This window comes from Sphingopyxis sp. PET50, from assembly GCF_025244705.1.
GTDB lineage: Bacteria > Pseudomonadota > Alphaproteobacteria > Sphingomonadales > Sphingomonadaceae > Sphingopyxis.
This window is the reverse complement of sequence record NZ_CP104207.1, coordinates 1,414,091-1,638,089: the sequence shown is the minus strand read 5'-3', so window position 1 is coordinate 1,638,089 and position 223,999 is coordinate 1,414,091. Positions and strand designations below refer to the sequence as shown.

Below are 223,999 nucleotides of genomic sequence, written 5' to 3'. Positions count from 1 at the left end.
GAAGGAAGGCGTCGAGGCCGAGGCGCCCGCGATATGGCTGATCGCCAATGCGGCCGAAGGATCGGTGCGCGACGGCCTGTCGATCCTCGATCAGGCGATCGCGCACGCCGACCTCGATGGCGGCGGCAAGATCGGCGCCGATCAGGTGCGGACGATGCTCGGCCTGTCCGACCGCTCGTCGATCGCCAGCCTGATGGCGACGATCCTGGAGGGCGATTCGGGCAGCGCGATCGACCTTGCGCGCGGCCAATATGCGCTGGGTATCGAACCCGTCGCGATGGTGCGCGGGCTCATGGACCTGACCCACGCGATCACGCTGGCGAAGGTGTCGCGGCACGACGATCCGGCGCTGGCCGAATCCGACCGCGAGCGGATCACGGACTGGGCCCGGAAACTCGGCTTCGCGCCGCTCAACCGGCTGTGGCAATTGCTGCTCAAGGGGCATGACGAGGTGCTGCGTGCGACCAATCCGCTCGAGCATCTGGAAATGCTGCTGTTGCGGGTGATCTATGCGGCGTCGATGCCCGATCCGGGCGAGCTCGCGAAATTGCTTGCCACGGGTCATTTCCCGTCGGCGCCGCTGTCCGCGCCGGCCGCGGCCGCGCAGGATGCGGCCGCCGGCGCCCCCGAACCCCCCGCCGCGGAGATTGAGGCGCCCGCGCCGGCGCTGACCGTGGCCCAAATCCATCAATTGCTCGAAAGCACCGGCAATCACCGCCTCGCGGTCGTCGTGCACGACCATCTGCGGATCATCACGCTGGAACCGGGGCTGCTGATATTCGCCCCGGGGGCGGGGATCGACGCGAATTTCGGGCGCGATCTGGGCGAAGCGCTGCTGGGCGCCACCGGCAGCCGCTGGCTGGTGCGCAGCGGCGAGGGCGAAGCGCGGCCGAGCCTGGGACAGGTGCGTGCGGCGAGCCTTGCCGACAACGGCCAGCGCATCCGCGAACTGCCCGTCGTCAAGGCCGCTCTGGCCGCTTTTCCCGAGGCAAGGCTTGTCGAGGACGACGCGAATCGCCATAGGACGAACCCATGAAATCAATGGAAGAAATGCTCAAGGCGGCACAGGAGGCCGCCGCCACGGTCCAGGCCCAGATGCAGGAGGCGCAGGCGAAGCTCGACGCGGTCGAGGTCGAAGGCGTGTCGGGCGGCGGCCTCGTCAAGATTCGCGCCAGCGCCAAGGGGCGCATCAAGGGCATCTCGATCGACGACAGCCTGATGGTGCCCTCCGACAAGCAGATGCTCGAAGACCTGCTCGCCGCCGCGTTCAACGACGCGCGCGAAAAGGCCGACGCGGTCAGCAACGAGGAAATGGGCAAGATGACCAGTGGTCTGCCGCTGCCCCCGGGTTTCAAGCTGCCGTTTTGACTAATTGATCCTCCCTGTGGCGAAGCCATGGGGAGGGGGACCGTCCGCGAAGCGGATGGTGGAGGGGCAGCGACATCGCGCCATCGCCCCTCCGTCAGCGCTTCGCGCTGCCACCTCCCCATCGCTGCGCGACAGCGAGGATCGAATGGCCGTTCACCCTGGCGACATTGAATGCGGCGCAAGTTACGCCATATTAGCGGTGAACCGACTATAAGTAAGGACGGCGCGCCTATTGCGGGCGCTGCTCCAGGAGCCATGATGAGCCAGACTTTTCCCCTGTTGCCGCTGCGCGACATTGTTGTTTTCCCCCATATGATCGTGCCGCTGTTCGTCGGCCGCGATCGCTCGGTCGCCGCGCTCGAAGTGGCGATGGAAGCCGACAAGGAGATTTTCCTCGTCGCCCAGCTCGATCCCGGTGAGGACGATCCCGCGCGCGACGACCTCTACGACACCGGCGTGATTGCTACCGTGCTCCAGCTTCTGAAACTGCCCGACGGCACGGTGCGTGTGTTGGTCGAGGGCAAGGAGCGCGCGAAGCTCGTCGCGCTCGAAAATGACGACCGGGCCGTGCTGGCGCGCGTGATGCCGATCGCCGATGCCGAGGATGACAGCGCCGATACCGCAGCGCTGATGCGCTCGGTCGTCGACCAGTTCGAAAATTACGCCAAGCTCAACAAGAAGATGCCCGCAGAAACCGCGGTGCAGCTGTCGCAGATCGACGACGCCTCGCGCCTCGCCGACTCGGTCGCGGGCAACCTCAACATCAAGGTCTCGGACAAGCAGGCCCTGCTCGTCGAGGACGCGCCCGCGAAGCGGCTCGAAATGGTCTTCGCCTTCATGGAGGGTGAACTCGGGGTGCTGCAGGTCGAGAAGAAGATTCGCGGCCGCGTGAAGCGCCAGATGGAGAAGAGCCAGCGCGAATATTATCTCAACGAGCAGTTGAAGGCGATCCAGCGCGAACTCGGCAACGACAATGGCGAGGGCGGCGACGACCTCGCCGAGCTGGCGGCGAAGATAGAGGGCATGAAAATGTCCAAGGAAGCCAAGGTCAAGGCGCAGGCGGAGCTCAAGAAGCTGCGCGCGATGGCGCCGATGTCGGCCGAGGCCACCGTCGTGCGCAACTATCTCGACACGCTGATCGGCCTGCCCTGGGGCAAGAAGTCGAAGCTCAAGAAGGATATCGCCAAGGCGCAGGCGGTCCTCGACGACGACCATTATGCGCTCGAAAAGGTCAAGGACCGCATCGTCGAATATCTCGCGGTGCAGGCGCGTACCAACAAGCTGAAGGGCCCGATCCTGTGCCTCGTCGGCCCTCCGGGGGTCGGCAAGACGTCGCTCGGCCGGTCGATCGCGAAGGCGACGGGGCGCGAATTCGTGCGCCAGTCGCTCGGCGGCGTGCGCGACGAGGCCGAGATCCGCGGCCACCGCCGCACCTATATCGGCTCGCTGCCGGGCAAGATCGTGACCAACCTCAAAAAGGCCGGCACGATGAACCCGCTGTTCCTGCTCGACGAGATCGACAAGCTCGGCCAGGATTTCCGCGGCGATCCGGCCTCGGCGCTGCTCGAGGTGCTCGACCCCGAACAGAATGCGAAGTTCCAGGACCATTATCTGGAGATCGACGTCGACCTAAGCGACATCATGTTCGTGACGACGGCGAACTCGCTCAACCTGCCGCAGCCGCTGCTCGACCGCATGGAGATCATCCGGCTCGAAGGCTATACCGAAGACGAGAAGGTCGAGATCGCCAAGCGCCACCTGATCGCCAAGCAGGTCGAGGCGCACGGGCTGAAGGCCGGCGAATTCGAACTGACCGACGAGGGGCTGCGCGACCTGATCCGTTATTACACCCGCGAAGCGGGCGTGCGCACGCTCGAGCGCGAGATCGCCAAGCTCGCGCGCAAGGCGCTGCGCCGCATCCTCGAAGGCAAGGCCGAGAGCGTGACGATCACGCCTGAAAACCTGTCCGACTTCTCGGGCGTGCGGAAGTTCAAACATGGCATGGGCGACCTCGAGGACCAGATTGGCGCCGTCACCGGCCTTGCCTGGACCGAGGTCGGCGGCGAATTGCTGACGATCGAGGCGGTCACCGCGTCGGGCAAGGGCCAGGTCCGCACGACCGGCAAACTCGGCGAGGTGATGACCGAATCGGTGCAGGCCGCGCTGTCCTTCGTGAAGGCGCGCGCGCCTTCCTACGGCATCAAGCCGAGCCTGTTCGCGCGCAAGGACATCCACATCCACCTACCCGAAGGCGCGGTGCCGAAGGACGGCCCGTCGGCGGGCGTCGGCATGGTCACCGCGATGATCTCGACCCTCACCGGCATCGCGGTGCGCAAGGATGTCGCGATGACCGGCGAGGTCACGCTGCGCGGCCGGGTGCTGGCGATCGGCGGGCTCAAGGAAAAGCTGCTCGCGGCGCTGCGCGGCGGGATCAAGACGGTGCTGATCCCCGAGGAGAATGAGAAGGATCTGGTCGAGATCCCGAAGAATATCACCGAGGGATTGCGCATCGTTCCGGTCAGCCATGTCGATCAGGTCCTCGCCGAGGCGCTGGTCGCTCCGGTCGAGCCGATCGAGTGGACCGAGGCGGACGAACTGGCCGCCTCGCCGCCGATCGGCACGGCGGGTGATCCCGAATCGGCGATTCGCCATTAACCACGGCGGGGCGGCCGCTTTTCGTCGCAAAAACGTCATTTTTACCCATTTTGCCCCCTTTTTTGCTTTGACAATGGGGGGGCAAAGCGCGTTAGTGGCGCCCCATGGCACGGCCATGAATCATTCAACCAACAAGTCACAGGGGTTCCTTAGGCATGAACAAACAAGACCTGATCGCCGCAGTCGCTGACTCGAGCGGCCTGACCAAGGGCGACGCGAGCAAGGCAGTGGAAGCTGTCTTCGACGCGATCACGGGTTCGCTGAAGAAGGGCGGCGAAGTCCGTCTCGTCGGCTTCGGCACCTTCGCGGTCAGCAAGCGCAAGGCCTCGACCGGCCGCAACCCGCGCACCGGCGAAACGATGACCATCGCGGCGTCGAACCAGCCGAAGTTCAAGGCCGGCAAGGCCCTCAAGGACGCCGTCAACTAAGCCCGGCGGCACCTTCTGGTGAAAAACAATCGGGTCGCGGCGCAAGCTGCGGCCCGATTTGTTTATGGACGGGGCGATCGGCAAAATCGCCGTTGCAATCGCCGCCGCAGCGGCTATGGACGTCCGGCTTTCGGACGCGGCACCCGCCGCTTCGGTCCGGGACGGGCGCGTAGCTCAGCGGTAGAGCACACCCTTCACACGGGTGGGGTCACAGGTTCAATCCCTGTCGCGCCCACCAGGGCCCAAGGCAAAACCTGGGCTGACCGGGCCATTCATCGCTTATTCAATGCCTCTGCCCTAGGAATGCGGCCATGTTCCGGTCTCTGATCCTTCCGCTGGCCTTTTCCGTCCTGCTCGCCGCCGGCGCGCCCGTCGCGGCGCGCGGCGACCGCGATCAGGACCATCTTCGCGACGCGGCGGCGCAGGGCAAGGTCGTGCCGCTCGGCAAGCTGATCGCCGACGTCCGGTCGCGGCCGCCCTACAGCGACATGACCTTTCTCGGCGGCGCCCAGTTCGACCCGCAGCGGATGCTCTATACGCTGAAATTCATGGACGGCAGCCAGGTCGTCGTCGTCTATGTCGATGCGCGGTCGGGCAAGATCGTCGGGCGCAAACCCTGATATCGTCTCCAACAGATTTGCGATGACCGCTGCGAGTGGTACACAGCGGCAAAAGCGGCCGGGGCCAACCGTGCCGCACCAGGAAAGGCGTTTTTATGCGGATTTTGATTGTCGAAGATGAACCCACGCTCGGTCCGCAGTTGAAGGCGACGCTGGAGGGGGCGGGCTATGCCGTCGACCTCGCGACCGATGGCGAGGACGGCCATTTCCTGGGGTCCACCGAAAGCTATGACGCGGCGATCCTCGACCTCGGCCTGCCCGAGATCGACGGGCTGACCGTGCTCGACCGCTGGCGCAAGGAAAAACGCAATTTCCCGGTGCTCGTGCTGACCGCGCGCGACAGCTGGTCGGACAAGGTCGCCGAGCCTCGACGCGGGTGCCGACGATTATCTGGCAAAGCCCTTCCAGACCGAGGAACTGATCGCCCGCCTGCGCGCGCTGATCCGCCGCGCCGCCGGCAATGCATCGAGCGAACTGATCGCGGGCAAGGTCCGCCTCGACACCCGCTCGGGCCGCGTGACGCTCGACGGCGAGCCGATCAAGCTGACCGCGCAGGAATATAAATTGCTGTCCTACCTGCTCCACCACAAGGGCAAGGTCGTGTCGCGCACCGAACTGATCGAGCATATTTACGATCAGGATTTCGACCGCGATTCGAACACGATCGAGGTGTTCGTGACGCGCATCCGCAAGAAATTGGGTGCCGACATCATCACCACGATCCGCGGCCTAGGCTATCAGCTCGACGATCCGCAGGGTTAAGCCGTGGCCGAGGCCGATGTTCCGGCCGTCGTAGCCGACACCGACGCGGCGAAGCCCGCCGCGCTGACGAGCCGGATCACCGGCTCGCTGGCGCGGCGCATGATCGCGATCGCCGCGATCTGGATTTCGGTGCTGCTGATCGGCGGCGGCCTGGCGCTCGACCGGGTGCTGGTCGGTGCGATCACGCGCAACTTCGATCTCGAACCTCGAATATGTGCTGCTCAGCATGATCCGCTCGTCCGAAATCGGTCCCGACGGCGAGGTCCGGATGATCGAGCCGCTCGGCGACCCGCGCTTCCTCGAACCGTACAGCGGCCTTTACTGGCAGATCAGCGGCGGGCGGCAGGAACCCTATCCCTCGCGCTCGCTGTGGGAACGGCGGCTCGACACGTCCGACCCGCACGACGACCAGATTCTCCATGTCTATGACAGCAACCAGTTCCCCGACGAGGAATTGCGCGTCGCCGAGCGCGATGTGGTGCTGCCGGGCAGCAAGACGAAATGGCGGTTCCAGATCGCCCAGTCGCGCGACGTGCTGGAGGTGCAGACGCGGGCGCTGCGCGCGACGCTGATCCCCAGCCTCGCTTTGCTCGGGCTCGGGCTGATCATCCTCGCGGCGCTTCAGACCTTCTACGGCCTGTGGCCGCTGCGCCATATCCGCCGCGCGATCGCCGCGATGCGCGGCGGACAGCAACGCCGCGTCACCGCCCCGTTGCCGCTCGAGGTGCAGCCGATGGTCGACGAACTCAACGCGCTGCTCGCGCATAACGAGAAACAGGCCGAAGAAGCGCGGCTGCATGCCGGCAACCTCGCGCATGCGCTCAAGACCCCGCTCACCGTGCTCGTCAACAGCGCGACCGGTGACGGCTCCGAACTCGCCGACACGGTGCGGCGCGAGGCTGCGACGATGCAGCGGCAGGTCGAGCATCACCTCGCGCGTGCGCGTGCCGTCGGGCGCCGCGGCGCCGCGCAGGCGCGCGCGAATGTGCGCGAGAGCGTCGACAGCGTGTCGCGCGCGGTGGCCTTGCTTTACCCGGAAACGCGGCTCGACGCATCGGGCGACAAGACGCTGATCGCGCGTGTCGAACGCCAGGATCTCGACGAACTGATCGGCAATCTGCTCGAAAATGCAGCGAAATATGGCGGCGGCAGCGTCTTCGTCACCGTCCAGCGCGACGGCGGGATGGCAGAAATACTGGTCGAGGACGATGGCCCCGGCATCTCCGCCGCCGACCGCGGCCGCGTTATCGACCGGGGAGTCAGGCTCGACAGTGGCAAACCCGGTACGGGACTGGGCCTGGCGATCGTGCGCGACGTCGCGGAAATCTATGGCGGCAGCATCGCGCTCGAGGAGAGCGAGGATCTCGGCGGACTGATGGTGCGGCTGCGGCTGCCGGCATGGGTTAGGACGGATGGACATTCAGAGAACGGCGGTGAGCTCCGTTCCGCCCTATACCGCCTCGAACCGCAGCGGCAGCCGCTTCAACCCGCCGACGAATACCGACTGCACCCGCGCCGGATCGCCCGCGAGTTCGAGGCGTTTCAGCCGCGGCAGCAATTCCTCCATCAGGATGCGCATCTCCATCCGCGCCAGATGCTGCCCCAGGCACACATGCGCGCCAAAGCCGAACGCGATCTGCTGGTTTTTCGGCCGGTCGGGATCGAAGGCGAAGGGCGCATCGAACACCCCCTCGTCACGATTGGCCGAAACATAGTTGAGCATCAGCCAGTCGCCTTCGCGGATCGTCTGCCCGCCGATCTCGACATCCTCGCGGGCGCTGCGCATGAAATGCTGCACCGGGGTCGACCAGCGAATCGCCTCCTCGATCAGCCCCGACTTGTCGCTCTCGGCATCGCGGAACCGCTCGAACAGCGCCGGGTTTTTCGCCAACTCCATCATCGCCCCCGCGGTCGAGGCGCTCGTCGTATCGTGGCCGATGGTCGCGATGATCATATAATAGCCGACGAGTTCGCGGTCGGGAATCTGGCCGCCGTCGATCGTCGCATTGGCGATCACCGTCGCGATGTCCTCGCGCGGATGGGCGCGGCGATCGGCGGTCAGTTCGCGGAAATAATTCTCGAAATCGGCGATGACATAATGGAGCATCGCGATCGCCTGTTCGGCGCTGGTGATCGCCTCCCTGCTGCGGTTCAGTTCGGGGTCGGTCGATCCGAACAATTGCTGCGTCAGCATCAGCATGCGCGGCATATCCTCGGCGGGCACGCCCAATATGTCCATGATGACGCGCAGCGGATAATGCGCCGCGACGTCGCGCGCGAAATCGCATTCGGGACCCGCGGCGAGCATCGCATCGACCGTCTCGCGCGCCAGGGCGCGGATGCGCTCTTCGACGATCCTCAGATTCTTGGGCATGAACCAGCTCTGGGTAAGCAGGCGATATTTCATATGGTCGGGCGCATCCATCTGCACCAGCGAGCGGATCAGGTGGCCGTCGTTGTTCGGCGTCGCCGCCCGTGCGATCGCCTCGCCGTCGCGGTTGGTCAGCACGGTCGGGCGGATGCCGTTCGCGAACCGCTGCGGGTCCCGGCTGATCGCCATGATGTCGGCGTGGCGCGTGACGAGCCAGAAAGGATCGACCTCCTCGGTCTCGGCGACCGCCAGCGGCGCATTGGCGCGCGCCCAGGCGAGCTGTTCGTGAAGCCGGTCCCATTCCCCGTACGCGACGGGATCGACGACGGCGGCGGCTACCTCTCCAGGCAATATCGGTTTTGTCATGAAACCCAAGCTGCCGCGATTCGGCGGACTTGTCGAGGGGGAGCACGTAACCCGATGTCCCACGCCGTTATTCCCGCGAAGGCGGGAAACCGGCTTTTTGCAAAGCTGACAGGCTGGGAGCGATGGTCGATTCAAAAACCCTTCGCGCTCTTCGCGCCTTCGCGTGACTCAGATTTATCTCACACAAAGGCGTAACGGCACGAAGAAGGAAAAAGCTGGAGTCCCGCCTTCGCGGGAATAACAGTGGTGGACGGGCTACCCCGCCAGTTGCGGCGCCACCGCGGACGCATCGACCGAGATGAAGCTCGCCCGCCGTTCGGGAAAGGCGGCAAGGAAGCGTTCGAACAGCGGCAGGCGGATGTCGATGCCCGCGTCGGCGACGGCGATCAGGCTCGCCTCCATCAACGCGGCATCGCCGTCCCTCACTTGAACAGGCTGCCCAATATCCCGCGCATCAGCTGCCCGCCGAACTTGCCCGCCACCTGCCGGCCCAGGCTGGTCGCGGCGGAGCGCGCCGCCGACTGCACCATTTTCTCCGCCATGCTCGGCTTCGCGGCCTCGCGCGCCGCGGCCTTTTCGAGCCGCAGCCGCTCCTTCTCCTCGGCCGCCTTGCGCTTTGCCTCTTCCTTCGCGGCGATCGCCGCTGCCTTGTCGGCCTCTTCCTGCGCCTTGGCCTCGACCGCGGCGGCCTGCGCCTGCTCGGCCTTGACGGCCAGCAGTTCCTCGGCGCTTTCGCGATCGACCGCCGTGTCGTACTTGCCCTCGACCGGCGAGATCGACTGGATGATCGCGCGCTCCTTGGCGTCGAGCGGCCCGGCGCGCGAGCAGGGCGGCTTGATCAGCGTGCGCTCGACCGGCGACGGCGCGCCGTCGGGCATCAGCAGCGACACCAGCGCCTCGCCGACCTTGAGTTCGGTGATCTCGCGCGCGACATCGACCATGGGGTTGGGACGGAAGGTGTCGGCGGCCGCCTTCACCGCCTTCTGGTCGCGCGGGGTGAAGGCGCGCAGCGCGTGCTGCACCCGGTTGCCGAGCTGCCCCGCGACATCCTCGGGAATGTCGATCGGGTTCTGCGTCACGAAATAGACGCCGACGCCCTTCGAACGGATCAGCCGCACGACCTGCTCGATCTTCTCGGCCAGCGCCGGCGGCGCGTCGTCGAACAGCAGATGCGCCTCGTCGAAGAAGAAGACGAGCTTGGGCTTGTCGGGGTCGCCGACCTCGGGCAGCGTCTCGAACATTTCGGACAGCAGCCACAAGAGGAAGGTCGCATAGAGCTTCGGGCTCGCCATCAATTTGTCGGCGGCGAGGATGTTGATGTAGCCGCGGCCATTGTCGTCGAGCCGGATCATATCCTGGATATCGAGCGCGGGTTCGCCGAAGAAATGATCGCCGCCCTGGCTTTCGAGCGTCAGCAACTGGCGCTGGATCGTACCCACCGTTGCTTTCGACACATTGCCATATTTGACCGTCAGCTCGTCGGCGTTCTGCGCGCACCAGGCGAGCATCGCCTGCAGGTCGCCAAGGTCGAGCAGCAGCAGATTCTGTTCGTCGGCGATGCGGAAAGCGATCGCGAGCACGCCCTCCTGCACCTCGTTGAGCCCCATCAGCCGCGCGAGCAGCAGTGGCCCCATTTCCGAAATGGTGGTGCGGATCGGGTGGCCCTGTTCGCCGAACAGGTCCCAGAAGATCACCGGATTGTCGCGGTACGCCCATTCGCTGTCGCCGATCTCGGCGGCGCGCGCGGCAAAAATCTCGTGCATCTTCGACGTCGGGCTGCCCGCCATCGCCATGCCGGCAAGGTCGCCCTTCACGTCCGCCACGAACACCGGCACGCCCGCCGCGGAAAAGCCTTCGGCCAGCCCCTGCAAGGTCACCGTCTTGCCGGTACCAGTCGCCCCGGCGATCAGCCCGTGGCGGTTGGCGCGCTTCAGCACCAGCGACTGGCGCGGCCCATCGGGCGCCCCGCCTCCGCCAAGGCCGATATAGATTTCCGTGGCCGTGCTGCCGTCGCTCACGCACTGTCCTTTCGCTGGCTCAAGTCTGCCTCCGGTCTAGAACGCGGTGCATGCGCAGGCAATCGGCAACCGCGCCGGGCGGGCAGCGATTCGTCAAGCCGCCGTCACCACGAGCCCGCGCTGCACGCCGGGCCGCGCCAGCCCCGCGTCGAGCCAGCGCTGCACATGGCCGAACCGCTCGAACCCGACGATCTCCGCCGCGTCGTAGAAACCGATCAGGTTGCGCACCCAGCCGAGCAGCGAAATGTCGGCGATGCTGTACCCCTCGTCGATGATCCATTCGCGCGCCGCCAGCCGGTCGTTCAGCACGCCGAGCAGCCGCGCCGATTCCGCCGCGTAGCGGTCGCGCGGGCGCTTGTCCTCATAATCCTTTCCTGCGAATTTGTGGAAGAAGCCGAGCTGGCCGAAGATCGGTCCGGCGCCGCCCATCTGCCACATCAGCCACTGGATCGTCTCGTAGCGCGTCGCGGCATCGGCGGAGAGGAACTGCCCCGTCTTGTCGGCCAGATAGATCAGGATCGCGCCCGATTCGAACAGCGCGAGCGGCTTGCCGCCCGGCCCGTCGGGGTCGTAGATCGCGGGAATCTTGCCATTGGGGTTGAGCGCCAGAAACGCCGGATCGTGGCTTTCGTTCGCCATGATGTCGACGCGATGCGGCTCATAGGGCAGGCCGGTTTCCTCGAGCATGATGCCGATCTTCACCCCGTTGGGCGTCGGTGCCGAAAAAAGCTGGAGCCGGTCGGGGTGCTGCGCGGGCCATTTGGCGAAAATCGGGTGCGTCATGCCCCTTGCTCCTGCTTGGCCTTCTGGTGGTGACGGATCACTTCGTCGATGATGAAGCGCAGGAATTTCTCGGTGAAATCGGGGTCGAGGTCGGCGTCGCGCGCCAGTTCGCGCAGGCGCCCGATCTGGCGCTCCTCGCGGCCCGGATCGGCGGGGGGCAGGCCCTCGCGCGCCTTCAGTTCGCCGACCGCCTTGGTCACCTTGAACCGTTCGGCGAGCATATAGACGAGGGCCGCGTCGATATTGTCGATGCTCTGGCGGTAACGGCTCAGCTGGTCGTCCATGCGCGGCTCCTCTTGTGCCCGGCACGCTTGGCACCGCGCAGGGGCGCAAGGCAAGCCGAAAGTCGTTGCAAAATTGTGGACCTCCGGCCAATGCGGCGCTTGTCATGAGTGCCGAAATCCACCGCCTCCACGGCGACAAGCCGCCTTCGCTCGACCCGATGATGGCGCTCGTCGCCGCCGACATGAACGAGGTCAACGCGGTCATCCTCGACCGGATGCAGTCCGAAGTGCCGCTGATCCCCGAACTCGCCGGCCACCTGATCGCGGGCGGCGGCAAGCGGATGCGGCCGATGCTGACGCTCGCCTGCGGCCGGCTGCTCGACTATCCGGGCCATCGCCACTGCAAGCTCGCCGCGGCGGTCGAATTCATCCACACCGCGACGCTGCTGCACGACGACGTCGTCGACAAATCGGACCTCCGCCGCGGCCGCAAGACCGCCAACACCATCTGGGGCAATAGCGCGTCGGTGCTGGTCGGCGACTTCCTGTTCAGCCGCGCCTTCGAGGTGATGGTCGAGGACGGGTCGCTCAAGGTGCTCAAGATCCTGAGCCGCGCTTCGGCGGTGATCGCCGAGGGCGAGGTCAACCAGCTCTCGGCGCAGCGCCGCATCGAGACGAGCGAGGACCAGTATCTCGCGATCATCAACGCCAAGACCGCCGAACTGTTCGCCGCCGCGTGCCGGATCGCGGCGGTGGTCGCCGAACGCGACGATGCGACCGAGGCGGCGCTCGACAGCTATGGCCGCAACCTCGGCGTCGCCTTCCAGCTGGTCGACGACGCCATCGACTATGTCTCCGATGCCGAGACGATGGGAAAGGGCGTCGGCGACGACTTCCGCGACGGCAAGGTCACGCTGCCGGTCATCCTCGCCTATGCGCGCGGCAATGCCGAGGAGCGCGAGTTCTGGAAACAGGCGATCGTCGGACACCGCACGTCGGACGACGATCTCGCCCATGCGACCTCGCTGCTTCACAAGCACGACACGATCGCCGACACGCTGGCGCGTGCGCGCCACTATGGCCAGCGCGCGGTCGATGCGATCGGCGGCTTTCGCGCCAGCCAGGCCAAGGCGGCGCTCACGGAGGCCGTCGCCTTCGCGGTCGCCCGCGCTTATTAGGTCAATCTCGAAAAATTATATATTCTCGTGCCCCTGCGAAGGCAGGGGCCCATCACCGGCCGGTTATATTTTTGGCCGTTGGGAGATGGGTCCCAGCCTTCGGAGGGACACGGAATTTAAACGGTCGGGGAATGACAAATGGCTATGATGGGTCCGAAGGCCGACAGCCCCGACGCCTATATCGCCGCGCTGTCGGGTTGGCAGCTCGAGCGTTGCACGATGCTCCGCGCCGCCGTGTTGCGCGCGGGCGCGTTCGACGAGACGATCAAATGGACCAACCTCGTCTTCATGGCGAACGGCCCATGCATCCTGATCCGCGCCGAGGAGCATCGCGTGCTGCTCGGCTTCTGGCGCGGCAAAAGGCTGCGCGACATCGAACCGCGCATCAAGGCCAGCGGCAAATATGAGCTTGGCAATCTCATCATGACCGAGGCGAAGGCGGTCGATCCCGCGATCGTCGAACGGCTGGCGGCCGAGGCGTACCGGCTCAATTTCGAACTCGGCAATCCGTCGGCACGAACATGAGCCTGCGCCTGCCGATCGACGCGGTGCTGCCCGACATCATGGCCGCGCTGACGCTGAAGCCCAATGTCGTGGTGGTCGCGCCGCCCGGCGCGGGCAAGACGACGCGTGTCGCGCCCGAAATCCTGAAACAGCCCTGGTGCAAGGGCGCGGTGTGGCTGCTGTCGCCCCGCCGCCTCGCCGCGCGCGCCGCCGCCGAACGCATCGCCGAGGAAACGGGGACCAAGGTCGGCGGCCTCGTCGGCTATGCGACCCGCCTCGACAGCAAGCAGTCGAAGGATACGCGGCTGCTGGTGATGACGCCGGGGCTGTTCCGCAACCGCATCCTCGACGATCCCGAGCTGTCGGGCGTCACCGCGGTGCTGTTCGACGAGGTCCACGAACGCAGCCTCGACGGCGACTTCGCGCTGGCGCTGGCGATCGACGCGCAACAGGGGCTGCGCGACGACCTGCGCCTCGTCGCCATGTCGGCGACGCTCGACGGCGCGCGCTTCGGGGCGCTGCTGGGCGATGCGCCGGTGGTGAAGAGCGAGGGCAAGAGCTGGCCGCTGGAACTGCGCCATATCGGCCGCCGCGCCGAGGAGCGGCTGGAGGCGAGTGTGCTCGCGGCGGTGCGGCGGGCGCTGGCCGACGAGGGGGAAGGCGACATGCTCGCCTTCCTGCCGGGCGCGGGCGATATCGAGCGTGCGGCGACGGCGGTCGAGGAAGCGCGGCTGCCGCTCGTCGTCCACCGGCTGCACGGCCAGATCGACCCGGCGCTGCAGCGCGCGGCGCTGGTCCGCGATCCCGAGGGCAGGCGCAAGCTGATCCTTGCGACGAGCATCGCCGAGACCAGCCTGACCATCGACGGCGTGCGCATCGTGATCGACGCCGGCCTGTCGCGGCGCCCGCGCTTCGACAAGGCGGCGGGCATCGCGCGGCTCGTCACCGAACGCGCGAGCCAGGCCTCGGCGACGCAGCGGGCGGGGCGCGCGGCGAGGCAAGGGCCGGGGGTCGCCTATCGCCTGTGGGAAGCCGCGGCGACGGCGGGCATGCCGCCGTTCGACCCGCCCGAGATTCATGAGAATGATCTGATGCCGGTGGTGCTCGACTGCGCGAGCTGGGGCATCGTCGATCCGCGCCAGCTGGGCTGGCTCGACCCGCCGTCGCCCGCCGCGATTGCGGAGGCCAAGGCGCGCTTGCAGGCGATCGGCGCGCTTGCCGCCGACGGGCGGATCACCCCGCACGGCCAGGCGCTCGCCGCGATCCCGCTGCCGGTGCCGCTGGCGCATATGCTCCTCGACGCGGCGGGGGCGGGCGAGGCCGAACTCGCCGCGCGGCTTGCGGTGCTGCTCACCGAACCGGGGCTTGGCGGACGCGGGGTCGACGTCGAGGCGCGGCTGCAACGCTGGCAAGGGACGCGCAATGAGCGCGCGGAGGGCGCATGGCGCCTCGCGCGGCGGCTCGCGGCACTCGCCGAAAGGCAGGTCGAGGATGGCGCGCCTTTGACCTCGCGCTCGGTCGGCGGCTGGATCGCGACCGCCTGGCCCGACCGCGTCGCGCGGCAGCGCGCCGGACAGCGCGGGGATTATCTCGGCGTCGGGGGACGGGCGTACAAGCTCGACCCGGTCGATCCGCTCGCGGGCAGCGAGTGGCTCGCCGTCGCCGATGCGCAGGGGCATGCCGCCGGCGTGCGCATACTTGCCGCCGCGCCGATCGCGCAGACCGAGGTGGAGGCGATTTTCTCCGACCGCATCGTCGTTCATTCGGGCAGCAGCTACGACGCCGCCAACGACCGCGTCGATCATCGCCGCGAACGGCGGCTCGGGGCGATCGCCTTGACCAGCGGCAAGGCGGGGCACGGCGAAAATGCCGAGGAGGACGCCGCGCTGCGCCTTGCCGCGGTGCGCGAAAAGGGGCTGGGGCTGATCGGCTGGGGGCCGATGTCGCAGGCGCTGCGGCTGCGCGCCTCCTTCGCCGGGATCGACGCGCTGTCGACCGCGGCGCTCGCGGACAGCATCGACATCTGGCTTGCGCCCTTGCTCGCCGGCTGCCGCGGGCTGCGCGATATCGGCGACCGCTGCGACTGACCGATGCGCTGACCGGCTTGCTCGACTGGCCCGCGCGGCAATTGCTCGAAAAGCGTGCGCCCGATGACTATGCGACGCCCGCCGGAAGCCATCACAGGATCGACTATGGCGCGGACGGAGGCCCGCAGGTGGCGGTGCGGGTGCAGGAGATGTTCGGACTGGCGCGCCATCCGACTGTCGGCGAGCCGCCGGTGCCGCTGGTGCTCGCCTTGACCTCGCCCGCGCACCGCCCGATCCAGACGACGCGCGACATCGCCAGTTTCTGGAGCGGGAGCTGGCACGAGGTGGCGCGCGAGATGCGCGGCCGCTATCCCAAGCACAGCTGGCCCGACGATCCGGCCAATGCCCGTCCGACGCTGCTGACAAAGGCGGCGCAGGCTCGGCGTGACGGGCAATAGCAATCGTCGCCCTGGACCCAGTCGGGGACTGACCTCTTCGGGCGAGTAGCAGTTCCCCGGCGAAAGCCGGGGTCCAGATAGGGAAGCGCGGCGCGTCATGGACCCCGGCTTTCGCCGGGGAACGGATCAGCCCTTGTCGCAAGCGGATATCCCCGGATCAGGTCCGGGGTGACGATGACGGAGCGGCGCGCATGAGAAGGCTTTTCGCCATCGCCTCGACCCGCTAAGGCGGCAGCATCGCCACCAGCGCAGGAACCATGAGATGAAGGCCCGCATTTTCCAGAAGCCCAAGAATGCCATGCAGTCGGGCCGCGCGGGAACGCAGCGCTGGATGCTCGAATTCGCGCCCGCCGAAGCACGCAAGGCCGATCCGCTGATGGGCTGGGCGGGCAGCGGCGACACGCAGCGCCAGTTGCGGTTGGGCTTCGCGAGCCGCGAAGAGGCGCTGGCCTATGCGGAAAAGAACGGGATCGACGCCGAGGTGATCGCGACGCCGGTACGGACGCTGAAGATTCAGGCCTACGCCGACAATTTTCGCTGAGGCGGGTCAATCAAGCCAAAGCCGTTTCCCCGAGCGAAGACGAGGGGCATTGCCGAGCGAAGTCGAGGCTAGACGAAGCGGCTTCTCGCTTCGCTCGAAGTCGCCCCTCGTCTTCGCTCGGGGAGTCGGTTTGTGGGACAGCCTATTCCGCGTCGGGCTGCAACAGCTTGTGCAGGTGGACGACGACATATTTCATTTCGGCATCGTCGACCGTGCGCTGGGCGGCGCCGCGCCACGCCTTTTCGGCGCTCTTGTAATCGGGAAACAGGCCGACGACGTCGAGATTGGCGAGGTCGACGAAATCGAGGCCCTGGGGGTCGCTGACGCGGCCGCCAAAGACCAGGTGCAATTTGCTCATCGGGGCGTTCCTTGCGGGCTGGCACTCGGGAGGGGAGAAGCCGCGCCCCCTATCAGTGCCGGGCCTTTCGGGCAAGGGCGGCTCACGCGTCGCCGTTGTCGTCCCTGCCGCCGCCCTTGGGCAGCAGCGCGCCGAGCAGCGCCCCGATGGCGACCGCTCCCGCGACGAGGGCGATCGGCTGTTTCTCGGCGACGTCCTTGAGCTTGGAGTTTGCGCGCTTCGCCTGCGCCTTGCCCTTGGCGAGCGCTTCGCCGCGCGGCGTCGCGGGCGACCGCGGCCTGCTCGGCCCCCTTGGCGGCGAGTTCGGTCGTCGCGGCGCGGGCGCGGCCATAGCCGTCCTGGATGCGCGCCTTCGCCGCCTCGGCGGTCGCCTTGGCATTTTCGGCGGTTTTCTGCGCAACTTCACTCACTTTCGCGGTGGTTTCGCGCGCGGTTTCACTGAGCGGCTTCATTCTGGTCCTCCACAACTTCGATGTCTTCGGGCTCGCCCGCGGGCGAGGCGTCTTGCGGCGCGTCGCCTGGGCGTATCTTTTCGAGCCCCGCCTCGGCAAGGTCGCGCAGTTTGCGGCCCACGCGTGGAGCATGCTCCTTGATCGGATCGCGCAGCAGCCATGCCAGTCCGGCGATCGCCGCAACCGCGATGGGCAGGCGATTGTCCTTGAACTGTTTCTGCACTGCCTGCGCCGTGTCGTCGACCTTGGCGCCAAGGCGGTATTTGCCGCGACGGTAAAGCGACTTCGGCTTGAGCGCCTCGCCGGCGATACCCAGCTTGCGCTGCAATTCGGCGCGCTGCAGCATCGAACGACGCGCCGCATTGATCAGGCGATTGCGCTTGCCGGGCATCAGTCGTCGATCCCTTCACCGGCCAGATCGCGGCGCAGCGCCGTCCGGATGTCGCCATAGCTGGAGCGCGCGCGCCACCCCGCAAAGGCGGCGATGAGCAGCAGGGTCGCGACGACGATCAGCGTCGCGAGCAGCGGCCCGACATGCGGCGCGAGCGCAAGGATCGCGCCGAAAGCGAGGGCCAGCATCGCGACGCCCAATGCACAGGCGGCGATCGTGCCCCATGCCGCCGTCCACGTCGCACCGTGCAGCGCGAGCTCGCCGCGCGCTTCGAGCAATGCCAGTTCGGCCTTTGCGGCCGCCGAGACATTGTCGACGACGTCGCCGACGATCTTCTCGAGCGGCACCGGCGGCGGCGTCACCGCGGGTCCGCCGGGCGCATAGCCGTGGCTCACGCGGTCGAGCGTGCCCGCATCGGACGGGGCGGGGGAGTCAGGCTTTACGGGCGGCATTGCGCTGGGTCGGGATCAGTCGCTGCTCGAACCCTTGAGCAGGCGGGCGAGGACGAAGCCGAGCACCGCCGCCGCACCGACCGACACCGCCGGGTTCTTCTTGACCAGATCCTTGGTCGCCGCGGCGAGTTCGTCGAGGTCCTTCTTGTCGAGCGTCGAGGCGAGGCCCGCGACGGTCGAGGCGGCCGAGCGGGCATAGTCGCCGTACTGCTTGCCGAACTTGCTGTCGACGGTGCCGGCACTGTCTTCCAGCATCCGCGCGAGGCTGCCGACGGCTTCGGCGGCCTTGTCCTTGCCCTTGGTCGCGGCTTCGCGCGCCTTGACCTTTGCCTCGCCGGCCAGGTTGCTGGCGTCGGCCTTCAGCGATGCGGCCTTCTTCGAGGCTTCCGACTTGATGGTGTCGCGCGTCGCGGCAAGCTGGTCGCGGATCGGATGCTCGGCAGTCTTGGCGGCGGCGGGCTTGCGCGCGGGCGCGGCCTTCGTCGCGGCGGGCTTGGCGGGCGCCTTGGGCGCGGCTTTCTTGGCGGCGGGAGTAGCGGCTTTGGCCATCGTTTCGTCCTCTTCTATGCGCCGCACGTCGTCCGGCGACGTCGCGGTGGTCCCTCGATGCCCTAAATATAGCAACAGGCGATGAATGGTTCCATAGCGCCGCAAAATTCCTATGCGATGGTTGCGCTAAGGGAGGGGCGCCGATAACAGGCGGGCGCCTTTCCACCTCAATGTTCAAGCAGGACGACATCCATGACCGCCATCATCGACATCCACGGCCGCGAAATCCTCGACAGCCGGGGCAATCCGACGGTGGAGGTCGATGTGCTGCTGGAGGATGGCAGCTTCGGCCGCGCCGCGGTGCCCTCGGGCGCCTCGACCGGCGCGCACGAAGCCGTCGAGCTGCGCGACGGCGACAAGGCGCGTTACCTCGGCAAGGGCGTGACGAAAGCCGTCGATGCCGTGAACGGCGAGATCGCCGATGCGCTGATCGGCCTCGATGCCGAGGACCAGCGCGAACTCGACATGGCGATGATCGACCTCGACGGCACGCCGAACAAGGGTCGCCTCGGCGCCAACGCGATCCTCGGCGTCAGCCTCGCTGCCGCGAAGGCCGCGGCCGACGCGCGCGGCCTGCCGCTCTACCGCTACGTCGGCGGCGTGTCGGCGCGCACTTTGCCGGTGCCGATGATGAACATCATCAACGGCGGCGAACATGCCGACAATCCGATCGACGTGCAGGAATTCATGATCATGCCCGTCGGCGCCGGCAGCATCGCCGAAGCGGTGCGCTGGGGCAGCGAGATTTTCCACACGCTGAAGAAGGGCCTGTCGGCGAAGGGTCTCGCCACCGCGGTCGGCGACGAGGGCGGCTTCGCCCCGAACCTCGCCTCGACGCGCGACGCGCTCGACTTCATCGCCGCGTCGATCGACCAGGCGGGCTTCAAGCTCGGCAGCGACGTCGTGCTCGCGCTCGACTGCGCCGCGACCGAGTTCTTCCGTGACGGCAAATATGAGATCAGTGGCGAGGGCCTGTCGCTCAGCCCCGAACAGATGGCGGACTATCTGGCGGCGCTCGTCACCGACTACCCGATTCTGTCGATCGAGGACGGGATGAGCGAGGACGACTTCACCGGCTGGAAGGCGCTGACCGATCTGATCGGCGACAAGTGCCAGCTCGTCGGCGACGACCTGTTCGTCACCAACCCCGCGCGGCTGGGGCAGGGGATCAAGGACGGCCTCGCCAACTCGCTGCTCGTCAAGGTCAACCAGATCGGCACTTTGTCGGAAACCCTCGACGCGGTCGATATGGCGCACCGCGCGCGCTATACCGCCGTCATGTCGCACCGCTCGGGCGAGACCGAGGATTCGACGATCGCCGACCTCGCGGTCGCGACCAACTGCGGCCAGATCAAGACCGGCAGCCTCGCGCGGTCGGACCGCCTCGCGAAATACAACCAGCTGATCCGTATCGAGGAAGAGCTGGGCGACATGGCGCGCTATCCGGGGGCTTCGATTTTCGGGTGAGCGCGTCCTAGCTGGTCATCGTCATCCCGGACTTGATGCGGGATGCTTTGCAGTACTCGACGGCGTGAACACCGGATCGAGTCGGCGATTATCCCATTCGTATCCGTAGGACGTCGGTTTCGGTCGTCATTGCGAGTGGAGCGAAGCAATCCAGAGCGGTGTACGCGACTCTGGATTGCTTCGCTCCGCTCGCAATGACAAGCTTACGGATGCCAGCGGCACAAGCCCCGATCGAGTTCGGGGTGACGACTTTTGGAATTGATGTGCTTTGGCGGCGACCCCTTTCGGCCGAGTAGCCGCTCCCCGGCGAAAGCCGGGGTCCACGCGGCGCTACGCTACGCCATCTGGACCCCGGCTTTCGCCGGGGAGCACCTTTCTTCCTGTCTCAGCAATATAAACACCGTGCGCCTCACTCTCCCTTCAAATATTTATCGAACCACCCGATCGTCCGGCGCAGCGAGTCGAGCTGGTTTTCGCGCTTCTGGAAGCCATGGCCTTCCTCGGGGTAGAAGATTGTCTCGACGATATTGCCCTTGGCTTTCAGGATGTCGTGGACTTCCTGCGCCTGGCCGCGCGGCACGCGGATGTCGTTTTCGCCCTGGATCGTCAACAGCGGCGCCTTGGCGGCCCGAATGTAAGTCAGCGGCGACGAGGCGTCGTAAACCGCGCTGTCCTTTTCGGGCGTGCCGAGCAGGCTGCGCTGATAGGCTTTCAGCAGTTCGTCCTGGTCTCGGTACATCGTCCGCCAGTTGATGATGCCGAACCATTGCACCGCCGCGGCGAATTCGTCGGGGGTGCGACCGATCGCCATCAGCGTCATGAACCCGCCATAGGAGCCGCCGAAGATGCCGACCTTCTTCGCATCGACATAGCCCGACCGGACGAGGAACTGCTTGGCCGCGACCGTATCCTTCAGGTCGCCGCCGCCGAGGTCCTGGAAATTCGCCTCCTGAAACGCCTTGCCATAGCCGGTCGAGCCGCGGAAATTGGGCTGGATCACGACATAGCCGCGCGTTGCAAAGGCGGTGGCATAGCGCGAGAAGCCGTCCTGCGCCTGACCGGTCGGGCCGCCGTGCGGCATCACGATCGCGGGATTGCTGCCGTCGCGTTTCAGGTTGAACGGCATGGTGACGATCGCGCTGACAAGGGTGCCGTCGAAACTCTTGTACGTCACGACCTGCGACTTGGGCAGCGCCGCCGGGGTCAGACTGGCCATCGCCATCGGGGCGGCCGGCGTCGCGCGGTTGGCGGCTAGGTCATAGGTGTAGAGCATCGTCGGCGAATCCGCGCCGCTGCGCGCGACGAACATCTTTGTCCCGTCGGGCGAGATGGCGGCAAGGCCGAGAATCGACGCGCGGCCGGGATCGAGCGCAAGGTCGGTCTTGGCCATGGTGGAAAGGTCGACGCGCGACAGCGTCGAGCGGCCGTCGTTATTCGTGCGCACGAACATCGCCTTGCCGTCGGGGGTGACGATGTCGCTCGTTTCCTCCCACGGGGTCCCCGGCAGCCACGCCCATTTCTTCGTCGCGACGGTGTAGGCGCCGGCGTGCGGCTGGCCGGTGCCCTCGTCGGTGGTCACCGCCAGCACCGCGCCGTCGGGGCTCGCGCCGCTTGCCGCATAGATGGTCTTCGCCTTGCCGAGCAGCATCGTCGCGGCGCCGCTTTGGGCATCGACGCGCCACACCTCGCTCGCCGAACTGTCGACGAGGCTGCGGTTGGCGAGGATCGCCTTGCCGCCGTCGATCCACGCGGCGGGCGACCAGCTGTATTGCGGGTCCTTTTCGGCGGTCAGGTTGCGGACCGTGCCGTCGGTATCCATCACCGCGAGGTTGCTCTGCCCCTCGCTCTTGAGCTTGGTCGACAGCGCGACGAACCCGCCGCTGGGGCCAGTGAGCAGGCCGCTCTCGCTGCGCTCGGGCGTGTTCGTCAGATTTTCGACCGCGCCGCCCGCGACGGGCACGCGGTAGATGTCATAATATTCGTTCCCGCCCGCATCCTGCGTGAAATAAAGCCATGCGCCATCGCGCGAGGTGGCGAGCCCCGATTGCGCGTCGTCGGACTGGGTCAGCTGGACCGGCCAGCTTCCGTCCGCGTCCATGCGCCAGATGTTGACGCGGCCGGTCAGGTCGGTGGCGATGAAGATCTGCTTGCCGTCGGCGCTCCACACCGCGTCGTAGAGCGCGCGGGTGACGCCGATATCGTCGAGTGGCACCGGGCGCGCATCGGGATTGGCGGGCGAGGCGATCGACTGCGGATCGGTGACCGCACGTTCGGGGGTCGGGACTTGCGCCGCGAGCGGCGAGGCGGTGGCGAGCAGCAGCACGGTGAGAATCGAGCGCATCGGTGAACTCCCTGTTCTTGATGAGGCGCAGACTATCGTGTGGACAAGTAAAGTATAGCCGCTTGACCCGGCGAATCACTTGTGATTCAAGCGGTCCGATGACGCAGCGCCACAAAGTACGGAAATCGGTGAACCGGGCCATCGGTCCCACCATCGCCGTCCTCGCGGTGCTGGCGATGATCGGCTACGCGATCTTCGGACCGACCGGCCTTTACGCCTGGGGCGAGTACGGCCAGTCGGTGGAAAAGCAGCGCGTCGTCCTCGCCGAACTCGCCAAGAAGCAGAATGAGCTGAAGAACCGGGTGAGCCTGCTCGACCGGCACCGCGTCGATCCCGACCTGGCCGAGGAATATGTCCGCGAGAAGCTGGGCGCCTATCACCCCGACGAGGTGATCATTCCGATGGACCCCGACGCGCAGCCCTGATCACATTTTAGACCCTCCCCTTCAGGGGAGGGCAGCGAGCCCCGGACTTGATCCGGGGCGCGGCGGGAGGGGCCGGAAGCCTTGCGCTACGCCGCAAAACCCCACCCCAACCCCCTCCCTGAAGGGGAGGGGCTTTCGCGTTTTGCTGCATACGTAACGCTCGACTTGCATCCCCAAGCGGGCGTTGCCAAGTGCGGCGCACGGGCCCTATAGGGAGGCCCTGCCGTAACGGCTAACCGCAAAGGAACCCGCCTTGGCCAAAGCACCCGCGCGCAAGACTGCTGCGCCGAAACAGCCCGCTTCGACGCCCGCGCCGACCGCGAACCGCGAAAAGCCGCGCGACCCCGCGCCTTATGATGCGACGCCCGAGGAGCTGGAAAAATTCTACCGCGAAATGCTGCTCATCCGGCGCTTCGAGGAAAAGGCGGGACAGCTTTACGGGCTCGGGCTGATCGGCGGTTTCTGTCACCTCTATATCGGCCAGGAAGCGGTCGCGGTGGGGCTGCAGTCGGCGCTCGACGGCGACAGGGACAGCGTCATCACCGGCTACCGCGACCACGGGCACATGCTCGCCTATGGCATCGACCCCAAGGTGATCATGGCCGAACTCACCGGCCGCGCCGCGGGCATCTCGCGCGGCAAGGGCGGCTCGATGCACATGTTCAGCGTCGAGCATAAATTCTACGGGGGACACGGCATCGTAGGGGCGCAGGTGTCGCTCGGCACGGGCCTCGCCTTCGCGCACAAATATCGCGGCGACGGCGGCGTCGCCATGGCCTATTTCGGCGACGGCGCGTCGAACCAGGGGCAGGTGTACGAAAGCTTCAACATGGCCGAGCTGTGGAAGCTGCCGATCATCTTCGTGATCGAGAACAATCAGTACGCCATGGGCACGTCGGTCAACCGCTCGTCGGCCGAGGATCAGCTCTATCGGCGCGGCGAAAGCTTCCGCATTCCCGGCATGCAGGTCGACGGAATGGACGTGCTCGCGGTGCGCGGCGCGGCCGAGGCGGCGCTCGAATGGGTGCGCGCGGGCAAGGGGCCGATCCTGCTCGAACTCAAGACCTATCGCTACCGCGGCCATTCGATGTCCGACCCCGCCAAATATCGCAGCCGCGACGAGGTGCAGGCGGTGCGCGACAAGAGCGATGCGATCGAGCACCTCAAGAAGCTGATGCTCGATGCCGGGGTGACCGAGGAAGCGATCAAGGCGATCGACAAGGAGATCAGGCAGGTGGTGAGCGACGCGGCCGATTATGCCGAAAGCGCGCCCGAACCCGAACTTCCCGAACTCTATACCGACGTGCTGGTGGAGCAATATTGATGCACCGTTTCGCCATGGCGGCGGCGGTTGGTCTGGTGGGTGCCGTTCCCGCCACGGCCGGGCTGCTGAGCGTCTTACGACCCGGAGAAGGTCGCCGCTTGCGCGCCCCAAACCGTGGACGAAGCCGTGGCATGCCTGAAATCCACACTGTCTCCGGCGGATTACAAGACGCTGGCTGAGCGAGAGGCGTCGCGGCGATTCCGCGGGCACCTCGATGAAATGCTGCGGGTGCAGTGGAAACTGCGCGATCCCGAAACGCCGCTCGTCCGGTACATGAACCGGCATGGCATTTACGGCTCGGCAGTCGGTGCCCCGGCGACGATCATTGCCGCCTTGCAGGCCGAAGCCAACGGCGCACGCCTCAATTATACCGCTGTGGCGGCCGCCATCCGCGCCGCGCCGGTTTCGCCCGACCCGGGCCCCCCGCCGCCTGGAACCTTTGATGGACCGGTCGGCTCTGAGACGCTGCCGATGTCCGAATGTAGCGAACTGAAATTGCCGCCGGGGGCGGTATTGTCGAAATGCCTCCGCTTGTCCGACGGGACTATGACGGCGCTGGTGGCGATGAAAGAAGATCAAGCGATGACCGAGGTTTCCGATGGCAATTGAATTGAAGATGCCGGCGCTGTCGCCGACGATGGAAGAGGGCACGCTCGCCAAGTGGCTCGTCAAGGAAGGCGACACCGTCAAATCGGGCGACATCCTCGCCGAGATCGAGACCGACAAGGCGACGATGGAATTCGAAGCCATTGATGAGGGCACGATCGGCCAGATCCTGGTCGCGGAGGGAACCGACAATGTGAAGGTCGGCACCGTGATCGCGACGATCGCGGGTGAGGGCGAGGAAGCGGCAGCGCCTGCCGCGGCGCCCGCGCCGGCTCCGGTCGAGGAAAAAGACGTCGCCCCCGCGAAGGCGGGGGCCGCTGGCAGTATCGCGCCCAACGCAACGGCCCCCGCCTTCGCGGGGGCGACGGAGAGGCCGTCGCCCGCCGAGCGCGCCTCCGATCCCGCAATCCCCGAAGGCACCGCGATGGTCAGGACCACCGTCCGCGAGGCGCTGCGCGACGCGATGGCCGAGGAAATGCGCAAGGACGACCGCATCTTCGTGATGGGCGAGGAAGTCGCCGAATATCAGGGCGCGTACAAGGTGACGCAGGGCCTGCTCGAAGAGTTCGGTCCCCAGCGCGTCGTCGATACCCCGATCACCGAATATGGCTTTGCCGGTCTCGGCACCGGCGCGGCGATGGGCGGGCTGAAACCGGTCATCGAGTTCATGACCTTCAACTTCGCGATGCAGGCGATCGACCACATCATCAACTCGGCGGCGAAGACCAACTATATGTCGGGCGGCCAGATGCGCTGCCCGATCGTGTTCCGCGGCCCCAATGGCGCCGCGAGCCGCGTCGCCGCGCAGCATAGCCAGAATTTCGCGCCCTGGTACGCCAGTGTTCCGGGCCTGATCGTGATCTCGCCCTATGACTCGGCCGATGCGAAGGGTTTGCTCAAGGCCGCGATCCGCAGCGAGGACCCGGTGGTCTTTCTGGAGAATGAGCTGCTCTATGGCCGCAGCTTCGACGTGCCCGAGGTCGAGGATTTCGTCCTGCCGATCGGCAAGGCGCGGATCATGCGCGAAGGGAGCGACGTCACCATCGTCAGCTACTCGATCGGCGTCGGTCTGGCGCTCGAAGCCGCCGACCAGCTCGCCGCCGAGGGCATCGAGGCCGAAGTGATCGACCTGCGCACGCTGCGCCCGCTCGATACCGCAACGGTGCTTGCCAGCCTGAAGAAGACCAACCGTCTGGTCGTCGTGGAGGAAGGCTGGCCGGTCTGTTCGATCGCCAGCGAACTCGCGATGGTTGCGATGGAGCAGGGCTTCGACGACTTGGACGCGCCGGTCCTGCGCGTGTGCAACGAGGATGTGCCGCTCCCCTATGCCGCCAATCTCGAAAAGCTCGCGCTGGTCGATACCCCGCGCGTCATTGCGGCGGTGAAGACGGTCTGCAATCGCGTCTGAAGCATTGCGTCACCTTTAATTCCGTTCGTGCTGAGCTTGTCGAAGCACCGTTCTTCTTTGACTTCGTTTGAAGAAAGAACGGCCCTTCGACAGGCTCAGGGCGAACGGTTTATATTTGTCACGGTCTCTTCTAACGCTGTCGGCGCATGACAGTTGAACCCAACCCTGACGAGCGACCCTACCCCGATATCCGCGATCCGCGCGTGATGGTCGCGGTGCCGCGCGAGCGGCGTGGGGCGATGGCGGCGCTGTGGGGGCTGGCCGAACGGCTGACCAGAGTGCTCATGCCGGCGCGCGCGAGCCGCTGATCGGCCAGATCAAGCTCGCCTGGTGGCGCGACATGATGGCGATGCTGGCGACGGACCCCGCCGCCCTACCGAAAGGCGAACCGCTGCTCGCTGAATTGCAGGCGTCGTGGGCCGGGCAGGGCGGTCTCGATGCGCTCGTCGACGCCGCCGAAGCAATGCTGCTCGCCGAGGATATGGCGATGCGGCAGGCGGCGGGAGCCGGTTTCGGCGAAGCGCTGTTCCGGCTGTCGGGCGGCGGCGGGGGCGTGCGCTGGGGTCTGCTCTGGGCGGCGGGCCAACAGGAGGGCGTGGGCGAGGCTCGCCAGCTATTCGCCGCCGCGCGTAACCAACCGGCGCCGCGGCGCGAAACCTTCCGGGGAAGCAAGGCCTTGCTCATGCTCGATCGCTGGGCCGCCGCGATCGTCGCGGCGGACGGCGAGCGGCGGTGGCGAAGCGAGGGATTGCTGTTGTTTCGCGTCGGGCTGATCGGCCGCTGACGAATAAATGCCGCCGGGGCTGGAAATGCCGCCGCCGAACATATATCTAGTGCGGTACAAAATAGGGTCGCAGGGGACGATTGATGTTCAACGGGCTGGTCGCCTATCTCGATTCGATCAAGGCGCGCGACCCCGCGCCGCGCTCGCGCTGGGAAATCCTGCTCTATCCGGGCCTGCTCGCCGTCGCCATGCATCGTGTCGCGCACTGGCTGTTCGAGGCCGACCTGTTTTTCCTCGCGCGCTTCGTCAATCATTTTGCACGCTTCCTGACCGCGATCGACATTCACCCCGGCGCGAAGATCGGGCGGCATCTGTTCATCGACCATGGCTTTGGCGTCGTGATCGGCGAGACCGCCGAGATCGGCGACAACGTCTCCATCTATCAGGGCGTGACGCTGGGCGGCACCGACCCCGCCAACGGCATCGGCGGCAAGCGCCACCCGACGCTGGCCGACGACGTGATCGTCGGTTCGGGGGCGCAGATCCTGGGCCCGGTCATGGTCAACGCGCGCGCCCGCATTGGCGCCAATGCGGTGGTCACCAAGGATGTGCCCGAAGGCGCGGTGATGGTCGGCATCCCGGCGCGCTCGACCTTGGTCGACGCCACCGAATATGCCCGCGAATTCGTTCCTTACGGGACGTGCCACGAAACCTTCGATCCGGCGACGCAAAAGGTCGAACTGCTCCAGTGCCAGCTCGAACAGCTTCAGAAACAGCTCGCCGCCGTGGTGGCCGAGCGTGACGCCGCCGCCGAACCGGCGCCGCGCAAGGGACGCAGCCACGCCTGATGGGGGTCGTCACCCCCTGGCCGTACAGCGGCGCCCAGCCTCGGCAGACGGCGTTCGACCGCCAGGAACTGACCCGCATCCTCGACCTTTACGGGCGCATGGTCGCGGCCGGCAAATGGCGCGACTATGCGATGGATTTCCAGCGCGACGTTGCGGTCTTCTCCGCCTTTCGCCGCGCCGCCGAGCGGCCCGAATATCGCATAGAGAAACGCCCCGCGCTCAGGAGCCAAGCAGGGCATGTGGGCCCTTGTCTCCGAAGCCGGGGCGGTCCTGAAACGCGGGGACGAACTCGCGAACGTGCTCGCCCCCGTCGAACGCAGGCTTATGAAGCTGGTATCGGACTGACGGGCTGAACCGTCGCGGGCAGCTGGTTCGCGAGGTTTGCGGGCAGGAAACCCACCACCACGCTCCGCGCATTCTGCCAGAAGGCCGAGAGCAGCAGCAGCGCCGAACCGATCACGAAGGCGGTCAGCGCGACATTGAGCTCGACCGCGCCGAAGGTGCGGAACAGCTCGGTCAGCGCGAACAGCACATAGGCGAGGGCGGAGACGAGCAGCGCGCGGCGGTCGATCGCCAGCGCGATCACCCCGAACACTATATAGACGCCGATCACCAGCACCGCCGCGGCGCTCGAAATATTGCCGCCGTCGGTGACGCCGAGCAGGTGGAAGATCGGATGCGCGATCATCGGCGCGGCGAGCAGGTGGAGCCAGAAGGCGACGTCGCTGCGGCGCGTCTGGCGCACCCGGTCGCTGCGGTCCCACCACATGGCGAGCGCGAAGACGCCGAGCCCCGCGACGAGCACCAGCGCCATCACCAAGGTCTGGCCGCCGTCGTGCGGCACGCCGGTGATCGACAGCACCAGCGCGACCGCGGTCGCGGCGAGCGCGGCGGTTCCGGCGGCGACGGTGATCGGCACCATGAAGCGGCGCCAGTGGAACCAGGTCGCGCCCGCGGTGATCAGCGCCATCGTGCCGATGATGACCGCGCCGACCGTCTCGTCGGGGCGGTTGCCGAAGATCGCCTCGCCATGTTCGACGAGGAAGCCGACCATCGAGGCGAACACCCCGCCGGCAAAGGCCATGACCAGCACGATGCTGGGCAGCGCCATGCGGCGTTTGCGGGTGAAATATTCGGCAAGGAACCAGGCCGACGCGGCGACGAACACGCCCGCGAGCGCGGTGTGGATCGACTGGCCGATCCACGCGACCGCGACGAGCAAAATCACCGCCGCGATGCTGACGAAGATGTCGTTGAAGCCGGTGATGAGGCGGAATGATTCCTCGTCCGCCCCGGGGGCGGAGCGGACCGACGCGATATGGGCACGGAAGGCCGCTGCGGCCTCCGGCGTCATGACCTTTGCGTCGACCGCGGCTTGCAGGTCGCTTTCGCTATACATTGGGGTCGTCCTTCTGTCCGATCCCCTTGCCCCGCAGCGCTTATGGCATAGCTGTGTTAGTGATGCAATACGATAAATCAGGCGAAGATGTTCGCCGCGGTCAGCCGCTCCTGTTGCGCCGCGGTGATGCGCGTGACCAGCTGCAACGCGGCGGGATAGAGCGCGACGCTGACCACCGATCCGACCATTCCGAACATCAGGCCGGTTTGCAGCTCCTCGATCGAGGTGGCGCCGAGCTGGAGCCGCGTCGCGATATTGTTGGCGATGTTCGAAATCAGCCAGGTCGCCCACCACACGGTGAGCAGCCCGTTGCCCTGGTCGAGTTCATTCCCCGTGCCGCCATGACTGGCGTTCCAGATCTGGCGCATCGCGGTGAAGGGTTTGACGAGGTTGGCGAAGGGAATGAAGTACCAGCCAACGGCCCATCCCGGCGTATAATCGAACCCCGCGACATCGGCGGCGGCGACATTGGCGGCGGCGCGATAGATCCACATCGCGAAAAGGACGATCGTCGCAATGGTGACGAGAATCATCATCAGCAGCGCGATGCTGTAAAGCCGGACCAGCGGCGATGGATCGGGATCGGCGAGGTCGATCGCCCCGCTATATTCGCCCATCTCGCCAAACAGTTGGGCGATCACGAGCGCCAGCCCGGCGACGAGCAGCGCTTTGACGATCCTCGCCCGCCGTTGCAGCAGGTCGATGCCGTCGGCCAGAGACATGTCAGCCATATATTCCCCCCATCTGGGGGCGCCGCCCCGGCGCCCCCGATGAAGGTCTTATCAGGCTCAGCCCAGTGCCTGCAACGCCTTCATCACCGCCATCGACTGCTCGCTGCCCGACTGGGGCACGGTTTCGCCGTTGCGGTCGATGATCTTGTCCCACGCGGCGGCGACGCCTTCGGGCGTGCGCTCGTCTTCGGGGAGAGCGATGCCGGGGGTCATGGTGACATAGGCGGCGTGGAAGGCGCCCGCGCCCGCGCCGACGATCATGTTGGTCGGCGCGTCCTCGCTCACCAGATAGAGCGCGGCGGGCACGACATTTTCGGGCGTGAACTTCTCGAACAGCTCGGCGGGGAAGATGTCCTCGGTCATGCGCGTGCCCGCGACCGGGGCGATCGTGTTGCAGCGGATGTTGTATTTCGCGCCCTCGAGGTGGAGCGTCTTGGTCAGCCCGGCGAGGCCCAGCTTCGCCGCGCCATAATTGGCCTGGCCGAAATTGCCGTAGAGGCCGGTCGACGAGGCGGTCATCAGGATGCGGCCATAGGCCTGCTCGCGCATCAGATCCCAGCACGCCTTGGTGACATTGGCGCTGCCGCTGACATGCACCTTCAGCACCAGGTCGAAATCGGCGGGCTCCATCTTGGCGAAGCTCTTGTCGCGCAGGATGCCGGCGTTGTTGATCAGGACGTGGACACCGCCCCATTCTTCCCTGGCCTTGGCGACCATTTCGACCATCTGTTCATATTCGGTGACGCTGCCGCCGTTCGACATGGCGGTGCCGCCGAACGCCTTGATTTCCTCGACCACCTGAAGCGCGGCGTCAGAATGGCCGGTGCCGTCGCGCGCGCCGCCCAGGTCGTTGACGACCACCTTGGCACCCCGGCGTGCCAGTTCCAGCGCATAGGCGCGGCCGAGCCCGCCGCCCGCACCGGTGACAATGGCAACACGTCCGTCAAATTTGATCGTCATGATGGTCTCCTGAGAAGATTTGGCCTCGTCCTTAGCCCGAGATTGCGGCGAGGCAAGCGGCGTCTGCGGCGGAAGCTATGCGGCAACATAAATGTCACGATTGAGTCTCGGAATTGTCATCAATGCGTCATAGCAGCGCGGCCAACCCGCCACCGCACCAGCCGGAGCCCTATCCATGCGTCCTACCTTGATTGCCGCCTTCCTCGCATCGTCGATGCTGGCGATGCCCGCCACGGCCCATGCCCAGGCGATGACGGCGGAGGAAGCGGCGGCGCTGCGCGCCGAGCTTGCCGCGCTCAAGGCGCAGGTGCAGACGCTGGAGGCGCGGCTCGACGCGGCCACCGCTCAGCCTAGCCCCGCCGCTACGCCGGCTCCCGCGCCGGGGACGCCGCCGGTGACCGCGAAGGCCGCGACCGAAATCGGCTGGAAGGGCGCGCCCGAGATCAGGACCGCCGACGGCTGGGCCTTCAAACCGCGCGGGCGGATTCAACTCGACGTCGCGGGGATCGACGCACCGGCCGGCGTACTTGCCAATCGCGGCGGCACGGCGACCGAGTTCCGGCGCGTCTATCTCGGCGTCGATGGCAAAATCCCCGGCGGCTTTTCCTATCGGGTCGAGGCCGACATCGCGAACAGCAGTGTCGAATTGGCCGACGTCTATTTCACTTACGGCCCCGGCCCCTTGTCGGTGACCGTGGGTCAGATCAAACCTTTCTGGGGTCTCGACGAGCTGACGAGCGATTTGTTCCTCAGTCACCTGGAGCGCACTGCCTTTGGCTCGGCCTTCGGTTTCGAGCGCCGCGTCGGCCTGTCGGCGCAATATAAGGGCAAACAGGTGCTGGTGCAGGGCGGGGTGTTCGGCGACAATGCCGCGGACCTCAATGACGGCAACCACGCGATCGGCTTCGACGGCCGCGCGGTGTTCATGCCCAAGTTCGGCGATGTGCAACTGCATCTTGGCGGTTCCATCCACCTGCGCGATCTCAACGATCCCGCCGGCACGGTGCGCTATCGTGCGCGGCCGTTCATCCATACGACCGACGTGCGCCTCGTCGACACCGACGAAATCGACGTCAGCGGCGAGCGCGGCCTGGGGCTGGAGGCGGCGGTGATCGCGGGGCCGTTCCATGCGGCGGGCGAAGGCTATTGGCAGACCGCGAAGCGCGAGGGCGCCGCCGATCCGACCTATTTCGGCGGCTATGCCGAGGTCGGCGTGGTCCTGACCAAGGGCGACAGGCGCGCCTACAAGGACAGCGCCTTCGATCGCCTGAAGCCATCGAACCCTGTCACCGAGGGTGGAATCGGCGCGATCGAGGTCAATGCGCGTTACGATCATCTCGACCTCAACGACGCCGGCCTGATCGGCGGGCGGCAAAAGGCCGGCCTGTTGTCGCTGGTATGGGTCCCGATCGAATATATCCGGCTGACCGCGAGCTACGGCCACCTGTGGATCGACGACGCGCGGATTGCGGCGGCGGGGGGCGACCGCGACTATTCGGCGGATACGTTCGGGCTGAGGACGCAGATCGACTTTTGACACGGAAGAAGCGGGGGCGGGGAGGGGACCGTCTTCCTTGTCCGTTCGTGTCGAGCGAATTCAGGACACCCGTCGGGAGCGCTCGCCTTCGGGGTATCCCGACTTCGCTCGGCGCCAGCGGGATCCATAAGGCGGCTTAACCGCAATTGCCCCGTTTCGGCCCTCCCGTTCCCCCGCTTTCGCCGGGGGAACGGCATATGCCGCCCGTAACCGGCCGCTCGCTACCCCTTGCCCGCATCGAGCGCATAACCCGCCGAACGCACCGTGCGGATGATGTCCGCGGTGCCGGGCAGGTTGATCGCCTTGCGCAGCCGCCGGATGTGGACGTCGACCGTGCGAAGTTCGATGTCGCTGTCCTGGCCCCACACGCTGTCGAGCAATTGCCCGCGCGAAAAGACGCGGCCCGGATGCTCCATGAAATGGCGCAGCAGGCGGAATTCGGTCGGACCCATGTTCACGATCTGCCCGCCGCGCACCACCTTGTGCGCGACCGAATCGAGCTCGATATCGGCATAGGCGAGCAGCTCGCCGGCAAGCGCGGGACGCAGGCGGCGCAGCACCGCCGAGACGCGCGCGACCAGCTCGCGCGGGCTGAACGGCTTGGTGACATAGTCGTCGGCGCCGGTTTCGAGGCCGCGGATACGGTCCTCTTCCTCGCCGCGCGCGGTGAGCATGATGATCGGGACGTTCGCCGACTTCGGGTTGCGGCGCAGGCGGCGGCAGACTTCGATGCCGGGCAGGCTTTCGATCATCCAGTCGAGCAGGACGATGTCGGGCACGCGCTCCTCGACAAGGACGAGCGCCTGCTCGCCGTCGGGGGTCTGGCGGACCGAAAAGCCTTCGCGTGCGAAATGCCAGACGATGAGTTCGGCGATCGCCTCGTCATCCTCGATCAGCAGCAGGTCGGGCTGCGGCATCAGCCTTGCTCCTGCTCCGCGGCGCCATCTTCGGGCCGATCGCCGCGCTCGCGTTCTTCCATCTGGCCGCCGGTCACGACATAATAGACCATCTCGGCGATATTGGTCGCATGGTCGCCCATGCGCTCGAGATTCTTGGCGACGAACAGCAGGTGCGCGCTTTCCGAAATATATTTCGGATTTTCCATCATGAAGGTCACGAGGGTGCGAAAGATGCTGTTGTAGAAATCGTCGACGGTCTTGTCGCGGACGGTCACCCGCACCGCGAGTTCGGCGTCGCGCGCCGCGAAGCTGTCGAGCGCGTCATGGACCAGCTCGGCGACGATCGACGACATCGACATCAGCAGCGGGATCGCCTCGATCGACCGCGTCTGGTCCATCAGCGCCACCCGCTTGGCGATGTTCTTGGCATAATCGCCGATGCGTTCGACGACCGACACGATCTTCAGCGCCGCGATCATCTCGCGCAGGTCGTCGGCCATCGGCGCGCGCAGCGCGATCGTCTGCACGGTCAGCTGCTCGACCTCGGTTTCGAGCGCGTCGATCTTCCGGTCGTCGCGCACGACCTGCGCCGCGAGGTCGAGGTCGCCCTTGTTGAGCGCGGTCATCGCCTGGAGCAGCGCCTGTTCGGCGCGGCCGCCCATTTCGCTGATCAGGCCGCGGAGGCGGTTCAGGTCCTCGTCGAAGGCCTTGACCGTATGATCGTTCACTACTGCCATCTGCTTCGTCCTTCAAAGTCCATCGCTATTCCGTTCGCGTCGAGCGTAGTCGAGACGCCCCTCGGTCCTGCACGGCGTCTCGACTACGCTCGACGCGAACGGAGAGGGGATGCCAGCATCACCCATAGCGGCCGGTGATATAGTCCTTCGTCCGTTCCTGGCGCGGGTTGGTGAAGATGTCGGTGGTCTTGCCATATTCGACCAGCGTCCCGAGGTGGAAAAAGGCGGTGCGCTGCGACACGCGCGCCGCCTGCTGCATATTGTGCGTGACGATCACGATTGCGAACTTGCCGCGCAATTCGTGGATCAGTTCCTCGATCTTCGCGGTCGCGATCGGGTCGAGCGCCGAGCAGGGCTCGTCCATCAGCACGACTTCGGGGTCGACCGCGATCGCGCGCGCGATGCACAGCCGCTGCTGTTGCCCGCCCGACAGCGCGGTGCCGCTCTCGGCGAGCCGGTCCTTGACCTCGTCCCACAGGCCGGCGCGGGTCAGCGCCCTTTCGACGATGCCGTCGAGGTCGGCCTTTTGCGGCGCGAGGCCGTGGATGCGCGGGCCATAGGCGACATTGTCATAGATCGATTTCGGGAAGGGGTTGGGTTTCTGGAACACCATGCCGACGCGCGCGCGCAGCTGCACCACGTCCATGCTCGGCGCATAGATATCCTCGCCGTCGAGCTTGATCTCGCCGGTCACCTTCGCGCCCGCGACGGTGTCATTCATCCGGTTGAGCGAACGCAGGAAGGTCGACTTGCCGCAGCCGGACGGGCCGATGAAGGCGGTAACCAGGTCGGTGCCGACGTCGATCGACACATTGTTGATCGCCTGCTTCTCGCCGTAAAAGACGTTGACGCCGTGCGCGGTCATCTTGGGGTCGGCGATAGTGAGATCTTCTTGGGTCATGATCACCAGCGTTTTTCAAACTTGTTGCGAAGATAGATGGCGAGCGCGTTCATCGACAGCAAGACGATGAGCAGCACGATGATCGCGGCGGAGGTCTTTTCGACGAAGCCGCGGTCGACCTCGTCCGACCAGAGGAATATCTGCATCGGCAGCACCGTCGCGGGCGAGCAGATGCCGCCGGGCACGTCGCCGATAAAGGCGCGCATCCCGATCAGCAGCAGCGGCGCGGTTTCGCCCAGCGCGCGCGCCATGCCGATGATCGTGCCGGTCAAAATGCCGGGCAGCGCGAGCGGCAGGACATGGTGGAACACCACCTGCACCGGGCTCGCGCCGACGCCGAGCGCCGCGTCGCGGATCGACGGCGGCACCGCCTTGATCGCGTTGCGGCTGGCGATGACGATCACCGGCATCGTCATCAGCGCCAGCGTCAGTCCGCCGACGAGCGCGCTCGCCTGGCAGATGCCGAACCAGTTGATGAACACCGCGAGCGCGAGCAGCCCGAAGATGATCGAGGGCACCGCCGCCAGATTGTTGATCGACACTTCGATCAGGTCGGTCCAGCGGTTCTTCGGCGCATATTCCTCGAGGTAAAGCGCGGCGAGCACCCCGGTGGGGAAGGCGATCAGGAAGGCGATCAGGATCGTCAGCACCGACCCCTTGAGCGCCCCCCAGATGCCTGCGACCGCGGGGTCGGTGGCGTCGGCGTTGCGGAAGAAGGGCCAGTGGATGCCGGTCGACAATTTGCCGTCCTTGCGCAGCGCATCGACCGTCGCGCCCAGCGCGCCGCTCGCGCCCTCCTTCGCCGCGATATCGACGCCGCTCGAGGCGGGCAGGTCGAACAGCGTCTTGCCTTTCAGCAATTCGGGGTCGTCCTTGATCGCCGAGCGCACTTCCTTCCACGCATTTTCGCTGATCAGCGACGATCCGCCTTCGCCCAGCGCCCGGTCGGCGGAGAGCGCGACGATGTCGGCGAGCCCCGCGCTCGCGATCGCCTGATCGGCGCCGGCATCGCCGAACCGCGCGGGGTCGATCGTCAGCGGCGTGCCCGCAAAATCGACCGGAACCGCAACGTGCGTATAGGTGAAGCCGCGCAGCCCGTTGCCGACCATGACGAACAGCAGGAAGGCGAGGAAGGCGCCCGACGCGAGCACCGCGGCGAGCCCGAGCAGCTTGAACCGCCGCTCGGCACCGTACCGCCGCGCGATCCGCGCCTGCATCGCCGCGCCCTTCCAATCGGTGGGAGAGGTCATGTCACTCATAGGCTTCGCGATATTTCTTGACGATGCGCAGCGCGACGATGTTGAGGAGCAGCGTCACGACGAACAGCACGAGGCCGAGCGCGAAGGCGGCAAGCGTCTTGGCGCTGTCGAATTCCTGGTCGCCGGTCAGCAGCTTGACGATCTGCGCGGTCACCGTCGTGACGCTGGCAAAGGGGTTGGCGGTCATGTTGGCGGACAGCCCGGCGGCCATCACCACGATCATCGTCTCGCCGATCGCGCGGCTGACCGCGAGGAGGATGCCGCCCATCACGCCGGGCAGCGCGGCGGGGATCAGCACCTGGCGGATCGTCTCGTTCGGCGTCGCGCCGAGCGCCAGCGACCCGTCGCGCATCGCCTGCGGCACCGCATTGATGCTGTCGTCGGCCATCGACGAGACGAAGGGGATGATCATCACCCCCATCACGATGCCCGCCGCCAGCGCGCTTTCGGTGCTGGCGTTCGGGATGCCCAGCATCGCCGCGAAATTGCGCAGCGCCGGCGCCACCGTCAGCGCGGCGAAATAGCCATAGACGACGGTCGGCACGCCCGCGAGGATCTCGAGGCACGGCTTCACCCAGCGGCGCACGCGCGGGTCGGCATATTGGGTGAGGTACACCGCGCTCATCATGCCGACCGGGATCGCGACAATCATCGCGATGATCGCGCCGATCAGCACCGTGCCCCAGAACAGCGGGATGCCGCCGAAGGTGCCCGGAACCGGCGCCCCGCTCGTCGGCGCCCAATTGGTGCCGAACAGCAATTCGCCGGGCGGCACGAGCCGGAAGAAGCGGATCGATTCGAACAGGAGCGACAGCACGATGCCGAAGGTCGTCAGGATCGCGACGAGCGACGCCAGCAGCAGCACCAGCATCACGATCTTTTCGACCCGCGATCGCGCGCGGAAATCGGGCTGGATGCGCGTGTAGGCATAAAGACCGCCCGCCAGCGCGAGCGCCAGCATCGCGCCGATGCCGATCCAGGCATATTTGTGCCCCGCGGCGGCATAATGTTCGACCAGCGGCGCCGCGGCGGGGATGCGCACCGCCTCCTGCCGCCCCTGCGCGACGTTGCGCGCGTCGGACAGGATCGCACCGCGCTCGAAGCCGAAGGCGGGCAGGTCCTTCGCCGCCTCGCTCGCCAGCACGCTGTTGGTGACGAGGCCCGGCGACACCGCGCTCCACACCGCGAGGAACAGCGCCGCGGGGGCGAACAGCCACAGCGCGACATACCAGCCATGATATTGCGGGCGCGAATGGAGCTTTTTCCCGGTGCGGCCCGCGAGCAGCGCCGAGCGCGCCCGGCTTAGCCAGCCAGCCGATCAGCGCGAGGCCGGCGATCAGGAGCAGCAAGGCGGCGGCGTTAAAGGTCACAGTGTCCCCGTTATCGCATTTGCGTCATCATGTGGCCGACCCAAAGCGGCGGCGCATGGCAGTTTCGTGACTCGGCGTCATATTTTGATCCCCTCCCCCTTGAGGGGGAGGCCGGGTGGGGGTGTACCCTCGCTTGCGGCGACGCGAAACCTCGTGGTTTCGCTCCCCCACCCCTCGGTCCCCTCCCCGCAGGGGAGGGGAAGAAGACGAAAAACCGGCGGCTCGGCGCGGGAATGAGGTCCCATCCCCGGCCACCCGTGCCGCCCTTACTTGAGCTGCGACCCGTCGAGCGGCGTCATGCCCTTCGCCACGGCCGCCGCAGCCTCGGCGCCGCGTCCCGACAGCACGATCAGCCCCTTTTCGGCGAGATAGCCGCCTTCGCCCGATCCTTTCAGGAATTCGGCGACATATTCGGCGAGGCCGGGGATCACCCCGACATGCTTCTTCTTGACGTAGATATAGAGCGGGCGCCAGCCGGGGTAGCTGCCGTTGGCGATCGTCTCATAGGTCGGCGACACGCCCTGTACCGGCACCGCCTTGATCTTGTCCTTGTTGGCCTCGAGATAGCTGAAGCCGAAGATGCCGAGGCTGGTCGGGTTCTTGTCGAGCTTCGAGATGATCAGATTATCATTCTCGCCCTGCTCGACATAATAGGGCGCGCCGCGCAAGGTCGTGCAGATTTCCTCATGCTTGTCCTTGTTGCTGTCCTTCAGCGCCTTCATGCCGGCATTGGCGTCGCAGCCCTTGCCGAGGATCAGCTCCTTGAACGCATCGTAAGTGCCGCTGGTCGACGGCGGGCCGAAGACCGAGATGGCGACGGCGGGAAGGGCGGGGTTGACGTCCTTCCACGTCTTCGCGGCGTTGGGCTTGCCATAGGGGTTGGCAGCAAGAGCCTTATAGACATCCTCTTCCGACAGCTTGAAGCCGGGGCCGCGCGCGGCCTCGCCCAGCGCGATGCCGTCGATGCCGATCTGGATTTCGACGATCTCGGTCACGCCATTCTTGGCGCAGGTGTCGAACTCCTTCTTCTTGATGCGGCGCGAGGCGTTCGCGATGTCGGGGGTGTCGCCGCCGACGCCCGCGCAGAAGCGTTCGAAGCCGCCGCCGGTGCCGGTGCTGTCGATCTTGGGCGTCTTGTTGCCGGTCGCCTCGGCGAATTTCTCGCCGACGGTGGTGGCAAAGGGATAGACGGTCGACGAGCCGACGGCGCTGATATAATCGCGCGCCGCGCCGCCCGAGGAGGCCTGGTCCTGGCACGCGGAAAGCGCCAGCGCGATGGTCGCGGCGCTCGACGATGAGGGCGAAATTCTTGGCCATGGGATGATCCTGTCGGGGGTCGCTAACGGAGCGAACCGCCACCCCCGCGGCGACTCGCTGAGTGGCCAATGGGGGTTTTGTGTGACGTGTTTGTGACAGGGATTGTCATATATATGTCATTGCGCCGCTCGCTTCGCCGCCGGGGCGAAGGCTTGTCTGCGGCGGGAATGTAGCTTAGCTAGGATGGGTGAGGGAGATCATATGTTAAAAGTATCTGAACCTGGCCTTCTTCAGGCCGATCTTTCTGATCGGGTCAATATATTCTTGGGTGCGGGCTTTTCAACTTTGGCCGTGAATGCCAAAAAGCAGAATCTTCCGACGGGAAATGGCTTAAAGGAAGCGCTGATTGGTAAATTTGAAAGGACAGAGCTTTCTGATCTTGATTTACAGTCCGTGTATACCATCCTATCAAGCGATTCTAAGTCAGATGTCGATCAGTTTTTAATAGATATATTTAATGTAGATAGTGGCTTTGAGCAGTATGATGATCTAAGAAATATTTCTATTAGTCATATCTATACTACTAATATAGATAACTTGGCCCGCAAAATTTTTCGTCCGATTGACGGTTTTGCGTCTCCGGTATTCCATGATGTTCATGAATTTGGAGAGCCGCGAGATATAGGATCGGCAATTCAATATATTCCTTTGCATGGATGCGTTGATCACGAAGAGCCCAATTTCGTTTTTACAGCCGGACAGATATCTTCGGCCTTCCAATCGGACCAGCAAACTTGGTTTGTTTTCCAGAGGGAATTGCAAAGGCGACCTACTCTGTTTCTCGGCTACGGCATGAACGACGCTGGGGTGCTGCAGGCGCTCCATAATTCCACTCTTGGTAACGCGAATAGATGGGTGTTGCTTTACGAAGCTACCGAAGCCGCGCGTAAGTTGTATGACAGCCTAGGTTTCAATATAGTTGAAGGTTCAATTGAGGACTTTCTTAATTATGTCGGCGACTTACCTTCGGTGACGAAGGCTTTTGAGGCTCGCACTGTTCTTGGGAGAATCCCATCGCGGGATCAGGTGGCGCAACGCCCGGTGCGAGTATTCTTTCTTGGTGCCGAACCGGAATGGTCAGATGCTTATTCGCCCCAAGTTGTTAAAAGGCGGCCCCTTAGGACAGTCCTTGATAAAGCTCTGCAGGGCAAAAATGTATCGATCGTTGGCCTTCCGCTGTCAGGAAAAAGTACAATTCTACGGCAAGTGGCAACGGAACTCAGCACAAAAAGAAGGTGTATATACTTTGATAGGCTATCTATTGCAATAGCTCAGGAGATTATAGCAGAATATTCCGATTCATCTAATAAGCCAGTGGTTTTCATTGATCAGTTTATAGATTCTCGAGACGGATTTAACATGCTCGCTGATGCTGGCGGTTTCAAATTCATCGTTGCGGAATCGAGCATATTTTATGACTCTATTAATCCCCGTAGCCTGAGGGCTCCGTTGGAGACGGTTTCGTGCACCTCGGTATCGCCTCCCGATATGCAATCCATCCTCAACTCATTACCTGCTGATATTCGACGGAGAAATCAGTCGACAACGCCTGCTAATATGATTGAGGATGCAGAGTATCTGGGATTATTTGAGGGTCTAGTAAGGCATGTATTTGACCAAGATCTGAGATTGCGGTTTCGAAACAAGCTTGCGGAGTTCGAGCAGCGAGATTCTCGCGCATTTGATGTCTATTTGATGGCGTGCTATTCTAACATGTGTCGAACGCTTGTCTCTTATGACATGATCCATATGTTTCTTCATACTAAGGATTATGCTGAGGGGTATGATATTGTTCAAAGAATTAATGAATTCGTCGGAGAGACTGACAATCCAGACGACTCAACGCAAGACCATTTCAGCGTTCGATCCTCGGGATTGGCGAGAATTGCTATCCGGGAAAGTCGGCAAGAAGCCTTTGGTCGGATGTATGATCGTTTCCATAAGAGCGTGGGTCCTCGAGTGATACCTGACTACCGAACGTTTCGTCGTTATGCCTACGACAATGATTTCGCCGTTAAGGCATTTCCTGATCCAAAAGATGGTAAGGCTTTTTATGAAAAGTTGTTTTTAATCGCTGAAAATGCATATGATTATCAGCATGGCGCAGTTTATATGTCGAAGAAGGGTAAGTATTCTCAGGCGTTTGAATGGATTGACAAGGCTATGACCATTACTGGAAACAGGAACTTTGCAATTCGTAACTCTCACGCTGTAATTCTATTTGAAGCTAACATAGGTGTGTTTGAATCTAATGTAGGTGACAGCATAGCGCTTGACGGAATAAGGGAAAGCATGAGAGTCCTTCAGTCTTGTATCGAGAATGATCAATGGCGTGGATATCATCTTCTGCGATTCTCAGACCAAGCAATGAGAGTCGCAAAACATCTTAGGACGCCCGAATCATTCGCTTGGCTTGGTGTTGCGCAGGCGAAACTCTCGGATGCATTCAAATCCGCCTCAAAGCTAGGTAGTAGAGATAGTTATAATGCAGCAAAATATAGACGGCTGCTGCGGGAAGTGGAATCCTCGCTGATTGAGTTTTGACGCGATTATGATCCTCATCACCGGCCACGTCATCCTCACCCCCGAGCATCGCGAGCGCATGATCGCGCTCGGCGCCGAGCATAGTGCGCGGTCGCGCGGCGAGCCGGGGTGTCTGGCGCACAACTGCCATATCGATGTCGAAAACCCCGACCGGCTGATGTTCGTCGAGGAGTGGGCGAGCATCGAGGCGGTGCGCACCCATTTCGCGGTGCCCGCGTCGGGCGCCTTCGTCGCCGAAATGCGCGCGCTGTCGCCGGAGCCATGCGGCGATCCGCATCTACACCGCCGAGGATGTCACCGGGACGCTGATGGGGGCTTAGATTTATCTCACGCAAAGGCGCAAAGGCGCGAAGGGGGTTGCGTGGGGTTTCTGACGGCGGGTTTGGCCCGCTGGCGGGGCTAAGTCTCACACAAAGACACGAAGAGGGTAGTTGGGGGCGCCGATGTCGTGTGTCGGTCGGGCGTTGGCGGGACTATGGCCGGACTTCGTCCGGCTTTGAAAGGCACGGCGGTCGTTCGGCAACCGACCGGTAGCGACCGAAAACTGCCCTCTTCGTGTCCCTTCGACTGCCTTGCAGGCGCTCAGGACAGGCTTTGTGTGAGAAATCTCTTCTTCTCTTTCTTCTTCGTGCCTTTGCGCCTTTGCGTGAGATAATCTTTTCCCGAACCCAGGCTGGCGTCCTCAAGCGGGACCCCGGGTCGGTGCCCGGGGTGACGAAAGGGCGGGCTGACGACAAAGCGCAGGGGTGACGACCATCATCTTCCCTCCCGCTTGCGGGAGGGGGTGGGGAGGGTAGCAACGGCTGCGAGACGGGACGGCGACATGCCCTCCCCAAACCCCTCCCTGAAGGGAGGGGCTTTCTTTATGTGCGGGGGCTATGAGCGGGTTCGAATTCGTCTTTTCGCTGTTCGGGCTGATCCTCGGCCTCGCGCTGGCCGAGGGGCTGGGCGGGCTGGCGCGGGCGCTGAAGGCCAGCCACCGCGTGCGCATCGGCTGGCCGACCGCGCTGCTCGGCCTGTTCGTGTCGTGCGACGTCGTCACCTTCTGGATGTACGGCTGGGCGGTGCGCGAGGCGATTCCGATCAGCTGGCCGGTGCTGTTCGGCGGCTTCCTGATCACCGCGCTCTACTTCGTCGCCGCGTCGCTGGTCTTTCCCGACGACCCGGAGGAGTGGAGCGGCCTCGATGCCCATTTCGACAAGCACCGGCGCAAGGTGATCGGCGCGGTGATGCTGTGCAACGTCGCGCTGCTGGCGGCCGTCATCGCGCTGGGCGCCATGCCGGGGCTGGATGCGCGCAACGCGGTGGTCACCTGGTCCTTCTTCCCCGTCGCGGCGCTGGCGATCGCGGCGAAGGACCGGCGCGCCGTGATCGGCTGCCTGCTGTGGCTGATCGCGCTCTACCCGCTGTCGGCGGTGTGGCATTGAAGCCGTTGCCGCCGAGTCCGCCGCGGTTGACATGACCCACATCTGACCAGCATGTCCGCTGGTATCGGCCTTGCGCCATCCGCGGGGGGCTTGGAACGAGGGAGCGGGATGACGGACGACAACAGCTACAAGGCTGAGCCATCAGGGATATCAGTGGCAACATGGCATGGACTCGGCGTCGTTCAACGCGGGCGCCGAGCAGCGCGAGCGCGAAGCGGCCGAGCAGCCGGCGTATCGACCAGCAGAATGCCGCCGCCCGGCAGGACATGATGACGCAGGGGCGGTCGCCGCCCGTCAATTGGGGCGCGTCGGCGCGGCCGGTCGGCGGCGGTGGCGATGCGGGGGGACTTGGCATCCTGGTGCTGATCGGCGCGGCGGGCTGGCTGATCTGGACCCTTTTCTATGTGCTGTTGGGGATCGCGGTCGTGGTGGCGGTTACGGGAACCGCGCTGTGGGCGTGGATGCCGCGCGCCGGTGGACGGCCGGACTGGCGTGACGCGACGATTCAGGCGGGCATCGCGATGCTGATCGGCCCTGCGGCGGCCGCCGCGTTCGGCCTGCTCGCCTATGCCAGCGCCGCCAACGGCGGGCCCGAGCTGATTCCGGGCATGGGCATGGTCGCGGCCGGCTATGTCGGCCCGTCCGACATGGCGCGGCACATGGGGCCGTCGGCGCTGGTGCTGCCGTTCGTGCTGGCGCTGGCCGCCGCGACATGGTGGCTGAACCGCGCATTGCCCAGCACCCCGGACATCGCGCGCGGCGCGCGCTGGGCGGCGCTGGCGCTGACCCTGATCGCGGCGCCGGTGTTCGGCACATTGCTGGCGCTTTGGCTTGGCAGTATGATGAACCCCGCTCCGGTCCTGTCCATCTTCCACGAGCCCTATCATGTTCCCATCGCCATGGCCGGTGCGGTCGCGGCGGGCACCGGTCTGGCGGCCGCCGCGGGCGGCGGGCTGGCCGCGATGCTGCGCGGGCGCGGCTGGCGGGTGGCGACGACGGGTTATGCGGCGCGGCGGTCGGCGCTCGGCTTTCTCGTCTATGCGGCGCTGCTGATGTTCCTGTTCATACTGTTTCGCGGCGCCGACAATCTGCTTGGCGGTATCGGGCGGCTGACATCGCCGTGGGACACCGGCGATGCGGGCTTCACGCTGGCGGGTATGCTGGGCTTTCTGCTGCTGCAGGCCGCGCCGTTCGGGGTCTTCGTCGCGATCGCGCGCGAGGTCCAGCACGAACGCGACACGGCGAAGCGGCTGATGCTGTTGCTCGGCGCGCAGGCGGCGGTGCTCGCGGTCGCGGTCGGGGCGATCATTCTCTTCTGGAAGCTGCTTTTCACGCTCGGCATCTGACCGCCGTTTTGTCCGTTACCGGGCGAGCAGCGGCGCCAGATATTGCCCGGTGTAGCTGCGCGGGTTCTTCGCGACCTGTTCGGGGGTGCCGCTCGCGACGACCTCGCCGCCCTTGACCCCGCCTTCGGGGCCCATGTCGATGATATGGTCGGCGGTCTTGATGACGTCGAGATTATGCTCGATCACGATCACGCTGTTGCCCTGATCGACCAGCGCCTGCAGCACCTCCAGCAATTTGCGGACATCCTCGAAATGCAGGCCGGTGGTCGGCTCGTCGAGGATGTAGAGCGTCTGCCCGGTCGAGCGGCGCGACAATTCCTTGGCGAGCTTCACCCGCTGCGCCTCGCCGCCCGACAGCGTCGTCGCCTGCTGCCCGACCTTGATGTACCCCAGGCCGACGCGGACGAGCATCGCCATCTTGTCGCGGATCGCGGGCACCGCCTTGAAGAAATCGGCCGCATCCTCGACCGTCATATCGAGTACGTCGGCGATACTGTAGCCCTTGAACCTCACCTCCAGCGTTTCGCGGTTGTAGCGTTTGCCGTGGCACGTCTCGCACGTCACATAGACGTCGGGCAGGAAGTGCATCTCGATCTTGATGAGGCCGTCGCCGGTGCAGGTCTCACAGCGCCCGCCCTTGACGTTGAAGCTGAAACGCCCCGGCTTGTAGCCGCGCGCCTGGCTTTCGGGGAGCCCCGCGAACCAGTCGCGGATCACGGTAAAGGCGCCCGTATACGTCGCGGGGTTCGAGCGCGGGGTGCGGCCGATCGGCGACTGGTCGATGTCGATCACCTTGTCGCAATGCTCCAGCCCCTTCAGGCTGTCGTGCGGCCCGGCGACCATCCGCGCGCCGTTGAGTACGCGCGCCGCGCTGGCGTAGAGTGTGTCGATGATCAGGCTCGACTTGCCGCTGCCCGACAGGCCGGTGACGCAGGTGAAGGTGCCAAGCGGGATCTTGACCGTGACATTGTCGAGATTGTTGGCGCGTGCGCCCTTCAGCACCAGGTCGAAGCCATTGCCCTTGCGGCGGCGCGTCGGAATCTCGATCCGCTTGGTGCCGTTGAGATAGGCGGCGGTCAGGCTCTTCTCGCTCTGCAGCACCTCGTCGAGCGTCCCCTCGGCGACGATTTCGCCGCCGTGGAGGCCGGCGCCGGGGCCCATGTCGACGACATAGTCGGCGTGGCGGATCGCATCCTCGTCATGCTCGACGACGATCACCGTGTTGCCGAGGTCGCGCAGGCGCTTCAGCGTCGCGAGCAGCCGGTCGTTGTCGCGCTGGTGGAGGCCGATGCTCGGCTCGTCGAGGACGTAGAGCACGCCCGACAGGCCGCTGCCGATCTGGCTGGCGAGGCGGATGCGCTGGCTCTCTCCGCCGCTGAGTGTGCCCGAGGTGCGGTTGAGGTTGAGGTAATCGAGCCCGACATTGTTGAGGAAGCCGAGCCGCTCGTTGATCTCCTTGAGGATCGCCTTGGCGATCTGGCGCTGGGTGTCGTTGAGTTTCGCGTCGAGCGTCCCGAACCATTCGAGCGCATCGGCGACGCTGCGCTGCGCCGACAGGCTGATATTCTCGCCCGCGATCTTCACCGCGAGCGGTTCGGGGCGCAGGCGCGCGCCGTGGCAGGTCTCGCACGGCTGCGGCGTCTGATATTTCGACAGCTCCTCGCGCATCCAGGCGCTTTCGGTCTGCAGCATGCGGCGGTTGAGGTTGCCGATGACGCCCTCGAAGGGCTTGTGCGTGGTGTAGCTGCGCTTGCCGTCCTTGAAGGTCAGTTCGACCGGCTTGCCGCCGGTGCCGTAGAGGATGACGAGCTGCACCTCCCCGGGCAGGTCCTGCCACGGCGTCGTGAGGTCGAAGCCATAGGCTTTGCCGAGGCTTTCGAGCACCTGCATATAATAGGGCGATGGCGGGTTCGATTTCGCCCACGGCACGACCGCGCCCTTCTTGAGGCTCAGCGCATGGTTGGGGACGACGAGGTCGGGGTCGAACTCCTGCCGTTCGCCGAGCCCGTCGCACGCGGGGCAGGCGCCCTGCGGCGCGTTAAAACTGAAAAGCCGCGGCTCGATCTCGGCGATGGTGAAGCCCGAGACGGGGCAGGCGAATTTTTCGGAGAAGATCAGGCGGTTCGCGGGGATGCCCGCGCCCTTCATCGCGCCGCCGGTGTCTTCCTCCTCGCGCCCCGGGACGGGCCCGTCGGCGAGGTCGACATAGGCGAGCCCCTCGGCGAGTTTCAGCGCGGTCTCGAAACTGTCGGCGAGCCGCGTGCCGAGCCCTTCGCGGACCGCGATGCGATCGACGACGACCTCGATGTCATGCTTGTATTTCTTGTCGAGCGCCGGCGCCTCGCCGATCTCGTAAAATTCGCCGTCGATGCGGACGCGCGTGAAGCCGTCCTTCTGCCACTGCGCCAGTTCCTTCTTATACTCGCCCTTGCGGCCGCGCACGACCGGGGCGAGCAGATAGGCGCGCGTGCCCTCGGGCAGTTCCATCACGCGGTCGACCATCTGGCTGACCGTCTGCGCGCTGATCGGCTCGCCGGTGGCGGGCGAATAGGGGATGCCGACGCGCGCCCAGAGCAGGCGCATATAGTCGTAGATTTCAGTGACGGTGGCGACCGTCGAGCGCGGGTTGCGGCTGGTCGTCTTCTGCTCGATGCTGATCGCCGGGGAGAGGCCGTCGATATGCTCGACGTCGGGCTTCTGCATCATCTCGAGGAACTGGCGGGCATAGGCCGACAGGCTCTCGACATAGCGCCGCTGCCCTTCGGCATAGATGGTGTCAAAGGCGAGGCTCGACTTGCCGCTGCCCGACAACCCGGTGATGACGACCAGCGCGTCGCGCGGCAGGTCGACGTTCACGCCCTTCAGATTATGCTCGCGCGCACCGCGCACCGAAATATGGGTGAGACTCATGGGAGGGGTGTGTTCCAGATTTGTTCTTGGTGCGCAAGGGGGCGCGTGTCGCGAAGATAGGGCGCCGGGATGGAGACCACAATGGCACGGCGTTGGCGCTTCCATCCTATACGATGCGACCGTTTTGCATAAGCTGGCGAGCAATGGGTGGCGGGGGCCACCCGCGCGACAAAGGGGGCGATATGGCGAAATTGCCGTGCTTGAAGGCAGCTTTGTGCGCTGTTCTTTCCCTGATGGTGGGCGGATGCGCGACTGTCGCCACGAAGACGTCCAATGGTACCGGAAATGCGGGCATATCCTATCATCTGCCCGAGGCCTGGGTGAAGCTGACCGTAGTCGAGACCGACGGCGTGCTGACCGCGACGGTCACCGCGCCGGTGATGGCGCCTGATCCCGATTACCGTCTGACCACGCATATCCCGCCTGGCGCTTTTTCCGACAACAAGGTCACCATTACCGTCACGCCGAAGACCAACCTGCTGTCGACCTTTTCGGCGACCTCGGTCGGCCGGGCGAACGACATCGTCACCGGCGCGATCAAGAGCGCATTGAACCTGCAGGCGAGCGGCGCGGCGAGCGGCACCATCATATTCGACAAACTCTATCGTTATACCGATGCCGCGACTGCGACCGCCGACGCCGATACGCAAATCCGGCAATATATCGCGGGCTTGTGCTCTGTCGGTCAGGTTCCTGCGACGCTCAAGGAACGGTGTGACCGATTGAAGGTTCTGGCCGCGACGGGCGGGCCGTTGTTGCAATTGATGATCGACGATGCCCGCCCCAATCCGGCGTCCGTCGCGGTGCTGAATGGCGCCGCCATTCCGGCCGAATGCGAACGCGGCCTGTGCTACCGGCCGATGATACCGATCCGGATTTCGCTGTTGGTCGGTACGGTCAGCCAGACCTCCGATATCGTGCTGGTGCCCGATCGATCCGCAGTCAACTGGGTCAGCTTGCCATCCGGCGTCTTCGCGACCCAGAAATATAATCTGTCCTTCACCGAGGGAGTGATGACTTCCTATGAGCAGGACGGGCAGAGCGAACTCGTCGGGCTGGTCAGGCTTCCCCTGACGGTCGTCAGCGCGATCATCTCGGCGCCGGCCGAGGCGCTGGGTTTGAAGAAGACGGCGCTCGAGGCCGAAACCAACTATCTGACGGCGGTTGGCAACAATGCCGAAAAGGTAAAGGCCGTAGGCGATCTGTGCAACGCGGGCCCCGCGCGCTGTCCCGAAACAGCCGCCAAGATCATTCGGGGTGCCACGGCAGATCCGGAAAAGAAGGACGACGTGCAGATCGGCGGAGGAGACGGGGGCGGCCCGCCCATCAATCCGGGGAATTAGGAAGGATGGCGCGCGCCTGTCCCGACGGTCTGCAAGCCGGTTTCGGGTTGGGGGGCGACTATCGCAACGCGATCTGTCTCATCAAATCCGATTTCGGCTATCAGCCGGACGGGTTGAAGCTGATGGTAACGGGCACAGGTTTCCATATCGCCAACCGTCGGCAGTCGAGCTTTGTCGCGACCGCTGCGCACAATATCTACAATCACGACCTGAAGCGTTTTGCACGGCGGATCGACTGCTGGTTCGCCCGCAATGGCGGTGTGGCATCGGCCAGCCGGGAGGCTCAGGAGGTTTTTGTCGGTGAGGCTTATACGGCAGCCGCGGTTCCCGAGGTCGCGCACGACTTCGGCCTGCTCCGCGTCAGCGGGCTGGGGACCGACCGCTTTCCGGGCATCCAGATGCGGGAATCGCGCGCACCGACCATATTCGACGCACGCCTGATCGGCTATCCCGACGAAGATGCATGTTACGGACGTTTCGCGCCCTATCACGCCGATGTCCTGTTCGGGTCGCAGGGCAATGACGGGTTCGACTATCCCGCAGGCCAAGCTAGCTATCGCGGGATGAGCGGCGGCCCCCTGACGGGCCGCGATTCGGTGAGCGGCCCGGTCCTTGCCTATGGACTGCATATCCGTGGCCCGAATGACAGCGAAGTCCGCGCTGTCCGGTTCAGCCCGCGGGTGACTTCCTTCTATCGGCGCTGGCTTGATCCTTAGCTTCGCGGACGACCTTTCCACCAACTCCCCAATGGCTTCGACCAATGTCCGGGCCCAATCTTGACCCCTGCGGGCGGCGGGCGGACAAAGCTTTCATATTTGCCGTCCGCCGGGAACGGGCTGGCGCGCGAAAGGAGCTGGGGAAATGAAGAACTATCTTGCAGGGGCCGCTGGCCTCGCGTTGGCGGCGGCGTTGGTCGCGGTGCCGGTGCTGGCGAACGACATGACGCCCTTCGCGCCCCTGAAGGCCGAGACTGGGGACGCCGCTGGCGCGAAGGCGGATGACGACGCGTCGCTGAAGGCGCTGACCTTCGGCACCTGGGGTGTCGATCTGGATGCGTGCGACACGTCGGTAAAGCCCGGCGACGATTTCGACCGCTTTGCCAATGGCGGCTGGTTCGCGCGCACCGAAATTCCGGCCGATCAGGCGTCGGCTAGGCGTTGATTATGACGTCTATAACCTGACCCAGCGCCAGTTGCGCCAACTGGTGACCGGCGCGCTGCGGCGACAAGCCAGGTCGGCGGATTGTACCAGAGCTTCGTTGACGAGGCGCGGGTCGAGGCACTCGGCGCGAAGCCGTTGATGGCCGACCTTGCCGCCGTCGCCGCGATCAAGGACAAGGCGGCGATGGCGCGCTTCATGGGCGCGTCGCAAGGCGCGTTCGGCATCACGATCGTCGGCGGCGGCCCCTATGCCGATACCGACGACCCGACGGTGAACGTGCTGTGGCTGGGGCAGGGCGGGCTAGGACTGCCCGAGCGCGAATATTATCTCGACGATCAGTTCAAACCGCAGCGCGACGCCTATCGGGCCTATATCGTCCGAACATTGCGCCTGACGGGGGCGAAGAACCCGGAGGCCGCCGCCGACGCGATCATGGCGTTCGAGACCGAGATTGCGAAGGTGAGCTGGAAGATCGCCGACCGCCGCGACATCGGCAAGATCAACAACCCGATGTCGTCGGCCGAATTGGCCGCCTATGCGCCGGGGCTCGACTGGGACGCCTGGTTCGTGCGGCGCCGGGATCGCGCTGCAGAAACGGATCATCGTCAACGAGACGACCGCGGTCCGCGATATTGCCGCGCTCTATGCCAGGACGCCGCTCGAGACGCTGAAACTGTGGCAGCAATTCCATGTCGCCGACCAGGCCGCGCCCTATCTGTCGAAGGCGTTTGTCGACAGCCGCTTCGACTATACGAAAGTGCTGAGCGGGGTTTCGGAACTCCGCCCGCGCTGGAAACGCGGATTGACGCTCGTCGACGGCAGCCTTGGCGAACTGGTGGGCGAAACCTATTCGGCCCAGTATTTCCCGGCAAGTGCCAAGGCGAAGATGGAGGCGCTGGTCGCCAATCTGAAACTGGCGATGGGCGACCGTATTCGCGCCAACGGCTGGATGGCGCCTAGCCACCAAGCAGGCGGCGCTCGCGAAGCTCGACAAGATGGACGTCATGGTCGGCTATCCCGACAAATGGCGCGACTATTCGGGGCTGAAGATCGACCCCGCCGACCTTTACGGCAATGTGAAGCGCAGCAGCCAGTTTGAATATGCCTATCAGCTCGCCGACCTGAACAAGCCGGTCGACCGCAAGAAATGGTCGATGAACCCGCAGGAAGTGAACGCCTATAACGGCGGGCTGGAGAACAAGATCGTGTTCCCGGCGGGCATATTGCAGGCGCCCTATTTCAGCGAAAATGTCGACGACGCCGTCAACTATGGCGCGATCGGCGCCGTCATCGGGCACGAGATCGTCCATGGCTTCGACGATCAGGGACGCAAGATCGACGCCAATGGCGCGGTACGCGACTGGTGGACGCCCGAGGATGCGGCGCGCTTCGACGCTGCGGCGAAAGCGTTCGGCGCACAATATGCGACCTATGAGGCAGCACCGGGCGCGTTCATCAACCCCGACCTGACGATGGGCGAGAATATCGCCGACCTTGCGGGGCTGGAGGTCGCCTATGACGCGTACCATCGCTCGCTCGGCGGCAAGGAGGCGCCGGTGATCGACGGGCTGACCGGCGACCAGCGCTTCTTCCTCGCCTTCGCGCAGGCGTGGCGCGACAAGGCGCGCGAGGATTCTGATCAAGCAACAGGTCGCGAGCGATCCGCACAGCCCGGCGCGCTGGCGGATCATCGGCCCGGTCCGCAACGTCGATGCCTGGTACACGGCGTTCGGCGTCGGCGCGGACGCCAGATATTATCTGAAGCCCGAAGACCGCACGAAGATCTGGTAGCGCTAGTCGGGCATGGCGGGGGCGGCGACCGGCTTGGCCCCGCAAGGCCATGACGGCCAGCGACAGGGCCGCGCCGACGATCACGAACAGGGCCGGGAAACCGCCCAGAACCGACATCATGCGAATGCCATCGAGCCCCGCCGCAGCGACGAGCACCATCGCGATCAGTCCGACCGCGACGCCCCAGACGATCTGGGTCCACAGCGGCGCTTCGGGCTGTTCGGGGGTGATGCCGTGCGTCGACAGCGCGCTCATCGCCGAGACATTGGCGTCGGCGCCGGCGACATAGGACAGGAAGATCGCGAAGAGCAGGATCGCGGTCAGTGCGGGACCGCCGCCGAGCGCATCGAATAGGCGGAACAGGATGGGATCGGGCCCCTGCGCGGTAAGGATCGCGTACAGGCTGGCGCCGTTTTGCTGGTCGATGACGATCGCGGCGCCCGCGATCGCGGTCATCCACACCGCGCCGAACAGCGACGGGAGGATCAGGTTGAACAGGATGAAGGCGCGCACGCTGTATCCGACCGCGAGGCGGCCCAGGAACAAGGCGGTCACCGGCGCCCAGGCAAACCAGTTGCCCCAATAGAAGATCGTCCATTGCTCAGCTCCAGTCGCCGTCGACGTCGAGGCCGAGGTTGCGCGGCATGAAGGTTGTGAAATATTCGGCCCCGCCGCGCAACGACAGGCCGACCATCTCGGCGGTCGGGCCCGCGGCCAGCGCGAAGGCGATGATCGCGAAGAATATCCAGGTGTTGAGTACCGACAGGCCGGCGATCCCCTTCTGAAGACCGGTCGCGGCCGAGATCAGGAAGCTGGCGACCATGACGATCATGATCGCCCAGCGCAGCGCGGACCCACCGTTGAAGCCGCCGAGAACCTCGACGCCGCCCGCGAGCGCGAGAATGCCCGCGCCCATTGACGCCGCCATCCCCGCCACCAGCGCATAAAGGCAGACGATGTCGATCGCCGACCCGACCTTGCCATGCGCGCGCTGGCCGAGCAGCGGCACGAACAGCGAGGACAGGCTGAACGGTTCGCGGCGGTTGTAATAGACGAGTGCGAAGGCGAGCGCGGCGACGGTGTAGATACCGTAGGGCGTCAGCGTCCAGTGCAGGAACATCGTCGACATCGCGAAGGTCGCGGCGGCCTCGCTGCCCGGTTCCAGCCCGAGCATCGGGGGCGGGGCGTTGAGGTGGAACAGGGGTTCGGCGGCGCCCCAGAATAATATGCCTGTGGCGATGGTCGTGCACAGCATGACGGCGAACCAGCGCCAGCGGCCGAGCAGCGGCTTTGCGTCGGGGCCACCGATGATTGTCTTGCCGAGCGGCGATAGCGCAACCGCGCCCAGCAGCGCGAGGAAGGCCACGCCCGCACTCGCGAACAGCGGGCCGAAATAGCGCAGGATCCAGTCGTTGAGTGCGATCTCCGCCGCGACGAAAGCCGTTCTTTGCCACAGGCTGAAGCCGACCGCGGCCGCCAGGATGACGAGCGGGACAAAAAAGACGGGGCGGTTGAGGCGGCGCGGCGTGGTTGGCAAGATGAGAGTGTCGCTTGACCGAGGACGGGAATTGCGACCATGACGAGATGGGCGCCGCGGGTCAAACCCTGCCGGAACGGCTGGGGGGCATGTGCGTTTGACGACCATATCCTCAAGAGGAGAGATTCGATGATCAGGACGATCTTTGCTGCCGTTGGCGCCCTGACGCTGTTCGCGGGCACCCAGGTCGCGGCGTTCGAGCCGCTGCCCGACGGCACAACCGCCGAAGAACGCGCCAACACCGCGCGGCTCAACGCCGAACAGCGCGCCCGGGCCGAAGCCGAGAACGCGGCTTATCAGAAGAGGCTTGCGGCCTTCGAAGCGCAAAAGGCCAGCGCCGAGAGCAAATTTATCAGCGAAACCGCGGCGTATGAGGCTGAAAAGGCCCGGATCGCGACCATGAGTGCCGAAGAGCGAATTCAGTGGGAGGCCGACGCCGCGGCTTGCAAGGCGGGCGACGTCGCGCGGTGCGCCAAACCCGAAACCCCGCCGCAGCCCTGACGGGCCGGCTGCCCCGTCTTTTATTGTCCGGGTGCGGCCGTAGCCGTTTCGGCCACAGGCGGCGGGTCGATCGCGGGTTCGGGGGTGAGCTGTACCGGCGACTGCATCACGATGGTGCGCGCGGCAGCGGGATCGTCGAACCGCCCGCCATAACGATAATCCTCGGTCGGCTCGGGCCCAGGATCGCTCTCGACCGCGCCCAGTTCGCGAAAGGCGTCGTCCATCCGGGCTTCGCGCCGCGGATTGTGCCGGATTCCCCGTCCGTAGCCGCCGCTGCAATCATAGCAGCTTTCGATCGGCACCGGCGGCGGGCCCGGGGCGCGGGGGTTGCCGGTCCTATCGGCATAGGAGGTCGGGCCGTCGCGCCGTGTCCCATCCTCGCCGACCACATAGTGGCCAAGCAACAGGCCGCCGACGGCGCCTGTCAGGGCAAAGCCGATCCACATCAGGCTTTTGGGCGGTGCCCTTTTGCCGCTCATGGCGAGCGAATGCTGCATTTCGATGGTTGTTGCATGCCATTTTCCGGACAGCCTTCGGCCATTCGTCGATACCGGAATGCGCTTGGTCTGGCAATCGACCGCTTGTTTCCGCCGGTCGAACGGCGGCGGAATCGCGCCCCGAAATCGCCTATTTCCTCAAATGCGGGATGCGGAGGCCGCGGCCTTCCCCGGTCCGGGTCTTCGTATCCCGCATCCCCCCAAGAGAGGACTCCCCCATGGCGAAACTGACCCTGATCCTGCTGGCCGCGCCGATCGCGCTGACCGGCCTTTCCATGCCTGCCGCCGCGCAGGAGAAAAAGACCGTGATCGTCCGCTACGACGATCTCAATATTTCCAGCGTCTCGGGCCGCGAGCGGCTGAACACCCGCGTCAAGATGGCGATACGCGACGTCTGCAACACGCGGCTCGCGCAGGGCCTGCGCGCTGAGCAAAAGGCGCGGCAGTGCGAAACCATCGCGATGAAGGATGCTGACGTAAAACTCGCCAGCCTGTTCAACGGCGGCGGCACGGCGCTCGCCGACCGTGGCCCGGTGATCGTTGCCGCTCCCTGACCGCGTCCCGCGGCCAATTGGCTGGCACGAAAGGCGGTCATGCCCCGGCATGGCCGCCTTTTTCGTCAGCCCTGCATGATCGCCTTGACGTCGTGGAGATAGGTGCGGCCGATGCGATGGATGCCGCCTTCGCCCAGGTCGACACTCCAGGCGCCATCGCCATGATGCTTGAGTCCTGCGATTCCGTCGCGGCGCACCATCTTCGAACGGTGGATACGCATGAACTGGTCCGGGTCCATGCGCGCCTCGAGCGATTTGATCGTCTGATGGATCAGCCAGCTGCGCGCGCCCACGTGCAGCCGCATATAGTCGCGCTCGGCCTCGATCAGGTCGACCTGACCGGCGTCGATGCGCAGCATCTCGCCGCGGTTCTGGACCCAGAATTCGGTGATCCACTTGCTCTTGGGCGAGCGTCCGAGCTCGGTCGCGCGCCATTCGCGGACGCGCGACAGAGCGCGGCCGAGCCGGTCAGGCGACACGGGTTTGAGCAGATAATCGACCGCCGCGACGTCGAAGGCGGCAACCGCATATTGATCGAAGGCGGTCACGAAGATGACAGCAGGCGGATTGTCGAGCTTGTCGACCGCAGCGGCGACGTCGAGCCCGCTCAGCCCCGGCATCGCGATATCGCAGAGCACGAGGTCGGGCGCGAGCGCCTCGACCAGCCGCAGAGCCGATGCGCCGTCGGTCGCGGTGCCGACCAGCGACACGCCCTCCTGCTGCCCGGCAAGGATCTGGAGCCGCTCGATCGCGAGCGGTTCGTCGTCGACGATCAGGGTGCGCAGCGTCTGAATCATCGCGTCAGCCCCCCTCTCGCGCGAACGGCAGCCAGAGCGACACGGCAAAGCCTCCGTCGTCCGACGGGCCCCATTCGCAGCCCGCGGTCGGGCCGTAGCGCGTCATCAGCCGCTCGCGGACATTGCCGAGGCCAAGGCCGGTGCCCGGTTCGGGAACCGGCGCATCGGGGTCGATGTCGTTTTCTATACGCAAGACCAGCAGGCCATATTCGGCGCTTGCGGTCAGGCGGATGGCGATCGTTCCCTTACTTGGCGCGACGCCGTATTTGATCGCATTCTCGATGATCGGCTGCAGGATCAGCACCGGGACGCGGGCATGTTCGAGCTCCTTGGGCATCGACACCTCGACGTGCAGCCGGTCGGGAAAACGCGTTTGCTCGATGTTGAGGTAGAGCCGCTGGAGCGCGATTTCTTCATCGAGGCTGACCAGTTGCTCGGGGTCGATGGCGAGGCTCGAACGCAGAAAGGACGACAGATTCATGATCATCGTTTCGGCCTCGGTCTTCGACCCGCGCATGACCAGCGTCGAAAGCGAATTGAGCGTGTTGAACAGGAAGTGCGGATTGACCTGGTAATGAAGCGCGCGAAGTTGCGCGGTCTGTGCTTCGAGCCGGTAATTGTTCGCGCGGCGTTCGACGGCGCGCATCTCGTTGGCATAACCGAACGCGACATAGAGCGCAGCCCACACGGCAAAGAAGAAATACCAGCGGATCGAGCTGTCGAGGATCAACACCGTCTCCCACGCCACGGGGAATTTCTCCTGCACCTCGGCGACGATCGTCTTGGCGTCGGGGCCGGGGAACCAGTAAAAGAAGACGAGGAGATTGACGCACGCATAGAGGATGACGAGCGGGATGGCGGTGCCGAGCGCGGCCGCCAGCCGCGCGCCGAAACTGCGCGGCTGGACGCGCTGGAGCAGTTGGTAGAGGAGAAAGGTGCAGAGGATTCCTGCAACCACGACGATCCCGCGACGCCCGACATAATCCCATTGATCGGATGCTCCGGTGAGCATCGCGAGCCCGGTGGTGATCAGGAAATAGAGCAGCCACATCGCGATGATCGAGCCGATGGCGACGCGCGGATTGACGCGTGCGTCGGAGGCGCGCCAGTCGGGCGCGGCGGCGAGGAATCTGGCGCGGCGGTCGCTCTGGGCCAGCTTGCGGTCGGACATGTTCATCGGCGCCCTCCTATCGCACCCCGCGCATTAGCGCGAGTCGCCCCCCGACCGCCAGTCGAAGGCGGGAGGAGGTTGGTCGAAAGCGCGTTGGTCCGGATCGGGCGCTCAACCGGCCGCCGCGGGCCGTTCCATCGCGCCGCGCCAGCCGCCGCGCCGATACACTATCCATGCCATCGCCAGCGAGGCGAGCGACGAAAGCGGGAAGCTCCACCAGAGGATATCGCTGCCGATGATCGGGTAGCCGAAATAATAGATGCCGAGCCGGATCGGGAACATCGACAGGAACAGGATGATCAGCGGCGGTACGACCGACCCGTTGGCGCGCAGCGTGCTGATCAGCACGATCGTGGTGCCGAAGGGCAGGAAGGTCCAGGTCGCGATATATTGGATTCCCCGCGCGACATCGATCGCCTCGCTCCCACTGCCGAGAAACAGGGCGAGCGCCGCGCGGTCGAAGAGGAGGAGCAGCGCGATGAGCATACCGGTCATGACGAGGTTGATCGCGATGCCGCTGTTCGTGACCCCCGTCACGCGGTCCCAGCGCTGCGCCCCGATATTCTGCGCCGCCATCGAGCTGACCGCCGCCCCGATCGCGAGCGCGGGCATCTGGATATAGTTCCAAAGCTGCAGCGTCGCGCCATAGGCGGCGGCGGTGACGAGCCCCTCGCGGTTGACGAGACCGACCATCACCAGCCCCGCGCCCGAAATGACGAGCATCTGCGCGCCCATCGGCAGGCCGCGGCCGATGATGAAACGCAGCTCCGACCATTTGGGATAAAGATAGGCGAGTTCACGGCCGCGCAGGCGCAGCACATGGTTTTTCGCATAGAACCAGCCGATCATGCCGGCGAGGCTGATCGTTCCCGCGACCGCCGTCGCCAGCGCGCTGCCCGCGATGCCGAGGCGCGGGACAGGGCCGAGGCCGAGGATCAGCACCGGGTTGAAGGCGATATCGAGAACGACCGCGAGGATCATGAAGCGCAGCGGTGTCACCGCGTCGCCCGCGCCGCGTGAGGCCATCATCAGCGTGACCGACAGCATCGAGGCGGGGACCGCGAGGAAGGTGACGCGCAAATAGTCGTGCGCGAGCGCGAAGGCCTCGGGCGGCGTTTTCAGCCAGTGCAGGATGCGGTCGGATGCGAACCATCCGACGACGGCGATGACCACCGAGAAAAGAAGCGCAAGACCGATCACACCGCCGGTCGCGCGGCGCGCGGCGTCGATATCGCCGCGTCCCATCGCCTGACCGATCAGCACCGTCGCGGCCATGCCGAAACCGAAGAAGGCGCCGAACATCAGGAACATGACGATGTTCGCATTGGCCGTCGCGGCGAGCGCGCTTTCACCGAGAAACTGGCCGACCCAGATCGAATTCACCGAGCCCGACAGCGTCTGGAGGATGTTCGACGCGAGCGTCGGCAGCGCGAAGAGGATCAGCGTTCTGGCGATCGGTCCCTGGGTCAGGTCCATGCCGCCGCCGCGCGCGGTCTGGCGCGGCGGGACCGGGCCGGCGGCGGGATCGGCCGCCGCCGCGACAGGCGTCGGCGTGACGGGATCGGTGTCGCTCACCCGAGCCGCGCGAGCGCTGCGGTCAGGCGGCTGGCTTCTGCTTCCTTGGCGGCATGGTCAGCGCGGGCCTTTTCAACCGCTTCGGGCTTGGCGCGCTCGACGAAACTCGGATTGTTGAGCCGCCCGGCGAGGCCGTCGCGTTCCTTCGTTGCGGCGGCGAGCGCCTTGGTCAGGCGGTCGCGTTCGGCGGCGATGTCGATCACGCCTTCGAGCGGAACGGTGATCGTTTCGCCCTCGACGACGAGCTGCGCCGAGGCGCCCGCAGGCGCGGGGTCGAAGCGGATCGCTTCGAGGCGTGCGAGCCGGTCGAGTTGCGCAGCCAGCTTGTCGGTGCGGCCCTTCAGCGATGCCGGGAAATGCGCGGTCAGGCGCGCGCCGGGCGGCAGGCCGAGTTCGGCCTTGGCGGTGCGAAGCTCGCTGACGAGCCGGATCAGCCAGTCGATGTCGGCGCTCGCTTCGGCATCGCGAGCGGCGGCCGGCGCGGGCCATTTCGCGGTGATCAGCGGATAGTCGGCGCGGTCGCCAAGCCCGGTCCACAGCTCTTCGGTGATGAAGGGCATGAAGGGGTGGAGCATGACGAGAATCTGGTCGAGCACCCAGCCCGCAACGGCGCGGGTTTCGGCGGCTTCGTCCCCGTCCCGCTTGCGGGAGGGGTTAGGGAGGGCAGGTCGTCCGCCATCCCCTCGTCCGAAACAGGCCCTCCCCCGACCCCTCCCGCAAGCGGGAGGGGAGAAAGAACGGGCTTGATCAGTTCCAGATACCAGTCGCAGAAGCGGTCCCACGCGAAGCTGTAGATCGCGTTCGCGGCCTCGTCGAAGCGATAGGCGGCGAAGGCGGTTTCCATCGCGGCGACGGCGTCCGCGACCTCGCCGATGATCCAGCGGTTGACCGGCAGCGTCGCGGCGGGCGCTTCGAGGCTGGTCGAGGCCGAAATGCCATTGGCTTCGCAGAAGCGCGCGGCGTTCCACAGCTTGGTCGCAAAATTGCGATAGCCCGCGAGGCGCGCGTCATCCATCTTGATGTCGCGGCCCTGGCTTTCCATCGCCGCCATGAAGAAGCGCAGCGCGTCGGCGCCATATTGGTCGATCAGGCCGAGCGGATCGACGACATTGCCCTTCGACTTCGACATCTTCGCGCCATCGGGCGCGCGGACGAGGCCGTGGAGATAGAGCGTCTTCCACGGCACGTCGCCCATGAACTCCATCCCCTGCATCGCCATGCGCGCATCCCAGAAGAACAGAATGTCGAAGCCGGAGATGAGGACGTCGTTAGGGTAGTGACGGGCCAACAGCGAACCGGGGCGCGGAATTAGCCCCTCCCCTTCAGGGGAGGGGTTGGGGTGGGGTGTGTCGTCTTGACGCGGCGCTGCATCGAGAGACCCCACCCCCGCCCCCTCCCCTGAAGGGGAGGGGTGAATCATGTCGTCGGGCCAGCCGAGCGTCGCGAAGGGCCAGAGGGCGGAGGAGAACCAAGTGTCGAGGACGTCGGGGTCGCGAAGAAGCACGATCTCATCTTTCCGCGATTGATCACCCTTTGAAAGCATCGCGAAGTTTTCAAGATTTCGGCCAGCGAAATCTCGGTACGTTGATACAATGACGTACTTTTTTCCCGGACCGTAGTATTCGACGCATCGCTCCATGAGTTCGTCGTCATCAGCGCAGACGAATATCTTATTGGTCGACACGTCGCTAACGTTCGTAGAAGTGCCGGTTCCCTCAAGTGACGGTCCATACCAAGCCGGAATCCGGTGCCCCCACCACAATTGCCGCGAGACGCACCAGGGCTGGATATTCTCCATCCAGTTGAAGAAGGTCTTTTCCCACGTCTTGGGGACGATGTTGATCCGCCCGTCGCGCACGGCCTGCATCGGCGGCTGCGCGAGCGTCTCGGCGTCGACATACCATTGGTCGGTCAGCCAGGGCTCGATCACCACGCCGCCGCGGTCGCCGAAGGGGGTCTGGATCGCACGCGGTTCGGCATCATGCTCCATGCCGTCCTTGTCGATATGCGGGATCAGGAAACCCTGTTCCTTCATCCGCTGCACGATCAGTTCGCGCGCGCCGTCGACCCCCTCGCGCTTGAAGCGGTGGAGGCCGAGATATTCGTCGGGGATCAGCCCGTCGGCGGTCTGGATGACGTTCGCGTCGCCGTCGAACATGTTGAGCATCTCGCCGGGCTTGAAGCCCGCGCGCTTGCCGACCTCGAAGTCGTTGAAATCATGCCCCGGCGTGATCTTCACCGCGCCCGAGCCCAGTTCGGGATCGGCATGTTCGTCGGCGACGACCTTGAAGCGGCGGCCGGTGATCGGCTGGAGGATGTCCTTGCCGATCACGCTCCTGTAGCGCGGATCGTCGGGATGGACCGCGACCGCCATGTCGGCGAGCATCGTTTCGGGGCGCGTCGTCGCAACCTCGATATAGTCGCGGCCATCGTCGAGGGTGACACCGTCGGCGAGCGGATATTTGAAGTGCCAGAAGCCGCCCTGCACCTCGTGCGTCTCGACCTCGAGGTCCGAAATCGCGGTCTTGAGCTTCGGGTCCCAGTTCACCAGCCTTTTGTCGCGGTAGATCAGGCCCTTTTTGTGCAAGTCGACGAACACCTTGACCACGGCCTGCGTGAAGTGCGGGTCCATGGTGAACTGCTCGCGGCTCCAGTCCATCGAGCAGCCGAGGCGGCGGAGCTGGCCGGTGATCTGGCCGCCGCTTTCGGCCTTCCACTGCCAGACCTTCTCGACGAACTCCTCGCGCGTGTAATTGGTGCGCTTGTCCTGCCGCTCTTCGAGCTGGCGTTCGACCACCATCTGCGTCGCGATGCCCGCATGATCCATGCCGACGACCCACAGCGCATCCTTACCGCGCAGCCGTTCATAACGAACGAGCACGTCCTGCAACGTGTTGTCGAGCGCATGGCCGATGTGCAGCGCACCGGTGACGTTGGGCGGCGGATTGACGATCGTGAACGGTGTCGCTTCGGGACGCGCGGGGCGAAACAGCCCGCGGCTTTCCCATTCCTGGGCCCATTTCGCCTCGATTGCGGCGGGATCGAACGTCTTTTCCATCGGCATAGCCGGGCGCCTTTGCCAGCGGGGCGAAAGGCCAGCAAGTCCTTTGTCGCCGGTGCCGCTTGCACGACCGCGCTGGATATGCTCAGTCGGGGGCATGCGGTGGTGGTGGATCGGTGCGCTGGCACCCCTTTTGATGGCAGCGGGGGCGCCGGACGGGGACGATCCGGTCAAGCGTGCCGCGCTGATCGAGGCGTCGGACGACGGCCTGGTCCTCTTTTACGCCGGACAGATCGACTTCGATGATTTCGTCGCCTTCGCCAGGCTGGTCGAAGCCCATCCCGGCGCCAAGCGGCTGGTGATCGCGTCGGAGGGCGGCGAAATCCGGGCGGCCCGGCTGATCGGCTCGATCGTGGCGCGGAAAAAGCTGATCGTGCAGGTCGATCATCTTTGCTCGTCCGCGTGCACGCTGATCCTGCTGTCGAGCCCCGAACGGTGGATCGGACCCGCGGCGAAGATCGGATTTCACAAAAGCTATGTGGTCGGCGATCCCGATGTGCCCGACGAAGAAGAGGGCGAGGTCGCCGGCGGCGCCGGCACCGGCCGCTCTGCGCGGCCGTCCGCGAGCGATGCCGATCCGTTCGGCGACGGTGGCGCGCGAAAGGTGATGACGGTGGCGCGCGTCGACCCCGCCTTCATCGACCGCGCCCTGTCCACGCCGTCGGCGGACATGTGGTATCCCGATCGCGGCGAATTGCTGCGGGCCGGCGTCGTCACCGGGCTCGCCGACGCGCCGCATCCCGATGCGCCGTCATGGGCTGTCGACCGCGAGGCCGTCGCCGCGTCGCTGACCGGGCCGCTGTGGGCCACGCTGCGCAGTGCGCGCCCGGCGCTCTGGGCGAAGAAGGTCGATGCCATATGGCTGGCGCGCAATGCGGGCATAGCGGCAGGGCAGGCCGCGCTGGCCGCGCGGTCGGAACTGTCGATCGATCTCGCCGGCGACATGGCGGCGGCGCCCGACGAACTGCTCGACCGGATTCTGACCCTGAACGGCGCCCAGGCTGCGCAGGCGCGGATCGACGGCTATCGCGTCTGCCGGCTGTCGGTGAAGGAAGACCTGACGCAATTGCCGGGCGATCCCTATCGGATGGCCGAGGAGGAGCGGCTGTACGTCGAGCTCCTTCAGCTCGACCGGTTCAGGAAGCCGATCAAACCGGGGAAGGCGATCCGGATGATCGGTGATTTCGCCGACGAGAGGTTCGATCTCGACGAGGCCGAAGACGACGGCACCGACATGGACCAGGACTGCCGTAGCGGCATGAAGGCCATCGAGGAAATCGACGCCGCCCCCGAAAAGAAGCGCGTCACGCTGTACCGCGCCCTGCTGTCGCTGGTCGAATGACCGGGTGCGCCGTCAGGGTTTCAGATAGCGGCCGATCCAGTCGAACACCGTGCCATACCATTGCACGCTGTTCGCGCCCTTCAGCACCCAGTGGTTCTCGTCGGGAAAGACCAGCAGCTGCGACGGGATGCCGCGGCGCTGGAGCGCGGTGAAGCTGGCGATGCCCTGCGTGTAGGGGATGCGGAAATCCTTTTCGCTGGTGATCACCAGCATCGGGGTCTTCCACTTGGCAACATGGTTCACCGGGTTCCATTTTTCATATTCTTGCGGAACGTCGTAATAGGGGCCGCCATGCTCCCATTCGTCGAACCATAGCTCCTCGGTTTCATAGGCCATGGCGCGCGCGTCGAAGACGCCGTCGTGCTGCACAAGGCATTTGAAGCCGTCGGGCCACTGGCAGGCGATCCAGTTGGCCATGTAACCGCCATAGGAACCGCCGAGCGCGCAGGCATTGGAAATGTCGAGCGCCGCATCCTGCTTGCCCGCCGCGGCGAGGCCCAGCTTCAGGTCTTCGAGCGGCTTGCCGCCCCAATCCTTGTTGATGCTGTCGGTGAAGGCCTGACCATAGCCGGTCGAGCCGTGGAAATCGATCGTCACCGCGGCATAGCCCGGCGCCGAAAAGAGCCGGGGGTTCCAGCGCGTCGACCAGGCGTTGCCGAAGCTCGACTGCGGGCCGCCGTGGATCAGGAAGGCGACGGGCAGCTTGCCCTCGGCTTTTGCCGGCTTGACGATCTGGCCCCAGACGGTGTCGCCATTGGCGCCGGCGAACTGCAGGCGCTTGACGTCGACCGGGTCGATCTCGGCCATTTGTGCCTTGTTGACGTCGGTCAGCCGGGTGACCTTGCCCTTGGCGTCGCGGACGAACAGGTCGGTCGGGTCGGCGATGCTGTTGCGGCTGTAGAGCAGGGCGCCGCCGGGAAGCGGGGTGACGTCGCCGATATTGCCCTCCCACTGGTCGGTCGCCGCCTTCAGCTTCTCGACCTTGCCGGTCTTGGCATCGACCTTGAACACAGGGTGGTCGAGCACGTCCTGCGCGGTGACATAGAGCGACTTGCCGTCGGGCGCCCAGGCGATCGAGGCGACCGAGCGGTCCCAGGCGTCGGTCAGCTTGCGCGTTTCGCCGGTGGCGAGGTCGCGGAGCATCAGCACCTGCCGGTCGGCCTCATAGGTCGGGCGCGCCATGGCGGCATAGGCGAGCCATTTGCCGTCGGGCGAGGGCGTGGGCAGGGTGTCGGTGGCCTCGTTCTCCGCGGTCAGATTGACCGGCATCATCCGGCTGTCGACCAGCCAGCTGTAGATGTCGAGGTTGGTCGACATGGGTTCGTTGCGGTCGGCCTTGCGCAGCGTGAAATAGACGGTGCGGCTGTCGGCGCCCCAGGCGAGTTCCTCGCCGCCGCCGAAGGGCTTGGACGGGCTGTCGCCGATCAGGCCGGCATCGACCGGGCGTTCGGTCGTCGCCTTGCCATCCACGAGATTGAAGACGAACGGACGGCTGTGGGTGCCCGGTGTCTCCCATTCATCCCAGTGGCGCACGAAGCCGACGCCGTCCTGATAGAGGCGGCCGGTGCCGGGGCCGGGCAGGGCGCCCTTGTCCTTGGCATCGCAGCCGAAGGCCGTGCATTCCTTTGCGATGTCGCCCCAGGCGAGCAATTTCGTGCCGTCGGGGGAGAGTTTGAAACCCGACACATCGGCCTTGGTGTCGGTCACCTGTATCGCCGCATGCGTGGTCATCGACTTCGGATCGACCCGCCAGACCTGGCTTTTGCCGGAAGCATTGGAGAGGAAGAAGAGCGTACCGTCCGGGTGGAAGGCGGGGGCGCTTTCATTCTTGTCGGCGGTGTCGGCGACACGCACCGGCTGTGCATCCTTTGCGTTGCGATCGACTAGCCACAGCCCGGTCGACCGCTTGTAGGTTTCGGGCGCGGTCTCGGTCATCTGATACACCACCCATCGGCCGTCGGGCGACGCGGTCGGGGCGGCCACCCGCTTGAGCGTCGCCAGGTCGACCTCGGTCATCGGCCGGGCGAGCGCGGGGGTGGAAAGGGCGGCGGCGAGCGCGATGGCGCTGGTGAGGACAAGGTTACGCATGATACCGCCTTAGCGCGGCGCGAGCATGATGCAAGCCGATGGCGGCCAGGGTTCGACCTAGGGCTGTTCCCCGCCGGCCTTGTCGCATTGCTTGGGCTGTTTCACCATTTTCCCGGCCTTGCGCCAGGCGGTGCGGAACAGACGGTCGCGCTCGGCTTTCGCGCCGAGGTCGTAGCGTGCCTGGGCGACGGGGCGGCCCGCGGTGTCGCGCAGCGACAGTGTTACCGTCGAGGCTTTTTCGAGACTTTCGTAGGGATCGCCGTCCCAATCGGCGTTCGTGAGTTCCGCCGAGGCGTAGCGAAAGGGATTTCGTCCGATTTGCTGCGCGACGCCGAAGGGCTCGAGTTCGGCCGTCCAGCTGTCGCCGTCGTCGAGCAGCACGAAGAGCGTCAGGCGGCGGAGCGCACCGACGGGACCGCCGACGCTCGACACATCCCCGATCGCGCCGGTCAGTTCGCCGATCGCGTCGGCCTCGGCATCGTCATACAGGATGCTGAGGCCCGGATTGCCAAGGTCGCGATATTGCGGCGCGCTGGCGTCGAGCATCGGGGGCGTCCAGCTGATCGAGCGCGACCATATCTCGCCGTCGCCATCGACCTGTGCGACGATATCGACATGCGCACCGCGGCCGCCTTTGGCACTGGCGGTGCAGACCCATTCGTCGCCGCCATATTGCGCCATCGCCGGCAGGGGGGCCGCGAGCAGCGTGGCGACCAGCAGCGCGCGCATCATCGCACCAGCGTGCCGCCCTTCATCACATGGTCGATCTTTTCGAGCACGGTGATGTCCGCAAGCGGATCGGCCCTTACCGCAACCATATCGGCGTAGCGGCCTGGCACGATCGCGCCTATGTCGCTACGTCCCATCTCCTCGGCGGCGCGGCCGGTGGCCGCCTGGATCGCTTGCATCGGGGTCATTCCATATTTGACCATGTTGCGGAACTGCCGCGCGTTCAGCCCGTGCGGATAAACGCCGGGCGTCGGTCGCATAGCCGATGTTGACGCCCAGTCCGACCGCGCGGCGAAAGGCGGCGCGCTGCGTGTCGGTGGTCTCGCGGTTCTTGCGCAGATATTCCTCGGGCCAGCCCTCGCGCGTGCCTTCCTCGTCGATGTAGGTGCCGTTGTAGATGTCCATCGCCAGCCAGGTTCCATGCGCCTTGGCCATTTGCAGCGCTTCCTCGTCGGCGAGGCTGGCATGCTCGATGCTGTCGACTCCGGCGCGGATCGCGTTCTTGATCCCCTCGGCGCCATGGGCGTGGGCGGTGACTTTCTTGCCGCGCGCATGGGCGACGGTCACCACCGCGCGCAGATAATCCTCGCTGAGTTCGACCGCGCCGGGTTCGGTTCCGATCGCCAGCACCGCGCCGGTCGCGATGGTCTTGATGAAATCGGCGCCATGATCGAGCAGATAGGCCGCCTTTTCGGCCGCCTGCTCGGGCGTGGCCGCGACACCGAGGCGCATGTCGGCCGGCAGTTCCTCGTTCGGAACCACGCCGTTGAGTTCGCCGCCGCCCTTGGGGATGGTGATATAGGCGCCCGCCACCCACATGCGCGGACCCGGCACATCGCCGCGCTCGATCGCATTGCGCAGCACGACGTCGGTGAGGCCGCGATAGGTGCCGACGTCGCGGACGCTGGTGAAGCCCGCCTCGAGCGTGACCCGCGCGTTGCGCGCGCCGACGAGCGCGGTTTCGGCGGGCGAGGCCTTGATCGGCGCGGCCAGGTCGGCGCTCTGCCCCAGGTCGGCGAGGTGGGTGTGGAGGTCGATCAGGCCGGGCATCACCGTATAGGCCGACCAGTCGATCACGGTCGCGCCGTCGGGCGCCTTGCCGCATGGCGCGACATCGGCGATGCGTTCGTCCTTGATGGTGACGCAATACCCGGTACGAACCTCGTCGGTGACGCCGTCGATCAGGCGCCCCGCCTGAAGGTACAGCGTCTGCGCCGACGCCGGCGACGCGACGAGCAGCGACGCCGCGAGCGCGGCGATCACATGGTGCCGAACGTGTCGCACTGGCGCGGATCTCCGGTCTGCAGGCCGCGGCGCAGCCAGGTCATGCGCTGCTCGCTGCTCCCGTGAGTGAAGCTTTCGGGAACCGGGCGCTGGCCCGCCGCGCGCATCAGCGTGTCGTCGCCGATCGCATTGGCGGCGCGCATCGCTTCCTCCATGTCGCCCGGCTCCATCACCGGCTGGCCGTCGCTCGTGCGCGCCTTTGCCGCCCAGACGCCGGCGTAGCAATCCGCCTGCAATTCCATGCGCACCTGATAGGCGTTGCCCTCGGCCTGCGAGGCGCGCTGCTGGGCGCGGCGCACCTGGTCGGAAATCCCGGTGATCGTCTGGATATGGTGGCCCACCTCGTGCGCGACGACATAGGCCTGCGCCGCGTCGCCGGCGGCGCCGAAACGGCTCGCCAATTCACTGAAAAAGGCGGTGTCGAGATAGACGCCCTGGTCGGCGGGGCAATAGAAAGGTCCCATCGCCGCCTGCGCCGTGCCGCAACCCGACGTGTTGCTGTCGGTGAAGAAGTTGAGCGTCGGGCGCCGATAGCCGCTGATCAGGCTGCCCCACACCTGGTGCGTCGATCCGAAGACGTTGCACGCGAAACGTTCGGCCTGGGTGTCGCAGGCGACATTGGCGCCGCCGCGGCTGTCGGCCTGTGGGTCCACGGTGCCGCCGCCGCCCGACAGGAGGTTCATCCCGCCGCCGAAGAAGAAAAAGGCGAGCGCGCCAAGCAACAGAAGCGTTCCGCAGCCCATCTTGCGCCCGAGCAGCATCGGCAGCAACCCGATGAGCAGGCCGCCCATGCCGCCGCCCCCGCCGCCGCCAAAACCCCCGCCGCCGCGACCGAGGTCGCGGATATCGTCGCCGGGATCATAATCGTCGAGGCGCATTCGGGGTCTCCAGCGCAAGTTTATCGTCCGGATCGGTTGTGGCAGCAGCGTGTCGCAATTGGAAGGGGCTTCGCATCGTCCGCCTTGCAATACGCCCTGTTGCGGTGCACCAATCGGCGCCGCCCCCGACCGAAGGATGACCCCGAGTCCATGCCGCGCCGCGCCGTCCAAGCCGCCTTGCCGTTGCCCGACCTCGTCGTGCTCGTGCTGCAGGGCGGGGGCGCGCTCGGTGCGTATCAGGCGGGGGTCTACGAAGCCCTGATCGACCTCGGCATCGAACTGGATTGGGTTGCGGGGATTTCGATCGGCGCGGTCAATGCGGCGATCATCGCAGGCAACCGGCGCGGCGAGGCGGTAGGCAGGCTCCGCGAATTCTGGGACGGCGTGTCGTCCGCGCTGCCTTCGCTGCCGACGCCCGACAACGACTGGGCACGCGAGTGGAACCATCTTGCCGCGGCGGGGCAGGTGATGGCGTTCGGGGTGCCGGGTTTCTTCAAGCCGCGCTGGCCGCCGCCGGGGCTCGCCGGGCGGCGGGCGCCGGGAGCGGTGAGCTTCTACGACACGGCGCCGCTGGTCGCGACGCTCGACCGGCTGGTCGACTGGGACCGGCTGAACGACGGCAAGGTACGGCTGTCGGTCGGGGCGGTCGCGGTCGAGACCGGGAATTTCCGTTATTTCGACACGCAAAGCGAGCGGATCGACGCGCGGCATATTCTTGCTTCCGGGGCATTGCCGCCGGGGCTGCCGCCGATCGAGATCGACGGCACCTGGTATTGGGACGGGGGGCTCGTGTCGAACACGCCGCTTGAGCATGTCGTCGAGGCGGCGCACGAGGACATGCTGGTGTTCCAGGTCGACCTGTTCCCCGCGCGCGGCGAGCGTCCGCACGATCTGGAGCAGGCCTGGTCGCGCGAGAAGGATATCCGCTATTCGAGCCGGACGCGGCGGATTTCGGACGGGCTGGTGCGGCGGCGGAAGGAGCATCGGCTGATCGACCGGATGTTGGCGAAGTTGCCGCCGGACGTGAGCGAGCTGCCCGAGGTCAAGGCGGTGCGGAAGATGGTCGATTGCAAGGCGCTGAACGTCGTGCAGCTGGTACATAACCCCTTGAAATGGCAGACCGGTGCCCGCGATTTCGAATTCTCGCGCGCGACGATGGAGGCCAATTGGGCGCAGGGCCGCGCGGCGGTCGAGGCGGCGATGAAGGACGGCCATCTGCTCGCGGAAAGTATCGCCGAGGGGCGCTCGAACAGCTTCGCGGTGCAGGCGGGCGGCCTGGAACCGAAGCAAGTCCCTGAAAACGGATGATTATCTCCCCCAAGATGTGAAGGACAACTTATGCACCTGAAAGGCAAGACCGCCCTCGTCACCGGCTCGACATCGGGCATCGGACTGGGCATCGCCAAGGCGTTCGCGGCGGCGGGCGCGAATATCATCATCAACGGCTTCGGCGAGGCCGCGGCGATCGAGGCCGAGCGCACCGCGCTGGAAGTGCTGAACGGCGGCAAGGCGGCCTATGACGGCGCCGACCTGACCAGGCCCGAAGCGATCGAGGAGATGTTCGCGCGCGCCGACAAGGATTTCGGCGGGGTCGATATCCTCGTCAACAACGCCGGCATGCAGTTCGTCTCGCCGGTCGAGGACTTTCCGGTCGAGAAATGGGACATGATCATCGCGCTGAACCTGACCGCGGCGTTCCACACCATCCGCCACGCGGTGCCGGGGATGCGCAAGAAGAAATGGGGGCGGATCATCGGCACCGCGTCGGCGCATTCGCTCGTCGCCTCGCCGTTCAAATCGGCCTATGTCACCGCGAAACACGGCCTCGCCGGGCTGACCAAGACCGTCGCGCTGGAGGTCGCCGACGCCGGCATCACGGTGAACTGCATCAGCCCCGGCTATGTCTGGACGCCGCTGGTCGAGAACCAGATTCCCGACACGATGAAGGCGCGCCACATGACGCGCGAGCAGGTGATCAACGACGTGCTGCTCGCGGGGCAGCCGACGAAGCAGTTCGTGACGATCGACCAGGTCGCGGCGCTCGCGGCCTTCCTGACGCGCGACGAGGCGGCGAATATCACGGGGGCGAATCTGAGCGTCGATGGCGGGTGGACGGCGGGGTAGGCGTGAACCCCGATGACTGATTTCGGGCGTGAGGGGCCATAAAGCCCCTCCCCTTCAGGGGAGGGGTTGGGGTGGGGTCCATCGGCCTTGCGCAAGGCCGATGGACCCCACCCGCTGCGACTAACGAACAAGTTCGTAAGTCTCGCTGCCCTCCCCTGAAGGGGAGGGCGTGACTTCACTTGAATGTCTTATATCTACCCCAAAGCCCCGTCCTGCGGATCGCCCGTCGCAGCACCATCGTGACCCCTCTGCAGACAAGGGAGAGGCGCCTTGAGCATTTTCCTCCATCCACCTAAGGTTAACAGCGAACCGGACAGGAGAGACGGATGAAGCGGGGTCGTATTGCGATGATTGCCGGGGTGCTGACGACGCCCCTGTTGATGGCGTGCCAGACGGTGCCGTCGATGCCGCCGTCGGCGGCCGATCCGCCCGTGGCCGAAGCGGGCGGCTGGCGCGCGACCGCGACCGACGCGGACAAGGGGCGCATCCGGAGCTGGTATTCGAGCTGGGAAGCCGCGCTGGCCGATGCACGTGCCAAGGGCTTCGGTCCGCAGGTCGCGCGCGAGGGCGCGCTGCTGCAGCCGACCGCGGCGCTGCCCAATCCGCATTTGCCCGCGGGCGACTATCGCTGCCGCACGGTCAAGCTCGGGGCGCAGGGCGGCGGCACATTGGGGTTCATCGCCTATGGCTGGTTCCGCTGCCGCGTCGCGGCCGAGCAGGGGATTGCGAGCCTGGTCAAGATTTCGGGGTCGCAGCGGCCGGTGGGGCTGATCTTTCCCGACAATCTGACGCGGCAGGTCTTTCTCGGCACGCTCGAGCTCGGCGACGAGAAATTGCCGGTCAATTACGGCAGCGACCGGATGCGCGACATGGCGGGGCTGGTCGAGCGGATCGGCGACAATCGCTGGCGGCTGGTGCTGCCCGCGCCGGCCTATGAATCCTTGCTGGACGTCATCGAACTGGTGCCGGAAAGATAGAGCGGCATGTTTCCTGGCCCTCGCCCTCATCCGTTCGTGCTGAGCTTGTCGAAGCACCGTTCTTCTTTTTGGTGTTGCAAAGGAAGAACGGCCCTTCGACAAGCTCAGGGCGAACGGTTTCGGGATGGTGACGCAGATTGCCGGATCGACGTTTCGGGTCGGATCGTAAAACAGGGGAACAAGATGCGGATTTTGTTGACGGGCGTAGCGGCGCTTGCGCTTTCGGCCCTTGGCGCGGCACCGGCGGCGGCGCAGGCCGGCGACAGCGTGATCGGCGCCGAGATCCGGAAGGACATGCCGTCGCTGATGGCGATCTATCGCGACCTCCACGCCAACCCCGAACTGAGCTTCATGGAGGTGCGCTCGGCGGGCATCCTCGCTGCCGAGGCGCGCAAGCTGGGCTTCAAGGTCACCGAAAAGGTCGGCGGCACGGGCATCGTCGCGGTGATGGAGAACGGCCCCGGCCCGGTGGTGCTGCTGCGCGCCGACATGGACGGGCTGCCGGTGGTCGAACAGACGGGCCTGCCCGGCGCGTCGAAGGTGCGCGTGACGACGGCGGAAGGCGTCGAGACCGGCGTGATGCACGCGTGCGGGCACGACACGCATATGACCGCCTGGATCGGTGTCGCGCGGCGCATGGCGGCGAACAAGGCGAAATGGTCCGGGACCCTGGTGATGATCGGCCAGCCCGCCGAGGAGCGCGGCGCGGGCGCGCGGATGATGCTGGAGGACGGGCTGTATACGCGCTTTCCCAAGCCGCAATATGCGCTGGCGTTCCACGATGCGGCGCAGTTTCCGGCGGGGCAGATCGGTTATACGCCGGGCTATGCGCTCGCCAATGTCGACAGCGTCGATATCACAGTGAAGGGGGTCGGCGGCCACGGCGCCTATCCGCAGACGACCAAGGATCCGGTCGTACTCGCGAGCCGCATCGTCGGCGCGCTCCAGACATTGGTGTCGCGCGAGATCAGCCCGCTCGACAGCGCGGTGGTGACCGTCGGCAGCTTTCACGCCGGCGCCAAGCACAATATCATTTCGGACGAGGCGAAGCTGCAACTGACGGTGCGCAGCTATTCGGACGAGGTACGCAACCATTTGCTCGACGGGATCGCGCGCATCGCGAAGGGCGAGGCGATCGCGGCGGGCATCCCCGAGGACCGGATGCCGGTGGTGAACGTGCAGAAGGACGAATATACCCCCGCGACCTACAACACGCCCGAGTTCACCGAGGAAATGGCAGCGTTTTTGAAGACGCAGTTCGGCGAGGCGCGGGTGACGCAGATGCCGCCGGTGATGGGCGGCGAGGATTTCGGCCGCTTCTCGCGCGATGCGAACAAGGATGTGAAGAGCCTGATCATCTGGGTCGGCGGCGTACCCCACGCGGAGTATGAAGCGGCGAAGAAGGAAGGGCGGACGTTGCCGAGCCTCCACTCGCCCTTCTGGGCGCCCGAGGCGAGCACGGTGATCGAGACCGCGACCGAGGCGCTGACGGGGATGGCGATGAAGTTGATGGGGAAGGGGTAGGGCGGCCGCCATTCACCGGTCGCGCGGGAAGAGGAAATTCGCGACCAGCATCGCGGCGAGCGCGCCTATGATCTGCGCAGCGACGAACATCGGAACGTCGGGCGGTGCGATGCCCGCGAAGGTATCCGAAAGGCTGCGCGCCACGGTGATCGCGGGATTGGCGAAGCTGGTCGATGAGGTGAACCAATAGGCAGCCGTGATGTAGAGGGCGACCGACGCCGCTACGGCTTGCGGTCTGTATTTCACGGTGCCGAGGATCGTCAGCACAAGCCCGAAGGCGGCGACGAACTCGCCGGCCCACTGCCCCGATCCGCTCCTCGCCGTCGCGGAGAATTGCAGCAGCGGCAGGTCGAACATCAGATGGGCGGCCCACGCCCCAACGATGCCGAATGCCAGCTGTGCCGCGACATAGGATGCTGCTTCGCGCCAGGGCAATTCTCTCCTCAACGCGACGACGAGCGTAACCGCCGGGTTGAAATGCGCGCCCGAAATCGGCCCGAGGCTCGTGATGAGCACGAACAGCATCGCACCCGTCGCAATCGTGTTGGCGAGCAGGGCGACGCCGTCGTTTCCGCCCGAGAGGTTCTGGGCCATGATTCCCGACCCGATGACGCAGGCGAACAGGAAGAAGGCGCCGAGCCCTTCAGCCGTAACACGCCGTCCCAGCGGCAGCGCGTCAGCCAAGCGCCGCCTCCTCGTCGGCAGTCTTGCCGATCGCTCGCAACCGTTCCGCTAGGCTCAGCTCGTCGAGGCTTGAGAGCGGCAGTGCGACCAGCAAGTCGATGCGCCGCTTAAGCGCGAGATAAGCTTGCCAGAATGCCTCGCGCTGCCCCTCGTCTTCGACGGCGGCGGGGTCTGCGATCCCCCAATGCGCGGTAACCGGCTTGCCCGGCCAGATCGGGCACGTCTCACCCGCGGCATTGTCGCAAACGGTGAAGATGAAATCGAGTGGCGGCGCGTTGGCTGTGGTGAATTCGTCCCAGCTTTTCGAACGAAAGCCTTCCGTCGGATATCCGAGTTCGCCTAGCAGCACCAACGCCGCCGGATGCACCTCGCCTTTGGGAAAGCTGCCCGCCGAATAAGCGCAGAAACGGCCTTTACCCTCGCGATTCAATATCGCTTCGGACAGGATCGAGCGTGCCGAATTGCCGGTGCAGAGGAAAAGGACGTTGAACGGCCGGTTCATGCGCCACCGACCGACTTGGGAACGCAGCAGGATGCGCCGGTATCGTTGCCGACAAGCCCGTCGAGCGCCGGCCTGTCGCCGTAGGTCGTCGCTTCGCCGTCGGTAAAAAAAGCTTCCCACACGACGCCGTCGGGATCAGCGATCCAGCTCTTTTCCGACTTGGCGTAGCAGCAGGTCGTCCGGCCCTCTTCCAGAACCGGCCGGTCGGCCGCTTGCAGGCGGCTATAGACCTCGCCGAGCTCGGCGGGGCTTTCGACCTGGATTCCCAGATGCTCGATACCCTTTCGCGCGTGATTGCCCGCGGAGATCGCGAAATTGACGCGCGGGTCCTCGATCATCCACTTCGCATAGTCGGGCTTCACGACGGTCGGCTCGGCGCCGAACATAGTCGAGTAGAAGCCGATCGAAGCGCCGAGATTTTCGACACTGACATGGACATGTAGGCGCTTCATGCGCTTTTCCTTTCCTGTGCGGGGGTTTCACACACCGCGCCCGCACCGCAATCGGCGGCACCGGAACAGCAATTTTCCATGAGATAGGCGACCAGCGAATTCATCGCCGGATAGTTGGCGCGATAGATGATCGACCGATGCTGCCGCTCCTGAAGGATCAATCCCGCCTCGCGCAATTGCCCGAGGTGAAACGACAGTGAGCTGTTGGGCACGCCGAGCGCCTCGGCGATCGCCCCGGCGGCGAGCCCACGTTCGCCGGTCTGCACGAGCAGGCGGAACAGCGCGAGCCGATGTTCCTGGGCGAGTGCGCCAAGCGCTTCGATGGCCGAATCGGGTTGCATGAATGGATCCTCATTTCGAGTAAATTGGAAATGTCAGATCCCGCTCCGGCCGTCAACCTCATTTTGACGGTAATGGAAATGAGGCGACTCAGCCCGAGCCCGCGCCTCCAGTCAGGCCAATATCCCGCTTTGCAACCGCACTTTCGCATCCGACCAGGCTATGGTCGGCCCCACATGCAGCGTCCGCGCCTTCGCTCCGCCGCCGCCGCGGATCGCTTCGGTCAGCGCGTGGGCGCCGATACGGGTGCTGCATCAAGTCCGGGATGACAATCGGGCGGACCGCCGCGCCCTCCGTCGTCCGACCTCGCTCCCCGCCCGATCCTATTTCGCTCCTCGCACCCGAAAAACCGCTTTCCTAATATATTTCGCTGTGGTTCATACTTCGAGATGAGCATCCCCACACCCCTTCCGGCACCCGATTCCGCCGCCAAAGCGCGGGGCATCACGCTATGCGTTTCGGCTTCCCCGCACCGCCGCCGCACCGCAGCGCCATTGGGCTGAACTTTGCTGAACTTTGCGGGCAAATCATGGGGCGTTTATCACGGCCAACCACCCCAAAACCTCCGCCTGCAACCGCACGCGCGCATCCGACCAGCTATGGTCGGTCGCGACGTGCAGCGTTCTGAGCTTCGTGCCGCCGCCGTCCTTGCGGATCGCTTCGGCGAGCGCGTCGGTGCCGGGGGCGAGGCCGTCGTCGGAGGAGAGGATGAAGAGGTTCGTACCGCCCAGTGCCGGGGCGTCCTTGGTCCAGTCGAAGGCGGCGGCATTGGCGATGAGCTCATCCGCCATGATCTCGGGTGAGGTGCCGGCGAGAGCTTCCTGGCCGTTGGCCTTCATGCCCGCGGCGAGCTGCTCGCGCGGGGCCTTGCCGAAGGCGCCGAGGTTGGCGGCGGAGATCATCGCGACGCCGAGCAACCCCCCATCCTTCTTGGCCTCCTTCGCGGCGGTCAGCGCGGTGACCCAGCCGCCCATGCTGTGGCCCATGATGACGAGGCGGCTCGGGTCGATGCGCAGCTTCGCGGCGTTGGCCGGGTCGCGCGCGAAGGCGAGGACGGCATCCGCATCCTCGAGATTCTGCGCGAAGCGATAGGCGCCGGGGCTGCCCCACGAGCCGCGATAGTTGAAGGTGACGACGGTCCAGCCCGCGCGGCGCATCGCCTGCGCGAGGTCGAGATTCTTTTCGTTGCCGGGCAGGCCGTGGCAGAGGATCACCGTCGGGTGCGGGCCGGGGCCGCTGGGGATATAGACGACGCCGTTGATCTCGACGCGGTCGGTCGGGGGGCCGGTCGGGATATGGACGACTTCCATCGCGGCCGGATGCGCCTTGTCGGCGGGCGGGTCGGTGTAGATGGCGGCGGGGATGTCCGGAGCCTGCGCGAATGCGGGCGGAGAGAGGGCGAGCAATGCGGCTGCGGCGGCGAGTTTGAGGTTCATGTCATTCTCCCTTGAAGGCCGCGAAGCTGCCGCCGCGTCCCGCGCCTTCGGTGAAACGCTTCGCGCCAGCGGCGGCGCCTTCGCGCAGGGGCGCGACGCCGGCGTGGGCTTCGTGGGCGAGCGCGGCTTCGATGTCGTGATCCCATTGGCGGTAGGCGCTCATCCGGTCGCTGATCATGCAGAGCTGCGGGAAGGCGGCAATCTGCTTCGCGAGCGCGATCGCGGCGGAAAGGGCGGTGCCGTCGGGGACGAGGCGGTCGGCGAGGCCGATGCGGTGGGCTTCGGCGGCGTCGACGGGGCGGCCGGTGAGGATCATGTCGAGCGCGCGGCCCTGACCGACGATGCGCGGCAGGCGGACGGTGCCGCCGTCGATCAGCGGCACGCCCCAGCGGCGGCAATAGACGCCGAACACGGCCGATTCCGCCGCGACGCGCAGGTCGCACCAGAGCGCGAGTTCGAGCCCGTGCGGCGACCGCATGGCCCTCGACCGCGGCGATCACGGGCTTTTCGAGCAGCATCCGCGTCGGCCCCATCGGGCCGGGGCCGCCGGGGTCGTAACGCGCTGTGCCGACTGCGGTCAGGTCGAAACCGGCGCAGAAATGGCCGCCGCTGCCGGTGAGGATCGCGACGCTTGCCGTTTCGTCGGCGGCGAAGGCGGTGAAGGCGTCGCGGAGCGCGCCGGCGGTGACGGGATCGACGGCGTTGCGCTTTGCCGGACGGTCGATGGTGATGATGGTAACGGGGCCGTCGCGGCCCACCAGTACGGACATGTCCCGACTCTCCCCTGCGTCGCGGGCGCAGCATGGCGCGGCGGGGGGTTGAAAGCCAGCCCCCGCTTCCCTAGGTAGAGGTTGTGCGGGCCGGGCCCCTCTGGCGTCGGCGGGATTTCTCCCGCCACGTGATGTCGGACCGCATCGGGTGACACCGATGCTTGGCGGCCTACCTCCCCCCTACCAAGGGTCCCGGCATCGGCGTCACCTGCTTGATTTTTCCAATCAGGAGGCCCTTTTCATGTCGATCAATCCCCGTTTTTACCGGCTGACCGTGCTGCATCGCCGGATCGACGACGCGCTGCGCCGCGAAAGCCGCGGCCATGCGAGTCCGTTCCGGCTGCTGCGGCTGAAGACGCTGAAGCTCGCGGTGCGCGAGCGGCTGGCGCGACTGGCGCGCCAGCCGGCGTTCGCGCTCTAATCCGGCAACACCGGCGGCCAGCGGCGCTGCCCCCTGACGGGCGGCGCCCCTGACGCATTGCAGGGACTGGCATCATGGAATTTCTGATCGCGGACTGGCTGGGGACCCCCGCCTGGTTCTGGCTGGCCTTCATCGGGCTGGTCGTCGTCCTCACCGCCTTCGACCTCGGCGTGCTCAACCGGGAGAACAGGGAGATGGGGATCGGCGAGAGCCTGAAGCTCTCGGCCTTTTACATCGGTATAGCCTTGGCGTTCGGCGCCTGGGTCTGGGCCGCGAAGGGCGGCGAGGCGGGGCTGCAATATTATACCGGCTTCTTCATCGAGAAGGCGCTGTCGATCGACAATATCTTCGTGATTTCGCTGATCTTCAGCACCTTCGCGATCCCGCCGAAATATCAGTATCGCGCGCTGCTGTGGGGAATCGTCGCGGTCATCGTGCTGCGCGGCCTGATGATCGCGGGCGGCGCGGCGCTGGTAAGCGAGTATGGTTGGCTGCTCTACATCTTCGCGGCCTTCCTGATCTTCACCGGGGTGAAGATGTTCTTCGCGAGCGACGCGCCGATGGATGTGAAGGGCAATCCGGTCGTCAAATGGCTGTCGCGGCACATCCCGCTGACGCACGAACTGCACGGCGAGAAATTCTTCGTGAAGCAGGGGGACGGCAAGACGGGCAAGGTGGTGCTGGCGGCGACGCCGCTGTTCCTGGCGCTGGTGGTCATCAACCTCGCCGACCTGGTGTTCGCGGTCGACAGCGTGCCGGCGATCTTTGCGATCACCACCGACACCTTCATCGTCTACACATCGAACATCATGGCGATCCTCGGCCTGCGCGCGCTCTATTTCGCGCTGTCGGCGATGGTGCACCGCTTCCATTATCTGAAATATGCGCTCGCGCTGGTGCTGATCTTCATCGGGTCGAAGATCTTCGTCGCCGATTTTATCCTCGGCGGCGGCAAATTCCCGCCGCTGGTCAGCCTAGGAGTTACGGTCGCGCTGATCGCGGGCGGCGTTGTCTGGTCGCTGGTCAAGACGCGCGGCGCCGCTTCGGTCGCCGAACGCTGAGCGAAAAGATGCACCGACACCCCCCAAATGGGGATGTGGGCGCGCCGGTTCGGCCCGTAAAAGCAGCGGCATAGGCCCGGCGCGCCGCCGGTCTTGCGTTGGGGGAGGGGGAACGCTTCCTTAGCGCCCTGGTTGCCGCGGCTTTCGCGATTTCTGCGACCCTTCGTCGAGGGCCGCGGCAACCAGTTCGGGATGCTGGAGGTGGAGCAGCCGTCCCGCGCCCGCGACACGTTCGGCACGCGCGCCCGGCCAGGCGGCGAGCAGGCGCGGCCAGCTGTCCTCCGGCCGGTACATCGCATCCTCCTCGCCCGACAATATGGTGATGAAACCGCCGTCGGCGATCGGCGGCGGTGCTCCGCGCAGTTCGGCGATACTGAGCGCCTCGAGCCCGACGCCGCCCTGAATCGCGGCGAGACGCGTCGCATAGACATAGGCGCGGCGGATTTCGGGATCGGCGAAGAGGCGCTGGTCGGCGGCGCTGGCGCCGAACATGCGGCCCGCGATGCGTTCGATCACGCCGTCTGACAGATGGGCCGACAGATAGCGGGTCAGCGGCCGGATCTTGCGCGGCAGGGTGTAGAAGATGCGCTTGTAGCTGCCCTGGATGCCGGTCATGCGCGCATCGTCGCCGGGCGCGGGTTCGGGGTTCAGCACCACCGCGCGCACGATCCGCTCGCGGTGATGCGCCGCCAGTTCGGCGAGCAGCATGGTGCCGCCGCGCGCGATCACATGAAATTTTTCGGCGCCCAGATGGCCGGCGACGTCGAGCGCGTCGAGGACGGCCTGCGGCGTGTAATCGCCGCCGATCATGTCGGTGAAACCATAGCCGGGCCGGTCGATCATCACCGGGCGCAGGCCGAGCCGCTGCAGCCAGGCGATATAGGAGCGCGGATAATAGCGGCTGGTGGTGGCGGTGTGGAAATGGAGCGCGGGGATGCGCCCCTTCGGCCCGTAATCGGCGAAGGCGATGCGCCCGGCGCGGCCGCCCGAGCGCGATATCAGGCGCAGCGGTTCGCTGGCGGCGGCGAGGTCGGTGGCGCCGATGTCCGACGCGGCGAGCAGGCGCGCGGCGATGCCGAGCTGCGCCGCGACGACCGACAGGCCGACCGACGAGGTCACCCCGACGAGCTGGAACAGTATCTTGAGTTCGGCCTTGGCGGTCTCGCGCCCGAGGCCGAGCTGGCGCGCGGCCTCGTCGCGGGTCGAGCCGAGCGCGATCAGCCGCGCGAGCGCGACCTGGCGGTCGCTGAGCCCGATCGCCTGTTGCAGATGGCCGCCGAGGTGGATCGGGCTGGGGTCGTCGATCGCGTCGAGCTGGAGCGCGGTGGCGACGAGCGCGCCCTGGCGCGCGAAGCCGCTCTTCGCCAGCGCCGCCTTGATCGCGCCGCGCGCGGTTTCGTAACCGATGGCTTCGGCGGCGGCGGCGGCGCGCAGATCGCCGGTTCGGGCGAGCGCGGCGAGCAGGCGGTTCTCGCGGCCGGTGAGCGCGAGCATCCTGCTCGGCGCGGATCAGCCCCTCGCTGCCGGGCAGCATCGCGCGGTGGACGAGCAGGACATGGGTCGCGGTGGCATCGGCATGGCGGCGGCGCCAGTCGGCCGCGGGCGGCCAGCGGCCGGCGAGCGCGAGCGGGACGGTCAGCGATACGAGCGGCGGCCCCTCTTCCTGGGCGACGAAGTTGAGCGCCGCATGGTCGGGGGGCGAGGCGATCTCGCCATGCCGCAACGCGTCGTCGAGCGCCGGTGAAAGGGTCAGCAGCGCATCGGCGCCGATCCAGCCCGCGGTGGCGGTCAGGCCGCCGACGGCGAAGGCGTCGCCGAACATCGCGGCGGGCAAGCGTGCCTCGCGCGGCTTCGCCTGACCGTCATCGCCGACCCAGCGTGCGAGCGCTCCGACCAGCGCATCCGGGCTGTCGTCGAGCAACGGGTCGATAGGCGAGAGGGCGGGCGGGGCGACCATCGGGCCGACTATGCCGCGTTGCGGCGTCCGGTTGCAACCGGACGCCGTGATTGCATCATCGCAAACCCACAGCGGGGAGCGGTTCGGGGTGGATACAAGAGATTCCCCTCCCTTTTAGGGAGGGGTTAGGGGTGGGTAGCGAGCGTAGCGAGCAAGAGGAAGAGCGCCGCCTTCGGCGGCCACCCACCTCCAGCCCCTCCCTTGCAGGGAGGGGAGATCAACGTCCGCAAACACCCGTTCCAGACTTCCGTCACCCCGGACTCGATCCGGGAACCATTCTTTCGACGCTGCGGGAATGAACCGCGGATCAGGTCCGGGATGACGATGCCGTCAATGTCGCATCCCGCCCAACTCGCCATTCCGCTGGGACGCGGCTCGCTACTCCCGCGCCTTCGCCGCGGCGCGGACGTCCTGGCAGCGTTTGAGCGGCATGACGAGGATATCGTCGCCGTCGACGACCACCGCCACCCCCTCCATGCCGATCACCGACACGCGCTTGCCGCCCGAGCGGATCAGATTGCCGTTGCTGTCGTGGAGGAAGACATCGCCGGTCGTCGCATTGCCGGCCTCGTCACAGGCGGCGAGCGCGTGGACCGCCTGCCAGCTGCCGAGGTCGGACCAGCCCATGGTCACGGGGACGATGGCGACGCGGTCGTCCTTTTCCATCACCGCATAGTCGATCGAATCCGACGGCGCGGCCGCGAATTTGGGGCCGTCGGCGTAGAGCGCGTCGCCGTCGCGCGCGCCCGCCGCCAGCGCGTCGGCGGCGGCGTCGAAGATCGTGCGGCAATGGGTGAGCATCGCGTCGCGCATCCGCCCGGCACGGAACAGGAAGATGCCGGCTGTTCCAGCTGTAGCCGCCGCTTGCGAGCATGTGCTCGGCCTCTTCGAGCGGCGGTTTTTCGACGAAGCGGTCGACCGCGAAGCCCCAATTCTCGCCGGCGCCGCCGATCGCGGCGCCGCTGGCGATATAGCCGAAGCCGGTGTCGGGGTGCGTCGGCGCAATGCCGAAGGTGACGAGCCAGTCGGCCTGCGCCAGCCGTGCCGCTTTGGCGATCGCGGCGTGGAAGGCGGGGACGTCGGCGATGACATGGTCGCTCGGCATCACGAGCAGCAGCGTGTCGGCGTCGGCCTGCGCCACGGCGAGCGCGATCGCCGCGGCGGTGTTGCGCGGCATCGGTTCGACGAGCAGGCTCGCCTCGCGCGCGCCCATCTGTTCGCGCACCACGCCGACATGCGCCTCGCCGCAGAGGATGAGAGGGGGCAGGAAATTTTCGCCAGCAGGGGTCCGCGCGACGGTTTGCTGGAAGAGGCTGTCGGCGCCGGTCAGCGGCAGGAACTGTTTGGCGCGCGTGCCCCGCGATTCGGGCCACAGCCGGGTACCGGCGCCGCCGCACAGGATAACGGGTTGAATCTGGCGGGTCATGAAGCGGCTCTAGCCTTTTGGTTGGCGGGGGTCATCCCTTGAATGCCGGGCGCGTCGTTTGTGTGACGGGGGAGTGGGGAGACCGGTATCGGGGGGCACTCGCCCTTCCCCGGCACAAGCGGGGGTTGATGGAGACAAGGCTGCGCTCGCGATCCTGCCCCGCTTTCGCCAGGGAACGGGAAAGAGCGAACGGGCAGCCAACCATCCCGAAGCCGGCACCCTTCGCGAAGGTTCGCGATTGCCAGTTGGCTCCGTGCTGCCTAAATCGGTTTCATCCAAAAACCGAACCTATGGGAGACGCGCGATGACCGACCTGCCAGCCACCAATCTGGTGATGACCACCCTCGTCAAGCCCGGGGGCGAGCTGGAGGTGTCGTTCGAGCGCCGTCCGATGCCCGAACCCAAGCCGCACGAGGTGCTGGTCAAGATATTGGCGACGCCGATCAACCCGTCGGACCTGGGCCTGTTGTTCGGCGGTGCCGATATGACGACCGCGCGCGCCGCGACGCGCGACGGCCTGCCTGTCGTGACCGCCGACATTCCGCCCGCCGGAATGCGTGCGATGGCGGGCCGCGTCGGCGATGCGCTGCCGATCGGCAACGAGGGCTGCGGGCTGGTGGTGAAGGCGGGCGCATCGCCCGAGGCGCAGGCGCTGCTCGGCAAGACGGTGGCGCTGCTCGGCGGCGAGATCTACGCCGAATATCGCTGCCTGCCGGTGCAGATGGTGATGGAACTGCCCGACGGCACCGACCCGGTCGACGGTGCCTCCTGCTTCGTCAACCCGCTGACCAGCCTCGCCTTTACCGAGATCATGCGAAAGGAGGGGCATAGCGCGATCGTCCACACCGCCGCGGCGTCGAACCTGGGTCAGATGCTCGTCAAGATCTGCGCCAAGGATGGCATCCCGCTGGTCAACATCGTGCGCAGCGACGCGCAGGTCGAGATACTGAAGGGCGTCGGCGCAACGCATATCGTCAACAGCGGCACCGACGATTTCGTCGACCGGCTGATCGATGCGATCACGGAAACCGGCGCGACGATCGGTTTCGATGCGACGGGCGGCGGCAAGCTGGCGGGGCAGATACTGACCGCGATGGAGGCGGCGGCGGTCCGGCGCATGACGACCTACAGCCGCTATGGCTCCGACACCTTCAAGCAGGTGTATATCTATGGCGCCCTCGATCTCAGTCCGACGGTGTTCGCGGCGCGCGCCGCCAGCCTGTCGTGGTCGCTGTCGGGCTTCCTGCTGACCCCGTTCCTCGCGAAGGCGGGAGCGGAGGTGATCGGCAGGATGCGGGCGCGTGTCGTCGACGAACTGACGACGACCTTCAAGAGCCATTACAGCCATCAGATTTCGCTGGTCGAGGCGCTGAACCTCGACACGATCGCAGCCTATAACGCGAAGCGGACGGGCGAGAAATATCTGATCCGGCCTTAAGCCTTTCTCCCCTCCCCGAAGGGGAAGCACCCGGGGGCGGGTGCGCCGCGCCAGCGGCGTCGTGAGCCACCGAAAGGGTGCAAGCTCGCTTCGCTCGCGACCCACCCCCAACCCCTCCCTTTCAGGGAGGGGGGATTCAGCGCTTCATGCACTGGCGCAGATCGTCGCGCTTGTACTCGCTGCAGTTCCACAGCGCCTTTTCGAACCCCGCCTTGTCGTCGCGGAGGTAGGAGAAGGTCATGGCGGCGCGCTGCATGTCGTTCATCGCCTCGCCCTCGGGCTTGAGCACCGGGTTGGTCCAGCCCATGAACTTGCAATATTCGCGCGTGCCGCACAGGCGCAGCGCGAGGGTGACGAAGCTTTCCGGCGTCGCCTTGCGGTCGAGCGTCACGGTGATCGTCTCGCGCCCGCCCGAAACCACCTGTCCGGGGATCGCGCCGCCGGTGATGCGCGGTTCGCCCACGACGGCATCGACCTCTTCGGCCGCCAGTTCGTCCGGCAATCCCGCCATGTGCAGCGGCGACAGCGCCGCCATCTTGGCGACGGGCGTCTCGACACCGGCGACGGCGCCGCGGAACGCGCCGGGCGTGCCCCAATAGCCGGGCCAGCGGAAGAAGAGATGGGTGTCGACGATCGCGATCTTCTCCAGGCTGTCGCTCCAATAGGGGCGCACCCAGTCGGTGTGGTAATGGGTCGCGAGCCCGACGCGCGGATCGACGCCGCCCGCCAGCACGATCTCGGCATTGACCTGCGCCCGCGTCCACGCCGCCTCCGAATAGCGGCGGCTGAGCGCGCCGTCGCAGGTGAAGGTGAACTGGCAGCCGGTCGTGCGTTCGGAGCCCTGGAACACCACCGCGCAGATCGACTTGGGAAAGGCGGGGTGGCGGACCCGGTTGATGATGACCTGTCCGACCGCGCGCTGTCCGCCGCTGTCGTCCCCGGCCTCGTAGAGCATCGCGGCGGCGAGGCAGTCGCGCGCGCGGCCGCGGTTGTCGGCGTCGCCGCCATAGATGAAGGGCCGCGCCGCGACGACGCCGGTCGTCACCAGCGGAATCTTCGCATTGGCGGCGCGGGCATCGTCCTCGGTGATCGGCGCCAGTTCCATCGGCAGCACCTCGGGCACGATGCTGGCGGGCGGCGCCACCGGCGCGATACGCACGCCACGGCCGCCTGGCCCGCCCTGGCCGCTGGCATGGAGGACGGCGACGATCGCGACGATCGCCAGCAGCACGAACAGCCATGCCTGCCAGTCGCGCCACAACGGCAGGTTTTCCCGGGGCAGGGCCCCCCGAGGCGCTTCCGACGCCATGCGCGGAAAACTCAGATTTCCGGGAGGAAGTCGGGAACCGAGAGGTAGCGCTCGCCGGTGTCGTAATTGAAACCGAGGATGCGGCTGCCCGCGGGCAATTCTTTCAGTTTCTGCGCGATCGCGGCGAGGGTGGCGCCCGACGAGATGCCGACGAGCATGCCCTCCTCGGTCGCGGCGCGGCGCGCGAAGGTCTTGGCGTCGGCGGCGTCGACCTTGATGACGCCGTCGAGCAGGTCGGTGTGGAGGTTGCGCGGGATGAAACCGGCGCCGATGCCCTGAATCGGGTGCGGCGCGGGCTGGCCGCCCGAGATGACGGGGGAGGCTTCGGGTTCGACGGCATAGACTTTCAGGTTGGGCCAGCGTTCCTTGAGGAATTGCGCGGTGCCGGTGATATGGCCGCCGGTGCCGACCCCGGTGATCAGCACGTCGATCGGGCTATCCTGGAAATCCTCGAAGATTTCGGGGGCGGTGGTGCGAACGTGGACGTCGATGTTCGCTTCATTCTCGAACTGCTGCGGCATCCAGGCGCCCGGCGTGGTCTCGACCAGCTCTATCGCGCGCTCGATGGCGCCCTTCATGCCCTTTTCGCGCGGCGTCAGGTCGAAGGTCGCGCCATAGGCGAGCATGAGCCGGCGGCGTTCGAGCGACATGCTTTCGGGCATGACGAGGATCAGCCTGTATCCCTTGACCGCGGCGGCCATCGCCAGGCCGATGCCGGTGTTGCCCGACGTCGGCTCGACGATGGTACCGCCGGGCTTGAGGCTGCCGTCGGCTTCGGCCGCCTCGATCATCGCGAGTCCGATCTCGATCCTTGATCGACCCGCCCGGGTTGCTGCGTTCCGACTTCACCCAGACTTCGGCGTCGGGGAACAGCTTGGCGACCCGGATATGCGGGGTGTTGCCGATTGTATCGAGGATCGAATTGGCTTTCATGGTCGGAATGCACTTTCCCTGTGTTCGAAGCGCGGATCGCGGCGGACCCGGTTGGGCCAGTCGCCGGCCCGGACCCATAGCCTTTCATCGGCCAGGTCGGGCACGGGCGCGGGTTGTAACGAGGCGAGCAGATACTGTCCATAAGGCCAGTCGCCGATCCCCGAATCGGCGTTGATATGGCCGAAAGGGCCCGCGTTGACGAAGCGCGCGTCCCATTGCCGCGACAGGCGCCACACGTGCGAGGTCTTGGCATAGGGATCATTGTCGCTGGCGACGACGATGATCGGCGTGGGCGCGGTGAAGGCGGGGGCGTCGGTAAAGCCCGCCACGCGGCTGTCGCGGCGCAGGTCGCCAAGGTCGGGCGGCGCGACGAGCAGCGCCCCGGCGACGTTGGCGCGGGCGACGCCGCTGGCATGGGCGAACCAGTGGGCGAAGGCGTGACAGCCCAGGCTGTGCGCGGCGATCAGCACCGGTTCGCCCTCGGCGGCGATCGCGTCGCCGATCTCGCCGTGTCCACTCGTCCTTGTCGGGGGCCGACCAGTTGCCCAGGTCGATTCTGCTCGCAGTCGGGGAACTTATGTTCCCACAGGCTCTGCCAGTGGCGCGGGCCGCTGTTGTCGAGGCCCGGAATTGTCAGGATTTTATGGCGAATCAGGGTTGCGTTCATGACGGGATCTCCATCGCAAATGAGAGGGAAACCGTGGTGACGGGTGCAACCGGGATAATTCAACTAAATAAATTGACAATAGCTTTGTGGCGAAAGGAAGGCGGATTGCGACGAGTTGATTTCGACGTCGCGGGCAGCCGCGGAAAAGCGTCAGCCGGCCTTTTCGAAATGCGGCTCGAAGGTGCGGGCGCGGCGCAGTTCGGGAAAGATCCACGCCCAGAGCGCGGTGACACCGACCGCCGCGGCGCCGCCGGCGACGACCGCCGCGACGGGGCCGAAGGCGGCGGCCATCGACCCGGCCCGCATCTCGCCGAGCTCGTTTGAGGCCGAAATGGCAAGCCCCGATACCGCGCTCACCCGGCCGCGCATATGGTCGGGGGTGTTGAGCTGGATCAGCGTGCCGCGCACGAAGACCGAGAACATGTCGGCGGCGCCGAGCAGCACCAGCATCGCAAGCGAGAGGAAGAGGTTGGTCGACAGGCCGAAGCCCATGGTGGCGAGGCCGAAGACGACGACCGCCCACAGCATCTTGACCCCGACATTGCGCTCGATCGGGCGCCAGGCGAGGCCGAGCGCGACCACCGCCGCACCCACCGCGGGCGCGGCGCGCAGGAAACCCAGCCCTTCGGAACCGGTCATCAATATGTCGCGGGCATAGACGGGCAGCATCGCGGTCGCGCCCGACAATATCACCGCGAACAGGTCGAGCGTGATCGTGCCGAGCAGGAACCGCTCGCGCCAGGTGAACTGCAGCCCGTCGGCCATCTCGCGCAGCGGATGGCGGCGCACCTCGACCGGCGGCGGCAGCACCGGGCGCACGCGGCCGATCGTGAAGGCCGAGATGGCGAGCAGCGCGGCGGCGAAGACATAGACCGATGTCGGATGCGCGGCGTAGATCAGGCCGCCCGCGGCTGGACCGATCACCGACGCCGATTGCCACGCGATGCTGCTCATCGCGATCGCGCGCGGCAGGACGGCGGGGGGCACGATGTTCGGCGCGATCGCGCTCATCGCGGGACCCGAAAAGACGCGCGCGACGCCGTGCAGCGCGGCGAGGCCGAAGAGCAGGGGCAGGGTAAGGCCGTCCACCCAGGTGAACCAGCCGAGCGCGGCGGCGATCGAAAGGTCGATGAGGTTCGAGAAGATCGCGACGCTGCGCCGCTCGAACCGGTCGGCGACCCAGCCCGCGACGGGGGTCAGTACCGCCAGCGGCACGAACTGGAACAGCCCGAGCAGCCCGAGCTGGAACGACGCCTCCTTGATCGACATGCCGTAATCGGTGCGTGCGGTGTCGTAGAGCTGGTATCCGATGACCACGACCATCGCGATCGTCGCCATCACCGCGGTGAAGCGCGCCAGCCAGTAATAGCGGTAATCGGGAAAGCTGAGCGGCGAGGGGGCCTTGGAGGGGGTGTCCGGCATCGCCGGTTCGTCCGCGTCGGGGGGGAGGATCGTTGCCATTGGAATTCGCCCTAGCGGGCTGTGCGGGGCTGTCTAGGGCGATTGTACCGATTGTGGGTTTCGGGCGGGAGTGGACGTTTATCTCCCCTCCCTGCAAGGGAGGGGCTGGGAGTGGGTGGCCGCCGAAGGCGGTGCTCTTCCTTCTTGCTCGCTGCGCTCGCTACCCACCCCTAACCCCTCCCTAAAAGGGAGGGGAATGCCTGCTATCCACCCCAATCCTGCCGTTCGTCGATAAACAAGTGTCACCGACTGGTCATGATGGCAGACAGCCGCCATCGCTATCGGGGAGTTACAGATATGACACGCAAATTCGGCCGTTTCGGCGGCGCCGCCATGGCCGCCACCCTGCTCGTCCTGGCGGGCTGCGACGCGTCGGACAACAAGTCCGCCTCGGCGCCCGCAGCGAAGAGCTGGACCGAGTTCCGCGACAATTTCCTGAAGGGCTATTTCCCGCTCAACCCGAATTTCGCGGTCTATCAGGGCAAGCATGAGTTTGACGGGCAATTGCCCGACTGGTCGCCCGAGGGGCTGGAGAAGCAGGCGACCTTCCTCGAAAAGACGATCGCCGACGCGAAGGCGTTCGACGGCCAGATGATCGACGCCGAGACATTCGAGCGCGATTATCTGGTCAAGGTTGCCGAGGGGCAGCTCTTTTTCCTGCGCGATACCGATTTCGCGGCGAAGAACCCCGCTTTCTACACCGGCGCGCTCGATCCCAATGTCTATATCGCGCGGCCCTACGCCGATGCGGAAACGCGGATGAAGGCGTTCATCGCCTATGCCGAAAAGGTCCCCGCCGCCGCCGCGCAGATCAAGGCGAACCTCAAGCTGCCGCTGCCCGCGACCTTCGTCAAATATGGCACCGCGGGTTTCGGCGGCTTCGCCGACTATTACAAGGGCGATGCCAAGGCGGCCTTTGCCTCGGTCAAGGACGAGGCGCTGCAGAAACGGTTCGACGAGGCGGTCGCGAAAGCGGGGGCGGCGATGACCGATCTCGCCCAATATGTCGGATCGCAGCCGGGAACGGCCGACGGCTATGCGCTCGGCGCCGACAGGTTCGCGAAGATGATCCTGACCAACGAAGGCGTCGATACGCCGATCGACGAGCTCGAGCGGATCGGACAGGCCGATTTGAAGCGCAATCAGGACGCGCTGAAGGCGGCGTGCGCGACCTATGCGGCGGGGATGACGATCGCCGACTGCATGAAGAAGATGAACGCTGACAAGCCCGCCGACGGCCCGGTCGCCGAGGCGCGGCGCCAGCTTCCCACGCTGCGCGCCTTCCTCGTCGAAAAGGACATCGTCACCATTCCGGGCACCGAACAGGCGCAGGTCGAGGAATCGCCGCCGTACAACCGGCAGAACAGCGCCTATATCGACATTCCCGGCCCCTATGAGAAAGGCCTGCCGTCGGTCTATTATATCTCGCCGCCCGACCCGGCGTGGGACAAGGCGACGCAGGACGGGTTCATCCCGGGCCGCAAGGATCTGCTCTTCACCTCGGTCCACGAGGTGTGGCCGGGCCACTTCCTGAACTTCCTCCATTCGAACCGCGCCGAGAGCATCTTCGGCAAGCTGTTCGTCGGCTACGCCTTCGCCGAGGGGTGGGCGCATTATACCGAGGAGATGATGTGGGACGCGGGGCTGGGCGCAGGCGACCCCGAAACGCATATCGGGCAACTGTCGAACGCGCTGCTGCGCGATTGCCGCTATCTGTCGGCGATCGGCCTGCACACCAAGGGCATGACCGTCGCCGAATCCGAAAAGCTGTTCAAGGAGCAATGCTATCAGGACGAGGGCAATGCGCGCCAGCAGGCGGCGCGCGGCACATATGATCCCGCCTATCTCAACTACACGATGGGCAAGCTGATGATCCGCAAGCTGCGCGACGACTGGACCAAGGGCGACAGGACGAAGTGGAAGGCGTTCCACGACGAATTCCTGTCCTACGGCGGCCCGCCGATTCCGATGGTGCGCGCGGCGATGATGGAGGAGGACGCGCCGAAGGCGGTGTTCTGAGCCGGGACCGAAACTTGCAGCCCTCTCCCCTTCAAGGGAGAGGGTCGGGAGAGGGGGAGGCGTCCATGCCCCTCTCAACTCCGGCTAGCCGGTCCTTCGACAAGCTCAGGACCGGCAAGCCTGCGTATCTCTCCCCTGAAGGGGAGAGAGCTGGGCCTTGCTCGGGGCTGGCAATCGCCGTTGCTCCCCGCTAGCCTTGCCCCACAAGAGGGGCTAGCCGATGGTCGATGTCTTCATTTCCTATTCGCGCGACAACAAGCCGCGTGTCGCCGAAATCGCCGCTGCGGTCGCCGCCGCGCGGCTATGAGGTGTGGTGGGACGCCGAACTGCCGCCGCATCGCAGCTATGGCGACGTGATCACCGAAAAGATCGGCATGGCGAAGGCGGCGATCGTCGTCTGGTCGCGGCAATCGGCGCAATCCGAATGGGTGCGCGCCGAGGCCGATGTCGCGCGCAACCAGAAAAAGCTGGTGCAGACGGCGATCGACGACGTCATGCCGCCGCTGCCATTCAACCAGATCCAGTTCGCCGAGCTGTCCGACTGGCACGGCGAGCCCGACCATCGCGGCTGGCGCAAGGTACTGATGAGCCTCGAGGAATTGTGCGGACGCGCGCCGCTGGCCGCGCCCGAAGCGGCGCCGCGACCGGCCCCTGCGCCGGCACAGGTGCCGTCGCCCGTTTCGCAGCCCGCGCCCGTGCCCCCGGCGTCCCGCTCGTCGCCGCTGCCCTGGATCATCGCCGCGGTCGCGATCCTCGGGGCGGCGCTCGCCTGGTGGCTCATGCAGCTCGGCGCCGACCGCGACGGCGGCGGGCGATGGCTCCGGTTCGGGCAGCATGGTCGCGGCCACCGGCGAGCAGCCGGCCGCCGATGCCGCCGCGCCCGCCGAGGCGTTCGTGCTCGCGGCGGTCATCGACGATCCCGACGGCTTTTCGAACATCCGCGCCGAGGCGTCGGCGCAGTCGGCGATCGTCGGCAAGGTGCTGGAGGGCGAGAAATTCCTGACCTATCGGCAGAACGGCAGCTGGTGGCGCGTGCGCAAGGGCGACGGAACCACGGGCTATATGGCGCGCCGGCTGATCCGCGTGCTCGACGGGCCGAACCCCGACCCGGCGCCGGGCGCGCCGGCGGGACCGATGCCGGCCGGGGTCGGCGGCAGCGGGGTCGTCATTCCCGATCTCGTCCGAGCGGCTCCTGTCGGCGGCCGAGCTGGCCAGTTACGGCGCGTCCGAACTGCGGATCGCGCGCAACGAGATATTCGCACGCCACGGCTTTCGCTTCAGCGATCCGGCCCTGCAAGCGCATTTCAGCCAGTTCGGCTGGTACAAGCCAGTCACCGACAATGTGCAGCTGTCGCCGATCGAAAAGGCGAATGTCGCGCTGCTGAAATCGGCCGAAGCGTCGCAATGACCGGGGCCGCGCCGGAGAGTGCGGACGCCGAGGCGGAGGTCACGCGCCGGCTGAAGCTCGGCGATGCGCTGAGCGCCTTCGATTGCGCGGCGGCGAGCCTGCGCGGGGGTGTGGACAGTCCGCGGCTGCGCTATCTGATGGTGCGGGCGCTGGCGGCGTCGGGCGACAGCCTGGGCGCGATGCACCTCTACAAGGAGCTGGGGCTGGAGGCGTCGGGCGATACCGACAGCCTCGCGCTGGCGGGCCGCATCTGGAAGGATCGCGCCTTCGACCATCCCGCCGGGGAGCGGCCGCCATGGCTGGAAAAGGCCGCCGCCGCCTATCATCATGCGTGGGAGGTGTCGGGCGACACCTTTCCCGCGATCAACGCGGCGAGCCTGTTCGCCCTGCTCGGCGAGCGCGAGCGGGCGGCCGCGCTGGCCGGGCCGATCGCGGCGGCGGGCGCGGCGGGGAATTATTGGGACGCGGCGACGCTGATCGAGGCCTTGCTGCTGCTCGGCCGCGGCGAGGAGGCGGTGCGCCACGCCCGCGCCGCCGATGGCATGGCGGGCGGCCACGCCGGCGACCGCGCCTCGACGTGCCGGCAGGTGCGGCGGCTGGCGGAGAGCGGCGCGATCGACGCGGCGCATGCGCGCGCGGTCGTCGACCTGCTGCGCCCGCCGCCGGTCGCGGTCTATTGCGGGCGCATGTTCCGCGCCGGGGGCGAAGGCGAGGCGGCGGCGGTCAGGGCCATTTCGGACGCGCTCGATGCCCAGCCGGTGTCGGCGCTGATCGGGCCGCTGGCGTGCGGCGCCGACATCATCTTTGCCGAACAGGCGATCGCGCGCGGCATCGACCTCACCATCATCCTGCCCTTTGCCGAAGAGGATTTTATCGCGCAGTCGGTGCGGTCGGGCGGCGAGGCGTGGGTCGCGCGCTACAAGAAATGCCGCGATGCCGCGGCGATGGTGCATTTCGCCAGCAACACCCGCTTCGTCAGCGACGATTGCCAGTTCATCCTGGGCTCGCACACCGCGATGGGACTCGCCAAACTGCGCGCGCACGAGATGGAGAGCGAGGCGATCCAGTTCGCGGTCGTCGACCCCGATGTCGCCGCACGGTCGGCCGATGCGATCGCGGGCACCAACGCCGACATCGGCCTGTGGCGACGCTATGGCGGCCGCACGGTGACGATCGCGGTGGGGGGACTCGACCGTTCGCTGGACTTTCCCCCGGCGCCCAAACCGCCGGAAGGGACGAAGCGCGGGCTCTACGCGATATTGTTCGCCGATTTCGCCGGCTTTTCAAAGCTTGGCGAGGCGGAGTTGCCGGTCTTTGCCCGCGAGGTGATGGGCGGGATCGGCGGGGTGCTCGACGAATTCGGCGAGGCGGTGCTGTTCCGCAACACCTGGGGCGATGCGGTCTATGCGATCATCTCCGACCCGGTGACCGCGGCGCGGATCGCGCTGGCGATGCAGGAAAAGCTCGACGTGCTGCCGCCCGGCCTGGGGCTGGAGGGCCATCAGGCGGGGATGCGCACCGGCATTCATTTCGGCCCCATCTATCGCGGCCAGGACCCGGTGGTCGGCAACGAGCTGTGGTACGGCACCGAGGTGACGCGCACCGCGCGGATCGAGCCGGTGACGCTGGTCGGGCAAATCTACTGCACCCAGCCGATGGCGGCGATGCTCGCGCTGGGCAACGCCGAGGACTTCGACTGCGACTATGTCGGCAAGGTCAAGCTCGCCAAGAATTACGGCGACCTCGCGCTCTATCGCCTGTCGCGGCGGACGGCTTAAGCCGCCCGGAACCGCGCGACGAAGAAGCCGTCGAGGCCTCCGGCATCGGCCAGCAGGCCGGGGAGGGTGCGGATGAAGCCGTCTTCGGTCGGCGCAATGCCCGCGGGCAGTTCGTCGGCGCGCGCCGGGTCGATCGTCCAGCCGGGGTGCGCGGTCAGGAAGGCGGCGACCTGCTCCTCGCCCTCGGCGGGTTCGAGCGAGCAGGTGGCGTAGACGAGCGTGCCGCCGGGCTTCACCCACTGCGCCGCGCGGGCGAGCAGTTCGGCCTGCAGCGCGGCCATATCGCCGATCTCGCGCGGGCCGATGCGATGGAGGACGTCGGGGTGGCGGCGGAAGATGCCGGTCGCCGAGCAGGGCGCGTCGAGCAGCACCGCGTCGGCGGGCTCGCCGGGCTGCCATTGGCGGATATCGCCCTGGACGACCGCCACCTCCAGTCCGGTGCGGTCCAGATCCTGTTCGAGCCGCGCGAGGCGCTTGGCGCTCGAATCGACCGCGAGCACCGACCAGCCGACGGCGGCAAGCTGCATCGTCTTGCCGCCGGGCGCTGCGCAGAGGTCGAGCACCGTGCGGCCCTCGCCAGCGCCAAGCAGCCGCGCGGGCAGGCTGGCGGCGAGATCCTGCACCCACCAGCCGCCTTCATCGAAGCCGGGCAGCGTCTCGATCGCCTGGCCGCGCGGCAGGCGCAGGTGGCGCGGTGCGAGCGATTGGCCGCCGTCCCAACCGGCGGCATCGGGTGCGGCGGCGAAGCTGAGATCGACCGGCGGCGCGGCGCTCCACGCGGCTTCGGCGGCTTCGATCATGGCGTCGCCCCAGGTCGCCGACCAGCGTTCGGCGGTCGCGGGGGGCAGGCCGGCGCGTTCGGGAAGCGTCCATTCCTCCTGCTGCGCGCGTGAGAGGATCGCGTGGACGAGGCGGCGCGGGCCGCCATCGACGAGTGGCAGCGCGGTCGAAACAACCGCGTGCGGCGAGGTCTTCAGCACCAGTAATTGCGCCAGCGCGAGGCGCAGAACGGCGCGCGACTTGACGTCGTCGGGCAGCGGCTGGGCGGTGGCGCCGTCGATCAGCCGGTCGAGGTCGGTCATCCAGCGCAGCGTTTCGGACACGATCGCGACGGCGAAGGCGCGGTCGGCGGCGGGCAGGCCCTGCGTCGCGGCGTGCGCGGCGATGTCGAGCGGATCGCCGCGGCGCAGCACGGCGTCGATCAGCCGCAACGCCGCGCGGCGCGTCGCGGTGCCGGGCGGGTCGGCCGCCGGCGATCCGCGGCGGCGGGGGCGTCGATCAGCCATGATGCTTGGCCTCTGGCATGAACATTCCTATATCGGGCGCACCATGACCGACGAACCCGCGACCATCGGCGGCACTCCGCGCGCCGCCAAGCGCCCCGCCCATGTGAAGGCGCCCGAGGGCTGGACCAACAGCCCGGTGCCCGCGCCCGCGCCGATCCGCGAGGATGCGGCGGAGGAACAGCCGGGCGGACGCAATCCCGTGCGCTATGGCGACTGGGAACTCAAGGGGCTGGCGATCGATTTCTGAACGCCGCGGCGGGCGCGGCTAGCCCCTGCCGACCGCGCGCCGTCCTCAGCCGATGGGGGTCGGCGAAGGCAGCGGCACCTTGCCAGTGCGGACCTGTTCGGCGAAGACTTCGCGCATCAGCTGCAGCGAAAACAGGTGCGCGAAGATAAGGCCGAGCATGCCGTTCTGCATCATCTTGCGCAGCACGTCGCCGCGCAGTTCGCGCAGCTTATTCTCGTCGATCATCTGGAAACCGCGATAGATGAAGGGCTTGTCGCTGCCTTCGGGCTGGATGCTGACTTCGCCGTCCATCAGCAGGTCGGCCTTTTTCAGCTCCTCCATGAACACGCCGGTGCGCTGGCCGGCTTCCTCGAAATTCTTGCAGAATTCGAGCACCGCCTTGGTCGGTTCGCTGGGTTCGGTACCCTCGAACAGCGCGTCGCCCTCGTCGAACTGGCCGACCGCGCCCGAGGTCGGGTCGAAGCACAGCGACAGCTCTTCGGTGTCGGGACGCAGCTTGGCGAGCAGGAAGGGATAGCGGCGGACATAGGCCGGGACATAGACCGGGTTGATGAGCTTGCCTTCGGCATCGACGAAAGTGTTGACGCCCTCGTTCAGGCCCATCAGCGCCAGCGGCACGGGGTTGTCGCCCGCCGAAAAGACGATCGGGAAAAAGCGGCTCGCCGACACGAACTCGTCCGAGGTCAGCGGCACCGCATGCTGGTCGATCAGGAACTCGGCCTTGTCGAGCGAGCGCGCGTGGAAATCGGCGTGGTCGACGCTCGAAAGCGGCACGAGGTCCTTGTAGAAGAGCGGCAGATTGGCGGCGGGCGCAGTGGCCATGATGGAACTCCGAAATGGGAACCCGCAAGGCGCGGGCAGAAACAGGCGATTGCGCGCCTTATTGGCCCGCGCGCCGCGACGCAAGGGGACTCAGGCTATCAGCTTGCCCGGATTGAACAGCCCGGCGGGGTCGAGCCCGGCCTTGATCGCGCGCAGGGCGGCGAGCCGGGCCGGGCTGTCGAGCTCGGCGAAGATATCGCGCTTCATCTGGCCGATGCCATGTTCGGCCGAGATCGAGCCGCCCAGTTCGATGACATGGCGATAGATCAGGCGGCTGGCATCCTCGCCATGCGCGGCGAGCCACGCGGGGCCGTCGCTGTCCGCGGGCGGCTGGACATGGTGATGGACGTTGCCGTCGCCGAGATGCCCGAAAGACAGCGCCCGTGCGCCGGGAAAGGCGGCGGCGAGCCGCGCCGGATTGTCGGCGATGAAGCGCGGCATCCGGTCGACGGGCACGCTGACGTCATGCTGGATCGCAGGCCCCTCGGCGCGCTCGGCTTCGGAAATCGAATCGCGCAGCCGCCAGAAATCATCGCTCTCGCGGTCGTTCTTGGCGATGACGACATCGTCGATGAGGCCGTTCTGGAGCGCGATCGCTAGCTGCGTTTCGAGCAGCGCGGGCAGGTCGTCCGCCTTGTCGCCCGCCAGTTCGACCAGCGCATACCAGGGGTGCGGCGCATTCAGCGGATGGCGCGTCTGCGGAATATGGCGCAGCACCGCGTCGAGGCAGCCGTGCGGGACGATCTCGAAACCTTCGAGCGGCGGGCCGATCGCCGCGTCGAGCTGGCGTAGCAGCAGCAACGCCTTGTCGGGCGACTCGAGCCCGATCCACGCGGTGCAGCGGTCCTCTGCGGCGGGGACGAGGCGCAGGCAGGCCGCGGTGACGATCCCCAGCGTCCCCTCCGCGCCGCACAGCAATTGTTTGAGGTCGTAGCCGCGATTGTCCTTCTTGAGCGGTGCCAGCCCGTCGAAGAGGCTGCCGTCGGGCAGCACCGCCTCGATCCCCGCGACCAGCGCGCGCATCGTGCCGTGGCGCAGCACCTGCGTCCCGCCGGCGTTGGTCGAAACGAGGCCGCCGATCGTCGCCGATCCCTTGCCGCCGAGCGTGAGCGGGAAGCGCAGCCCCTGTTCGAGGACGGCATTGTGAAAATTTTCCAGGATCACCCCGGCCTCGGCCACCGCGAACCCCGCGGCGGCGTCGAGCGACCGGATGCGGTTAAGCCGCCGGGTGCTCAGCAGCAACTGGTCGCCGCTGGCATCGGGCGTGGCGCCGCCCACCATGCCGCTGTTGCCTCCCTGCGGGACGATGGCGGCGCCCGCTTCGGCGCAGAGATGCACCACGGCGGCGGCCTCTTCGGTGGTCGCGGGCGACAGCATCGCGGCGGCGCGGCCGTGATATTTGCCGCGCCAGTCGGTCAGCCAGGGGGAGAGCACATCGTCGGCGGTCGCAAAACCCTTGGGGCCCAGCAGCGCGGCGAGCCGCGCCAGCAGGTTGGGCGAGGGGGGCGTGTCGTCACGGCCGCCGCCGTGCGAGGACAGGAGGGAATGCCAATTTGGGTCGACAACAGTTCATTTGCTGTTCAATCATCGCTGCTATTGGGGGGCCATGGACGAGCGCAACCCGCGCGTCCAGCCAGCATGGGTTCGGGAGCTACGGGTGGAACGATCTTTTTGTCAACGCGCCGAGGAGGCGACGGGCGCGCGGTGACGACGAGCTTTGTCCTTTTGCTGGCGGCCGCGGCGCCCGCGGCCGATGCCGAGCCGCCGGCCCAGCCGCCCCAACCGATCGCGGCGATGGTGCCCGTGCCCGAAGGCCCCGGCACGCCTTGGTTCCAGGTCGTCATCGAACAGCAGCTGATCATTCGTGTGCCCGCGCAGCGGTCGCAACTGACCAATTTTTCGGCCAGCCGCAACGAAGAGCCACGCAAACGCGAAGCGCCGATCGTCTGGCAGGAGAAAAAGGCGCCTAAATGCGTGGCGATGCGCAATATCATCGGCATGCAGGCGGTGCAGCGCGACAGCATCGACCTCATCACGCGGCAGAAGCAAAGGCTGCGTGCGCAGCTCAACCGCGGCTGCCGTGCGCTCGATTTCTATGCGGGCTTCTACATGAAAGAGAATAAGGACGGCCAGCTCTGCGAGGATCGCGACGAGATCCACGCTCGCACCGGCGCCAAATGCGAGATCGACAAGTTCCGCCTGATGGTCGCGGTACGCGACGAGGATTAATCGCGGTATTTCGCCAGCTTTTCTTGACTTTCCGTCATATGTTCCGCAAGGGCCGCCGCAGCGTCAGCCAGCGTGGGCGGCTGCGCCGTTCCACATTTCCGGACAAATGACCCTATGAAATTTGCCGACCTCGGCCTTTCCGACGAACTCCTGCGTGCCGTAACCGAAGCGGGCTATGACGAACCGACCGCGATTCAGGCGGGGGCGATCCCCTCTGTCCTGATGATGCGCGACATGATCGGCATCGCGCAGACGGGCACGGGCAAGACTGCCTCCTTCGTGCTGCCGATGATCGACATCCTCGCGCATGGCCGCGCCCGCGCGCGCATGCCGCGCTCGCTGATCCTCGAACCGACCCGCGAACTCGCCGCTCAGGTCGCGGAAAACTTCGAGAAATACGGCAAATATCACAAGCTCTCGATGGCGCTGCTGATCGGCGGCGTCCAGATGGGCGACCAGGTCAAGGCGCTCGAAAGGGGCGTGGACGTGCTCATCGCGACGCCGGGCCGGCTGATGGACCTGTTCGAGCGTGGCAAGATCCTGCTCACCGGCTGCAACCTGCTGGTGATCGACGAGGCCGACCGCATGCTCGACATGGGCTTCATCCCCGACATCGAGAATATCTGCACCAAGCTGCCCGCGAATCGCCAGACCCTGCTCTTCTCGGCGACGATGCCGGGGCCGATCAAGAAGCTGGCCGACAAATTCCTGTCGAACCCCAAGACCATCGAGGTTGCGCGCCCGGCGAGCCGCAACGAGAATATCGAGCAGTTCCTCGTCAAGACCAGCGAGCGCGGCAAGCGCGACACGCTGCGCGGGCTGATCGAGTCCGAAAAGGTCGGCACCGCGATCGTCTTCTGCAACCGCAAGACGACGGTGCGCGAGCTGGCGAAGGCGTTGCAGCGCGAAGGCTACAAGGCCGGCGAGATCCAGGGCGACATGGACCAGTCGAGCCGGACCGCCGAACTCGACCGGTTCAAGACCGGCGTGATCAATATCCTGGTGGCGTCCGACGTCGCCGCGCGCGGGCTCGACGTGAAGGGCGTGAGCCACGTCTTCAACTTCGACGCGCCGTGGCACCCCGACGACTATGTCCACCGCATCGGCCGCACCGGCCGCGCCGAGCGCGCAGGGGCGGGCCTTCACGCTGATCACCCCGTCGGACGACGAGGCGATCGACAATATCCAGAAGCTGACGGGCTATACGATCCCGGTCCATGGCGGCGCCAAGGCCGACGCCGCACCCGCGAAGGACGAGCCGCGCGAAGAACGCGAACCGCGGCGCGAGCGTGGCGCCCGCAAGCCGCGCGGCGAACCGAAGCGCACCGAAGCGGCGGCCGAAAAACCGGCGGCAAAGCCTGCGAAAAAGGCCGCCGACCGCAAGCCGGCACCCGCGAGACGCCAGCAGGACGACGACGGTCCGGACGACGGCTGGAACGGCCCGATGCCCGATTTCCTGTCGTTCGGCTTCGGCAGCTGACCCAAGCCCTCTCCCCTTCAGGGGAGAGGATAGCGCAGCTTGCTCCGCCAGGAGCTAGCGAAGCTTGGAGAGGGGCAAGGCCATCAGCGGTCGGAAACCCCTCTCAACTTCGGCTAACCAGCCCTTCGACAAGCTCAGGACTGGCAAGCCTGCGTATCTCTCCCCTGAAGGGGAGAGAGCGGAGCGTCAGCTCAAACCCGAACCAGCATCTTCCCCATATTCGCCCCTGCGAACAGTCCCAGAAAAGCCTCGGGCGCCGCCTCGATCCCCTCGTGCACCGTCTCGTGCATCGTCACCGCGCCGCTGGCGATCAGACCGCCCATGTCGGCGTAGAATTCCTCCATGCAGTCGAAGAACTGGTCGGTGTAGATGAAGCCTTCCATGCGGATGCGCGCCGGGATGGTGCGGATCAGGTATTTCATCTCCTGCGCGCGGCCGTCGTTGTAGACGTCGATCATCCCGCAGATCGCGAAGCGCGCGAAGTCGTTGGCGACCGCAAACGCCGCGTCGAGATGTTCGCCCCCGACATTGTCGAAATAGACGTCGATGCCGGGCTTGCCGAGCTTTTCCAGCGCTGCCGCGAGCTGCGGCAACACCGCCCCGGCCTTGTAGTCGATCACCGCGTCGGCACCCAAATCGTCGACCCAGGCGCATTTGCCGGCGCCGCCCGCCGAACCGATCACCGTCATTTCGCGCGCCTTGGCGATCTGCACCACCGCCGATCCGACCGCGCCCGCCGCCGCCGAGACGAAGACGGTGTCGCCGGGCTTCGCCGCCGCGACGCGCAGCAGGCCGATCCACGCGGTGCCGCCGGTCAGCCCCATATTGTGGAGGAAGGTCTGCGGCGACATCCCGGCGTCGAGCGCGGCGCGCGGCAGCTTGTTCGGCGCCATGTCGAGGCCGATGACCCCGCCGTCGCGCCAGCCGCCCATATGCAGGATCAGGTCGCCGGGGGTAAAGCCGTCCATCGCGCTCTCGACGACCTCGCCGATCGCGCCGCCGGTCATCGGCTGGCCGATCTGGAAGCTCGCCGCATAGCTTTTGGCGTCGTTCATCCGCCCGCGCATATAGGGATCGACCGACAGCCAGAGGTTCTTGACGCGGAGCTGGTCGGGCTGGAGCGGGGTATCGGGAAGGTCGCGCAGCGCGAAATTGTCCATCGTCGGCAGTCCCGTCGTACGGCTGGTCAGGTGCCACGCTCGCGCCATCATATCCCCCTCAATCCTTGCTAAGCCGTCCGATCGTCACAAAAGCCGTTGCCAGTGCCAGCGAGTGCCGTTAAGAGCCGCCCGGTCGCGGGGCCGTAGCTCAGATGGGAGAGCGCTGCAATCGCACTGCAGAGGTCAGGGGTTCGATTCCCCTCGGCTCCACCAGCGACCCTTCTCCAGCTACCGCCTCGGCTCCCGCTCCCCGATTCTCCTCCCGATATCCTAAATCAGCCGCCGCGCCGCCATGCGCGCCACGGCCTGGGCGCGGGTGACGGCGCCCAGCTTCCGGCGAGCATTGTCGACATGAAAGCGCGCTGTCGCCTCGGAGACGCCGAAGATCACCGAAATCTCCCAATCGGTCTTGCCGTCGGCGACGAGCGCCAGCGCATCGCGCTCGCGCGCGGTGAGCGCCAGCGCGTCGTCGGCCGGAGAGCCGGCGAGGTCGATCAGCCGCTCGGTCAGCATCAGCCCCGCAAGCTGGAAGGCGCGCGCTTCCTTCTCGGCGATGTCGCGCTCGGGAAAGCCGAGATGCAGTGAGGCGATCAGCCCACCCTCGCCATAGGAGGTGGCGCACAGCGCCTCGCCGATCCCCGCCTCGCCCAGCGCGTCCCAATAGGCGCCATAATCGCTGCGCGCATGGGGCGCGAATTCGCCGAAGCGGTAGCGCGTGCGCCCCTCGCGGATCGGGGCGAGCAGCGGGTTGCAGGTGAAGCAGACATAATCGAACGCCGCGCTGCCCTCCCAGCCCATGCGGGCGTAGCGCGCCACGAAGCCCCCGGCCGCCCAATGGCTGGCGCTGGTCAGCGCCGCCGGGGGCCGCACGATAGAGCCGTGTCTGCTGATAGCTGGCCCCCATCGCGGACGCCGCGGCATAGAAACGCGCGCTCGCCGCCTCGGCCGTGTCGGCCGCGAGCGCGTCTTCGGCAAGGGACAGGATGGCGGCGGGCAAGGCGGAAGTATCTCCCCCAAAGGACGCGCGGCAGAAGATCACAACTCGCGATTCGCGGCAAGGATCCATGTCAACCTCCCGGAACCGGGAGGTTACGCCCTATCCGGCGGCAGTTAGACTGCCGGTGCGGGAGGACATGATGCGATTCAGACACTTGGCGGCAGCGACGGCATCCCTGGCGGCATCGGCTGCCGCCGTCGCCGGCCCTGCCCACGCGCAGAGCGCACCGCCGCCGCTGACCGAAGGGCCGGTGCTGGTGGACGCCGGCGGCACCCCGCGGCCGACGACCTTGCTCGGCTCGGAGCGGGATCTCGACATCCCGTTCACCGACCTCGAAGACATTCAGCCGGTCTATGTGAATTCGCTCGGCGAAACCGGGATTATCACCGCGAGTGCGCCGGGCAGGAACGCGGACGGGCTCAACGACGATATCGCGCGCTACGGCTTCGACACGGGCCAGCTCATCCCGCCCGGGATACAGCCCGGCTTTGTTCTGCTCACCACCACCACCACCTTCTCCTACAGTGTGACCGAGAGCGTCGTGACCCGGGAGACGCGGGTCGGCGGCGGGGTGACGGCGCAGGTCCGGGTCGCCGGGCTCGGCACGCCGCTCGCCTCGGCCACGGCCGACACCGCCGCCGCGGCGCAGGCGCTGGCCATGGGCCAGACTTCCCTCGCCGGCCTGCGGGGGCGCATCCTGCCCCCGGTCGTCGGCAGCACGGGCGTCACCGAAAGCGTCAGCGAGACCCGCAGCTCGGCGATCACCGGCCGGGACACCTATGCCTTGGCGGGGTTCGGGAATTTTACCGGGATAAACATCGTCGGCAATCTCGGCATGTGCGACCGGCCGCTCGGCACCTGCCAAGGCGGCGTCACTTACGACGTTCCGGAAACGAATGTGGTAAATGTCGACTTTCACGTCTTCCAGGACCTCTACGTCACCACCACGATCGAGCGGCTGATCACCGCGACCGGCACGGTGACGCTCGACATCCCGCTCGCCGCCTATGGTCGCGCGCATCCGGCGGCGCAGGTCGTCGGCTTCGGCCAGTCGGACCGCTTCCTCGGCCGCCTGCTCGCGCAGGGCGCGGCGGCGCTCGGCGACGGTCGGGACCGGGCGGACGCGGCTGTTCGTCGAGGGCGACCGCAGCTTCGGCCATTATGACGCACGAGGTGCGGTGAGGCGCTCGACGCAGGACTTTACCGGCCTGCGCGGCGGCGTGGTGACCGAGGTCGGCGGCGACCTCTCGCTCGGCCTCGCCATCGAGGGCGGTCACTGGGAGTGGGAGCTGGAGGACGCGCTGCTCCCCGAGCAGGCCGAGGGCTCGGCCTTCCGCGGCGGCGCCTTCGCCAACTGGACGCCGGGCGGCTGGCGAGTGAGCGCGGCGGCCTTCCTGGGGCGGCAGGAGGTGGACACGAAGGCCAGCTCCACCGCCGGCTGCCGGGACGTCCACCGCCTCCTATCATGCTACGCTCTACGGCGCGGGCATCGAGGCGGGCTATCCGATCGAGGCGGGGGCAGTGACGGTGACGCCGAGCGCCGACGTCACCTGGCTCGGCTGGCACGCGCCGCACGGTGGACGAGGCAGGCGGGCTCGCTCCCCTGTCGGTCGACCCGTCACGCGCCATCAATTCCGTCCCTCGCTCGGCCTGTCGGTCGAGGGCGGCGGCGGGCCGTTCCGGCTCGGCGTCAGGGGCAGGGCTTATGCGGTGGCGGGCGACCGGCGCGGGTTCGTGACCGCCGACGACGGCGGCCTGTCCGCGCCCGGCAGCTTCGGCATCGCCGGCTCGGCCGAGGGCCGCTGGGGCGGGGAGGGCGGCGCCTATGCCGCCTTCACCATCGCTCCCAACGCCGCGATCAGCGCGAGCTGGTCCAGCCGTTTCACCGGCAATTCGACCAGCCATTCGGGCGAGATCGGCATCAGGATCGCCTTCTAGCCGGGGCTTCATGAACAGGCGCGGATTTTTGGAGGGAGAAGGGGCGATGCGACATTTCTGGAAGGCGGCGGCTGGTGCGACGGCGAGCGCTATCTTCCTCGCGGCCGCGCCGGTAGCCGCGCAGGAGGGCGGCGACTGGTCCGGCTTCTATGCCGGAGTGGAAGGGGGCGGCGTGCGCGAGCGCTTCTCAGTGCGGGCCGACGATCAGCTGCTCCAATATACGAACATCGATCCGCCGGGCGCGCAGCCCATCTCAATCGTCCCCGCCACACTGGCGCCCCTGGCCGCGCGGGGGCGCGACACGTCGCTCCTCTATGGCGGTGTGGCCTAGCTTTCAGTTCCAGTCGGATCGGGCGGTGTTCGGAATCGAGGGCGACGTGCGCGCGGGCGGATCGTCCGTGGCCGCGACATCGACCGTGCAGATTCCGCTCACCATCCTCGCCCCCGCCTCCAGCGTGACGCTCGGGCGCGAGGCAAAGACGCGTTATCAATGGTCGCTACGCGCGCGCGTCGGCTATGATGCCGGCTGCTACCATGGTCTATGCGACCGGCGGCCTCGCCGGCTGCTCATGTGCGGCTGCGCGCGGACAACAGCTACACGATCCCGGCGGGCAATGCGGGCACCCCGGCCCAGGCCTTCCCGGCGCAGGGCCCCTTCCTGGTGACCGCGCGGGAGACGCGGGACCTGCTCGGCTGGACCGCCGGGATTGGCGTGGAGCAGCGCGTCGGGGCCCATCTGCGGCTCGGCCTGGAGGCGCGGTACAGCGACTACGGGTCGAAGACCTTCGACCTCGCCGATGCGACGCAAAGCAATGCTGGCCCGGCCGCGCCCGCGCCGTTCACGGCGGTGACCGGGGAGGGCGCCTATCCGGGGCCGACGCGCGTGCGCCTTACAGCCGCCTCGCTGGCGGTGCGGGCAACCTTCGCATTCTGAGTCAGGGGCGCGGCGCCCTGGGGTGGTAAAAGGGGACGGAGCATGGGTAAGCGGGCATATCGCACGGCGGCGCTGCTGGGCGCCACGGCAGGGATTTTCGCGGCCGCGCCGGCTTGGGCGCAATGCGCGACGACCACGGCGGACGACGTAACGACGCTCGACTGCGTCGGCGACACGGTCACGACAGACGATTTCAACAACAACGGCAACAGCCCGTCGACGACGGCTTCTCTGCAGACCTTCAGCAACAGGATCGACGCGACGATCGGCGCCGAGCGCGACGGTCCGCGGCTATGGCCTGTACGTGCGCGGCACGGGCGGCAATCCGGTCACCGTCACCAACAACGGCACGGTGTCGAACACATCGGGCGCGACCGATACCAGCGTGCTGGTCCACGGCCTTGTCGTCGAGGGCAATGGCGGCCTCGTCACCTATCGCGGCAACGGCAGCGCCGCGACCAATGCCACGCCGCCGGCAGCATCGCCGGCCTACGGCGTGATCATGACGAACGCCAACGGCGGCGGCATCGACATCGGGTCGGCGGCGGCGCCGGTCACCGGCGTCTTCAGCGGCCAAGGCGGTTTCAACGTCCGCGCCGAGACGGGCGGCCCGATCAACGCCTGGTTCCATGGCGGCACGTTTACCTCCACCCAGGCCTCAGCCGGGGCGCTCCGGCTGTTCACGCGGGACAACATCAACCTGGTGATGACCGGGGGCTCGGTGCTGACCGGGGAACTGAGGGTCCAGGTCCTGCCCAATGCGCCGGCGACCGCCGCCGCGACGATCACCACCGATGCGCGCATCACCCAGACGCTCGGCCCGGCCATGACGGTCGCGGGCGGCCGGGGCGGCACCGACGTGACGATCGCGGCGGGCGCCGCGATCACCGGGCAGGCGAGCGGCCTGTCGATGTTCCAGGACGGGGGCGTGATGCGCCTGACCACGGCGGCGGGCTCGACGATAAGGGGGAACGACGCTATCGGCATCGGCGTCCAGCTCCAGCCCGACGCGGGTTCGGTGATCGCGGACATTGCGGGCGATGTCAGCGGGAGCGGCGGGCTGTTCCTCGTGCCCGCCGACGGCAATGTCGACGTGACGATCCGCGAAGGCGCGACCGTCACCGGCACCGATGTGGGCGTCACCGTCCAGCGGCTGCCGGGCGGAACCGGGGTCGTCGACATCCTCAACCTCGGCACGATCAGTTCGGCGAACACCGCCGCCGACTTCGACGGCACCCTCAGGATCGGCAATGGCGGCACGGCGGGCACGATCAGCGGCGACATCGCCAATCGCGGCACCCTGATCTTCAACCGGTCGGACGCGCTGACCTATGGCGGCAGAATTTCCGGCACGGGCGCGCTGACCAAGCAAGGGGCGGGCACGCTAACCCTGACCGGCGCCAGCACCTATAGCGGCGCGACCCATGTCGCGGCGGGCACTTTGCTGGTCAACGGATCGCTGGCCAGCGCCGTCACGGTGGCGGGCGGCGCCACGCTCGGCGGCGCGGGCAGCGTCGGGACGAGCACCGTCAACGGCACGCTGTCGCCCGGCGGCGATGGCACGATCGGGACGCTGACGGTCAATGGCAATCTGGTCTTCGGCGCCGGCAGCAGCTTCCGGGTCGATGTCGGCAACGGGAGCAACGACCGGGTCAACGTCACCGGCACGGCGAGCCTCGCCGGCAGCCTGACCGCCATCGCGATCAACGGCGGCTTCACCAGCGGCACCTTCACCTTGCTCAACGCCGCCGAGCGGCATCAGCGGCACGTTCAACCCGCTGACCAGCCAGCCCGACGCGCCGGTCAGCCTGCGCTATGACGCCAACAACGTGTATCTGGATATCGCTTCGGGCGGCTCCACGACCTTCTCGATTTCGCAGACCCAGAGCCTCGTCTTCAACCCGGCGACGACGACCACCACCAACGTCACCAATTATTCGACCCAGATCATCGGTCGCCTGCTCGGCGGCGCGCCGCTCTACGACCAAACTTTTGCGGTCGCCTTTGCCGATCCGGCGGCGCAGGCCGGCGTCGTCGCCGCGCGCGCCGCCATCACCACGGCCGCGCGGGCCGGGCGTCATCATTGGCGCGCCGGTGCTGACCGCCTCGTCCACCAACACCTCATCATCGAGCACCACGACCTACTCGCTCGCCGACACCCAGACGACCGACACGACAGTCATCACCTTCGGCGCGGAAACGATCGCCACCGGCCAGCTTTCCACCTGCAACGTTGGAGGGTTGCCGGGGACCACACGTCCGACCTGTCAGGATTTGCCCGGCACACCTAATAATGTCGCGGTCGGCGATATTAACTTCAACACCATCACCAACACGGAATATACGATCGACCAGACCACCGAGACCACCAACACCACGACGATCTCGGAGCAATATACGCTGACCGGCCAGGTCGTCGCAGTGGGGACGATCCATGCGGAGGTGCAATCGGGCCTGTTCGACCTCGGCGGGCGGCTGCTCGGGCGGTTGGGCCGCATCGAGGCGGGCAATGCCGGCTGGGGCGAATTCTATGGCTTCCGGGTCAACCAGCGCGGGCGGCGCGACGCCTGGGGTTTCGCCGGGGGAGTCGGCGTGGCGGTGGCGCCCGGCGTCACGCTGGCCGCGGGGGTCGACCATGGCCAGGCTCGACATCGACGTCCCCGGCGCGCTCGAGACCGGCGAGGTCACCCTGACCCAGCTGGGCGCGGTGCTGCGCTTCGACAGCGGACCGTTCAGCGCATCGCTCGCCGCGGTCCACGGCTTCGGCGATGCCGGGACACGGCGCACGATCATCGGAGTGTCCGATGCCGATTATGACGTGCGCCTGACCGGCGTCGCGCTCGACGCAGGTTATGCCGTCGAGACGGGGGGCTGGACGCTGCGTCCGGGTGTCGGGCTCGACTATGTCCGCCTGACGACCGACGCTTTCGTCGAAACCGACGCCCTCGGTCTCGCGGCCGCGAAGGAAAAGGCCGATCGCGCGCGTGCCTCGGCCGGTGTCGAAATCGGGCGCGATTTCGGCGGCTTCTCGCTCGCCGCGCATGCCCGCTATCTCGCGGTGCTCGACGGCCGCGAGCGCAGCCTGCCGGTCGCCTTCGCCATCGCGCCGGGCCGCATCCTCGAGATGAGCGGCGCGCGCGAGCCCGACGGCGCGCTGCTGGGCGCGCGCCTGGCCATCCCGCTGGCGCCCCGCGCCCGGCTCTCGTTCGGCTATGACGGCCGGTTCGGCAACGGCTATACCGCGCACGCCGGCAGCATCGGGCTCAACATCGCCCTGTAGCGGCGGGCACCCGGCGGAGTAGGCTCCACATCTTATCCGGCGTAGTCGCGAATCATGTTCTTCGCGATGACTAGCTGCTGAATCTGCGTGGTCCCTTCATAAATGCGGTAAATGCGGCAGTCGCGATAGAAGCGTTCGGCGAGATATTCCTTGAGATATCCCGCGCCGCCGTGGATCTGGACGACGCGGTCGGCGACGCGGCCGCACATTTCGCTGGCGAACATCTTGGTGGCGGCGGCCTCGACGAGGATCTTCTCGCCGCGGTCGGCGCGCGCGCAGGCGTCGGTCAGCATGCATTCGGCGGCATAGATTTCGGCCTTGCTGTCGGCGAGCATCGCCTGGATCAGCTGGAAGTTCGCGATCGGTTCGCCGAACGCCTTGCGCTCCATCGCATATTGGAGGCCCGCGTCGAGCATCCGCTTGGCATAGCCGACGCTCGCCGCGGCGACCGAGAGGCGGCCGTTGTCGAGGCTCTGCATCGCGGCGCGAAAGCCGATGCCTTCCTGTCCGCCGAGCAGCGCGTCGCCGTCGACATGCACATCCTCCAGGATCACATCGGCGATCTGCGAGCCCGCTTGGCCCATCTTGCCGTCGGGCTTGCCGATCGACACGCCCGGCGCATCGCGGGGGACGAGGAAGGCGCTGACATGCGCGTTCTTGGGCAGCGCCTCGGCGTTGGTGCGCGCCATCACGAGGATGACGTCGGCGAAGGGGGCGTTGGTGATGTAGCGCTTGGTGCCGTTCAGCACATAGCCGTTGCCGTCACGCACCGCGCGCGTCTTCATCGCCGCGCTGTCCGACCCGCTGTCGGGCTCGGTCAGGCCGAAGGCGGCGATGGTGCCGGTTGCCAGCTTCGGCAGCCATTCGGCCTTCTGCGCCTCGGTCCCGAAACCGAGCAAGGATTTGCACACCATGCCGATGTTGATCGACACGATCGAGCGATAGGCGGGCGAGGCGTAGGCGATCTCCTTGATGAAATTGACGTACTGGCTGACGTTCATGCTGGCGCCGCCATATTCGGGGGGCATGGTGATGCCGAACAGCCCCATGTCGCGCATTTCGGCGAGGATATCGTCGGGAACGCGGCCCAGTTCCTCGAGTTGGTCCTCGGCGGGGATCAGCCGCTCGCGGACATAGCGCTGCAACTGCTCGATGAAGGCGTCATAGATGTCGGCGTCCATTCCCGGGTTGGTCATCGTCTTTCCTCTTTCGCTGTCATTCGGAATAGCTGTCGATGGCGGAGAAGATCCGCGTCAACTGCGCGCGCTCGTCGGCGCCGATGTCGGGGCGCCAGATTTCGAACAGCATCACCGTGCGGTCGCTCGTCCCGCGGTTCCAGGCCTCATGTTCGAAACTGTCGTCGAAGATCATCAGTTCGCCCTCGCGCCACTCCCGCGTTTCGGCGCCGACGCGCAGGCCGCAGCCGTCGGGCACGATCAGCGGCAGGTGACAGATCAGCCGCGTGTTAAGCATGCCGTGGTGCGGCTGGATATGCGTGCCGGGCGTGAGCCGCGAAAAGAGCGCCAGCGGCGCGCGTCCCGGAATCACCGGCTGCGGCGCATGAGTCAGCGCGGCCAGCGCCTGCGGACACAGCGCCTCCATGCCCCCGGCGATTTCGCCGTCCTTCCACAGCCATGCCGCGCCCCAGTCGTGCTTGTCGAGCAAGGGGTTGTTCGGGGGAGGGCGGTCGGGGCTGGCGGTGACATAGGGGCCGAAACGGTCGGCGGCCGCCGCGATCAGGCTTTCCAGCTCGGCACGGATCGCCGCGGTCGCGGCCTCGACTTCCGGTGCCCAATCGAACTCCGCGCGCTCGAAAAAGGCGCGTTGCGCCAGACCCGGGAAATAGAACATGCTCGGCTGTTGCAGATAGAGCGCCTGTTCGCCCGCGAGCAGGCGCAGCGCCTCGGCCACGCGCGGGGTGGCGCCCGCCGCGTCGATCCCGGCATTCCGCAACTGCCCGAGCAGATGGTCGGCGAACGCCTTTTCGGTCGCGGCGAGAAAGGCCTCGGCGCGTTGCAGTCCCGGATGCAGCGCGAGCGGCACATTCCGCGCCTGCGCCGCGGTGCTGAGCGCGAGGCGATAGAAGCTCCCCGCCGCGCGGTCATCGGCCTGCCGCCGCTTGAGCTCGGCCATCGCGAGGATCGCGGCGATATTGCCGCGGTCGGCGCGGATCGCGCCGTCGAGCGCCGCCGCCTCGGCACCGTCATCGCCGCGGCGATGGGCGTCGCGCGCCTGGTCCAGCCATGATGCCTGCCCCGTCATGGCCATCGCCATAATGCGGCAGGGCAGCTTTGCAAGCGACGCCCATGCGCTGCGTCAGCTCGTCGGAGCCTCCGGCGCGGGCTTGCCGCCAAGGCGGCGGCGCAGCGCGACGACCGCATTGCTGCGCCAGATCAGCACGAGCAGCCCGATCAGCAGCGCCCAGGGCAGCACCGCGGCGCCGAGCGTCAGCACGAAGGAGAGGGCGGTGCCACCGCTGAACATCAGCGTCTCGCCCGCGTCGGCGAAGGGATTCTTGTGCCCGATCCCCGGCAGGCCGCCCGATCCGACATAGTTGAAGACCACGCTTGTCGTCGCGATCCGCGCCTCGCCGTCGCGGCGGGTCTGGCGTTCCTCGCCGAGCTGGCCCTTGAGCGCCGAAATCTGCTCCAGGATTTCGGCGCGCTCATTCCTGTCGAGCCCGCCGGCCTTCAACCGCGCTTCGAGCCGTTCGATCTCGGCGGCGGCCCCGGCGCTGCGCGTCTGCGAGGCGTCGATCTGGCTGCCGACATCCTCCCCCGCGACCGTGGCATCGGCCAGCACGCCCTCGGCCTTTTCTACGCTGGCGATCGCGTCGGCGCCGAAGCGGCGCGCGATGCCGGGGTCGAGCTTGAACTGCGTCTGCGCCTCGACGCGCTTCTCGTCGTTGAGCTGGTAGCGGACGTCGACGATGCGGCAGCGCGCGGTTCCGAGCATTTCGCACGCTTCGGCATGTTCCTGCTGGACTTTGGAGATGATCGCGTCGTCGAGGCTGAAGGAATAGCTGTAATCGAAGGCGACACCCGGGGCAGAGGAGATGGAAACGCCGGGCACTTCTTCGTCGGTCGATCGCGCGGCGGGGGCGGCGACTTCCGCGGCGGCCTCGGCGGTGGGGGAGGAAGATGCGGATTCGTCGGCCTGCTTTTCGCTACAGCCGACCAGGGCGAGCGCCATCGCGCCCGCTAAGAGCTTCTTTTTCATTGAAGATTCTCCCAAATCGCGACTCGATAGCCGCGTGGGATGACATATCATAACTGATATGGTTGACAATGCGTTTTAAAGGGGGCGCCGTTCCCGGCGGAAATCCGGCTGCTTTCGGGAGTTGGCGGACGTTCGTTCTCCCCTCCCTTTTAGGGAGGGGTTGGGGGTGGGTTGCCGCCGAAGGCGGCGCTCTTCCTTCTTGCTCGCTGCGCTCGCTACCCACCCCTAACCCCTCCCTAAAAGGGAGGGGAATGTCTTTGAGCTACCCCAATGCCGCCCTACTGCACCCGCACCACCTTGTACCCCTTGGCAGCCAGCATCGCCGGCATGCCCTCGGCGCCGATCAGATGCCCGGTGCCGACCGCGACCAGTACCGTCCCGGGCCGGTCCATTCGCCAGCTCGCCCAGGCGGTCCAGCGGCGGTTGCGCTCGGTGATGATCGCGGCGCGCGCGGCTGGCACCGTGTCGACATCCTCGTTGACCATTGCCTCCAGCGCCTTCACGTCGCCGCGCGACCAGGCCGCGGTCAGGGCTTCGACTTCGGCGACCGCCTTGCCGGCGCCGGCGGCGGCCTTGGTCAGCAAGGCGCGTTGCGTTGCGGGATCGAGCGTTTCGAACAGCATGAGCTGTTCGCGGGCGGTCTCCAGTCCCGTGATCGGCTTGCCGGCGGCACTGAATGCCGCCATCAGCCCCGTTTCGACCCCGTCGGCGGGCGACAGCCGCGCATTTTGCGCCGCGCGCTGACCCATCGCCACCATCACCGCCCAATCGTCGAGCGCGTCTCCGCCGAACGGCTGGCCGTTGCCGCTCGCTTCGAGCGCGCGGTAGGCGGCGAGCGCGGGCGCGGGCAAGCGCCGGTCGATCGGCAGTGGCGCGTCTCGCGGTGCCAGCTGCTGGAATTCGCCGCCCGCCGCGGCCAGTTCGCCCGGCGACAGTTCGAGTACCAGCTCGTCCGCCGCCGCGACGGCCTTGCCCACGGCGCCCTCATCCCAGTCGGTACCGGCGGGCAATGCGTGCATCGTGCCGAGCATATAGAGCCGCGTGTCATTATCCTCGACCAGCCACATCGCCGCGCGTGGCGCGCTGCGGATCGGGAGCGGCGCCGCACGCCGCCAGCAGGCACGCGAACAGGGCCGCGGCAAGGCGGCGGCGCTGCCCCCGCGCAAGGCACGGCTCTCGGGTCAATAGTCGATCCGCTCGGCAGTCAACCCGCGCTGCCCGAGATAATATTGCACGCTCCTGTCGCCCGCGAGATGGCCCGCGCCGACCGCGACGAGCACCGTGCCCGGCTGGTCCATGCGGGCCTTGATCGCGTCGGCCCAGCGCGCGTTGCGATCCCACAGCAGGGTCTTCGCCAGTTCAGGGGTCTCGATCATGCCCTCGTTCATCGTCGTCGCGAGCGCCCCGGTGTCACCCCTGGCCCATTGGTCGACCAGCTTGTCGAGCGTCGGCACGATGCTATCCATATCGCGCACCACCAAACGCAGATATTCCAGCTGCGCGGCGTCGGACAGGCCGTCGAAAAAGCCGAACTGCTCCTCGAAGGTTTCGAAGCCGGCAATCGGTTTGTTGTCGTCCTTTGCCGCACGGGTCAGCGTCATTTCGGGACCCAGTGCGGGGTCATAGCCCTTTATCAACAGCGGCAGCACCGACAGGTTGACCGCCATATACCATGGCTCGAACTTTTCGAATCCGGCGGGTTCCATGCCGAGCGAGACGAGCGACGCGGCATAGGCATCATGGTCGGCCTGGCTCATGCGGCTTGCCATCGTTCGCCCGGCGGGGTCGATCGCCAGCTTTTCCGTCGTCGCCTTGAGCGTCGCGCGATCCTCGGGCATCACCATTTCGAGGATCAGCTCGTCGGATTCGTCGAAGGCTTCCCTGACCGCCTCGTCGAACCAGCCGAGGCCGGGTTTCAGGAAATGGACGGTGCCGAACAGGTAGATCGTCGTGTCCTCATCCTTCACCACCCATAATGCGGGATCGGCGTCGACCGTCGGGACGGACGCGGCCACCGCCGCGGGTTCGGCGGCTTGCGCGACATTGCCGCCCGGCGCCATTGCGCATTGGGCGAAGGGGATGACCGCACAGCTCGCGGCGAGTGTTCTGAGCCAGCGTTTCACGGGATGCCTTTCAATCATATGGGCGGGAAAAGGAAGGAAGCGGGAGCCGCATCAGCGAAATTTGAGCCACAGATAGACGATGGCATTCACCACCAGCGACAGGATGAACAACAGCATCGCGTCGGCGGGCGGCGCCAGGCTGGCGCGGTGGAGGACCCACCAGACGGGCGCGGGGACGATGAAGGCATACCACCCCGCAAGCCCGGCCCACAGCCAGGCCCGTTCCTCATGGTCGTCGATCGCGCGATGATAGACGATCAGGCAAAGCGCGAGGCCGCATGGTCCAGAAGATCGAGGCGCCGATTGCGAACCCTTCGCTCAGCGCGCCCGTGCTCGCCATTTCGAGGGCGTTCCGGCCCGCGGGCTGATCGGCGACGATCCAGCCTCCGACGATGCCGCCGATCACGCCGGCGGCGCCCAGTGACTGCCAGTAGCGTCGGCGCCGCGGCGACATCGGACGCCGGGTTTTGATTGCCTTGCCGGTATCAGTCATCGCCATTTCCTTGGGAACCGTCATCAAAAATGTCCTCGATCTTCATGTCGAACAGGCGCGCGAGCTTGAAGGCAAGCGGCAGCGACGGATCGTATTTCCCGGTTTCGATCGCATTCACCGCTTGCCGCGACACGTCGAGCCGGTCGGCGAGTTCGGCCTGGCTCCAGTTGCGCATCGCGCGCAGCACTTTCAGTTTGTTGTTCATCGGCGCCTCGCCAGCATCGTCATTCGCCCGGTCATAGCCGGATTCCCACTGACGGAAAGGTCCGCATGTGCGGGCCAAGAGGCTGGAGTGCCGCCGCGATGGATGGCGCTCCAGCTCAGGTCGCCCGTCGACGCCGGGGAGCATCGGTCGTGGCGAAAGGGCAAATGCCGGTATTCCGCCATCACCGCGCGGCGCGAACCATCAGCAGCGCCAGCCGGGTGCCGCCCCCGGCGCGGGCGATGGCTTGGTCGGCCTGCGGCCTGGCGCTCGCCAGCACTTCGGCGATGCACTGCGACTGGCGGGTCATCGCGGCGACGCCGCGCTCGCCGGTGTCGCACAGGCTGCGCGCCGCGCTCTTCACGCGGGTTTCGAGGCGCTGCTGGCCCTGCGCTGTGGCGAGGTCGAGGTCGGCGATGCGGACCTCGGCGGTCGGCCGTTCGGCGGCGATCGCGGGGGTGCCGGCGACGGCGAGCGAGAGGGCGAGGATCAGGCTACGGGTCATCATGTCTATTCTCCTTGCTGGATGTTGGTCATGCCCACCTGTCTTTGTGTCAGGTGTTGTTGACTATATGTCGTGATTCGCTGACTATGTCAACAACACCTGACAAAAAGTTTTGAAGACCTGACAAAGGGCGCAGTTTCGCAAGGGTCCGGAGGGCGCGGAGCCTTGACCCTCGCGCCCCGCTGCGCCAATGCGGCGGCGATTTTTGCACCTGCGAAGGAATACCGGCCGTGGCCGAGGCGGACGCCAAGCATCCTCTGAGTTTTCAGGACATGATCCTGACGCTGCACGCTTATTGGAGCGCGCGCGGCTGCGCGATCCTGCAGCCCTATGACATGCGCGTCGGCGCCGGTACCTTCCACCCCGCGACGACGCTGCGCAGCCTGGGCCCCGAGCCGTGGAACGTCGCCTATGTCCAGCCGAGCCGCTGCAGCCCACCGATGGCCGTTACGGCGAGAATCCGAACCGGCTCCAGCATTATTACCAGTATCAGGTGATCCTGAAGCCGTCGCCCGCCGACCTGCAGGAACAATATCTGGGCTCGCTCGCGGCGATCGGCATTGATCCGCTGCTCCACGATATCCGCTTCGTCGAGGACGACTGGGAATCGCCGACGCTCGGCGCATGGGGGCTGGGGTGGGAGGTCTGGTGCGACGGGATGGAGGTGACCCAGTTCACTTATTTTCAGCAGATGGGCGGCTTCGACTGCAAGCCCGTCGCGGGCGAGCTCACCTACGGGCTCGAACGGCTCGCCATGTATATCCAGAATGTCGACAATGTGTACGACCTGCGCTTCTCCGACGCGGTCGGCGATGTCGCGGCGGTCAGCTATGGCGACGTGTTCCTCGAAAACGAACGCCAGTTCTCGAAATGGAATTTCGAGGTCGCCGACACCGATACCTTGTTCGCGGGCTTCAAGGCCGCCGAGGCCGAGTGTCAGCGTGCGATCGCCGCGGGCGTCCCGCTCGCGGCCTATGACCAGGCGATCGAGGCGAGCCACCTCTTCAACCTGCTGCAAGCGCGCGGCGTGATCAGCGTGCAGGAACGCGCCAACTACATGGCCCGCGTCCGCGACCTCGCGAAGGGCAGCTGCAAGGCGTGGATCGACAGCCAATCGGAGCGCTGGGCCGCGAAATATCCGGGGTGGGCGCTGTGACCGATTTTCTTCTCGAACTGCGCAGCGAGGAAATCCCGGCGCGGATGCAGGCCGGGGCACGCGCCGAGCTGGAAAAATTGTTCCGTGCGCAACTGAGCGCCGCGGGCCTCGAAGCGGGCGAACTCACCATCTGGTCGACCCCGCGCCGCCTCGCGCTGATTGCAAGGGACCTGCCCGAAGCCACCGCCGCGGTCAGCGAAGAACTCAAGGGCCCGCGCAGCAGCGCGCCGCCGCAGGCGCTCGAAGGCTTCCTGCGCAAGACTGGCCTGACCCAGGACCAGCTCGAAGACCGCGACGGCGTCTATTTCGCGGTGATCGACAAGCCCGGCCGCGCGACCGCCGAGGTGCTGGCCGAAGCGATTCCCGCGATCGTCCGCGCCTTCGCCTGGCCCAAGTCGATGCGCTGGGGCAAGGCAAGCGCGAGCAGCGAAAGTCTGCGCTGGGTGCGCCCGCTGTCGGGCATCGTCGCGATCTTCGGCGAGGAACTGGTGCCGTGCGAAATCGGCGGGATCGCCAGCGGTTTCGCGACGCTCGGCCACCGCTTCCACTGCCCGGGCGAGATCACCATCGGTTCGGCCGCCGATTATGCCGAGAAATTGCGCGCCTGCCATGTCATCGTCGACCATGAGGAGCGTGCGCGTATCATCCGCGACGGCGCCGCCAAGGCCGCGGCCGACGCCGACCTGACGCTGGTCGAGGACGAAGGGCTGGTGATCGAGAATGCCGGCCTCACCGAATGGCCGGTGCCGCTGCTCGGCCGCTTCGACGAGGCGTTTCTCGAGGTGCCGCCCGAGGTGATCCAGCTCACCGCGCGCGTGAACCAGAAATATTTCGTCTGTCAGTCGTCTAATGGTAAGTTAGCCAACGGCTTCGTCTGCACTGCGAACATCGACGCGACCGATGGCGGCGCCGAGATCGTCGCGGGCAACCGCAAGGTGCTCGCCGCGCGTCTGTCCGACGCGCGCTTCTTCTGGGAGCAGGACCAGAAGAAGACGCTGGAGCAGCACGCCGAGAAGCTGGCGAACATCACCTTCCACGAAAAGCTCGGCACCGTCGCCGACAAGGTCGAGCGCGTCGCGAAGCTGGCAAGGTGGCTGGTCGAAGAGGGCATCGTCACAGAGCGTTCCCCGGCGAAAGCCGGGGCCCACAGCGACGGCGCAACTGGACCCCGGCTTTCGCCGGGGAGCACGGAGTTGGCTGACCAGGCCGAACGCGCCGCGCGTCTGGCGAAGGCCGACCTCGTCACCGAAATGGTCGGCGAATTCCCCGAATTGCAAGGCCTGATGGGCGGCTATTACGCCCGCGCCGAAGGCTTGCCCGACGCCGTCGCCGACGCGATCCGCGATCATTACAAGCCGGTCGGGCAGGGCGATGACGTGCCGACCGCGCCGGTGACGGTCGTGGTCAGTTTAGCCGACAAGTTGGATAGTGTTGCTCAGTTTTTCTTTGAAGAATTAACACCTACGGGATCTAAAGACCCATTTGCGCTTCGTCGGTCCGCATTGGCTGTGCTTCTGATAATCGCTGAAAATGACGTACGACTTCATTTACTGCACGCAATTCGTATGGCGATGCTTCTTCGCGTGGTAGAAGACAAAACCGTCCATGAATCGGCAACTTCGCTTCGAAGTTCGCTGATGTTTGGAGAGCTTTCTAGGAGCGATGACGGCATTGCCGCTGCTTTCGATGCTATCAACGAAGCCGAAAGATCCGCATTCAAACAACGCTTTGAACAGCGATTTGCCGCGGTTTGGGCTGCGGCGCAGGTCGTTTTGGGCTTCTTCGCCGACCGCCTCAAAGTCCAGCAACGCGAAGCCGGCGTCCGCCACGACCTGATCGACGCGGTGTTCGCGCTCGGCGGCGAGGATGATCTCGTCCGCCTGCTCGCCCGGGTGAAGGCGTTGCAGGCGTTCATGGCGACCGAGGACGGCACGAATCTCCTCGCGGGCTACAAGCGCGCGGCGAATATTCTGAAGCAGGCGGGGCAGGGCAGGTCCCCGGCGGAAGCCGGGGCCCACGACGACGGTGCCGCTGGGCCCCGGCTTTCGCCGGGGAGCATGACGGAGCATGACGCCGCCCTCCTCGCCGCGCTCGACGCCGCCGAGCCCGCGGCCTCCGCCGCGGTCGCCGAGGAACGCTTCACCGACGCCATGGCCGCGCTCGCCTCGCTCCGCGCCCCGATCGACGCCTTTTTCGAGGGCGTGATGGTCAACGACCCCGACGAAGCGGTCCGCGCCTGGCGCCTTGGCCTGCTGTCGCGCTTTACGTCTGCGGTGCATGGTGTCGCCGATTTCTCGAAGATCGAGGGTTAGAGCCGCGTTTGAATTTCCGTTCGTGTCGAGCGAAGTCGAGACAGTGTGAAGGCACGAACGACCGATGGGCATCTCGAATCCTGAGCGAGTCGAAGGGCTCGATGCGAACGGGGTAGGGGCGCTTTGGGAACGACAAAGTAAAATTGAATCGACCAACCGGGATTGCATACCTATTCGACCGCAACCTCCTCCCCAGGGGCAGCAGGAGCATATGATGACGACGCCTACCCAGACCAACATGGTGCATTTGTTCGGCGGTGACGCGACCACGCGTGAACGCTCGAAGGAATTGCTGGGCGGCAAGGGATCGAACCTCGCCGAAATGGCTTCGATCGGGCTGCCGGTGCCGCCGGGGCTGACGATCACCACCGAGGTCTGCACCGCCTATTATGCGAATGGCGAACAATTTCCCGCCGGGCTGGCCGAAGAGGTCGCCGCGGGCATCGCGCATATCGAGGGGCTGACCGGCCGCACGTTCGGCGATCCGGCCAACCCGCTGCTCGTCTCGGTCCGCTCTGGCGCGCGCGTGTCGATGCCCGGCATGATGGACACGGTGCTCAACCTCGGGCTCAACGATGCGACCGTGCTCGGCCTGTCCGAAGCCTCGGGCGATCCGCGTTTCGCGTGGGACAGCTATCGCCGCTTCGTCCAGATGTACGCCGATGTCGTCATGGGGCTCGACCATGCCGAGTTCGAGGAAGCGCTCGAGATCGCAAAGGAAGACAAGGGCTTCTATCTCGACACCGAGATGGCGGCCGAGGACTGGCAGGCGCTGGTCAAGGAATATCAGGCGATCGTCGCGCGCGAGACCGGCGCGCCTTTCCCGCAGGATCCCAAGGACCAGCTGTGGGGCGCGATCGGGGCCGTCTTCGCGAGCTGGGAAAGCGACCGCGCGAAAGTCTATCGCCGCCTGAACTCGATCCCCGGCGAATGGGGCACCGCGGTCAATGTGCAGGCGATGGTGTTCGGCAACATGGGCGACACCTCGGCGACCGGCGTCGCCTTCACCCGCGACCCCGCGACCGGCGAGCGCGCCTGGTACGGCGAATGGCTGATCAATGCCCAGGGCGAGGATGTCGTCGCGGGCATCCGCACGCCGCAATATCTGACCAAGGTGGCGCGCGAGAAGGCGGGCGCCAAGCCGCTGTCGATGGAAGAGGCGATGCCCGAGACCTTCGCCGAGCTGGGCCGCGTCTTCGACACGCTCGAAAATCACTATCGCGACATGCAGGACATCGAGTTCACCGTCGAGCGCGGCAAGCTGTGGATGCTGCAGACGCGCTCGGGCAAACGCACCGCCAAGGCGGCGCTGAAGATCGCGGTCGACATGGCCGCGGAAGGGCTGATTTCGGAAGAGGAAGCGGTGCAGCGCGTCGATCCCGGCGCACTCGACCAGCTTCTCCACCCGACGCTCGACCCCAAGGCGCCGCGCGACGTGCTCACCAAGGGGCTGCCCGCCAGCCCCGGCGCGGCGTCGGGCAAGATCATGTTCGACGCCGACAGCGCGGAAAAAGCGGCGGGCATGGGCGAAGCGGTGATCCTCGTCCGCGTCGAAACGTCGCCCGAGGACATCCACGGCATGCACGCGGCGAAGGGCATCCTGACCGCGCGCGGCGGGATGACCAGCCATGCGGCAGTGGTCGCGCGCGGCATGGGCCGCCCCTGCGTCTCGGGCGCGGGCGGGCTCAGCATCGACAGTACGGCGCGTGTGCTGCGTGTCGCGGGCCGCGAATTGCAGGAGGGCGACATCATCACCCTCGACGGCTCGACCGGCGAGGTGATGGCGGGCGAGGTGCCGACGCTGCTGCCCGAACTGGTCGGCGATTTCGGCACGCTGATGGCGTGGGCCGACAAGGTCCGCCGCATGAAGGTGCGGACCAACGCCGAAACCCCGCAGGACGCCCAGGTCGCGCGCGATTTCGGCGCGGAGGGCATCGGGCTGTGCCGCACCGAACATATGTTCTTCGACGCCGCGCGCATTACCGCGGTGCGCGAGATGATCCTCGCCGAGAGCGAAGAAGGCCGCCGCGCCGCGCTCGCCAAGCTGCTTCCCGAACAGCGCGGCGATTTCGCCGCGATCTTCGAGGTCATGGCGGGTCTGCCGGTGACGATCCGCCTGCTCGACCCGCCGCTGCACGAATTCCTGCCGACGCGCGAGGAGGATTTCGCCGATGTCGCCGCGGCGGCGGGCGTGGGGATCGAGGCGCTCAAGGCGCGCGCCAACGAACTGCACGAATTCAACCCGATGCTCGGCCATCGCGGCTGCCGCCTCGGCGTCACCTATCCCGAAATCTACGAGATGCAGGCGCGCGCGATCTTCGAGGCGGCGTGCGACGTTGCTGCCGAAACCGGCGCCGCGCCGATCCCCGAGGTGATGATCCCGCTCGTCGCGACGCGCCGCGAATTCGACCTCATGAAGGCGGTCGTCGATACGGCGGCGAAGGCGGTTTTCGCTGAAAAGGGCCGCGAGATTTCCTATCTCGTCGGCACGATGATCGAACTGCCGCGCGCCGCGCTGATGGCGGGCGAGATTGCCGAGGCCGCCGAATTCTTCAGCTTCGGCACCAACGACCTCACCCAGACCACGATCGGGATCAGCCGCGACGATGCGGGCCGCTTCCTGACGCAATATGTCGACAAGGGCATCTTCGTCACCGATCCCTTCGTCAGCCTCGATGTCGAGGGCGTCGGCCAGTTGATCGAGATCGCCGCCGATCGCGGCCGCAGGACGCGCCCGGCGGTCAAGCTCGGCATCTGCGGCGAGCATGGCGGCGACGCGCCGAGCATCCATTTTTGCGAAAAAACCGGCCTCGACTATGTCAGCGCCTCGCCCTACCGTGTGCCCATCGCACGGCTGGCGGCGGCACAGGCGGCGCTGAAGGCAAAATAACCGTCGCCCCCGCGAAGGCGGGGGGGCCGCTGGATGGTCGATGCAGCGGTGCCTGACAAGGCCGACGGCGGCCCTCGCCTTCGCGGGGGCGACGGGTGAGGGGGATGCGTCATGAAAGGCTGGCACCGCTATGCGATCACCCTGGTGGGCGGGCTGGCGCTGGGACTCGGCGCGGCCTGGGCGCTCACCAAGGGCGGCCTTGGCGACGGCGCGGTCCGCAACGGTCCATGGACGACCTCGCTCGGTTACGGGACCAAGGCGACCGATCCGCTGACCCGCGCGATGGTCGCGCGTTCGGGGCTGCTCGCGCTGCCCGCGAAGGAGACCATCTACTGGATGGCGAAGACCGACGCCGCGGGCGCGCCGCTCGACGGCGATTGCCGCTACCGCCTGTCGGGCACGCCGCTCGACGCGCGCTGGTGGAGCGTCACCGTCTATGACGACAAGGGCTATCTGGTCGATAATCCGGGCCGCGTCTGGTCGGTCAACGGCGCCAATGTCGCGCTCGATGCCAGGGGCGAATGGCGCGTGACCATTTCACCCGACAAGCCGGAGGGTACCGCCTGGCTCCCCGGCATCAAGGGTCAGCCCTTCCAGCTGACGCTGCGCATGTACAATCCCGGTCCGGCCTTCCGCGCCGATCCCGCGAAGGCGGCGCTCCCGCAAATCGTGAAGGAGGGCTGCTGACATGCGCCAATGGCTCGGCCCGATCCTGTTCGGCCTGCTCGTCGCCACGGCGGCCGCATGGTCCGCGATCCTGTACATCCCCTATGGCCTGATGACCGTCGCGATGGACCGGCTCGGGCAGGGCGGTATCAACAAGATGTCCTACGGCGATCTCGCGACGCCCGAGCGCCAGCCGGTCGTGCGGCCCAGCCCCGACCTCGCCTATTCGAGCTGTCCCTACGACCTGTCGGGCGGACCGGTCGCGATCGACGTGACCCCGGTGCCGGGCCGCTACAACTCGCTCAGCATCTTCGATGCGGCGACCGACGTCATCTTCGTGCGCAACGATGTCGAGGCGGGCGGCAGGCCCTGGCGAGTCGTCGTCGCGCGCGAGGGGCAGGCGGTGCCCGCGGGCGCCGAAGTCGTGCGCACGAACCACGACCGCGGCATCGCGCTGATCCGCCTGCTACTCAAGGATCCGGCGGAAATCGGCGGGCTCGACGCGGCGCGGCGCCAGTCGTCCTGCGCCCCGGTCACAAATCCGAAATAGGGGGTTGCGCCCCCGCGCGCTCCCCCTTAAAGGCGCGTCTCCACGCACCCGTAGCTCAGCTGGATAGAGCACCAGACTACGAATCTGGGGGTCGGACGTTCGAATCGTTCCGGGTGCGCCATTCCTCCAAATCGACGGAATATCGTCTCGATCGCGGCTTGAGCGACACCGGGAAGCGGCTGTGATCTTGTTCACAGCGGGCTTTGCCCGCGCCCGCCATTCCTCCTGCCCATGATGGTGCGGAAATTTCTCCCCGTTGGGGCCATGGCTGGAAAAGCTGTTGCCAACCAGAGGCTTCGCAATATTCTGCCGGCATTATCGGTTGGGCCCGGACAGGGCCGCTCGGGATGGAGGCGCCGAATGTCCTTGGCCGTTCGCCGACTGTCGTTACTTGGCATCGCCGCCATGCTGTTGTCCGGCGCCGAACTCGCCGCGGCGCAGCGCGACGGTGAGGTGGCCGACTGGGACTATGTCACCCCCGATTTCACCTATGAAAATGAGCTGCACCGCGGGGAGGGCGCCGACGCGCCGACGCTGAATATCACGCTGCCGTTCCAGCGCGAGCAGCCGCCCGGCAACGTTGTGCCGGCCGACTGGAACCGGGTGCTAGGCCGACGCGAACTATTATGCCGATTTCTACGCGGTCTCGCCACAGGCAGCGATCAGCCCCTTCTACAAGGGCGGGGCATTGACCGAGGCCGAAGACGACATCGGCGATCATCTGTCGCTCCAGCCCTATCGGCTCCGCCTGCCGAACGGCTGTCGGCTGACGTTCGACCTGTTCGAAGACATGGTGGTCGTGTCGCCCGATTATGCGGCCTGCCGCAAGGGTGGCGTGGGCGGCCCGGAGACGCTCGACGGCGCCTTCGGTCCGGTTCCGCCCTATGCCGATGCGGGCGGCGGCGATCCGGTGCGGACATGGCCGCTGCTCTACTCCGACGCCGACCGGCGGCTGAACGGCGTGTGGAAGGCGCTGCAGGGCAGGATTCCGGCGGCGCAAAAGCCCGCGCTGCTCGCGCAGCAGCGCCGCTGGATCGCGCGGCGCGACCAGGTCTGCCTGACCTACAAGGGCACGGCCTTTCATCCCAAATGCCTCGCCAATATCACCGAGGGCCGCGCGACCTGGCTCAACGCGCAGGCGCGTTCCCGATGATCGGGCGGTCGCTGGCGCTCCTTGCTCTGGCCGCGGCGGTTCCCGCCGCCGGGGTGACGGGCGTTCCGCTCGATATCGTGCGGTCGACCGACTATTTCCTGAACGGTGGCGCGGTGCGGGCGCGGCTGGCCGAACAGGGCGGGGGCCGAACAGGGCGGGGAGCGTGCTCCGGTGATGGCGCTTGCCGCCGACGGTCTCGACACCGGCGACACCGCTTGCACCGCCGCGATCCCGGCGCGGGACGAGGGCGAATGGATCGAGCTCGACCATGGCTATGACGATTCGCGGATTATGTCGCTCTATGACGCCAGTCCGGTCCGCTTCTCGCCCGACCTTTACTGGTCGGTGGATACGGCAAAGTGCAACATTCGCGTCGACCGCCTCGACGCAAGCTACATCCGCGTCGCCGCGTCGCGTGGCTGCGCAACCGTGCCGCGCGCCTGTGGCGGCGGTGGTTTTTCGGGGACCTATGGCCCCTTCGCCGAAGCATCGGCCGACCTCGCGCCCGATGTGCTGCCAGGGGCCAAGGCGCGCCATGCCGCCGCTGACGCAAGGCTCAACCAGCTTTGGAAAGACCTCCGCGGCTAAGCTGCCCGTTGCCCGGATCGCGGTATTGCAGGCGCAGCAGCGGCAATGGATCGCCGCGAGGGATGCAGGTTGCGCGGGCTTTGGCGAACCCGAGGATGTGCCGCGCATCGACTGCCTGACCGCTTACACGACCGCGCGCACCAGAGTGTTGGAGGAAGAGAAATGAAGATCGGCAGGATGGCCGCATTCGGATTGGCGGCAGCATTGACGGCCATGGGATTGCCCGCACGGGCCGAACCGCCCGATCCATCCGGATAGTGCGAAAACGCTCACCGGTACCTTCTATGGTACGATCCAGGCAGGCGAATATGAAAATGCGCTGATATTCGACGAGATGCTGCTGTCGATCGACAGCGACGCGATCGTCAAGGTGCAGGGCGCCAATCGCCCCGACGTCCAGCGCGCGCTGGACGGGCTGACCCTGATCTCGATGGTCAACGACGAAGCCCCGGGCAAGGCGATCCGCGCCAGGTGCAGCGACAAATGCAAGATTACGGGCACCATCGAACAGATCGAGCGCAATGCCTGGTGGTTCAAAAAGGTGACCGCGGTCGAGGCGCTGCCCGACGGGTTCGATTTCATGGATCTGTCCGATGGGGGCGGACCGCCCGACCAGAAGCTGAAGGGGCCGAATGGCGAGATGCCGCGTGATGTCGGGGCGGCGGACCCGCTTCGCAAGACGCTGCTCGATGCGCTGCGTCCGGCGATCGAGGCCGACCTCGGACAGCCGGTTCAGTTCGTCGTCAGGAAGCTCCGCAAGCAGAATGAATGGGCCTTCGCTCATGTCATGCCGCAGACGAAGGCGGGCACGCCGGTCGACTATAGCGGAACGCGCTATGCCGAGGCGCTGCGCGAAGGCATGTTCGACGATGGCGATATTTTCGCGCTGCTCGAGAACAAGAAGGGGGCATGGACCGTGCGCGATTTCGTCGTCGGCCCGACCGATGTCGCCTATGCTGGCTGGCCCGAGCAATATGGCGCGCCCTATCCGCTGTTCGAACTGCCGGTGCCGTGACGGAAAGGGAGGTCGCGAGGCCCGATGCAAGTGGATGAATACCCCGGGCGGTACGTCCGAAACGTCTCGCGGCGTTGATCGCGGTGCCTGTTTACCCCCCAGGCAGAACGTCCGTGGTCGTTCCCTCCCCGTGATCGCCCTGTTCATAGCTGATTCGCGCGGCAACTTACAGCGGTGTCATACTGCGATTCGTCGTATTTTCGGGTGCGAACAAATCCGCCGCGGCGCCGCGCATAGCTATGCCCTGTTGCCTGCCGCCGGGCGATGCGACAGGCTGGGGAACATGGCGCAGGGGTGCGGCCGGGGAGAGATATGAGCGAAGCCATCGTCACGATCGACATCGGCGGCACCCATGCGCGCTTCGCGATCGCCGAGGTGGCGGACGGACGCGTCTTGTCGCTCGGCGAGGCGACGACGCTGCATACCAAGGATCATGCGAGCTTCCAGACCGCGTGGGAGGATTTCGCCCTCCAACAGGGCGGCGCGCTGCCGCGCGGGGTCGCGATCGCCATCGCCGGCCCGACGCGCGGCGAAATCATCCGCTTCACCAACAACCCGTGGATCATCCGTCCCGCGCTGGTCGGCGAAAAGCTGGGAGTCGACCGCTGGGTGCTGATCAATGATTTCGAGGCGGTCGGCCATGCGGTGGCGCAGGCCGATCCCGCCTATTTCGATACGCTCTGCGGCCCCGACGTGCCGCTGCCCGACAGCGGCACGATCAGCGTCATCGGTCCCGGTACGGGTCTGGGCGTCGCGCACGTCTGGCGCGACGGCCATGACTACCGCGTTCAGGCGACCGAAGGCGGGCATATCGACTTCGCGCCGCTCGACAGCATAGAGGATGCGATTCTCGCCCGGCTCAGGAAGCGCCATCGCCGCGTGTCGATCGAGCGGGTCGTGTCGGGGCCGGCTGATCGTCGATATTTATGAAACGCTGGCCGCGATGGAGGGGCGGGCGACGGCGCCGCTAGACGACAAGACGATCTGGACCAATGGCGGCAGCGGCGCCGACAGCCTCGCCGCCGCCGCGATCGACCGTTTCTGCCTGTCGCTGGGCAGCGTGTCGGGCGACCTTGCGCTGGCGCAAGGGGCGAGCGGGGTGGTGATCGCGGGTGGCCTCGGCCTGCGCATCAAGGACAGCCTGGTCAAGTCGGGTTTCCCCGAACGCTTCGTCGAAAAGGGGCGGTTCGAAGGCTTCATGGCGGCGCTGCCGGTCAAGCTCATCACCCACCCCCAGCCCGGCCTGTTTGGCGCCGCGGCGGCTTTCGCGCGCCAACATGCCTGACGCGCCGCAACATCCTCTTTCGTGCGGGACGTTCGCCCGATAGAGCGGACGAAACCGCAACGGGGATCAAACGCACATGCCTTCCGGACTTTTCGCGCTGCTCGACGATGTGGCGACCATCGCCAAGGTGGCCGCGGCCAGCATCGACGATATCGGCGCCGCGGCGTCGAAGGCGGGCGTGAAGGCGGCGGGCGTCGTCGTCGATGACACCGCGGTGACCCCACGCTACGTCACCGGTTTCACCCCCGACCGCGAACTGCCGATCATCTGGCGGATCACCAAGGGGTCGCTGTTCAACAAGCTGGTGCTGATCCTGCCGGCGCTGCTGCTGCTCTCGACCTTCCTGCCGTGGGCGATCACCCCGCTGCTGATGATCGGCGGCGCCTATCTCTGCTTCGAAGGGGCGGAAAAGGTCATCCACTCGCTGCAGGAGGACAAGACCAGTCTCGCCGAGGATGCCGAGATCGTCGCCGACAAGAATCACGAAGAGGTGATGGTGAAGGGCGCGGTGCGTACCGACTTCATCCTGTCGGCAGAGATCATGGTGATCGCGCTCAACGAGGTGCTCGACGAACATCTGGCGATGCGCGCCGCGACACTCGCGCTGGTCGCGGTGCTGATCACCATCGCCGTTTACGGCGTCGTCGGGCTGATCGTGAAGATGGACGACATCGGACTCCACATGGCCAAGGAAGGCAACAGCGCGCGCCGGGCGATCGGCCGCGGGCTGGTCGATTTGATGCCGAAGCTGCTTGCCGCGCTCGCGACGATCGGGACTGCGGCGATGCTGTGGGTCGGCGGGCAGATCGTGCTGCACGGACTTCACGAATATCATATCGGCGGCATCGCCGAGGCGCTGGAATCGCTGGCCCACTCGATCGCGGGCGGTCTTCCGCTCGAGGGCGTGTGGACCTGGCTGATCAAGGCCACGGGCGACGGCATCTTCGGGCTGCTGCTCGGCGGCCTGATCGTCGGCGCGCTTCATCTCGTGCCGGGCCGCAAGGCCGCGGTGCACTAGGCGGCGGAAAAGAGAGGCGCGCGATGCAGGGTGAAAATGATCCGCTGGCGGCGTTCTGGATGCCCTTCACCGCGAACAGGGCCTATAAGGCGACCCCGCGCCAGCTCGTTGCGGCAAGCGGCATCTATTATCGCAGCGCCGACGGCCGCGAGATCCTCGACGGCACGGCGGGCCTCTGGTGCTGCAACAGCCGGCCATTGCCGGCCCGAGATCGCCGAGGCGATAGCGGCAACGGCAAAGACGCTCGATTTCGCCCCGACCTTTCAGCTTGGCCATCCGCTCGTCTTCGAACTCGCCAGCCGTGTGGCGGCGATCATGCCCGACGGGCTCGACCGGATATTCTTTACGAACAGCGGCAGCGAATCGGTCGATACGGCGTTGAAAATCGCGCTCGCGGTCCAGCGCGCGCGCGGGCAGGGGAGCCGCACCCGGCTGATCGGGCGCGAGCGCGGCTATCATGGCACCGGCTTCGGCGGCATCGGCGTCGGCGGCATCGTCAACAACCGTCGTGCCTTCGGCCCCGGCCTCGCCGGCACCGATCATATCCGCCATACGCACGGCGTGCCCGGCAACGCTTTCGCGCGCGGCTTTCCGCCGCATGGCGCCGAACTCGCCGACGACCTCCAGCGCCTCGTCGACCTGCACGGGGCCGAGACGATCGCGGCGGTGATCGTCGAACCGATGGCGGGCTCGACCGGAGTGCTCATTCCGCCCACCGGCTATCTCCAGCGGCTGCGCGAGATATGCGACCGCCACGGCATCCTGCTCATCTTCGACGAGGTCATCACCGCCTTCGGCCGGGTCGGCGCCGCCACGGCGGCCGAGGCGTGGGGCGTCACGCCTGACATCATCACCATGGCGAAGGGGCTGACCAACGCCGCCGTCCCGATGGGCGCGGTCGCGGTGAAGCGCGAACTCCATGACATCGTGATCGAAAGCGCGCCGGCCGGGATCGAATTGTTCCACGGCTACACCTATTCGGGCCATCCGCTCGCCAGCGCCGCGGGGCTGGCGACGCTCGACATCTACGCGCGCGAAGGTCTGTTCGACCGTGCCGCCGACCTTGCCGCCTATTGGGACGAGGCCGCGCACAGCCTGAAGGGGCGGCGTCACATTATCGACATCCGCACCATCGGGCTCGTCGCCGGCGTCGAACTCGAACCGCGCGCCGGGGCGCCGGCCGCGCGCGCGACGGAGCTGTTCCACGCCTGTTTCGACAACGGCCTGCTCGTCCGTGCCACCGGCGACATCATCGCGCTGTCGCCGCCGCTGATCGTCGAGACGGCGCAGATCGACGCGATGTTCGGCAAGCTGGGCGATCTGTTGGAGACGATCGACTAGGGCCGGGACCCTAGGACGGATCGACATTCAGGGGATGGCGAGCCGAAAATGGTGGATTTGCGAGACCCGGAGCACAGCGTGCTTTTTTGCACGTGAGCACCGGAAGCTCGCAAATTCGCCATTTGCAGGCCGTCAGGACTGAATGTCGATCTGTCCTAGCCCGCGAGCGGAAACGTCACGGATACCCGCGTGCCCTTGCCGACCTCGCTTTCGATGTCGAGCTGCCCCTGGTGGCGCTCGCTGATGTGCTTGACGATCGCAAGGCCGAGGCCGGTGCCGCCGACCGAGCGGCTCCGCGCCTCATCGACACGATAGAAACGCTCGGTCAGGCGCGGCAGATGGTCGGGAGAAATGCCTTCGCCCTCGTCGCGCACCGACAGGCGGGCGCGTCGGCCTTCGCGGATCAGTTCGACCGTGACCGGCGTGTCGGGACGGCCATATTTCATGGCGTTGAAGATGATATTGTGCACAAGCTGGCCGAGTTGCGCCTCGTCGCCGAGGATCGGCAGCGTCATCTCGTCGAAGGCGGCGGCGATGTCCTGCGCGCGGGGATTTTCGCTGTCGCGCAGCTGCGCGATCGTCGCCCGCACGATCGCGGTCAAATCGACCGACGCCGTCGGGCGCCGGAACCGGTCGGCCTCGACGCGCGAGATCGACAGCAGGTCGATGACCAGCCTTTGCATCCGCCGCGCCTCGCGCTCGATGATCGACAGGAAACGATGCCGCGTCGCACCGTCGGCCTCGCCGTTCATGTCCTGCAGCGTTTCGACATAGCCGAGGATGGCGGCAAGCGGCGTGCGCAGTTCGTGGCTCGCGTTGGCGACGAAGTCCGAGCGCATCCGGTCGGCGGCGTCGATCGCCGACCGGTCGGCGAGGAAAAGGATCTTCTGCCCGCCCGACAGCGCCGCGATCCGCATCGTCCAACGCTGGCCCGGACGCGGGAAATCGATCAGGTTGATCGGCTCGAGCGACCCCGGCGTGTCGATGCCCGACAGCCATTCGGTGGCGGCGGGGTGGCGGATGGCGGTGCGGACGTCGGCGCCGACGATATGGCGGCCGAGCAGGCGGACCGCCGCGTCGTTGGCGAGGGTGACGATATTGCCGTCGCAGCCCAGCAGGGGCTCCTCCTCCTGGTCTGCCCACAGGGCGAAATCGGGGTGGCGCAGCAAGGAAGTGGGTGCGGGGTCCGGGGCGGGCGCGGTCTCCGGGTGGGTCTGGGCCACGGCGGGGCTGGCCAGGGCCGAATAGACCAGCGCCGCGGCAGCCGCCCCCGTCAGCGCCAGCAGCGCGATCGTCAGCGCGTCGCCGCCCGCCAGCGCGGCAAAGATCGCCGCGACCGCGACCAGGGTCAGCGCGACGACGAGGCTGGAGAGGCGGTCGAACATCGGCCCTGCGCCTCGCACGAAGCGAGGCCGCGGGCAAGCGCGTTCGCGGCGATTAACGCTTCATCGCCGAATGTCCCGAAACGGGAAGCGGCGGCGCGGGAGTGGTCTTTTGCTTTTCCCTGCCTTCGCCTTGGTTTATGCGCCGGTCATGGAACAGGACGATCAGCCGAACGGCGCCGGGGCGCCCCTATCCGATGCCGATGTCGAGGCCGTTCCGTCGCGGCGCCGGATGCTGGCGCTCGGCGCGGCCGGTGTTTCGGCGGCGCTGACGATTCGTCCCGCCTTTGCCCAGACCGCCGTGTCGGTGATGAACTGCCAGATTCCGGTCCCCGATGTGACGGGCGCGGGCAAATATATCGACGCGCGCGGCAATCTGGTGCCCGCGGGGACCAAGGACGCGTTTCCGGGGTCGCCGCGGCCGTTCACCGGCGAGGAAGTGAAGCGCGCCTTTCGCGGCCAGACGCTGCCCGGCACGACCTACAACCAGTCGCAGGCCTATCTCCAGTATATCCGGCGCTTGCAGGCGGGGCAGAGCGGCTTTACCTGTTTCGCATCGATCACGATGCAGCGCTGATCATCGCCTCTTTGCCGAGCGGTGGCGGCCTTTCCCCCGCATCGCAGACAAAGGAAAAAGCGTGAAACTAGCGTCGTTGAAGCAGGGCCGCGACGGACGGCTTGTCGTCGTTTCGGACGATCTCGCCTGGTATGCCGATGCCTAGCCAGATCGTTCCGACGATGCAGGCGGCGCTCGACAATTGGGCCTATGCGGCGCCGCGCCTTGCCGCGCTGGCCGAGGATCTCAACCATGACGCCATTCCCAAGGAACGCTTTCACGAGCGCGACGCGGCATCGCCGCTGCCGCGCGCCTATCAGTGGGCCGACGGCAGCGCCTATGTGAACCATGTCGCGCTGGTGCGCCAGGCGCGCGGCGCGGAGATGCCCGACAGTTTCTGGCACGATCCCCTGATGTATCAGGGGGGCAGCGACGCCTTTCTCGCCCCGCGCGATCCGATCCCGCTCGCCGATCCGGCGTGGGGGTGCGACATGGAGGCCGAGGTGGTCGTGGTGACCGGCGATGTCCCGGCCGGTATCGATCCGGTGGTGGCGCGCGGCCATATCCTGCTTGTCGGCTTGACCAACGACGTCTCGCTGCGGGGTTTGATTCCCGCCGAACTCGCCAAGGGCTTCGGCTTTTTCCAGTCGAAACCGTCGAGCGCGATGTCGCCGGTGTTCGTCACGCCGGAATCGCTCGGGCCACGGTGGAACGATGGAAAGCTGCACGGCACCCTGTGCGTCGACCTCAACGGCCAGCCGCTGGGACGTGCCGATGCCGGGGTCGACATGACCTTCGATTTCGGGGCGCTGATCGCCCATGCTGCGAAGACGCGCGATCTCGGCGCGGGCACGATCATCGGCTCGGGGACGGTGTCGAACCGCGATGCCGGCGGCGGGCCGGGCAAACCGATATCGCAGGGCGGGCTCGGCTACAGTTGTCTCGCCGAGGTGCGCACGGTCGAGACGATCCTGACGGGCGAGGCGAAAACGCCCTTCATGCAAAGGGGCGACACCGTCCGCATCTGGATGGACGACGAGCGTCACCACAGCATCTTCGGTGCGATCGAACAGACGGTCGGCTGACCATCGGCAAACGGCCCCTCCCGGCGGGAGGGGGATCGCCGCCTTACATGTCGATGAGCGCGTCCTTGAGCGAACAGGCCGCCGGGCCGAGGATCACGATGAACAGGCACGGCAGGATGAACAGGATTAGCGGCACCGTCATGATCGCGGGCAGGCGCGCGGCCTTTTCCTCGGCGCGCATCATGCGCTCGTTGCGGAACTCGGCCGACAGGACGCGCAGCGCGCTGGCGAGGGGAGTACCGTATTTCTCGGTCTGGATCATCGTCGTGACGACGCCCTTCACCGAATCGAGATTGACGCGATAGGCGAGATTCTCGAACGCTTGGCGGCGTTCGGTGAGGAAGCCGAGTTCGATCGAGGTCAGCGCGAATTCCTCGCCCAGTTCGGGATAGGCCCGGCCCAGTTCCTTGGAAACGCGGCTGAAGGCGGCATCGACGGTCAGACCGGCTTCGGCGCAGATGACGAGCAGATCGAGCGCGTCGGGCAGGCCCTTGCGGATCGCGTCGGTGCGTTTCGACCGCTTGTTCTCGACGAACAGGTCGGGCGCCTTGTAGCCCAGGATCAGCGCCGCCATCGTCGCGCTCGGCGCGCTTGACCGGCGTCAGGTCGGGCCACATGTCGAGCCAATAGATCAGGAAGACGGCAAGCCCTCCGAGCACGATCGGCATGATCAGGCGGCCAAAGATTACCGCGACGGCGAGGTCTTTCGAGCGGATGCCCGCCTGCGCCAGCTTCTGCTGGACGTCCTTGATCTGGTCTTCCTGCAGCACCTGCAGCTTGCCGAGGAAGGTGCGCATCCTGTCGGCGGTCTGGTTCTTGCGCACCAGCTTGGCGCGTCGCTTGGCGGTCGAGGCCGTGATGCCGGCCTTGAGCTGTTCGCGGCGTTCGTTCAGCGCCTTGACACGCTTCGCCATCGGGTCGCGGACCGTCAGCGCGCCATAGAGTGCGACAAGCACGGCGCCGACACCGACCGCGGCGAGGGTCGTGGCGACCCAGACCACGTCGATGCCCATGATCTTCGGGCCGCTGGTGGCGCCGGTGAAGGCGGCAAGGAGCAATGCGCTGTTCATTCGTCCTGCCCCTCAGATTTCGAAGCTGATCATGCGCGACATGATGAAGGCGCCGATGCCCATCCAGATGAGCCCGCCCGCGCCGGTGATCATCAGCCGTTCCTCGTAAAAGAAGCCTCCCAGATATTCGGGGTTCATCGAATAGACGACGCCGAACACGAAGAAGGGCAGGGCGCCGACGATATAAGCCGACGCCTTGGCCTCCGACGACATCGCGCGGATCTTCAGCTTCATCTGCGCGCGCTTGCGCAGCACGTCGGACAGGTTGGCCAGCGTTTCGGCCAGGTTGCCGCCGGTTTCACGCTGGATCGCGATCGTGATGCAGAAGAACTGGAATTCGGGCGTGCCGAGCATGTCCGCCGATTCCTGCAGCGCGGCCTCCATCGTGTTGCCGATGCGGATGCGTTCGACGACACCCTTGAATTCCTCGCCGACCGGGCCCGGCAATTCCTGGCTCACGACCTGAAAGGTCTCGGTCACCGGCAGGCCCGATTTCAGGCCGCGGACGAGCAGGTCGATCGCGTCGGGAAAGCGCGAATTGAATTTGGCGACGCGTTTCTTGATCAGGCGGCCGACGATGAAATAGGGGAGACCGAGCGCGGCGGCGAGCCCGACCAGGCTCGGCCAGCAGCAGCGGGCTGCGAACGAGCAGCAGCAAGCCGGTGATGCCGACGAACAGCGCCATCGAGGCCATCATATACTGGCTGACGGTCCAGCTCTTGCCGGTCCGGCGCAGGCGCTTTTCCATCTCTTCGCGGCGCGGCATGAAGCTCGACAGATTCTGGTTGCCGCGCGCGCTGGTGGCCTGGATCGTCTTGCGCATCTGTGCCGCGACCACCGCTTCGGTCGAATTGGCGTGCCGGTCCTTGACCGTCGCCAGCCGCCGCGACTTCGCCTTGCCCACCGACGGGCCGGCAAACAGGACGATCAGGGTGAAGGCCAGAAAGGCGCCACCGGCTACGAGGATAACTGTCGGGTCCATGCTCGGCTTTCGTCCGCTTCTTGTCCTACGGCAGGTGACAGCCGGTTGGTCCGGCCATCGCCACCGTTATTTCGCGCCCTTTTTGGCCATGATGCTGCCGATGCCGCCCAGCTTGCCGAGCAGCGACGCGCCGCCCTTGCCCTTGGCGGCCGGCTGCATCGGCTGCTTCGGCTTCCGAATCGGCGCCGTCGAGGATGACGCGCATCAACTGGTTCCACGCCGCGCTGGCCTTGGTGCCCTTGCAGATCTCGGCATAGGATTTGCCGAGTTTCGCCGACTGGCTGACCAGCTTGGGATCGAAAGGGATGACGATGTCGATCTGGCGCTCGATCGAGGATTCGAATTCCTTGCGCGACAGTTCGCCGATCGCGTTCTGGAATTTGTTGGCGACCAGGATCACTCGTGCGCCCGGGACATTCTGCTTGAACCACGACAGGATGCGGATCGTGTCGCGGGCCGAGGCGAGCGTCACGTCGCTGACCAGCAGGATCGTGCTCGGCTTCCGACACCAGGTGCGGGAAGGGGATCAGCACATGGCGCGGAATGTCGACGATCGTCATTTCGAACGCGCCGCGCAGCTCTTCCTCGAGCTGGAAGAAGGCCGAACCGTCGGTCATCACCGGCTGGTGGATCGGCGCTTCCGCCGACAGCAGGCTCAGCCTGTCCGACGCGCGCACCATCGCGCGCTCGATGAACAGGCCGTCGATCTGGCTCGGATTGTCGATCGCGTCGATCAGGCCGCGGCCGGGCTCGAGGTCGAGCGTCAGCGCGCCGGTGCCGAAATGCACATCGAGGTCGAGCAGCGCCGTCTGGCGGCCCGCCTGCTCGCTCATCGCCCAGGCGAGCGAGGTCGATACCAGCGATGCGCCGACCCCGCCGCGCACGCCGACGACCGCCATCATGTGATGCGGCTTGTCGTCGCCCATGTCGGCATGTTTCGGCGCCGACAGCATGGCCTGCGCCATCGTCAGCGATTCGCGCACCTGGTCGAGCGACAGCGGCTTGAGCAGATAGTCCTGGATGCCGCTCGAGAGGAGGTCGCGGTACAGGCGGACGTCGTTGACCTGACCGGCGGCGATCACGACCGTGCCGGGTTCGCAGACTTCCGCCAGCGCGTTGATGTCGTTGATCGGGTCGCCCGATTCGGACATGTCGACGAACAGGATGTTCGGGCTTGCCGACACCGACAGCGACTGCACGGCGTTGCGCAGGCCGCCCTTGTTGCACTTCTCGATCGGCCAGCCCATGTCGTTGGCGGCGGCGCGGATCAGGTCCAGCGTATCGTCGTCGCACACAAAGGCATTGAAGGGTTCACGCAGCCCGGCTGCTTTGAACGGCGCATTCACTGGCTGCCTCCTTCGCTGGTCGAGTTCTGCTTGAGCGCGCCCGCTCCGGTGGGCGCCTTTTCGCGATAGGTCTTGATGGCGCGGGTCGCGGTGCTCGGGTCGGTGCCCTGCTCGGTTGACCCCTTGATCAGGTCGTTCGGGTCCGCGACCATCGCGGCGAGGTTGCTGTTGATCGCGCAGCCATAGTTGGACGAGGTCGCGTTGTTGAAATTGATCGACGACTTGCTCGACCAGTCGGGGCAACCCGGAACCGAGGCCGACGCGCGGGTGACGACGACCCGCAGCGCACCGGCCGGGACGTCACCGGTGGTCACCGGCACCGCGTCGCTCAGCAGCAGGCCGCGGCGCTCGATCAGCGCGCGGACCGATGCGCGCGCCATCGTCGCGCCATAAGGCGAGGGGTCCTCGATCGAAACGCGGTCGCCATAGCGCACGCCCAGCGCGTCGAGCCATCCCTGCAGCCGGCCCTGTTCGCTGGGCGGCAACTCGCCGCCGCTGGTCGCGACGTCGAACTGGTGGATGCTGTTGCGCACGATCGGCTGGTGCACGGAATCGAGGCTCATGTTGCTGTGAGCGCTGCCGGTGCATCCCGCGATCGTCGTCGCGAGCGCCAGGACCGTCCAAGTTGCGATTTTCTTCATAATCTTGCTCCTGAAAACCAGCGCGTCACTTGATGCTGAAACCCGGCGATACGTCGGCCCCGCTGCGCAGGCGGTCGGCATCGTCGGGCGACGTGTCGAGGCGCGGCTTGGGCCGGTCGCCGCCGGTCACACCGTTGCTCGTCTGATTGAGCAGCAGGCGCTGCAGGTCGTTGGCGTCCCGATAGGCGTCGGTCGGCAGCTTGATGTCGTTCGCCGACACCGGCTGAACCAGATAGGGGGTCACCACGATCACCAGTTCGGTCTCGCCGCGACGGAAGCTGTCCGACTTGAACAGGGTGCCGAGGATCGGCACGTCGCCGAGGCCCGGCATCTTGTCGATCGCGCCGATCGACCGGTTGTTCATCAGGCCGGCGATCATGAAGCTTTCGCCCGAACCCAGTTCGACCGTGGTTTCGGCACGGCGGATCGTCAGCGCGGGGATCTGGAAACCCTGCATTTCGATCGCGCCTTCGGTGGACAGTTCCGACACTTCGGGGCGGACGCGCAAGCTGATCCGTCCGTTCGACAATACCGTCGGCGTATAAGCCAGGCTGACGCCATATTTGCGATATTCGATCGTCGTCCCGGCGAAGTTGCCGGGGATCGGGATCGGAAATTCGCCGCCCGCCAGGAAGTCGGCGGTTTCGCCCGAGATCGCGGTCAGGTTCGGCTGCGCCAGCGTCGCGACCATGCCCGACCGTTCGCCCGCGTCCAGCGAGGCGATGAGGTCGAGGCCGAACAGACGTCCGGCGCCGGCAAGGCTGCGCGTTCCGGACGGCGTCGTGATATTGTAGGTGGTATTGCCGTTGGAATCGGTGGTGATCGTTCCCGCCGTGCGGCCTCCGAAGACCCCGCCCAGGAAGCCGTTGCCCATCGGGCCGTCGGTGTCGCGGGTCAGCAGGTTGCCGCTGATTTCCTTGACCAGCGAACGGTTCACCTCGGCGATACGGACCTGCAGGTTGACCTGCAGCGGCGTCGCGGTGCGCAGGCGCGACAGCACCTTGGTCTGGTCGCCGACAAAGGCCTGCACCAGCCGTTCGGCTTCGGCGGCGTCGTCGGGCGACTGCACGGTGCCGGTGAGCAGCACGAAGCCGTTCATCGTGTTGGCGTTGATCGTCGCTTCGGGCATCGCCAGCGAGAGCATCTGGTCGATGGTCTCGATATTGTTGCCGACGCGGGCGACGGTCGAATAGACGACGCGGCCGCTGGCATCGGTGGCATAGATGCTCGTCTCGCCGGGCTTCTTGCCGAAGATATAGAGCTGGCGGCTCGAGCGGACCTGAACGTCGGCGACCTGGTCGTCGGCGACGAAGACGTCGGTCATCGCAGCGGGAAGGCTGACGAGGCGGCCGCGACCGACCGACAGGTCGATGCTGCTGCTCGCATTCTGCACCGCCTGCGCCAGCACCTGCTGCGCGGGAGCGGTAACCAGCGTGGCTGCCATCAGGCCGATCGCCAGGGTGCGGGCCAGGGCCGACGCCTTGAAATTGGCTTTGCTGTTCATCTCACTTACCCCCAACCGGCACTTCGGTGGTCTTTTCGCCGCGCGTCACTCGGACGACGGGACCTCGCGGCGCTGCCGGTGCGGCGCCCCCGTAATTTGCGGCCTGACCGCCGCCATAGTTGTTGGCGGGCTGCTGGCGCGGCGCCTGGACGCGGCCGCTGACCGGAACCCAGAAGCGCGACACGTCGCCGCCCGTCGTCGCCGACCCGCGGCCCGAGGTGGGACGCGTGGCGGCTTCGGCCATCATCTTCTTTTCGGCGGCGGTGCCGCCCTTGGTCGGCACGCTGACGTCGCCCGATGCGATGGCGGCGTCGAGTTCGCCGGCGCTTTCGGCCAGCGGACGCAGCGCGAGCGACAATTTGCCCATATTCTGCGCGACGGCGATCTTTTCGGCGATTTCGGGCGTCGCTTCCAGCGTCACCGAGCCAAAGGTGCGAACCGGCGTCTTGCCCGTTTCGTCCTCGGCGTCGTACCGCTGGTCGGTGGCGAGGACCCGGACGTTGCGGACGATCGTTTCGGCGGTGTAGAGCTGGTCATCGGGATAGGAGCTGCCTTCCTTGACCTTGATCTCCTGCGCCAGCACCACGTCGACGCGGTCGCCGGGGAAGACGAAGCCGGCGACGCCCTGTTCCTGGCTGACCTTGACGGTCACCGCTCGCATGCCCGGACCGAGCGCCGCGGCGAGGAAGCCTCGGTCGTCGGGGTGGACGAGCGCACCCTGCGTCACCGGCTGACCGGCGGTGATGGGATAGCGGACGACGGTGCCGACCAGCGTGTTCACATCGGTCTTTTCCTTGAGGAAATAGGCCTTTTCGACCAGTTCCTTGGGCCAGGGCTGGAAACGGAAGCTGTCGGGGCCGACGATCGTCCCGACCGGCAACTGGCGCGTCGCGACCAGGATCATCGGTCCGTTCGCCGCCGGTGCGGCGGCGGCGCGTGCCTGCGGCGCCGATGCGCCGCGCATCATCTGGTTGACCCCGAACGCCGCTCCGACCGCAATGACCAGCGCGCCGACGATCAGCATTATCTTTCGCGTATCCATGACGATTTTTCGCCTCCTGCACCGACCAGACACGGCGGTGCTTGCCCTCAACTCGATGCGATAGACTGAAACTGGTTAAGATATTGTTGGTGAAGCGCCCAAAGACCCGCAGCCGCAATCGCGACGCCATAGGGGACCTCCGGCTTGGTTTCCGGACGCTTGACGATCAGCCAGATCAGCATCGCGCCCGACACCGCGGCGCCCGCCAGCGCCATCACCATCAGCGACGGCATCGCCAGCGGAAGCGGCACCCACAGAAATACCGCAAAAACATTCTTCACGTCGCCGCCGCCCATGGCGTTGACCATGAACATCAGCGCGAAAACGACGAAAATCGCGAAGGCAATCCCTGCCACTATCGCGACATCGGGCCAGAGCGGCCAGCCCGACACCACCCAGAAAGGAATGGCAAGCAAGGCGATAAAGGCGTTCAGGCCGTTGGAAATCTCGCGCCAGCGCAGATCGCTGATCGCCGAGCAGACCATCAGCAGCGCGCCGAGCATCATGAGACAAAGCTGGAGGATGCCGCCGTTCATAGGCGCCCGTCCTAGGGAGGATGGCTTACCAAATGGTAACCATGTTGGGCCGCTCCCGCGCTTGCATTCCCGCGATCAGCCGATATGCGCCAGCGCATGACCGGTACGCTACCCTCCGATATCGATGTGTTGATCGTTGGCGCGGGCATTGCGGGGGCCAGCCTGGCCGCCGAACTCGCCCCCCATCGCCGCGTCCTGATGATCGAGGCGGAGGACAGCCCCGGCTATCATGCGACCGGGCGCTCGGCCGCCTTCTGGCAGGAAAGCTATGGCGGGGTCGGAGTGCAGCCGCTGACGGCGGCGTCGTTCGATACGCTTGCCTAGCCCCGATCCCGATTTTTCCGACCGGTCCTTTCTGTCGCCGCGCACCGCGGTGATGATCGGGCGGCGTGACGAGGCGGCGGCGGTCGATCGCTTCGTCGCCGAATTCGCGGCGCAGGGTGTGGATGTGGCGCGCCTGTCGCCGGCGGAGCTGGCGCGCTATGTGCCTGGCCTGAAGGCGGACTGGAGCGAGGCGGCGCATGAATCGTCGTGCCGTGACATCGATGTCGGCGGCCTTCATGCCGCTTATCTGCGCGCGGCGAAGCGCGCGGGTGCCTTGCTGTCGGTCCGTTCTCCGTTCCTGTCCGCGCGCCGTACCGGTGACGGCTGGGCCGTCGAAACCGGCAAGGGCGCGCTTCGGGCGGCGGTCATCGTCAACGCGGCGGGTGCCTGGGCCGACGATGTCGCGGCACTCTGCGGCGCCGCGCCGGTCGGCATCCGGCCGTACCGCCGGACGCTGGCGCAAGTCCGGCTGGGCGTGCCTACCCCCGCCGCGCTGCCTTTGGTGGCGCACATTGGCGGCGACTTTTATTTCAAGGGCGAAGGCGAGGGGCGGATATGGCTCAGCCCGCATGACGAGACGCCCAGCGATCCGTGCGACGCCGCGCCCGAGGAATATGACATTGCGCTCGCGATCGACCGGTTCCAGTCGGTCGTCGACTGGCCGATCGCGGCGGTCGAGCGCAAATGGGCCGGGCTGCGCAGCTTCGCGCCCGACCGCTTGCCGGTCTTCGGCGCGGATCCGCATGTGCCGGGTTTCGTCTGGTGTGCGGGGCAGGGCGGTTTCGGCATCCAGACCGCGCCCGCGATTTCGGGGCTGCTGGCATGGCAACTCGGAGCGCCGCCGCCCGGAGGAGCGATCGGGAAGGTCGATCCGGCGCCCTATGCGCCCTCGCGCTTCGCCTGATACCCCACAAGCTCGTGCTTGCGCGGCGCGGCGACCGGCCTAACATGGATCAGCCGCACGGACCGGCGGCTGCATTTCCGGAGAACCGCACGATGGCGCATTATTTCGAGATCAAGAAGAACAAGGCTGGCGAATTTGTCGCCTATTTCAAATATAATAGCGAAACCATGTTCTGGACCGAGGGCTATTCCAGCCGCGCCTCGGCCGTGAACGCCATCGAATCGATCAAGAAAAACGGTCCCGGCGCCGAAACCAGGGACGCCGAATAAGACGATCGGGCGCGTGCGTTCAGCGCGCCCGCGCCTTTCGCATGACCTCGATTGCGGCGTCGCTCGCCAGCTTGTCGGCCAGTTCGTTGTCGGGATGGCCGGCATGACCCTTGACCCACAGCCATTCGACCTGATGCCGCGCCGCCTCGGCGACCAGCCGCTGCCACAGGTCGGCATTGGCGACCGGCTTTTTCGCCGCGGTCTTCCAGCCGTTCTTCTGCCAGCCGAACACCCATTTGGTGATGCCGTCGCGGACATAGACGCTGTCGGTCGACAGTTCGACATTGCACCGGCGCTTGAGCGCCGCCAGCGCCTCGATCGCCGCCATCATCTCCATGCGGTTGTTTGTCGTGTCGGGTTCGCCGCCTGAAAGCGTCTTCACGACATCGCCCCAGCGCAGCACCGCGCCCCAGCCGCCGGGGCCGGGATTGCCCTTGCACGCGCCGTCGGTCGCGACGATCACCGTCCTGCTCGTGGCGTCCGTCATGCGGTGGCGAACAGGCTGGCGGCATCGGCGGCCTGGTAGCGGCGCAGCCGTTCGAGGAAGGGCGACGGGTCCTTGCGCGTCACCAGCGCGTCGGCGGGGGTGTTCACCCAGTCATAGGCGCGCGTCAGCAGGAAGCGCAGCGCCGCGCCGCGCGCGAGGATGGGAAGGGCCGCCTGCTCCGCCTCGGTCAGGCTGATCTCGCTGGCATAGCCCGCCATCAGCGCCTTGGCGCGCGCCCGGTCGCAGCGCGCGCCGTCGGCCGAAAAGGTCCAGCTGGCATGGGTGACCGCGACGTCGTAGGCGCGAAAATCGGTCGCCGCGAAATAGAAATCGATCAGTCCCGTAACCCTTTGGTCCAGCATCAGAACATTGTCCGGAAACAGGTCGGCGTGGATGACATGCGCGGGCAGGTCGTCCGGCCAATATGTGTCGAGATGGTCGAGTTCCGCCGCGACGATATCCGCCAGTCCCGGCCGCACCGCGTCGAGGTCGCCGGTCGCCTCGGCGATGGCGCGCCAGTGCCGCTGCCCCATGCTGTTCTCGCGCCCGCCGGCGATAATCCGCCAGCGCGCGATGCATCCCGCCGAGCGCCGCGCCCGCCGCGCGGCATTGCGCTGCGGTCGGCCTGGTCAGCGAAATGCCTGGCAGGAACTGGATGATGCACGCGGCGCGACCCGATATCCGCTGGATCGCGACGCCCTCGCGGTCGCGGATCATCGGCGGCACGGGGCAGCCGCTCGCCGCGAGATGCGCGAGCAGATCGACGAAAAAGGGCAGGTCCTCGACCTTCACCCGCTTTTCATAGAGCGTCAGGATGTAACGCCCGGCGGTCGTTTCGAGCAGGAAATTGCTGTTCTCGACGCCCTCGGCGATGCCCTTGCACGACTGCACGGTGCCGATGTCGTAACGGGCGACCAGCGCGGCGAGATCGTCGGGGTCCACCCCCGTATAAACCGCCATCAGGCCGCCGCCGGTTCAAGCCCGCGCGGAAGCTTGAAGACCATATTTTCCTCGGCGGTGACGACGACATCCTCGGCGATCGGCCGATGCGCGGCGACGGCGTCGATCACCTCGCGCACCAGTTCCTCGGGCGCGCTGGCGCCGGCGGTAATGCCGAGCGTTTCGATGCCGGCCAGCCAGGCAGGATCGATGTCGGCCCCGCGCTGGACCAGATGCGCGGGCGTGCCCATGCGTTCGGCGACCTCGACCAGCCGCAGGCTGTTCGAGCTGTTCGGTGCTCCGATCACGATCATCCGGTCGCAGCGCCCGGCGATCGCCTTCACCGCTTCCTGGCGGTTCGAGGTCGCATAGCAGATATCCTCGCCGCGCGGGCCGCTGATCGCGGGGAAACGGTGCTGAAGCGCGGCGATGATGTCGCGCGTGTCGTCGACCGACAGGGTCGTCTGCGTCAGGAAGGACAGTTTATCGGGGTCGGGCGGCGCGAGTGCGGCGACATCGTCCACCGATTCCACCAGCGTCATCGCGCCATCGGGAAGCTGGCCGAGCGTTCCGATCACCTCCGGGTGGTCGGCATGGCCGACGAAGACGATGTGCCGCCCGCCCTCATGCGCGCGTTCGGCCTGGCGGTGGACCTTCGATACGAGGGGGCAGGTCGCGTCGATATAGTCGAGCCCGCGCGCCTCGGCCTTGGCGGGCACCGCCTTGGGCACGCCATGGGCGCTGAACACGACTGGCACGCCGTCGGGAACCTGTTCGAGCGATTCGACGAAAATCGCGCCTTTCGCCTTCAGCGTGTCGACGACATAGCGGTTATGGACGATCTCGTGCCGGACATAGACGGGCGCGCCATAGCGTTCGAGCGCGAGCTCGACGATGCGGATCGCGCGATCGACGCCGACGCAAAAGCCCCGCGGCGCCGCGATCAAAACCTGAAGTTTGGCGGTTTCGGCCTTGCTGTCCGGCACGATATCGAGGGGCGCGGTCATGATGCGGCGGCTCTAGCGCAGCACGGCCATATCGGTAAAGCGGCTTGTCCGTGTTGCGCGCCGTTCATCCCCCCCGATAAGAAGCGGCGCGCATGGAGCGGGATATCGGTCCTGTACCCCTGTGCCTGTATTGGAAAGCCTTGACCATCATGATGCCCATTTCAACCCCGTCGCGTAGATTTCTGGCTGTGCTGTGTGGCACGGCGGCCATGGCGACGGCGGCGGGCTGCGCGAAGGATAACGAGATCGACCTGTCGGGCGGCGTCGGCATCACCGCGACGCGGACCGCCTGTCCGGCGGTTGCGGTGCCGCTCCATACCGGCGACATCACCCTGTTCGACCCCGCGACCAGCCGCGACGCGGCCGCGATCGACGTGGTGGCGGCGATCACCAACCTGACGCCGCAGTGCAACGACACTGGTGAAAAAGTCTATCAGCTCGCCAATTTCGACGTGGTCGCGACGCGCCGCGACGCCGGTCCGGCGCGTTCGGTCAGCATTCCTTATTTTTCGACCGTCGTGCAGGGCGGGACGGCGGTGGTCGCCAAGCGGCTCGGCAACGTCACCGTGACCTTTGCCGACGGCCAGACGCGCGGCACCGGGCGCGGCCAAGCGGCGGCCTATGTCGACCGTGCCGCGGCGACCCTTCCGCCCGACATCATGGAACGCATCAACCGCAAGCGCAAACCCGGCGATCAGGACGCGGCGATCGATCCGCTGAGCGTTCCCGAGGTCCGCGCCGCGGTTCAGCGTGCCAGCTTCGAACTGCTCGTCGGCTTTCAGCTTACCCCTGAACAGCTCGAATATAACGTCCGACGATAGGGTTTGGCGGCGGCGCCCTTGCGCCGTTCGCTTCGCTTTGCCCTGCGGCGCCACCGGGTGACGCAGGGCTTTTCGCGTTGCCCAAGCTGCGATAGGGCGCGCGCCAGGATTTTGATCAAAGATAGGCCCAGCCCGTGACCCTGTTCAGCCGTTTTTCCGCCCATATCGGTGCCGCGCTCGACACGCTGGCGGCGCGCGGCGCGCTTCCCGCCGGTCTCGACCGGTCCGCGATCAGTGTCGAACCGCCGCGCGACCCGTCGCACGGCGACGTCGCGACCAACGCCGCGATGGTGCTCGCCAAGCCCGCCGACATGAACCCGCGCGCGCTTGCCGACCTGCTCGTCGCCGAACTCGGCGAGCTGGACGAGGTGACCGATGCCGGCGTTGCGGGCCCCGGCTTCATCAACCTGCGCCTCGCCGACGACAGCTGGTGCGGCGAGCTCGCGCTGATTCACGAACAGGCGGACGATTATGGCCGTTCGGCGATCGGGCAGGGGCGCACCGTCAACGTCGAATATGTCTCCGCCAACCCCACCGGCCCGATGCATGTCGGCCATTGCCGCGGCGCCGTCGTCGGTGACGCGCTCGCCGCGCTGCTCGAATATGTCGGCCATGACGTGATCCGCGAATATTATGTCAATGACGCGGGCGCGCAGGTCGACGTGCTCGCGCGGTCGGTGCATCTGCGCTATCGCGAGGCGCTGGGCGAGGATGTCGGGGCGATCCCGGAGGGGCTCTATCCCGGCGATTATCTGATCCCTGTCGGGCAGAAGCTGGCGGCCGAACATGGCGACCGCTTCGTCGGCGCGCCCGAGAGCGCCTGGCTCGGCCTGTTCCGCGCCGAAGCGGTCAGCGCGATGATGGACATGATCCGCGCCGACCTCGCAAAGCTCGGCATCCATCACAATCTCTTCTCGTCCGAGGCCGAATTGCAGGCCGCGGGCAAGCTGACCGCCGCCGAAAAATGGCTGCGCGATCACGATCTCGTCTATGACGGCGTGCTCGAGGCGCCGAAGGGCGAGACCCCCGAAGATTGGGAGCCGGTCGAACTTCCCTTGTTCCGCTCAACCCGCTTCGGCGACGATCAGGACCGCCCGATCAAGAAATCGGACGGCAGCTGGACCTATTTCGGCGCTGACCTCGCCTATCATTTCCAGAAGGCCGAGAGTGCCGACGAACTGATCGACATCTGGGGCGCCGATCATGCCGGGACGGTGAAGCGGATCAAGGCCGCGGTCGCCGCGATGACCGAGGGCAGGAAGAAATTCGACGTCAAGCTTGTCCAGATGGTCCGCCTGCTCAAGAATGGCGAGCCTTTCAAGATGTCGAAGCGCGCCGGCAATTTCGTCACGCTGGCCGATATCGTCGACGAGGTCGGCAAGGATGCGGTGCGCTTCACCATGCTGACGCGCAAGGCCGACGCGCAGATGGATTTCGACTTCGCCAAGGTGGTCGAGGCGTCGCGCGACAATCCGGTTTTCTACGTCCAATATGCGCATGCGCGGATCGCGTCGCTCAAGCGCAAGCTTGCCGATGCCGGCATCGCGGCGGCGCAGCCGAACCCCGCACGACTCGATGAACAGGAACTCGGGCTCGTCAAACTGCTCGCGCAATTCCCGCGGATCGTCGAATCGGCGGCGGCGGCGCGCGAGCCGCATCGCATCGCTTTCTATCTCGGCGAGGTCGCCGCGGCGTTCCACGCCTGGTGGAATATGGGCAACGACCGGCCCGAGGCGCGGGTCATTATCGCCGACGATCCCGAACTCACTGCGACGCGCCTTTATTTGGCCGACGGAATCGGGCAGGTTGTCCGTAACGGGCTCCACTTGATGGGGGTGGATGCGCTCGAGGAGATGCATTGATGGCCGAGGACAAGGACGCCGGGAAAGACGTCGGATTGGGGCTCGACGATGAGGATCGGCTGCCCTGGCTCGAAGCCGCCGACGATTATGAGGACGATGGCGAGGTATCGCCGACCCGCCTGCTCGCCATGGTGCTCGGCGGGCTGGTGCTGATCGGTGCGGTGCTGGGCGGCCTGTGGTGGATACAGAATGGCGGCGCGCGCGGGCAGGGCGAACTGATCGTGGCGCAAAAGGGCGATTACAAGGTCGCGCCGAAGAATGATGCCGCCAAGTCCTTCGACGGCGAGGGCGACGCCAGCTTCGCCGCCAGCGAAGGCGCCGAACCGTCGGGCAAGGTCGACGCCTCGCGCTTGCCCGAGGAGCCCGCCGCGACCCCCGCCGAACGCGAAGCCGCGGCGAAGGCCGCGAAAAAGGCCGAAGCCGACAAGGGCGCGGCTGCCAAGGCGGCGAAGCTTGCCGCCGACAAGGACAAGACCAGGCCCGTCGCAACGTCGGTCAAGACCGCGGAACCCGCCAAGGCCGCTCCCGCGCCGTCGGGGTCGGCGATGATTCAGCTGGGCGCCTTCAGCAGCGAGGCGGCGGCGACCAAGGCGTGGACCAACCTGACTAAGCGGTTCGCCTATCTGGCCGATCTCAATCGCAGCGTGTCGCCTGCGGAGGTCGACAGCGGCAAGGTCTATCGCCTGCGGGCGGCGGCGGGGACCGCCGCGAACGCGCAAAGCCTGTGCGGGAAGTTGCGTGTTGCCGCAGCGAAAACTGCGTCGTCGTCCGCTGATTTGGACCGGCCTGCCGCACCGGTCATTGGTTCGGCAGCCTTGCCATGGCATCATGGGCTTGTTGGCCGCCGCTTGAGGGGGCGCTGGCCGGTGGAGGTTGACGCATGATCCCTGCCATTTTCGGCCTTTCGGGTCTGACCCTGACCGGTGATGAACGCGCTTTCTTTCGCGACAGCGACCCGGCGGGATATATCCTGTTCGGCCGCAACATCGAAAATCGCGAACAGTTGCGCCAGCTCACCGACGAACTGCGCAATCTCGACGGGCGCGACGATCTGCCGATCCTGATCGACCAGGAGGGCGGGCGCGTCGCGCGGATGAAAGCGCCCGAATGGCCCGATTTCCCGAGCGGCGCGGCGTTCGATGCGCTCTATGAACGCGCGCCCGCCAGCGCGATCGAGGCGGCGCGGCTCAATGCGATGGCGCTCGCGTCGATGCTGTCCGAAGTCGGCATCAGCGTCGATTGCCTGCCGCTGCTCGATGTGCGCCAGCCCGGTGCGAGCGACGTGATCGGCGACCGAGCCCTGGGCAGCGAGCCGATGCGCGTCGCCGCGCTCGGCCGCGCGATCCTGAGCGGGCTGCAGGACGGCGGTGTGGTCGGGATCGTCAAGCATATCCCGGGCCATGGCCGCGCCCTGCTCGATTCTGCACAAGGCATTGCCCGTCGTCACCGCACTCGACCGCGACCTCCAGACCGATCTGGCGCCCTTTGCGGCGCTGCGCGACGCGGCGATGGCGATGACCTGTCACGTCGTCTTCACCGCCTGGGACCCCGACCGTCCCGCGACCCTGTCGCCGGTCGTGATCGACAGCGTGATCCGCCAGCGTATCGGCTTTCACGGCCTGCTGATGACCGACGATCTGGACATGGAGGCGCTGTCGGGCGACGTCCCGTCGCGGGCCGCCGCCGCCATCGCCGCGGGCTGCGACATCGCGCTCAATTGCTGGGCCAGGATGGACGATATGGTCGGCATCGCCAAGGCGCTCGACCCGATCAGCACCGTTTCCCGCGCCCGCCTCGAAGGCGCGATGGACCGGATCGCCGGGACGCACGACGACCGGAAGTTCGCGATGCTCGTCGACCAGCGCGACGCGCTGCTGGCGCTGGCGTGACGGGGGCCTGATCCGCCGATGGAGGAATTGCCGCTCGACTTTGACGTGGCGCCTGCGGCGGCGGAGCGCGAGGATGCGCTGCAACTGTCGCTCGACAGCTGGGAAGGGCCGCTGGACCTGCTGCTGACGCTGGCGCGTGGCCAGAAGGTCGATTTGCGGCAGATTTCGATCCTCCAACTCGTCGAGCAATATCTGGCTTTCATCGCCGAAATGCGCGCCAAGCTGGAGGTCGCCGCCGACTATCTGGTGATGGCCGCATGGCTGGCCTATCTCAAATCGGCGCTGCTGCTGCCGAAGGATCCGCTCGAGGACCCGTCGCCCGACGAGCTGGCGCTACGGCTGCAGTTGCGGCTCCAGCGGCTCGCCGCGATGCGCGAGGCGGCGGCGCGATTGCTCGCGCGCGACCGCATCGGCCGCGATGTGTTCCTGCGTCCCAGGCCCGAGGGATTGCACGAGGTGCGGCTGCGGCGCTGGGATGCCAGCCTTTACGACCTGCTCGCGGCCTACGGACAGGTGAAGCTGCGCACCGAACCCGTCGTTCACATGGTGGCGCGGCGGCCGGTGATCACGCTCGACGCGGCGCTTCACCATCTCGAACGGCTGATCGGGGTCAGGCTCGACTGGGCCGAACTCGCCGATTTCCTGCCTTCCGATTATGACGGCCCCTTGCGCCGCTCGGCGATCGCGTCCAGTTTCGTCGCCGCGCTCGAACTGGCGCGGCAGGGCCGCGTCGACCTGAAGCAGGAGGGCGCGTTCGAACCGCTGTATCTGAGGGCTGCGCAGCAATGATCGACGACCGCGAACGCGCGATAGAAGCGATGCTGTTCGCCAGCGACGAGCCGCTCGACGCACGGCAGGTCGCGGCGCGCTTTGCCGAGGAAATCCCGGTTGCCGAGGTCAGGGCGATCATTCACGCGATCGCGGCGCGCCATGCGGGCAGCGGCATCGAACTGGTCGAACGCGGCGGTCACTGGCATTTCCAGACCCCGGCCGACCTGGCGCACCTGCTTCGGCGCGAACGCGACGATCCACGCAAGCTGTCGCGCGCCGCGTCCGAGGTACTCGCCATCGTTGCCTATCACGAACCTGTCAGCCGCGCCGAGATCGAGGCGATCCGCGGCGTCCAGACCTCGAAGGGCACGCTCGACGTGCTGATGGAGGCCGAATGGATCGCGCCCGCGGGGCGCCGTGAGGTTCCGGGGCGGCCGCTGATCTACAAGACGACCGACGCATTTTTGCAGCATTTCGGACTTAGCAGCCGCAAGGATTTGCCGGGTATCGAGGATCTGCGCGCCGCAGGTCTGCTCGATCCGGTCGATCTCGCCTTCGAAGAGGCCATGGGCGAGCTGGACCTAGTAAAAGACGGCGAAGACGCCTAATTAAGACAGGACAAACGCCCGTTGGGGCGCAAAGGAGAATTCTCATGGGCGGTTTCAGCCTGGTTCACTGGCTCATTCTGGGCCTCGTCGTCCTCCTGCTGTTCGGCAAGGGTCGCTTTTCCGACATGATGGGCGATGTCGCCAAGGGACTGAAAAGCTTCAAGAAGGGCATGGCCGACGACGACGCGCTGCCGCCGGTGAAGCATCTCGAAGGCCAGCGGACACCCGACCCCGCACCGATTTCGACCCCGACCAGCGAGCAGGACAAGCTCTGATCGCCGACTGCCTAGCCGGGGGACTGACAATCCATGTTCGATATCGCGCCCACCGAGTTGCTGCTCGTCGTGGTGGTGGCTCTCGTGGTCATCGGCCCCAAGGATTTGCCCAAAGCCATGCGGTTCGTCGGCAAATGGGTTGGCAAGGCGCGCGGCATGGCGCGTCACTTCCGCTCGGGGCTCGACACGATGATGCGCGAGGCGGAACTCGAGGAGCTCGAGAAGAAATGGCGCGAGCAGAATGAGGCGATCATGCGCGAATTTCCGCGCACCGACGGCGATCCGGCGCCGGCGATGATCCCGGCGACCAGCGTCCCGCCCGAACAATCGGCCGACGAGGCCGACCGGCAGGCCGCCCCGACGGCCCCGGCGACGCCTGAAACCCACACCGTGCCGCCCAAAGACGGTCCGCTGCCATGAGCGTCGAAGGACCCGTCACGGCGGAAGAGGATGGTGCGGGCGGCAAAATGCCGCTGCTCGACCATCTCGTCGAACTGCGCTCGCGGCTGCTGAAATCGCTCGTTGCGATCGCGGTCGCTTTCGGGGTCTGCCTCTATTTCGCGCGACCGATCTTCTCTGTCCTCGTCCAGCCGCTGGTCAAGGCGGGGCAGGGCAAGCTCGTCTATACCCAGCTTTTCGAGGCGTTTTTCGTCGAGGTGAAGGTCGCGCTGTTCGCGGCGATGATGATCGCCTTTCCGGTGATCGCCAACCAGCTCTGGAAATTCGTCGCGCCGGGTCTCTATCGGCAGGAGAAGCGCGCGCTGCTGCCCTTTCTCTTCGCGACACCGGTGCTGTTCACGCTCGGCGCCTGCTTCGCCTATTTCATCACCATTCCGCTCGCCCTGAAATTCCTGCTCGGTTTTCAGGGCAATGTCGGCGGGGTGACGCAGGAAGCGCTGCCTTCGGTCGGCAATTATCTCAGCTTCATCATGCAGTTCGTGATGGCGTTCGGGATCGCCTTCCTGCTGCCGATCCTGCTGATGCTGCTCGAACGGTCGGGCATCGTGACGCGCCAGCAACTGGTGTCGGCGCGGCGCTACATGATCGTCGCCGCCTTCGCGATCGCGGCCGTTGCCACGCCGCCCGACGTACTCAGCCAGTTCCTCCTCGCGGTGCCGCTGATCCTGCTTTACGAGATTTCGATCTTCGCGATCTGGTTCACCCAGCGCCGACGCAAGACAGGCGCCGAAACGGCGCCTGTCGAACCTCTCGAAGAGGTTTGATCGGGGGTAAGTGACTTGCCGCGATCAGTGGATCGCGTCGCTCCCGGCCTGGCCGACCGACTCGATATCGCGGCCGACACCCTTCACCGTATTGCAGCCCGTGACCAGAACGGCGGCAAGCAGGGACAGAAGGATTGCGCGAAAACTCGTCATTATATCGACCTCACTCAGGGGCTTGGCTGCAAAATGGCCCGGCGCGCTTCGAGGGGGGGGGAGGGAATACGCACCGGGCCAATGTTGCTGAGCAGCGCTGCGGGGGGGCGATGACCGCTGCTCGAAGGGGAAACGGTCCAGGCGGTGGATAAGTTCCCGAAAAAGATGCGGGCGACGAAATTTTTTCCGATTCTTTTGAATCGCTTGCGAATTCAGGGCCTTGTCAGCCCATCGTAACCAGACCGCTGGCCACCGCGAGACCGAGGAAGGCCAGGAAGCCCATGGAATCGGTTACCATCGACACGAAGATGGAGCTGGAAACCGCCGGGTCCTGATCGAGCCGGTCGAGCAGGAGCGGCACCACAACCCCGGTCACCCCTGCGACGAAGATGTTGACGATCATGGCCGCGGCGATCACTCCCCCCAGCGCGGGATTGGCGAACCAGAGGCCGGCGACGAGCCCGGCGATGATCGCGATCGTCCCGCCGTTCAGCAGCGCGATCTTCATCTCGCGCAATATCGCGCGCCAACTGTTCGAATCGGTGAGCTGGTTCATCGCCAGCGCGCGGACCGTCACCGCCAGTGTCTGCATCGCCGCATTGCCGCCGACCGCCGCGACGATCGGCATCAGCACGGCAAGTGCGATCATCTGTTCGATGGCGCCACCGAACAGCGCAATGACGGTCGATGCGACAAGCGCGGTGGCCAGATTGGCGATCAGCCAGCGGACGCGCGCGACATAGGTTTCGCGGATCGGTTCGTTGATGTCGCCGTCGCCGGCGCCCGACAGGCGCAGGATATCCTCGCCCGCCTCTTCCTGGATGACGTGGACGACATCGTCGACGGTGATCATGCCGACGAAGCTGGCCCGCCTTGTCGACGACGGCGGCGGAGATCAGCGCATATTTCTGGAAGCGCAGCGCGACCTCTTCCTGATCCATGTCGATTGGGATCAAGGTCTGTTCGCGCTTCATCACGTCGCTGATCGCGATATCGCGCGGCGTGCGCAGCACCCAGCTCAGCTGGCAGGTGCCGACCGGCTTGTGCATCGGATCGACGACGAAGATTTCCCAGAAATCGCTGGTCAGCTGGACATCTTCGCGCAGCCGGTCGATGACGTCGCCGACCGTGACATGCTCCGGCACCGCAACGAACTCGCGCTGCATCAGGCGGTCGGCGGTTTCCTCGGGAAAGGAGAGGGCGTCCTCGATCGCGGCGCGATCTTCGGGCTCCATCGCCTCGAGGACGGCCTGCTGCTCGTCCTCCTCCATGTCCTCGATGATCGCGACCGCGTCGTCGGTATCCATCTCCGACGCGAGTTCGGCGACCTGTTCGGGCGCGAGCAGGTCGATCAGCTCCTCGCGCACATAATCGTTCATCTCCGCCAGCACATCGGCCGACAGAAGGTCGCCGAGCACGGCGGCGAGCATCGGGCGTTCGTCGGCGCGGGCGAGTTCGAACAGGTCGGCGATGTCGGCGGGGTGGAGGCGCCCGACGCGTTCGCGCGCGGCTTCGGCTTCACCCGATTCGGCAAGGTCGATGACATCGCGGACGAATTCGGGTTTCAGCCGGTCGTCCTCGTCGAGTTCGGTTTCGCGGTCGGCGTCGATCAGCATGTCGTCGGGAGGCAGGGAATCTTCGCGTTTGTCCATCGCGCGGTCCTCCCTATGCTGCGGCGCCGAAATTGGCCCGAGGCGGGCCGTGCCTTCCCCTAGTCCCGGAAATTATGCGTGGCAATGCCGCCGCCGCCCGCTATGGGACCGCCAGCATCCCTCCACAGGAGTTTTTATGTCCGACCAGACCCTCACCCTGTCGCTGTCGACCGGCGATGTCGTCATCCGCCTGCGCCCCGATCTGGCACCGCTGCACGTCGAGCGCATCGCGACGCTCGCGAAGGAAGGTTTCTACGACGGTGTCGTGTTCCACCGTGTGATCCCCGGCTTCATGGCGCAGGGCGGCGATCCGACGGGGACCGGCATGGGCGGCAGCAAGCTTCCCGACCTGCCGCAGGAGTTCAACGCCGAACCGCATATCCGCGGCATCTGTTCGATGGCGCGCTCGCAGAATCCGAACAGCGCGAACAGCCAGTTCTTCATCTGCTTCGATGATGCCCGCTTCCTCGACAACCAATATACCGTCTGGGGCGAAGTGATCGAAGGCATGGAAAATGTCGACGCGCTGCCCAAGGGCGAGCCGCCGCGCGAACCCGGTCAGATCGTCAAGGCGACGGTTTCCTGAAACAAATGAGGCTGTGATCCCGCGAAGGCGGGAGCCCATCACCCGCGCAGCTCGATTTTCGGCGTCCGGAGATGGGTTCCCGCCTTCGCGGGAGCACACCGCTTTGCCTAATCAATCGCCGATGAACCCGTTCAACCGCTCGCAGGCGGCGATCCAGTCTTCCTTGAACTGTTGGACGACCTGTCCGGCGCCCATCGCCTCGTTCATCAGGCCGACGCCCTGGCCGACCCAATAGGTGGCGAGCGTCCTGGCGCCTTCGTGGCCGCCCTCGGACAATTTGTCGACCTTGCGCAGCGCGGGTTCGCTGACCAGCGATTGCAGCGGCATCGGCAGCGGCTTGGGCGCGCCTTCGGCCTCCCACGCGTCGGTCCAGGGCGAGCGAAGCTGGCGCGACGGCTTGCCGGTGCGGCTCTTCGAGCGGACCGTGTCGCGCGACGAGGCGGCGAGCATCTTTTCCTTCACCACCGGGTTGGTTTCGGCCTCCGCCGTGGTCAGCCACACCGAACCGGTCCAGGCGCCGTGCGCGCCCATCGCCATCGCGGCGGCCATCTGCCGCCCGGTGACGATGCCGCCTGCGGCCAGGATCGGGGTGTTCGCGCCGACCGCTTCGACCGCCGCGGCGACTTCGGGCACGAGGACCATCGTCGCGACTTCACCGCAATGGCCGCGCGGCTTCGCCGCCCGCGACGACGAGGATATCGACCCCGGCGCGGACCTGCGCCAGCGCATGGTCGCGTGTGCCAACGAGCGCCGCGACGGGCACGCCGTTGCGCTTGCCGAGTTCGAGCATCAGCGGCGGCGGCACGCCGAGCGCGTTGGCGATCAGGCCGATCGGGTGGCGGAAAGCAACCTCGAGCAGTTTCGCCGCGCCATCCTCGCGCATATTGTCGCCGAAGGCCGAGCGCGCCTCGCGCAGATCGTCGAGTCCCGCCGCGTCGATGCCATGTTTCGCGAGCAGGCCCGCGGCGAATTCCAGATGGGTTTCGGGGATGACCGGCGCGCCCGGCGCCGGGGCGTCACCCTTGCTCAGCAAAGCTGTTCGGGACGATCAGATCGACGCCATACGGTCTGCCGCCGATATGATCGTCGATCCAGGCGAGTTCCTCTTCGAGCCGTTCGGGCGGCAGTGCGGCGGCGCCGAAGACGCCCATGCCGCCCGCCTTCGACACCGCGACGACGACGTCGCGACAGTGTGAGAAGGCCAGCAAGGGAAATTCGATGCCGAGCATCGCGCAAATGGGGGATAGCATGAACCTCTCCGGATGTTGTCCAAGTTGCCGCGTGGCGTGCATGTCAGCGCCAGTTGACGTAAACGTCAAGTTGATTTGCGCGGGCGCCGCTTTATCGCGGGCGACATGAGCGATTTTTCCCTGCCCGGTTTCGATCTCGACGCCTTCGTCCGTGCCACTTTCGCCGAAGATCTGGGCGAGGGGGGCGATATCACCTCGCTGGCGGTGATCCCCGCGGACGCGCGCTTTTCGGGGGTGATGGACAGCCGCGACGCGATCACCGTCGCCGGGCTGCCGATCGCCGAAAGCTTCTTTCGCGCGCTCGATCCTGCCATGGAGATCGAAATCCTGGTGGGCGAAGGCGAAAAAGTGCCCGCGGGAACCGACTTAATGCGCTTGTCGGGCAACGCCCGCGCAATGCTGACCGCCGAGCGGTCGGCGCTGAACACGGTGCAGCATCTGTCGGGCATCGCGACGCTGACGCGGCACTATGTCGATGCGCTGGGCGGCAAGGCGACGCTGCTCGACACGCGCAAGACGATCCCCGGCCTGCGCGTGCTGGAGAAATATGCGACGCGGATGGGCGGTGCGACCAATCACCGTATGGGGCTGTGGGACGCCGCGATGATCAAGGACAATCATGTCGCGGTTGCGGGATCGGTCGAGGCGGCGGTGCGCCGCGCGGTCGATGCGGGCATTGCGAATATCATCGTCGAGGTCGACCGCGTCGATCAGGTCGGACCCGCGCTGGGGGCGGGGGCGACGCACCTGCTGCTCGACAATATGGACCTTGCCGCCTTGCGCGAATCGGTGGCGATCGTCGCCGGACGGGTGCCGACCGAGGCGTCGGGGGGCGTGCGGCTCGACACGATCGGCGCCATCGGCGCGACGGGGGTGACCTATGTGTCGGTCGGGCGGCTGACCCAGTCGGCGCCGGCGGCCGACATCGGGCTCGACTTTGCGCTGGCCTGATCTCCTTCACGTCGCCCCCGCGCAGGCGGGGGCCGCTGGAGGCGCCACGCAAGGCCGATCGCGGCCCCCGCCTGCGCGGGGGCGACGATTATTGTCATACGGCCTTATTCCGGGAGTACTGGCCCCCACCGTCGCCCTTGCCCAGGCCCCCGCCTGCGTCGCGCCCGACCGCACCGTCATCCCGCGCCTGGAGCAGCCAAAGCGCGGCGAGCCGGTGCGGAGGCCGCCGATCGCTGCGGCTATCTGCTGAGCCTCAGCTGGTCGCCGCAGCATTGCGCCGAGGTGCGCAATCCCAGGGATGCGCGCGACCGTTTCCAATGTTCGGGCGAGAATGGCCGCTTCGGCTGGGTGCTGCACGGGCTGTGGCCCGAGGCGGCGAACCCCGGCTATCCGCAATGGTGCCGGCCCGCGAAGATCGTGCCGCAGCCGGTGCTGCGCCGCCATATGTGCATGACGCCGTCGGCGCAGCTGCTCCAGCATGAATGGGCCAAGCACGGCACCTGCATGAGCCCCGATCCGGCGTCCTATTTCCGCGCCGCCGAGATATTGTTCCGCACGGTGAACTTTCCCGACATGAAGGCGCTGGCCGCGAAGCCGCAGACCGCGGGGTCGATCCGCCAGGCCTTTGCCGCGCGCAACCGGGGAATCCGGCCCGAGATGCTGGCCGTGGCGACCGACAGGGACGGATGGCTGACCGAGGTGCGCTATTGCCTGGGGCCACGGATGAAACCGCAGCGCTGTCTGCCCTTCCAGCGCGGCCTTGCCGACAAGCGCGGGGTCAAGATCCGCCCGATGCCGCGTTAAGGGATCGGACGGCGCGCGTCCCGGCGCGGGACAGCGCCGCGCTAACGCTTTTTTAACCTTACCGACTCGTTAACACCCCACTAGCCTGGGGCTATGAACGAATTCGACCCCGAACTCCGCATCGACATCCGCGGCCGGCTGAAGGCGCATGGTCGGCGGCAGCTGGTCATCGCGCGGATGAGCGCGCTCGGCCGATTGGGAGGGCGTACTGCGCCATGCGATCGCCCAGCACCGGCGGCCGCAGCCGATGTTCGGCGGGACCGACCTGAAGCTGTTTTTGCAGAGCTTCGCGATCTTCTTTACCGCGACGATGATGTTTTTGATCTGAGGCCCGGTTTCGGGCGGTAGCGGATGATCCAAATCCTCCCCGGAACGGGGAGGGGGACCGCCGAAGGCGGTGGAGGGGGCTGTCGGCCTGAAGCAGCGTCGCTTCAGGACGCGAACCCCCTCCGTCAGCGCTTCGCGCTGCCACCTCCCCGCCGGGCGGGGAGGATTTGGGAATGGCCGCTTCCCATCCCCATGCCGACGTGATCAGAAACAGACGATCCGTCCCTAATCGCACGCCCGGTGCAGTTTCACCGCGAGCCAGGCCGAGATCAGGCACATTACCGCGCTCATCAGCAGCTGGTCGACGACGCCGACGCCGGCGAAGCTGAGCCCCAGCGCCAGCAGCGAGCCCGCGACCATCGCGCCCGAATTGACGATATTGTTCGCCGCGACGGTGCGCGCGGTCTGGTCCTTGGGGACGGTGGTGGTGAGGAAGGCATAGAGCGGCACGACGAACATGCCGCCGCTGATCGCGATGCCGAGCAGCGCGGCGAGAAGCGGGAGGACGTCGGCATGGCCGAGGAAGCCGTCGATGCCGTACATCACCCCCGACGGATCATGTTCCCAATTGCGGCAGACCCAATAGAAGGCGAGGACGAACAGCCCCATGACGATGACGCTGGCGGGGCTGTATTTCGCCGACACCCGGCCCTTGAGCAGGCGGTTGACCGCGACCGAGCCGATCGCGATGCCGATCGAGAAGACCGCGAGGAACAGGCTGGCGACGCTCTTGTCGGCGTGCAGGATATTCTTCACCAGCGGCGGGAACTGGATGAACAGCACCGCGCCGATCGTCCAGAAGAAGCTGATCGACAGGATCGCGAGATAGAGGCGCGGGATGTGCATCGTGCCGCTGACCAGCGTCCGCGACGAGCGGATGATGTGCCAGTCGATGCCATGTTCCTCATGCTCGGGCGGCGCGGGCGGGACTTCGCGCGAGGTCATGTAACCGATGAGCGCGACGACGACGACGCCAAGCGCCGCCCATTCGACGTCGATGACGCCCGCCAGGATGGTGTCGGCGAGGATCGCGATATAGGTGCCCGCCTCGACCAGGCCGGTGCCGCCCAGCACCTCGTCGCTTTTCAGATGCTGCGGCAGGATCGCATATTTGATCGGGCCGAAGAAGGTCGAATGGATGCCCATTGCGAAGAGCGCGAGCATCATCAGCGGGATCGCGACCAGTTGCACCGCCCAGCCCAACCAGGCGAGCACGAGGTAGGCGCCGCCGACGAGCATGATGAGGATCTCGCAGAATTTGACGGTGCGGATGATCCGCGCCTTGTCGCGCGTGTCGGCGAGCTGCCCCGCGAGCGCCGATAGCAGGAAGAAGGGCAGGATGAACAGCGCGGTCGCGACCGCGCTGAACAGCGTTTCCTGGGTTTCGTCGTTGTACACGCCATAGACGACGAACAGCACCATCGCATTCTTGAACAGATTGTCGTTGAACGCGCCGAGCAACTGGGTGACGAAGAGGGGCAGGAACCGGCGCTGTTTGAGCAGCGCGAAAGAGCCGGTCATATATGGTCCATCCCCATCAAAATTCGTGCCGCCATCCGCCCGCCCCTTGGGCAATATGGTTGTCGCCCGGCGGGCTTATCGGCTAGGGGAGGCAGGGTCAAAGCCTAAAGGCCGCGCGAGCGGGAAACAGGGGTCATGCTCAGCCTTCCGAATATCCTGACCTTGTCGCGCATCCTGGCGGTGCCCATCCTGCTGTTCCTGCTGTGGCCGGGCATTCGCATCGGCGCGCACCAGCCGCTGGCGATCGACTATGCGCTCGCCTTCGGCCTTTACTGCCTGATGGGCATTACCGATTATTTTGACGGCTATGTTGCACGCTCGCGCGGGATCGTGTCGCGGCTGGGCGCCTTCCTCGACCCGATCGCCGACAAGATCATGATCGCGGCGGTGATCCTGTTGCTGGTCTTCACGCGCGACATCGACGGCTATCATGTCATTGCCGCGCTGATGATCCTGCTGCGCGAGATCATCGTGTCGGGCCTGCGCGAATTCCTGGCGACGCTGCAGGTGTCGATGCCGGTGACGCAACTGGCGAAATGGAAGACGACGTTCCAGCTGGTGGCGTTCGGGGCGCTGATCCTGGCGGGGGCGCTGCCCGCGGAGGCGTGGATCAAGACGGTGGGGCTGGTGTCGCTGTGGGGCGCCGCGGTGCTCACGCTGATCACCGGCTGGGATTATCTGCGCGTCGGCCTGAAGCATATGGACTGAGCGTGGCGCTGACACTGAGCTATTTCGCCTGGGTGCGCGAACGGATGGGGATCGCCGATGAGACGGTGACGCCGCCCGCTGGCGTGGCGACGATCGGCGACCTGATCGGATGGCTGGCCGAGCGCGACGAGCCGGGGACCTGGGCCTTTTCGGAACCCGCGCAGATCCGCGCCGCGATCGACGGGCGGATGGCCGGGGCCGGAGCCTTGCTTCCCGCGCGCGGCGAGATCGCGCTGTTTCCGCCGGTGACCGGCGGATGATCCGCGTAGCGGTCGGCGCCGGGGCGATCGACGTTGCGGCGGAAATGGCGGCGCATCACGCGGGCGGGCACGGTGCGAGCGCCAGCTTCGTCGGGCGGGTGCGCGGCGACGGCGGGCTGACCGAACTATTCCTCGAGCATCATCCGGTGCTGACGCCGGGCGGGCTGGAGCAACTGGCGGCCGAAGCGGCGGCGCGCTGGAAGCTGGCGGCGCTGACGCTGATCCACCGCGTCGGGAGCATGGCGCCGGGCGAGACGATCGTGCTGGTGCTGGCAAGCAGCGCGCATCGCGCCGAGGCGCTGGCGGCGGTCGAGTTTCTGATCGACCGGCTCAAGACCGACGTGATGCTGTGGAAGCGCGAGGCGTTCGCCGACGGGCGCGTCGGGTGGGTCGAGCAGCGCGATGGGGATCATGCGCGCGCGGAGCGGTGGGAACAGAGCGCAGACTGAGCGCGGGATGTCGGTTTGGGGGTGGATTTAAGCCGTTCCCCTCCCTTTTAGGGAGGGGTTAGGGGTGGGTAGCGAGCGCAGCGAGCAAGAAGGAAGAGCACCGCCTTCGGCGGTTACCCACCCCCAACCCCTCCCTAAGAGGGAGGGGAGAGCAAACGTCAGCTATCGGTCGTTTCCGTACGTCCGGGGAAACTAGCTCACCTTATGCTGGCGGAAGATATCCGCGAGCATCCGGAACTCCTCGGCGCGCGGGCTGCCCTTGCGCCACACCAGCGCGATGGTGCGCCAGTCATGGTCCGAATCGAGCGGGCGGGTGTCGATGTCGGTGTGGTCGAGGATGCCGGCCTCGATCGCCATCTGCGGCAGCATGGTGATGCCGAGGCCGTTGTCGACCATCTGGACGAGCGTGTGCAGCGAGGTGCCCATCATCCGCGCCCCGGCGCGCAGCTCGGGGCGGTTGCACGCGGCGAGGGCGTGGTCCTTCAGGCAGTGGCCGTCCTCGAGCATCAGCATCTGCGCGGGGTCGATCTGGTCGGCGCTGACCATCGCGGGAAGGTCCTCGCTCTGGTCGCCGGGGAAGGCGACGAACAGCGCGTCGTCGAAGAGGTTCTCGGCCTCGACGTCGCCGCAGCCATAGGGGAGCGCGAGCAGCACGCAGTCGACCGCGCCATGGTGCAGCGACTCGCACGCCTGCGCGCTCGGTTCCTCGCGCAGGAAGAGCTTGAGCGAGGGCCGTTCCTTGCGCAGCCGCGGGAGCAGGCCGGGGAGAAGGAAGGGCGCGATCGTCGGGATCACGCTCATCCGGAGTTCGCCGACGAGCGGCGCGGCGGCAGCGGCGGCCATATCGGCGAGTTCCTCGGCCTCGCGCAGCACGCGGTGCGCTTTCTCGACGATCTTGTCGCCGAGCATGGTGAAGCGGACGACGCGGCGGGTGCGCTCGACGAGCGTCTGGCCGAGCAAGGTCTCGAGCTCCCTTATGCCGGCCGACAGCGTCGACTGGGTGACGTTGCAGGCATCGGCGGCGCGGCCGAAATGGCCGTGCTCGTGGAGCGCGACCAGATATTGCATCTGCTTGAGCGAGGGCAGGTAATGTTGCATTGATCGGATATAGCCATCATCGGGGCGAATTTGAACAAGTCATTCGATCAGGACTTTGGTCCGATCCGCGCGTGACCCGGTTGCCGGGCGCGGCCCGTCCATGATAGCCCTTGGCTCTTCGGGCGGAGGGTGGTGGCGATGGCGGTTTCGCGGTTCCTGATCGGCGGCATCGCCAGCGCGCTGCTGCTCACCGGCGGGGTCTTTTTATGGAAGGGCTATACGCAGACCGCCGAGGAAGAGGTGATCCCCGACGCGCCACCCGATCCGGGACCGATCCCGGTTGCGGGGGCCTAGCGCGCCGAAGCGCGGTCCGGCGCCGCCCGAACTGCCGCGCGGCGAAGGAGGCGTCGCGCGAGGAGCGGCGCTTCAACCGCTACGACCGCGACCGCAACGAGGTGATCAGCCGCGTCGAGATGATGTCGACGCGCACCGCGGCCTTTCGCAAGCTCGACAAGGATCGCAACAATCTGCTGACCTTCGAGGAATGGGCCGCGGCGACGGGCGACCGCTTCGCGGGCGCGGACAAGGACAAGTCGGGCGGGCTGAGCCGGGCGGAATTCGCGACGACGGCGCCGAAGCGGGCGGCAGTGGCGAAGTGCAAATGCTAGATCGTGGGGAGGACGTCAGTCTCCGTTCGCCCTGCGCTTGTCGAAGGGCCGCTCTTTCTTTCGGCGTTGAAGAAGAAGGACGGTGCTTCGACAAGCTCAGCACGAATGGTGGAGAGGTGGCTCTTATGCCGCAACCCCTTCGGCGACCTTCATCCACTCCGCCAGCTTCGTCCCAGCGCGTTGCGTATACCCCAGCTTCCGGTCCTTCTTGCGCACATCCTCGGCAAGCGGAGGAAAGAGGCCGAAATTGACGTTCATCGGCTGGTAGCTCGCGGCGTCGGCGCCGCCGGTGATGTGGCCGAGCAGCGCGCCGAGCGCGGTCTCGGGCGGCGGCGGCGTCAGGGTGCGCCCCGCCAGCTCGGCGGCGGCGAAGCGCGCGGCGACGAGGCCGATCGCGGCGCTTTCGACATAGCCCTCGCAGCCGGTGATCTGGCCCGCGAAGCGGATGTGCGGGGCGGATTTCAGGCGCAGCTGTTCGTCGAGCAGTTCGGGCGAGCGGATGAAGCTGTTGCGGTGGAGGCCGCCGAGGCGGGCGAATTCGGCCTTTTCGAGACCGGGGATGGTGCGGAACAATTCGACTTGTGCCGAATGTTTGAGCTTGGTCTGGAAACCGACCATGTTCCAGAGCGTGCCGAGCGCATTGTCCTGGCGGAGCTGGACGACCGCATAGGGCCAGCGCCCGGTGCGCGGATTGTCGAGCCCGACGCCCTTCATCGGGCCGAAGCGCAGCGTTTCGACGCCGCGTTCGGCCATCACCTCGATCGGCATGCAGCCTTCGAAATAGGGGGTGTTCGTCTCCCATTCCTTGAACCCGGTCTTGTCGCCGTCGAGCAAGCCCTGGACGAAGGCGTGATACTGGTCCCTGTCCATCGGGCAGTTGATATAATCCTTGCCGTCGCCGATCGGCCCGACCTTGTCCCAGCGGCTCGCCATCCAGGCGACGTCCATGTCGATGCTGTCGCGGTAGACGATCGGGGCGATGGCGTCGAAGAAGGCGAGCGCGTCCCTGCCGGTCGCGGCGCCGATGCTGTCGGCGAGCGCCGCGGCGGTGAGCGGTCCGGTCGCGACGATCGTCAGTCCCTCGGCGGGGAGCGCGTCGATGCGTTCGCGGACGATGGTGACGTTGGGATGCTCGGACAGCGCCCTGGTGACGCCGCCCGAGAAGAGATCGCGGTCCACGGCAAGGGCTGAACCGGCGGGCACCTTGTGAACATCGGCCTCGCGCATGATGATAGAGCCCAGCGCGCGCATCTCGCGGTGGAGCAGGCCGACGGCGTTGCTGTCGCCGTCGTCGCTGCGGAAGCTGTTCGAGCACACCATTTCGGCCAGCGTGTCGCCCTGATGCGCGGGCGTCATGTCGCCGCCCCCGCGCATTTCGGACAGGCGCACGCGATAGCCCGCCTCGGCGAGCTGCCACGCCGCCTCCGACCCCGCGAGGCCGCCGCCGATGATGTGAATGTCGTACGCCACCATTTACCCTAATCATTGACTTGCGGTTCGTCCGCCGCGCAGTAGGCGCCTTGAGAGCAAGATGCAAAGGGGCGCGGGATGAGCGGCGAGCAGGGTTGGGATCGGGCGCGGTGGCTGTGGTGGCTGGCGCTGGCTAAGCGGCATCAGCTTCTTCATCGCGGTGTTTCAGCGGCTCGACGGCCCGGCGATCTGGGCGTGGAAGACGAGCGGCGTGGGTTTGCTCGCGGTCTGGGCGGCGGCGAATGCGCGCAAAGCGAACGGCTGGCTGATCGCGGCGGTGCTCGGTTTCGGGGCGCTCGGCGACTGGTTGCTCGATGCCGTGGGTTTGCCGCCCGGCGCGGCGGCGTTTGCGGCCGGGCATGTCATCGCGATCACCCTCTACATGCGCAACCGCTCGGCCCAGCCTGACATCGTCGCAGCGCCTGCTCGGCTGGCTGACGATCCCGGCCTCGCTGGTGATCGTCTGGGCGATGCTGAGCCCCCTGCCCGGCTGGTGGCATGGCGCGATCTATACGCTCTTCGTGGCTGCGATGGCCGCCGCCGCATGGACCAGCCGCTTTCCGCGCTATCGTACCGGCATCGGCGCGATGATGTTCCTGGCGAGCGACCTGTTCATCTTTGCCGGCGAGGGCGGGGTGCTGGGCAAGGACGTCACGATGTGGCTCGTCTGGCCGCTCTATTTCGCGGGGCAGGCGCTGATCGCGTGGGGCGTGGTCGGTACGCTGGCAAAGGAAGGAAAGGCCTAAGCTCCCTCCCGCGCCGCGATCGTCGTGCGGTGGAGCAGGCGGTCGTAGCCGTCGTAGCTGCCGGTCGCGCGGTGCAGGACCGAGCGATTGTCCCACATGACGAGCATGTCGGGTTCCCATGCGTGGCTGTAGCGAAATTCCTCGCGCCCCTGCCACTGGACGAGTTCGTAGAGCAGGGGCAGGGCTTCGCCGTCGTCGAGTCCGTCGAAGCCGATGATATAGCCCGCGCAGCCGAACAGGCCGGGGCGGCCGGTTTCGGGATGTTCGCGGACGAAGGGGTGGCGCTGCGTTTCGAGCGCTTCCTCGCCCGAGCGGATGTCCATGCTGCGATCCCTGTCCTTCGCGCCGTACATGCCCGAAGGCGCATAGCCGTTGCGCGCGCTGTGCACCGCCTGCAGCCCCTCGATGCGCGCGCGGAGATCGGCGGGCATCGCGTCGAGCGCGGCGTGCTGGTTCGCAAATTCGGTGTTGCCGCCGACCGGCGGGATGGTGATGCCATAGAGGCAGGTGCCTGCGGGCGGCCGCGTCTGGAAACTCCAGTCGCTGTGCCAGTTTTCGGCGAAGAGCGGCGCGGTCTCGTCGGCGCGGCGCTTCACCGCGATGATATGCGCGCGGCCCGGGATCGGCTTGATGAAGGGATCGTCGCCGAAGCCGCCGAAATATCCGGTGAAGCGTTCGAGGTCGTCCTCGCTCATCTTCTGGTCCGGGAAAGCGAGGACATGGTGATCGAGCCAGGCCGCGCGGATTTCGGCGACGGTGCCGGCATCGAGCGGCCGCGTCAGGTCGACGCCGGTGACGCGGGCGCCGCAGGACTGGCCGCTGGGGGTGATGCTCAGGGTCATGCAGCGATGCTGCGCCGTTTGCGCCGCGGGGTCAATCGGGCGCGGCAGACCGCCCCGAAAGCTGGCCGAGCCGTTGCGCCGGGCGGATGCGGGCGCCGCCAATTCAGCGGGGCGCCATCTTTCCGCTCCTAATCTGATCCGCGGGGATCAAGACGGAGAAGACAGATGTTGCTGTTCAAGAAACTGGCGCTGACGGCGCTCATCGGCGCCAGCACGCTCGCTGCATTGCCCGCCGAGGCCGAGGCGCGCGACCGGCATCACCGCCACGGCTATTACAGCCAGCGCGACCATGACCGGTATGGCGATCATCGCCGCGATTACCGGCGTGACTATCGCCGCGACTATCGCGATCGCCGCTATTATTGCCGGCGCGGCAGCGGCACGACCGGCCTGATCGTCGGGGGCGCGGCGGGCGCCTTGCTCGGCCGCGAGGTCGACCGTTACGGCGACCGCCTGCCCGGCACGATCATCGGCGGCGCCGCGGGCGCGCTGATCGGACGCGAGGTCGATCGCGGCGGCTCGGCGCTGCTGACGCGATCCTTGTATGATCGAACCGTAGCTCTCGGCCTGTCGAAGGGCGCCTGTTTCGCGAAGCGCCCTTCGGCAGGCTCAAGGTCACGGTGGTTTGCCCGCCGAAATTTCTTCTGCGCCCCGGCGAATATCGGCTAAGCATGCCGCGGCGGAGCCCGTTTTCGCTGTTCGTGGAGGTCGCCGAATGAAAGCCCTGATCAAAATCGCGATGCCGCTGAGCCTCGGCCTGTCGCTTGCCGTGCTTCCGGCGCAGGGCATCGCGGCGCTTCAGAAGGGCGCGAAGGCGCCCGACTTCACGCTGCAGGCCGCGCAGGGCGGCAAGGAATTCGACCTGTCGCTGAAGCAGACGCTGCGAAACGGGGTGGTCGTGCTGTATTTCTTTCCCGCCGCCTTTACGCCCGGCTGCACGGTCGAGGCCCATCTGTTCGCCGAGGCGAACAGCCGCTTCAACCAGTTGGGCGCGCGCGTCATCGGCGTGACGGCGGGCAATATCGACCGCGTCGCCGAATTCTCCCGGTCGGAATGCCGCGACAAATTCGCCGTCGCCGCCGATCCGGGCGCCAAGGTCGCGGCGCGATATGACGCGACGATGCAGCGCCCCGACGGGACGACGCTGTCGGACCGGACCTCCTATGTCATCGCTCCCGACGGGACGATCCTGCTGAGCTACACCGACAGCAAGCCGCAGGCGCATGTCGAAAAGACGATGGCGGCGGTGCGGGCGTGGAACGGACGGCGGCGGTAGGAGGGGGCGGGCGGAAGCCAACGTTGATCTCCCCTCTCGCAGGCGGGAGGGGAAATCAGCGTTTGCCCGCAACGTCCGTTCCCCACCCCAAAGCGGCCATATTTGAACCTAGTCGCGCCGCTGCAAACTCACCACCGCGTGGATCGGCAGTTCGGCATAGATGTGCGGGAAGAGCGCGCCGCCGCGCGCGGGTTCCCAACGCACCGCGTCGCCGAGCCCGGTGAGGTCCACCTCGGCGATCATCAGACCCGCCTCGCCCGCGAAATATTTCGCGATCGTTTCCTCGAGCTGCTCGGCGGTCGACAGGTGGATATAGCCGTCCTCGATATCGACCGGGGCGCCACGGAACACGCGTTCGCGCTCGAAATCGCTCCATTGCTGGGCGGTCAGGACCTTGAAGGCGGTACCTGCGGTCATTCGGCGGCTCCGTCGGGGGTCGGTTCGGCGGCGGGTTCGGCTTCGTCGCCGTCCGCCGCTTCCTCGTCGCTGTCGCCGATCAGCGCCGCCGAGACGACATGCTCGTCATGGGCGACGTCGAACAGCCGCACACCCGCCGAGCCGCGGCCGATGACGCGCAAGCCCTTGGTCTTTTCGCCGTCGTCTCCCGTGATTTGCTGTTCGATCGCTATCCGGATCAATTTGGCCTGATCGGTGACCAGCATGAGCTGGTTGCCGAACTCGGCCGGGAAGCTGGCGACCACCGGGCCGTTGCGCGCGATATTGTCGATGTTGGTGATGCCCTGGCCGCCGCGGCCGGTGCGGCGATATTCATAGGCCGACGAGAGCTTGCCATAGCCGTTGGCGCAGACGGTGAGGATGAACTCCTCGCGGGCGGTGAGTTCGGCCATGCGCTCGGCGGGGAGCGTGGGTTCGTTCCCATTGTCCTTCCACGGCGCGGCGCGGAGATAGGCTTCGCGTTCCTCGCTGGTCGTGCCGACCTTGTGGAGGATCGAGAGCGAGATCACCTCGTCGCCGTCGGCAAGCCGCATCCCGCGGACACCGGTCGAATTGCGGCTCTGGAATTCGCGCACCTCGTCGCCGGCGAAGCGGATCGCCTTGCCCTGGCGGCTGGCGAGCAGCACGTCGTCGCTTTCGTCGAGCAGCGCGACGCCGATCAGCCGGTCGTCCTCATCCTCGCCCTCGAACTTCATGGCGATCTTGCCGTTCGAGGGGACGTTGGTGAAGGCGTCCATGCTGTTGCGGCGGACATTGCCCTTGGCGGTGGCGAACATGACGTGGAGCTTGCCCCACTCGTCCTCGTCCTCGGGCAGCGGCAGCACGGTCGAGATGGTCTCGCCCGCCGCGAGCGGCAGAAGGTTGATCATCGGCTAGGCCGCGCGTCGCGGGCCCGCCCTCGGGCAGGCGCCACACCTTCATGCGGTAGACCTTGCCCGCGGTCGAGAAGAAGAGCACCGGCGTGTGCGTGGAGGTGACGAACAGCTCGGTGACGACATCCTCGTCCTTGGTCGCCATGCCGGCGCGGCCCTTGCCGCCGCGGCGCTGGGCGCGGAAGGTGTCGAGCGGGGTGCGCTTGATATAGCCGTCGAGGGTGACGGTGACGACCATCTCCTCGCGCTCGATCAGATCCTCGTCCTCGATGCCGTCGGCGGCGGGGGCGACCATGGTGCGGCGCGGCTTGGCGAATTCGTCGCGTACCGCGACCAGTTCCTCGCGCATCACGGCATAGAGTTTGGCGCGGTCGGCGAGAATACTCAAAAGCTCCTCAATCTCGGTCGCCAGACCCTTGAGTTCGTTGCCGATATCGTCGCGGCCCAAGGCGGTCAGGCGGTGCAGGCGTAGCTCGAGGATCGCCTTTACCTGAACCTCGGAGAGGCGATAGGTCGCGCTGTCCTCGATCTCGCCGTCGATCGCTTCGACGAGGCGGATATAGGGGGCGATCTCGCCGATCGGCCATTCGCGGGCGAGCAGCGCCTCGCGCGCGGCGGCGGGGCTCGACGAGCCGCGGATGATGCGCACGACCTCGTCGAGGTTCGACACCGCGACGACGAGGCCGAGCAAGATATGCGCGCGGTCGCGCGCCTTGTTGAGCTCGAACTTGCAGCGGCGGGTGATGACGTCCTCGCGGAAGGCGATGAACGCCTCGAGGATCGATTTCAGCCCCATCATTTCGGGGCGGCCGCCGCGGATCGCCAGCATGTTGGCGGGGAAGCTCGACTGCGCCGGAGTGTGGCGCCACAGCTGGTTGAGCACGACCTCGGCGGTCGCGTCGCGCTTCAGCTCGATCACGACGCGCACGCCTTCGCGGTTCGATTCGTCGCGGATATCGGCGACGCCCTCGATCCTTTTGTCGCGCGCGGCCTCGGCGATCTTTTCGACGAGGCCCGACTTGCCGACCTGGAAGGGGATCGACGTCAAGACAATCGATTGGCGGTCGCCGCGGCCTTCCTCGATGATATGCGTCGAGCGCATCATGATCGAGCCGCGGCCGGTGGCATAGGCGTTGCGGGCGCCGCCCTGGCCAAGCATCATCGCACCGGTCGGGAAGTCGGGACCGGGGACGATCGCCATCAGATCTTCGAGCGAAATCGCGGGGTTATCGATCGTTGCCAGCGTCGCGTCGATGACTTCGCCCAGATTATGCGGCGGGATGTTGGTCGCCATGCCGACCGCGATGCCGCTCGGCGCCGTTGACGAGCAGGTTCGGGTAGCGCGCCGGAAGGACCGTCGGTTCGCTTTCCGAGCCGTCATAGTTGGGCTGGAAGTCGACCGTATCCTTGTCGAGATCGTCGAGCAGCGCGTTCGCGACCTTGGCGAGGCGCGATTCGGTGTAGCGCATCGCCATGCGGCGGATCGGGGTCCATCGACCCGAAATTGCCCTGGCCGTCGACGAGCGGCACGCTCATCGACCAGTCCTGCGTCATGCGCGCGAGCGCGTCGTAGATCGAGCTGTCGCCGTGCGGGTGATATTTACCCATGACGTCGCCGACGATGCGCGCCGACTTGCGATAGGGCTTGCCCGCGACATAGCCGCTTTCATAGGCCGAATAGAGGATGCGGCGGTGCACGGGTTTCAGGCCGTCGCGCACGTCGGGCAGCGCGCGGCTGACGATCACGCTCATCGCGTAATCGAGGTAACTCGTCTTCATCTCGTCGACGATGTTGATCGGCGAGATGCCGTCCTCGGGGGACGGCGTAGGCGTATTTTCTTCGGTCAAGACCCGGCCTTTTTTCTGCTTATCGGGAGGTGGTTTTCATCTAGCCGATGGGCCGCAAAAAAGCCAGCGATTCGGGCGATTTTGACAGGAATATTTCACTGCCGGAACGGGCGCGCCGACCGCCCCGAATTGGCGTCATGCCGCCGAAAAACGCAGGGGTTGCCAATCGACCGCGCGCCCCTAAAGGTCGCGGGGTGACCCGCAAGCCAAGTTTCGGCCGCCGATGGCCCTGATCGCGCTGATCGGCGCCAGCGAGACGCTGCCCGACGGCGGGCTGCGCGCGCTCGTGACGGTGGCGGGCGAAACGCTGATCGAGCGGCAGGCGGCGCGGCTGGCCGATGTCGGGGTCACCCATATCGCCGTCGCGGTCGCGGCGGTGCCCGCCGACCTGCTCGCCACCTGCGACCGCATCCGCCGCCGGGGCGTGAAGGTCACCCCGGTGCGCGCCGCCGCCGACCTGCTCGCGCTGGTGGAGGGCGACGACCGGATCATCCTCGTCACCGACGGGCTGCAGGCGGGGGGCATGCATTATGCCGCGATCGCCAAGCCGGGGTCGCCCGCGATCCTCGTCACCGGCGACACGCCGCTGACGCAGGGGTTCGAGCGCATCGACGCGATGCGGCGCTGGGGCGGGCTGGCGAGCATTTCGGACCATATGGTGCGCGAACTCGCCGAGATGCCGGGCGAGTGGGACATGATCCTGACCCTGCTGCGCATGGCGGTGCAGTCGGGCGCGCGGCGGCTCTATTGCGAGCCGGCGCTGTTCGAGCAGGGTGACATCGCGATCGTCACCGACCGGCCGACCGCGGCGCTGCTCGAACAATCGAGCCTGCAGCAGGTCGAATATGGCGGCATGGGGCTGGGGCGGTCGGCGATCATGATGCCGATCGTGCGCCTGTTCGGGCCGCTGCTGGTCAAATCGCCCGCGACGGCGCGCTATCTGCCCTATGTCACCGGCCTGCTCTGGGTGATCGTCGCCCTGCTCGCGGCGAGCGGGCTGGCGGCGGCGGGGGCGCTGGTGGCGGTGCTCGGCGGGCTGGGGCTCGCGGCGATGCGCTTCCTGGCGGCGTTCCGCGCCGAAAGCGCGGCGCAGGACCGGGTGCGCGGGGTGATCCGCAGCTTTGCCTGGGTGCTGCTCGCGGTGTTTCCGTGGCTGTTGTCGCTGGTCGACGAGGGGCATAAAATGCCGCCTTTTTCGGAGGCTGCGCTCGCACCTTGCCTTGCCGCGGCGATCCTGCTGGCGCGCTGGCTGTACGAGGATGCGGGCGAACGGCGGCGGTTCCACTGGCTGCTTCCCGACGCCGACCAGGCATGGATGATGCTCGCCCCGGCGCTGATCTTCGGGATCGCGCCGCTGATGTTCGCGATCCTGCCGCTGCTCGCGCTGTTCCAGATCCTGCTGTGGATGCGGCTCGCGCGCCGGCCCGCGGCCTGATCGCCGGGAAATCGATCAAGGTTTAGCGCGCATTAACGCCAAGCTGCTATCGGCGGGTCGACATGGTGCAGGCATCGCTCTTTTCGCAACTGGCGTCGGTGAATCCGGCGCTGTCGGCGTGCCTGCGCGAAACGTCCGAATATCTGGCGGCGCCCGCCGCGACGCGATTGTCGGAAGAGCAGCGCGCGCTGGCGCTGGGCGTCGCGCGGCGGCTGGTTGGCGACGCAGCCGATCGGCTCGGCGGCGCGGTCGATTCGGCGGCGCTGTGGGCCGATTGGAGCGCGCATGGCCTGCCCGGCGCGGCGCAACTCGCGGGCCTGTGCTTCGTGCGCGCCGAGGAGCATCGCTGGCGCGACCAGTCGGCCGAGCATGCCGGCGAGGTTGCGCCGCATGCCGGCGAACCGGCCGGGCCGGTCGATGCGGCGGCGACGGCGGCGCCGCCGGACGATCCGCTCGCCGATGTCGATCGCGCCTATCTGGCGCTGCGCATCGCCGACCGGCGGCGCTTCGACGCGCTGGGGCATCCGGCGGTCGCGATCGACGATCTGGACCTCGGCATCTTCCGGTCGTTGCTGCTCGATATCGCGGCCTGGGGCCTTGTCCGGTCGGGCAAGGACCCGGCGCAGGCGGCGCGGCTGGGCGAAGCGGTACGCGGTGCGCTCGCGGGGCACGATCCGGCGCGGGGCATCGACCATGCCGCCGCGGCCTATCATGTCGCGCTCGCCCATGCCGGGGCGCAAGCCGACGCCGCGGCCGCGGCGATCGCGCGGCACGACTGGCCGAGCGCTGATCGCGCTCGCGGCGGCGGCGCAAAATTATCGCTATGACGATATGGCGCTGGCGCTGCTCACCGCCGAGCTGGCTGCAACTGGCGCCCTTGCTGGCGCCGCTGCTGCGCGATCATGCCGCGCTGGCGCCGCTCGAAGGATCGCTCGCGACGCTGGCGAGCCGCGCGGTGGCGAGCGCCGCGCCCGACGATTATGCCGCCGTGCTGCAGGCGCGCGCCGCCATCCTGGACGAATCCGGCGTTGACGGGGGCCGGGCGCGATGAGCGAGCGCGTCATTCGCGGCCGGATCGACCGGGGCGGCAAGCTGGTCAGCGGCGACGCGGCGCTGCTGCGGCTTCAGACGCGCGCGGGCTCCGGGCTCGACAAGCCGCTGGCGCTGCCCAATCTGGCGCGGCTCGTTGCGCTGGCGCAGCGGCTGCAGCGCGAGATCAGCCGACCGCTGATCGCCGCCGACGACCATAGCGACATCCATGCGCTGGTGCGCATCGTGCCCGATGCCGGGGGCGCGGCGGTCGAGATCAGCGACTGGCGCACGCGGCCGGTCGTCCAGCCGCAGATCCCGCCGGTCACCGACGCGGCGGCAGTGTCGCCGGAGGCCTGGTCGTGGGAATGCGATGGCCAGCTGCGGCTGGTCGCGCTGCGCCGCGGCGCCGCGGCGCCGCCGGTCGCGCCCGGCTGGGAAGGGCGGTCGCTGTCCGAACTGTTCGAGCTGCAGCCCGACGACGACGGACATTTCGCGGTGCTGCAGGCGCTGGCGCGGCAGGCGCGCTTCGCGGGGCAGCGCGTGCGCGCCGACGGTCCCGACGGACGGATGGCGATGACGCTGGCCGCCGAGCCGCTGTTCGACGCGACGGGGCGCTTCACGGGATTTCGCGGGACGGCGCTGGCCGATGCGGAGGCGCCTGTGCCTTCAGCCGACGGCGCTCTCCGACCCCGCCTTCGGATCGCTGCCGCTGTCCGATCCCGCCTTCGGGCGACGGATCGACGGGGCGCTGCGCGGACCGCTGGCGCGGATCATCGCGACCGCCGAGACGATCTCGGGCCAGTTCGACGGGCCGATCCGCGCCGATTATGCGCGCTATGCCGGCGACATCGCGCATGCCGGGCGGCATCTGCTCGGGCTGGTCGACGACCTCGCCGATCTCCAGAATATCGAGCGGCCGGGGTTCAAGGCGGCGCGCGACGAGATCGACCTCGGCGACCTCGCGCGGCGCGCGGTCGGCCTGCTCGGCATGAAGGCCGAGGAAAAGGGCATCCGCATCGACGCCCCCCCGACCGACGAGCATATGCCCGCGACCGGCGAGTTCCGCCGCGTGCTGCAGGTGCTGCTCAACCTGCTGGGCAATGCGATCCGCTATTCGCCCGAGGATTCGCTGATCTGGATCCGCCTCGACCGCCAGGGCGACCGCGCGATGGTCACCGTCGCCGATCAGGGGCAGGGCATCGACGCCTAGCCAGCAGGCGGTGGTGTTCGAGAAGTTCGAGCGGCTGGGCCGCACCGACAACGGCGGGTCGGGCCTGGGCCTTTATATCGCGCGGCGGCTGGCGCGCGCGATGGACGGCGACCTGACGGTCGACAGCGCGCCGGGGCAGGGGGCAAGGTTTACGCTGAGTTTGCCGGCGCGGGATGAAGGGTAAGGGGCAGACGTTCTCGGCCGCTTTGGGATAGGGAGCGGACGTTTGAGTAATAGGCTGGTCTCCCCTCCCGCAGGCGGGAGGGGCAGCGAGACTTACGAGCTTGCTCGTTAGTCGCAGCGGGGTGGGCATCTGCGACGTCGCTGCCCACCCCCGACCCCTCCCGCCTGCGGGAGGGGAGATCAACGTCCGCTTCCGCTCGAAACCCGCCTTCATCGCCGCACAAAAAAGGGGCCGGAAACCGGCCCCTTTCCCGTTTCACTCCGCCGCCCGATCAGCGCTCGCCCACCGGCACATAGGGCCGATGCGCCGGGCCCGTGTAGAGCTGGCGCGGGCGGCCGATCTTCTGCGCGGGGTCGGAGATCATCTCGTTCCACTGCGCGACCCAGCCGACGGTGCGGGCGAGGGCGAAGAGCGCGGTGAACATCGTCGTCGGGAAGCCGATCGCAGACAGGATGACGCCCGAATAGAAATCGACGTTCGGGAACAGCTTCTTTTCGATGAAATAGGGGTCGCTGAGCGCCATTTCCTCGAGCTGCAGTGCGACCTCGAACACCGGGTCGTTGACCTTCAGCGATTCGAACACCTCGCGTACCGTCTTTTGCATCACGGTCGCGCGCGGATCGTAATTCTTGTAGACGCGGTGGCCGAAGCCCATCAGGCGGAACGGATCGTCCTTGTCCTTGGCGCGCGCGATATATTCGGGGATGCGCTCCGGACGGCCGATCTCGCGCAGCATGTTGAGCGCGGCCTCGTTGGCGCCGCCATGCGCCGGACCCCACAGGCAGGCGATGCCCGCCGCGATGCACGCGAAGGGATTGGCGCCCGACGAGCCCGCGAGGCGGACGGTCGAGGTCGACGCGTTCTGCTCGTGGTCGGCGTGAAGGATGAAGATGCGGTCGAGCGCGCGCTCGACGACCGGGTTCACCTCATAGGGTTCGGCGGGAACGCCGAAGGTCATGCGCAGGAAATTGCCCGTGTAGCTGAGGTTGTTCTGCGGATAGACGAAGGGCTGGCCGACCGAATATTTATACGCCATCGCCGCGATCGTCGGCATTTTCGCGATCAGCCGGTGGCTGGCGACCATGCGCTGGTGCGGGTCGTGGATCTCGGTCGAGTCGTGATAGAAGGCGCTGAGCGCGCCGACGACGCCGCACATGATCGCCATCGGGTGCGCGTCGCGGCGAAACCCGCGATAAAAGGTCGCGAGCTGTTCGTGCAGCATCGTGTGGCGCGTGATGGTGTTGTCGAAATTCGCCAGTTCGTCGGCGGTCGGCAGTTCGCCGTTGAGCAGGAGGTAGCAGACCTCCATGAAGCTGGAGTTTTCGGCGAGGTCGCCGATCGCATAGCCGCGGTGGAGCAGCACACCCTCGTCGCCGTCGATATAGGTCAGGTTGGATTCGCAGCTCGCGGTCGAGGTGAAACCGGGGTCATACGTGAAAGCGCCGGTCTGCGCGTAAAGCTTGCGGATGTCGATGACGTCGGGGCCGACGGTGCCCTTGAGAATGGGGCTGTCGACGGTGACGTCGCCCAGGGTGATTTTCGCGGTATCGGTCATAGTCTTCCCCTGTTCTGGCGGCGGGAGTCGCGGTGCTACGCCCCTGCCGGATAATGCTGCGCTGCGTCAAGTCGCGCCAGGCTCGCCTCGCGGCCCAACAGCAGCAGCACGTCGAATATTCCGGGCGATACGGTCCGCCCGGTCAGGGCCGCCCGCAGCGGCTGGGCCAGTTTCCCGAGCCCGACGCTAGGCCGCTTCGCTCTCCTCGCGAATGGCGGCCTCCACCAGTTCCTGCGACCATGTCGGCAGCGCCCGCAAGCGGCCGGTGGCCGACGCGAGCATCCCCTCCGGCGCATCCCTTAGCACCGCCGCCGCCTTCTCGTCCATCGCGAGCGGTTCGGGGGCGAAGAGGAAGGTCGTGCCGTCGGCGATCTCGTGCAGCGTCTTGGCGCGCGGCTTCAGCGCGGGCATCGCCCGGACCAGCAGCGCCTGTTCGGCGGCGCCGAGGTCGCGGCCGATCAGCCCCGCCGTCATCGGCGCGACGAGCGCGGCGAGGCGCGCGTCGTCGGCCTCGCGCAGATAGTGGCCGTTGAGATTTTCGAGCTTCTTGAAGTCGAAGCGCGAGGGCGAACGGCCGACATGGTCGAGGTCGAACCATTGCACCGCCTGGTCGCGGCCGATGATCTCGTCGTCGCCATGACCCCAGCCGAGGCGGAGCAGATAATTGTTCACCGCCTCGGGCAGATAGCCCATTTCGTCGCGATAGGCATCGACGCCGAGCGCGCCGTGACGCTTCGACAATTTGGCGCCATCGGCGCCGTGGATCAGCGGAACATGGGCGTAGACGGGCTCGCGCCACTCCATCGCGCGGATCAGCGCGAGCTGGCGGAAGGCGTTGTTGAGATGATCGTCGCCGCGGATGACGTGCGTCACGCCCATGTCGTTGTCGTCGACGACGACGCTGAGCATATAGGTCGGGGTGCCGTCGCTGCGCAGCAGGACGAAATCGTCGAGTTCGGCGTTCTGCACCGTCACATCGCCCTGCACCTTGTCGTGGATCGTGACCTCGCCGTCCTGCGGCGCGCGCAGGCGGAGGACGTGCGGAACGGCGGGGTCGCCGTCGTCGCGGTCGCGCCAGGGGCTGCGGACGCGGAAGGGCAGGCGCTTTTCCTGCGCTTCGGCGCGCATCGCCGCAAGCTCGTCCTGCGTCAGATAGCAGCGATAGGCCTCGCCCTTCGCCAGCAGCTCGGCGGCGACCTCGGCGTGGCGGCTAGGCGCGCGCGAACTGGAACACCGTCTCGCCGTCCCAGTCGAGACCCAGCCATTGCATGCCGTCGAGAATCGCGTCGATCGCGGCGTCGGTCGAGCGCGCGCGGTCGGTGTCCTCGATCCGCAGCAGGAACTTGCCGCCATGGTGGCGCGCGAACAGCCAGTTGAACAGCGCGGTGCGCGCGCCGCCGATGTGGAGGAAACCCGTGGGCGACGGCGCGAAGCGCGTCACCACATCGGCGCCGGTCGCCTCGCCGGACAATGCTTGATTTTCGGTTGCCACCACGGCCTCTTTCACTCAGATTTTGCTGCCCCGCGCGCGGCGGGGACGGGGATCGGGGGTGCCCCTAGCATGGCGACAAGGCCGCTTCAAACGCCCATTGGCTTGCGTGCCGCGACGTTGCTGCGGCGGCTGCCCGCATGGATCGAGGCGCGGCTCGATGCCGAGCGCGAACGCATCGCGCTATGGCTGCCGGTGATGCTGGGGAGCGGGATCGCCGCCTGGTTTGCGCTGTAGCAGCCGAGGGGCATTGGATCGGGTTGCTGCTGATGCTTGCCGCGGGCGCGCTTGCCGGCTGGCTGATCGGCTGGCAGACGCGGTTCGGGCGGGCGGTCGTGATCGGCTGCGGCGTGATGGCTTTCGGGCTGCTGCTGATCTGGGGCCGGGCGCTGTGGGTCTCGGCGCCCGTGCTCGCGCAGCCGGTGGTAACCGAATTTTCGGCAAGGGTCGAAAGCGTCGAGCCGCTGTCGGCCAAGGACCAGGTGCGGTTGATCGTCCGGCCGCTGGCGCGGTCCGACCTGCCGCCGCGGATGCGGATCACTGCGCGGGGCGAACAGGGCATGGGCATCGCGCCGGGCGAAGCGATCGGGATGCGCGCGCGGCTGATGCCGCCGCCGACCGCGAGCCTGCCCGGCGGCTATGATTTCGCGCAGCGCGCGTGGTTCGACCGGATCGGGGCGGTGGGGACGGTGCTGGGCGACATTGCACGGGCACCGGGAGCGGGGGCGGGCGCGCAGACGCTGCGGGCGCGGCTCAGCGCGCATATTCATGAACAGATCGACGGGTCGGCGGGCGGCATCGCGGCGGCGCTCGTCGCGGGCGACCGCGGCGCGATCAGCGAGGCGGACGAGGAGGCGATGCGGCGCAGCGGACTCGCGCATCTGCTGTCGATCAGCGGGCTGCACGTCACCGCGGTGGTGGGTTTCGCGATGTTCCTCGCGATGAGCCTGCTGGCGCTCGAGCCGGCGGCTGGCGCTGGCAGGCTATGTGCTGCCGCTCGCGGCGGCGGTCGCGGCGCTGGCAGGCGGCGGATACACGCTGCTGGCGGGGGCCGAGGTGCCGACCTTGCGTTCGTTCATCGCGGCGCTGCTGGTGCTGGTTGCCTTCCTGATGGGGCGCGAGGCGCTGACGCTGCGGCTGGTCGCGGCGGGCGCGCTGATCGTGCTGCTGTGGCGCCCCGAATCGCTCGCGGGGCCGAGCTTCCAGCTGAGCTTCGCCGCGATCACCGCGATCGTGGCCTTGCACGAGGGGCGAGCGATGCAGCGTTTCATGGCGCGGCGCGAGGAGCCGTGGGCGTTTCGGCTGGGGCGCGGGATCGCGGGGCTGGTGATCACCGGGCTGGTCGTCGAGGTCGCGCTCGCGCCGATCGCGCTCTTTCATTTCCACAAGGCGGGGCTGTACGGCGCGCTCGCCAATGTGATCGCGATCCCGCTGACGACCTTCGTCATCATGCCGGTGGAGGCACTGGCGCTGCTGTTCGACAGCGTCGGGCTCGGCGCGCCCTTCTGGTGGGCGGCCGAGCGGGCGCTGAATGCGCTGATCTGGCTGGCGCACAGCGTCGCCGATGCGCCGGGCGCGGTCGCGATGCTGCCGGTGTTTCCACGCTGGGGTTTCGGTCTCGCGGTTTTCGGCGGGATCTGGCTGCTGTTATGGCGGACACGCTGGCGCTGGGCGGGGGCGGTGCCGCTGGCAATCGGCATGGCGGTGCTGCTCGTCCAGCCGCGCCCCGACCTGCTGATTACCGGCGACGGCCGGCATATCGCCGCGGCCCTGCCCGATGGCGGCTATGCGCTGCTGCGCGACCGGGCGGGCGATTATGTGCGCGACGCGATGGCCGAGGCGGCGGGAATCGATGCGCCGCTCGCGGCGCTGACCGGCCTCGATCATGTGACCTGCAACCGCGATTTCTGCCGCTGGCGGCAGGACGGCTGGACGGTTCTCGCCGCGCGCGGGCGCGACCGGATCGAAGGGGCGGAGATGGCGGCGGCGTGCGCGGCGTCCGACGTGGTGATCAGCGACCGCTGGCTGCCGCGCGAATGCGTGGCGCGCTGGCTGACGGTCGACCGCGACACGCTGCCGCAGACCGGCGGGCTGGCGCTCTATCTGGGTGAGCAGCCGCGCGTGGTGACCGCCCTGGGCGCGGGCGACGACCATATGTGGCGCCGCCCGCCGCAGGTCAGTGGTAACGACGAAGCAATCCCGACAATTTCCCCTGCACCATGACGCGCTCGGCCTCGTAGCGTTGCGGTTCATAGGCGCTGTTCGCAGGGTCGAGGCGGATCATCTTGCCCTCGCGGCGGAAATATTTGAGCGTCGCGTCCTGTCCGTCGACGAGCGCGACGACGATATCGCCCTCGCGCGCGGTGTCGGCTTTCTGGATCAGCGCATAGTCGCCGTCGAAAATCCCCGCCTCGACCATCGAATCGCCCGACACTTCGAGCGCATAATGTTCGCCCGCGCCGAGCAGCGCGGCGGGGACGGCGAGATTGTTGTAGTCCTCGAACGCCTCGATCGGCACGCCCGCGGCGATCTTGCCGTGCAGCGGCACCTCGACGATGTCGTTCGCGGCGATCGGCTTGAACTGCGGCGCGGGCGGGCGCAGCGGCACGACATTGTCGCCGCGCGCCGCCTTGCCGCCCTCGGGCAGCTTGACGACCTCGAGCGCGCGGGCGCGGTTGGGCAGGCGGCGGAGGAAGCCGCGTTCCTCGAGCGCGCTGATCAGGCGGTGGATGCCCGACTTGGACTTGAGCCCGAGCGCCTCCTTCATCTCCTCGAACGACGGCGAGATGCCGCTCGCGTCGAGCTTCTGCTGGATGAAGTGGAGCAGTTCATGCTGCTTGGCGGTCAACATCGCGCGTTCTCCATGATGCCGGTTTCGGACATAAGGGGAACGATAATGGAACATAAGCGAACTTGTCAAGCGATGTCGATATAGGACGCCGGTTCGCCCGCGTCGCGCGGCGCGGCGCCGATCGCGCGGATGACGAGCGCGTTGGCCGCGGCGAGCGGGAAGGTGCGGCCGCTGTCCTGGCCGTCGAAGGGCGTGAGCAGCCCGCCGTCGAGGCGCGCGCGCAGATAATCGCGCCGCTGGCCGCCGGGACCGAGCGAGACGGCGAGTGCGGCCTGGCGGACTTGGGGCAGCGGATCGCGTGCGCCGGCGAGGTGGCGGACCAGCGGAATCAGTAACAGGGTCGCGGTGACGAAGGCCGATGACGGGTTGCCGGGCAGGCCGAGCAGCAGCGCGTCGCCGATGGTGCCGGCGATCAGCGGCTTGCCGGGCCGCATCGCGATCTTCCAGAAATCGATCGTTCCACCGGCATCGTCCAGCGCGCCGCGGACATGGTCATGATCGCCGACCGAGGCGCCGCCGACGGTGACGATGACGTCATGGCGCCGGGCCAGGTCCTTCAGAACCCTGGCCAATATCTCGCGGTCGTCTCGGATATGGAGCGGCAGGCTGACGAGCGCCGGTTCGCCTGCCAGCATCGCGGCGAGCATCGTGCCGTTGCTGTCGGGTATCTGTCCGGGCGCGAGCGCGCGGCCCGGCTGGACGAGTTCGTCGCCGGTGGTCAGGATGGCGACGCGTGGCCGCGCGCCGACGCCGAGTTGCGCCGCACCACCCATGATCGCCGCCGCGATGGCGCCCGGGTGCAGCCGCGTTCCAGCCGGCAGAAGGGGCGCGCCGGCGATAAAATCGCTGCCGCGAGCGCGGATATGGGCGCCGTGCGCCGCCGGGCCGTCGCCGGTAAGCGTCAGCCTGGCGCCGTCCGCGGCGACATCTTCCTGAATCACCACCGTGTCGGCGCCGTCGGGCAGCATCGCGCCGGTGAAGATACGCATCGCGCTGCCCGCGGCGAGCGGGTGCGCGGGCGCTGCGCCGACGGGAATTTCGCCGGCGATCGTCCAGGGGCCGGGCAGGTCGGCGAAACGGATCGCATAGCCGTCCATCGCCGACAGCGGCGCGGCGGGCTGGTCGCGCTTTGCCACGATATCGTGTGAAAGATAGCGTCCAAGACTTTCGGAAAACGCTATATTCTCCGGAGGGAGCGGATCGCGGAGAGCGAGCAGCCGCGCTTGCGCGTCCTCGACCGGGAGCAGCCTGCTCATGTCGCGGACCAGTCGCCCGAGCGGCCGCCGCTCTTTTCGACGAGGCGGATGTCGCCGAGGATCATCGCGCGGTCGAGCGCCTTCGCCATGTCGTAGAGGGTGAGCAGCGCGACCGTGGCGGCGGTCAGCGCCTCCATCTCGACCCCGGTGGGACCGGTGGTCGCGGCGGTGGCGGTGACCGCGATGCCGTCGCCCAGCCATTCGAAATCAATGCCGACCTTGGTCAGCGCAAGCGGGTGGCAGAGCGGGATGAGGTCGGCGGTGCGCTTGGCGGCCATGATGCCCGCGATGCGCGCGGTCGAGAGGACGTCGCCCTTGGGGGCGTTGCCGGTGCGGATCGCTGCGAGGGCGCCCGCGGACATGGTGATGCGGCCAGTAGCGGTGGCGCGGCGCTGCGTGGCGGGCTTGGCGCCGACATCGACCATATGCGCGGCGCCGGTTTCGTCCAGATGAGTCGGTTTGGTCATGGCGGGACGGAACGAAGCAAGGCGGGGTGGGAAAGGCAAGAGCGGATGGGGCGGCGATGGCGGGTATCGGGCGGGAGCGGACGTTGATCTCCCCTCCCTTTTAGGGAGGGGTTGGGGGTGGGTTGCCGCCGAAGGCGGCGCTCTTCCTTCTTGCTCGCTGCGCTCGCTACCCACCCCTAACCCCTCCCTAAAAGGGAGGGGAATGACTGATCACCACCCTAAAACCGCCGCTATCCCGCGCGCGCGATCGAACCCGGCGGGGCCAATCAGCCGGCTGCCTTCACGAAACTGTCGAGCACGCGCTTGCTGCCCGCCTGCTCGAACTCGACCTCCAGCTTGTTGCCGTCGATGTCGGCGATCTCGCCATAGCCGAACTTTTCGTGGAACACGCGCATGCCGATCGCAAGATCGGCGCGCGGCTTGGCGCCGACCGAGGCGGCGGGGCCGCGTTCGGACGGGGCGGGCGCGTGGGTGATCGTCGAGGAGGCCGCGACCGCGCGCTGCCACGCGGGCCCGCGCGTCATCGTGCGCGCGGGGTTTCGTTCGGCGACATGCGCGAAGGGGTCGCCCTGCGCCGACCAGTTGGCGCGCCACAGGCTTTGCCCGCCGCCGAAGCTGTTCTCGCTGTCGACATGCTCGGGCGGGATTTCCGCGATGAAGCGGCTGGGGATGCTGCTCATCCACTGGCCGTAGATGCGGCGGTTCGCGGCGTGATAGATGCTCGCGCGCCGACGGGCGCGGGTGATCGCGACATAGGCGAGGCGGCGCTCCTCCTCGAGGCTGGCGGTGCCGCCCTCGTCCATCGAACGCTGCGACGGAAAGACGCCGTCCTCCCAGCCCGCGAGGAAGACATGGTCGAATTCCAGCCCCTTGGCGGCGTGGATCGTCATGATCGTGACGGTCTCGCTGCTGTCGTCATTGTCGCGGTCCATGACCAGGCTGACATGCTCGAGGAAGGCTTCGAGCAGATCATACTCCTCCATCGCGCGCACGAGTTCGGAGAGGTTTTCGAGCCTCCCCGCCGCCTCGACGCTGCGGTCGGCCTGGAGCATCGCGGTATAGCCCGATTCGTCGAGGATCAGCTGGGTCAGCTCGGGATGCGACAGCTCGTTCGCCTTGCCCTGCCAGCTTCGCATCTGCGCGATGAAGTTCGCGAGGCTACGCCGCGCCTGCGGTGTCAGCTCGTCGGTCTCGGTGATCCGCGCCGCGGCATTCAGCAGCGGCAGCCGCTCGGCGCGCGCATATTGGTGGATGCGTTGCAGCGCCTTGTCGCCCAGCCCGCGCTTCGGGACGTTGACGATGCGCTCGAACGCCAGATCGTCGGCCGCCGACTGGACGAGCCGCAGATAGGCGAGCGCATCGCGGATCTCGGCGCGCTCGTAGAAGCGATAGCCGCCGACGATGCGGTACGGCATGCCGATGGCGATGAAGCGGTCCTCGAACTCGCGCGTCTGGAACTGCGCGCGCACGAGGATCGCGGCGCGGTCTAGCGATACGCGGCGGTGCTGCAGCGTTTCCAGCTCCTCGCCGATCCGCCGCGCTTCCTCGGGCCCGTCCCACACGCCGACGACGCGCACCTTGTCGCCCGCGTCGAGCTCGGTCCACAGCGTCTTGCCCAGCCGCCCCGCGTTCTGCGCGATCAGCGCCGAGGCGGCGGCGAGAATCTGCGGCGTCGAGCGGTAGTTCTGCTCGAGCCGGATGACGGTCGCGCCGGGAAAATCCTTCTCGAAGCGCAGGATGTTCGCCACTTCGGCGCCGCGCCACGAATAGATGCTATTGTGCGTTACGATCCCTCCCGCGATGAAATTATGCGTTCCTTCGACGTTGAGATCATAAACGGGGGCGCCGGTTTCAACGGTTTCGACCGAGATCACCGCGTCGTGACATCCGTCAGCGCCAGCCACCACCATGCCTAGGCGCGAACCTGCGCCGCCGGTCGCAGAGCCAATGGCTTACCGAGCAAATTTGCACGTGTCCGCAAGTCCAGATCGAATCGGCTTGCGAGGCTATGGCGGATTTCGTCGAGCTTTTCGACGTCGCGGTAGAGCGTTTCGTACCGCCAGTTTGCGGGGTTGCGGGCATAAATACGGGGATTGAACCCGAGCGATCGGACAGCATCGGCATCGGCAGGATCATTGCCGCTCAGCGAGATGCGATGCATTGGCGTCGGGCCCCGGTGCTCGGCGTAGAGGGTGAGGTTGAGCGTCTTGCGCCGCCCCGCGGCTGTTTGTGGAACATGATGGGGATGCTCGATCGAAAGGCCGTGATCGTGCATAAGCCGCGCAGCCTTTTCTTCGCTGCCAAGGCTTTGATGCAATCTGTCCAGCCGGGACTGGTCGTGAACCAGCCCATTCACGCTCCCTCCTCGCCGGGCGACGAAGGGAAAAGTGGTGATGCCATATTCGAGGCTGAGCTGATGCTCATATTCGCGCGCGTCACTCTCATTGTCGAACGCCGCCACGAGCCACACCGCGTCGGCCCGTTCGTGAAGGCAACGCTGCTTGAATCCAATCACCGGTCGGCGCTGTCCGCGCGTATGGATTTGTGAGGTGCCGAGTCGAAACCCGCTGCCTCGCTTCTGCATGAGGTAGGTGAAATATTTCTGCGGGCTTTCCTCGCGGATGAAGTCGGCGAAATGGACATGTTCTGCCGTTCCGGTGATTTCGCGCCCCCGTGCAGTACGGATTCGCGTCAGGCTGGTGCGGCCCCGGCGGCTCGCAACGCGGGTCACACGCGCCGGACGGAAATCGCCCGATCCGTAGCAGGACAAGAGCATGTCGCTCGGCAGCGATGGCTTCGATCGGCCGGGTCGAGCCGTCCGCCATGGTGACCGGTGTTCCTTCGGCCAGACATTGGTCGTCGTCGCCGACGCAGCAGATATTCTTGCGCTGCTGCGCGAGCAGCCGCAGCCACAGATATTGGCTGGCATTGGTGTCCTGATATTCGTCGACCAATATATATTTGAAGCGTTGCTGATATTGTTCGAGCACGTCGCGGTGCGTCTTCAATATCACCAGCATATGCAGCAGCAGGTCGCCGAAATCGCAGGCATTCAGCGTCTTCAGCCGTGCCTGATACAGGGCGTAAAGATGCTGCCCCTTGCCGTCGGCATAGGCCTCCCTGTCCGCCGCATCGAGTTCGGCGGGGGTCAGCCCGCGGTTCTTCCACTTGTCGATCAGCCCCGCGAGCTGGCGCGCGGGCCAGCGTTTCTCGTCGAGTCCCTCGGCCTGAATCAGCTGCTTCAGCACGCGAAGCTGGTCGTCAGTATCGAGGATGGTGAAATTGCTCTGCAAGCCCACCAGTTCGGCATGGCGGCGCAGCATCCTGGCGGCGATGCTGTGAAAGGTGCCGAGCCACGGCATGCCCTCGACCGCGTCGCCGATCATCCGACCGATGCGCTCGCGCATCTCGCGCGCCGCCTTGTTGGTGAAGGTGACCGCCAGGATTTCGGACGGCCAGGCGCGCCGCGTCGCGATGATATGCGCGAGCCGCGCGGTCAGCGCCGCGGTCTTGCCTGTCCCCGCGCCCGCGAGCATCAGCACCGGTCCTTCGGTGGTCAGCACCGCCTGCCGCTGCGGCCCGTTGAGGCTCAGCGAGATAGGGCGGGTCCGAGGGATCGGGCCGGTTGATGTCGGGGGAAGAGGAGGGGCTGTTCACAGGCGAACGATTAGGGAACGGCGGGCGCGCTGTCCAGCGCGGCGCAAGCCAATCGCGCGCGCCCGAGCCGCGCGTGTCTCTTATTCTGGACCGGCGGCGTCGGCTTCCTTGCGCGCCGCCGCCTTGGCGCGGACCGCTTCGGTCAGGATGAGCTTGTCGGCCATCGATTGCCAGGCGGCCGCGGCACGCCGGTTGCGGTCGCGGACCTGCGGGAGATCGGACGCATCCGCCTCGCTGGAGCATTTTTCGGCTTGCAGCCGGTAGAAGTCGCTGGTGGCCGACACGGGCCGTCTCCCTTGGTTTGGCTTGATCAGTCGATCATGTCGGCGATCAGGCGGCGCAGCTCGCGCCGCGACAGCGTCGCACGGCGGCGCGTGGTCGGCGTCGCCGTCATCGCCTTGCCCGCCAGCGGAAGCGCCGACAGGGCAGGAAAAATATTGTTACTCTGAAACATGATATTCAATTTCTCTGTGTTTATGGTTTTTGGGATCAACGTCGCTGCCGTTGTCCGGTGACCGGGGCATTGCCGCGCTCGCGATAGACGAGACGGCCCTTGTCCAGGTCATAGGGGGTCATTTCGATCCGCACGGCATCGCCGACGACCGACCGGATGCGAAAGCGTCGCATCCGGCCGGCGGTATAGGCGATGATGCGGTGACCATTTTCCAGCACGACGCGAAAGCGCGCATCGGGCAGGATTTCATCGATCACACCATCGAAGGTCAGAACCTCTTCCTTGGCCAAGATCAGGCCGACTGGAGATTCACGGCCGAGGTCTTGCCCCGGTTGTCGGTTTCCAGTTCATAGGTGACGCGCTGGTCCTTGTTCAGGGTGGGCAGGCCCGAACGCTCGACGGCGCTGATGTGGACGAACGCGTCGCCCGAGCCATCCTCGTTCGAGATAAAGCCATAACCCTTGTCGGTGTTGAAGAATTTGACGGTGCCGGTCGGCATGGGGGTGTTTCCTTTCACGAAAACAGGGAACCCGCTGCGGCAAAAGCACCGGCGGAGCTGGTAGCGTGAGAAGGGAAGTGTCAGCCCCCGAAAGGGTATCGAATTTCCGTCGCAGGCGACGTTAGCAAGGACCCATATGGGCGATGCTTCGCGAAAAGTCAAGGATTTGGCGGATTTGCGAAGTGGGCGTGGATGGGAAACGGCGGATTCCGGGGGGAAGGGGACGTTTATCTCCCCTCCCTGCAAGGGAGGGGCTGGGGGTGGGTGGCCGCCGAAGGCGGCGCTCTTCCTCTTGCTCGCTGCGCTCGCTACCCACCCCTAGGCCGGATCGACATTCAGGATTCCCAAGAGGCTTGATTGCTGATTCATAGGGTTCCGCGACTGAGCGGAGGTTTGTGATGGGCGTGAAGCGTTATGAGTTGAGCGAGGTGCAATGGACGAGAATAGCCCCATTGCTGCCGGGCAAGACGAGTGATCCGGGGCGAAGCGGGTCGGATAACCGGTTGTTTGTAAACGGATGCTTGTGGGTTTTGCGCTCGGGAGCACATTGGCGCGACCTGCCTGAGCGCTACGGCAAATGGAAGACGGTGCATCGCCGTTTCAGCCGCTGGTGCCACACCGGTGTGTGGGAACGGGTGTTCGAGGCGCTGACGGCCGATCGGGAGAACAAATATCTGATGCTCGACAGCACCATCGTTCGCGCGCACCAACAAGCGGCGAGCGGAAAAGGGGGCCAAGGATCAGGCGCTGGGGCGTTCCCGAGGTGGACTGACCACCAAAATCCATATGCTGGCCGATGCGCTCGGACGGCCATTGCGTTTCATCGTCACTGCTAGGCCAGGTTGGCGACGTTACACAGGCACCAGCCCTGCTCGAAGGCCAGGAAGGCAAAGCCGTCCTCGCTGATAAAGCCTATGACAGCAATGCTGTACGTGCCATCATCGCCGAAATCGGGGCGGAAGCCGTGATCCCCTCAAATCGCACCCGCAAGATCGCCATCCCGCACGATGCCGCCGCCTACAAGCAGCGCAATCGCATCGAGCGATGCTTCAATCGCCTCAAACACTTCCGCCGCTTCGCAACCCGATATGACAGGCGAGCCATCCATTTCGCCGGCTTCGTATATCTCGCCGCCGCCATGATCTGGCTACGATGAATGTCGATCCGGCCTAGGCTGTATCGACATTCAGAAGATGGCGAGCCGAAAATGGTGGTTTTCCGTGACCCGGAGCGCAGCGCACTCCATGTGCGTGAGCACCGGAAGCGCGGAAAGCCGCCATTTGCAGGCCGCCAGGGCTGAATGTCGATACAGCCTAACCCCCTCCCTAAAAGGGAGGGGAATGTACCCGACACCGCTTCCCGCTTGCCCTCCACCCCGCTTCGCGTCCAAAGGCACCCCCGGCAAACCGGGGGAGAGCAACCCGCCATGGATCTGGCACCCTATCGCAAGCATCGGCGCATCCTGACCGCCAGCCTCGTCGGCACCGCGGTCGAATTCTATGATTTCTACATCTACGGCACCGCCGCCGCCCTGGTGTTCGGGCCGCTCTTCTTCCCGTCCGAATCGCCTTCGGCGCAATTGATGCTCAGCTTCATGAGCTTCGGCCTCGCTTTCTTCGCGCGGCCCGTCGGGGCGATCGTCTTCGGCCATTATGGCGACCGCATCGGGCGCAAGTCGACGCTCGTCGCCTCGCTGATGCTGATGGGCGTCTCGACCCTGCTGATCGCCTTCCTGCCCACCTATGAGATGGTCGGCTGGGTCGCGCCCTTGCTGCTCTGCATCCTGCGCTTCGGGCAGGGGTTCGGGCTCGGCGGCGAGTGGGGCGGGGCGGCTTTGCTTGCGGTCGAGAACGCCCCGCCGGGCTGGCGCGCGCGCTTCGGCATGGTGCCGCAGCTCGGCGCGCCGGTCGGCTTCATCGCCGCCAACGGCCTGTTCCTGCTGCTCGGGCTGTGGCTTTCCGACACCGAGTTCGCCGCCTGGGGCTGGCGCATCCCCTTCCTGCTCTCGGCGGTGCTCGTCGGGCTCGGCCTCTGGGTGCGGCTCAAGATCGGCGAGACCCCCGATTTCGCCGCCGCGCTCGAAGCCGACCGCCCCGTCGGCGTGCCGATCGGCGAACTGCTGGCGCGCCACCTGCTGCCGACGCTGGCGGGGACCTTCGCGGTCGTCGCCTGCTTCGCCATCTTCTATCTCTCGACCAGCTTCGCGCTGGCGCACGGCACGACCACGCTCGGCTATCCCAAGGAACATTTCCTGCTGATCCAGCTCGGCGCGATCCTGTTCATGGCGGCGGGCATCGTCTTCGCCGGCACCTGGAGCGACGCGGCGAGCCCGCAGAAGGTGCTGACCTGGGGCTGCGGCGCGACGGTCCTCGTCGGTTTCCTCTTCGGACCCGCGCTTGCTTCGCAAAGCTGGGGACTGATCTTCGCGGGTCTCGCGTCGGCGCTGTTCGTCATGGGCCTCGTCTACGGCCCGCTCGGCGCCTGGCTGACCGGGCTTTTCCCGGTCGAGGTCCGCTACACCGGCGCGTCGATGACCTTCAACGCCGGCGGCATCCTCGGCGGCGCCGCCGCGCCGATTGTCGCGCAGGCGCTCGGCGACTGGCGCGGCACCGAAGCGGTCGGGCTCTATCTGGCGCTGGCGGGCATCGTGAGCTGGCTCGGCCTGCTGATGGTGCGCCGGCGCGGCTGACGCACCGGATTGTCATTGCGGGGTCATGGGGAGCCGGTTAGGCTGGCGGTGTTCCCATCCCGAAAGCCGCGCCATGTCCTTGATCGACCGCCGTTCTCTCCTCGCCGCCGCCATCGCGGTACCGGGTCTTGCCGCACTTCCGCGCCTGGCCCATGCCGCCGGACCCGCGATGTTCGCGGCGCCGATCCGGCTGGAGGGCAATCGCGTCTGGCTCGACGTGTCGGTCGAGGGGTTGCCCGCCGAACCCTTCATCCTCGACACCGGCACGACCGAAAGCCTGATCTCCGACAGCTGGGCCAGTTCGGTCAAATTGCGCGAGCGCGGGGCCAGCGTGATCGGCGGCCTCGGCGGGGTCGAGCGCACGTCGGTGCTGCGCGTCAACAATGTCGTCATCGGCGGCACCTTCCGCATTCCCTATATGGAATTTCACGGCACCAAGTCGGTCGTCGATTCGCGCACGCGCGGACTGATTGGCGCGCCTTTGTTCACCGACATGGACAGCGATCTCGACTTCGTGGCGGGCCAGTGGCGCATCTATCCCGACGGGCGCGGCGAGCGGCCGGGCATGCACCTGGTCCCCGACAGCTATTTCACCCGGCGCGCCAGCTACGGGCTCGCGGCGCCGGTGCAGATCGGCGATTTTTCCGGGCGGTTCCTGCTCGACACCGGGGCGCCGCGCAACATCCTGCTCGACGGCAAGGCGGCGCGCGCGCTCGGCTGGTGGGACAGCGACCGGCCTTATGTCCCGGTGCGCGCCAGCGGCTTCGGGCAGGGCAGCCTCGCGACGCGCATGTTCCGCGCCGACAAGGTGCGCCTGCACAAATTCGCCTTCCCCGGCGCGCTGGTCACGCTGGCCGAGCCGGGGCCGCGCAACGGCAATTTCGCCGATATCGACGGGCTGGTCGGGCTGGAGATGATCCGCCATTTCCACCTGTCGACCGACCCCAAACGCAAGCAGCTATGGGTCGCGCCCAACGGGCTGAGCTTCGCTTCGACACCGAACGCTACGGCCTGTCGGGCCTGTGGTTCGGGCGAAAGGGCGAGCGCATCGTCGTCGAGGACGTCGGCAACGGCAGCCCTGCGAAGGAAGCTGGATTGGCGGTCGGCGACGTCATCGTCGGCACCGAATGGGACGCCGCGCTGAAACGGATCGGCGGTAAGCCGGGCAATGCGGTGGCCTTCGACTATGAACGCGGCGGCAAGCGCAGCCGCGCCGAGTTCAACCTGAAACCCTATCTCTAGGCGGGTCGCAGCAGAGTCAGCTTCGCCTTGCCGACCTTACGTTCGGCATCGATCTCGAAGCCCGCGACCGCGACCTTTTCCCTTTCGCCGGTTTCGATCGAAATCCAGCTGTCGGGCGCCACCCAGCCGAGCCGGTTCAGCTTGTCGAGCGCCACGCTCGCCGCGCCGGTGTCGTAAGGCGCATCGAACAGCAGCAGGTCGTAGGTGCGCGTCGCGGGGCCAAGGCTCAGCACCGACCCCGCGCGCACGTCGGCGCGCGCGGCGGCGCCCAGGGCCGCGAGATTCCGCTTCAGCGCGTCCAGCGCATCGCGGTCCTGCTCGCCGAACAGGCACTGCTCGGCCCCGCGCGACAGCGCCTCGATGCCGAGCGCGCCCGACCCCGCGAACAGGTCGGCGACAAACAGCCCCTCGAAACTCCCCAGCCGGCTTCGCCAGCATCGAGAACAAGGTCTCGCGCGTCCGGTCGGCGGTCGGCCGCGTCGCGTCATTCTCCGGCGCCAGCAGCTTGCGCCCGCGCCATTCGCCCGAAATCACCCGCATCAGCCGAGATGCCGCCGGAATTTGAACAGTTCGTCGCGCGGCACGACATCGGCCTCGCCCATGCCGAGCCCTTCGAGCGTGAACTGGCCGTAGCGCGTCCGGATCAACCGGCTGACCTGCAGCCCGAAATGTTCGAGCACGCGGCGCACTTCGCGGTTCTTGCCCTCGGTCAGCGTCATTTCGACCCACTGGTTGCGCCCGGTGCGGCGTTCCAGATTGGCGATGATCCTGCCATAACGGACGCCGTCGATCTCGATCCCCATCGCCAGCTCCTCGAGCTGCGCCTGGCTGATGTCGCCGAAGGCGCGTGCGCGATAGGTACGCTCGACCCTGCTCGCGGGCAGTTCGAGCTGGCGCTTGAACTCGCCGTCGTTGGTCAGCAGCAGCAGCCCCTCGGTATTATAGTCGAGCCGACCGACCGGCATCACGCGCGGCAGTCCCTTGGGCAGCATGTCGTAGATCGTCTTGCGCCCCTTGGGATCGCGCGCCGCGGTCAGGCAGCCCGCGGGCTTGTGAAAGCGGTAGAGGCGCGTCGACACCGGCTTGGCGACGGGATTGCCGTCGACGGTCAGCCCGTCGAGCGAGGCGAGCAAAGGCGCGGGCTGGGCGATGACCGCGCCGTTCAGCGCGATGCGTCCTTCCTCGATCATGCGCTCGACATCGCGGCGCGACCCGACCCCGGCGCGCGCCAGCAGCTTGGATATGCGCTGCGGCCCGTCCTCGCGCTCGGCTTCGGCGGGCGCCTTGCGGGACGGGGCGGCGGCACGCGCGGCGCGGCGGCCGCGCGGCGCGGCGCGCCCGTCGTCGGCGGGACGCGCACCAGGCGCGCCGGAACGGGGAGGACGGGGGGCTTCATGGGAACGATTGTGGCTTTCTTGTCGTTTTTCGGGCCAGAAGTGTTGCCCTGTGACCACGCTCATAGCCGGAAATGCACCGCTTCGTCGATGGCAAGCATATGCCCGCTTGCACGACGGAAAGGTCAGAGTCATGTCGCCGTTGAAAGGAGTAGTCATGCTGTTCGCATCGCGTCCGTCGTGCATCAAGCGGCTGCTGGTCATCGAGGATGACCCGCTGGTCGCGTTCGACAATGAGCGGACGCTGAAACACAGCGGCTACACCGTCGTCGCCTCGGTCGATCTGGGCGAGGCGGCGGTCGCGCTGATGGCGACCGAGGCGATCGACGCGCTGGTGCTCGATCTCGGCCTCGCGGGCGACATGACGGGCCGCGAAGTCGCGCGGCTGGCGCGCGACCGCGGTATCGCGGTGCTGCTGGTCACCGGCCAATGCCCCGAGGATGCCGACGAGATCGCGCTTGCCTGTCTGAACAAGCCCCACAGCGCCTCGGCGCTGGTCGCGGCGCTGAAGGCGCTGGAGGCGATGAGCTGCCGGAACGAGGCGCCGCGCAAGGTGACCGGCCTGACGACCTATTGGCGGCCCGAGGCGGCGTAGGCGCTGCTGCCAAATTTCTGCGAATGCGAATGGCTCGTTTCGGGCGGTAGCGGTCGCAAGCGATCCTCCCCGGTACGGGGAGGGGGACCAGCGAAGCTGGTGGAGGGGCACAGGCGGTTTGCCTTGCCGGTTAGGTCGTGCCGTGCGGCTCGGTTCACTGGAAAGGAATCTTCCCTGGCTCGGCGCGGCGTACACCTCCTGTGCCCCTCCACCACCCTTCGGGTGGTCCCCCTCCCCCGTTGGGGGAGGATCGGCAACCTCCGCTCCCCACCCCGATCCCCCCACTCACCCCAGCGCGATCCCGCAATCGTGCACTCCTCCAAATAGCCGCTTCCAATTTGACCCCGAAGCTTTAGGCCATGGCATCGAAGGGGACGCAGCTGCGCGAACGGGTGCGCCGGGAGGAGCACCACGTGCAGCCGACGACGACGACACCGCCAAATCAAGGATGGTGGGCCAGCGTGCGACCCTATACGGAGCGCGCGCCGCTCGCGGCTTTCCTGCTCGGCGTGTCGTCGGGCTTCCCCTATGCGATGATCGGCGCAACGCTGACGACGCGCCTGTCGCAGGACGGGTTCGAGAAATCCTCGATCACCGCCTTTTCGCTGGCCTTCCTCGTCTATAATTTCAAGCCGCTATGGGCCTGGGTCGTCGATGCCGCGCGCCTGCCGCTCCTTGGGCGGCTGGGGCAGCGGGTGTCGTGGATGCTTCTGACCGCGGCGCTGGTGATGCTTGCGGTATTCAATCTGGCATTGGTGGATCCGCAGCATGTCGGCCAGTCTCCGATAGGTCAGCTGATGCAGTGGTTCGGCCTGGGTCGCGAGGGCGAATTGGCGGCGCTGTTCGAAATGGCGGTGGGCGCCGTGCTGGTCGGATTTGCCGGGGCGACGTTCGATGTCGTGATCGATGCCTATCGCATCGAGATATTGAAACCGGAGCAACTCGGCGTCGGTTCGGGCATGTCGCAATATGGCTGGCGTATCGGGTCAGCGGGCGCGGGCGGTATCGCGCTGTTCATGGCCGCGCGCCAGGGGTGGGAGGCCGCCTATATCGCCTGCGCCTTGCTCGCCCTTCCGGCGGTGATCGCGGTCTTCTGGGTCGGCGAGCCCGAACGGCATCGCGCGGCGGTGACACGCGAGGGCTTACCGGGAGTCCTTGCGGGCATCGTCGGCCCCTTTACCGAATTTTTCAGCCGTCATGGCGCGTGGCTCGTCCTTGCTTTCATTCTTCTCCACAAGATCGGCGACACGCTGAGCCAACTGACGCTCCGGTTGCTGCTCGACGATTTGGGGTTCAGCAATGACGAGATCGCCATCTATGACGTTGGCATCGGTTTCTGGGCCTATCTGATCGGCATTTTCATCGGCGGCGTGATGTATGCCCGCTGGGGCATGAAGCGGTCGGTGATGATCAGCCTGATCCTGATGGCGGTCAGCAATTTCAGCTTTGCGTTGCTCGCGGCATCGGGACACAGCAATTGGGGTCTGGCGGGTGCGATCGGGTTCGAAAATATCGCGAGCGGTATCGGCGGCGTCGTTGTCGTCGCCTATTTCTCGGCCCTGTGTGATCTGCGCTTCACGGCGGCGCACTATGCGCTGATCAGCTCGGCGGCGAGCATCGTCGGGCGCTTCCTGACCGGTACGACGGCGGGCGCGATGATGGAATCGTTCGGCAATGTGAACTTCTACCTCTTCACCGTTGTAGCCGCCCTGCCGGGGATTTTCCTGTTCTGGTGGATGATGCGCAGCGGACTGGTCGATCTGTCGGTGGGCACCAGCTTGCAAGGTTCAGGGAGATGGCGGCGCAGCGGCAGCATCGGCAGCGCCGCCGAAATCGCCCTGAAAGCCGCCTAGCGTGGTCCTCTGGCTTTTCGTCGCCATCGCGCTGCAGTGCGCCGTTGAACAGCGGGATTCCAAATCAAGTCCGCGTTTATACCCTTGCGCCAAGAACCGATCCGTTTCCCGGCGAAAGCCGGGGAACAGCTACTTGCCCGAAAGGGGCAACGGCACGCGACAAAGGAGCGTTTCCCAAATCCGCTCCTAAACCGGCACCTCGCCGTTCCGCTCCAGCACCACCCCCGCGAGATAGAGCGAACCGCAGATCAGCACATCGCCCCGCGCGCGGTGCACCGCGATATGGCGCAGCGCGTCCTCGACATCGGCGCAGGGCTGCGCGTCGATGACGCCGAGCTCGCGCTGAACCCAGTGGCACAGATCCTTCGGATCGTGATGCTCGTGCCCCGGAATCGGCACCGCCTGAAACGACGCGATGCGGCTGGCAAAGGGCCGCAGGAACCCAATCGCATCCTTGTTGCGCAGCAGGCCGCAGACGATATGCAGCGGCGCTTCGTCCGCCAGCGCCCGCGCGAGCGCGGCGCCCGCGTCGGGATTGTGTCCGCCGTCCAGCCAAACCGTGGCTCCGGCGGGTAGAAGCCGAGTCAGCGGGCCATCGCCAAGCTTCTGCATCCGCCCCGGCCATAAAGCCGCGGCGACGCCTTCCACCACCTCGGTCTCGCTCGGGCGCGGATGCGGCGCAATGGACAGCATCGCGATGGCGAGCCCCGCGTTGCGCTGCTGGTGCGCGCTAGGCCATCCGCGTCGTCAGCACCGGCCCGATCGAACCGAGGGCCGATGTCCAGTGGAAGCCGTCGCCAGCACGTTCGACCTTCCAGTCGCGCCCTTCGGAAAAGAGCGTTCCGCCCACCGCCCCGGCGCGTTCGCCGATGATCCGCATCAGGGGTTCGGGATAGCTTAGTGTCGCGAGCGCCGCGCCCGCCTTGAAGATGCCCGCCTTCTCCCAGGCGATGCGGACGGCGGGATCGTCTGGCGTCCCCGGCTCGGGCGCCAGCAGGAAGGCTTCATGGTCGATGCCGAGCGAGGCGATGCCGCACACTGCGGGGGCGGGGATGATGTTGGTGGCGTCGAGCCGCCCGCCCAGCCCCACCTCGACGATACAATCGTCGGCCGGGGTGCGTGCGAAGGCGAGGAAGGCGGCGGCGGTGGTGACCTCGAAGAAGCTCGCCTGGAGGTCGTGCGTGACGTCGAGCACCTCTTCGAGCAGCGCGGCGAGGTGGGCGTCGTTGATCAGCGTTCCGGCGAGGCGGATGCGTTCGTTGAAGCGGACGAGGTGCGGGCTGGTGTAGGCATGCACCCGTCGCCCCTGCGCCTCGAGGATCGCGCGCAGATAGGCGCAGGTCGATCCCTTGCCGTTGGTCCCCGCGACATGGAAGGTGCGCGGAAGATTATCCTGCGGATTGCCGAGCCGCGCGCAAAGCTCCGCGATGCGTTCGAGTCCCAATATGTCCCGGCCCGGCGACAGCGCGGCGAGGCGGTCGAGCTGGGCCTGGACGGCGGGATCGGAGCTATGGGCGTGGTCGGGCATGAAGAGACCTTAAAGCCCCTCCCCTTCAGGGGAGGGGTTGGGGTGGGGCCAGGCGGCCTCGCGCAAGGTCTCTTGCCCCACCCGCTGCGACTAGGCAGCAAGCTGCCAAGTCTCGCTGCCCTCCCCTGAAGGGGAGGGTGAATAGAAGGCTTAGGCCGCCTTCTCGGGCACCAGATAGCCGATCAGTCGCCCCAGCGTCGCGGGCAGCTCTTTCCGGTGCACCACCATGTCGATCATCCCGTGGTCGAGCAGATATTCGGCGCGCTGGAAGCCTTCGGGCAATTTCTCGCGGATCGTATTCTCGATCACGCGCTGGTCGAGCGAAGCCGATCAGCGCCTTGGGCTCGCTGATCTGCACGTCGCCGAGCATCGCATAGCTGGCGGTGACCCCGCCCGTCGTCGGGTCGGTGAGCAGCACGATATAGGGCAGCCCCGCGCGGCGCAGGCGCGCGAGCGCGACCGTCGCGCGCGGCATCTGCATCAGCGACAGCGTGCCTTCCTGCATCCGCGCGCCGCCCGCGGCGGTGACCGCGATATAGGGGCAGCCGCGCCGGATGGCTTCCTCGACCCCGGCGACGAAGGCTTCGCCGACCGCGACGCCCATCGACCCGCCCATGAAGGCGAAATCCTGCACGCCGACGACCGTCGGATGACCGCCGATGCGGCCAAAGCCGTTCTGATAGGCGTCGCGGTCGCCGGTCGCCGCGCGCGCGGCCTTGATGCGATCGACATATTTCTTGGTATCGCGGAACTTCAGTGGGTCCTCGGGCGCGGCGGGCGACGACAGCACCTCGTGCAGCCCGCCGTCGAACAATTGCGCGAACCGCTCGCTCGCGCCGATGCGGTCGTGATGGTCGCAGCGCGGGCAGACATTGAGGTTGTCCTGCCATTCCTTGACGAACACCATCTGCTGGCATTCGCGGCACTTGTGCCAGAGGTTGTCGGCGGTGTCGCGCTTGGCCGAAAAGGGCAGGGCGTTGCGAACGCGGTCGAGCCAGCTCATGCGGCGATCTCCTTTGCGCGGTGGATAGCATCGGCGAGGGTGCGGGTGAAGGCTTCGAGGTGCGGCGCGGCCCCGTCGCCATGCGCGGCGATGATGTCGACGAAGGCCGACCCGACGACGACGCCATCGGCGGTCTTGGCGATCTCGGCGGCCTGTTCCGGGGTGCGCACGCCGAAACCGACCGCGACGGGCAGGTCGGTGGCGGCCTTGAGGCGTGCCACGGCCTCCTCGATGCTCGCCTGCGCGGCCTGCTGCAGCCCGGTGATCCCGGCGACCGACACATAATAAAGGAAGCCGCCCGCGCCATCGAGTACCGCAGGCAGGCGCGCCGGATCGGTGGTCGGCGTGGCGAGGCGGATCAGGTCGACGCCCGCCGCGCGCAGGCTCGGCCCGAGTTCGGCATCCTCCTCCGACGGGATATCGACGCAGATCACGCCATCGACCCCCGCCTTCGCGCATTCGGCCGCGAACCAGTCGGCGCCGCGCGCGGTCATCGGATTGGCATAACCCATCAGCACCAGTGGCACATCGGGATGGCGATGCCGGAATGCGGCGGCCATCGCGAAGATATCGCCGGTGGTCGTGCCCTTGGCGAGGCTGCGCAAATTCGCCGCCTGGATCGCAGGGCCATCGGCCATCGGATCGGTAAAGGGCATGCCCAGCTCGATCACGTCGGCCCCGCCCGCGACGAGCGCGTCGAGGTTCGCGGCAGTGTCGCCATCGCCTGCGGTGATGAAGGCGATGAGGGCGGGGCCTTTTGCAAAGGCCGAAGCGAAGCGAGTCACAGCTTCACCCCCAGCGCATCCGCCACCGTGAAAATATCCTTGTCTCCCCGCCCCGAGCAGTTGACGATGATGATCTTGTCCTTGCCCAGCGTCGGTGCGATGCGTTCCGCCGCTGCGATGGCATGCGCCGACTCCAGCGCCGGGATGATCCCCTCCAGCTTGGTCAGCTTCTGGAAGCTCGCCAGCGCTTCGGCATCGGTCACCGGTTCGTAGCGCACGCGCCCGATGTCGTGCAGCCAGCTATGCTCGGGCCCGATCCCCGGATAATCGAGCCCCGCCGAGATGCTGTGCGCCTCGGTGATCTGGCCGTCCTCGTCCTGGAGCAGATAGGTCTTGTTGCCGTGCAGGATGCCCGGCCGGCCGCCCGCGAGGCTCGCCGCGTGCTTGCCGTCGAGCCCTTCGCCCGCCGCCTCGACGCCGACGATCTCGACCCCCGTGTCGTCCAGAAACGGATGAAACAGCCCGATCGCGTTCGATCCGCCGCCGACCGGCGCGATCAGCATGTCGGGCAGACGCCCTTCGGCTTCGAGAATCTGCGCCTTCGCCTCGTCGCCGATCACCGACTGGAAATCGCGCACCAGCTCGGGATAGGGGTGCGGCCCGGCAACCGTGCCGATGATGTAGAAAGTGTCGTGGACGTTCGCGACCCAGTGGCGCAGCGCCTCGTTCATCGCGTCCTTCAGCGTCTTCGCGCCGCTTTCGACCGCGACCACCTCCGCGCCCAGCAATTTCATGCGGAACACATTGGGTTGCTGCCGCGCGACGTCGACCGCGCCCATGAAGATGGTGCAGGGCAGGCCGAACAGCGCCGCGACGGTCGCGGTCGCGACGCCGTGCTGGCCCGCGCCGGTCTCGGCGATGATCCTGGTCTTGCCCATCCGCTTCGCGAGCAGGATCTGGCCGATGCAGTTGTTGATCTTGTGTGCGCCGGTATGGTTGAGGTCTTCGCGCTTGAGGTAAATCTTGGCCCCGCCCAGATGGTCGGTGAGGCGCTGGGCGAGCCACAGCGGGCTTGGGCGCCCGACATAATTTTTCAGCAGGTCGTCGAACTCGGCCCGAAATGCGTTGTCGACCTGCGCGGCGCGATATTCGCGTTCGAGGTCTAGGATCAGCGGCATCAGCGTCTCGGCGACATAGCGGCCGCCGAACGCGCCGAAATGTCCCTGCTCGTCGGGGCCGGTGCGAAGGCTGTTGGGTAAGTCGGTCATCGGCCCGCCGCTTTAAGGAAAGCGGCGATCTTGTCCACATCCTTGACACCCGGCGCACTTTCGACGCCCGACGAAACATCAACCAGCGGCGCCCCCGTCGCGGCGATCGCCTGCGCGACATTGGCGGCGGTCAGGCCGCCCGCGATGCCCCAGTCGATGCGATGCCGGTGCCCGAACAGCAGCGACCAGTCGAAGCGCGTGCCCGTGCCCCCCGGCATCGCCTGCGCGGGCGCATCGAACAACAGTCGGTCGACGATGCCCTCATATTGCAGCGACCGCGTCAGCGTGCCGGCTGTCCTTCAGCCCGACCGCCTTCCACGCCTCCGTCTTTGTATTCTGCTTCACCGCGTTGATCCATTCGGGCGTCTCATTGCCGTGGAACTGCATGATGTCGGGCCGCACCGCGCTCCACGCCGCCCCGGTGACCTGCGGCCCGGCGTTGACGAGCAACAGCGCGACCCTGACGCGCTCGCCCGCATGTTTCCGCAATTCGGCCGCGGTCTTGAGGTCGATGTAACGCGGGCTCGGCTCATAATGGTTGAGCCCGATGTGGGTCGCGCCGTGGCGGATGGCGGCATCCACCTCCGCGATGGTCTTGAGGCCGCAGATTTTGACGAGAGGGGGCATGGCAATCCCAGGGAAAAGGCCGCTGTGCTCCCGCGAAGGCGGGAGCCCATCATCTGCCGGTGCGATCTGGAACCGATCGGAGATGGGTCCCCGCCTTCGCGGGGACACGGGCTTATGTCAACGAGCGAGGCTTAAAGCGTCGCCTCGATCTCACGCGCGGCGAGGTCGGGGTCCTGCGACTGGCTGATCGGGCGTCCTACCACCAGGATCGAGGCGCCGTCGCCCATTGCCTGCGCTGGGGTGACGATGCGCTTCTGGTCGCCGGCATGGCCGTTCGCGGGGCGGACGCCGGGAACGACGAAGAAGCCGCCGGGCCACGCCTTGCGCGCCGCCTTCACCTCCTGACCCGAACAGACGATGCCGTCGAGCCCGGCCTCGCGTGCCAGCGACGTCAGGCGGACGACCTGGTCGTGCGCCGTGCCCCCGACGCCGATGTCTTCGAGGTCCGGGGCATCGAGGCTGGTCAGCACCGTCACCGCGACGACCTTGGTGTTCAGCCCCGCCGCCGCCTTCGCTTCCTCCAGCATTGCCCGCCCGCCCGCGGCGTGGACGGTCAGGATCGCGGGTTCCAGCGGGCGCAGCGCCTGGATCGCCTTGGCGACGGTGTTCGGAATGTCGTGAAGCTTCAGGTCGAGAAAGATCGGCAGGCCGACCTTCGCCATCTCGTGCACCCCGTGATGGCCGTTGGCGCAGAAGAATTCGAGCCCCAGCTTCAGCCCGCCGACATGGTGGCGCACTTTTTGCGCCAGCGTCTGCGCGGCGTCGAGATGGGTGGTGTCGATGGCGAGATAGAGCGGAGAGGTCATGGTTTGTCCGTCGGGAAGAGGTCGGTCGGGGTGGGCGGAGGAGGAATGTCGTTGACCGGCGCCGGTTCCGCTGCGGCGGTGGGCGCCTCGGCGGGCCGGTTTGCCATCGCGCGCAGGTCCGCGAGCTGGCGCTCGCTATGGTCGAGCTGAGCGCTTCAGCGACCAGCGCGCGGCGCGCAGCGCCAGCCAGGTGGGCAGGAAACCGATCAGGAAGGCAACGAGGATCAGGACGGGCAGCTTGGTGTCGAGCACTTGGCCCGGCCAGATGGTGACCGTGACGGGAATCCAGTTCGCCATCGCGAAGATCACCAATACCGCGGTCAGCAACACCCAGATGATCGTCCGGACAATTCCCATGCGGCTTGCTCCTTATCATTGGCGACGTGGACGGAGCCTAGGCGAGTTTGGCGCGCGTTTCCAGAGGGGGCGCCCAGAAAGCCCCTCCCCTTCAGGGGAGGGGTTGGGGTGGGGTCATCGGCCTTGCGCAAGGTTTCGGGCCCCCACCCGCTGCGGCTAGGCAGCAAGCTGCCAAGTCTCGCTGCCCTCCCCTGAAGGAGAGGGCTTGGGTTTGTTTACGCCCCGAACACCCGCTCAAAGATCGTGTCGACATGCTTGAGGTGATAGCCCAGGTCGAACAATGCCGTCAGTTCCTCCGCCGACAGCTTCGCCGTCACCTCGGCATCGCCCTTGAGCAGATCGAGCAGCGACAGTGCGCCGTCCGATTCCCACACCTTCATCGCGTTACGCTGGACGAGGACATAGCTTTCCTCGCGGCTCGCCCCCGCCTGCGTCAGCGCCAGCAGCACGCGCTGCGAATGCACGAGCCCGCCCATGCGGTCGAGATTCTTCTGCATCCGCTCGGGATAGACGAGCAATTTGTCGATCACGCCGGTCAGCTAGGCCCAGGGCGAAATCCAGCGTGATCGTCGCGTCTGGGCCGATGAAGCGTTCGACCGACGAGTGGCTGATGTCGCGTTCGTGCCACAGCGCGACATTCTCCATCGCCGGGATCGCGGCGCTTCGCACCACGCGGGCGAGGCCGGTCAGATTCTCGGTCAGCACCGGGTTGCGCTTGTGCGGCATCGCCGACGAGCCCTTCTGCCCCGGCGAGAAATATTCCTCCGCCTCCAGCACTTCGGTGCGCTGCAAATGGCGGACCTCGACCGACAGCCGTTCGATCGACGAGGCGATGACGCCGAGCGTCGCAAAGAACATCGCATGGCGGTCGCGCGGAATCACCTGTGTCGAGACGGGTTCGATCGACAGGCCCAGCTTGGCAGCGACATGCGCCTCGACGCGCGGGTCAATGTTGGCGAAGGTGCCGACCGCGCCTGAAATGGCGCAGGTCGCGATTTCGGCGCGCGCCGCGAGCAGCCGCGTCTTGCAGCGCGAAAATTCGGCATAGGCCTCGGCCATCTTCAGCCCGAACGTCACCGGCTCGGCGTGAATGCCGTGGCTGCGCCCGATCGTCGGCGTCAGCTTGTACTCATAGGCGCGCTTCCTGATCGCCGCGAGCAGCGCGTCGAGATCGGCGAGCAAGATATCGGCCGCCTGCGCGAGTTGCACCGCAAGGCAGGTGTCGAGCACGTCGCTTGACGTCATCCCCTGATGCATGAAGCGCGCCTGTTCGCCGACATTCTCGGCGACCCAGGTCAGGAAGGCGATGACGTCATGCTTGGTCACCGCCTCGATCGCGTCGATCGCGGCCACGTCGATCGCGGGGTTCGTCGCCCACCAGGCCCACAGCGCTTTGGCGGCTTCTTTGGGCACCACGCCCAGCTCGGCGAGCGCGTCGGTCGCATGCGCCTCGATCTCGAACCAGATGCGGAAGCGGTTTTCCGCCGACCAGATCGCTGTCATCTCGGGCCGGGCGTAACGCGGAACCATGGTTTTTCCTTCCTTCAGGATCGCTTGATCGCGGAAATTTCGCGGAATCGGGACGGGCCGCGCCCTAGCAGGGACGAACCGCGGCGCCAATCGTCACCACGATGCAACTTCCGCTTTTCGGGGTCAGTTGATCCTGTGCCCCTTCAGGAACCGGCGGCGCGCAAGGCGAAGCGTCGCTATGAACAGGAGAATTATCATGTTGAAGACCATGCTTTTGATCGGCGCCGCGGCGATGAGTTTCCCGGCGCTCGCGCAGGAGGCGCCCGTCGATACGGCGGTGCCGCCGGCAAGCCAGCCGTCCGAACCGGTGAGCGAAACCGCGCCGCCGACTCCCGACACCGAACCCGCGCCACCGGTGACCGAGCCGGCCCCGGCCCCGGGCGAAACCGCCACCACGGAGTCGGCGCTCGCCGAGGGAACCCCGGCGAGCGCGAGTCAGGTCGCGCAGATCATCGATCGGGAATTTCCCGCCTATGACGCCGATTCGAGCGCCGAGCTCAGCGAAGTCGAATTCGCCGGCTGGATGAAGAAGCTGCGCGCGGCGAGCGAGCCGACCGTCGATGTCGAATCGGCCGAGGTCCAGACCTGGATCGGCCAGGCCTGGAGCGCCGCGGACGCCGACAAGAACGGGACCGTGAGCAAAGAAGAGCTGACCGCCTTCCTGTCGAAAGGCGCGTAAGCGTCCCTGACTGGGTGGTGAAGCCGTCGGAGCGATCCGGCGGCTTCATCGCGTCCGGTGGTCAGCCGAACGCCTGATTCGGACGGCACGCGATGCGTGTCGTTTCGCCGCGCGCGATAGGTGTTCGCGGGGCAGAGCAGGGGCGGCGAACCACTCAAGGGCCAAGGTCGGCGGGTTGGGCAATGCCATGTGCCCTTGCGCGACCGCAATCCGGGCTAGGCCCCGCCCGCTTTTGTGCATCCGCGCACAAGCATTGACTTACGGGGGCGTCATTCCTAAACGGGCCGCGCCTTAGGGGTCCCCCGATTTTTCGGGCCTTTTTTCGCAGGCGGAACCGGGGATTTCCCGTTCTGTTTCAGGAGGATGGCAAGAATGACGGGGAACGGCAGCGATCCGGTACCAGCATCGGAGGATTCGCGCCTGGTCTCGCTCGAAGAGCGATTGGACCAGGCCGAAGCCGCAGAAGCTGAACGGACCGCAGCGAACGCCGGGCCGGAAGCCGACGCCAACTACAAGCTCGGCAACCGCGTTCTGGCGGAGTTGCTGGGTGGCATGGGTGGCGGCGCCCTGGTCGGTTGGACGATCGATCATTTTGCCTAGGCACCGCGCCCTGGGGCCTGTTGGTGGTGCTGTTCCTCGGAATAGCCGTCGCCTTCAGGAACATATTTCGGATTGCGAACATCCGGCCCGTGAAGCTTGATGAAGCTGGGCCGGAATGACGGAAATTTAGGCGAGGTATCGCGTGGCGGATCAAGGCAAAGTGGACCCGATGCACCAGTTCGAGGTGCAGAAGATGTTCGACATGTTCCATGTCGGCGGTCATGAGGTCGCCTTCACCACCAGCGCACTGTGGATGATCGTCGCTGGCGTGCTTCTGTGGGTGTTCATGATCGGCGGGATGAAGCGTCAGCTCGTTCCCGGGCGCTGGCAGGTCGCCGTCGAAGGCTTCACAGGCTTCATCTCCAGCATGATGAACGCGAATATCGGTCCCGAAGGCCGTAAATATACGCCTTATGTCTTCTCGCTCTTCATGTTCATCCTGATGCTCAACATCCTTGGCCTTGCGCCGTTCGGGCTGTTCGGCGTCCATCCCTTCACCGTGACCAGCCACTTCGCCATCACCGGTTTCCTGGCGATCCTCAGCTTCTCGATCGTGCTGATCGTCGGTTTCTGGCGCCACGGCCTGCATTTCTTCTCGCTCTTCGTCCCGCACGGCACGCCCTGGTGGCTGCTGTGGCTGATCCCCGCGATCGAACTGGTGTCGTTCATGGTTCGCCCGTTCAGCCTCGCGCTGCGACTCTTCGTCGCGATGACCGCGGGCCACGTGCTGATGAAGGTGTTCGCTTCCTTCATCATCGACGGCCTCGCCGCCGGCCCGGCGATCGGCCTCGGCGTCGGCATCCCCAGCATGGCGCTGATGGTCGGCATCAGCGGTCTCGAACTGCTGGTCGCGGGCATCCAGGCCTACGTCTTCGCATTGCTCACGTCGCTCTATCTGAACGACGCAATCAATCTTCACTGATCAATCAACCGTTTAATCGACGTTTTTCCCAAGGAGTTATACAATGGACGTTCAAGCAGCTTCGCTCATCGGCGCCGGTCTCGCCGCCATCGGCGCCGGTATGGCCGCCATCGGTGTGGGCAATGTGTTCGGCAGCTTCCTCGAAAGCGCGCTGCGCAACCCCGCGGCCGCCGACGGCCAGCAGGGCCGCCTGTTCATCGGCTTCGCGGCCGCCGAGCTTCTCGGTCTGCTGTCGTTCCTGATCGCGATCCTGCTGTACCTCAAGGCAGCCTGATGTCGTCGGCGGGGCAGGCGCTTCGGTGCCCGCCCCGCGGCCGCTTTCCTCTTTGTTCGTTGAGATAGTCCATGCCTCAGATCAGCCAATTCGCTGAAAACTGGTATGCCGCATCGCAGATTTTCTGGGTGCTGCTGACCTTCGGCTTCGTCTTCTTCGTCATCGGCCGCGGCATGCTGCCGAAGATCGAGGCGACGGTGGACGCGCGCGACCGCAAGGTCGCCGACGATCTCGCGGCGGCAAAGGCGGCGCATGCCGCCGCCGACGCGCTCGAGGAAAGCTATCGCCAGCAGGGCGACGCCAGCCGCGCAGCCGCGCAGAAAGCGGTGGCCGACGCCAAGGACAAGGCCGCGAAGGACGCCGAAAAGCGTCTTGCCAAGGTCGATGCCGAACTGGCGGAAAAGCTGGCTGCGGCTGAAGCCGATGTTTCGGCGGCGCGCACCTCGGCGATGGCCGAGATCGAATCGGTCGCGGCCGAAGCGGCGAGCGACCTGGTCGCCAGGCTGTCGGGCGTGAAGGTCGGCGCGGCGGATGCCAGGTCGGCGGTGAAGGCGGTGCTCCATGGCTGATTTCCTGTTCATCCTCTCCGAAGCCGCGGGCGAGACGCATGTCGAACCGGCGTCCTTCGGTTTCATCGACGCGACCGTCTGGGTCTCGATCGCGATGGCGATCTTCATCGCCATCCTGCTGTGGAAAAAGGTGCTCGGCGCTGGTGGCGGGCATGCTCGACAACAAGATTGCCGAGATTTCCAAGCAGCTGAACGAGGCCGAAGCGCTGCGGCTCGACGCCGAATCGCTGAAGGCCGAATATGAGGCGAAGCTCGCCGACGCGGCCAAGGAAGCCGACGAGATGCGCGCGCGCGCCGAGGCCGAGGCCGAAACCCTGGTGGCCAAGGCGAAGGCCGACGCCACCGCGCTGATCGCGCGCCGCAAGCAGATGGCCGAGGACCGCATCGCGGCGGCCGAAGCCGGGGCCCTTGCCGAGGTCCGCACCGCCGCGGCCAAGGCGGCGACCGAAGCCGCGGCCCGGCTGATCGCCGACAAGCATGACGCATCGGCCGACAAGGCGATCGTCGACAAGGCGATCGCGGCGGTCGCCAAGGGCTGATCTTCGGCGACAGGGTCGAAACAGGGCGCCCGCGGACATCCGCGGGCGTTTTGCCGTCAGGACTGCGCGGCCAGTTCGGCGACCCACGCCTTGGTCGCCGGGCAATGGTCCATCGCCCGGCCATAGGCCGCGCGGCTCGTCGTGTGGGCGATATAGGCCAGCTCGGTTGCGCCGAAGGCGTAGCCGATGGTCCGCTGGGCAAACTCGAGCGCATAGGTCACCGAAATGTCGGCGGCGGTGAAGCGGTCGCCGAGCGATATAGGGCGTCTTCGCCAGCTGGCGGCGCACCAGCCCGAGCCGGCTTTCGAAGGTCTCCCGTGCCCAGCCGACGGTCCAGTTCCGCTTCTCGGCGTCGGGGGCCAGGATATTGGTGGCGACGATGGCGTTGACCGGCCCCGCCAGCCCCGCTTCGCCCATATGCAGGAACTGCAGATAGGCGGCGAAATCCGGGTCGCCGGGCTCCGGCGCCAGCGGACCGGGACCGTAGCGGGCCAGCAGATACTGAACGATTGCAATCGACTCGACCATCACCGTGCCGCCGTCGACGATCGCCGGAATGAAGCCCGCGGGATTGATCGCCAGGAACTCGGGGTCGTTCTCGACCCCGGCGAGCAGATCGACCTGCCGCAGCCGGTAGGGCAGGCCCAGTTCCTCGAGCAGCCAGGCGACGCGGAAACCGCGGCCTTCGCCATAGACGGTGATCATCGCACGCTCCTCAGAACTGGATCATGATCCGCCGCGCCAGGGCCGGCGAGATGCTGTGGACCATCTGCAGCAGCTTCACCATCCCGGCGTTGACCTCCCGCTTGCCCGTCCGGATGCCCGCGACGATCTCGGCGGCGCAGTCGTGCGCGCTCATCTTCCTGCCGCGGCGGCCCGCGGTCATATTGGTCTCGACCACCGGCGGCAGCGCCTCGATAACACGGACATTGCTGTCCTTGAGCAGGTGACGGATCGCCTGGGTGTAGCTGCGCAGCCCCGCCTTGGTGGCGCAATAGATCGACCCGCCGGCCCGCGGCGCAATGGCGAGGCCGGAGGTCACATTAACGATCGCCGCCTCGGGCTGGGCGCGCAAGGCCGGCAGCAGCCGGGTGCAGAGCGTGATCGGCGCGTCGAGATTGGTGCGGATGCAATGTGCCGCGCTGTCGAGCGTGTCGGGCTTGTCGAGCTCATAGTCGCTGCCGACGCCGGCATTGTTGACGAGGATCGCCAGCGGCTTGCCAGCAACGCCCGCCAGCACAGCCTCGATACCCGCCGCGGTCGACAGGTCGCCGGCAATGGTGCCAAACCCCAGCGCCGCCATCGCCTGCAATTTCTCCGCCGAGCGTCCCGTGACGATCACCTCGGCGCCCGATCCCTGCAGTTGCAATGCGATCTCGCGTCCGATGCCGTCGCTGCCGCCCGTCACCAGCGCCAATTTGCCGCGTATCTCCATCGACCCCTCCGATGACTGTTTTACCCGCCGCACTATGGCGGGTCGCATCGTCCTCGCCTACATGCAAAATCATGGCCCGCCCGAACGCTCCCGACCGATTCAACGAAGAGAAGGCGACCTATGTCATGCGCGGCGAGGGGGCGGACAAGCCCGACCTCGAACGCGGTGCCGAGGCGATCCGCAACGTCGTGAAGAAGCTGCCGGTCCGTCCCGGCGTGTATCGCATGCTCGATGCGCGCGGCGACGTGCTCTACGTCGGCAAGGCGCGCGCGCTCAGGAACCGGGTGACCAATTACACGCAGGTCGCCCGCCTGCCGCAGCGGCTCCAGCGCATGGTCGCGCAGACGCGCGGCATGGAAATCGTCACCACGACGAGCGAGGCCGAGGCGCTGCTGCTCGAGGCGCAGCTGATCAAGCGCTATCGTCCGCCCTACAATGTGCTGCTGCGCGACGACAAAAGCTTTCCCTTCATCCTGCTGCGCGCCGACCATGATTTCCCGCGCGTCCAGAAGCATCGCGGCGCGCGGCGCGCCAAGGGGCGCTATTACGGGCCCTTCGCCAGCGCGGGATCGGTGAACCAGACGCTGAACGCGCTGCAGAAGACCTTTCTGTTGCGCAGCTGCACCGACAGCTTCTTCGCCAACCGCTCGCGGCCGTGCCTGCTCTACCAGATCAAGCGGTGCAGCGCGCCGTGCGTCGGGCGCATTTCGAAGGAGGATTATGCGCAGCTCGTCGGCGACGCGCAGGATTTCCTCGAAGGCCGCTCGACCGCGGTGCAGAAGCGGCTCGGTGCCGCGATGACGGCGGCCGCCGAAGCGATGGACTATGAGCAGGCGGCGGTGATCCGCGACCGGCTGAAGTCGCTGACCTTCATCCAGGGCAGCCAGTCCGTCCACGCCGACGGGCTGGGCGACGCCGACGTCTTCGCGCTCGCGGCGAAGGGCGGGCAGCTCTGCATCGCGGGTTTCTTCATCCGCGGCGGACAGAATTGGGGGCATCGCAGCTTCTTCCCCGCGCACATCGCCGGCGTGCCCGAGGAAGAGGTGCTCGAAAGCTTCCTGATGCAATTCTACGAAGGCGTGCCGCCGCCGCGCACGATCCTCGTCGACCGCGAGATGGCCGAACGCGCGCTGCTTGCCGAAGCCCTGGGCGAACTGGCCGAGCGCAAGGTCGAGATCAGCGTGCCGCAGCGCGGCAACCGCCGCCGCCTGCTCGAACAGGCGGTGCGCAATGCGGGCGAGGAACTCGACCGCGCGGCTTCGCCGAGAGCAGCAGCCAGGCGAAGCTGGGACGCGAACTCGCCGACCTGTTCGATCTCGACAACCCGCCACAGCGGATCGAGATTTACGATAACAGCCATATCCAGGGCACTAATGCGCTCGGCGCGATGGTCGTCGCGGGGCCCGAGGGCTGGATCAAGGGCGCCTACCGCAAGTTCAACATCAAGCGCGCCGAGACGCAGCCGGGCGACGATTTCGCGATGATGCGCGAAGTGTTCCAGCGCCGCTTCGCGCGCGCGATCGAGGAAGACCCCGAGCGGACCAAGGGCGAATGGCCCGATCTGGTGCTGATCGACGGCGGCAAGGGGCAGGTGTCGGCGGCGGGCGGCGTGCTGGCCGAACTGGGGATCGACGATCTGCCTTACATCGGGGTCGCCAAGGGCCCCGACCGCAATGCCGGGCGCGAGACCTTCTACCACCCCGACGGGCGCGAATTCACGCTGCCGCCGAACAATGCGGTGCTCTTCTACATCCAGCGGCTGCGCGACGAGGCGCACCGCTTCGCGATCGGCGCGCACCGGCAGAAGCGCGCGAAGGCGATGGGTAGCTCGCCGCTCGACGAGGTGCCGGGCATCGGCCCGGCGCGCAAGAAGGCGCTCCTGATGCATTTCGGCACCGCGCGCGCCGTGCGCGGCGCGAGCCTCGAAGATTTGCAGAAGGCGCCGGGGGTAAGCGCGGCGGTGGCGCAGGCTGTGCATGATTTCTACCATGCGGGACGATGATTGATCTAAGCCCCTCCCCTTCAGGGGAGGGGTTGGGGTGGGGGCCCTCGGCCTTGCGCAAGGCTTCGGGCCCCCACCCGCTGCGGCCAGGCAGCAAAGCTGCCAAGTCTCGCTGCCCTCTCCTGAAGGGAAGGGCGTCAATTGGGGAAAGGAATGTTATGGATTTTGGCGCGATGATGCCGCTGGCGGGGACGCTGGGCGTGACGATCCACGAGGGGACGAAGGAGCGTGTCGCGGGCAAGCTGCCGGTGCGGGCCGACATCTGCACCGCGGGCGACATCGTTCATGGCGGCGCGATCATGGCCTTTGCCGACTGCCTCGGCGCGGTGGGCGCTTTCTTGACGCTGCCAGAGGGGGCGAGCGGCACGACGACGATCGAGAGCAAGACCAACTTCCTCGGCGGCGGTCCCGTCGGATCGGTGCTGATCGGCGAGGCGACCCCGGTGAAGATCGGCAAGCGCGTGTCGGTGTGGCAGACGCATATCCGGACCGAGGATGGCGCCGATGTCGCGCTGGTGACCCAGACGCAGCTGGTACTTTGGCCAGCCTGAGCGCCGAAGCGATCGTCTGCGCGGTCCGCGCGCATGGCGAGCATGGCGCGATCGTGCGCGCGCTGACGCGCGAGGCGGGGCTGGTCGCGGGCTATGTCCGCGGCGGCCGCTCGCGGCGGCTGCGGCCGATCCTGATGCCGGGCAATCTCGTCGCGCTCGAACTGCGCGCGCGGACCGAAGAGCAGCTCGCCGGAGCGACCGCGGAATTGCTGGCGAGCCGGGCGCCCTTGCTCAGCGAGCCCTTGCCGAGCGGCGGCGATCGACTGGGTCACGAGCGCCACCGCGGCGATCCTGCCCGAGAGCCAGCCTTATCCGGCGTTGTATGCCGCGCTGTCGGGCCTGCTCGACGCGGTGGCCGTCGCGCCGTCGGCGCGGCAATGGGCGGCGGCGCTGGCGCGCTATGAACTGTTGCTGCTGGCGGAACTGGGCTTCGGACTCGATCTCGACGCGTGTGTCGTCACCGGTTCGCGCGCGCATCTGGCGTTCGTGAGTCCAAAGTCGGGCGGCGCGGTCTGTATCGAAGCGGCGACCGGCCATGAGGAGCGGCTGCTGCGCCTCCCGGCCTTTCTGCGCGGCGATGGTCCGGCCGGATCGATGACCGACGTGCTCGACGGACTCGCGATCACCGGTCATTTTCTCGACCGCGACCTGATCGAGGGGCGTAATCGCGAGTTGCTGACCGTGCGCGCGCGTTTGGTCGACCGGCTGGGCAGGGCGGTTGCGTGACTCGCCGCCGCTGTCTAGAGCGGCACCGTCAAACCAAGGCTATCCGCCCATTCCGTTTGTGCTGAGCTTGTCGAAGCACCGTCCTTTCCCTTGACGGCGCCAGAAGAGAAGAACGGCCCTTCGACAAGCTCAGGGCGAGCGGCTTGTTTTCGGATGGAAGGGCGCGCGCATTGAATATCCTGCTGCTGGCTGGCGACGGTATCGGTCCGGAAATCATGGCGGAGGCCGAGAAGGTGCTGGCCGCGCTGGCGCTTCCGGTGACGCTGGACCGGGCGCTCGTCGGCGGGGCGGCTTATGCGGCGACCGGCCATCCGCTGCCGCCCGAGGCGCTCGCCAAGGCGAAAGCGTCCGACGCGATCCTGTTCGGGGCGGTCGGCGACCCGCGCTTCGACACCGTCAAGCGCCACCTACGCCCTGAGCAGGCGATTCTCGGCCTGCGTTCGGAACTGGGGCTGTTCGCCAATCTGCGTCCCGCCAGATTGTTTGCAGGACTGGAGGATAGCTCGGCGCTCCGGCCCGAGGTCGCGTCGGCGATCGACCTGTTGATCGTCCGCGAGCTCAACGGCGACGTCTATTTCGGCGAAAAGGGCACGCGGACCACGCCGGGTGGCGAGCGCGAGGGCTATGACATCATGTCGTACAGCGAGAGCGAAGTGCGACGCATCGCGCATGTCGCCTTCCGCGCCGCGCAGGGACGCAAGGGGCGGCTCTGTTCGGTCGACAAGGCCAATGTGCTGGAGACGTCGCAGCTGTGGCGCGACGTGGTGATCGAGGTTGCAGCCGACTATCCCGACGTCGCGCTCAGCCATATGTATGTCGATAATGCCGCGATGCAGCTGGTGCGCAATCCGGGGCAGTTCGACGTGGTGGTCACCGGCAATCTGTTCGGCGACATCCTGTCCGACCAGGCGTCGATGTGCGTCGGCTCGATCGGGCTGCTCGCCTCGGCTTCGCTCAGCGAAGGCACACAGGGACTGTACGAGCCGATCCACGGCAGCGCGCCCGATATCGCGGGCAAGGGCATCGCCAACCCGCTGGCGATGATATTGTCGCTCGCGATGCTGCTCCGCCACTCGGGCGGCGACGAGCCGAACGCGGCGCGGATCGAGGCGGCGGTGGCGAAGGTGCTCGCAGACGGGTGCCGCGGCGCCGATCTCGGCGGGACCATGGGCACGGCGGCGCTGGGCGATGCGGTCGTGGCCGCTTTGAACGGATAAGGCAGATGAAGAAGACAACCGGTTTCGATCGCAGCAAGACGCGGGGCTGGCATCCCGCGACGCAGGCGGTGCGCGGCGGCACGTGGCGTAGCGAGCATGGCGAGACGTCCGAAGCGCTCTTCCTGACCTCCGGCTATACCTACGACGATGCCGAGACGGTTGCCGCGCGTTTCATGCCGGCGAGGCGCAGGGCATGACCTATTCGCGCTTGCAGAATCCGACCGTCGCCATGCTCGAAGAACGCATTGCCCTGATGGAAGGCGCCGAGGCGTGCCGCACCCAGGCAACGGGCATGGCCGCGATGACGACCGCGCTGCTGTGCCAGCTGTCGGCGGGCGATCACATCGTCGCCGCGAAGGCCGCCTTTGGCTCGTGCCGCTGGCTCGTCGACCATCTTTGCCCGCGCTTCGGGATCGAGACCAGCGTCATCGACGGGCGCGACAATGACGCTTGGGACAAGGCCATCAAGCCGAACACCAAGGTCTTCTTCTTCGAAACCCCCGCCAATCCGACGATGGATATCGTCGACATGCGCCACGTGTGTTTGCTCGCGAAGGCGCATGACATCACCACCGTGGTCGATAACGCCTTCGCGACGAGCGTCCTCCAGCGGCCGATGGAATTCGGAGCCGATGTCGTGGCCTACTCCGCGACGAAGCTCATGGAAGGGCAGGGGCGCGTGCTGGCCGGGGCAGTGTGCGGGACCGAAAAATTCATCAACGATGTGTTGCTGCCGTTCCAGCGCAACACCGGTCCGAACCTGTCGCCGTTCAACGCCTGGGTGGTGATGAAGGGGCTCGAAACCCTCGACCTTCGCGCGCGGCGCCAGTCGGAAAACGCCCTTGCGGTGGGCAAATTCGTCGAGGGACGCGTGCCGCGCATCCTTCACCCCGGTCTTGCCAGCCATCCGCAGCACAATCTGGCGAAAAGCCAGATGGAGGATTGCGGCCCGATCTTCTCCTTCGTCCTCGATGGCGGGGCGGAAAAGGCGATGGCGTTCCTCAACGCGCTGGAACTCGTCGATATCAGCAACAATATCGGCGATTCGCGCAGCCTCTGCTGCCACCCCTGGACCACGACGCATTATGGCGTGGCACCCGAAGCGCGACTCGACATGGGGGTCGAGGAAGGGATGCTGCGCATCAACATCGGGCTCGAAGATCCGCGCGATGTGATCGCCGATCTGGACCAGGCATTGACCAGGGTCGGGCTTTAGGCGAACCTGCGGCCGTGATGATCGACTCCTTCTTCCCCTATGCCGAGACGACGGGAGCGGTCACCGTGCGCGTGGCGGTCAGCTATCTGCCCGAACAATCGCATCCGTCGCTCGGACGCTGGTTCTGGGCCTATCATGTGCGGATCGAAAATCATGGGGACCAGATGGTGCAGCTCATCAGCCGCCACTGGCGCATCGTCGACGGCCATGGGCAGGTCAGCGAGGTCGAGGGCGAAGGCGTGGTCGGCGAACAGCCGATCATCGCCCCCGGCGCGGCCTTCGATTATGTGTCGGGATGCCCGCTCCCGACCCCCGAAGGATCGATGATCGGCAGCTATGACATGGAGGCCGAGAACGGCCAGCATCATCTGGTCGCCATCCCGCATTTCCCGTTGAAGATGCCAGCGACCGCCCAATGAAACGCACCCATTTGCCGCTCAACGCGCTGCGCGTGTTCGATGCAGCGGCCCGCCACCTGAGCTTCACCCGCGCTGCCGACGAGCTGGCGGTGACTCCCGCCGCCGTCGGGCAGCAGATCCGCGCGCTCGAGGATATGCTGGGCGTCGTACTGTTCCGCCGGACGCCCAAGGGGTTGGAATTGACCGGCGAGGCCGAGGCGGGGCTCGACGCGCTGCGGCAGGGGTTCCTGCAATTCGAGGAATCGGTCCGCGCGATGCAGGCGGGGCAATCGTCGCAATCGCTGACGATCGCGGCGCCGCGCGACCTGACCGCCAAATGGCTGGCGCCGCGGCTCGCACGCTACAGCCAGCAGGCGCCCGACGTGCGTTTCACGCTCGTGTCGGCCGATGGCGGCATCGATTTTACCGAGGCGAACCTCGATCTCGCGATCTTCTGGACCGACGGGACAGGCGATCATGAGGGCGTCGCGCTGGCCGAACCGACAATGGTCACAGTCGCGGGCCCCGGCAGCGACAGCGACACGCGCATCGCCTGGCCGGGATGCCCGGTCGACGACGGCGAACCCGCGCTGCGGCTCGGCGATGCCGGACTGGCGATCGACGCCGCGGCGAACGGGCTGGGGCAGGCGAATGTGCCCGCCATGCTCGCCGAAGCCGATATCGCGGCAGGCCGTGTCCGGCTGGTGCGCGAGGCTTTTGCGGTGAAGCGCGGTTACTGGCTGGTCGCGCCGACACCGCAGTGGCGGCAGGCGAAGGTCAAGGCGCTGGTGGCGGCCCTGACGGCATGAAGTTGCGGTTCCTCCTCGCGGCCGCCGGCCTGTTCGCGGTGTTCCCCGCGTCGGCATCGACCTTTTTCGACGTCACCAAGACATGCCCTGTCGATGGCGAGACCTTCAGCTTTTCGGAGCTGGGCAGCATCTCCACCTTCGGCTCCTTTCCCGACGGGATGCCGTTCGGGTCGGGCTATTTCCCGATCAGGATGCCCGAATGTCCCGGCAACGGGCTCGTCATGTATCGCGAATTCACCGATCAGGAAATCGAACGCCTGCGTACGCTGATCGCCAGTCCCGAATATCTGGCGCTGCGGCGGGGCGACAATGCCTATTATCGCGCCTATTGGCTGGAAAAGCAGCTGGTGCCGTCGTCGGATATCCTGATCCCGCTGCTGATGCGCGCGGGTTGGGATGCGAAGAACCAGGCGCCCGGTGGGGAGCAGGCGCTTCGCTATACCGGCGAATTGATCGACGCGATCAAGGCCGAGCTGGCCGCCGAGGTCGGTGCGAATTCGGTCGTACTGCAATTGCGGCTGGCCAACGCACAACGCGAGCTGAAACGCTTCGACGACGCCGCGGCCGTGCTGCAGGCGATCGTGATCGATGACGGCCTGCGCGTCGATGAAGAGTCCCGCGAGGACGCCGCCGAGGTCCGCAAATGGCTGGCCAAGCTCAAATCCGGTCTGGGCCGCGCGATCGAGCGCCGGGACGACAGCCGCTACCCGACCAACATGCGCGAACGCTGAGCGCCGCGGCTATTTCGCCGCGAGGGAGAGCAGCCGGGTGACCAATCCGACCATCGTGTCGGTCGAGACCGCCGCATCGGGATTGTTCCAGCCCATGGTGACGACATACCATTTGCCGTCGGACTTGCGCTGGCCGAGCAGGCTCATCGACAGCACGCCGAGTTCGGAGCCGCCCTTGTAGCCGAGATAGGACCAGTCGGCGGCTGCGGCCGGGCCGACGCCGTTGTTGATCGCCATCGCCGCCATCGCTTCCCGCGATCCGCGTCGAGCGCAGGTCGACGAAAGCGCGCGCGATATCGTCGGGGCTCGCGAACCATTCGAGGCTGTCGATGAAACGCGGGCCGCCGCTGAAGCTGACGCCGTCGATATTGTCGAGGGTCAGCCGTTCCCTGTTCGCATCGAGCAGCTTGCGCTGGGCCGCGTCGTCGGCCGCGATGAAGGCGGCGCGTTCCTCGGCGAAATTATTGCCCTTGAGGGCGAAGGCCTCGACCGTCGTGAGGAAGGGGATGTTGCGCGAGGGCGCGCTGTGGCCGCTGCCCTTCATCCGCGCCTCGATCCTGTCACGGCCGAGCAGGTGGATCAGCGTGTCGGTGGCGCCATTGTCGCTGACCGAGATCATCCAGTTGGCGAGCGTCTGCAGCGTGACGGGCGTGTCCTTTGGCCAGTTGGCGGTGGCGGCGGACGAGAAGCTGGCGTGGCTGAGCGGCACGACATCGGACCATCGGCGCTCGCCGCACGGCCACCTGCGCGGCGAGTTCGTCGAGGATGTAGAGTTTGAAAGTGGATCCGATCGCCAGTTGCCGGTCGGCGTTGCGGGAGGAGAGGGGCTTCACCGACTCGCCGTCGAGTTCGGCGACGAGAAAGGCGGTAGCGCCCGGAAGCGCCGCGATTTCGGCGGTCGCCTTGTCGAAGCTGTCGCCGCTCACTTCGAAATGGGCGATGCGCAGCCCGGTCACCTTTTCATCGGTGCCGGTTTCGACGTCGAGCAGGACCGTGCCGACGCCTTTCTCAAAGCGCAGCAGCACCGTTCCCGAGCGCCCGTCGGTCGAGGTCGCCTTCTCGACCGCGAGCGGCTGGCCATATTGCGCGATCAGGCTGGCGGCGATCGCGTCGAACTGCGCTTCGGGCACGGCGGTCTGGAAGGTCGGGTCGAAATAATCGGCGAAGGCGACCTTGCCGGTCAGCAGATCGACGAGCTGCGCGGCGCGGCGATCGAAGGCCGTGGCGGCGCTGTTTGCCGTCTCCGGCATCTGCTGCGCGAGCGCCGCGGGGGCGGGCAGGGTCAGCGCCACTGCGAGCAAGGCCGTCAGGAAGGGTTTCATTCGCTGTCTCCAATAGGCGCCGCCGCGCGGTCGATGCGGTCGATCTGGGCGCGGAGCATGGCGGCGGCGCGGTGGTTGAGCAACCAGACGCCGGCGAAAAGAAGCAGGGGAAGGCCCGCGTAGAGCGCGAGGCCGAGCGGCGTGGCCATGCCGGTGACGATCGCCTGCGCGGTCATGAACAGCACGAGCCCGGGGACCAGCGGAGCGAGATACCAGATGCCGACGCGTGCCAGCATATGTTCCTCGCGAACCAGCCGGGCGCGGTAATAGGCGCGCACGTCAGCGGCCTCGGCATCGGCGTCTGGCCGCGACGTGCGGCGCGCAAGCTGCCAGACCACCACCAGCACGCTCGGCGATCACCAGCAGGCTGGCGACCTTGAACAGCGCGCCGGGCAGGATGACGGCATAGAGGGCAAAGGCGACGAGCACGATCGCGGCGGCGCCATATTCGACGCGGTTGCGGCGCCGGACGACGTCGCCGAGCCGCGACGCGCGGCGTTTGATCTCGTCGAGGGGAAGCGGGGCGAGGGCGACGTCATCGGTCTGCCACAGCGCGCGCAGGCTGAAATCGTCTTCATAGTCGGTCATCGAACGTCTCCGGTCGCAGCGAAGCGGCGCGCCAGCATGGTCTTGAAGCGGTGGATTTTGGTTGCGGCGACATCGGAGGTCACGCCCGTCACCTCGGCGATCTCGGCGCCCGCGACGCCTTCGAGATAGAGCAGCAATATCTGGCGGTCGGGCGGGTCGAGCCGGTCGATGATCGACAGGATCAGCGCCATGGCTTCTTCGTTTTCGGCGCGGTCGGATGGCGAGGGTGCATCGTCGGACAGTTCGACATCCTCGATGTTGCACCAAGTCTTCTGGCGTTTGCGTGTCAGCACATAGGATGTCGCGCGATTGTGCGCGACGCGCCAGACCCAGGTACTGATCGCACAGCGGCCGTCGAAGCGGACGAAGCTTCGCCAGAGCGCGACCTGCAATTCCTGTTCGAGATCGCGGCGCAGATCGGGATCGGCCTCATAGCCGCGCGCCAGACGGGCCATTGCGCCGCCATATTGCGCCATCGCCGCGGCGAATAGGCCATCCTGCTCGCTTTCTTTCACCCCGGTCTCCAGCTTTTCGCGTCGCATGTCCCTTTAGTCGGGCGCGGCGCGGATTTCTGACAGAGGGGACGAAATTTTTTCCGTCAGGCGTCGATCGCCGCTTCGTCGAGCGTCGCGGCATTGGCCTGGATGAACTGGAAACGATGCTCGGGATGCTTGCCCATCAGCCGGTCGACGAGGTCTTTCACCAGATGCCGCTCCTCATATTCCTGCGGCAGCGTGACGCGCAGCATCGAGCGTGTCGCGGGGTCCATCGTCGTTTCCTTGAGCTGGTTCGGGTTCATCTCGCCGAGCCCCTTGAAGCGGCCGACTTCGACCTTCTTGCCCTTGAACAGCGTCGATTCCAGTTCGGCGCGGTGCGCGTCGTCGCGGGCATAGGCCGAGGTGCTGCCCGACGTCAGACGATAGAGCGGCGGCTGTGCCAGATAGACATGGCCGTTGCGCACGATGTCGGGCATTTCCTGGAAGAAGAAGGTCATCAGCAAGGTTGCGATATGCGCGCCGTCGACATCGGCGTCGGTCATGATCACGATCTTTTCATAGCGCAGCCGCTCGGCGTCGCAGTCCTTGCGCATCCCGCAGCCGAGCGCGAGCGCGAGGTCGGCGATTTCCTGGTTGGCGCGGATCTTGTCCGAGCTGGCGCTGGCGACGTTGAGGATCTTGCCGCGGATCGGCAGGATCGCCTGCGTCTTGCGGTCGCGCGCCTGCTTGGCGCTGCCGCCTGCGCTGTCGCCCTCGACGATGAACAATTCGGTGCCTTCAGGGCCGTCGTTCGCACAGTCGGTGAGCTTTCCGGGCAGGCGCAGCTTGCGCCCGCTCGTCGCGGTCTTGCGCTTCACCTCGCGCTCGGCCTTGCGCTTCAGCCGCTCGTCCATGCGTTCGAGGATCAGCCCTAGCAGCGCGCGGCCGCGGTCCATATTGTCCGACAGGAAATGGTCGAAATGGTCGCGGATGGCGTTTTCGGTCAGGCGCGCGGCCTCGGGGCTCGACAGCCGGTCCTTGGTCTGGCTCTGGAACTGCGGGTCGCGGATGAAGATGGACAGCATCATCTCGCCGCCGTTGAAGACGTCCTCGGCGGTGATCTGCGCCGCCTTCTTCTGCCCGATCAGCTCGCCGAAGCCGCGCAGCCCCTTGGTGAGAGCGGCGCGCAGGCCCGCCTCGTGCGTGCCGCCCGCCGGGGTCGGGATGGTGTTGCAATACCAGCTGTACGAACCGTCGGACCAGAGCGGCCAGGCGATCGCCCATTCGGCGCGGCCCTGGTCGCCCGGAAACTCCTGCCGCCCGACGAAGGGTTCGGCGGTTGCGCATTCGCGGCTGGCGATCTGTTCCTTGAGGTGATCGGCGAGGCCGCCGGGGAATTGGAAGACCGCTTCGGCCGGGGTGTCGTCGCCGATCAGTTCGGGCGCGCATTTCCAGCGAATCTCGACGTCGGCGAACAGATAGGCTTTCGAGCGCGCCATGCGATAGAGGCGCTGCGGCTTGAAGCGGCCATGGTCGCCGAAGATTTCGGGATCGGGGATGAAGGAGACGCTGGTGCCGCGGCGGTTCGGCGTCGGCCCGAGCTCTTCGAGTCCGCCGAGCGGCGTGCCGCGCGAGAAACGCTGGCGATAGAGCAATTTGTTGCGTGCGACCTCGATCACCGTGTCGGTCGACAGCGCGTTGACGACGCTGACCCCGACGCCGTGGAGGCCGCCCGAGGTCGCATAGGCCTTGCCCTCGAACTTGCCGCCCGAGTGGAGCATCGTCATGATGACCTCGAGCGCGGATTTTCCGGGGAATTTGGGATGCGGATCGACCGGCATCCCGCGGCCGTTGTCGACGACCGTCAGCCGGTTGCCGACGTCGAGGATGATTTCGATCCGGCTGGCGTGGCTAGGCGACCGCCTCGTCCATGCTGTTGTCGATCACCTCGGCGGCGAGATGGTGCAGCGCCCGCTCGTCGGTGCCGCCGATATACATGCCGGGGCGGCGGCGCACCGGTTCGAGCCCTTCGAGCACCTCGATCTGCGAGGCGTTGTAGCTGTCGGTGGCGGGCGTGTTGCCGTCGAACAAATCGTGACTCATGACGATGCTATAGGGGCCGGGGAGTCGGCGTGGCAAGGGCGTCTGTGGCGCTTTCGTCCCATACGCGCGGCGCGCCATCTGCTATCGGTCGGGTCCGGGAAGGCGGGGAGGCGGCGATGGCGAACGACTGGCTGGTACGTGGGCGCAACAGCGCGGCGCTCTTCAAGCTCGCCCTGCATCGCGGCGAGGGCATGGTCCTGATCGGGATGGACTGGAAAGACGGACCTCCGGGGGACGATTTCGTCGGCTTTTCGATCGAGTTTCGCTATCCGGGCGGCGACCGTTATTGGCCGGTGCGCAATCGCATCGCCTTTGCCGACCGGATGCTGCCGCGCGATCCGGCCAGCGCGGCGCCGCAATATCCCAGCACCGAGGCCCCGTTTCAGGTTTTCCGCTGGATCCATTTCCCGCGCGTCGGCGATCAGCCGGGCAAGTTCGCCTATCGCGTGACGCCGATGTTCATGAACGAGTCCGGGGTGCTGGCGCGCGGCGAGGCGCAGGAGGCCGAGATCGACCTCCATTCCAAGACGATGCCCGGTGCGCTCAACATCGCCTTCACGCGTGGCTATGTGTCGTCGCAATCCTTCGTCGATCGTTTCGGCGGCGAAGCGGCGTTCGGCGGGCTGATTCCGAAAAGCGCCGACGAGGGGATCGGCTTCGTGCCGACGCATCCGCAGGCCGCGGAAGCCTATGGCTGGATGGGGTTCGAGGCGCGTGCCGAGATACTCGCTCTGCTAAATAGCGCGATCACCGAAGGCGCAGCGGTTGCCGTCGTTGCTTATGAACTCAATCTGCCCGAACTGGTCTCCCTGTTCGTGCAGATGGGGCCGAAACTGTCGATCATCATCGACGACAGCAGCGACAAGGGCGAGGCGCATTCGGCCGAAAGCGTGGCGGCGGAGCGGCTGACCGCCGCGGGTGCGCAGGTTCGCCGTCAGCATATGGGCAATCTGCAGCACAACAAGATGATCGTCGTCGATGGTCCGGTCACGCAGGCGGTCGTGCTGGGGTCGACAAATTTTTCGTGGCGCGGCTTCTATGTGCAGGCGAACAATGCGGTCATCGTGCGCGGCGCCGCGATCGTCGCGCAGCAGATGGAGGCTTTCCATTCCTATTGGCCGGGCAGCGCGAGCGGGTTCACCGCGAGCGCCAGTGCGGCCTGGCGCCCGCTTCAGATTGCCGGTCTTGACGCGGAGATCACCATGTCGCCGCACAAGGCGAGCAATGCGACGCTCGCGGCGATCGGTGCCGACATCGCAACGGCGGAATCGAGTCTCTTCTATTCGCTGGCCTTTCTGGCGCAGACCGGCGGTGCGGTGCGTCAGGCGATCGAGACGGTCACCCAGGATCCCGACATCTTCGTCTATGGCATGGCCGACAAGAAGCTCGGCCTGATCCTGGTGCCGCCCGACGGCAATCCGCAGCCGGTGGCGCCCTCGGCGCTCACCAAGAATCTGCCCGAACCGTTCCGGTCCGAGGCCACGGGCGGTTTCGGGGTCAAGATGCACCACAAGTTCGTCGTCATCGATTTCGACCGCCCGAGCGCGCGCGTCTATCTTGGCAGTTTCAATTTCTCGAAGCCCGCCGACCTGTCGAACGGCGAAAACCTGCTGGTCATCCGCGACCGGAAAATCGCCACCGCCTATATGGTCGAGGCGCTGCGGCTGTTCGACAGCTATCAATTCCGCCTCTCGGTGGCGAAGGCCTCGCACAGCGGCGAGGCCAAGACGCTCAAGAAGCCGCCGCGCCTTCCGGGAGAGGTCGCCTGGTGGGCCAAATTCTGGGACATCCCGGTCCGCGCGCGCGACCGCAAGCTGTTTTCCTGACCCGGCCCGCGGCGCCGCCGTTCACCGGCACCGACCACTCGGTTCGCCCCGTTTTGCGAACAGGAGGGAACCCCGCTTGTCCGGGACGGGTTTCTCCGCCGACGTAAAGTCCTTCAAAAAGCGGAGTTAAATCATGAAAATCCTGTCCCTCTTCGCCGCTTCGGCGGCTGCAATGGCGCTCGCCCAGTCGGCGCTTGCGCAGAGCGATCGCGACAAGTCGCAGGACTTCGACGGTCCCTATATCGGCGTCACCGGCGGTTACACGGTCCAGCCGAACGATGCGCGCGAGACGCTGGTCTTCGATACCAATCGCGACGGCACCTTTGACGACACCGTCAATACGTCGGGCGGCGCCGATGCCTTTTCGCCGGGCTTCTGCGGCGGCTCGCCGACCAGCACCGCCAACGTCGGTTGCCGCAACGACAAGGATGGTTTCGAATATTACGGCAAGCTCGGTTACGACAAGCGCATGGGCAATTTCGTGCTCGGCGCGGTGATCGAAGGCGGCCGCAGCGAGGCGCGCGACAGCGTGACCGGCTTCTCGTCGACCCCGGCGGCTTACCGCTTCAACCGCTCGGCCGATTATCAGGCCAATGCGCGGCTCCGCGCCGAGCTACACGCCTGGTGGCGGGGTGCTCTTCTATGCGACGGGCGGCGGTGCCTATGCCAAGCTCGACAACCGCTTCTCGACCACCAACAGCGTCAACAGCTTCGCCGACAACGGCCGCACCAACGGCTGGGGCTATGTCGCGGGCGGCGGGGCCGAGGCGATGCTGACGCGGAACATCTCGCTCGGCCTCGAATATCTCTACACCGACATTCAGGACGATGATTTCGTGGTGAATGTCGGGCCGGGGACAGCGCCGCCGACCAACCCCTTCCTGCTCGACGGCGGCGGGACCGACATCAAGCGCGGCGACGATCATTTTCGCACCCACAGCGTGCGGGCGAGTTTGAACTTCCGCTTCTAGAGAGTTGGCACGCCGCGGAAGATTGGGGGAAGGCGCCGGACCTGCAGGAGGTCTGGCGCCTTTTCCACGTCAAGCGGTCGGCGCTGCGAAGATCGCGAAATTGCCGTTGGCGCTGCTGACCAGCTTGCCGTGCTGATAGAGCCGCGCATCGACATTGGCGATGCGCTTGCCGCGGTGGAGGACCTCCGCTTCGCAGGTCAGCCGTCCTTCCACGGTCCGTGCATGGTAGTTGAACTTGATTTCGAGCGTGGCGCACCACTGCTCGTCGCCGAGCAGGCTGGTAAGGGCGCCGCCCATCGCCGTGTCGGCAAGGCTGTAGGCGACGCCGCCGTGCGCCGCGCGTTGCGGGCTGAAATGCCGTTCGGCGTCGATGTCGATCGCCATCGTGCAGCGCCCGTCGCCGCGCTCGACCATCTCGAGGCCAAGCGCGCGGGCAAAGGCGAAATCCTGCGTGAATGGCCTCAACGGACGCCCTTTACCGGACCCGGGGGCCTCCAAACGGCGGCGGCGGCGGCGGGCGGCGCGTGCCGCGCGGCAGCTGCGCCTGATAGGCGCGGCCGCAATGCTCGACGCAATAGGGAAAGCCGGGATTCACCGCTTCGCCGCAGAAATGGAAGTCGGGTTCGCCCGGATGCCCCATCGGCCAGCGGCAGATGCGGTCGTTGAGGTCGAGCAGCGTCGTCTTTCCCGCGATTTCGGGACTCGGCTTGGCCGGGACCAGACGGCGCGGCGGCGCGGGCGGAATCGGGGCCTGCTGGTCGCCGGGGCCCTGGCGGATGAAGCCGCCGGGGCCGATCGACACGATCCGCGGCATATCGGGCTTCGGCGCGGCTTCGACGCCGCCGCCGTGATCGCCGTCCGGCCGGGACGCGGGCTTGGATTCGGCGCGTACCGGGGCGACCGGGCGGGCAGGGGCGGGGGCGACGGCGCGCGGCGTTGCGGCGGCCGGGGCGACCGGTTTCGGCGCGGCGGGCGCGGTGGGGGCCTTCACCGGCTTGACCTTTTCGGTCGCCTTCACCGGCGAGGGGCGCGATTTCAGGCCCAGGCGATGCGCCTTGCCGATTACCGCATTGCGGCTGACCCCGCCGAGTTCGTCGGCGATCTGGCTGGCGGTCAGCCCCTTTTCCCACATGCTGCGCAGTTGCTCGATGCGCTCGTCGGTCCAAGACATTCTTCAAATCCTCATCTGCCGCCGTGCGGGCGGTTCGGCCGTTCCTTGCGAAATGCGACCGTCGTAGCCCAGCTTGCGGGAAAGTCGGGGAGGCGATAGGCGAGAACGCCATGAACGACCAGCCCCAAATTTCGCGTCCCGACTCGGGCACCGTGCCGGGTGAATTCGCCGCGACGCCTCCGTTTGCGGAGCCCGGCGTACCGCATATCCGGACGCTCAACGTTCCGGGCATGCAGGCGCTATATGTCAAAGAGGTGCGGCGCTTTTTCAAGGTGCAGCTGCAAACAATCTGGGCGTCAGCGATCACCACGCTCCTTTTTCTCGTCATTTTCACCGTCGCGCTGGGCGGGGCGGGGCGCACGGTCATCGGCGTTCCCTTTGCCGATTTCGTCGCGCCTGGACTGATCATGATGGCGATGCTGCAGAACAGCTTCGCCAACTCCTCCTTCTCGCTGCTCGTTGGCAAGATCCAGGGCACGATCGTCGACTATCTGATGCCGCCGCTTGGCGTCGGCGAGCTCATCGTCGCGCTGATCGGGGCGGCGGTGACGCGGGCGATCCTGGTCGGGCTGGCGCTGTGGCTGGCGATGCTGCTGTGGCCCGGCGTGCACGTGATGCCCGACCACTTCTGGGCCGTCGTCGTTTTCGGGGTGCTCGGCGCCGCGATGCTGGGTTTCCTGGGGCTGATGACGTCGGTCTGGGCCGAAAAATTCGACCACGCGGCGGCGGTGACCAACTTCGTCGTCACGCCGCTGGCGCTGTTGTCGGGCACCTTTTACGCGATCGACCGGCTCGCACCGGGCTTTCAGGCCGTCGCGCATGCCAACCCGGTCTATTACGCCATCATGGGATTTCGCTACGGCTTCATCGGCACGGTCGATTCGACGATCGCCAATCCGGTACTGACCGCGGTGCTGGTGCTGGCGGGCGTCAACGCGGTGCTGGGGATCTTCACCTATCGGCTGCTCGCCTCGGGCTGGAAGCTCAAGGCCTGACCGACCGGGTCAATGGCGGTGGATGGCGCGGAGGCGGTAGCGCCCGTGCTCGAGCCCGTCGAACATCGCGTCGATCTGCGGATGATCGACCGGGCCATGGTCGCCGTCCGCAACCAGATTCTGCTGGCTGACATAGGCGATATAGGACAGATCCTCGTTTTCGGCGAGCAGGTGATAGAAGGGCTGCTCCTTAACCGGGCGCATGGCCTCCGGGATCGCTTCATACCATTCGTCGCTGTTCGCAAAGACGGGGTCGATATCGAACACGACACCGCGGAAGTCGAACAGGCGGTGGCGAACGATATCGCCAGGTGCAAAGTGCGCACGGTCGATCAGCGGCGCCGCGAGCGCCCTGTATCCATGCGGCTGGCAACGCGATGGAGGATTCGGAAGTCATGAACTCAATCTATGGCTATTCCTTCCTGTTTCAAGCCCGTTACATTCACTCTGCCGAATCCGTCTGCGGCGATGATTGCAGAGGTGTTGGCAAGTCGGGTTGGTGTGCCCGAGCGGCAGGTATTCCGATCAACCCGGCTCCGGGGCCTCGTGTCGAGCTTTGGCGGGCGGAAGGATCAGGTGCGGGCCTTGAAGGTTGCGGCCTGTACCGGGACAGGCGGGATGGATCGGCGGCGTCTTTGGCCGGTATATCCTTTGCCTCGGCCTGCCGGTCTTGAGGCGCCCGCAGACAAGGCGCTGACTTACACCATCGTGGTAATTGTCGTGGCGGTCGTGCTGCTCCTGATCGCGGGTGCGGTCGTCGCGGCGCTGTCGGCGCCATCGCTCGTCGCCATTCGCTAGGCGGAGCCATCCGCCCGCTGGCCGGGAAGGCAGCTCTGCCTGGCTGGTCGGGTCAGGGAAATGGAGGAGAGTGAGGGATTCGAACCCTCGGTACCGTTGCTCAAGCACTTCGCATTTCGAGTGCGACGCTTTCGACCACTCAGCCAACTCTCCTCGCTGAGGCAGACGCCCCTAGCGGCGCTCCGCCGATCTGGCAACCCCTGTGTCGCGCGCCAGCGGGAGACGGGGCGGAAACCGTCATGATATTAGCCGGTTGGCCGGATGGAAGACGCGCCGCGCCGCCTTGGTTAAGCACTTGCTACCCATGATCAGTCCTGCCATGGTCTCCGCAGGAGACGGCAGCTTCGAGAGAGCACCGAATCTCCATGTCCGTCGGAGATGCGCAGCGGGGGTCGCGCGAGTCAGTTTCTTCCGATCGGTGCATTGTGGGAACACGTTCCGGCTGGCCTTGACCAGGCTTCGGGACGATGATGGGGGTGTATCGATGAACAAATATGTATGGCGCGGCTTGGTGGCCGCATTCGTTGCGTTGCTTGCCATCCCGCTGGCGACGCCAGCCTCGGCGCAGGCGACGCGCACCTGGATTTCGGGCGTCGGCGACGACGCGAACCCGTGCAGCCGGACGGCGCCGTGCAAGACTTTCGCCGGGGCGATTTCGAAAACCGCCGCGGGCGGCGAGATCAATTGCCTCGATCCGGGTGGTTTCGGCGCGGTGACGATCACCAAGTCGATCTCGCTGATCTGCGAAGGCGTGCTCGACGGCATTCTGTTGACGAGCGGCAACGGGATCAACATCGTCGTCGGCGCAAACGATGTCGTGCTGCTCAGCGGATTCGACATTCAGGGCTTGGGACTCGGCACCAACGGCATCCGTTTCACCAGCGGGGTCGGCCTGCACCTCAGGAATTCGACGATCCGCGGCTTCCGCGGTTCAGGCGGCTACGGCATCAATTTCGCGCCCACGTCGCCCGCGGCGACGCTGGTCGTCGATAATGTTACCATCGTCGATAATGGAGCGACCAGTGGCACGACCGGCGGGATTCTCGTCCAGCCGGCGGCCAATGTGGCGGCGACCGTCGCGATCACCAATATCCGCCTCACCGACAACAACCGCGGCGGCATCCGCTTCGACGCGGCCAACGCCGGTTCGAGCATCAAGGCGACGGTGTCGAACAGCGTCATCGCCGACAACCAGATCGGCGTCTACGCCCGCTCGGCGGCGGGCGGCGGCACGGCGAACGTCGTGCTGATCGATAGCGTGGTGAGCGGCAACAGCAGTTCCGGTCTCCTTGCCGAAGGCGCCAACGCCACGATCAATGCGACCGGCAACTCGATCGCGCAGAACAGCAACGGCGTCCGCGCGCTGACCGGCGGGAACCTCGTCAGCTTCGGCGACAATGTGCTGGTCGGAAACAACAACAACGGTGCTTTCACGGCGACCGTGCGGCAAGCAGTGAGCTTGGGTCGCGGGGCCGGGGCGATGCGCACCGGCTCCGCGTTCCCGATGGCATCACTTTGGGGGGAATCGCCATGAATCGTTGGATGAATATCCTGCTCTATGCCGTCGCCCTGGCGGCGGGAGCGATCGGTTTTGCCGCGCCGGCATCGGCGCAGGCGACGCGCACGTGGGTTTCGGGCGTCGGCGACGACGCCAATCCGTGCAGCCGCACCGCGCCGTGCCGGACCTTTGCGGGGGCGATATCGAAGACGGCGGCGGGAGGCGAGATCAATTGCCTCGATCCGGGCAGTTTCGGGGCGGTGACGGTCACCAAGTCGATCTCGATCATTTGTGAAAAGACGATCGGCGGTATCCTGGTGGCGAGCGGTACCGGCATCGTCATCCAGGCCGCCCCGACCGATGTCGTGCTGCTGAGCGGCCTCGATTTCGAGGGCTTGGGTTCGGGGTTGAACGGTGTTGACGTTGTCCGGGCCGGTAGCGTGATCATCCGCAATTCGGGCTTTCGCGGTTTTCAGGTCAGGGCAATCTTTTTTCGCCCGCAGAATGCCGGTGCGTCGCTGACGGTCGAAAATGCGTCGATCAGCGGTGGCACGGTCTCTGGGGGATCCAATAACGGCATTGCCGTGAGTTCCGGTTCCTCCACCAATAGCAGCGCCTCCTTCTGGATCGACAATGTCCGCTTCAGCGACAATCTCTCCATCGGTCTTTCCATCGGCGCAAGCGCTGGCTCCCAAGTGAAAGGCAGTGTTTCGAACAGTCTGTTCGCCGATACGGGCATCGCTATCTATGCTGCGCCGTCCACCGACAGCAGCGTTCAGCTGACGGTGAAGGACAGTGTGATCTCAGGCGGCGTCAACGGTATCCTGGCGGCCAATGGAGCAGGGGTGCAAGTGGGCGGCACCACCATCACCCAGAACAGCGGAACGGGTGTCCTGACATCGAACGGCGCGGCGATTTTAACTTACGGCGACAATGTGGTCACCGGCAACGGCACGGATGGCAGCTTCACTGGAACCGTGCTCAAGAAATAGGCAAGGCAAGCCATCGGGATCAGGAGGGTGTCCGGTCGATCGACCGGACACCCTTTTTCTTACCCCTCGCGCAATTTCACTTCGCTGATATGCCGCTTGCCGCCGCTGCGGCCGAGCTGGACGAAGACATCGACGGTCGAGCGCACATAATGATGAACGTCGGCGCGGTCGAGGCGGCTGCCCGCTTGCAGCACAAGCAAGGTGAGCTGCTCGATCGCGCGTTCGGGACTGTCGGCGTGGATCGTCGTCATCGATCCGGGGTGGCCGCTGTTGACCGCGCGCAGGAAGGAAAAGGCCTCCGGACCGCGCAGTTCGCCGAGGATGATGCGGTCGGGGCGCAGGCGCAGCGAGGCGCTGAGCAGATCCTCGGCGGTCGTATGCGTTTCGCCCAGCGCGCTGCGCGCGGCGAGCAGGCCCACGGCGTTGGGGTGGTGAATGGTGATTTCGGGCGTATCCTCGATCAGGATCAGCCGCTCGCGCTCCGGCACTTCGCGCAGCAGCGCGTTCAGAAAGGTCGTCTTGCCCGACGAGGTGCCGCCCGAGATCAGGACATTCCTGCGGTTTTGCACCGCCGCGCGGAGCAGTGCGGGAATATCCCCCGCATCGAGCAGACCAT

Annotated in this window: 211 protein-coding genes, 4 tRNA genes and 45 pseudogenes (2 of these 260 cut by a window edge); 136 read left to right on the top strand and 124 right to left on the bottom strand. The window is 66.6% G+C overall.

The features are described 5' to 3' along the window. The 7 genes and pseudogenes from N0A20_RS08590 to N0A20_RS08560 all read left to right on the top strand — a co-directional run. A protein-coding gene (locus N0A20_RS08590; protein WP_409574754.1) for a DNA polymerase III subunit gamma/tau crosses the window boundary here: on the top strand, positions 1-1,036 show its 3' portion. The gene continues 668 nt to the left of window position 1, outside the view; only the last 1,036 of its 1,704 coding nucleotides appear in the window; its start codon lies off the left edge, out of view; the stop codon is at positions 1,034-1,036. Beyond that, entirely contained in the window at positions 1,033-1,368 is a 336-nt protein-coding gene (locus tag N0A20_RS08585; RefSeq protein ID WP_260583474.1) for a YbaB/EbfC family nucleoid-associated protein, read from the top strand. The genes N0A20_RS08590 and N0A20_RS08585 overlap by 4 nt, the downstream gene beginning before the upstream one ends. A gap of 258 nt (positions 1,369-1,626) precedes the next feature. Continuing rightward, entirely contained in the window at positions 1,627-4,023 is a 2,397-nt protein-coding gene (gene lon, locus N0A20_RS08580; RefSeq protein ID WP_260583472.1) for an endopeptidase La, read from the top strand. A 155-nt stretch (positions 4,024-4,178) separates the two neighbouring features. Next, positions 4,179-4,451 (top strand): HU family DNA-binding protein, encoded by a 273-nt coding sequence (locus N0A20_RS08575; protein ID WP_037510426.1) that lies wholly within the window; start codon positions 4,179-4,181, stop codon positions 4,449-4,451. A 163-nt stretch (positions 4,452-4,614) separates the two neighbouring features. Continuing rightward, positions 4,615-4,689 (top strand) — tRNA-Val (locus N0A20_RS08570). Positions 4,690-4,762: 73 nt separating this feature from the next. Further along, entirely contained in the window at positions 4,763-5,071 is a 309-nt protein-coding gene (locus tag N0A20_RS08565; RefSeq protein ID WP_260583471.1) for a hypothetical protein, read from the top strand. Positions 5,072-5,166: 95 nt separating this feature from the next. After that, positions 5,167-5,833, top strand: a pseudogene (locus tag N0A20_RS08560) (response regulator transcription factor). Here N0A20_RS08560 and N0A20_RS08555 read toward each other — a convergent pair. Next, positions 5,830-6,018: a hypothetical protein gene (locus N0A20_RS08555; protein ID WP_260584002.1), complete on the bottom strand. Its 189-nt coding sequence runs from the start codon at positions 6,016-6,018 to the stop codon at positions 5,830-5,832. The pseudogene N0A20_RS08560 and the gene N0A20_RS08555 overlap by 4 nt on opposite strands. On the opposite strand from N0A20_RS08555, the pseudogene N0A20_RS08550 reads away from it, so the two are divergent. Continuing rightward, positions 5,933-7,232: pseudogene (locus N0A20_RS08550) on the top strand (sensor histidine kinase); the annotation flags it as partial. The gene N0A20_RS08555 and the pseudogene N0A20_RS08550 overlap by 86 nt on opposite strands. Positions 7,233-7,283: 51 nt before the next feature. On the opposite strand, the gene N0A20_RS08545 reads toward N0A20_RS08550, so the two are convergent. The 5 genes from N0A20_RS08545 to N0A20_RS08525 all read right to left on the bottom strand — a co-directional run bounded on the left by N0A20_RS08545 (position 7,284) and on the right by N0A20_RS08525 (position 11,655). Next, positions 7,284-8,570 (bottom strand): cytochrome P450, encoded by a 1,287-nt coding sequence (locus tag N0A20_RS08545; RefSeq protein ID WP_260583873.1) that lies wholly within the window; start codon positions 8,568-8,570, stop codon positions 7,284-7,286. Between the two features lie 255 nt (positions 8,571-8,825). Next, complete coding sequence (locus N0A20_RS08540; protein WP_260583469.1) at positions 8,826-8,996, bottom strand: hypothetical protein; 171 nt, start codon at positions 8,994-8,996, stop codon at positions 8,826-8,828. Continuing rightward, entirely contained in the window at positions 8,993-10,588 is a 1,596-nt protein-coding gene (locus tag N0A20_RS08535) for a helicase HerA-like domain-containing protein (protein ID WP_409574753.1), read from the bottom strand. Before N0A20_RS08535 ends, N0A20_RS08540 begins: the two co-directional genes overlap by 4 nt. Positions 10,589-10,681: 93 nt before the next feature. Next, positions 10,682-11,371, bottom strand: a complete 690-nt coding sequence (locus tag N0A20_RS08530; RefSeq protein WP_260583468.1) for a glutathione S-transferase N-terminal domain-containing protein — start codon at positions 11,369-11,371, stop codon at positions 10,682-10,684. Then, positions 11,368-11,655 carry a chorismate mutase gene (locus N0A20_RS08525; RefSeq protein ID WP_409574752.1) on the bottom strand — a complete coding sequence of 96 codons (288 nt, stop codon included), beginning with the start codon at positions 11,653-11,655 and terminating at the stop codon, positions 11,368-11,370. The genes N0A20_RS08530 and N0A20_RS08525 overlap by 4 nt, the downstream gene beginning before the upstream one ends. Positions 11,656-11,759: 104 nt before the next feature. Here N0A20_RS08525 and N0A20_RS08520 point away from each other — a divergent pair, with 104 nt between their 5' ends. The 4 genes and pseudogenes from N0A20_RS08520 to N0A20_RS08505 all read left to right on the top strand — a co-directional run bounded on the left by N0A20_RS08520 (position 11,760) and on the right by N0A20_RS08505 (position 16,303). Beyond that, a complete protein-coding gene (locus tag N0A20_RS08520; RefSeq protein ID WP_260583465.1) occupies positions 11,760-12,773 on the top strand; it encodes a polyprenyl synthetase family protein in 1,014 nt (337 codons plus the stop codon). 138 nt (positions 12,774-12,911) lie between these two features. Continuing rightward, positions 12,912-13,298: a DUF1801 domain-containing protein gene (locus tag N0A20_RS08515; RefSeq protein ID WP_260583463.1), complete on the top strand. Its 387-nt coding sequence runs from the start codon at positions 12,912-12,914 to the stop codon at positions 13,296-13,298. Then, a pseudogene (gene hrpB, locus N0A20_RS08510) lies at positions 13,295-15,762 on the top strand (ATP-dependent helicase HrpB). Before N0A20_RS08515 ends, hrpB begins: the two are co-directional and overlap by 4 nt. 262 nt (positions 15,763-16,024) lie before the next feature. Then, the gene (locus tag N0A20_RS08505) at positions 16,025-16,303 is read left to right on the top strand and encodes an ETC complex I subunit (protein ID WP_260583461.1); all 279 of its coding nucleotides are present in this window, start codon (positions 16,025-16,027) and stop codon (positions 16,301-16,303) included. A 142-nt stretch (positions 16,304-16,445) separates the two neighbouring features. Here N0A20_RS08505 and N0A20_RS08500 read toward each other — a convergent pair whose 3' ends face one another. The 5 genes from N0A20_RS08500 to N0A20_RS08480 form a co-directional block, all read right to left on the bottom strand. Next, a complete protein-coding gene (locus N0A20_RS08500) occupies positions 16,446-16,661 on the bottom strand; it encodes a DUF4170 domain-containing protein (RefSeq protein ID WP_260583460.1) in 216 nt (71 codons plus the stop codon). An 82-nt stretch (positions 16,662-16,743) separates the two neighbouring features. Then, on the bottom strand, positions 16,744-16,992 hold the full coding sequence (locus N0A20_RS08495) for a hypothetical protein (RefSeq protein WP_260583459.1): 249 nt from the start codon (positions 16,990-16,992) through the stop codon (positions 16,744-16,746). Between the two features lie 104 nt (positions 16,993-17,096). Continuing rightward, positions 17,097-17,504, bottom strand: coding sequence for a hypothetical protein (locus N0A20_RS08490; RefSeq protein WP_260583457.1), 408 nt, complete (start codon positions 17,502-17,504; stop codon positions 17,097-17,099). Then, the gene (locus N0A20_RS08485) at positions 17,504-17,899 is read right to left on the bottom strand and encodes a phage holin family protein (RefSeq protein WP_260583455.1); all 396 of its coding nucleotides are present in this window, start codon (positions 17,897-17,899) and stop codon (positions 17,504-17,506) included. Before N0A20_RS08485 ends, N0A20_RS08490 begins: the two co-directional genes overlap by 1 nt. Before the next feature lie 72 nt (positions 17,900-17,971). Next, on the bottom strand, positions 17,972-18,505 hold the full coding sequence (locus N0A20_RS08480) for a hypothetical protein (protein WP_260583453.1): 534 nt from the start codon (positions 18,503-18,505) through the stop codon (positions 17,972-17,974). Positions 18,506-18,697: 192 nt separating this feature from the next. Between N0A20_RS08480 and eno the strand changes: the two genes are divergently transcribed. Continuing rightward, a complete protein-coding gene (eno, locus tag N0A20_RS08475) occupies positions 18,698-19,972 on the top strand; it encodes a phosphopyruvate hydratase (protein WP_260583451.1) in 1,275 nt (424 codons plus the stop codon). Between the two features lie 409 nt (positions 19,973-20,381). On the opposite strand, the gene N0A20_RS08470 is transcribed toward eno, so the two are convergent. Further along, positions 20,382-22,313: an alpha/beta hydrolase family protein gene (locus tag N0A20_RS08470; RefSeq protein WP_260583449.1), complete on the bottom strand. Its 1,932-nt coding sequence runs from the start codon at positions 22,311-22,313 to the stop codon at positions 20,382-20,384. 128 nt (positions 22,314-22,441) lie between these two features. Here N0A20_RS08470 and N0A20_RS08465 point away from each other — a divergent pair, with 128 nt between their 5' ends. The 8 genes and pseudogenes from N0A20_RS08465 to N0A20_RS08430 all read left to right on the top strand — a co-directional run bounded on the left by N0A20_RS08465 (position 22,442) and on the right by N0A20_RS08430 (position 27,993). After that, positions 22,442-22,738, top strand: coding sequence for an FtsB family cell division protein (locus tag N0A20_RS08465; protein WP_260583447.1), 297 nt, complete (start codon positions 22,442-22,444; stop codon positions 22,736-22,738). A 253-nt stretch (positions 22,739-22,991) separates the two neighbouring features. Beyond that, on the top strand, positions 22,992-24,062 hold the full coding sequence (gene pdhA / locus N0A20_RS08460; protein ID WP_260583445.1) for a pyruvate dehydrogenase (acetyl-transferring) E1 component subunit alpha: 1,071 nt from the start codon (positions 22,992-22,994) through the stop codon (positions 24,060-24,062). Positions 24,063-24,176: 114 nt separating this feature from the next. Continuing rightward, positions 24,177-24,671 (top strand): hypothetical protein, encoded by a 495-nt coding sequence (locus N0A20_RS08455; protein ID WP_260583443.1) that lies wholly within the window; start codon positions 24,177-24,179, stop codon positions 24,669-24,671. After that, positions 24,661-26,076 (top strand): pyruvate dehydrogenase complex E1 component subunit beta, encoded by a 1,416-nt coding sequence (locus N0A20_RS08450; RefSeq protein ID WP_260583441.1) that lies wholly within the window; start codon positions 24,661-24,663, stop codon positions 26,074-26,076. Before N0A20_RS08455 ends, N0A20_RS08450 begins: the two co-directional genes overlap by 11 nt. A 146-nt stretch (positions 26,077-26,222) precedes the next feature. Then, positions 26,223-26,384, top strand: a complete 162-nt coding sequence (locus tag N0A20_RS08445) for a hypothetical protein (RefSeq protein ID WP_260583440.1) — start codon at positions 26,223-26,225, stop codon at positions 26,382-26,384. Continuing rightward, positions 26,327-26,860 (top strand): hypothetical protein, encoded by a 534-nt coding sequence (locus N0A20_RS08440; RefSeq protein ID WP_260583438.1) that lies wholly within the window; start codon positions 26,327-26,329, stop codon positions 26,858-26,860. The genes N0A20_RS08445 and N0A20_RS08440 overlap by 58 nt, the downstream gene beginning before the upstream one ends. Positions 26,861-26,943: 83 nt before the next feature. Then, positions 26,944-27,648, top strand: coding sequence for a serine O-acetyltransferase (cysE, locus tag N0A20_RS08435; RefSeq protein WP_260583435.1), 705 nt, complete (start codon positions 26,944-26,946; stop codon positions 27,646-27,648). Further along, a pseudogene (locus tag N0A20_RS08430) lies at positions 27,648-27,993 on the top strand (DUF2794 domain-containing protein). Before cysE ends, N0A20_RS08430 begins: the two are co-directional and overlap by 1 nt. On the opposite strand, the gene N0A20_RS08425 reads toward N0A20_RS08430, so the two are convergent. From N0A20_RS08425 to N0A20_RS08415, 3 genes are all read right to left on the bottom strand, one after another. After that, positions 27,971-29,047, bottom strand: coding sequence for a hypothetical protein (locus N0A20_RS08425; protein ID WP_260583434.1), 1,077 nt, complete (start codon positions 29,045-29,047; stop codon positions 27,971-27,973). The pseudogene N0A20_RS08430 and the gene N0A20_RS08425 overlap by 23 nt on opposite strands. A 77-nt stretch (positions 29,048-29,124) precedes the next feature. Next, positions 29,125-29,778, bottom strand: coding sequence for a DUF4328 domain-containing protein (locus N0A20_RS08420; protein ID WP_260583433.1), 654 nt, complete (start codon positions 29,776-29,778; stop codon positions 29,125-29,127). A 57-nt stretch (positions 29,779-29,835) separates the two neighbouring features. Continuing rightward, a complete protein-coding gene (locus N0A20_RS08415) occupies positions 29,836-30,738 on the bottom strand; it encodes an SDR family oxidoreductase (protein WP_260583432.1) in 903 nt (300 codons plus the stop codon). A 175-nt stretch (positions 30,739-30,913) separates the two neighbouring features. Here N0A20_RS08415 and N0A20_RS08410 point away from each other — a divergent pair, with 175 nt between their 5' ends. Further along, positions 30,914-32,275, top strand: a complete 1,362-nt coding sequence (locus tag N0A20_RS08410) for an OprO/OprP family phosphate-selective porin (protein ID WP_260583430.1) — start codon at positions 30,914-30,916, stop codon at positions 32,273-32,275. Positions 32,276-32,496: 221 nt separating this feature from the next. Here N0A20_RS08410 and phoB read toward each other — a convergent pair whose 3' ends face one another. The 6 genes and pseudogenes from phoB to N0A20_RS08380 all read right to left on the bottom strand — a co-directional run bounded on the left by phoB (position 32,497) and on the right by N0A20_RS08380 (position 38,748). Continuing rightward, the gene (phoB, locus tag N0A20_RS08405; RefSeq protein WP_058809318.1) at positions 32,497-33,192 is read right to left on the bottom strand and encodes a phosphate regulon transcriptional regulator PhoB; all 696 of its coding nucleotides are present in this window, start codon (positions 33,190-33,192) and stop codon (positions 32,497-32,499) included. Next, positions 33,192-33,902 carry a phosphate signaling complex protein PhoU gene (gene phoU / locus N0A20_RS08400; RefSeq protein WP_260583871.1) on the bottom strand — a complete coding sequence of 237 codons (711 nt, stop codon included), beginning with the start codon at positions 33,900-33,902 and terminating at the stop codon, positions 33,192-33,194. The genes phoB and phoU overlap by 1 nt, the downstream gene beginning before the upstream one ends. A 127-nt stretch (positions 33,903-34,029) precedes the next feature. Beyond that, a complete protein-coding gene (pstB, locus tag N0A20_RS08395; RefSeq protein WP_260583428.1) occupies positions 34,030-34,812 on the bottom strand; it encodes a phosphate ABC transporter ATP-binding protein PstB in 783 nt (260 codons plus the stop codon). Positions 34,813-34,814: 2 nt separating this feature from the next. Beyond that, positions 34,815-36,071: a phosphate ABC transporter permease PstA gene (gene pstA, locus N0A20_RS08390; RefSeq protein WP_260583427.1), complete on the bottom strand. Its 1,257-nt coding sequence runs from the start codon at positions 36,069-36,071 to the stop codon at positions 34,815-34,817. Further along, positions 36,064-37,441 (bottom strand): annotated as a pseudogene (gene pstC / locus N0A20_RS08385) (phosphate ABC transporter permease subunit PstC). The gene pstA and the pseudogene pstC overlap by 8 nt, the downstream one beginning before the upstream one ends. Before the next feature lie 266 nt (positions 37,442-37,707). Further along, positions 37,708-38,748 carry a substrate-binding domain-containing protein gene (locus tag N0A20_RS08380; RefSeq protein ID WP_260583870.1) on the bottom strand — a complete coding sequence of 347 codons (1,041 nt, stop codon included), beginning with the start codon at positions 38,746-38,748 and terminating at the stop codon, positions 37,708-37,710. Positions 38,749-38,959: 211 nt separating this feature from the next. On the opposite strand from N0A20_RS08380, the gene N0A20_RS08375 reads away from it, so the two are divergent. From N0A20_RS08375 to N0A20_RS08360, 4 genes are all read left to right on the top strand, one after another. Continuing rightward, on the top strand, positions 38,960-41,302 hold the full coding sequence (locus tag N0A20_RS08375) for an SIR2 family protein (RefSeq protein ID WP_260583424.1): 2,343 nt from the start codon (positions 38,960-38,962) through the stop codon (positions 41,300-41,302). A 7-nt stretch (positions 41,303-41,309) separates the two neighbouring features. Then, complete coding sequence (locus N0A20_RS08370) at positions 41,310-41,705, top strand: putative quinol monooxygenase (protein ID WP_260583423.1); 396 nt, start codon at positions 41,310-41,312, stop codon at positions 41,703-41,705. A gap of 475 nt (positions 41,706-42,180) precedes the next feature. Continuing rightward, positions 42,181-42,729, top strand: coding sequence for a hypothetical protein (locus N0A20_RS08365; protein WP_260583422.1), 549 nt, complete (start codon positions 42,181-42,183; stop codon positions 42,727-42,729). Between the two features lie 161 nt (positions 42,730-42,890). Further along, positions 42,891-44,075, top strand: coding sequence for a hypothetical protein (locus N0A20_RS08360; RefSeq protein ID WP_260583421.1), 1,185 nt, complete (start codon positions 42,891-42,893; stop codon positions 44,073-44,075). A 15-nt stretch (positions 44,076-44,090) separates the two neighbouring features. On the opposite strand, the gene uvrA is transcribed toward N0A20_RS08360, so the two are convergent. After that, positions 44,091-46,985, bottom strand: coding sequence for an excinuclease ABC subunit UvrA (gene uvrA, locus N0A20_RS08355; RefSeq protein WP_260583419.1), 2,895 nt, complete (start codon positions 46,983-46,985; stop codon positions 44,091-44,093). Positions 46,986-47,167: 182 nt separating this feature from the next. On the opposite strand from uvrA, the gene N0A20_RS08350 reads away from it, so the two are divergent. The 7 genes and pseudogenes from N0A20_RS08350 (at position 47,168) to N0A20_RS20085 (ending at position 51,280) form a co-directional block, all read left to right on the top strand. Then, positions 47,168-48,328, top strand: a complete 1,161-nt coding sequence (locus N0A20_RS08350) for a hypothetical protein (RefSeq protein WP_260583417.1) — start codon at positions 47,168-47,170, stop codon at positions 48,326-48,328. Between the two features lie 5 nt (positions 48,329-48,333). Beyond that, on the top strand, positions 48,334-49,044 hold the full coding sequence (locus tag N0A20_RS08345; protein ID WP_260583416.1) for a serine protease: 711 nt from the start codon (positions 48,334-48,336) through the stop codon (positions 49,042-49,044). Between the two features lie 145 nt (positions 49,045-49,189). Then, positions 49,190-49,489: a hypothetical protein gene (locus N0A20_RS08340; protein ID WP_260583414.1), complete on the top strand. Its 300-nt coding sequence runs from the start codon at positions 49,190-49,192 to the stop codon at positions 49,487-49,489. Between the two features lie 81 nt (positions 49,490-49,570). Further along, positions 49,571-50,002 (top strand): annotated as a pseudogene (locus tag N0A20_RS08335) (peptidase M13); the annotation flags it as partial. A gap of 22 nt (positions 50,003-50,024) precedes the next feature. Further along, positions 50,025-50,588: a M13 family metallopeptidase N-terminal domain-containing protein gene (locus N0A20_RS08330; protein ID WP_260583411.1), complete on the top strand. Its 564-nt coding sequence runs from the start codon at positions 50,025-50,027 to the stop codon at positions 50,586-50,588. After that, a pseudogene (locus N0A20_RS08325) lies at positions 50,485-51,072 on the top strand (M13-type metalloendopeptidase); the annotation flags it as partial. The gene N0A20_RS08330 and the pseudogene N0A20_RS08325, both read left to right, overlap by 104 nt. A 49-nt stretch (positions 51,073-51,121) precedes the next feature. Beyond that, positions 51,122-51,280, top strand: a complete 159-nt coding sequence (locus N0A20_RS20085) for a M13-type metalloendopeptidase (protein WP_312846642.1) — start codon at positions 51,122-51,124, stop codon at positions 51,278-51,280. A 108-nt stretch (positions 51,281-51,388) separates the two neighbouring features. On the opposite strand, the pseudogene N0A20_RS08315 reads toward N0A20_RS20085, so the two are convergent. Both N0A20_RS08315 and N0A20_RS08310 read right to left on the bottom strand, forming a co-directional pair. Beyond that, positions 51,389-51,835: pseudogene (locus tag N0A20_RS08315) on the bottom strand (BCCT family transporter); the annotation flags it as partial. A gap of 46 nt (positions 51,836-51,881) precedes the next feature. Then, a complete protein-coding gene (locus N0A20_RS08310; RefSeq protein WP_260583409.1) occupies positions 51,882-52,817 on the bottom strand; it encodes a BCCT family transporter in 936 nt (311 codons plus the stop codon). Between the two features lie 129 nt (positions 52,818-52,946). Between N0A20_RS08310 and N0A20_RS08305 the strand changes: the two genes are divergently transcribed. Next, positions 52,947-53,318, top strand: a complete 372-nt coding sequence (locus tag N0A20_RS08305; protein WP_260583406.1) for a hypothetical protein — start codon at positions 52,947-52,949, stop codon at positions 53,316-53,318. Between the two features lie 20 nt (positions 53,319-53,338). Here N0A20_RS08305 and N0A20_RS08300 read toward each other — a convergent pair whose 3' ends face one another. Then, positions 53,339-53,797 carry a hypothetical protein gene (locus N0A20_RS08300; protein ID WP_260583405.1) on the bottom strand — a complete coding sequence of 153 codons (459 nt, stop codon included), beginning with the start codon at positions 53,795-53,797 and terminating at the stop codon, positions 53,339-53,341. Positions 53,798-54,033: 236 nt separating this feature from the next. Here N0A20_RS08300 and N0A20_RS08295 point away from each other — a divergent pair, with 236 nt between their 5' ends. Further along, the gene (locus N0A20_RS08295) at positions 54,034-54,369 is read left to right on the top strand and encodes a UrcA family protein (RefSeq protein ID WP_260583404.1); all 336 of its coding nucleotides are present in this window, start codon (positions 54,034-54,036) and stop codon (positions 54,367-54,369) included. Positions 54,370-54,434: 65 nt separating this feature from the next. Here N0A20_RS08295 and N0A20_RS08290 read toward each other — a convergent pair whose 3' ends face one another. The 5 genes from N0A20_RS08290 to N0A20_RS08270 form a co-directional block, all read right to left on the bottom strand. Beyond that, positions 54,435-55,166, bottom strand: a complete 732-nt coding sequence (locus N0A20_RS08290; protein WP_260583403.1) for a LytTR family DNA-binding domain-containing protein — start codon at positions 55,164-55,166, stop codon at positions 54,435-54,437. 4 nt (positions 55,167-55,170) lie between these two features. After that, positions 55,171-56,343, bottom strand: coding sequence for a sensor histidine kinase (locus N0A20_RS08285; RefSeq protein ID WP_260583402.1), 1,173 nt, complete (start codon positions 56,341-56,343; stop codon positions 55,171-55,173). Between the two features lie 105 nt (positions 56,344-56,448). Beyond that, positions 56,449-57,813 (bottom strand): MATE family efflux transporter, encoded by a 1,365-nt coding sequence (locus N0A20_RS08280; protein WP_409574777.1) that lies wholly within the window; start codon positions 57,811-57,813, stop codon positions 56,449-56,451. A 95-nt stretch (positions 57,814-57,908) separates the two neighbouring features. Continuing rightward, the gene (locus N0A20_RS08275) at positions 57,909-58,508 is read right to left on the bottom strand and encodes a class I tRNA ligase family protein (protein ID WP_260583400.1); all 600 of its coding nucleotides are present in this window, start codon (positions 58,506-58,508) and stop codon (positions 57,909-57,911) included. Further along, the gene (locus N0A20_RS08270) at positions 58,412-60,976 is read right to left on the bottom strand and encodes a valine--tRNA ligase (RefSeq protein WP_260583399.1); all 2,565 of its coding nucleotides are present in this window, start codon (positions 60,974-60,976) and stop codon (positions 58,412-58,414) included. Before N0A20_RS08270 ends, N0A20_RS08275 begins: the two co-directional genes overlap by 97 nt. Before the next feature lie 133 nt (positions 60,977-61,109). On the opposite strand from N0A20_RS08270, the gene N0A20_RS08265 reads away from it, so the two are divergent. After that, complete coding sequence (locus N0A20_RS08265) at positions 61,110-62,315, top strand: hypothetical protein (protein WP_260583393.1); 1,206 nt, start codon at positions 61,110-61,112, stop codon at positions 62,313-62,315. A 12-nt stretch (positions 62,316-62,327) separates the two neighbouring features. On the opposite strand, the gene N0A20_RS08260 is transcribed toward N0A20_RS08265, so the two are convergent. From N0A20_RS08260 to N0A20_RS08245, 4 genes and pseudogenes are all read right to left on the bottom strand, one after another. Continuing rightward, complete coding sequence (locus N0A20_RS08260; protein ID WP_260583392.1) at positions 62,328-64,403, bottom strand: alpha/beta hydrolase family protein; 2,076 nt, start codon at positions 64,401-64,403, stop codon at positions 62,328-62,330. Between the two features lie 57 nt (positions 64,404-64,460). Beyond that, a complete protein-coding gene (locus N0A20_RS08255) occupies positions 64,461-65,135 on the bottom strand; it encodes a hypothetical protein (RefSeq protein WP_260583391.1) in 675 nt (224 codons plus the stop codon). Further along, a pseudogene (locus N0A20_RS08250) lies at positions 65,132-66,395 on the bottom strand (amidohydrolase family protein). Before N0A20_RS08250 ends, N0A20_RS08255 begins: the two are co-directional and overlap by 4 nt. Beyond that, positions 66,392-67,294, bottom strand: a complete 903-nt coding sequence (locus N0A20_RS08245; protein ID WP_260583387.1) for a neutral zinc metallopeptidase — start codon at positions 67,292-67,294, stop codon at positions 66,392-66,394. The pseudogene N0A20_RS08250 and the gene N0A20_RS08245 overlap by 4 nt, the downstream one beginning before the upstream one ends. A gap of 150 nt (positions 67,295-67,444) precedes the next feature. Between N0A20_RS08245 and N0A20_RS08240 the strand changes: the two genes are divergently transcribed. The 4 genes from N0A20_RS08240 (at position 67,445) to N0A20_RS08225 (ending at position 71,919) form a co-directional block, all read left to right on the top strand. Further along, on the top strand, positions 67,445-68,602 hold the full coding sequence (locus N0A20_RS08240) for a patatin-like phospholipase family protein (protein ID WP_260583385.1): 1,158 nt from the start codon (positions 67,445-67,447) through the stop codon (positions 68,600-68,602). 30 nt (positions 68,603-68,632) lie between these two features. After that, on the top strand, positions 68,633-69,418 hold the full coding sequence (locus N0A20_RS08235) for a 3-hydroxybutyrate dehydrogenase (RefSeq protein WP_260583382.1): 786 nt from the start codon (positions 68,633-68,635) through the stop codon (positions 69,416-69,418). A gap of 326 nt (positions 69,419-69,744) precedes the next feature. After that, positions 69,745-70,395 carry a DUF4893 domain-containing protein gene (locus N0A20_RS08230; protein ID WP_260583381.1) on the top strand — a complete coding sequence of 217 codons (651 nt, stop codon included), beginning with the start codon at positions 69,745-69,747 and terminating at the stop codon, positions 70,393-70,395. A gap of 183 nt (positions 70,396-70,578) precedes the next feature. Further along, entirely contained in the window at positions 70,579-71,919 is a 1,341-nt protein-coding gene (locus N0A20_RS08225) for an amidohydrolase (protein ID WP_260583379.1), read from the top strand. Positions 71,920-71,931: 12 nt separating this feature from the next. On the opposite strand, the gene N0A20_RS08220 is transcribed toward N0A20_RS08225, so the two are convergent. The 7 genes and pseudogenes from N0A20_RS08220 to N0A20_RS08190 all read right to left on the bottom strand — a co-directional run. Next, positions 71,932-72,603, bottom strand: coding sequence for an aquaporin (locus tag N0A20_RS08220; RefSeq protein ID WP_409574751.1), 672 nt, complete (start codon positions 72,601-72,603; stop codon positions 71,932-71,934). Beyond that, a complete protein-coding gene (locus tag N0A20_RS08215) occupies positions 72,596-73,105 on the bottom strand; it encodes an arsenate reductase ArsC (protein ID WP_260583378.1) in 510 nt (169 codons plus the stop codon). Before N0A20_RS08215 ends, N0A20_RS08220 begins: the two co-directional genes overlap by 8 nt. Continuing rightward, entirely contained in the window at positions 73,102-73,557 is a 456-nt protein-coding gene (locus N0A20_RS08210) for an ArsI/CadI family heavy metal resistance metalloenzyme (protein WP_260583377.1), read from the bottom strand. Before N0A20_RS08210 ends, N0A20_RS08215 begins: the two co-directional genes overlap by 4 nt. Continuing rightward, positions 73,554-73,898, bottom strand: coding sequence for an ArsR/SmtB family transcription factor (locus tag N0A20_RS08205; RefSeq protein WP_260583375.1), 345 nt, complete (start codon positions 73,896-73,898; stop codon positions 73,554-73,556). Before N0A20_RS08205 ends, N0A20_RS08210 begins: the two co-directional genes overlap by 4 nt. A 525-nt stretch (positions 73,899-74,423) precedes the next feature. Beyond that, positions 74,424-75,332: a S9 family peptidase gene (locus N0A20_RS08200; RefSeq protein WP_260583374.1), complete on the bottom strand. Its 909-nt coding sequence runs from the start codon at positions 75,330-75,332 to the stop codon at positions 74,424-74,426. 1 nt (position 75,333) lies between these two features. Then, the gene (locus tag N0A20_RS08195; RefSeq protein ID WP_260583373.1) at positions 75,334-75,810 is read right to left on the bottom strand and encodes an enoyl-CoA hydratase-related protein; all 477 of its coding nucleotides are present in this window, start codon (positions 75,808-75,810) and stop codon (positions 75,334-75,336) included. A gap of 46 nt (positions 75,811-75,856) precedes the next feature. Then, positions 75,857-76,102: pseudogene (locus tag N0A20_RS08190) on the bottom strand (enoyl-CoA hydratase-related protein); the annotation flags it as partial. Positions 76,103-76,343: 241 nt separating this feature from the next. Here N0A20_RS08190 and N0A20_RS08185 point away from each other — a divergent pair. Both N0A20_RS08185 and N0A20_RS08180 read left to right on the top strand, forming a co-directional pair. Then, entirely contained in the window at positions 76,344-76,523 is a 180-nt protein-coding gene (locus N0A20_RS08185) for a DUF465 domain-containing protein (RefSeq protein WP_260583372.1), read from the top strand. Between the two features lie 74 nt (positions 76,524-76,597). Further along, positions 76,598-77,584: a TerC family protein gene (locus N0A20_RS08180; RefSeq protein ID WP_260583370.1), complete on the top strand. Its 987-nt coding sequence runs from the start codon at positions 76,598-76,600 to the stop codon at positions 77,582-77,584. Positions 77,585-77,704: 120 nt separating this feature from the next. Here the strand turns inward: N0A20_RS08180 and N0A20_RS08175 are convergent, their stop codons facing one another. Further along, positions 77,705-79,078 (bottom strand): alpha/beta fold hydrolase, encoded by a 1,374-nt coding sequence (locus tag N0A20_RS08175; RefSeq protein WP_260583368.1) that lies wholly within the window; start codon positions 79,076-79,078, stop codon positions 77,705-77,707. A gap of 71 nt (positions 79,079-79,149) precedes the next feature. Between N0A20_RS08175 and N0A20_RS08170 the strand changes: the two genes are divergently transcribed. Continuing rightward, positions 79,150-79,443, top strand: coding sequence for a hypothetical protein (locus N0A20_RS08170; protein ID WP_260583367.1), 294 nt, complete (start codon positions 79,150-79,152; stop codon positions 79,441-79,443). Between the two features lie 476 nt (positions 79,444-79,919). Here N0A20_RS08170 and N0A20_RS08165 read toward each other — a convergent pair whose 3' ends face one another. Both N0A20_RS08165 and N0A20_RS08160 read right to left on the bottom strand, forming a co-directional pair. Then, on the bottom strand, positions 79,920-80,168 hold the full coding sequence (locus N0A20_RS08165) for a hypothetical protein (protein WP_260583365.1): 249 nt from the start codon (positions 80,166-80,168) through the stop codon (positions 79,920-79,922). Next, a complete protein-coding gene (locus N0A20_RS08160; RefSeq protein ID WP_260583363.1) occupies positions 80,113-80,967 on the bottom strand; it encodes a sugar phosphate nucleotidyltransferase in 855 nt (284 codons plus the stop codon). Before N0A20_RS08160 ends, N0A20_RS08165 begins: the two co-directional genes overlap by 56 nt. Before the next feature lie 304 nt (positions 80,968-81,271). Here N0A20_RS08160 and N0A20_RS08155 point away from each other — a divergent pair, with 304 nt between their 5' ends. After that, positions 81,272-82,405 carry a zinc-binding dehydrogenase gene (locus tag N0A20_RS08155; protein WP_260583361.1) on the top strand — a complete coding sequence of 378 codons (1,134 nt, stop codon included), beginning with the start codon at positions 81,272-81,274 and terminating at the stop codon, positions 82,403-82,405. Between the two features lie 136 nt (positions 82,406-82,541). On the opposite strand, the gene N0A20_RS08150 is transcribed toward N0A20_RS08155, so the two are convergent. The 5 genes and pseudogenes from N0A20_RS08150 to N0A20_RS08135 form a co-directional block, all read right to left on the bottom strand. Then, complete coding sequence (locus N0A20_RS08150) at positions 82,542-83,666, bottom strand: cell wall hydrolase (protein ID WP_260583360.1); 1,125 nt, start codon at positions 83,664-83,666, stop codon at positions 82,542-82,544. Positions 83,667-83,725: 59 nt separating this feature from the next. Then, positions 83,726-84,647 (bottom strand): annotated as a pseudogene (gene cysK, locus N0A20_RS08145) (cysteine synthase A). Next, the gene (locus N0A20_RS08140; protein WP_409574750.1) at positions 84,644-85,117 is read right to left on the bottom strand and encodes an RBBP9/YdeN family alpha/beta hydrolase; all 474 of its coding nucleotides are present in this window, start codon (positions 85,115-85,117) and stop codon (positions 84,644-84,646) included. The pseudogene cysK and the gene N0A20_RS08140 overlap by 4 nt, the downstream one beginning before the upstream one ends. After that, positions 85,111-85,314 (bottom strand): alpha/beta hydrolase, encoded by a 204-nt coding sequence (locus N0A20_RS20625; protein ID WP_409574749.1) that lies wholly within the window; start codon positions 85,312-85,314, stop codon positions 85,111-85,113. The genes N0A20_RS08140 and N0A20_RS20625 overlap by 7 nt, the downstream gene beginning before the upstream one ends. A gap of 150 nt (positions 85,315-85,464) precedes the next feature. Further along, positions 85,465-86,775: an MFS transporter gene (locus N0A20_RS08135; RefSeq protein ID WP_260583359.1), complete on the bottom strand. Its 1,311-nt coding sequence runs from the start codon at positions 86,773-86,775 to the stop codon at positions 85,465-85,467. A gap of 297 nt (positions 86,776-87,072) precedes the next feature. On the opposite strand from N0A20_RS08135, the gene N0A20_RS08130 reads away from it, so the two are divergent. From N0A20_RS08130 to N0A20_RS08120, 5 genes and pseudogenes are all read left to right on the top strand, one after another. Further along, entirely contained in the window at positions 87,073-88,794 is a 1,722-nt protein-coding gene (locus N0A20_RS08130) for a DUF885 domain-containing protein (protein WP_260583358.1), read from the top strand. A gap of 227 nt (positions 88,795-89,021) precedes the next feature. After that, a pseudogene (locus tag N0A20_RS20620) lies at positions 89,022-89,306 on the top strand (toll/interleukin-1 receptor domain-containing protein); the annotation flags it as partial. A gap of 322 nt (positions 89,307-89,628) precedes the next feature. Further along, a pseudogene (locus tag N0A20_RS20615) lies at positions 89,629-89,811 on the top strand (hypothetical protein); the annotation flags it as partial. Positions 89,812-89,968: 157 nt separating this feature from the next. Then, positions 89,969-90,202 (top strand): YARHG domain-containing protein, encoded by a 234-nt coding sequence (locus N0A20_RS20610; RefSeq protein WP_409574776.1) that lies wholly within the window; start codon positions 89,969-89,971, stop codon positions 90,200-90,202. Then, on the top strand, positions 90,199-91,980 hold the full coding sequence (locus N0A20_RS08120; protein ID WP_409574775.1) for a TRAFs-binding domain-containing protein: 1,782 nt from the start codon (positions 90,199-90,201) through the stop codon (positions 91,978-91,980). Before N0A20_RS20610 ends, N0A20_RS08120 begins: the two co-directional genes overlap by 4 nt. Here N0A20_RS08120 and N0A20_RS08115 read toward each other — a convergent pair. Beyond that, complete coding sequence (locus N0A20_RS08115; RefSeq protein ID WP_260583354.1) at positions 91,977-93,266, bottom strand: RsmB/NOP family class I SAM-dependent RNA methyltransferase; 1,290 nt, start codon at positions 93,264-93,266, stop codon at positions 91,977-91,979. The genes N0A20_RS08120 and N0A20_RS08115 overlap by 4 nt on opposite strands. A 43-nt stretch (positions 93,267-93,309) precedes the next feature. Here N0A20_RS08115 and N0A20_RS08110 point away from each other — a divergent pair, with 43 nt between their 5' ends. After that, on the top strand, positions 93,310-93,513 hold the full coding sequence (locus N0A20_RS08110) for a DUF1674 domain-containing protein (RefSeq protein WP_260583352.1): 204 nt from the start codon (positions 93,310-93,312) through the stop codon (positions 93,511-93,513). A 45-nt stretch (positions 93,514-93,558) separates the two neighbouring features. Here N0A20_RS08110 and N0A20_RS08105 read toward each other — a convergent pair whose 3' ends face one another. Further along, the gene (locus N0A20_RS08105) at positions 93,559-94,335 is read right to left on the bottom strand and encodes a SapC family protein (protein ID WP_260583350.1); all 777 of its coding nucleotides are present in this window, start codon (positions 94,333-94,335) and stop codon (positions 93,559-93,561) included. A 90-nt stretch (positions 94,336-94,425) separates the two neighbouring features. Further along, the gene (locus N0A20_RS08100) at positions 94,426-95,769 is read right to left on the bottom strand and encodes an FAD-binding oxidoreductase (protein ID WP_260583349.1); all 1,344 of its coding nucleotides are present in this window, start codon (positions 95,767-95,769) and stop codon (positions 94,426-94,428) included. 270 nt (positions 95,770-96,039) lie between these two features. Between N0A20_RS08100 and N0A20_RS08095 the strand changes: the two genes are divergently transcribed. After that, the gene (locus N0A20_RS08095) at positions 96,040-96,564 is read left to right on the top strand and encodes a hypothetical protein (RefSeq protein WP_260583348.1); all 525 of its coding nucleotides are present in this window, start codon (positions 96,040-96,042) and stop codon (positions 96,562-96,564) included. 114 nt (positions 96,565-96,678) lie between these two features. After that, positions 96,679-98,044, top strand: a pseudogene (locus N0A20_RS08090) (DEAD/DEAH box helicase). A 191-nt stretch (positions 98,045-98,235) separates the two neighbouring features. Here N0A20_RS08090 and N0A20_RS08085 read toward each other — a convergent pair. Beyond that, positions 98,236-99,252: an NADP-dependent oxidoreductase gene (locus N0A20_RS08085; RefSeq protein WP_260583866.1), complete on the bottom strand. Its 1,017-nt coding sequence runs from the start codon at positions 99,250-99,252 to the stop codon at positions 98,236-98,238. Positions 99,253-99,341: 89 nt separating this feature from the next. Here N0A20_RS08085 and N0A20_RS08080 point away from each other — a divergent pair. Next, a tRNA-Ala gene (locus N0A20_RS08080) sits at positions 99,342-99,417 on the top strand. Between the two features lie 57 nt (positions 99,418-99,474). Here N0A20_RS08080 and N0A20_RS08075 read toward each other — a convergent pair. Then, positions 99,475-100,074 (bottom strand): helix-turn-helix transcriptional regulator, encoded by a 600-nt coding sequence (locus N0A20_RS08075; protein ID WP_260583347.1) that lies wholly within the window; start codon positions 100,072-100,074, stop codon positions 99,475-99,477. Between the two features lie 281 nt (positions 100,075-100,355). Here N0A20_RS08075 and N0A20_RS08070 point away from each other — a divergent pair, with 281 nt between their 5' ends. From N0A20_RS08070 to N0A20_RS08035, 8 genes and pseudogenes are all read left to right on the top strand, one after another. Further along, complete coding sequence (locus N0A20_RS08070; RefSeq protein WP_260583345.1) at positions 100,356-101,366, top strand: hypothetical protein; 1,011 nt, start codon at positions 100,356-100,358, stop codon at positions 101,364-101,366. Between the two features lie 13 nt (positions 101,367-101,379). Further along, a pseudogene (locus N0A20_RS20605) lies at positions 101,380-102,139 on the top strand (autotransporter outer membrane beta-barrel domain-containing protein). 46 nt (positions 102,140-102,185) lie between these two features. Further along, positions 102,186-102,470, top strand: a complete 285-nt coding sequence (locus tag N0A20_RS08060; RefSeq protein ID WP_260583344.1) for a hypothetical protein — start codon at positions 102,186-102,188, stop codon at positions 102,468-102,470. A 240-nt stretch (positions 102,471-102,710) separates the two neighbouring features. Continuing rightward, complete coding sequence (locus N0A20_RS08055; protein ID WP_260583343.1) at positions 102,711-103,073, top strand: outer membrane protein; 363 nt, start codon at positions 102,711-102,713, stop codon at positions 103,071-103,073. Positions 103,074-103,377: 304 nt separating this feature from the next. Beyond that, positions 103,378-104,892, top strand: coding sequence for an autotransporter-associated beta strand repeat-containing protein (locus tag N0A20_RS08050; protein ID WP_260583342.1), 1,515 nt, complete (start codon positions 103,378-103,380; stop codon positions 104,890-104,892). Between the two features lie 10 nt (positions 104,893-104,902). Continuing rightward, positions 104,903-105,364: a hypothetical protein gene (locus N0A20_RS08045; protein WP_260583341.1), complete on the top strand. Its 462-nt coding sequence runs from the start codon at positions 104,903-104,905 to the stop codon at positions 105,362-105,364. After that, complete coding sequence (locus tag N0A20_RS08040) at positions 105,348-105,890, top strand: hypothetical protein (protein WP_260583340.1); 543 nt, start codon at positions 105,348-105,350, stop codon at positions 105,888-105,890. Before N0A20_RS08045 ends, N0A20_RS08040 begins: the two co-directional genes overlap by 17 nt. Then, on the top strand, positions 105,772-106,353 hold the full coding sequence (locus N0A20_RS08035) for an autotransporter domain-containing protein (RefSeq protein ID WP_260583865.1): 582 nt from the start codon (positions 105,772-105,774) through the stop codon (positions 106,351-106,353). Before N0A20_RS08040 ends, N0A20_RS08035 begins: the two co-directional genes overlap by 119 nt. Before the next feature lie 32 nt (positions 106,354-106,385). Here the strand turns inward: N0A20_RS08035 and N0A20_RS08030 are convergent, their stop codons facing one another. The 8 genes from N0A20_RS08030 to N0A20_RS07995 form a co-directional block, all read right to left on the bottom strand. Continuing rightward, positions 106,386-107,549, bottom strand: a complete 1,164-nt coding sequence (locus N0A20_RS08030; RefSeq protein ID WP_260583339.1) for an acyl-CoA dehydrogenase family protein — start codon at positions 107,547-107,549, stop codon at positions 106,386-106,388. Between the two features lie 19 nt (positions 107,550-107,568). Then, positions 107,569-108,615: an aspartyl/asparaginyl beta-hydroxylase domain-containing protein gene (locus tag N0A20_RS08025; RefSeq protein WP_260583336.1), complete on the bottom strand. Its 1,047-nt coding sequence runs from the start codon at positions 108,613-108,615 to the stop codon at positions 107,569-107,571. A 54-nt stretch (positions 108,616-108,669) separates the two neighbouring features. Then, positions 108,670-109,572 carry a DUF4349 domain-containing protein gene (locus N0A20_RS08020; protein WP_260583334.1) on the bottom strand — a complete coding sequence of 301 codons (903 nt, stop codon included), beginning with the start codon at positions 109,570-109,572 and terminating at the stop codon, positions 108,670-108,672. Positions 109,573-109,850: 278 nt separating this feature from the next. Then, positions 109,851-110,738: a TraB/GumN family protein gene (locus N0A20_RS08015; protein ID WP_260583331.1), complete on the bottom strand. Its 888-nt coding sequence runs from the start codon at positions 110,736-110,738 to the stop codon at positions 109,851-109,853. Between the two features lie 15 nt (positions 110,739-110,753). Continuing rightward, positions 110,754-111,695 (bottom strand): TraB/GumN family protein, encoded by a 942-nt coding sequence (locus N0A20_RS08010; protein WP_260583330.1) that lies wholly within the window; start codon positions 111,693-111,695, stop codon positions 110,754-110,756. A 226-nt stretch (positions 111,696-111,921) separates the two neighbouring features. Then, a complete protein-coding gene (locus N0A20_RS08005) occupies positions 111,922-112,188 on the bottom strand; it encodes a hypothetical protein (protein ID WP_260583329.1) in 267 nt (88 codons plus the stop codon). After that, positions 112,181-112,393: a helix-turn-helix transcriptional regulator gene (locus N0A20_RS08000; RefSeq protein WP_260583864.1), complete on the bottom strand. Its 213-nt coding sequence runs from the start codon at positions 112,391-112,393 to the stop codon at positions 112,181-112,183. Before N0A20_RS08000 ends, N0A20_RS08005 begins: the two co-directional genes overlap by 8 nt. Before the next feature lie 181 nt (positions 112,394-112,574). Next, positions 112,575-112,898: a UrcA family protein gene (locus N0A20_RS07995; RefSeq protein ID WP_260583328.1), complete on the bottom strand. Its 324-nt coding sequence runs from the start codon at positions 112,896-112,898 to the stop codon at positions 112,575-112,577. 269 nt (positions 112,899-113,167) lie between these two features. On the opposite strand from N0A20_RS07995, the pseudogene N0A20_RS07990 reads away from it, so the two are divergent. The 13 genes and pseudogenes from N0A20_RS07990 (at position 113,168) to N0A20_RS07930 (ending at position 126,869) form a co-directional block, all read left to right on the top strand. Beyond that, positions 113,168-114,051, top strand: a pseudogene (locus N0A20_RS07990) (glycine--tRNA ligase subunit alpha). Further along, the gene (gene glyS / locus N0A20_RS07985) at positions 114,048-116,363 is read left to right on the top strand and encodes a glycine--tRNA ligase subunit beta (protein ID WP_260583327.1); all 2,316 of its coding nucleotides are present in this window, start codon (positions 114,048-114,050) and stop codon (positions 116,361-116,363) included. Before N0A20_RS07990 ends, glyS begins: the two are co-directional and overlap by 4 nt. A gap of 214 nt (positions 116,364-116,577) precedes the next feature. Further along, complete coding sequence (gene ppdK, locus N0A20_RS07980) at positions 116,578-119,253, top strand: pyruvate, phosphate dikinase (RefSeq protein ID WP_409574748.1); 2,676 nt, start codon at positions 116,578-116,580, stop codon at positions 119,251-119,253. 111 nt (positions 119,254-119,364) lie between these two features. Next, positions 119,365-119,940 (top strand): DUF1214 domain-containing protein, encoded by a 576-nt coding sequence (locus N0A20_RS07975; RefSeq protein WP_260583326.1) that lies wholly within the window; start codon positions 119,365-119,367, stop codon positions 119,938-119,940. A gap of 1 nt (position 119,941) precedes the next feature. Beyond that, positions 119,942-120,469 carry a DUF1254 domain-containing protein gene (locus tag N0A20_RS07970; protein ID WP_260583325.1) on the top strand — a complete coding sequence of 176 codons (528 nt, stop codon included), beginning with the start codon at positions 119,942-119,944 and terminating at the stop codon, positions 120,467-120,469. A gap of 44 nt (positions 120,470-120,513) precedes the next feature. Beyond that, positions 120,514-120,590: transfer RNA gene (locus N0A20_RS07965), tRNA-Arg, on the top strand. A gap of 567 nt (positions 120,591-121,157) precedes the next feature. After that, on the top strand, positions 121,158-121,622 hold the full coding sequence (locus N0A20_RS07960) for a lysozyme inhibitor LprI family protein (RefSeq protein ID WP_260583324.1): 465 nt from the start codon (positions 121,158-121,160) through the stop codon (positions 121,620-121,622). A gap of 171 nt (positions 121,623-121,793) precedes the next feature. Then, positions 121,794-122,210, top strand: coding sequence for a hypothetical protein (locus N0A20_RS07955; RefSeq protein WP_260583323.1), 417 nt, complete (start codon positions 121,794-121,796; stop codon positions 122,208-122,210). Next, positions 122,158-122,376, top strand: coding sequence for a lysozyme inhibitor LprI family protein (locus N0A20_RS07950; protein ID WP_260583322.1), 219 nt, complete (start codon positions 122,158-122,160; stop codon positions 122,374-122,376). The genes N0A20_RS07955 and N0A20_RS07950 overlap by 53 nt, the downstream gene beginning before the upstream one ends. Positions 122,377-122,544: 168 nt before the next feature. Beyond that, the gene (locus N0A20_RS07945) at positions 122,545-123,225 is read left to right on the top strand and encodes a hypothetical protein (RefSeq protein WP_260583321.1); all 681 of its coding nucleotides are present in this window, start codon (positions 122,545-122,547) and stop codon (positions 123,223-123,225) included. 312 nt (positions 123,226-123,537) lie between these two features. Then, positions 123,538-124,510, top strand: a pseudogene (locus tag N0A20_RS07940) (glucokinase). Between the two features lie 76 nt (positions 124,511-124,586). Next, positions 124,587-125,528 carry a DUF808 domain-containing protein gene (locus N0A20_RS07935; RefSeq protein WP_260583320.1) on the top strand — a complete coding sequence of 314 codons (942 nt, stop codon included), beginning with the start codon at positions 124,587-124,589 and terminating at the stop codon, positions 125,526-125,528. Between the two features lie 36 nt (positions 125,529-125,564). Then, the gene (locus tag N0A20_RS07930) at positions 125,565-126,869 is read left to right on the top strand and encodes an aminotransferase class III-fold pyridoxal phosphate-dependent enzyme (protein WP_260583319.1); all 1,305 of its coding nucleotides are present in this window, start codon (positions 125,565-125,567) and stop codon (positions 126,867-126,869) included. 155 nt (positions 126,870-127,024) lie between these two features. Here N0A20_RS07930 and N0A20_RS07925 read toward each other — a convergent pair whose 3' ends face one another. Beyond that, on the bottom strand, positions 127,025-128,254 hold the full coding sequence (locus N0A20_RS07925; protein WP_260583318.1) for an ATP-binding protein: 1,230 nt from the start codon (positions 128,252-128,254) through the stop codon (positions 127,025-127,027). A gap of 148 nt (positions 128,255-128,402) precedes the next feature. On the opposite strand from N0A20_RS07925, the gene N0A20_RS07920 reads away from it, so the two are divergent. Together N0A20_RS07920 and N0A20_RS07915 are read left to right on the top strand one after the other, a co-directional pair. Continuing rightward, positions 128,403-128,828 carry a hypothetical protein gene (locus N0A20_RS07920; RefSeq protein WP_260583317.1) on the top strand — a complete coding sequence of 142 codons (426 nt, stop codon included), beginning with the start codon at positions 128,403-128,405 and terminating at the stop codon, positions 128,826-128,828. A 61-nt stretch (positions 128,829-128,889) separates the two neighbouring features. Further along, positions 128,890-129,892: pseudogene (locus N0A20_RS07915) on the top strand (fumarylacetoacetate hydrolase family protein). Between the two features lie 43 nt (positions 129,893-129,935). On the opposite strand, the pseudogene N0A20_RS07910 reads toward N0A20_RS07915, so the two are convergent. The 7 genes and pseudogenes from N0A20_RS07910 to N0A20_RS07880 form a co-directional block, all read right to left on the bottom strand. After that, positions 129,936-130,905 (bottom strand): annotated as a pseudogene (locus N0A20_RS07910) (type II secretion system F family protein). Positions 130,906-130,974: 69 nt separating this feature from the next. After that, a pseudogene (locus N0A20_RS07905) lies at positions 130,975-131,944 on the bottom strand (type II secretion system F family protein). 66 nt (positions 131,945-132,010) lie between these two features. Beyond that, a pseudogene (locus N0A20_RS07900) lies at positions 132,011-133,290 on the bottom strand (P-loop NTPase). Continuing rightward, positions 133,287-133,931: a CpaD family pilus assembly protein gene (locus N0A20_RS07895; protein ID WP_260583316.1), complete on the bottom strand. Its 645-nt coding sequence runs from the start codon at positions 133,929-133,931 to the stop codon at positions 133,287-133,289. Before N0A20_RS07895 ends, N0A20_RS07900 begins: the two are co-directional and overlap by 4 nt. A gap of 25 nt (positions 133,932-133,956) precedes the next feature. Then, the gene (locus N0A20_RS07890) at positions 133,957-135,435 is read right to left on the bottom strand and encodes a type II and III secretion system protein family protein (RefSeq protein ID WP_260583315.1); all 1,479 of its coding nucleotides are present in this window, start codon (positions 135,433-135,435) and stop codon (positions 133,957-133,959) included. Between the two features lies 1 nt (position 135,436). Next, positions 135,437-136,477 carry a Flp pilus assembly protein CpaB gene (cpaB, locus tag N0A20_RS07885; protein WP_260583314.1) on the bottom strand — a complete coding sequence of 347 codons (1,041 nt, stop codon included), beginning with the start codon at positions 136,475-136,477 and terminating at the stop codon, positions 135,437-135,439. Between the two features lie 47 nt (positions 136,478-136,524). Next, positions 136,525-137,013, bottom strand: coding sequence for a prepilin peptidase (locus N0A20_RS07880; protein ID WP_260583313.1), 489 nt, complete (start codon positions 137,011-137,013; stop codon positions 136,525-136,527). Positions 137,014-137,109: 96 nt separating this feature from the next. Here N0A20_RS07880 and N0A20_RS20080 point away from each other — a divergent pair, with 96 nt between their 5' ends. From N0A20_RS20080 to N0A20_RS07870, 3 genes are all read left to right on the top strand, one after another. Beyond that, positions 137,110-137,337, top strand: a complete 228-nt coding sequence (locus N0A20_RS20080) for an FAD-dependent oxidoreductase (RefSeq protein WP_312846623.1) — start codon at positions 137,110-137,112, stop codon at positions 137,335-137,337. Then, positions 137,330-138,241 (top strand): NAD(P)/FAD-dependent oxidoreductase, encoded by a 912-nt coding sequence (locus N0A20_RS07875; RefSeq protein WP_409574747.1) that lies wholly within the window; start codon positions 137,330-137,332, stop codon positions 138,239-138,241. The genes N0A20_RS20080 and N0A20_RS07875 overlap by 8 nt, the downstream gene beginning before the upstream one ends. Positions 138,242-138,333: 92 nt before the next feature. Next, positions 138,334-138,510, top strand: coding sequence for a YegP family protein (locus tag N0A20_RS07870; RefSeq protein WP_260583312.1), 177 nt, complete (start codon positions 138,334-138,336; stop codon positions 138,508-138,510). Positions 138,511-138,529: 19 nt separating this feature from the next. Here the strand turns inward: N0A20_RS07870 and rnhA are convergent, their stop codons facing one another. The 3 genes and pseudogenes from rnhA to ispH form a co-directional block, all read right to left on the bottom strand. Continuing rightward, the gene (gene rnhA, locus N0A20_RS07865; RefSeq protein ID WP_260583311.1) at positions 138,530-138,997 is read right to left on the bottom strand and encodes a ribonuclease HI; all 468 of its coding nucleotides are present in this window, start codon (positions 138,995-138,997) and stop codon (positions 138,530-138,532) included. Next, positions 138,994-139,840: pseudogene (thrB, locus tag N0A20_RS07860) on the bottom strand (homoserine kinase). The gene rnhA and the pseudogene thrB overlap by 4 nt, the downstream one beginning before the upstream one ends. A gap of 116 nt (positions 139,841-139,956) precedes the next feature. Continuing rightward, positions 139,957-140,943 (bottom strand): 4-hydroxy-3-methylbut-2-enyl diphosphate reductase, encoded by a 987-nt coding sequence (gene ispH / locus N0A20_RS07855; RefSeq protein WP_260583310.1) that lies wholly within the window; start codon positions 140,941-140,943, stop codon positions 139,957-139,959. A gap of 209 nt (positions 140,944-141,152) precedes the next feature. Here ispH and N0A20_RS07850 point away from each other — a divergent pair, with 209 nt between their 5' ends. From N0A20_RS07850 to tatC, 9 genes and pseudogenes are all read left to right on the top strand, one after another. Continuing rightward, positions 141,153-141,764 carry a hypothetical protein gene (locus N0A20_RS07850; protein WP_260583309.1) on the top strand — a complete coding sequence of 204 codons (612 nt, stop codon included), beginning with the start codon at positions 141,153-141,155 and terminating at the stop codon, positions 141,762-141,764. A gap of 134 nt (positions 141,765-141,898) precedes the next feature. Further along, positions 141,899-143,626, top strand: coding sequence for an arginine--tRNA ligase (gene argS, locus N0A20_RS07845; RefSeq protein ID WP_260583308.1), 1,728 nt, complete (start codon positions 141,899-141,901; stop codon positions 143,624-143,626). Then, positions 143,626-144,510 carry an SPOR domain-containing protein gene (locus tag N0A20_RS07840; RefSeq protein WP_260583307.1) on the top strand — a complete coding sequence of 295 codons (885 nt, stop codon included), beginning with the start codon at positions 143,626-143,628 and terminating at the stop codon, positions 144,508-144,510. Before argS ends, N0A20_RS07840 begins: the two co-directional genes overlap by 1 nt. Further along, positions 144,507-145,515, top strand: a pseudogene (gene nagZ, locus N0A20_RS07835) (beta-N-acetylhexosaminidase). Before N0A20_RS07840 ends, nagZ begins: the two are co-directional and overlap by 4 nt. An 18-nt stretch (positions 145,516-145,533) precedes the next feature. Then, on the top strand, positions 145,534-146,304 hold the full coding sequence (locus N0A20_RS07830) for a segregation and condensation protein A (RefSeq protein WP_260583306.1): 771 nt from the start codon (positions 145,534-145,536) through the stop codon (positions 146,302-146,304). Further along, positions 146,301-146,894, top strand: coding sequence for an SMC-Scp complex subunit ScpB (gene scpB / locus N0A20_RS07825; RefSeq protein ID WP_260583305.1), 594 nt, complete (start codon positions 146,301-146,303; stop codon positions 146,892-146,894). The genes N0A20_RS07830 and scpB overlap by 4 nt, the downstream gene beginning before the upstream one ends. 44 nt (positions 146,895-146,938) lie before the next feature. Further along, positions 146,939-147,169, top strand: a complete 231-nt coding sequence (locus N0A20_RS07820; protein WP_260583304.1) for a twin-arginine translocase TatA/TatE family subunit — start codon at positions 146,939-146,941, stop codon at positions 147,167-147,169. Positions 147,170-147,202: 33 nt separating this feature from the next. Beyond that, on the top strand, positions 147,203-147,589 hold the full coding sequence (tatB, locus tag N0A20_RS07815; RefSeq protein ID WP_260583303.1) for a Sec-independent protein translocase protein TatB: 387 nt from the start codon (positions 147,203-147,205) through the stop codon (positions 147,587-147,589). Continuing rightward, the gene (tatC, locus tag N0A20_RS07810; protein WP_260583302.1) at positions 147,586-148,392 is read left to right on the top strand and encodes a twin-arginine translocase subunit TatC; all 807 of its coding nucleotides are present in this window, start codon (positions 147,586-147,588) and stop codon (positions 148,390-148,392) included. The genes tatB and tatC overlap by 4 nt, the downstream gene beginning before the upstream one ends. Positions 148,393-148,416: 24 nt before the next feature. Here the strand turns inward: tatC and N0A20_RS07805 are convergent, their stop codons facing one another. Beyond that, entirely contained in the window at positions 148,417-148,545 is a 129-nt protein-coding gene (locus N0A20_RS07805) for an entericidin A/B family lipoprotein (protein WP_260583301.1), read from the bottom strand. Between the two features lie 223 nt (positions 148,546-148,768). After that, positions 148,769-150,197: pseudogene (gene mgtE, locus N0A20_RS07800) on the bottom strand (magnesium transporter). A gap of 136 nt (positions 150,198-150,333) precedes the next feature. Here mgtE and N0A20_RS07795 point away from each other — a divergent pair. Beyond that, on the top strand, positions 150,334-150,783 hold the full coding sequence (locus N0A20_RS07795) for a peptidylprolyl isomerase (protein WP_260583300.1): 450 nt from the start codon (positions 150,334-150,336) through the stop codon (positions 150,781-150,783). Positions 150,784-150,894: 111 nt separating this feature from the next. On the opposite strand, the gene N0A20_RS07790 is transcribed toward N0A20_RS07795, so the two are convergent. From N0A20_RS07790 to N0A20_RS07780, 3 genes are read right to left on the bottom strand one after another with little or no spacing between them, the layout of a single operon-like run. Then, positions 150,895-151,425: a nitronate monooxygenase gene (locus tag N0A20_RS07790; protein ID WP_260583299.1), complete on the bottom strand. Its 531-nt coding sequence runs from the start codon at positions 151,423-151,425 to the stop codon at positions 150,895-150,897. A 10-nt stretch (positions 151,426-151,435) separates the two neighbouring features. Beyond that, complete coding sequence (locus N0A20_RS07785) at positions 151,436-151,816, bottom strand: hypothetical protein (RefSeq protein ID WP_260583298.1); 381 nt, start codon at positions 151,814-151,816, stop codon at positions 151,436-151,438. Beyond that, the gene (locus N0A20_RS07780; protein WP_260583297.1) at positions 151,800-152,033 is read right to left on the bottom strand and encodes a hypothetical protein; all 234 of its coding nucleotides are present in this window, start codon (positions 152,031-152,033) and stop codon (positions 151,800-151,802) included. Before N0A20_RS07780 ends, N0A20_RS07785 begins: the two co-directional genes overlap by 17 nt. A 105-nt stretch (positions 152,034-152,138) precedes the next feature. On the opposite strand from N0A20_RS07780, the gene nadC reads away from it, so the two are divergent. From nadC to N0A20_RS07765, 3 genes are all read left to right on the top strand, one after another. Further along, on the top strand, positions 152,139-152,984 hold the full coding sequence (gene nadC, locus N0A20_RS07775) for a carboxylating nicotinate-nucleotide diphosphorylase (RefSeq protein WP_260583296.1): 846 nt from the start codon (positions 152,139-152,141) through the stop codon (positions 152,982-152,984). 282 nt (positions 152,985-153,266) lie between these two features. Further along, positions 153,267-153,788 carry a ribonuclease T2 family protein gene (locus N0A20_RS07770; RefSeq protein WP_260583295.1) on the top strand — a complete coding sequence of 174 codons (522 nt, stop codon included), beginning with the start codon at positions 153,267-153,269 and terminating at the stop codon, positions 153,786-153,788. Between the two features lie 93 nt (positions 153,789-153,881). After that, complete coding sequence (locus N0A20_RS07765; RefSeq protein WP_260583294.1) at positions 153,882-154,136, top strand: hypothetical protein; 255 nt, start codon at positions 153,882-153,884, stop codon at positions 154,134-154,136. A 204-nt stretch (positions 154,137-154,340) separates the two neighbouring features. Here N0A20_RS07765 and N0A20_RS07760 read toward each other — a convergent pair whose 3' ends face one another. Beyond that, positions 154,341-155,636 carry an MFS transporter gene (locus N0A20_RS07760; protein ID WP_260583293.1) on the bottom strand — a complete coding sequence of 432 codons (1,296 nt, stop codon included), beginning with the start codon at positions 155,634-155,636 and terminating at the stop codon, positions 154,341-154,343. A 135-nt stretch (positions 155,637-155,771) separates the two neighbouring features. On the opposite strand from N0A20_RS07760, the gene pgsA reads away from it, so the two are divergent. From pgsA to N0A20_RS07745, 3 genes are read left to right on the top strand one after another with little or no spacing between them, the layout of a single operon-like run. After that, positions 155,772-156,344: a CDP-diacylglycerol--glycerol-3-phosphate 3-phosphatidyltransferase gene (gene pgsA, locus N0A20_RS07755; RefSeq protein WP_260583292.1), complete on the top strand. Its 573-nt coding sequence runs from the start codon at positions 155,772-155,774 to the stop codon at positions 156,342-156,344. A gap of 2 nt (positions 156,345-156,346) precedes the next feature. Next, the gene (locus N0A20_RS07750) at positions 156,347-156,604 is read left to right on the top strand and encodes a MoaD/ThiS family protein (RefSeq protein ID WP_260583291.1); all 258 of its coding nucleotides are present in this window, start codon (positions 156,347-156,349) and stop codon (positions 156,602-156,604) included. Next, entirely contained in the window at positions 156,601-157,053 is a 453-nt protein-coding gene (locus tag N0A20_RS07745) for a molybdenum cofactor biosynthesis protein MoaE (RefSeq protein ID WP_260583290.1), read from the top strand. Before N0A20_RS07750 ends, N0A20_RS07745 begins: the two co-directional genes overlap by 4 nt. A gap of 192 nt (positions 157,054-157,245) precedes the next feature. Here the strand turns inward: N0A20_RS07745 and N0A20_RS07740 are convergent, their stop codons facing one another. Beyond that, positions 157,246-158,151, bottom strand: coding sequence for a hydrogen peroxide-inducible genes activator (locus tag N0A20_RS07740; protein WP_260583289.1), 906 nt, complete (start codon positions 158,149-158,151; stop codon positions 157,246-157,248). A gap of 138 nt (positions 158,152-158,289) precedes the next feature. Here N0A20_RS07740 and N0A20_RS07735 point away from each other — a divergent pair, with 138 nt between their 5' ends. Together N0A20_RS07735 and N0A20_RS07730 are read left to right on the top strand one after the other, a co-directional pair. After that, the gene (locus N0A20_RS07735) at positions 158,290-158,445 is read left to right on the top strand and encodes a hypothetical protein (RefSeq protein WP_260583288.1); all 156 of its coding nucleotides are present in this window, start codon (positions 158,290-158,292) and stop codon (positions 158,443-158,445) included. 101 nt (positions 158,446-158,546) lie between these two features. After that, positions 158,547-158,759, top strand: coding sequence for a hypothetical protein (locus N0A20_RS07730; RefSeq protein ID WP_409574746.1), 213 nt, complete (start codon positions 158,547-158,549; stop codon positions 158,757-158,759). A gap of 123 nt (positions 158,760-158,882) precedes the next feature. On the opposite strand, the gene trmFO is transcribed toward N0A20_RS07730, so the two are convergent. Further along, positions 158,883-160,232, bottom strand: a complete 1,350-nt coding sequence (gene trmFO / locus N0A20_RS07725; RefSeq protein ID WP_260583287.1) for a methylenetetrahydrofolate--tRNA-(uracil(54)-C(5))-methyltransferase (FADH(2)-oxidizing) TrmFO — start codon at positions 160,230-160,232, stop codon at positions 158,883-158,885. 157 nt (positions 160,233-160,389) lie between these two features. Between trmFO and N0A20_RS07720 the strand changes: the two are divergent. After that, positions 160,390-160,569: pseudogene (locus tag N0A20_RS07720) on the top strand (lysoplasmalogenase family protein); the annotation flags it as partial. A gap of 19 nt (positions 160,570-160,588) precedes the next feature. Then, a complete protein-coding gene (locus N0A20_RS07715; RefSeq protein ID WP_260583286.1) occupies positions 160,589-160,975 on the top strand; it encodes a lysoplasmalogenase in 387 nt (128 codons plus the stop codon). Here the strand turns inward: N0A20_RS07715 and N0A20_RS07710 are convergent. Continuing rightward, positions 160,972-161,817 (bottom strand): TauD/TfdA dioxygenase family protein, encoded by an 846-nt coding sequence (locus tag N0A20_RS07710; protein WP_260583285.1) that lies wholly within the window; start codon positions 161,815-161,817, stop codon positions 160,972-160,974. The genes N0A20_RS07715 and N0A20_RS07710 overlap by 4 nt on opposite strands. Before the next feature lie 165 nt (positions 161,818-161,982). On the opposite strand from N0A20_RS07710, the gene N0A20_RS07705 reads away from it, so the two are divergent. Further along, positions 161,983-162,486, top strand: coding sequence for a glycine zipper 2TM domain-containing protein (locus N0A20_RS07705; RefSeq protein ID WP_312846622.1), 504 nt, complete (start codon positions 161,983-161,985; stop codon positions 162,484-162,486). Positions 162,487-162,532: 46 nt separating this feature from the next. Next, positions 162,533-163,093, top strand: coding sequence for a peroxiredoxin (locus N0A20_RS07700; protein ID WP_260583284.1), 561 nt, complete (start codon positions 162,533-162,535; stop codon positions 163,091-163,093). 108 nt (positions 163,094-163,201) lie between these two features. Here the strand turns inward: N0A20_RS07700 and N0A20_RS07695 are convergent, their stop codons facing one another. Next, a complete protein-coding gene (locus tag N0A20_RS07695) occupies positions 163,202-163,510 on the bottom strand; it encodes a DUF952 domain-containing protein (RefSeq protein WP_260583283.1) in 309 nt (102 codons plus the stop codon). Then, a pseudogene (gene gyrA / locus N0A20_RS07690) lies at positions 163,507-166,200 on the bottom strand (DNA gyrase subunit A). Before gyrA ends, N0A20_RS07695 begins: the two are co-directional and overlap by 4 nt. Before the next feature lie 292 nt (positions 166,201-166,492). On the opposite strand from gyrA, the gene N0A20_RS07685 reads away from it, so the two are divergent. From N0A20_RS07685 to N0A20_RS07675, 3 genes are all read left to right on the top strand, one after another. Then, positions 166,493-167,704: a hypothetical protein gene (locus N0A20_RS07685; RefSeq protein ID WP_260583282.1), complete on the top strand. Its 1,212-nt coding sequence runs from the start codon at positions 166,493-166,495 to the stop codon at positions 167,702-167,704. 62 nt (positions 167,705-167,766) lie between these two features. Then, positions 167,767-168,531, top strand: a complete 765-nt coding sequence (locus tag N0A20_RS07680) for a hypothetical protein (protein WP_260583281.1) — start codon at positions 167,767-167,769, stop codon at positions 168,529-168,531. Continuing rightward, positions 168,528-168,755, top strand: coding sequence for a hypothetical protein (locus tag N0A20_RS07675; protein ID WP_260583280.1), 228 nt, complete (start codon positions 168,528-168,530; stop codon positions 168,753-168,755). The genes N0A20_RS07680 and N0A20_RS07675 overlap by 4 nt, the downstream gene beginning before the upstream one ends. 73 nt (positions 168,756-168,828) lie before the next feature. Here N0A20_RS07675 and N0A20_RS20075 read toward each other — a convergent pair whose 3' ends face one another. Continuing rightward, on the bottom strand, positions 168,829-169,356 hold the full coding sequence (locus tag N0A20_RS20075; protein ID WP_312846621.1) for a hypothetical protein: 528 nt from the start codon (positions 169,354-169,356) through the stop codon (positions 168,829-168,831). A 26-nt stretch (positions 169,357-169,382) separates the two neighbouring features. Between N0A20_RS20075 and N0A20_RS20070 the strand changes: the two genes are divergently transcribed. Then, entirely contained in the window at positions 169,383-169,946 is a 564-nt protein-coding gene (locus tag N0A20_RS20070) for a HAMP domain-containing sensor histidine kinase (protein WP_312846620.1), read from the top strand. 13 nt (positions 169,947-169,959) lie between these two features. Next, positions 169,960-170,130, top strand: a complete 171-nt coding sequence (locus tag N0A20_RS20065) for an ATP-binding protein (RefSeq protein ID WP_312846619.1) — start codon at positions 169,960-169,962, stop codon at positions 170,128-170,130. Positions 170,131-170,401: 271 nt separating this feature from the next. Here the strand turns inward: N0A20_RS20065 and N0A20_RS07665 are convergent, their stop codons facing one another. Together N0A20_RS07665 and gltX are read right to left on the bottom strand one after the other, a co-directional pair. Then, positions 170,402-171,685, bottom strand: coding sequence for a citrate synthase (locus N0A20_RS07665; protein WP_260583279.1), 1,284 nt, complete (start codon positions 171,683-171,685; stop codon positions 170,402-170,404). A 35-nt stretch (positions 171,686-171,720) separates the two neighbouring features. After that, positions 171,721-173,156: pseudogene (gene gltX, locus N0A20_RS07660) on the bottom strand (glutamate--tRNA ligase). Between the two features lie 123 nt (positions 173,157-173,279). On the opposite strand from gltX, the gene N0A20_RS07655 reads away from it, so the two are divergent. The 3 genes and pseudogenes from N0A20_RS07655 to N0A20_RS07645 all read left to right on the top strand — a co-directional run bounded on the left by N0A20_RS07655 (position 173,280) and on the right by N0A20_RS07645 (position 175,397). After that, the gene (locus N0A20_RS07655) at positions 173,280-173,411 is read left to right on the top strand and encodes a hypothetical protein (protein WP_260583278.1); all 132 of its coding nucleotides are present in this window, start codon (positions 173,280-173,282) and stop codon (positions 173,409-173,411) included. Further along, positions 173,360-174,064 (top strand): annotated as a pseudogene (locus tag N0A20_RS07650) (DUF4131 domain-containing protein); the annotation flags it as partial. The gene N0A20_RS07655 and the pseudogene N0A20_RS07650, both read left to right, overlap by 52 nt. A 97-nt stretch (positions 174,065-174,161) precedes the next feature. Continuing rightward, on the top strand, positions 174,162-175,397 hold the full coding sequence (locus tag N0A20_RS07645; RefSeq protein WP_260583277.1) for a ComEC/Rec2 family competence protein: 1,236 nt from the start codon (positions 174,162-174,164) through the stop codon (positions 175,395-175,397). Here the strand turns inward: N0A20_RS07645 and lexA are convergent. The 11 genes and pseudogenes from lexA to N0A20_RS07590 all read right to left on the bottom strand — a co-directional run bounded on the left by lexA (position 175,351) and on the right by N0A20_RS07590 (position 182,358). Next, positions 175,351-176,025, bottom strand: a complete 675-nt coding sequence (lexA, locus tag N0A20_RS07640) for a transcriptional repressor LexA (protein ID WP_260583276.1) — start codon at positions 176,023-176,025, stop codon at positions 175,351-175,353. The two genes, N0A20_RS07645 and lexA, sit on opposite strands and share 47 nt — an antisense overlap. Before the next feature lie 65 nt (positions 176,026-176,090). Beyond that, positions 176,091-177,281, bottom strand: coding sequence for a gephyrin-like molybdotransferase Glp (gene glp / locus N0A20_RS07635; RefSeq protein ID WP_260583275.1), 1,191 nt, complete (start codon positions 177,279-177,281; stop codon positions 176,091-176,093). Then, positions 177,278-177,748, bottom strand: coding sequence for a cyclic pyranopterin monophosphate synthase MoaC (gene moaC / locus N0A20_RS07630; protein ID WP_260583274.1), 471 nt, complete (start codon positions 177,746-177,748; stop codon positions 177,278-177,280). Before moaC ends, glp begins: the two co-directional genes overlap by 4 nt. A 266-nt stretch (positions 177,749-178,014) precedes the next feature. Further along, positions 178,015-179,523, bottom strand: a pseudogene (locus tag N0A20_RS07625) (ATP-dependent helicase); the annotation flags it as partial. 27 nt (positions 179,524-179,550) lie between these two features. Continuing rightward, positions 179,551-179,658, bottom strand: a pseudogene (locus tag N0A20_RS07620) (hypothetical protein); the annotation flags it as partial. A 2-nt stretch (positions 179,659-179,660) separates the two neighbouring features. Next, positions 179,661-180,209: a hypothetical protein gene (locus N0A20_RS07615; protein WP_260583273.1), complete on the bottom strand. Its 549-nt coding sequence runs from the start codon at positions 180,207-180,209 to the stop codon at positions 179,661-179,663. 385 nt (positions 180,210-180,594) lie between these two features. Continuing rightward, positions 180,595-181,378: pseudogene (locus tag N0A20_RS07610) on the bottom strand (ATP-dependent helicase); the annotation flags it as partial. 107 nt (positions 181,379-181,485) lie between these two features. Then, on the bottom strand, positions 181,486-181,689 hold the full coding sequence (locus tag N0A20_RS07605; RefSeq protein ID WP_260583272.1) for a hypothetical protein: 204 nt from the start codon (positions 181,687-181,689) through the stop codon (positions 181,486-181,488). A 26-nt stretch (positions 181,690-181,715) separates the two neighbouring features. Next, positions 181,716-181,859 (bottom strand): hypothetical protein, encoded by a 144-nt coding sequence (locus tag N0A20_RS07600; RefSeq protein ID WP_260583271.1) that lies wholly within the window; start codon positions 181,857-181,859, stop codon positions 181,716-181,718. A 35-nt stretch (positions 181,860-181,894) separates the two neighbouring features. Next, the gene (gene infA / locus N0A20_RS07595) at positions 181,895-182,149 is read right to left on the bottom strand and encodes a translation initiation factor IF-1 (RefSeq protein WP_260583270.1); all 255 of its coding nucleotides are present in this window, start codon (positions 182,147-182,149) and stop codon (positions 181,895-181,897) included. A gap of 2 nt (positions 182,150-182,151) precedes the next feature. Further along, positions 182,152-182,358, bottom strand: a complete 207-nt coding sequence (locus N0A20_RS07590) for a cold-shock protein (protein ID WP_260583269.1) — start codon at positions 182,356-182,358, stop codon at positions 182,152-182,154. A gap of 398 nt (positions 182,359-182,756) precedes the next feature. Between N0A20_RS07590 and N0A20_RS07585 the strand changes: the two are divergent. From N0A20_RS07585 to N0A20_RS07570, 4 genes and pseudogenes are all read left to right on the top strand, one after another. Next, positions 182,757-183,514: pseudogene (locus tag N0A20_RS07585) on the top strand (IS5 family transposase). A gap of 270 nt (positions 183,515-183,784) precedes the next feature. Further along, complete coding sequence (locus tag N0A20_RS07580) at positions 183,785-185,047, top strand: MFS transporter (RefSeq protein ID WP_260583268.1); 1,263 nt, start codon at positions 183,785-183,787, stop codon at positions 185,045-185,047. A 73-nt stretch (positions 185,048-185,120) separates the two neighbouring features. After that, complete coding sequence (locus N0A20_RS07575) at positions 185,121-186,191, top strand: pepsin/retropepsin-like aspartic protease family protein (protein ID WP_260583267.1); 1,071 nt, start codon at positions 185,121-185,123, stop codon at positions 186,189-186,191. Beyond that, positions 186,143-186,289, top strand: a complete 147-nt coding sequence (locus N0A20_RS07570; protein WP_260583266.1) for a hypothetical protein — start codon at positions 186,143-186,145, stop codon at positions 186,287-186,289. The genes N0A20_RS07575 and N0A20_RS07570 overlap by 49 nt, the downstream gene beginning before the upstream one ends. Here the strand turns inward: N0A20_RS07570 and rsmD are convergent. After that, positions 186,286-186,829: pseudogene (gene rsmD / locus N0A20_RS07565) on the bottom strand (16S rRNA (guanine(966)-N(2))-methyltransferase RsmD). The gene N0A20_RS07570 and the pseudogene rsmD overlap by 4 nt on opposite strands. Next, a complete protein-coding gene (locus tag N0A20_RS07560) occupies positions 186,829-187,749 on the bottom strand; it encodes a pseudouridine synthase (protein WP_260583265.1) in 921 nt (306 codons plus the stop codon). The pseudogene rsmD and the gene N0A20_RS07560 overlap by 1 nt, the downstream one beginning before the upstream one ends. A 91-nt stretch (positions 187,750-187,840) precedes the next feature. On the opposite strand from N0A20_RS07560, the gene N0A20_RS07555 reads away from it, so the two are divergent. Both N0A20_RS07555 and N0A20_RS07550 read left to right on the top strand, forming a co-directional pair. Continuing rightward, positions 187,841-188,278, top strand: a complete 438-nt coding sequence (locus tag N0A20_RS07555; protein ID WP_260583264.1) for a response regulator transcription factor — start codon at positions 187,841-187,843, stop codon at positions 188,276-188,278. Positions 188,279-188,637: 359 nt separating this feature from the next. Further along, positions 188,638-190,131, top strand: a complete 1,494-nt coding sequence (locus N0A20_RS07550; protein ID WP_409574745.1) for an MFS transporter — start codon at positions 188,638-188,640, stop codon at positions 190,129-190,131. A 186-nt stretch (positions 190,132-190,317) separates the two neighbouring features. On the opposite strand, the pseudogene N0A20_RS07545 reads toward N0A20_RS07550, so the two are convergent. The 9 genes and pseudogenes from N0A20_RS07545 to purB all read right to left on the bottom strand — a co-directional run bounded on the left by N0A20_RS07545 (position 190,318) and on the right by purB (position 197,975). Continuing rightward, positions 190,318-191,659: pseudogene (locus tag N0A20_RS07545) on the bottom strand (bifunctional folylpolyglutamate synthase/dihydrofolate synthase). A gap of 150 nt (positions 191,660-191,809) precedes the next feature. Continuing rightward, positions 191,810-192,662 (bottom strand): annotated as a pseudogene (gene accD, locus N0A20_RS07540) (acetyl-CoA carboxylase, carboxyltransferase subunit beta). After that, positions 192,659-193,447: a tryptophan synthase subunit alpha gene (gene trpA / locus N0A20_RS07535; RefSeq protein WP_260583262.1), complete on the bottom strand. Its 789-nt coding sequence runs from the start codon at positions 193,445-193,447 to the stop codon at positions 192,659-192,661. The pseudogene accD and the gene trpA overlap by 4 nt, the downstream one beginning before the upstream one ends. After that, positions 193,444-194,655 (bottom strand): tryptophan synthase subunit beta, encoded by a 1,212-nt coding sequence (trpB, locus tag N0A20_RS07530; protein ID WP_260583261.1) that lies wholly within the window; start codon positions 194,653-194,655, stop codon positions 193,444-193,446. The genes trpA and trpB overlap by 4 nt, the downstream gene beginning before the upstream one ends. After that, complete coding sequence (locus N0A20_RS07525) at positions 194,652-194,897, bottom strand: hypothetical protein (RefSeq protein WP_260583260.1); 246 nt, start codon at positions 194,895-194,897, stop codon at positions 194,652-194,654. Before N0A20_RS07525 ends, trpB begins: the two co-directional genes overlap by 4 nt. 19 nt (positions 194,898-194,916) lie before the next feature. Next, positions 194,917-195,282, bottom strand: coding sequence for a phosphoribosylanthranilate isomerase (locus N0A20_RS07520; protein ID WP_260583259.1), 366 nt, complete (start codon positions 195,280-195,282; stop codon positions 194,917-194,919). 131 nt (positions 195,283-195,413) lie between these two features. Further along, entirely contained in the window at positions 195,414-196,088 is a 675-nt protein-coding gene (gene pyrF / locus N0A20_RS07515; protein ID WP_260583258.1) for an orotidine-5'-phosphate decarboxylase, read from the bottom strand. 135 nt (positions 196,089-196,223) lie between these two features. Then, the gene (locus tag N0A20_RS07510) at positions 196,224-196,445 is read right to left on the bottom strand and encodes a LapA family protein (protein ID WP_260583257.1); all 222 of its coding nucleotides are present in this window, start codon (positions 196,443-196,445) and stop codon (positions 196,224-196,226) included. A gap of 215 nt (positions 196,446-196,660) precedes the next feature. Next, a pseudogene (purB, locus tag N0A20_RS07505) lies at positions 196,661-197,975 on the bottom strand (adenylosuccinate lyase). Between the two features lie 196 nt (positions 197,976-198,171). Here purB and N0A20_RS07500 point away from each other — a divergent pair. The 6 genes and pseudogenes from N0A20_RS07500 to N0A20_RS07475 all read left to right on the top strand — a co-directional run bounded on the left by N0A20_RS07500 (position 198,172) and on the right by N0A20_RS07475 (position 201,558). Then, positions 198,172-198,654, top strand: coding sequence for a calcium-binding protein (locus tag N0A20_RS07500; protein ID WP_260583256.1), 483 nt, complete (start codon positions 198,172-198,174; stop codon positions 198,652-198,654). A gap of 372 nt (positions 198,655-199,026) precedes the next feature. Beyond that, positions 199,027-199,373: pseudogene (locus N0A20_RS07495) on the top strand (AtpZ/AtpI family protein). Positions 199,374-199,423: 50 nt separating this feature from the next. Beyond that, positions 199,424-200,176 carry a F0F1 ATP synthase subunit A gene (locus N0A20_RS07490; protein WP_260583862.1) on the top strand — a complete coding sequence of 251 codons (753 nt, stop codon included), beginning with the start codon at positions 199,424-199,426 and terminating at the stop codon, positions 200,174-200,176. A 43-nt stretch (positions 200,177-200,219) separates the two neighbouring features. Continuing rightward, entirely contained in the window at positions 200,220-200,450 is a 231-nt protein-coding gene (locus N0A20_RS07485) for a F0F1 ATP synthase subunit C (protein ID WP_037515205.1), read from the top strand. Positions 200,451-200,521: 71 nt separating this feature from the next. Next, entirely contained in the window at positions 200,522-201,019 is a 498-nt protein-coding gene (locus tag N0A20_RS07480) for an ATPase (RefSeq protein ID WP_260583255.1), read from the top strand. Further along, positions 201,012-201,558 (top strand): annotated as a pseudogene (locus tag N0A20_RS07475) (F0F1 ATP synthase subunit B). Before N0A20_RS07480 ends, N0A20_RS07475 begins: the two are co-directional and overlap by 8 nt. A gap of 56 nt (positions 201,559-201,614) precedes the next feature. Here the strand turns inward: N0A20_RS07475 and N0A20_RS07470 are convergent. The 3 genes and pseudogenes from N0A20_RS07470 to N0A20_RS07460 all read right to left on the bottom strand — a co-directional run bounded on the left by N0A20_RS07470 (position 201,615) and on the right by N0A20_RS07460 (position 202,993). Then, positions 201,615-201,779 carry a hypothetical protein gene (locus tag N0A20_RS07470; protein ID WP_260583254.1) on the bottom strand — a complete coding sequence of 55 codons (165 nt, stop codon included), beginning with the start codon at positions 201,777-201,779 and terminating at the stop codon, positions 201,615-201,617. Between the two features lie 316 nt (positions 201,780-202,095). Then, a pseudogene (locus tag N0A20_RS20600) lies at positions 202,096-202,263 on the bottom strand (glutathione S-transferase N-terminal domain-containing protein); the annotation flags it as partial. Positions 202,264-202,273: 10 nt separating this feature from the next. After that, positions 202,274-202,993: an SDR family oxidoreductase gene (locus N0A20_RS07460; RefSeq protein ID WP_260583252.1), complete on the bottom strand. Its 720-nt coding sequence runs from the start codon at positions 202,991-202,993 to the stop codon at positions 202,274-202,276. Positions 202,994-203,064: 71 nt separating this feature from the next. Here N0A20_RS07460 and uvrC point away from each other — a divergent pair. From uvrC to N0A20_RS07420, 8 genes and pseudogenes are all read left to right on the top strand, one after another. After that, positions 203,065-204,995 (top strand): annotated as a pseudogene (gene uvrC / locus N0A20_RS07455) (excinuclease ABC subunit UvrC). 158 nt (positions 204,996-205,153) lie between these two features. After that, positions 205,154-205,546 carry a PaaI family thioesterase gene (locus N0A20_RS07450; RefSeq protein ID WP_260583251.1) on the top strand — a complete coding sequence of 131 codons (393 nt, stop codon included), beginning with the start codon at positions 205,154-205,156 and terminating at the stop codon, positions 205,544-205,546. Next, a pseudogene (gene recO, locus N0A20_RS07445) lies at positions 205,534-206,272 on the top strand (DNA repair protein RecO). The gene N0A20_RS07450 and the pseudogene recO overlap by 13 nt, the downstream one beginning before the upstream one ends. A gap of 215 nt (positions 206,273-206,487) precedes the next feature. Continuing rightward, on the top strand, positions 206,488-207,489 hold the full coding sequence (leuB, locus tag N0A20_RS07440; protein WP_409574774.1) for a 3-isopropylmalate dehydrogenase: 1,002 nt from the start codon (positions 206,488-206,490) through the stop codon (positions 207,487-207,489). A 5-nt stretch (positions 207,490-207,494) separates the two neighbouring features. Continuing rightward, positions 207,495-208,705, top strand: a pseudogene (locus N0A20_RS07435) (trans-sulfuration enzyme family protein). Between the two features lie 17 nt (positions 208,706-208,722). Continuing rightward, entirely contained in the window at positions 208,723-209,124 is a 402-nt protein-coding gene (gene apaG, locus N0A20_RS07430) for a Co2+/Mg2+ efflux protein ApaG (protein ID WP_260583861.1), read from the top strand. After that, positions 209,121-209,912, top strand: coding sequence for a LysR family transcriptional regulator (locus tag N0A20_RS07425; RefSeq protein ID WP_260583249.1), 792 nt, complete (start codon positions 209,121-209,123; stop codon positions 209,910-209,912). The genes apaG and N0A20_RS07425 overlap by 4 nt, the downstream gene beginning before the upstream one ends. Next, positions 209,909-210,643: a hypothetical protein gene (locus N0A20_RS07420; RefSeq protein ID WP_260583248.1), complete on the top strand. Its 735-nt coding sequence runs from the start codon at positions 209,909-209,911 to the stop codon at positions 210,641-210,643. The genes N0A20_RS07425 and N0A20_RS07420 overlap by 4 nt, the downstream gene beginning before the upstream one ends. A gap of 9 nt (positions 210,644-210,652) precedes the next feature. Here N0A20_RS07420 and N0A20_RS20060 read toward each other — a convergent pair whose 3' ends face one another. The 6 genes and pseudogenes from N0A20_RS20060 to parE all read right to left on the bottom strand — a co-directional run bounded on the left by N0A20_RS20060 (position 210,653) and on the right by parE (position 215,132). After that, positions 210,653-210,880, bottom strand: coding sequence for a hypothetical protein (locus tag N0A20_RS20060; protein WP_312846668.1), 228 nt, complete (start codon positions 210,878-210,880; stop codon positions 210,653-210,655). Positions 210,881-211,229: 349 nt separating this feature from the next. Further along, positions 211,230-211,352 (bottom strand): annotated as a pseudogene (locus N0A20_RS20055) (hypothetical protein); the annotation flags it as partial. A gap of 609 nt (positions 211,353-211,961) precedes the next feature. Beyond that, entirely contained in the window at positions 211,962-212,303 is a 342-nt protein-coding gene (locus N0A20_RS07405; protein ID WP_260583246.1) for a hypothetical protein, read from the bottom strand. Then, on the bottom strand, positions 212,245-212,553 hold the full coding sequence (locus N0A20_RS07400) for a hypothetical protein (RefSeq protein WP_260583245.1): 309 nt from the start codon (positions 212,551-212,553) through the stop codon (positions 212,245-212,247). The genes N0A20_RS07405 and N0A20_RS07400 overlap by 59 nt, the downstream gene beginning before the upstream one ends. Beyond that, on the bottom strand, positions 212,550-213,095 hold the full coding sequence (locus tag N0A20_RS07395) for an RNA polymerase sigma factor (protein ID WP_260583244.1): 546 nt from the start codon (positions 213,093-213,095) through the stop codon (positions 212,550-212,552). Before N0A20_RS07395 ends, N0A20_RS07400 begins: the two co-directional genes overlap by 4 nt. A 56-nt stretch (positions 213,096-213,151) precedes the next feature. Next, positions 213,152-215,132 (bottom strand): annotated as a pseudogene (parE, locus tag N0A20_RS07390) (DNA topoisomerase IV subunit B). Positions 215,133-215,248: 116 nt separating this feature from the next. On the opposite strand from parE, the gene N0A20_RS07385 reads away from it, so the two are divergent. Continuing rightward, the gene (locus N0A20_RS07385; RefSeq protein WP_260583243.1) at positions 215,249-216,958 is read left to right on the top strand and encodes a phospholipase D-like domain-containing protein; all 1,710 of its coding nucleotides are present in this window, start codon (positions 215,249-215,251) and stop codon (positions 216,956-216,958) included. Positions 216,959-217,216: 258 nt separating this feature from the next. Here N0A20_RS07385 and N0A20_RS07380 read toward each other — a convergent pair whose 3' ends face one another. Continuing rightward, a complete protein-coding gene (locus N0A20_RS07380) occupies positions 217,217-217,363 on the bottom strand; it encodes a hypothetical protein (protein ID WP_260583242.1) in 147 nt (48 codons plus the stop codon). A 188-nt stretch (positions 217,364-217,551) separates the two neighbouring features. Between N0A20_RS07380 and N0A20_RS20595 the strand changes: the two are divergent. After that, positions 217,552-217,719, top strand: a pseudogene (locus tag N0A20_RS20595) (hypothetical protein); the annotation flags it as partial. Between the two features lie 9 nt (positions 217,720-217,728). Beyond that, a complete protein-coding gene (locus N0A20_RS20590) occupies positions 217,729-217,929 on the top strand; it encodes an outer membrane protein (RefSeq protein WP_409574814.1) in 201 nt (66 codons plus the stop codon). A gap of 69 nt (positions 217,930-217,998) precedes the next feature. On the opposite strand, the gene N0A20_RS07370 is transcribed toward N0A20_RS20590, so the two are convergent. Further along, positions 217,999-218,394 (bottom strand): PaaI family thioesterase, encoded by a 396-nt coding sequence (locus tag N0A20_RS07370; protein ID WP_260583240.1) that lies wholly within the window; start codon positions 218,392-218,394, stop codon positions 217,999-218,001. A gap of 10 nt (positions 218,395-218,404) precedes the next feature. Continuing rightward, a complete protein-coding gene (locus N0A20_RS07365; RefSeq protein WP_260583239.1) occupies positions 218,405-219,100 on the bottom strand; it encodes a GcrA family cell cycle regulator in 696 nt (231 codons plus the stop codon). Positions 219,101-219,210: 110 nt separating this feature from the next. On the opposite strand from N0A20_RS07365, the gene N0A20_RS07360 reads away from it, so the two are divergent. Continuing rightward, a complete protein-coding gene (locus tag N0A20_RS07360; protein ID WP_260583238.1) occupies positions 219,211-220,095 on the top strand; it encodes an ABC transporter permease in 885 nt (294 codons plus the stop codon). A gap of 9 nt (positions 220,096-220,104) precedes the next feature. Here the strand turns inward: N0A20_RS07360 and hspQ are convergent, their stop codons facing one another. Next, a complete protein-coding gene (gene hspQ, locus N0A20_RS07355) occupies positions 220,105-220,431 on the bottom strand; it encodes a heat shock protein HspQ (RefSeq protein WP_260583859.1) in 327 nt (108 codons plus the stop codon). A gap of 72 nt (positions 220,432-220,503) precedes the next feature. Here hspQ and N0A20_RS07350 point away from each other — a divergent pair, with 72 nt between their 5' ends. Next, a complete protein-coding gene (locus tag N0A20_RS07350; protein ID WP_260583237.1) occupies positions 220,504-220,893 on the top strand; it encodes a hypothetical protein in 390 nt (129 codons plus the stop codon). Between the two features lie 61 nt (positions 220,894-220,954). On the opposite strand, the gene N0A20_RS07345 is transcribed toward N0A20_RS07350, so the two are convergent. Then, positions 220,955-221,046: transfer RNA gene (locus N0A20_RS07345), tRNA-Ser, on the bottom strand. A 100-nt stretch (positions 221,047-221,146) separates the two neighbouring features. Between N0A20_RS07345 and N0A20_RS07340 the strand changes: the two genes are divergently transcribed. Further along, on the top strand, positions 221,147-222,427 hold the full coding sequence (locus tag N0A20_RS07340; protein ID WP_260583236.1) for a right-handed parallel beta-helix repeat-containing protein: 1,281 nt from the start codon (positions 221,147-221,149) through the stop codon (positions 222,425-222,427). Between the two features lie 8 nt (positions 222,428-222,435). Next, positions 222,436-223,383, top strand: a complete 948-nt coding sequence (locus tag N0A20_RS07335; RefSeq protein WP_260583235.1) for a right-handed parallel beta-helix repeat-containing protein — start codon at positions 222,436-222,438, stop codon at positions 223,381-223,383. A gap of 59 nt (positions 223,384-223,442) precedes the next feature. Here the strand turns inward: N0A20_RS07335 and virB11 are convergent, their stop codons facing one another. After that, positions 223,443-223,999, bottom strand: the 3' portion of a protein-coding gene (gene virB11, locus N0A20_RS07330) for a P-type DNA transfer ATPase VirB11 (RefSeq protein ID WP_260583234.1). 445 nt of this gene lie beyond the right edge of the window; only the last 557 of its 1,002 coding nucleotides appear in the window; its start codon lies off the right edge, out of view; the stop codon is at positions 223,443-223,445.

Coding starts and splice junctions, on each gene's coding strand:
- N0A20_RS08585 (WP_260583474.1), top strand. CDS start 1,033: ATGAAATCAATGGAAGAAATGCTCAAGGCGGCACAGGAGGCCGCCGCC.
- lon (WP_260583472.1), top strand. CDS start 1,627: ATGAGCCAGACTTTTCCCCTGTTGCCGCTGCGCGACATTGTTGTTTTC.
- N0A20_RS08575 (WP_037510426.1), top strand. CDS start 4,179: ATGAACAAACAAGACCTGATCGCCGCAGTCGCTGACTCGAGCGGCCTG.
- N0A20_RS08565 (WP_260583471.1), top strand. CDS start 4,763: ATGTTCCGGTCTCTGATCCTTCCGCTGGCCTTTTCCGTCCTGCTCGCC.
- N0A20_RS08545 (WP_260583873.1), bottom strand. CDS start 8,570: ATGACAAAACCGATATTGCCTGGAGAGGTAGCCGCCGCCGTCGTCGAT.
- N0A20_RS08530 (WP_260583468.1), bottom strand. CDS start 11,371: ATGACGCACCCGATTTTCGCCAAATGGCCCGCGCAGCACCCCGACCGG.
- N0A20_RS08525 (WP_409574752.1), bottom strand. CDS start 11,655: ATGGACGACCAGCTGAGCCGTTACCGCCAGAGCATCGACAATATCGAC.
- N0A20_RS08520 (WP_260583465.1), top strand. CDS start 11,760: ATGAGTGCCGAAATCCACCGCCTCCACGGCGACAAGCCGCCTTCGCTC.
- N0A20_RS08515 (WP_260583463.1), top strand. CDS start 12,912: ATGGCTATGATGGGTCCGAAGGCCGACAGCCCCGACGCCTATATCGCC.
- N0A20_RS08505 (WP_260583461.1), top strand. CDS start 16,025: ATGAAGGCCCGCATTTTCCAGAAGCCCAAGAATGCCATGCAGTCGGGC.
- N0A20_RS08500 (WP_260583460.1), bottom strand. CDS start 16,661: ATGAGCAAATTGCACCTGGTCTTTGGCGGCCGCGTCAGCGACCCCCAG.
- N0A20_RS08495 (WP_260583459.1), bottom strand. CDS start 16,992: ATGGCCGCGCCCGCGCCGCGACGACCGAACTCGCCGCCAAGGGGGCCG.
- N0A20_RS08490 (WP_260583457.1), bottom strand. CDS start 17,504: ATGCCCGGCAAGCGCAATCGCCTGATCAATGCGGCGCGTCGTTCGATG.
- N0A20_RS08480 (WP_260583453.1), bottom strand. CDS start 18,505: ATGGCCAAAGCCGCTACTCCCGCCGCCAAGAAAGCCGCGCCCAAGGCG.
- eno (WP_260583451.1), top strand. CDS start 18,698: ATGACCGCCATCATCGACATCCACGGCCGCGAAATCCTCGACAGCCGG.
- N0A20_RS08470 (WP_260583449.1), bottom strand. CDS start 22,313: ATGCGCTCGATTCTCACCGTGCTGCTGCTCGCCACCGCCTCGCCGCTC.
- N0A20_RS08450 (WP_260583441.1), top strand. CDS start 24,661: ATGGCAATTGAATTGAAGATGCCGGCGCTGTCGCCGACGATGGAAGAG.
- N0A20_RS08445 (WP_260583440.1), top strand. CDS start 26,223: ATGACAGTTGAACCCAACCCTGACGAGCGACCCTACCCCGATATCCGC.
- cysE (WP_260583435.1), top strand. CDS start 26,944: ATGTTCAACGGGCTGGTCGCCTATCTCGATTCGATCAAGGCGCGCGAC.
- N0A20_RS08425 (WP_260583434.1), bottom strand. CDS start 29,047: ATGTATAGCGAAAGCGACCTGCAAGCCGCGGTCGACGCAAAGGTCATG.
- N0A20_RS08420 (WP_260583433.1), bottom strand. CDS start 29,778: ATGGCTGACATGTCTCTGGCCGACGGCATCGACCTGCTGCAACGGCGG.
- N0A20_RS08415 (WP_260583432.1), bottom strand. CDS start 30,738: ATGACGATCAAATTTGACGGACGTGTTGCCATTGTCACCGGTGCGGGC.
- N0A20_RS08410 (WP_260583430.1), top strand. CDS start 30,914: ATGCGTCCTACCTTGATTGCCGCCTTCCTCGCATCGTCGATGCTGGCG.
- phoB (WP_058809318.1), bottom strand. CDS start 33,192: ATGCCGCAGCCCGACCTGCTGCTGATCGAGGATGACGAGGCGATCGCC.
- pstB (WP_260583428.1), bottom strand. CDS start 34,812: ATGACCCAAGAAGATCTCACTATCGCCGACCCCAAGATGACCGCGCAC.
- pstA (WP_260583427.1), bottom strand. CDS start 36,071: ATGAGTGACATGACCTCTCCCACCGATTGGAAGGGCGCGGCGATGCAG.
- N0A20_RS08375 (WP_260583424.1), top strand. CDS start 38,960: ATGTTAAAAGTATCTGAACCTGGCCTTCTTCAGGCCGATCTTTCTGAT.
- N0A20_RS08370 (WP_260583423.1), top strand. CDS start 41,310: ATGATCCTCATCACCGGCCACGTCATCCTCACCCCCGAGCATCGCGAG.
- N0A20_RS08365 (WP_260583422.1), top strand. CDS start 42,181: ATGAGCGGGTTCGAATTCGTCTTTTCGCTGTTCGGGCTGATCCTCGGC.
- N0A20_RS08360 (WP_260583421.1), top strand. CDS start 42,891: ATGGCATGGACTCGGCGTCGTTCAACGCGGGCGCCGAGCAGCGCGAGC.
- uvrA (WP_260583419.1), bottom strand. CDS start 46,985: ATGAGTCTCACCCATATTTCGGTGCGCGGTGCGCGCGAGCATAATCTG.
- N0A20_RS08350 (WP_260583417.1), top strand. CDS start 47,168: ATGGCGAAATTGCCGTGCTTGAAGGCAGCTTTGTGCGCTGTTCTTTCC.
- N0A20_RS08345 (WP_260583416.1), top strand. CDS start 48,334: ATGGCGCGCGCCTGTCCCGACGGTCTGCAAGCCGGTTTCGGGTTGGGG.
- N0A20_RS08340 (WP_260583414.1), top strand. CDS start 49,190: ATGAAGAACTATCTTGCAGGGGCCGCTGGCCTCGCGTTGGCGGCGGCG.
- N0A20_RS08330 (WP_260583411.1), top strand. CDS start 50,025: ATGCGCCGGGGCTCGACTGGGACGCCTGGTTCGTGCGGCGCCGGGATC.
- N0A20_RS08305 (WP_260583406.1), top strand. CDS start 52,947: ATGATCAGGACGATCTTTGCTGCCGTTGGCGCCCTGACGCTGTTCGCG.
- N0A20_RS08300 (WP_260583405.1), bottom strand. CDS start 53,797: ATGAGCGGCAAAAGGGCACCGCCCAAAAGCCTGATGTGGATCGGCTTT.
- N0A20_RS08295 (WP_260583404.1), top strand. CDS start 54,034: ATGGCGAAACTGACCCTGATCCTGCTGGCCGCGCCGATCGCGCTGACC.
- N0A20_RS08290 (WP_260583403.1), bottom strand. CDS start 55,166: ATGATTCAGACGCTGCGCACCCTGATCGTCGACGACGAACCGCTCGCG.
- N0A20_RS08285 (WP_260583402.1), bottom strand. CDS start 56,343: ATGAACATGTCCGACCGCAAGCTGGCCCAGAGCGACCGCCGCGCCAGA.
- N0A20_RS08280 (WP_409574777.1), bottom strand. CDS start 57,813: ATGGACCTGACCCAGGGACCGATCGCCAGAACGCTGATCCTCTTCGCG.
- N0A20_RS08270 (WP_260583399.1), bottom strand. CDS start 60,976: ATGCCGATGGAAAAGACGTTCGATCCCGCCGCAATCGAGGCGAAATGG.
- N0A20_RS08265 (WP_260583393.1), top strand. CDS start 61,110: ATGGCAGCGGGGGCGCCGGACGGGGACGATCCGGTCAAGCGTGCCGCG.
- N0A20_RS08260 (WP_260583392.1), bottom strand. CDS start 64,403: ATGCGTAACCTTGTCCTCACCAGCGCCATCGCGCTCGCCGCCGCCCTT.
- N0A20_RS08255 (WP_260583391.1), bottom strand. CDS start 65,135: ATGATGCGCGCGCTGCTGGTCGCCACGCTGCTCGCGGCCCCCCTGCCG.
- N0A20_RS08245 (WP_260583387.1), bottom strand. CDS start 67,294: ATGCGCCTCGACGATTATGATCCCGGCGACGATATCCGCGACCTCGGT.
- N0A20_RS08240 (WP_260583385.1), top strand. CDS start 67,445: ATGCCGCGCCGCGCCGTCCAAGCCGCCTTGCCGTTGCCCGACCTCGTC.
- N0A20_RS08235 (WP_260583382.1), top strand. CDS start 68,633: ATGCACCTGAAAGGCAAGACCGCCCTCGTCACCGGCTCGACATCGGGC.
- N0A20_RS08230 (WP_260583381.1), top strand. CDS start 69,745: ATGAAGCGGGGTCGTATTGCGATGATTGCCGGGGTGCTGACGACGCCC.
- N0A20_RS08225 (WP_260583379.1), top strand. CDS start 70,579: ATGCGGATTTTGTTGACGGGCGTAGCGGCGCTTGCGCTTTCGGCCCTT.
- N0A20_RS08215 (WP_260583378.1), bottom strand. CDS start 73,105: ATGAACCGGCCGTTCAACGTCCTTTTCCTCTGCACCGGCAATTCGGCA.
- N0A20_RS08210 (WP_260583377.1), bottom strand. CDS start 73,557: ATGAAGCGCCTACATGTCCATGTCAGTGTCGAAAATCTCGGCGCTTCG.
- N0A20_RS08205 (WP_260583375.1), bottom strand. CDS start 73,898: ATGCAACCCGATTCGGCCATCGAAGCGCTTGGCGCACTCGCCCAGGAA.
- N0A20_RS08200 (WP_260583374.1), bottom strand. CDS start 75,332: ATGAACCTCAAACTCGCCGCCGCAGCCGCATTGCTCGCCCTCTCTCCG.
- N0A20_RS08195 (WP_260583373.1), bottom strand. CDS start 75,810: ATGCGGTCGCCGCACGGGCTCGAACTCGCGCTCTGGTGCGACCTGCGC.
- N0A20_RS08185 (WP_260583372.1), top strand. CDS start 76,344: ATGTCGATCAATCCCCGTTTTTACCGGCTGACCGTGCTGCATCGCCGG.
- N0A20_RS08180 (WP_260583370.1), top strand. CDS start 76,598: ATGGAATTTCTGATCGCGGACTGGCTGGGGACCCCCGCCTGGTTCTGG.
- N0A20_RS08175 (WP_260583368.1), bottom strand. CDS start 79,078: ATGCTCGCGCTCACCGGCCGCGAGAACCGCCTGCTCGCCGCGCTCGCC.
- N0A20_RS08165 (WP_260583365.1), bottom strand. CDS start 80,168: ATGGGCTGGTCCGACCTCGGCAGCTGGCAGGCGGTCCACGCGCTCGCC.
- N0A20_RS08160 (WP_260583363.1), bottom strand. CDS start 80,967: ATGACCCGCCAGATTCAACCCGTTATCCTGTGCGGCGGCGCCGGTACC.
- N0A20_RS08155 (WP_260583361.1), top strand. CDS start 81,272: ATGACCGACCTGCCAGCCACCAATCTGGTGATGACCACCCTCGTCAAG.
- N0A20_RS20625 (WP_409574749.1), bottom strand. CDS start 85,314: ATGAACGCAACCCTGATTCGCCATAAAATCCTGACAATTCCGGGCCTC.
- N0A20_RS08135 (WP_260583359.1), bottom strand. CDS start 86,775: ATGGCAACGATCCTCCCCCCCGACGCGGACGAACCGGCGATGCCGGAC.
- N0A20_RS08130 (WP_260583358.1), top strand. CDS start 87,073: ATGACACGCAAATTCGGCCGTTTCGGCGGCGCCGCCATGGCCGCCACC.
- N0A20_RS08120 (WP_409574775.1), top strand. CDS start 90,199: ATGACCGGGGCCGCGCCGGAGAGTGCGGACGCCGAGGCGGAGGTCACG.
- N0A20_RS08115 (WP_260583354.1), bottom strand. CDS start 93,266: ATGGCTGATCGACGCCCCCGCCGCCGCGGATCGCCGGCGGCCGACCCG.
- N0A20_RS08110 (WP_260583352.1), top strand. CDS start 93,310: ATGACCGACGAACCCGCGACCATCGGCGGCACTCCGCGCGCCGCCAAG.
- N0A20_RS08105 (WP_260583350.1), bottom strand. CDS start 94,335: ATGGCCACTGCGCCCGCCGCCAATCTGCCGCTCTTCTACAAGGACCTC.
- N0A20_RS08085 (WP_260583866.1), bottom strand. CDS start 99,252: ATGGCGCGAGCGTGGCACCTGACCAGCCGTACGACGGGACTGCCGACG.
- N0A20_RS08060 (WP_260583344.1), top strand. CDS start 102,186: ATGCGACATTTCTGGAAGGCGGCGGCTGGTGCGACGGCGAGCGCTATC.
- N0A20_RS08030 (WP_260583339.1), bottom strand. CDS start 107,549: ATGACCAACCCGGGAATGGACGCCGACATCTATGACGCCTTCATCGAG.
- N0A20_RS08025 (WP_260583336.1), bottom strand. CDS start 108,615: ATGACGGGGCAGGCATCATGGCTGGACCAGGCGCGCGACGCCCATCGC.
- N0A20_RS08020 (WP_260583334.1), bottom strand. CDS start 109,572: ATGAAAAAGAAGCTCTTAGCGGGCGCGATGGCGCTCGCCCTGGTCGGC.
- N0A20_RS08005 (WP_260583329.1), bottom strand. CDS start 112,188: ATGACTGATACCGGCAAGGCAATCAAAACCCGGCGTCCGATGTCGCCG.
- N0A20_RS08000 (WP_260583864.1), bottom strand. CDS start 112,393: ATGAACAACAAACTGAAAGTGCTGCGCGCGATGCGCAACTGGAGCCAG.
- N0A20_RS07995 (WP_260583328.1), bottom strand. CDS start 112,898: ATGATGACCCGTAGCCTGATCCTCGCCCTCTCGCTCGCCGTCGCCGGC.
- ppdK (WP_409574748.1), top strand. CDS start 116,578: ATGACGACGCCTACCCAGACCAACATGGTGCATTTGTTCGGCGGTGAC.
- N0A20_RS07975 (WP_260583326.1), top strand. CDS start 119,365: ATGAAAGGCTGGCACCGCTATGCGATCACCCTGGTGGGCGGGCTGGCG.
- N0A20_RS07970 (WP_260583325.1), top strand. CDS start 119,942: ATGCGCCAATGGCTCGGCCCGATCCTGTTCGGCCTGCTCGTCGCCACG.
- N0A20_RS07950 (WP_260583322.1), top strand. CDS start 122,158: ATGCCGCCGCTGACGCAAGGCTCAACCAGCTTTGGAAAGACCTCCGCG.
- N0A20_RS07945 (WP_260583321.1), top strand. CDS start 122,545: ATGCTGCTGTCGATCGACAGCGACGCGATCGTCAAGGTGCAGGGCGCC.
- N0A20_RS07935 (WP_260583320.1), top strand. CDS start 124,587: ATGCCTTCCGGACTTTTCGCGCTGCTCGACGATGTGGCGACCATCGCC.
- N0A20_RS07930 (WP_260583319.1), top strand. CDS start 125,565: ATGATCCGCTGGCGGCGTTCTGGATGCCCTTCACCGCGAACAGGGCCT.
- N0A20_RS07925 (WP_260583318.1), bottom strand. CDS start 128,254: ATGTTCGACCGCCTCTCCAGCCTCGTCGTCGCGCTGACCCTGGTCGCG.
- N0A20_RS07920 (WP_260583317.1), top strand. CDS start 128,403: ATGGAACAGGACGATCAGCCGAACGGCGCCGGGGCGCCCCTATCCGAT.
- N0A20_RS07895 (WP_260583316.1), bottom strand. CDS start 133,931: ATGAAGAAAATCGCAACTTGGACGGTCCTGGCGCTCGCGACGACGATC.
- N0A20_RS07890 (WP_260583315.1), bottom strand. CDS start 135,435: ATGAACAGCAAAGCCAATTTCAAGGCGTCGGCCCTGGCCCGCACCCTG.
- cpaB (WP_260583314.1), bottom strand. CDS start 136,477: ATGGATACGCGAAAGATAATGCTGATCGTCGGCGCGCTGGTCATTGCG.
- N0A20_RS07880 (WP_260583313.1), bottom strand. CDS start 137,013: ATGAACGGCGGCATCCTCCAGCTTTGTCTCATGATGCTCGGCGCGCTG.
- N0A20_RS20080 (WP_312846623.1), top strand. CDS start 137,110: ATGACCGGTACGCTACCCTCCGATATCGATGTGTTGATCGTTGGCGCG.
- N0A20_RS07870 (WP_260583312.1), top strand. CDS start 138,334: ATGGCGCATTATTTCGAGATCAAGAAGAACAAGGCTGGCGAATTTGTC.
- rnhA (WP_260583311.1), bottom strand. CDS start 138,997: ATGACGGACGCCACGAGCAGGACGGTGATCGTCGCGACCGACGGCGCG.
- ispH (WP_260583310.1), bottom strand. CDS start 140,943: ATGACCGCGCCCCTCGATATCGTGCCGGACAGCAAGGCCGAAACCGCC.
- N0A20_RS07850 (WP_260583309.1), top strand. CDS start 141,153: ATGGCGACGGCGGCGGGCTGCGCGAAGGATAACGAGATCGACCTGTCG.
- N0A20_RS07840 (WP_260583307.1), top strand. CDS start 143,626: ATGGCCGAGGACAAGGACGCCGGGAAAGACGTCGGATTGGGGCTCGAC.
- N0A20_RS07830 (WP_260583306.1), top strand. CDS start 145,534: ATGGAGGAATTGCCGCTCGACTTTGACGTGGCGCCTGCGGCGGCGGAG.
- scpB (WP_260583305.1), top strand. CDS start 146,301: ATGATCGACGACCGCGAACGCGCGATAGAAGCGATGCTGTTCGCCAGC.
- N0A20_RS07820 (WP_260583304.1), top strand. CDS start 146,939: ATGGGCGGTTTCAGCCTGGTTCACTGGCTCATTCTGGGCCTCGTCGTC.
- tatB (WP_260583303.1), top strand. CDS start 147,203: ATGTTCGATATCGCGCCCACCGAGTTGCTGCTCGTCGTGGTGGTGGCT.
- tatC (WP_260583302.1), top strand. CDS start 147,586: ATGAGCGTCGAAGGACCCGTCACGGCGGAAGAGGATGGTGCGGGCGGC.
- N0A20_RS07805 (WP_260583301.1), bottom strand. CDS start 148,545: ATGACGAGTTTTCGCGCAATCCTTCTGTCCCTGCTTGCCGCCGTTCTG.
- N0A20_RS07795 (WP_260583300.1), top strand. CDS start 150,334: ATGTCCGACCAGACCCTCACCCTGTCGCTGTCGACCGGCGATGTCGTC.
- N0A20_RS07790 (WP_260583299.1), bottom strand. CDS start 151,425: ATGGTCCTCGTGCCCGAAGTCGCCGCGGCGGTCGAAGCGGTCGGCGCG.
- N0A20_RS07780 (WP_260583297.1), bottom strand. CDS start 152,033: ATGCTATCCCCCATTTGCGCGATGCTCGGCATCGAATTTCCCTTGCTG.
- nadC (WP_260583296.1), top strand. CDS start 152,139: ATGAGCGATTTTTCCCTGCCCGGTTTCGATCTCGACGCCTTCGTCCGT.
- N0A20_RS07765 (WP_260583294.1), top strand. CDS start 153,882: ATGAACGAATTCGACCCCGAACTCCGCATCGACATCCGCGGCCGGCTG.
- N0A20_RS07760 (WP_260583293.1), bottom strand. CDS start 155,636: ATGACCGGCTCTTTCGCGCTGCTCAAACAGCGCCGGTTCCTGCCCCTC.
- pgsA (WP_260583292.1), top strand. CDS start 155,772: ATGCTCAGCCTTCCGAATATCCTGACCTTGTCGCGCATCCTGGCGGTG.
- N0A20_RS07745 (WP_260583290.1), top strand. CDS start 156,601: ATGATCCGCGTAGCGGTCGGCGCCGGGGCGATCGACGTTGCGGCGGAA.
- N0A20_RS07740 (WP_260583289.1), bottom strand. CDS start 158,151: ATGCAACATTACCTGCCCTCGCTCAAGCAGATGCAATATCTGGTCGCG.
- N0A20_RS07735 (WP_260583288.1), top strand. CDS start 158,290: ATGGCGGTTTCGCGGTTCCTGATCGGCGGCATCGCCAGCGCGCTGCTG.
- trmFO (WP_260583287.1), bottom strand. CDS start 160,232: ATGGTGGCGTACGACATTCACATCATCGGCGGCGGCCTCGCGGGGTCG.
- N0A20_RS07715 (WP_260583286.1), top strand. CDS start 160,589: ATGTCATCGCGATCACCCTCTACATGCGCAACCGCTCGGCCCAGCCTG.
- N0A20_RS07710 (WP_260583285.1), bottom strand. CDS start 161,817: ATGACCCTGAGCATCACCCCCAGCGGCCAGTCCTGCGGCGCCCGCGTC.
- N0A20_RS07705 (WP_312846622.1), top strand. CDS start 161,983: ATGTTGCTGTTCAAGAAACTGGCGCTGACGGCGCTCATCGGCGCCAGC.
- N0A20_RS07700 (WP_260583284.1), top strand. CDS start 162,533: ATGAAAGCCCTGATCAAAATCGCGATGCCGCTGAGCCTCGGCCTGTCG.
- N0A20_RS07695 (WP_260583283.1), bottom strand. CDS start 163,510: ATGACCGCAGGTACCGCCTTCAAGGTCCTGACCGCCCAGCAATGGAGC.
- N0A20_RS07685 (WP_260583282.1), top strand. CDS start 166,493: ATGGCCCTGATCGCGCTGATCGGCGCCAGCGAGACGCTGCCCGACGGC.
- N0A20_RS07680 (WP_260583281.1), top strand. CDS start 167,767: ATGGTGCAGGCATCGCTCTTTTCGCAACTGGCGTCGGTGAATCCGGCG.
- N0A20_RS07675 (WP_260583280.1), top strand. CDS start 168,528: ATGACGATATGGCGCTGGCGCTGCTCACCGCCGAGCTGGCTGCAACTG.
- N0A20_RS20070 (WP_312846620.1), top strand. CDS start 169,383: ATGCGGAGGCGCCTGTGCCTTCAGCCGACGGCGCTCTCCGACCCCGCC.
- N0A20_RS07665 (WP_260583279.1), bottom strand. CDS start 171,685: ATGACCGATACCGCGAAAATCACCCTGGGCGACGTCACCGTCGACAGC.
- lexA (WP_260583276.1), bottom strand. CDS start 176,025: ATGTTGACCGCCAAGCAGCATGAACTGCTCCACTTCATCCAGCAGAAG.
- glp (WP_260583275.1), bottom strand. CDS start 177,281: ATGAGCAGGCTGCTCCCGGTCGAGGACGCGCAAGCGCGGCTGCTCGCT.
- moaC (WP_260583274.1), bottom strand. CDS start 177,748: ATGACCAAACCGACTCATCTGGACGAAACCGGCGCCGCGCATATGGTC.
- N0A20_RS07600 (WP_260583271.1), bottom strand. CDS start 181,859: ATGTTTCAGAGTAACAATATTTTTCCTGCCCTGTCGGCGCTTCCGCTG.
- N0A20_RS07590 (WP_260583269.1), bottom strand. CDS start 182,358: ATGCCGACCGGCACCGTCAAATTCTTCAACACCGACAAGGGTTATGGC.
- N0A20_RS07580 (WP_260583268.1), top strand. CDS start 183,785: ATGGATCTGGCACCCTATCGCAAGCATCGGCGCATCCTGACCGCCAGC.
- N0A20_RS07575 (WP_260583267.1), top strand. CDS start 185,121: ATGTCCTTGATCGACCGCCGTTCTCTCCTCGCCGCCGCCATCGCGGTA.
- N0A20_RS07560 (WP_260583265.1), bottom strand. CDS start 187,749: ATGAGCGTGGTCACAGGGCAACACTTCTGGCCCGAAAAACGACAAGAA.
- N0A20_RS07555 (WP_260583264.1), top strand. CDS start 187,841: ATGCTGTTCGCATCGCGTCCGTCGTGCATCAAGCGGCTGCTGGTCATC.
- N0A20_RS07550 (WP_409574745.1), top strand. CDS start 188,638: ATGGCATCGAAGGGGACGCAGCTGCGCGAACGGGTGCGCCGGGAGGAG.
- trpB (WP_260583261.1), bottom strand. CDS start 194,655: ATGACCGACTTACCCAACAGCCTTCGCACCGGCCCCGACGAGCAGGGA.
- N0A20_RS07520 (WP_260583259.1), bottom strand. CDS start 195,282: ATGCCCCCTCTCGTCAAAATCTGCGGCCTCAAGACCATCGCGGAGGTG.
- pyrF (WP_260583258.1), bottom strand. CDS start 196,088: ATGACCTCTCCGCTCTATCTCGCCATCGACACCACCCATCTCGACGCC.
- N0A20_RS07510 (WP_260583257.1), bottom strand. CDS start 196,445: ATGGGAATTGTCCGGACGATCATCTGGGTGTTGCTGACCGCGGTATTG.
- N0A20_RS07500 (WP_260583256.1), top strand. CDS start 198,172: ATGTTGAAGACCATGCTTTTGATCGGCGCCGCGGCGATGAGTTTCCCG.
- N0A20_RS07490 (WP_260583862.1), top strand. CDS start 199,424: ATGCACCAGTTCGAGGTGCAGAAGATGTTCGACATGTTCCATGTCGGC.
- N0A20_RS07485 (WP_037515205.1), top strand. CDS start 200,220: ATGGACGTTCAAGCAGCTTCGCTCATCGGCGCCGGTCTCGCCGCCATC.
- N0A20_RS07480 (WP_260583255.1), top strand. CDS start 200,522: ATGCCTCAGATCAGCCAATTCGCTGAAAACTGGTATGCCGCATCGCAG.
- N0A20_RS07460 (WP_260583252.1), bottom strand. CDS start 202,993: ATGGAGATACGCGGCAAATTGGCGCTGGTGACGGGCGGCAGCGACGGC.
- N0A20_RS07450 (WP_260583251.1), top strand. CDS start 205,154: ATGGATTTTGGCGCGATGATGCCGCTGGCGGGGACGCTGGGCGTGACG.
- leuB (WP_409574774.1), top strand. CDS start 206,488: ATGGCGGAGGCCGAGAAGGTGCTGGCCGCGCTGGCGCTTCCGGTGACG.
- apaG (WP_260583861.1), top strand. CDS start 208,723: ATGATCGACTCCTTCTTCCCCTATGCCGAGACGACGGGAGCGGTCACC.
- N0A20_RS07425 (WP_260583249.1), top strand. CDS start 209,121: ATGAAACGCACCCATTTGCCGCTCAACGCGCTGCGCGTGTTCGATGCA.
- N0A20_RS07420 (WP_260583248.1), top strand. CDS start 209,909: ATGAAGTTGCGGTTCCTCCTCGCGGCCGCCGGCCTGTTCGCGGTGTTC.
- N0A20_RS20060 (WP_312846668.1), bottom strand. CDS start 210,880: ATGGCGATCAACAACGGCGTCGGCCCGGCCGCAGCCGCCGACTGGTCC.
- N0A20_RS07400 (WP_260583245.1), bottom strand. CDS start 212,553: ATGACCGACTATGAAGACGATTTCAGCCTGCGCGCGCTGTGGCAGACC.
- N0A20_RS07395 (WP_260583244.1), bottom strand. CDS start 213,095: ATGCGACGCGAAAAGCTGGAGACCGGGGTGAAAGAAAGCGAGCAGGAT.
- N0A20_RS07385 (WP_260583243.1), top strand. CDS start 215,249: ATGGCGAACGACTGGCTGGTACGTGGGCGCAACAGCGCGGCGCTCTTC.
- N0A20_RS20590 (WP_409574814.1), top strand. CDS start 217,729: ATGCTGACGCGGAACATCTCGCTCGGCCTCGAATATCTCTACACCGAC.
- N0A20_RS07365 (WP_260583239.1), bottom strand. CDS start 219,100: ATGTCTTGGACCGACGAGCGCATCGAGCAACTGCGCAGCATGTGGGAA.
- N0A20_RS07360 (WP_260583238.1), top strand. CDS start 219,211: ATGAACGACCAGCCCCAAATTTCGCGTCCCGACTCGGGCACCGTGCCG.
- N0A20_RS07350 (WP_260583237.1), top strand. CDS start 220,504: ATGGCTATTCCTTCCTGTTTCAAGCCCGTTACATTCACTCTGCCGAAT.
- N0A20_RS07335 (WP_260583235.1), top strand. CDS start 222,436: ATGAATATCCTGCTCTATGCCGTCGCCCTGGCGGCGGGAGCGATCGGT.